Below are 187,748 nucleotides of genomic sequence, written 5' to 3' on the forward strand. Positions count from 1 at the left end.
CCATTCCCCATTCCCCATTCCCCGCATGCGGCTTCGTTGCCGCAAGCGGGGAATGGGGAATGGGGAATGGGGAATGGGGAATGGGGAAGCAGGAAGCAGGAAGCAGGAAGCGGGAAGCAGGAAGCGGGAAGCGGGAAGCGGGAAGCGGGAAGCGGGAAGCGGGAAAGCATCCGGGATCCGCGTTTCCGGGGCGCGCGTGTGCGGACCGCTCGCAGTGGATTGTCGAGGGCGCGCGAGGAGCGCGGCCCTGCGTCGCGGTTGCGGCAGGGCGCGCCTCGGCTGAGGACACCGCCAGTTCGGCAGATGTGCAGCGCGCCACCGCATCTAAGCATGCGACACGCTGGGCGGCGCGGCGCGGCGTATCAGCTGCACGGCCACGCGCTGGCGTGGCCGTGTGTGGCAGGTCAGGCCTGCTTGGGGCGTACCTGCACGTGCACTTCGGCCAGCTGATCGGCGGCGATCGGCGACGGGGCGTCGGTCATCAGGTCCTGCGCGCCGGTGGTCTTGGGGAACGGGATGACGTCGCGGATCGACTCGGTGCCGGCCATCAATGCCGCGATGCGGTCGATGCCGAAGGCGATGCCGCCGTGTGGCGGGGCGCCGTAGTTCAGCGCATCGAGCAGGAAGCCGAACTTGGCACGCGCCTCCTCGGCGCCGATGCCGAGCAGCTCGAACACCGCGCTCTGCATGTCCGGGCGGTGGATACGGATCGAACCGCCGCCGATCTCGTTGCCGTTGAGCACCATGTCGTAACCACGCGAGACCGCGGTGCGGGCATTGGCGCGCAGGTCGGCGATGTCGTCCACCGCCGGCGCGGTGAAGGGGTGATGCAGGGCCACGTAGCGCTGCGCCTCCTCGTCCCACTCAAACATCGGGAAATCGGTGACCCACAGCGGCGCCCAGCCATCGGCGACCAGATTGAACTCCTTGCCGGCCTTCAGGCGCAGTGCGCCCATGAAGTCGGACACGGTGTTGTAGCGGCCGGCGCCGAAGAACACGATGTCGCCATTGGCCGCACCGACGTGCTTGAGCAGCGCAGCGAAGGCCTCTTCGCCGAAGAACTTGGCGATCGGCGAGCTGACCTCGCCGGTCTCCGACAGCTTGATGTAGGCCAGGCCCTTGGCGCCGTACTTGGCGGCGTGCGCGGCGTAGTCGTCGATCTGCTTGCGGCTCAGCGTGGCGCCACCGGGGATGCGCAGCGCGGCCACGCGGCCGTCGGCGTCATTGGCGGCGGCAGTGAACACCGGGAATTCGCTGGCCTTGACCAGCTCGGCCACGTCGACCAGCTCCAGCCCGATGCGCAGGTCCGGCTTGTCCGAACCATAGCGACGCATCGCCTCGGCCCAGGTCATGCGCGGGAACTGCGCGGCCAGTTCGACCTCCACCACTTCGGCGAAGATGGCGCGGATCATGTCTTCGACGAAATCCTGCACGTCGCGCTCGCGCACGAAGGCAAATTCCATGTCCAGCTGGGTGAATTCCAGCTGGCGGTCGGCGCGCAGCGCTTCGTCGCGGAAGCAGCGTGCGATCTGGTAGTAGCGGTCGAAGCCGGCCACCATCAGGATCTGCTTGAACAGCTGCGGGCTCTGCGGCAACGCATAGAACTCGCCCGGATGCATGCGCGCCGGCACCAGGAAGTCGCGTGCGCCTTCCGGGGTGGCCTTGGTCAGGATCGGGGTTTCGATGTCCTGGAAATCGCGTGCGTCCAGGTGCCGGCGCAGCGCCTGCACCAGCTTGATGCGGGTGCGCTGCATGCGCTGCATTTCCGGACGGCGCAAATCCAGGTAACGGTACTTCAGGCGGGTTTCCTCGCCCGGGTTTTCATGCGCGTGGAACGGCAGCGGCGCAGCCTTGTTGAGGATGCTGATGCGGGTGGCGATCACTTCCACCTTGCCGGTGCGCAGCTTGTCGTTGACCGCATGACGCGCACGCACCACGCCTTCGACCTGCAACACGTCCTCGTAGCCGAGGCTGGCGGCCACCTTGAACAGCTCGGCGCTGGCGTCGTCGCCGGCCACCGGTTCCACCGTCACCTGCACGATGCCTTCGTGGTCACGCAGGTCGATGAAGCACACCCCGCCCAGGTTGCGGGCCACGTCGGTCCAGCCGGCGAGAGTGACGGTTTGGCCGATCAAGGTCTCATCGACCAGGCCGCAGAAGTGGGTACGCATCGAAAGCTCCGCTGAAAACCCGACGCAGGACGGCGCCGGAGAGCCGGATATTCTGGGGCCGGCGGGCGACAGGAGCAAATGCGCAGGCGCTCATGGCCGCTTAAGTCAGCGCCCGGCTGAATAGGCGCCAGACCCTTCCGCACCAAGGACGACACGATGCTGCGCACCGCCCTGCTGCTCTCCGGCTTCGGCCTGATCACCCTGACCGGCCTGCTGACCAGTGCGCCTGTCGCCGCGCAGGACCGTGGCTGGAACGGCCCCAGCATCACCTGCTCCAGCAACGACAACCGTCGCCGTGAGTGCGATACGCCGTTCCGCGGCCGCGCGGTGCTGGTCGAAAACATCTCCGGCACCCGCTGCATCGAAGGCCGCAACTGGGGCAGCGACCGCGGCCGGGTCTGGGTCGACAATGGCTGCCGTGGGCGCTTTGTCGATGGTCGCAACGGCGGTGGCGGCTGGGGCGGCAACACTGGCCCCGGCGGTGGCGGGGTCGCCGGTACGGTGCGCTGCGAGAGCAACGACCAGCGCCAGAAGATCTGCGACACCGGCTGGCGCCGCGCCATGCTGGTGCGCCAACTGTCCAACACGCCCTGCGTGGAAGGCCGCAACTGGCGCCAGGACGGGGGCCGGATCTGGGTGGACGACGGCTGCCGGGGCGAGTTTGCGCAGGCACGCGGCGGCGGCTGGGGCCGGGGTGACGGCGGCGACGGTGGCCGCGACGACCGCCCGCGCAACGATTACGCCATCACCTGCGCCAGTGACGACCGCCGCCTGCGCACCTGCGGCTGGGATGGCCGCTATGGCCGCCCGGTGCTGACCCGCCAGCTGTCCGACACCCGTTGCGAAGAAGGCCGCAGCTGGGGGTACGACGACCGCCGCGCGACGCTGTGGGTCAACGATGGCTGCCGGGCGCGCTTCGAGGCGCGTTGAGGCAGCAGGTACGCGCGCCGCTTACGGGTCGGGACGGGGGATGCGGCTTCAGCACTGCCAGCCGCTGCCCGGCACCGCCCGTCGTTGCGGCGCGCTGACCCGGCTCAGGCAGGGTCGGCCGCGGGCTTTGCCGCGGGCTTGCTCTCGGCGGCGGCGGCCGGCTTGGCATCGCCACCGGCGCTACTGCTCTCGCTGAGGTTTTTCTTCTTCTCGCCCGCCGACTTGAAATCGGTCTCGTACCAGCCGCTACCGGACAGCCGGAACGACGGCGCGGTGATCTGGCGCTTGATCGTGGCCGCCGCGCAGGCCGGACAGGTCTGCGGATCGGGGTCGGCCATCTTCTGCAGGCGGTCGAAGGCGTGGCCGCAGGTGGTGCACTGGAAACCGTAGATGGGCATGGCAGGATCAGCTGAAGACGATGCAGGGGCGCAGATTCTAGACGGATGCGGGCAGGCAGGTGCAGTGGTGCAGCTGCGCTTGACCACGCGCGCACGTTGCCGGCGAGAAACATCGACCGGTGATCGCTGCGCGCCCGCCCGTGCGCCCGATGGGCGCCCGGCATCGCGGCTCCGTCGGCAGACTGCAAGGCGTGCGCGCGCATGCCGACGGTCGCCGGCCTGGGCACCGAGTGCGCGACGGGGCGGCGTGACCGTGCGAACTGCGCAGGCAGGTGGGGCCGTCATCCGGAACGTCAACCATCCAGGCTTCGCGACGAACTACAGCCAACCACTTGGTATCGAACGCCGAAAGCCAGCTGGCTTGGGTCAAGCCGCGCGACACGGGCTGCTACACTCAAACAGGTGATCGACGCGCCTCTTCCCCCACGAGGACCGCATCCATGTTGCGGCTGACTGCCTTACTGCTGGGCGTTGCCCTGCTGCTGACCGGCAGCGGGCTGCTCGGCACCCTGCTTGCCGTGCGCGGTGGCCAGGCCGGTTTCGATGCGCGTGCGCTCGGCCTGATCATGTCCGGGTATTTCGCCGGCTTTTTTCTCGGTACCTTCTTCGCACCGCCGCTGATTCGGCGCATCGGGCATATCCGCGCATTCGCGTTCTACGCGGCGCTGGCGGCGATCGCGGTGCTGCTGCATCCGATCTGGTTGAACGCCTGGGGCTGGGGATTGCTGCGGCTGGTCACCGGCGCGGCGCTGGTCGGCCTGTACACGGTGATCGAGAGCTGGCTCAACGCCGAGCCGGACGCGCGCCGGCGCAGCCGGGTGTTTTCGGTGTACATGGCGATCAATCTGTCGGCATTGGCGCTGGGCCAGATCCTGCTCACCGCAGGCGATGCGGGCGCACCGGCGATGTTCACGCTGACGGCGATCCTGATCTGCGCGGCAGTGATGCCGGTGATGACCACGCGCCTGATTCCGCCCGAGGTGCCGCACGTGTCGCGCCTGCGCCTCAAGACGCTGTACGCGTGGGCCCCGGTGGCGACCATCGGCGCGGGATTGTCGGGTCTGGCAATGGGGGCGTTCTGGGGCTTGTTGCCGGTGTACGCCGACCGCATCGGGCTGGATGCCGACGGCGTGGCGATGTTCATGCTCACCGCCATCATCGGCGGTGCAGTGCTGCAGTGGCCGATCGGGCGCATCAGCGATGGCCATGACCGGCGCATCGGCCTGGTCACGATCAGCATGCTGGCGGCCGGCATCGCGATCGCCGCCGCGGTGCCGATGGTGCAGGCACAGACCCAGCTGCTGTTCGTGCTGTTCTTCGTGTACGGCGGCTTGGCGTTCTCGCTGTATCCGTTCGCGGTGGCACACATGCTCGATTACCTGCCGCGCGAAGATCTGCTCTCCGGCTGCAGCAGCCTGCTGCTGGTACATGGCGTGGGCGCGGCGATCGGTCCGGCCCTGGCCGGTGGCGCGATGCAGAAATTCGGCCCTGCCGCGCTCCCGGTCTATTTCGCGGTGATGCTGCTGGCACTGGCCGGATTTACCCTGGCACGCCTGCTGCGCTTCACGCGCCGCCGCATCCACCCGATCTCTTTCCGCCCGATGCTGCGCACCACTCCATCGGCGTTGGAGTTGATGCCGGAAACGCAGCAGGCCGAAGCACCGCCGCACGCCAGGAGCGGCTAACGCCCCCGTTTCGCGGGCATCGGTCGCAGAGCCGATGATCTGCGGCTTGGCTGCGGGCCCTTGCCCGCCCACGGTCGCAGGACACGCCGCTAGACAGAGCAGCTAGAAGGCCGTGTAGATCAGCTGTAGAGCCGATGATCTGAAGCTTGGCCGCGGGGCCCTTGCCCGCCCACGGTCGCGGGACACACCGCAAGACAGAGCAGTTGATAGAAGGCCGTGTAGATCATCTGTAGAGCCGATGATCTGCGGCTTGGCTGCAGGGCCCTTGCCCGCCCACCATCGCGGGACACGCCGTGAATCTGTCCATGGAGGCTCTTACGCGGCATCCATGCCGCGTAAGGTCCCGCGACGGTGGGCGGGCAAGGACCTGTCGGGATGGTCGGTGCGCAAGGTAAGAGCGGTGCTCGATACGCCTTGATCGATCATGACGCATCGACTCCACGTCTGGTGCAAGCCTCACTACAGACAGTTTTTCAAGTGAGCGCCGACCAACTGTCTGGTGCGGCGTCCTTGCCGGTTGCGGGACCGTGTGGCGGCATGGATGCCGCCACCGAGCCCCCAGGGATGGGTTCACGGCGTGTCCCGCAAGCGGTGGGGGCGCCGCGCCCTCGAAGACCTGAGCTTTTGACCCAAGCACTTGACCACCCTCCAACGACGCGACGACTCGCATCGCCTGTCTTTGAATGAATAGCCCACGGTATGACACGCAGCTCCGGAGGTATCGTTCAACGACCCAACGCGAAAAGCATGCAGACGGCGCTAGCCCGCAATCGTTCTTGCGGCAGGGCGTAGTAGAACCATCCAGTGATCCCGACCACACCTTTTGCGCGGTCATCATCACGCAATGCAAGCGCGGCAGTCTTTGCGGACCTCCCCGCTTGTTGGATTGCAATGGATTCGACGTCCTCCTCGCGCGTGCGCCATCCGGCCACGCTCGCGTTGTTACTGGTTCCGCTCACCCTGCCCGCCTACGCACAGCAAGCCCCCGATGGCGCAGCGACTGGCCCGTCCGCGGCCGAACCGGGCACCGCTGGCGAGCAGGTGTCCACGCTGGATCAGGTGCAGGTGGTCGGCCAGGCGATGACGTATTCCAAGACCAATGTCAGCAAGGAGATGCTGGACCGCCAGTTCGTGCTGGGCAGCGTCAACGATGCGCTCAACGAACTGCCCGGCGTGGTGGTGACCGAGGCCGATGCCTTCGGCTCGTCGGATTGGGGCACCCAGATCAGCATGCGCGGCTTCGTCAGCAATCGCGATACCCAGCAGATCGGCACCACCATCGATGGCGTGCCCAACGGCGGTTCGGCCTATGGCGGCGGCTCCAAGGCCAACCGCTTCATCGACATGCCGGACCTGGAAACAGTGGAAGTCAGCCAGGGCACCGCCGACATCGCCTCGCGCTCCAACGAAGCGTTGGGTGGCACCTTGAACTACCTCACCGGCGATCCGCTGGAAGAGCAGCGCGTGCGCGTGATCGGCGGCATCGGCGACAACCAGGCGCGCAAGTATTACGCGCGCTACGACACCGGCCTGCTCGGCGGCAACACGCGCGCCTGGGTCAGCGGCTCGTCGGCACGCAACGACGACTGGATCGACGGCAGCGGCCACACCCGCCGCGACCACCTGGCCGGCAAGTTCGTCAGCGTGTTGGACAAGTGGACGCTCAGCGGCTACGCGTCCTACGACGATGCCGACGAATCCGAATACACCAGCGTGACGCCCGAACAGTTCGCGCGCGACCCCGAGCACGACCTGCTGACCGGCACGCTCACCGGCATTCCGTACCTGGACCAGAACTATCGCTCCGGCTCGCGCGCGCTGCGCAAGAACACCTTTGGCTATCTGCGCGGCGCCTTCGATGGCGGCACTGGCTTCAAGACCACGCTGACCGGCTACGCGCACCGCATGCAGGGCCGTGGCGACTGGATTCCGCCGTATCTGGTGGATGTCACCAACGACGGCGCCGGCGCAGCGGAATCCGAAGCGCGTGGCGGCAACACCGTGTATGCCGGCAGCGACCTGGGCAAGCTGTATTACCTCACGCCCGGCGGCGCGGCCGCGACGATGCTGGCCGGTTGCGCCGGCAGCGATGCGCTGCCGGCCGAATCCAACCCGGCCTGCTATCCGGCCGGTTCGGTGCCGGTGCAGTCGTATCGCCACAGCCACTACGACAACCACCGCGCCGGCGCGATGGCCGACGTGGAATGGCGCGCGGATCTGGGCGCCATCGACAACACCGTGCGCGCCGGTGCGTGGCTGGAACGTTACGACCGTAGCGTCACCCGCGACTGGCATCGCCTGCTCAACGTCGGCACCAACATCGGCTTCGATCATCAGCCGTACTGGGTGCAGTTCAAGGATGACTACCAGACCGACGAGCAGATGTATTACGTCGAGGACGTGATGCGCTACGGCGCCTTCGCCTGGCGCGTGGGCGTCAAGCAGTTCTTCGTCGACCAGACCCGCGACCGCCGCATCGGCGATGCGCAGCATGTGGAGTCGGATTCGCACTCGGACCCGCTGCTGTCGGCCGGCCTGACCTGGACCACCCCGATGCAGGGCCTGGAAGCCTTTGCCGGGTATTCGCAGAACTTCGCCGCGATTCCCTCCGGCGTGCTGGGCGAAACCGACCCGGTCGCGCTGAGCCGGGTGCAACCGGAAACCGCCGACAACGTCGAACTCGGCCTGCGCCTGAGCCGCTGGCCGTTGACCGGCAGCGTGACGCTGTACGACATCCGCTTCGACAACCGCATCGTCTATGTGCCGGCCAACTTCGTCACCGGCATCGACTACCTGGGCGAAACCGATGGCGTGTACGAGAACTTCGGCGGCGTGCATGCGCGCGGCATGGAAGCGGCGCTCGGCTATGGCTGGGACAACGGCTGGCGCATCAACGGTGCCTATACCTACAACAAGGCCGATTACCTGGGCAGCGGCGATGCCGCGCGCGACACCGCGCTGGAGATCACCCCCGGTGCGCAGGTGATCGGCCAACCGCGCAACACCTTGGTGGTGTCGGCGGACTGGCGCGGCCAGGCGTGGCGCTTCGGTGTGTCCGGGCGCTACCTGGGCAAGCGCTACCTGGACGCCTCCAACCGTGCGGCACTCGATGGCGTGACCACCTTCGATGCCAACCTGGGCGTGGAACTGTCGCAACTGTCGTCGCAGCTCAAGGGCCTGCAGCTGGCGCTCAACGTCAGCAACCTCACCGACAAGCGCTACCTGGAAGGCGTGGACGGCAGCGACAGCGCGTTCATCGGCGCGCCGCGCACGGTCGGGCTGACCGTGACGCTGGATCTCTAGCGTAGAGCGCGCACCGCTGCCCGACAGGCGATAGGATTTCCAGTAATGGGGAGCGGATCGGGGAAAAGGCACACGACCGATCCGCTCCCTGCATTGTCTCCTGCGCACCTGCAAAGGGACGGCATTGGCGCTTGTGCACGCACGCGCCAGAACACATGCGCTGACGCGTTGGGTACGCTCGGCCCGCTCCAGCGCCGACAGGATTGGCGCGCCAACCAGGTGACACGATGATCGACCTTCCCCGCCGCCGCGTTCTGCAGACCGGGCTTGCCGGCGCCGCCGCCGCGCTGCTGCCGCCCAGCATCGCGCGGGCCGCCGCCATCGCGCCGGATCGCCGCACCGGCACGCTGGAAGATCTGCAGCATGTGGTGATCCTGATGCAGGAAAACCGCGCCTTCGATCATTACTTCGGCGCCCTGCCCGGCGTGCGCGGGTTCGGCGATCGTTTCCCCATTCCCGCGCCGCCGCTGCCGGGCGCGCCCGCGCGCACGGTGTGGCTGCAACCCAGCGAAGACGGCCGCCAATGGCTGACGCCGTTTGCGCTGGATACCGCAGCACAATTCGGCTTCATGCGCGTGCAAGGCACGCCGCATAGCTGGGTGGATGCGCAACGCGCCTGGGATCACGGCCGGCTCGGGCACTGGGCCGCGGCCAAGCACGACCACGCGCTGGGCTATTACCGGCGCGCGGATATTCCGTTCCAGTACGCGCTCGCCGACGCCTTCACCATTTGCGATGCGTACCACGCCTCGATCCAGACCGGCACCAATTCCAATCGCGTGTTTCTGTGGAGCGGCGGCAACGACCCGCAGGGGCGCGCCGGCGGGCCGGTGATCGGCAACTCGCACGACAATTTCCCGGAGCTGGGCGGTTTTGCCGAGCCGTATCGCTGGACGACCTACGTCGAGCAGCTTCAACGCGCTGGCGTGTCCTGGCAGATCTATCAGGACATGGCCGACAACTTCACCGACAACCCGCTGGCCGGGTTCGAGGCGTTTCGGCAGGCCTACCGCAACGCGCCCGGCCACGATGCGCAACTGCGCGCGCGTGGTATCAGCACGCGAGGTGTGGAGCAGCTACGCGCCGATGTGCTGGGCGGGCGCCTGCCATCGGTGAGTTTCGTCATCGCCGATGCGGCCGGCAGCGAGCATCCGGATCCGTCCAGCCCTGCGCAGGGCGCGGCCTACACCGCGCGTGTGCTGGATGCGCTGACCGCCGATCCGCAGGTGTGGAGCCGCACCGCACTGCTGTTGATGTTCGACGAGAACGACGGCTTCTTCGATCACATGCCGCCGCCGGCGCCACCTTCGCCGGACCCGCGCGCGGCCGGCGGCCTTGCCGGCGCATCGAGCATCGCTACCGACGACGACTACCATCGCCACCCGGCACCGGGCGAACAGAAGGTGGATCTGCCCGAGCTGCGCGGCCGTCCCTATGGCCTGGGCCCGCGCGTGCCGCTCTACGTGATCTCGCCGTGGAGCCGCGGCGGCTGGGTGGATTCGCAGGTGTACGACCACACCTCGGTATTGCGCCTGCTGGAACGCCGCTTCGGCGTGCCCGCGCCGGAGATCACGCCGTGGCGGCGCGCGGTGTGCGGTGACCTCGCCGGTGCATTCGACTTCCGCAATGCCGATGCGCGCCCCTTCGTCGCGGCGTTGCCCGATGTCAGCGCTACCGCAGCGCGCGCGGCAGCCCTGCGCGAACACGCACTGCCGCCGTTGCCGGCCACGTTGCAATCGCCGCAGCAGCCGTTCGGTACACGCCGTTCGCGGGCGCTGCCGTATCGCCCCAGCGTGGAACTGGCTTATCTGCCTGAGCGTGGCGAGGTGAAGCTGCGCATGTCAAACGCTGGCGCGGCGGTGGTCCTGCACGTCTACAACCGCCTCGATCTTGCCGCAATTCCGCGTCGTTATACGGTGGGGAACGGCGCGGCAGTGGATGGCACGTGGGCCACCGGCGATGGCCGTTACGACCTGTGGTTGATCGGCCCCAATGGCTTCCATCGTCACTATTGCGGAGATCCGGGCGCACCGTTACTGGTGGCCGAGATCACCCAGGATGCGAACGATCGCGCGGCCGTGTCCCTAGCGCTGCGCAATGCCGGCAGCACTGCGGTGCAGGTGGAGCTGCAGCCGGGCGCGTATGCCACCGCGCAACCGCACGAACGCCTGCGCATTGCACCCGGCGCCACCGAACGACGCCGTTGGCAGGCAGCAGCAACCGGCGGCTGGTACGACCTGTGGGTGACGCACGACGGTGCAGCGCAGCGGCTTGCCGGGCGCATCGAAACCGGCGCAGACAGCGTCAGCGACCCGGCCATGGGCGGGCCGGCGCGGCTGCAGCAGGACGAGCCGCTGGTGATCGGCGCGCCCGGTTGAGAAAACTCAGCGCGGCGTGACCGCTGTCAGCGTGCGCCACTCGCGCTGGAACGCGTCGTCGGTGAACCCCGCGCCCGTCATCGCGACCGCGGCAGCAACAGCCTTGAGCGCTGCATCGCGTGCGGCAGCATCGACCGTTGCGCCATTGAGATAGGCGGTCAGCAGCAGCGGTGCCTGGCGTCCTGGCTGCCACAGGATGGCGATGTCGTTGCGGGTGTCGCTGCCGTTGCTGCCGGTCTTGTCACCGATGTTCCAGCCGCGCGGCAGGCCGGCGCGCAGGCAGGTATCGCCGGTGCGGTTGTCGATCATCCAGTCGGTCAACTGCTTGCGCGAGGCCGGCTGCAGCGCGTCGCCCAGCAGCAGGGTGCGCAAGGTGGCGGCCATTGCCGCCGGGGTGGTGGTGTCGCGCGGGTCGCCCGGGGCGAACCGGTTCATCTCCGGCTCGTGGCGGTCGCTGCGCGTGTGCGCATCGCCGATGCCGCGCAGGAAGGCGGTCAGTCCGGCCGGCTCGCCCACCAGCGGAAACAGCAGGTTGGCGGCCGGGTTGTCGCTATGGATCATCGTGGCCCGGCACAGCTCGGCCACGCTCAGCGACCCGCCGACATGGCGCTCGGTGACCGGGGCATGTTCAAGCATGTCGGCGGCGCGGATCTTCACCCGTTTCCCCAGGGTCAGCTCGCCCTTGTCCACCCGCTGCAGCACCGCCGCAGCCAATACAAATTTGAAGGTGCTGCACAGCGGGAAGCGCTCGTCCTCACGCTGGCCGATGCGCCTGCCGGTGGCGCTGTCGAGCAGGCAGATGCCCAGGCGGCCGCCGCTCCTGCGTTCGATCCCGGCCCATGCCTCTCGCAACTCAACCGCTGCAGACGCCACCGGACTGACGGCCCGTAGGGGCCTGGACGCTGCAAGCAGCACACTCGCGCCGGTTGCGCACAGGAATTGTCGACGCTTCAACATGGACCAGCCTCCCGATCAGAGCCCGCAGTATCGGCCCGGGGCGGCCGCCGGAGTATCGCGATGTTTCGATCCCTGGCATGAATTGAACTAATCTCTGCGCATGCCACGCCCTCGCCTCCCGCTCAACGCCTTGCGCGCCTTCGAGGCCGCCGCACGCCACCAGAACCTGACCCGTGCGGCGAGCGAGCTGTGCGTCAGCCAGGCCGCACTCAGCCACCAGATCAAGGCGCTGGAGCAGCAGCTGGGCAGCAGCCTGTTCCATCGGCTACCGCGCGGGGTGGCACTCACCGACGAGGGCGCGGCGCTGGCGCCGGTGCTGGCCGAGGCCTTCGATCGCATTGCCGCCACCCTGGAGCGCTTTGCCGATGGCCGCTATCGCGAGGTGCTCAGCGTCGGCGTGGTGGGCACCTTCGCCACTGGCTGGCTGCTGCCGCGCGTGGATGCCTTTCATGCGGCGCATCCGGAGATCGAGCTGCGCCTGTCGACTCACAACAACCGCGTCGACCTGGCCGGCGAAGGCCTGGATCTGGCGATCCGGTTTGGCGATGGCGACTGGCAGGGGCAGATTGCCGAGGCGTTGATGGAGGCGCCGTTCGCGCCGGTGTGTGCGCCGACCTTGGCACGTGGCTTGCGCACGCCGACCGATCTGGCGCAGCTGCCGTTATTGCGCTCGTATCGCCAGGACGAATGGCCGCAGTGGTTTCGTGCCGCGGGTGTGGCCGAAATCGCCGCACGCGGGGCGATGTTGGATTCCTCGTTGACCCTGGCCAGCGCCGCGGCGGCCGGTATCGGTGTGGCGTTATTGCCGCTGCCGATGTTTCGCCAGGACCTGGATGCCGGGCGCCTGGTGTGCCCGTTTCCGATCCAGATCGACGCTGGACGTTATTGGCTGACGCGGCTGCGCTCGCGGGCGGAGAGCGAGGCTGGGCGCAGGTTTCTTGCGTGGTTGTTGGTGGAGCAAACGCCGGGGTGACGCTGGATGCGTTCCCGGGCCGGTTGCCTGCGTGCACGCGACGCTGCCTCTCTTGTGAGATGGCTGCGCCGCACCTCACCCAGCCCTTCCATCGAGATGGCTGTCTTCCGTCGTACCCTCACCCCAACCCCTCTCCCGCAGGGAGAGGGGCTTAATCACCAGAGCTGCGGCTTGCTCCCTTCTCCCGCTGGGAGAAGGTGGCGCGTAGCGCTGGATGAGGGTACGGGCGCGAAGCCTACTTCCATCACCTTCGCCCTCTTGCACCAGCGATCAAAAGGCACCATCACCAGCCCCATCACCGCGACCCCGCTGCTACACCCCCTCGATCAGCTCCATCCACGCCGCTTCCGCAGCCGCCAGTTGCTGTGCGGTGGCCTCGCGGTCGCGGCCCAGCACAGCCATCTTCTCGCTGTCGGCATAGTTGCCCGGGTTGGCGAGCTCGCGGTCCAGCGCCGCCAACGCCGCTTCCAGTTCGCCGACGCGCTTTTCGGCGCTGGCCAGCTTGTGTGGGTTGACGGCCTTCTTCGGCGGCAGCGGCTTGGTCGGCGGTGGCGGTGTCGGCGCCACTTCGGCCATCTTCTGCTTGGTGCCCTGGGCGGCCGGGCGGCTGCGCAGCCAGGCGGCGTATTCGTCCAGGTCGCCTTCGAACGGCTCGACCACGCCATCGGCCACGCGCCAGAAACTGTCGCAGACCAGGCCGATCAGATGGCGGTCATGCGAGACCATCACGATCGCACCTTCGAAGTCGCTCAACGCTTCGGCCAGTGCCTCGCGCATTTCCAGGTCCAGATGGTTGGTCGGTTCGTCCAGCAGCAGCACGTTCGGCTGCTGCCAGGCGATCAGCGCCAGCGCCAGACGCGCGCGCTCGCCGCCGGAAAAACCATCCACCACCTCGAAGGCACGGTCGCCGGCGAAATTCCATTTGCCCAGGAAGTCGCGAAACGCCTGGTTGGCGCCATCCGGCGACAGCTCGCGGAAGTGATCCATCGGCGACTGGCCCTCGTGCAGCGACTCCACCGTGTGCTGGGCGAAGTAGCCGATCCGCAGGTCCGGATGCGCACTGCGCTCGCCCGACAGCGGCGCAAGCTCGCCCACCAGCGTCTTCACCAGCGTGGACTTACCCGCACCATTGGGTCCCAGCAATCCGATCCGGTCACCCGCCTCCAGCCCGAACCCGACATCGTGCAGCACGGTGATGGCATCGCTGGACCCGCGCTTTTGCGATTCCCCATTCCCGATTCCCGGCTCCCGCGGCGCAGCCGCATACCCGCAAGCCGCATGATTCAACCGGATCAGCGAAAACGGCAGCCGATTGGGCTGGGCGAACTGGATGCGGAACTCGCGCTCGGCGCGGACCGCTTCGGTGCCGGCCATCTTGGCCAGGCGCTTCATGCGGCTCTGCGCCTGGGTGGCCTTGCTGGCCTGCGCCTTGAAGCGGTCGATGAAGCTCTGCAGATGCGCGCGCTCGGCCTGTTCCTTGTCGTGGGCGATCTGCTGCTGGCGCAGGTGCTCGATGCGCTGGCGCTCGAAATCGGTATAGCCGCCGACGTACAGCTTGGCGGTGCCGCCGTGCAGGTGCAGGGTGTGGGTGGCCACGTTGTCGAGAAACTCGCGGTCATGCGAAATCAGCAGCAAGGTGCCCGGGTACTTGAGCAGCCATTGCTCCAGCCACAGCACCGCGTCCATGTCCAGGTGGTTGGTCGGTTCGTCCAGCAGCAGCAGGTCGCTGGGCATCATCAGCGCGCGCGCCAGGTTCAGGCGCACGCGCCAGCCGCCGGAGAACGAGGACACCGCGCGGTGATGGGTGTCGGCCGGGAAGCCCAGGCCGTGCAGCAGCTTGCCGGCGCGCGCCTCGGCATCGTAGGCGCCGAGTTCGGCCATCTTCTGGTGCGCATTGGCCACCGCTTCCCAGTCCTCGCGCGCGGTGGCCGCGGCCTCTTCCTGCAGGATCGCGGAGACCTCGATGTCGCCGCCCAGCACGAACGACAGCGCCGGATCGGGCAGCGACGGGGTTTCCTGCGAGACGCTGGCGGTGCGCACCTTGCCGGGCAGGTCGACATCGCCCTTGTCCGCCTCCAGCTCGCCCTTGACCGCGGCGAACAGGCTCGACTTGCCGGTGCCATTACGGCCCACCACACCGACGCGGTAGCCGGCATGCATGGTCAGGTCGACGTTGGACAACAGCAGACGCTCGCCGCGTCGCATGGAGAAGTTGCGCAGGGAAATCATTGATGGACAGTCCGATAGAACGAAAAGGAATGAGCAGATGAGCAGCACTCCTGCGACGCCATTCTAGCGTTAACGAATAATTAGCGCCTTCGGGCTGGCCGTCGTTCCTTCGCGTCGCCGCGACCAGACCCTGCCCAGCCTTGCTGGTCCTGCCTGGACCCCCGTTCGGAGTTGTCATGAATTACCCGCTGTCCTCGCTCGCAACCGCCGTGGTTGCGGCGCTGCTCGCCTCCCCCGCCTTTGCCCAGAGCGCCACGCCGGCCAGCGCGCCCGCCAACACGCTGGACACCGTCATCGTCACCGGTACCCGGGTGTCCGACCGGACCGTGGCCGAATCGCAATCGCCGATCGACATCATCAGCGCCGAGTCGCTGCAGGCCACCGGCACCTCGGAGCTGGCCACCGCACTGGCCCGCGCGCTGCCGTCGCTGAACTTCCCGCGCCCGGCGCTGAGCGACGGCACCAGCGCGATCCGCCCCGCGCAGCTGCGCGGCCTGTCGCCGGACCAGGTGCTGGTGCTGGTCAACGGCAAGCGCCGCCACACCTCCTCGCTGCTCAACCTCAACGGCACCATCGGCCGCGGCGCCGCGGCGGTGGATCTGAACACCATTCCGGTGGCGGCGATCGCGCGCGTGGAAGTGCTGCGCGACGGCGCCTCGGCACAATACGGCTCCGATGCCATTGCCGGTGTGGTCAACATCGTGCTCAAGGGCGCGGAGAAGGGCGGCAGCCTGCAGGCCGGCTTCGGCCAGTACTCGGCCGGCGACGGCAGCAACTACGAGCTGTCCGGCGACACCGGCGTGGCGTACGGCAACGAGCGCGGCTGGCTGCATGTGGCCGCCCAGCTCAACCAGCAGGACCCCACTGACCGTGCGCGCGGCTATGCCGGCGCCCCCAGCGCCTCGCAGCCGGCGTTGGGCCAGAAGGCGTTCAAGATCGGCGACCCGGACGTCAACGCGCAGGCGGTGTCGGCCAATACCGAGTTCGCCTTCAGCGACAGCATCACCGGTTACGCCTTTGCCACCGCCAGCAACCGCGACATCACCTCGTTCGCGTTCTTCCGCGCGCCGGGCAGCACCCAGAACATCCTGTCGGTCTATCCGCAGGGCTTCCTGCCGGAAATCCAGACCTACGCCAAGGACCGCTCGCTGGTGGCCGGCGTACGCGGGTCCACGGCCAGCGGTTGGGACTGGGATGCCAGCTACAACTACGGCTACAACAAGATCGATTTCCACACCCGCAACACGCTCAACGTGAGCCTGGGGCCGACCTCGCCGACCTCCTTCTACGATGGCGCGCTGGAGACCACGCAGAACATCGTCAACCTGGACGTCAAGCGCGGCTTCGACTGGGGCCTGGCGTATCCGGTGACGGTGGCCTTCGGCGCCGAATACCGCAACGAGAAGTGGAACCAGTCGCCGGGCGAAGTGGGCTCGTATTTCCAGGCCGGCACGCTGGCCGGTGGCGCGCAGGGTTTCGGCGGGTTTGCGCCGAGCGTGTCCGGGCAGTATTCGCGTGACAGCTACGCGCTGTATGCGGATCTGGAAGCCGATTTCACCGACAAGTTCTCCGCCGGCCTGGCCGGCCGCTACGAAGACTTCAACGATTTCGGCAGCCAGGCCTCGGGCAAGTTGTCCGGCCGCTATGCGTTCACCGACAGGGTCGCGCTGCGCGGCACGGTGGCGTCGGGCTTCCGCGCGCCGTCGCTGGCGCAGCAGTATTTCCAGTCCACCAGCACCACCTTCCTGGCCGGCAATCCGAACCCGTTCGAGATCCGCACCTTCCCGGCCGACAGCACCGTCGCGCGTGCGCTGGGGTCCGAGCCGCTGGATGCCGAGACCTCGCTGTCCTACAGCCTGGGCCTGGTGCTGCAGCCGACTGATACGCTCTACCTCACCGTGGATGCGTACCAGATCGACGTGGACGACCGCATCGTGCTGTCGTCCAACCTCACCGGCACCGGCGTGCGCAACCTGCTCGAAGCGCAGGGCATCTTCGGCATCAACGGCGGGCGCTACTTCACCAACGCGGTGGACACGCGCACGCGCGGTGTGGACGTGGTCGGCAGCTACCGCTGGCAGCTGGCCGCCAGCAGCGTGGACCTGACCGCCGGCTACAACTATTCGGAGACCGAGGTGCGCAGTGTCGCGGCCAATCCGGCCGCGTTGTCGGCCAACGGGCTGAGCCTGGAGCGCATCGACCGCACCGAACGCGGCCGCATCGAAGAAGGCTTCCCGCGCGACAAGTTCCTGGTCAACGGCAGCTGGAACCTGGAGCACTGGACGCTGGCACTGGGTGCCACGCGCTATGGCAAGTACAGCACGCGTCCGGCCGCGGCGATCAACGACCAGACCTTCGGCGCCAAGTGGGTGGTGGATGCCTCGGCCAGCTACAAGATCGATCGCTGGACGCTGACCCTGGGTGCGGACAATCTGCTGGACGAGTACCCGGACGAGAACAATTTTGCCAACTCCACCAGCGGGCAGTTCCCGTACAGCAACCTGTCGCCGTTCGGCTTCAATGGTGCCTACGTGTACGGCCGCATCAACTATCGCTGGTAACCCGGCGACCTAGCCTGCGGTGTTGCCAGGCACTTAGTGCCCAGGCACGCTGCACGATTGCATCCTGACGCTCGACCACACGCCCCGGCTTGCCCGGGGCGTGTGCGTTTTTGCCTGGCGTGCTTGCGGCGTTCCTGATGCAGGCCATCCAGATGCGGGCATCGATGCGCCGTGAAGAGCCACCGGCGGCCGCAGTGGTATCAACGCGCTTCCACCCTGATGGAGCACCCACCATGGACGCAGCGCAACTCTCACGCGGCCGTCTGATCGACCACCTGCATCTGGTCGTCCACGACCTGGCGGCGAGCCGACGTTTCTACCAGGCCGTGCTCGATGTGCTGGGCATTCCGATCGGTGGCGAAGGCGAGGGATTCTTCTGGGCCGACGAGCTGTTCGTGTCCGATCGCCACACGGTGGCGCAAGGCGTACTCACCGGCCGCCACCATCTGGCCTTCCAGGCGCACGATGTCGCCATGGTGCATGCGTTCCATCAGGCCGCCCTCACCCACGGCGGCCGCGACAACGGCGCACCGGGCGTGCGCCCGTATCACCCGAGTTATTACGCAGCGTTTGCCCTGGATCCAGATGGCAACAACATCGAAGCGGTGTTCCATGGTCCTGCGCAACGCAGTGCTGATGCGGTGCAAATCACGTTCTGATGCAGAAGTTTCATAACTGCTATCGATGTCCATGATGGTGCAAAAAAACCCGTGCAGCAGCAGGTCGGGTGCAAGTGACGCATCACTCTGGTGCAAGCTGGCAACGTTTTCATAAGCATATTTGCGATGACGGTTGCAAGCGCAACATAACCAAAATTTGACATGCGGTTATGCGTGGTCAATGGTTGGGAACGCACCGCAGCTGCCGCAACGGACGCGGCCCGGGAAGGGGGCCCCTGCGATGCATCCGTTCCCCACTCGGAGTTGTCACCGCATGAATTGCAAGACCAGTCCACTCGCAGTTGCCGTTGTTCTTGCACTGTCGTTTTCCGCTTCAAGCGCAGTTGCGCAGTCACAAGCTCCCACCCAGAAAACCCTCGATACCCTGATCGTGACCGGCACGCGCGTGGCCGATCGCACCGTGGCCGAATCGGCATCGCCGATCGACATCATCTCGCCGCAGGCGCTGGAATCGACCGGCACCACCGAGCTGGCGACCGCGCTGTCACGCGCGATCCCCTCGTTGAATTTCCCCCGCCCGGCCATCTCCGACGGCTCGGATGCAGTGCGCCCGGCGCAGCTGCGCGGCCTGTCACCCGACCAGGTGCTGGTGCTGGTCAACGGCAAGCGCTACCACAGCACCGCGTTGATCAACCTCAACGACACCCAGGGCCGTGGTTCGTCGCCGGCCGACCTCAATACCATTCCGATCGCCGCGGTGGAGCGCATCGAAGTGCTGCGCGACGGCGCGTCGGCGCAGTACGGCTCCGACGCCATCGCCGGCGTGATCAACATCGTGCTCAAGGGCAGCGGCGAAGGCGGCAGCGTCAATGGCCGCTACGGCAAGTACAGCGCCGGCGACGGCGAGCAGTATCAATTATCCGGCGATGCCGGTTTCAGCTTCGCCGGCACCGGCAAGGTGCACCTGGCCGCGCAGGCCGGGCATTCGGACCAGACCAACCGCGCACTGCCGTTCGGCGGTCGCGTGGAGCAGCGTTACGGCGACCCGGACATCGACCAGGGCGCCATCTCGTTCAATGGCGAATACAGCCCCACCGATTACCTGACCTTCTACTCGTTCGGCATGGTCAGCCGCCGCGAGGTGCTGTCCAACGGCTACTTCCGCTTTGCCGGCGACAACCGCAACCGCCCGGAAATCTACCCGGACGGCTTCCTGCCGCAGATCTACAACGTCAGCAAGGACGTGTCGTGGGTCGGTGGCTTGAAGACCTCCACCGAAGGCGGCCTGAACATCGATCTGAGCTACAACTACGGCCAGAACAATCTCACCTTCGATGTGCGCAACAGCTTGAACAACAGCCTGGGGCTGGCCAGCCCGACCAACTTCCATGCCGGCACGCTGGAAGTGACCCAGAACGTGCTCAATGCCGACTTCACCAAGACCCTGGACTGGGGCCTGGCGTATCCGGTCACGCTGGCCTTCGGTGCGGAATGGCGCGGCGAAAAGTTCAACCAGTCGCCCGGCGATGCGGCATCCTCGGCCAACGGCGGCATTCCATCTGCGGCCGGAACGCTGATTCCGGGCGCACAGGTGTTCCCGGGCTTCAAGCTCTCCGATGCCGGTTACTACAACCGCAACAGCCACTCGGCCTATGTGGACCTGGAAGCGGATCTGACCGACAAGTTCTCCGCCGGGCTGGCCGGCCGCTACGAGAAGTACAGCGACTTCGGCGATACCGCCACCGGTAAGCTGTCGCTGCGCTATGCGTTCTCCGACAAGGTGGCCGTCCGCGCCACTGCCTCCACCGGCTTCCGCGCGCCGTCGCTGCAGCAGCAGAACTTCCAGTCGATCGCCACCCAGTTCCTCAACGTGGCCCAGCCCAACGGCACGGTCACCGCGATCCCGTTCGAGATCGGCACCTTCCGTACCGACAACCCGGCCGCCATTGCACTGGGCGCCGAGCCGTTGAAGGCCGAGGAATCCAAGAACTACGGGCTTGGCGTGGTGCTGCAGCCGATCGAAAACCTGTACATCACGGTCGATGCGTATCGCATCGAGATCGATGACCGCATCGTGCTGTCGGAAAACCTCACCTCCAATGCGGCGCGCAACTACCTGCAGGCCAATGGCTTCCCGGGCATCGGTGGCGGGCGCTACTTCACCAACGCGGTGGACACCAAGACCCAGGGCGTGGATGCGGTCGGCACCTATCGCTGGAACCTGGACGGCGGCAGCGCGGAGCTGACCTCCGGCTACAACTACAACAAGACCGACGTGGAACGGATCGCCGACAACCCGGCAGCGCTGGAAGCGATCGATCCGGGTGCAGTGCGCATCGGCCGCGCCGAACTGGGCCGCATCACCGAAGGCACGCCGCGCGACAAGTTCTTCCTGGGCGGCACCTGGTCGCCGGGCAACTGGTCGTTCACCGGCACCGCCACGCGCTGGGGCGAGTTCAGCACCTTCGGCACCAACGCCGGCAGCGACCAGACCTATGCGGCCAAGTGGACGTTGGACCTGGCGGCGTCCTACAAGTTGAACGACTGGAACTTCACCATCGGCGGCGACAACGTGCTCAATGAGTATCCCGACCGCCAGGAAGCCGGCCTGGGCACGCGCACCTACCTGCCGTACAGCAGCGCCTCGCCGTTCGGTTTCAACGGCGCGCTGGTGTATGCCAACGTGAGCTACAAGTGGTAAATCCCCACGTGCCGGTCGGCAACGACCGGCACCTCGATCGCCGCGCCCCACGTCGCTGAGACCAGGCGGCACGCCCGCAGCATCGCTCGCCCTGTCCGATTGTCGCGACAGGGCAAGTTCCCCCCTCATTTCGCAAGGATGCGCCACGCAGCAGACGCTGCGTGGCAGTCCGTTGTCCTTGCCGTGCCCGCCATCCCGCCAGCGCACACGCGCTGCGTGCAGGCGACACGGATCACGCAGTCCGCCGTTCTCTTCCCCCGCACCACACGCAGCGCAGTGCTGCGTCCATCATCCCCCTTGAGTCTCCATTCCCATGCACACCTCCAACGCACTCTCGCTTGCGATCTCGGCCGCGCTCACCGTCTGTACGTTTGCCGCCAGTGCGCAATCGCAGCCTGACCAGCCGCAGAAAACCCTGGATACGCTGATCGTCACCGGCACACGCGTCAGCGACCGCACCGTGGCCGAATCCGAATCGCCGATCGACATCATCACCGAGCAGTCGCTGCAGGCCACCGGCGCGACCGACATCGCCACCGCGTTGGGCAAGCTGCTGCCCTCGCTGAACTTCCCGCGCCCGGCAATCTCCGACGGCAACGATGCTGCGCGCCCGGCCACGCTGCGCGGGCTGTCGCCGGATGCGGTGCTGGTGCTGGTCGACGGCAAGCGCTATCACACCTCCTCGCTGATCAACTACAACCCGTACGTCGGGCGCGGTTCGGCACCGGCCGATCTGAACTCGCTGCCGATGTCGGCCATCGCGCGCATCGAGGTGCTGCGTGACGGCGCTTCGGCCCAATACGGCTCCGATGCCATCGCCGGCGTGGTCAATATCGTGCTCAAGCATGGCGCCGATGCCGGCAGCAATAGCGTGTCGATCAATGGCGGCATCATGGACAAGGGCGATGGCGAGCAGAACGGCATCGACGGTTCGGTCGGCCTGCCCTTCGGCGGCAGCGGCGGCGATACCGCTCCGGGCTGGGTGCGGCTGTCCTGGAACTACCAGAACACCATGAGCACCAACCGCGGCGAAAACACCAACCGCGCCACCACCGTGCCGGGCACGCCCAACCCGGGCGGTGTGCCCTACCAGCGCCACGGCGACCCGGCCTCCACGTTCTACCAGGGGCTGGCCGCGTTCGGCTATGCGTTCTCGCCGAACCTGGAGCTGTACGGCCACCTCAGCATGAGCCGGCGCGAAGTCACCTCCAACGGTTACTACCGCGCAGCTGAAAACACCGCGCGCAACGTGCAGGCGATCTACCCGAACGGGTTCCTGCCGCAGATCTACAACCCCACCAACGACCGCTCGGCGGTGCTGGGCCTGAAGGGCAGCACCGAGAGCGACTGGAATTGGGACATGTCGGCCACCTACGGCAAGAACGACATGAACTTCAACATCCTCAACAGCATCAATACCAACCTGTACTACACCACCGGCAGCTCGCCGACCAACTTCAATTCCGGCGGCTTCGAAACCGAACAGGGCACGATCAACCTGGACGTCAACAAGTCCTTCGACTGGGGCCTGGCGTATCCGGTCAATGTGGCCTTCGGCGCCGAGCATCGCCAGGACCGCTACCAGATCACCGCCGGCTCGCCGGCGTCGTACTTCTTCGATCCCAACACCATCAATCCCGACGACGGTGCCCCATATCCGGGTGGCGCCCAGGTGTTCTCCGGGCTTGAGCCGTCGGTGGCCGGCAAGTTCGGCCGCCACAGCAACGCGGTCTACGCCAACCTGGAAGCGGACATCACCGACAAGCTGTCCGGCGGCATCGCCGGGCGTTACGAAAACTACAGCGACGCCGGCTCCACGCGCTCGGGCAAGCTGTCGGCGCGCTACGCCTTCAGCGATACCTTCTCGCTGCGCGGCACCATCTCCAACGGCTTCCGCGCGCCGTCGCTGGCACAGCAGAACTATGCCTCGGTGGTGACCTTGATCCAGAACGGCGAGCTGGTGCAGGTCGGCACCTACCGCACCTCCGACCCGGTCGCGGTGGCGCTGGGCGCCGGCCCGCTGAGCCCGGAGAAATCCACCAACTACGGCCTGGGCGGCGTGTGGCAGCCGACGGCCAACTTCACATCCAGCCTGGACGTCTACCAGATCCGCATCTGGGACCAGATCCTGTACTCGGACCAGCTGCAGCTGGCGCAGCCGATCGGCCAGGTGGCCGCGGTGCAGTTCTTCGTCAACGGCGCCACCAGCCGCACCCGTGGCGTGGACTGGATCAACAGCTATCTCGCCGACCTGGGCAGCTACGGCAAGCTCAACCTCAGTGCCAGCGCCAACTACAACAAGACCACGATCCTGGAACTGTCCAACCCCAACTTCGGGCGGGCCAGCCAGGGCCTGCTCACCGATGCCACCCCGCGTACCAAGTACATGGCCGCAGCGGACTGGACGCTGGGCGGCTTTGCGCTGAACTTCAACGCCACCCGCTACGGATCGATCAAGCGCATCAGCGACCCGGCCGATGGCAGCCAGGACCAGACCTACGACGCGCGCTGGCTGTTGAACCTGGCCGCCAGCCAGACCTGGAACGCATTCACCTTCACCGTGGGCGCGGACAACCTCACCAACCAGTACCCGACCAAGGCGCAGCTGACCACCGGCTACGACGACCGCGCCGGCGGCCTGCAGTATTCGTCGCTGTCACCGTTCGGTTTCAACGGGCGTTACTGGTACGGCCGGGTCACCTATCGGTTCTAGGCCGCCACGCTCGATCGCAACGTGCTGATCGAACGTTTCGATCAGCGCATCTCTCACGCAAACACCGCCGATCGCTCGGCGGTGTTTGTCGTTGTGGCCATCGCAACATGCGTGCAGCGGCTGTGCCATCTGCCGCAATGGTGTCTGTCCCGTTGAACGCCATAGTGATGGCCCACCGTGCGTCGGCGGCGTGGTCAACGCGTTGCCGCCATCCGTGCAGCGTGTGGGAGGGTTTGTTGGCTGCTATTGCCCGACGACCTCACCAGGAGGCGAGCAGCGCGTCGACACCGCGCAGGTTGGCGCGGTCGTTCCAGTTCAGCGTGTCGCGCTGCTCCAGCCGCAGCGCCGGCAGACGTTCCAGCAGGCAGGACAGCGCGGCCTCCATCTCGATCAGGGCCAGCCGGTTGCCCAGGCAGTGGTGGATGCCGCCGCCGAAGGACAGCGCGCGGCCCTGCTGCCGGCGGATATCCAGCACCTGCGGGTCGGTGAACTGCAGGCTGTCGTGATTGGCCGCGCCCAGCATCAGGTACAGCATGGCGCCCTGCGGAACCGCCACGCCCTCGATCTCGAACTCCTGCAAGGCCGTGCGCGTGGCGATCTGCACCGAGCTGTCGTAACGCATGCACTCGAGCACTGCATTGGGCAGCAGGCTCGGGGTGTCCTGCAGCAGGCGCAATTGCTGCGGGTGCCGATGCAGGGCGACCAGCGCATTGCAGATCATGTTGGAAGTGGTCTCGTGGCCGGCAAAGAACAGCAGGATCACGTTGGAGACGATCTCCTCATCGCTCAGGCGGCGACCGTTGTCCTCGGCCTGGATGAAGCGCGTGATCAGATCCTCGCCGCCATCGCTGCGGCGTTGCGCGATCACGTCGTGGAAATATGCTGCCAGCTGGTCGTAGGCAACACTGGTCGCCTGCAGTTCTTCGGCCGTCATCATCGGATCGAAGACCTTTGCCAGGGCACTGGTCGCATGACTCAGCGCGGTGGCATCGGCCGCATCGATGTCCAGCATCCGGCAGATGATGGCGATCGGCAGCGGGAACGCGAACTCGGTCAGCAGATCGCAGTGGCCGTTTGCCTGGAAAGCGTCGATCAACCCGGCGGCGGTATCGCCGGCCACCTGGCGCATGGCATCCATCTGCCGCGCACCGAAGGCCTGTGTCATCAATCCACGCAACTGGGTGTGCAGCGGCGGGTTGAGCAGCAGGAACATGCGGCTCATGCCCTGAAACAGCGGCAGGTGCACCGCCGCCTCGCCGTAACGCAACCGAATGCTTTGCAGGTAATCGCGGCCGAGCCGGCGATCGCCGAGCAGCCGATCGACCACCGCGTAGCGGCCGGACATCAGCCGCCCGTCCGCCACCTGCACCAGCGGCCCTTCGTCACGCAGCCGTGCGTAGGTCGGATAGGGATCGTGCCGGAAGTGGGGTGTTGCGAAATCGCTGAGATGCATGGCCTGGCTCGTAGGGCATCGCCCGCAACAGGGGCGATGAGGGCGTGGGCCTGCCGGACAACGCAGGCACTCCACTGGGGGCTCCGATTGTCGGCCGCCACCGCGCAGCGGCCTTGCGCAGGGGCGAAGCGGTGTCGTCTATGTTGAATCGGCGTGCCGGGCATGCGCCGTGCATCGCAGCCTGCGCCAGTGCGCGCAGGGCGCTGCGCCAGCGCGCGGAGGTCCGATGCATGCGTCCGCGTGCGTGCATGCGCTGCGTGTCGCATCACGTTAATCAAGCGCTGTGTACTATGGGCGTCCGGCCAACCGGACCAGCAACGCGGTCCTGTTCCCCCGCGCCGGACTCCAGCCATGACCACGCAATGCCCGCAGGCGATGCCCGGCGCAGTGCCGTTGGCTGGTCGCGCCCGCGACGCTCTCTCGGACACTCTCACAACGGATTGGAATGCATCACGACACCAGCCTCATCGACATCATCGCCGTCGGCCTCGCGGTCGCTTTCGTGCTGGGCACGCTCGCGCAGAAGGTGAAACTCTCGCCGCTGGTCGGCTATCTGCTGGCCGGTGTCTGCGTCGGGCCGTTCACGCCCGGCTTTGTGGCCGACCAGACGATGGCCAACCAGCTGTCCGAGCTGGGTGTGATGCTGCTGATGTTCGGTGTGGGCCTGCACTTCTCGCTCGACGACCTGATGGAAGTGAAATGGATCGCGATTCCGGGCGCGTTGGCGCAGATCGTGGTCGCCACGCTGCTCGGCTGGGCACTGGCCTGGAGCATGGGCTGGCCGTTGATGCATGGCCTGGTGTTCGGCCTGGCGCTGTCGGTGGCCAGTACCGTGGTGCTGCTGCGCGCACTGGAAGAACGCCGCCTGCTGGAAACCCAGCGCGGCCGCATCGCGGTGGGCTGGCTGATCGTCGAAGACCTGGTGATGGTGATCGCGCTGGTGATGTTGCCGGCCCTGGCCGAGGTGCTGGGCGGCGGCGCGCCGGCAGCGGCGCATGACGGCGAATCCACCTCGCTGCTGGCCGCGCTCGGCCTGACGCTGTTCAAGATGGTGGCGTTCGTGGCGGTGATGCTGGTGGTCGGCCGCCGGGTGATTCCGTGGTCGCTGGAAAAGGTCGCCGCCACCGGCTCGCGCGAGCTGTTCACCCTGGCCGTGCTCGGCATCGCGTTGGGCGTGGCGTTCCTGTCGGCCACGCTGTTCGGGGTGTCGTTCGCGCTGGGCGCGTTCTTTGCCGGCATGTTGCTGAAGGAATCCGAGCTCAGCCACAAGGCCGCCAGCGATTCGCTGCCATTGCGCGATGCATTCGCGGTGTTGTTCTTCGTCTCGGTGGGCATGCTGTTCGACCCGATGATCCTGGTCGAGCATCCGTGGCAGGTGCTGGCCACGTTCCTGACCGTGACCCTGGGCAAGTCGCTGGCCGCGTTCGTGATCGTGCGTGCGTTCGGCCATCCCACCGGGACGGCGCTGACCATTTCCACCAGCCTGGCGCAGATCGGCGAGTTCTCCTTCATCCTGGCCGGGCTGGGCGTGCAGCTGGCCATCCTGCCGGAAACCGGGCGCGACCTGATCCTGGCCGGTGCGCTGCTGTCGATCATCGCCAACCCGTTCCTGTTCTCGTGGCTGGACCGCTGGCAGGCCAGGCAGGCGCAGGACGCCCCGGCCAAGGTGGAGCCGGAGCTGCCGCCCGGCCCGCCGCTGCCGCTGGACGGCCATGCGATCGTCATCGGCTATGGGCGCGTGGGCAGTGCGCTGGCGCAGTTGCTGCGCAGCCGCGGCGTGCCGGTGCTGGTGATCGACGACAACGGCGATCACGTGGCCAAGGCGCATGCGGCCGGCATTCCCGGCATCCGCGGCAGTGCGGCGGCCGACCGCGTGCTGGCCGAAGCCCGCCCGGAGCATGCCAAGATCGCGATTCTGGCGATTCCGCAGCCGCTGGAAGCCGGCGAGGCGCTGGCCAAACTGCGCGCGATCAACCCGTCGCTGACGCTGCTGGCACGCGCGCACAGCGATACCGAGGTCAAGCACCTGCTCGAACATGGCGCCGACGGCGCCGTGCTGGCCGAACGCGAACTGGCCTACTCGCTGGCCGAGATGGTGATGTCCACCCCGCCGTATCGGGCATTGCGGGTGCCGGCCTCGTAATCGCGCGCGGGACCACGCAGCGCCGCACGAAAACGAAGACCCGCCGGCAGCGCCTGCGGGTCTTTTCTTGTGGCGTGCAGGTGCTTCAGTGCGGAACGGCTCGCACGCCTGCATTGATCAAACTGCGACCAGGGCACCGAAAACTGCCCCTCAAATCCACTTGATAATCATTCCCATCCGGAGCAGGATGAGCGCCCGTTCCATTGGCGGCCTCATCCATGACGTTTGCGGTTGGCGTTCTCAACGCAGTGCCGAGCGTGCAGTTGTGCGAGCTGCTGGGCCGCATCGGCTACGGCTTTGTGGTGCTCGATCTGGAACACGTGCTGCGCGCGCCGGACGACCTGGAACACGCCATCCGCGCCTGCGAGCTGTCCGGCTGCGAGGCCTGGGTGCGGGTGCCGGAAGTGGACGAAAAACTGATCGGCCGGGTGCTGGATGCCGGCGCACGCGGGATCGTGATTCCGCGCGCCGAATCGGCCACGCAACTGGCTGATGCCATCGCCGCGGCGCGGTTTCCGCCGCTGGGCCGGCGCGGCATCACCGGCGGGCGCGTCACCGGCTTCGGCACTGTCGACCTGCCCACCTACATCGCGCAGGCCAATGACGGCATCCGCATCGTGCCGATGATCGAAAGTGCCGCCGGCATTGCGGCGCTACCGGAGATGCTGGCCGTGCCCGGTGTGGCAGTGGTGATGGAGGGCGCACTGGATCTTGCGCTGGATCTGGGCCTGGGCCCGCAGCCGACCCATCCACGGGTGTGGGCGCTGCTGCTGCAACTGCATGCGCACTGCGTTGCGGCCGACGTGCCGTTCTGCCCCAATCCGCGCACCGATGCGCAGCGCGCGCACTGGCTGCAACAACCGGACCTGCGCTGGCTGCTTGCCGGCGAAGACCGCGCGCTGATTCAACGCGCCCTGCGCGCTCACCTGGCCACCTTCGCCGCCCCTACTCCACCACCCGCCCGCAGGAGCACGCCGTAGATGTCGACGTTCCGTTTCCACGCACTGACCATCGCCATCGCTGCGGCCACGTTGCCCCTGCCGCAGTTGGCAGTTGCCGCCGACTCGCCGGATGCGACGGCCACCGATGCGCAACCGCCGATCCGCGCACTGGACACGATCCAGGTGCAAGGCAGCCTGCTCGGGCGCTCCAGGCCCGACGACGTGCAGCGCTATGCCGGCAGCCGGCAGGTGATCGACCGCGAACAACTGCGCAATGACGGCAACCGCTCGCTGGACGATGCACTGCAGCGCGTGCCGGGCATCAAGATCTTCGACGAGACCGGCACCGGCGCGTTGCCGCAGCTGATGCTGCGCGGCCTGTACGAGAGCCGCAGCGGGCGTGTGCAGGTGCTGGAAGACGGCATTCCGCTGGCACTGGCGCCGTACGGGCAGACCAGCCTGTCGTTGTTCCCGGTGGGGCTAAATCAGATCGACCGCATCGATATCGTGCGCGGTGGCGCGGCCGTGCAGTACGGGCCGAACAACGTGGGCGGCGTGATCAACCTGGTCAGCAAGGAGATCCCCAGCCAGTGGAGCACCACGCTGGCGCACAAGGTCACCGCCGGCGGCCAGGGCCAGTTCCTGCAGGACAGCGCGCTCAGCAGCGGCGGCTACCTCAGCGACAATTTCGGCCTGCAGGTCGATGCCAATCGCACCTACGGCGAGTACTGGCGCGCACACAGCGATACCGACATCAGTAATCTGCGCGTGCGTGCGGAGTGGTGGCTGGACGACACCAAGTTGCTCAAGGCCAGCGTGCAGCGCTATCTGGTGGACATGGACCTGGCCGGCGCACTCAGCCCGGACGATTACCGGCGCGATCCGCGCCAGTCCACGCGCCCATTGGACAGCTTCAACGGGCGTACCACGCGTGCGTCGCTGAGCTATGAGCAACTGCTTGGAGACTGGGGGCCGCTGCAGGATGTGCGGTTGTCCTGGACCAACTTCAGCGCGCGCAGCAGCCGCAACTTCATCGTCGGCATGCGCCAGGCCGCCACCGAGACCTGGCGTTCGGACCTGCCGCCGCAACTGCGCCAGACCGCACCGCGCGACTTCCGCGTGGCCGGCAGCGAGCCGCGCCTGAGCTGGACCATGGGCGAGGCCGGTGGCGTGCGCCAGCAATGGACTGCCGGCGTGCGTGCGGTGCACGAGGACATCGATTTTTTGGTCGGCAATCTGCGTCTGCGCGATGGCCTGTTCACCAGCGTGCGCGACTGGCAGTTCGAAGACCGTGCCCTGGCCGCCTACGTCAGCAACGCGATCACCCTGCCCGACGAACGCCTGACCATCACCCCGGGCCTGCGCTACGAGCGGCTGGATTCGCGCTACTTCAATCGCGCCACCGGCCTGCGCACGCGCAACCAGACCCGCGATGTCCTGCCAGGGTTGACGCTGGGTTTCCAGGCCAACGAACAGTGGTTCTTCTATGCGGACGGGCAACGTTCGCTGCGCGCGCCGCAGGTCACCCAGATCATCTTCGGCAACAACCTGGATGCCGAACTGGCGTGGAACTACGAAGCCGGCACGCGCTACCAGCCCAACGACCGCACCCGCATCCAGCTCGGCGCGTATCTGATCGACTTCGACCAGCAGATCCAGCTGGACAACACCACGCGCGTGTTCCGCAACCTCGGCAAGACCCGCCATCAGGGCGGCGAGCTGGAACTGCAATGGAGCCCGCAAAACCTGCGTGCGCTCACCCTCAACGCAGGCTATGCGTATCTGGATGCCAGCCAGGAATCGGGCGCGTTCCGCGGGCTGCGCGTGCCCTACACCTCGCGCAACCAGATCACGCTGGGCGGCAACTACACGCTCGGTCACACCACTGTCGCACTGTCGAGCTACTACTTCAGCAAGGCCTACAGCGATGCCGCCAACACCGTGCAGGAGAACGCCATCGCCTCGGTCGGCGAGCTGCCGTCGTACTGGGTCTGGAACACGCAGGTGAGCCATACGCTGTTCGAACGCGATGGACAGAAATTCAGCGCGTCGCTGGCGATCAACAACCTGTTCGATCGGCAGTACTGGTTCCGCGGTGTGGATACCAGCCCGTGGGGCCGCCAGGCCGCACCGTCGCGCACCGTCACCGCCGGGCTGGAGTACACGTTTTAGGCCTTCGACCCGGCACATGCCGTCGCGACCGACGTACAGGGGCGTCGGTCGGCTGACGGCAACGGCGCTCGCGCTGGCGGGCGCCGCAGACATGACTGCGTGCATGAGGCACGCATCCCTGCCGCAGCATGCGGCATGCGATCACCGTATCGCAGGCCACCCACCGCCATCGCGGCGCCAGGCAGCCCGTTTCAGTACCGGTTTTTCCACCGTCCTGTTGAACGAGAGCTGCCATGACTGCGACATCCGCTGCACCGTTGGTGATCCTCACCCATGTCTGCCATCCGGCCATCACCGAGGGCTTCCTGCCGGCCGCGCATGCGCTCGGCCTGCCGGTATGGCTGCTGACCGATCACCGACTCGATCACCTGAGCCATTTCCGCGAGCACCCCGCGCATGCACCGCAGCGGGTGATCGAATGCGATGTGTTCAACCCGCTCGGCGTGCTGGATGCGTTGCACGACGCCGATGTGTCACCGCGCGCAGTGTTCAGCAACAGCGATCATCTGCAGACCAGCACGGCGCTGGTCGCAGCGGGTCTTGGCCTGCCCGGCAAGGACTGGCAGGTCTGTTACGCGGCCAAGAACAAGGCGGCGATGCGTCAGCGCCTGCGCGCGCAGGGACTGCCATCACCGTGGTTCTGCACGCTGGCGCCGGGTGCGGCGTTGCCGGCCGGCATTCCGTGGCCGGTGGTGGCCAAGCCGCGCGAGGGCGTGGCCAGTGTGGATGTGCGCCACTGCGCAGACGCCGCGCAGTTGCAGGCCTATCTGGACGATGTGTGGCAGCGCCATCCGCAGCGCACCGTGCTGCTGGAAGGCATGCTGGAAGGGGCGCTGTTCACGCTGGAAACGCTGGGCGACGGCCGCACCCTGCAGGCGCTGGGCGGCTTCCAGGTGCGGCTGTCGCCGCCGCCGCATTTCGTGGAATGCGAGGCGCAGTGGGATGCCCGCGTGGACACGCCGGTGATTGCGCAGGCGCTGCAACAGCTGCGCAGCTTCGGTGTCGGCTTCGGGTTGTGCCATAGCGAATTCATCCTCACCAATGACGGCCCGGTGCTGGTGGAGATCAACTACCGCAGCATCGGCGACCGCCGCGAGTTCCTGCTCGACGACATGTTCGGCAGGCAGTGGTTCACCGCCGCGCTGGCGCCGCATCTGGGCCTGCCGCTGCCGCAGCTGCGCTGCGATCGCGCCCATGCCTTGTTGCGTTACTACGTGGCCGAACAGGACGGCGAGCTGGTGGCCGCCAGCGAAGACCGCCGCCACCACGATGCGCACAGCGACGTGCACTACCGGCGCATGCGTGCGCCCGGCGAGCGCATCCGCCTGAGCCATTCCAACAAGGATTACCTGGGTGTGCTGAGCGCCGTGGCCAGCGATGCACAGGCGCTGCAACAGGCGGTGGTGCATGCCGAAGCGGGACTGCAGTGGCGGATCGATGGCGCGGAGCTGCGCGCATGAGCAGCGCCGCCGACCAGCGCTACATCGCCAACCGCATCATCGATGCCTGCCTGCGCGAGGATCTGCGCGGTATTGCCAGCCGCGGCAGCGCCGCAGTGCCCGAGGCAAGCGTGCTGGCGGTATGGACCGACCCCAGCCCGGTGGAGGGCTGGTGGCGCATCGCGCATCTGCCCGCTGGCACGCTGTGGTTGCCGATCCATCGGCAGGGCTATCTGCAGGACATCGGTGCCTGCGGCGACAGCTGGATCGTGCAGGGCGCCGATGGCGCGCATGTCGAACGCGGTGCGCAGGCCTGGCTGCAGCGCATCAGCGCGCAACTGGACGTGGAGACGCAACAGCTGCATCGCGCCTATGCCGAAGAAGCCGAGTGCGCCGCCGCCCACCTGTGCCTGGCGCGCCAGGCCTTCGATGCCCAGGCACCTGCGCTGCTCAACGCATTGCAGCATCCGGATGCAGCCGAGCGTGCGTATCGCTGCGATCAACTGGCCAGCTACCGCGACCATCCGTTCTATCCGACCGCACGCGCCAAGGCCGGGCTGGAGGCCTCGGAACTGCGCGATTACGCGCCCGAGTTCGCGCCCAGCTTCGCGCTACGCTGGCTGGCGATTCCGCGGGCGCAGGTCAGCTGCACCGGCGCCGCGCCGGCCGAGCTGTGGCCGGACTTCGCCACGCTGGGCCTGCCGCCCGAACTGGCCGACACGCATGTTGCCTGGCCGGTGCATCCGCTGGTGTGGGCGCGGCTGGAACAGGACGGGTTTGCGCTGCCGGCAGGCAGCCTGCGCGCGCCGCAGGCCTGGCTGGACGTGCGCCCCACCCTTTCGGTGCGCACGCTGGTACCGCTGCAGCATCCGCAGCTGCATCTCAAGTTGCCGATTCCGATGCGCACGCTGGGCGCGCTCAACCTGCGCCTGATCAAGCCCTCCACGCTGTACGACGGTCACTGGCTGGAGCGCGCACTGCGCCGCATCGATGCGCGGGATCCGGCCCTGCGCGGCCGCTGCGTGTTCGTGGACGAATCGCTCGGCGGGCACGTGGGACAGGCGCGCCACCTGGCCTATCTGCTGCGGCGCTATCCACCGCTGGACGACGCCACGTTGGTACCTGTGGCCGCACTGTGCGCGCTGCTGCCGGACGGCCGGCCGATGGCGATCCATCTGGCCGAGCGCTTTGCGCACGGCGATGTGCTCGGCTGGTGGCGCGAGTACACCGAGCTGATGCTGGCGGTGCATCTGCGCCTGTGGCTGCGCTACGGCATCGCGCTGGAAGCCAATCAGCAGAACAGCGTGCTGGTGTATGCCGATGGCCAGGCGACGCGGCTGCTGATGAAGGACAACGACGCCGCCCGCATCGCACTGCCGCAACTGCGCGCACAGCTGCCGGATCTGGACGCGTTGGGTCCGCTGCACGATGCGCGCATCGCGGTGGACGAACCGCATGCCCTGGCGCGGATGTTCTGCACCATCGTGCTGCAGCTGGACCTGCAGGCGGTGCTGGAAGGCCTGGCCGAGTGGCAGCCCGCGCTGCGCGCGCCGCTGTACGCGCAGTTGCAGACGCAGTTCGCAGCGACGCTGGCGCAGCTGGACCGCGACGGCATCGACACCGGCCCCGCACGCCGCCTGCTGGCCGCACCGCGGCTGCCGGTGAAGTACCTGCTCAGTGCCGGCAGCCTGCTCAGCAAACAGCTTACCGGTGCGAGCGACATCAACAAGTTCTACGGCGATAGCGCGCCCAACCCCTTCGGCGACGCCTTCGCCGGCGCGCAGCAGAGCCCGCGTCGGCAGGCGGGTGCCCAGCGATGAAGCGCATCCTGGGCCCGGTGCTGGCGGCGCACTACCTGGCCGCCTTCACCGCACTGGGCATGCCGTTGTTTCTGCCGCAGGTGCTGGCCGAACTGGCACCTTCGGCGGCGGTTGGCTGGAGCGGCGTGCTGTACGTATTGCCGACGCTGTGCACCGCGTTGACGGCCGGCACCTGGGGGCGCCTGGCCGACCGCTATGGACGCAAGCGTTCGTTGCTGCGTGCGCAGTTGGGCCTGGCGCTGGGCTTTGCGATCGCCGGCTTTGCGCCGTCGCTGAGCTGGCTGGTGATCGGCCTGATCGTGCAAGGCACCTGCGGCGGCTCGCTGGCGGCGGCCAATGCGTACCTGGCCAGCCAGCCGCAGGCCGGCCCGCTGGCGCGCGCGCTCGACTGGACGCAGTACTCGGCACGCCTGGCGATGGTCAGCGCGCCGGCGTTGCTGGGCCTGGCAGTGGCGCTTGGCCCGGCGCAGTCGCTGTATCGCGCGCTTGCGCTGCTGCCGCTGCTGGCGTTCGCGCTGACCTGGCGCCTGCCGGCCGACCGGCCTGCGGCGCGGCCGGCAGGGTCCACTGCGCAGTCCACGCGTTCCGCAGACGCTGCAGCGTCGCTGTCGGCGTCAGCACGGACCGCCACGACGGCCAGCGCCCTGTGGCCTGCATTGCTGGTCGCGCAATTCCTGTTCTGCTTCGCGATGGTGGTGACCTTCCCCTACTTCATCCCGTATGCGCTGGCGCGCGGCGCCGGCCACGACGCGCTGGCCGGCCTGCTCTACAGCCTGCCGCACCTGGTCTACCTGGTGGTGCTGCCGTGGTGGCGGCGCGGCGATGGCGACGCCTGGCTGGTGCCCGGCCTGGTGCTGTTTGCGGTGGCCTGCCTGTGGCAGGCGCTGTTGCACGACGCCGTCGCATTGGCAGCGGCGCGGCTGTTGTTCGGCCTGGGCATGTTGTTCGGCCTGCGCGGGCTCAACCGCCGCCTGGCGCAGGTCGCCAGCGGGCATGGCGCCGGGCGCCTGTTCGGCCGCTTCGACGCCTGTGGCAAATGGGCCGGCGTGTTTGCCGGTGCCGCTGCCGGCGCGCTGACCCAGGCGGCCGGCCCTGCCGCTCCCTTCCTGGCTGCCGCGCTGGCTGCGGCGGCCGCTGCGCTCACCGTCCTGGTGCGCTTCCCTTCGAGGAGATCGACCGATGTCGCCGCACACGATGCATGACCCCTGGTACGACAGCATGGCCGACGCGCAGGCCTGCAGTTGCTGGTTGAACTGCTACCTGCGCGAGTTCGCGATTCCGCAACACGCCGTGGACTTCGATTATCGCGGCCTGGATCGCCCCGGCCCGCGCGTGGCCGAGCAGCGCTGGCTGCGGATCGATCTGGGCGATGCCGGTGTGCTGTGCGTGCGCATTGCCTACGCCGATCGCCTGGGCCGCTGCCGCTTTGCCTCCACGCCGTTCCTCAAGGGTGCGGGCCAACCGTGGCAGAGCCTGGACGCGCATGCCCTGGCGCGCTGCCTGCTGCAGGCGCTGGGCAGCACGCAGGCGGTCAATCCGGAACTGCTCGCGCAAAGCGCCAACAGCGTGGCGGTCACCGCTGCGTTATTGAGACAGGCGCACCGCACCGCGCCGACCGGCGAGGCGATGATCGACGCCGAACAATCGATGCTGTGGGGGCATGCCCTGCATCCCACGCCCAAGAGCCGCGAAGGCGTCGACCTGGCGCAGGTGCTGGCCTGCGCGCCGGAAGCGCGCGCCGCGTTCCAGCTGTTCTGGTTCCGCATCGACCCACGGCTGCTGCGCATGCAGGGCCGCGATGTGCGTGCGAGCCTGCGCCAGCTCTCCGGCGACGACGACCTGTATCCCTGCCACCCGTGGGAAGCGCAGCGCCTGCTCGACGATCCGTTGCTGCGCACCCTGCAGGGGCGCGGCCTGATCACGCCGGTCGGTGCGCTGGGCGATGCCCTGCGGCCCACCTCCTCGGTGCGCACGCTGTATCACCCGGAGCTGGACTATTTCCTCAAATGCTCGGTGCATGTGCGCTTGACCAACTGCGTGCGCAAGAACGCCTGGTACGAGCTGGAAAGTGCGGTCGCGCTGACCGAGCTGCTGGCGCCGAGCTGGCGTGCGTTGGCAGCGCAGGTGCCGGGCTTCGACGTGATGCTGGAGCCTGCGGCGACCTCGCTGGAGATCGCCCAGGTCGATCCCGCCCTGCACGATGCCGACCCGTTGGCGGCGCGTGGCCTGTCGGAGAGCTTCGGCATCCTGTACCGGCAGACCCTGACTTTCGCGCAGCGGGCGCGGTGGCAGCCGCAGGTGGCCGCGGCCTTGTTCACCTGCGATGCGCAGGGCAACAGCGTGTGTGCGTCCAGACTGCAGGCGTTGGGTGGCGCGCAGCTGGATCGCCACACCGCCACGCTGCTGTGGTTCCGCGCCTATGCCGGCCTGCTGCTGGATGGCGTGTGGAGCGCGCTGTTCCAGCACGGCATTGCGCTGGAACCGCATCTGCAGAACACCGTGATCGGGTTTGCCGACGGCTGGCCGACGCGGGTGTGGATCCGCGACCTGGAAGGCACCAAGCTGCTCGCGCACCACTGGCCCGCCACGCGCTTGCAGGGCGTGGGCGAACGCGCGCGGCAATCGCTGTACTACACGCCGGAACAGGGCTGGAATCGCGTGGCGTACTGCGCGCTGGTCAACAATCTGGCCGAGGCGATCTTCCACCTGAGCGAAGGCGATGCCGTGCTGGACGCGCGCCTGTGGCAGTGCGTGGGCGAGCTCGCCGCGCGCTGGCAGCAGCGCCATGGCGCGCAGGCCGCGCTGCAGGGCCTGCTCGAGGGCGCGCCGCTGCCCGGCAAGAACAACCTGGGCACGCGGCTGTGGCAACGCGCCGACCGCCAATCCGACTACACCGCGCTGCCCAACCCGATTCCACGCAGCGCGGCGACACGGCGGGTGGCGGCATGAGCCTGCGCATCGATGGTGACGCAGTGATGCAGGCATTGCCGGGCATCCGCGACCAAAGCGATGGCCCGCTGTGCGCCTATGTCTACGACCTGGCCGCTCTGGATGCGCATGCGGCCTGGATGCGCGCGCAACTGCCCGAAGCGTGCGAGCTGTTCTACGCGGCCAAGGCCAATGCAGAGCCACCGATCCTGCAAACGCTCGCCCCGCACGTGGATGGCTTCGAGGCGGCCTCCGGCGGCGAACTGGCCTGGCTGCATCGGCAACAGCCCAGGGCTGCGTTGCTGTTCGGCGGCCCGGGCAAGCTCGATGCCGAACTGGCCCAGGCTGCCGCGTTGCCCGATTGCACCGTGCATGTGGAAAGCCTGGGCGAACTGCAACGCCTGGCCGCGATCGCGGCGCAGGCCGGGCGCTGCGTGCCGGTATTCCTGCGCATGAACATCGCCGTGCCCGGTGCGCAGAGCACGCGCCTGATGATGGGCGGGCAGCCCTCGCCGTTTGGCCTGGACCCGGACGCTCTGGATGCGGCGATCCAGCGCCTGCGGGCCAGCCCCTCGCTGCGGCTGGAGGGCTTCCATTTCCACCTGATGTCGCACCAGCGCGACGCCGGCGCGCAGCTGCATCTGATCGCCGCCTACCTGCGCACCGTGCAGCAGTGGCGCCAGGCCTACGGGCTCGGCCCGTTGCGGGTGAATGCAGGCGGTGGCTTCGGTGTGGATTATCTGGCGCCGGAATCGTCGTTCGACTGGGCCGGCTTCTGCGCCGGCTTGCCTGCCCTGCTGCGTGAACACGGCCAGGCGCTGCGCCTGCGGCTGGAGCCCGGGCGCTATGTCAGCGCCAGCTGCGGCTGGTACCTGATGGACGTGCTGGACCTCAAGCGCAGCCACGGCGCATGGTTTGCGATCGCCCGCGGCGGCACCCATCACTTCCGCACCCCGGCCGCGCAGGGGCACGATCACCCGTTCCGTGTGCTGCGTGGCGCGCATGCCCCGGTGCTGCGCGACACCCCGGTCACCCTGGTCGGGCAGCTGTGCACGCCCAAGGACGTGCTGGCGCGCAACCAGCACGTTGCCGCGCTGGCACCGGGTGACTGCCTGGCCTTCCCGCTGGCCGGCGCATATGCCTGGAATATTTCGCACCAGCAGTTCCTGATGCATCCGCCGCCGCAGATGGTGTTCCTGCCGGTGGCGGCTCAGGCGGCGGCAACGGCGTCGGTCGAAGGCTGGACCGGCACGCGGATATCTGCACGCAACGCTGCCTCTGCCACTGCTTCCGGGTCGTCAAGGTAGAGGTAATGCAGCGGCGCGGCGCGCAAGACGTAGCCGCTGTGTGGTAACCATTGCGCGAGCAGAAGGTCCAGTGCGTCTTCGATACCGGCATACGCACCGATGTGTCGCAACACCGCATGCGTGCCGCCGTCGAGCCGGCGCAGTTGCAGCGGCGCGGGCGGTGCCAGGGCGGCGTCGAAGACCATGCCGCATTCGAACAGGTGCCGGTGCGCCGGCATGTCGCGGTGGTCGCTCAGCGGCAGGCCGATCAAGGACTGCAGTTGCGCGATTGCACCGACCCGCTCGGCCCAGGCCGCGATGCGGCCGAAGCCACGGTCCAGGTCGTCGAAGGCGCCACGCTGGCGTAGCACCACCACTTCCAGCGGATCGAGCACCTGCACCAGCACCTGCAGGGGCGCGCCGGACACCTGCGGCGGCACCGAGGGCCTGGCCAGCTGCTGCAGTTTCTGCGCGCGCACGGCGGGCGCGTTGCGCAAGCTGCTCGGGCTGGCCTGCAGCACCGTGCGAAACGCGCGTGCCAGCGCCTGCGGGGTGTGATAGCCCACCGCCAGCGCCACCTCGGTGACCGATGTCGCCTGCTCGCCCAGCAGATGCAGCGCATGACTCAGGCGCAGCCGCGCGATGGTCTGCCCCAGGGTTTCGCCGGCCAGTGCGCGATAGACCCGATGAAAATGATGCGGCGATTGCTGCGCCACTGCCGCCAATGCGGCCAGGTCCGGCAGCGGTTCGCCAGCGCGGATGCGGGCCTGCAGATGGGCGACGACGCGCTCGACGCTGCGCTGGCGGTTGAAGACGACCGAGGTGGCTGCTGGCATGGGCGGTTCCTGATGGGCGGCCCCAGCATCGCGCAGATCGGCGCCGCCTGCGGTCCCGATCTTGCGCAGTGGCGGTGGCGCGCCCCGGCGCAGACAACGCGCCGCAGGCGTCCACGTTGAAACGGCCTGGCTGCGGCGCGTGCGCCGGGTGCACGTCACCGTCGATAGGCGGTGCGGCCCTGCCAGGAACACCCCGTATGCTCAGCTCGCTTGCAACGCCAGGGACTGGATGCGCCCCAGCGCGGCGCCGTCGGCGCGATCGATGTCGGCCGCCGACGGGCCCTGCCAGTGGCCGAAGGGGTACCTGCGCAAACGCGGATCCGGCTGCAGCGGCAGCGCACGTGCGCTGGCCAGTTCGATGACGAACAAGGCACAGCGCTACAGCGTCGAGGCGACCACCGCGCCCCATGCGCCGTCGGCGGTGGCCGCGCGCAGTTGCTGCCAGCCCGGTGCAGTGAGCGGGTCGTCGAGCTGGCCACGGTCGTTGCGCTGACCGGTGTCGCCGTCGCGCAGCACGCCGATCTACGCACTCATGCGTCGGACACGCCGGCTTCGGCAAAGGTGGCCATGCCGTTGTGCAAGGCGCAGGCATGGCGCAACAGCGGAATCGCCACCGCTGCGCCGCTGGCCTCGCCCAGGCGTAGATCCAGCTGCAGCAGCGGTTCGGCGTCGAGTGCGCGCAGCAAGGCGGCATGGCCGCGCTCCTGCGAGCGATGCCCGAACAGCAGCCATTCGCGCACGCCGCCATTGAGATGGGTGGCGACCAGCGCTGCGGCGGTACTGATGAAGCCATCCACCAGCACCGGAATCCCGGCCTGCGCCGCGGCGATGTAGGCGCCGACCAACGCGGCGATCTCGAAGCCGCCCAACCGGCGCAGCCGCTCCAGCGCGGTGGAGGCATCGGCATGCAGGGCCAGTGCACGGGTGATCACGGTGGCCTTGTGGGCGATGCCCTCGGCATCCAGCCCGGTACCGGCACCGGCCATCGCCTGCGGAAACTGCGACAGCAGCGCGCAGCCCAGCGCGGCGGCCGAGGTGGTGTTGCCGATGCCCATTTCGCCACCGACAAACAGCTGCGTGTCGCAACTTCTTGCCTGCGCAACGCTTTCGGCGCCTGCGGCCAGTGCATCGCGCAACTGGGTGGAGGTCATCGCCGGTTGCTCGCAGATGTTGGCGCTGGCCGGCGCGATCCAGGCACGCCGCACCCGCGGCAACTCGCCCGGGTCGTTGACCACGCCCAGGTTCACCACTTCCAGGCGTGCACCGAGTTCGCGCGCCAGCACCGCGATGGCGGCGCCGCCCCGGGCGAAATTACGCACCATCTCGCCGGTGACCGCCTGCGGAAACGCAGACACGCCTTCTGCGGCGACCCCGTGGTCGGCGGCATATACCGCGATCCAGACCCGCTGCACGGTGGGGTGTTCGTTGCGCTGCCAGGCCGCCAGTTGCACCGCCAGCTGTTCCAGCCGGCCCAGCGCGCCGGGCGGCTTGGTCAGTTGTTCCTGCCGCGCCAGCGCAGCCGCGCGCACGCGCGCGTCCGGCACCGCGCAGGCACCATGGATCCAATCGCTTGTCACACCACCTCTCCCTTCAGAACCATCGGCAACCTGCCACCACCCGCACCACAGGCTCGCACTGTAGCGCCAATGCCTGGTGCAGCCGGCCGGCCTGATCGACAAATCGACGCGTCAGTTCGCCCAGCGGCACGCTGCCCTGCCCCACCTGGTTGCTGACCGGCACGATCCGCCACGACAGTTGCGGCAGGGTGGCGAGCAGGGCCTCGCGCCTGCGCCCGAATCTGCCACTGCGTGTCTTCCAGGGCCCGCGTCGGTGCCCGGCGCGTGAGGCCGCTCAGCGGCCATCGCCGGTGCACCAGCCGCGCTTACTGCGCGGCTTGATAGCGCAGGGTCAGCAGATAATTGCGCCCCGGCTGCGCATACCAGCGTGCGGTTTCGTACTGGCGGTCGAACACGTTGTTGGCGGTGAGCGAGACCTTCCAGTCGGCAGTCACTGCATAACTCACGCGCAGATCCAGCAAGCCGTAACCGGCCAGGCGCTCGGTGTTGGCCAGATCGTCGAACCGCTTGCCGGAGCCGAACAGGCTCGCGCCGACGCCGAATGCCCCGACGCTGCGGTCCGCATCGATGCGCCCGCTCTGCCGCGCACGGCGCGGCAGCCAGTTGCCTTGATTGATGCCGCCATCGGCTTCCGGCTGCAGCCAGGTCAAGGCGCTGCGCACGGTCCAGCCGGCCAGCTCGGTGTCGTAGCCGGCTTCCACGCCGCGGATGCGCGCCCGGTCGATGTTGTTCGGCTGCCCGAACGGATGCGCCGCATCCACCAGCGCCGCGTCGTAGGCGATCAGGTCGTCGATGCGGGTCTGGAACGCGCTCAGCGTCCAGGTGCCCCAGCCGTAGCTGCCACGCAGGCCGAGCTCGGCGCTCTTGGAGGTTTCCGGCCCCAGCAACGGATTGCCGAAATCGGGGTAATACAACTCGTTGAAGGTCGGTGCCTTGAACGCGGTGCCGTAGCTGGCGGTCAGGCGCAGGTGCTCGGCAACATCCCAGCCCCACAGCAGGCTGCCGGTGGTCTTGCCGCCGAACTGGCTGTTGTCGTTGCGGCGCAGGCTGGCCTGCACCGACTGCGTACCGAAACTTTGCTGCCACTGCGCGAATGCGGCGCGGTCGATGCGGCTGTCGGCATTGTACGTGTCGCTGCTGGCGATGGCATCGCGCTGCCAATCGAAGCCGACCGTGAGCAGGCCCGCACCGGCAGCGATATCGGCCTGCAACGCGCCCTGCTTGCGGCGGGTGTCATAGGTGGACACATACGCACCGTCGTAATACGCATCGCTGAAGTCGGAACTGCTGCCGACGCTGGCGGTGAGCTTGAGCGCATCGGTGGGCGCATAACGCACGCGGCCGCCGACCGCCTGCTGCACGCCCTTGGACAGGTTGCCGCCGAAGGCCGAGCCGTCGTATTCGTTGCGGCTCTGCGCGCGCAGGCCGTGCACGTCGGCATCCCACTGGCGATTGAAGCGCCAGCCGCCCTGCACGCTCAACGAATCGTTGCGGTAGCCATCGCGATCCGGATCGTAGTCGCTGGAGCTGGTGTCCAGATACGCGTTGATGCCATCGGTTTCGTCATGCACCGCGTTGGCCGAATACCAGCCGCCGCTTTCGCTCAGATCGCCTTCACTGCGCCCGGCCAGGCCCGCGCTATAGCGGCGCGCATTGTCGCTGCCGGCCGCCGCGCTGAAGGTGGGCACGAAGCGGCCTTGCGGGCGGCGGGTAAAGATCTGGATCACCCCGCCAAGCGCCTCGGAACCGTACAGGCTGGAGAACGGGCCGCGCACGATTTCGATGCGCTCGATCTGCTCGATCGGCACGTCCTGCAACGCCGCGCCGCCCGAGGTGGCCGAGCCGATGCGCACGCCATCGATCAACACCACCACCTGGTCGGATTCGGTGCCGCGCAGGAACAGCGAGGTCGGCTTGCCCGGGCCGCCGTTGTTGGCCAGCGCCACGCCGGCCTCGCCACGCAGCAGGTCCTGCAGTGAATTGACCTGGCGACGCTCGATCTGCGCGCGGTCGATCACCGTGACCGGCGCCAGCGTCTGGTCCTGGGTCTGCGCAGTGCGCGAGGCGGTGACCACGACCTGGTCGAGATCGATGGCAGCCTCGGCGTGGGCCAGGTGGGCCACGCACAGCGACAGCCCTGCGGCCAGCACCGCACGACGCGGCAAAACGGAAGAAACGGACATCGACTGCTGCTCCTGGAACCGCGCCTACCCGCGCGGGGGCAATGGGGCGGCAGGCAGCAACGGGCCAGGCGTCCAACGCGCAGCGCCAGACGAGCAAGGCCACGCCCACCGCGTGCCGGTTCAATCCCTCAGGCCGGTCTCCGGGCTCGCGAGTGGAAGCCTGCGCCTCCGATGCCGCGCCTTCCCATGCGACTGCACAGTGGCGTGTTGCGGCACCTGACCTCGCCCACCGTTGCGGGGGCAGCTCCGGCATTGCAGCTCGCCAAGGCGATCTACGCACCGGATTCCCGTTTAAACAACCGCAACCGCGGCAGTCACCTCAGGGGCGCGCATGGTAGCAGGATTGGCCAGGGGCACCGGCGCGCTCTGGCAACCGGCCAGGCGCCGCGCGTCGGCACGCCCCAAATCCAGCCACGCGTCGGTGGGGTGCCGGAATTTCCCAGGGCATGGAAGCAACGTGCCGAGGCGGCAGCGCGGGCGCACCAAGGCGCAGGTGAAGCTGGCGCGCAACCCGTGCATTGGTGCCCAACAGTAACGGGAGCTTCAAATCACGCGTTGCTGGCTTGTTCAAGGTTTCCAGGGCATGGAAGAGACGTGCCGAGGCGGCAGCGCGGCCAGGGATTGGCGGAGAGCGGCACACGGATGTGCCGCGGCGGCGAGTCAGACAGGATGTCTGAGCGAGCCGAGGAGCCAGTCCCCGGCCGCGCTGACGCCCCTACTGAAGCCAGTACCCACAGGCATCGTGCATCGCCGTACCCACTCCCACTCCCACTCCGCGCCCCGGCCCGCGCCAGCAGCGCGGGCGCACCAAGGCGCAGGTGAAGCTGGCAAGCAGCCCGTGCCTTGGTGCCCCGAAGAGAGCGAGGCTCTGCATTCCTGCACATAAAGGCGGGCGTACAACCTCATGCTCCCTGCAGCGCCTGCTCCAGATCGGCCAGCAGATCGTCGACGTGCTCGATCCCGATCGACAGCCGCACGGTGTCTTCACTGACGCCGGCATGTTCCAGCTCGGCCGGGCCAAGCTGACGGTGCGTGGTCGATGCCGGATGCGTGGCCAGCGACTTCGCATCGCCGATGTTCACCAGCCGCGTGAACAACTGCAGCGCATCCAGAAAACGCGCGCCTGCCGCGCGCCCACCGGGCAGGCCGAAGGTCAGCACGCCCGAGCCATGCCCGCCCAGATACTTCTGCGCCAACGCATGCTCCGGATGATCCGGCAGCGCGGCGTAATTGACCCAGGCAACCCGCGCGTGCTGCTGCAGATACGTCGCTATTGCCAGCGTGTTGGCATTGATGCGCTCCATCCGTAGCGGCAGCGTTTCGATGCCTTGCAGGATCAGGAACGCATTGAACGGCGACAACGCCGCGCCGGTATTGCGCAGCGGCACCACGCGCGCACGGCCGATGTAGGCGGCATCGCCCAGCGCTTCGGTGTACACCACGCCGTGATAGCTCACGTCCGGCTCGTTGAGGCGTGGAAACCGCTGCTTGTGCGCCGCCCACGGAAAGCGCCCGCTGTCCACGATCGCCCCGCCGATGCTGTTGCCATGGCCGCCCAGATACTTGGTCAGCGAATGCACCACGATGTCGGCACCGAACTCGATCGGGCGCAGCAGCGACGGCGTGGCCACGGTGTTGTCCACGATCAGCGGCACGCCGTGCGCATGCGCCACTGCCGCCACCGCCTCGATATCGGTGATGTTGCCGCGCGGGTTGCCGATCGACTCGACGAACACCGCCTTGGTGCGTTCGTCGATCAGCCCGGCAAACGCCTGCGGATCGCGATAGTCGGCAAAGCGCGTGCCGATGCCGAACTGCGGCAAGGTATGCGCGAACAGATTGTAGGTGCCGCCATACAACGCACTGGAGGAGACGATGTTGTCGCCGGCCTCGGCAATGGTCTGGATCGCATAGGTCACCGCAGCCTGCCCCGACGCCAGCGCCAACGCGCCAATGCCGCCTTCCAGCGCAGCCACGCGCTGCTCCAGCACGTCGTTGGTCGGATTCATGATGCGGCTGTAGATATTGCCCTGCACCTTGAGGTCGAACAGGTCCGCGCCATGCTGGGTATCGTCGAATGCGTAGGCGACGGTCTGGTAGATCGGCACCGCCACCGCCCGCGTGGTGGGATCTGGCTGATAGCCGCCGTGCACGGCGATGGTTTCAGGCTTCCACTGCGGATCGGTCATGGCGCGGCTCGCTGCTGGACAAGGAGCCCGACGATACCCGGCCGCCGACCCGCACCTCATGACAGCCGGCTATGACGACATCGCCAGCGGTCAGGTCCTTCAGCAAACCCGCCTGCATGCCGCGCACGCAGGCGACGCCGCTCTCACCACCAACAATCAGTGCACCGGCCGATGGTAGACGTCTTCCAACATCCGCTTGTACTGGTCCATTGGAGGTAACCCCATGCGGCGACGCCGCGCATCCAGACCTGCCAGGTCCTCGGTAGGCGCCAACGACTTACTGCCATCGGGATCGGTCACGAATTGGGTGCCGTAGCGCTGAGGCTTCCCTTGCGCACGCAGGACACGATCGGTGAGCAGCGCAACATCGTCGGGCGCCACATCGTGCCTGGCAAGCGCCGCTTCCATCAGGGCCAGAGCCTGCGCCTGAAACGCTGGATCAGCGTCGGAATGCTGTATCAAGGTCCATGCTGCATTTGCGCCGTCTTCGCCCACCAGGCGCCGTCCTGGCCATCCCTGCGTCGCGACGACCTGCTTGAGCCATTCGGTGTTTTCGCGCATCACCGGCACGATCGATGCCCAGTCGGCTGGCTTGCCTCCAGCGGTGATTGCTGCATTTTGCGCATGCTGATCCTTCTCTACGCGCGCAAGCAGTTCCTGCCGCAATTGCGGATTCAGTGTGGCCTGCTGCTGCGCACTGACACGCTCGGCGCTCGCCAGCAGAGCGGGCCACCCGTCAGTCTTCCGCAGCCGATTCAGGCCAGGCCGGTCCTTGCTACGTAGATCATCGAGGGAGATCCGCCCGCGCGGAATTTGGACATCGAGATAATGCAGGGCTTCGTCGGTCTTCCCTGCGACGGCCAGGCATTCCGCACGCAGGAGTTCGCCATTGTCCGGAAGTTCGCTGACGGCACGCTGCACTGCGTCCATCACTTCGGCACAGCGCGCATAGTCCCTAGCGTCATAGGCCTTGAGCGCGGCGGAGATATCCGGTGCTTCGCCCGCGTGCACGGTACCGGCCGACCCCATGGCAGCACTGATGTAGATCGGAACATACACAAGGCGCATCTGAAGTTCCTTGCCAGATGAGTCGTTCGATGGAGGTGGAGCGCGGCAGTGTCGTCGCGCTCCGAACCCACCGCATGACGCCGATGGGTGTCCCCCCGCATCCTGCAGGACGACCCACCCACCGATCAACCCTTGGTGAACACCAGGCGCCCACCCTCGGCACGCACGCGCACGGTGTCGCCACCGAGGTACTGGCCGGAGAGGATTTGCTGTGCCAGCGGGTTCTCCACCTGCGACTGGATCGCGCGCTTGAGCGGGCGCGCGCCGTACACCGGATCGAAACCGACATTGCCCAGCAATTCCAGCGCCGCATCGTCCAGGTCCAGCTTGAGGCCGCGCTCGGACAGGCGTTTTTCCAGCCCATGCAACTGGATGCGCGCGATCGACTTGATCTGCGCCTTGTCCAGCGGATGGAACACCACGATGTCGTCCAGCCGGTTGATGAACTCCGGGCGGAAATGCGCCTGCACCACACCCATCACCGCCGCCTTCATCTGCGTGTAGGCCTCGGCGCTGCCGTCGCCGGACAGCTCCTGGATCTGGTGCGAGCCCAGGTTGGAGGTCATCACGATGACGGTGTTGCGGAAGTCCACCGTGCGGCCCTGGCCATCGGTGAGGCGGCCGTCGTCGAGCACCTGCAGCAGGATGTTGAAGACATCGGCATGCGCCTTTTCCACCTCGTCCAGCAGGATCAGCGAATACGGACGCCGACGCACCGCCTCGGTGAGGTAGCCGCCTTCCTCGTAGCCCACATAGCCCGGGGGCGCACCGATCAGGCGCGACACCGAATGCTTCTCCATGAACTCGCTCATGTCGATGCGGATCATTGCCTCGGTGCTGTCGAACAGGAAGTCCGCCAGGGCCTTGCACAACTCGGTCTTGCCCACGCCGGTCGGGCCGAGGAACAGGAACGAGCCGCTCGGACGATTGGGATCGGACAGGCCGGCGCGCGAACGCCGCACCGCGTCGGAGACGACCTTGATCGCCTCGTTCTGCCCGACCACGCGCTGGTGCAGTTCCTCTTCCATGCGCAGCAGTTTGTCGCGCTCGCCTTCAAGCATCTTGTTGACCGGGATCCCGGTCCAGCGCGACACCACCTCGGCGATTTCCTCGGCGGTGACGCGGTCCTGCACCAGCTTGAAGTCGTGGTGTTCGACCTCGTTGGCCAGCGCCATCTGCTTTTCCAGCTGCGGCAGCACGCCGTACTGGATCTCGCTCATCTTGGCGTAGTCCTGGCGCCGTTGCGCCGCTTCCAGTTCCAGCTTGGCGTGCTCGATCTGCTCCTTGACCTTGGTGGTGCCCTGCAACGCGGCCTTTTCCGACTTCCACAACTCGTTGAGGTCGTAGAACTCGCGCTCGAGCTTGTCGATGTCGGTTTCCAGATCGGCCAGGCGCTGACGCGAGGCGTCGTCCTTTTCCTTCTTCAGCATCTCGCGCTGGATCTTGAGCTGGATCAGGCGGCGCTCCAGGCGATCCAGTTCCTCCGGCTTGGAGTCGATCTCCATGCGGATACGCGAGGCTGCCTCGTCCATCAAATCGATGGCCTTGTCCGGCAGCTGGCGGTCGGTGATGTAGCGGTTGGACAGGGTGGCGGCGGCAACGATCGCCGGGTCGGTGATTTCCACGCCGTGATGCACCGCGTAGCGCTCCTTCAGCCCGCGCAGGATCGCGATGGTGTCCTCCACCGTCGGCTCGCCCACGAACACCTTCTGGAAGCGCCGCTCCAGCGCGGCGTCCTTCTCGATGTACTTGCGGTATTCGTCCAGCGTGGTGGCGCCAATGCAGTGCAGCTCGCCACGCGCCAGCGCCGGCTTGAGCATGTTGCCGGCGTCCATCGCGCCATCGGCCTTGCCGGCGCCGACCATGGTGTGCAGCTCGTCGATGAACAGGATGATCTGGCCCTCGTTCTTGGACAGATCGCTGAGCACCGCCTTCAGGCGTTCTTCGAACTCGCCGCGGAACTTGGCGCCGGCGATCAGCGCGCCCATGTCCAGCGACAGCACGCGCTTTCCGCGCAGGCCTTCGGGCACTTCGCCGTTGATGATGCGCTGGGCCAGGCCCTCGACAATGGCGGTCTTGCCCACGCCCGGTTCGCCGATCAGCACCGGGTTGTTCTTGGTGCGCCGCTGCAACACCTGGATGGTGCGGCGGATCTCTTCGTCGCGGCCGATCACCGGATCGAGCTTGCCACTCTCGGCACGCGCGGTCAGGTCGATGGTGTATTTTTCCAGCGCCTGGCGTTGTTCCTCGGCGTTTTCCGACTGCACGGTCTCGCCGCCGCGCAGCTTGTCGATGGCCGCTTCGATCTTCTTCTTGTCGCCGCCGGCCGCGCGCAGCGCCACGCCCAGCGGGCTGGCATCGTCGGCGGCGGCCAGCACGAACCACTCGCTGGCGATGAACGCATCGCCATGTTGCTGGGACAGCTTGTCGGTCTGGTTGAGCAGGCGGTTGAGATCGTTGCCGATCGACAGGTTGCCTTCCTGCCCGGAGACCTTGGGCAGCGTGTCCAGCGCCTCGCCCAGCCGCTCGCGCAGCAGCGGCACGTTGACGCCGGCCTGCGACAGCAGCGGGCGCGTGCTGCCGCCGCTCTGGTCGAGCAGGGCGGCCAGCACGTGCACCGGCTCGATGATGTTGTGGTCGCGGCCCACGGCCAGCGACTGCGCGTCGGCCAGCGCCTGCTGGAACCGCGAGGTGAGCTTGTCCATCCGCATGGGGAGAATCCTCTGAACTGGTGGCCGGCAACGCCGACAATACCGTGCAGATGCGGCTGCTGTGCGGGGTTTCAAGGTGTGGCGGCTGCGCAGGCGCCGATGCGGGGCACCAGGACCGGCTCCTATCCGTTGCATGAGATGCGCGGTATGGGCTCGCACAGTGGCCTGAGCGACCCAGGCCCACCGGCAAACCGTCAGATGATCCGCCGGAGAGACAAAGGTGCAGGCATGGCACCCCCCTGCTCCACAGCAGGAGTCTCCGCGCCCGCTGGCGCCACCACGTCCGGCGTCCGCAGCAGGCGCGCCAGCACCTGCGCCTGGATTGCCGCCAGGGCCGGCGCGCCGGGTGCACGCGGATGCGGGACCGGCACCGGCAGATCCAGGCCGACCTGGCCGTGTTCGATCAGCACGATGCGATCGGCCAGCGCACTGGCCTCGGCCACGTCGTGGGTCACCAGCACCAGGGTGAAGCCATGCTGCCGCCACAACTGCACGATCAGCTGCTGCATCTCGATGCGCGTCAACGCATCCAGCGCGCCCAGCGGTTCGTCCAGCAGCAACAGCCGCGGCCGATGCACCAGCGCACGCGCCAGGGCCACGCGCTGGCGCTGGCCGCCGGACAGCGTCGCCGGCCAGTCGCCGCCACGCGTGCCCAGCCCCACCGCGTCCAGCGCCACCTGTGCCTGCGCACGCCCGGCACGCCCCAGGCCCAGCGCCACGTTGTCGATCACGCGCTTCCACGGCAGCAGCCGTGCGTCCTGGAACATCAGCCGCACCGCATCGCGCTGCGCCGCCAGCGCGGCATGGCCGCTGTCGACGGTGCCGGTATCGGCCGTCTCCAGCCCGGCGATCACCCGCAGCAAGGTGCTCTTGCCGCAGCCGCTGCGCCCGACCACCGCCACACATGCGCCAGGTGCGACGTCCAGGTCGATGCCGCGCAACACGGCGCTATCGCCGTAGCGCTTGCCGATGCCGCGCAAGTGCAGCGGCAGGCCGGTCTCGGTCGCGCTCATCGGCGCAGCTCCGCACGCTGTTGCTGCGCCGGATGCCAGCCCAGCCACCAGGCTTCCAGTCCGCGTGCGGCCAGATCGGCCAGCTTGCCGAGCAGTGCATACAACACGATGGCGACCACCACGATGTCGGTCTGCAGAAACTCGCGCGCGTTGGTCGCCAGATAGCCGATACCGGAACTGGCGGAAATGGTTTCGGCCACGATCAGGGTCAGCCACATCAGCCCCAACGCAAAGCGCAAGCCGACCAGGATCGACGGCAATGCGCCGGGCAACAACACATCGACGAACAGCTGCGGCCCGCGCAAGCCGTAGTTGCGCGCCATCTCGATCAAGGCCGGGTCCACGCTGCGGATGCCGTGGTAGGTATTGAGGTAGATCGGGAAGAACGTGCCCAATGCCACCAGGAACAGCTTGGCGCCCTCGTCGATGCCGAACCACAGGATCACCAGCGGAATCAGCGCCAGATGCGGCACGTTGCGCAGCATCTGCAGGCTGCTGTCGAGCAGGCGCTCGGCCACCCGCGACACGCCGGTCAGCAGGCCCAGCGCAAAGCCGATGCTGCCACCGATGGCCAGGCCCACGGCCGCCCGCCAGCTGCTGATGGCCAGGTGTTGCCACAGCTCGCCACTGCGCACCAAGGTGACTGCCGCGCGCAGCACCGCGTCCGGCGCAGGCAGGATGCGCTGCGGCAACCAGCCGCCGGAGGCCGCGACCTGCCAGGCCACCAGCAAAACCAGCGGCAACACCCAGGGCACCAGCGCATTGCCCAGACGCTGCAGGCCGCTACGCATCGCGCAACCGCGGTGTCGTGGCGGGGCCTCGGCGCGACGGCGCGCATCTGCCCGTTGCCGGTGTCCGGCACGCGTCCGCACCTGCGCGTGTGCTGCGGCTTGCGCGCATCACTTGCCCCCCGCCGGCTTGCCCGCCGTTTGCGCGGCAGCCGCCGCGGGCGCACGCCATACCGCCGGCGCCACCAGCACGCGTTTGGGCAACAAACGCTGCGCGTAGAACAGATCGGCAGTGGCCTGCTGCGCCTTGATGACCTCGGCGCTGAGCGGTTGCACGCTGGCCGGCGGACGATGCGTCAGCGTGCGCTCGACCACCGCAGGCGACAGCCCGCTGACCTGCGCCAGCACCTTGATGCTGCCGGCGCGGTCGCGCTCCAGCAAGCCATCGGCCTGGTTGAGCTGCACCATCACCTGCTGCACGAACGGGCCCCAGGCGGTGGCGTAACGGCGCGAGGACAGGAAGAACCCACCGGTCAGCCCCAGCCCTTCGCCGTTGGCGAGCAGGCGTGCGCTGCCATCCAGCGTCAGTGCCGAATACCACGGGTCCCAGATCGCCCAGGCATCCACCTGCCCGGCGGCGAACGCCGCGCGTGCATTGGCCGGCGACAGATACAACGGCGTGATGTCGCGCATGCCCAGGCCGGACTTGGCCAACAGACGCAACAACAGGTTGTGCGCGCTGGAGCCTTTCTGGAAGGCAACCCGCTTGCCCTTGAGGTCGGCCACCCGCCGCAGGGTGCTGCTGGCCGGCACCAGGACGGTCTCAGCCTTGGGGGTGGGCGGCACCCAGCCCACGTACAGCAGGTCGGCACCGGCGGCCTGCGCGAACAGCGGCGGAATGTCACCCGCACCGCCCAGGTCGATGCTGCCCACGTTCAAGGCTTCCAGCAGCTGCGGGCCGGCCGGAAACTCCACCCAGCTGATTTTGGTGCGCGGAAAGCGCTGCTCCAGCAACCGATGCTGCTTGGCCAGCACCAGGCTGGACACCGCTTTCTGATAGCCGATACGCAGCTGCGCCGGCTCGGCGGCCGTTGCGGGTTGCAGCCACGCGATGCCGCACAACAGCAACGCAGCGAACAAAAAACGGTAGCGCATCGGCGTGTTCCTCATTGCCAATCGGTGGACGGTTTTTCCCAGAGGTTCACGCCCCCCTCGACCGCAAAGCGATCGATCTCGGCCAGCTCGTCCGCACTGAACTCGGTCGTCTGCAAGGCCGCGACGTTTTCAATCAACTGCTCCGGGCGGCTGGCGCCCAGCAATGCCGAGCTCACCCGCTGGTCGCGCAGCACCCAGGCCAAGGCCAGCTGCGCCAGGCTCTGTCCACGCCGCTGCGCGATCGCCTCCAGCCCGCGTGCGCGTTGCAGGTTGTCCTCGGACAGATGTTCCGGCCGCAGCGAGTCGCCACCAGGCCGGTTCACCCGCGCATCGCCGGGCACGCCATTGAGGTACTTGCCGGTCAACAGTCCCTGCGCCAGTGGCGTGAAGGCGATGACCCCGGCGCCGACCTCCTCGGTTGCGTCGAACAATTCGTGCTCGGCCCAGCGATTGAACAGGTTGTAGGCCGGCTGATGGATCAGCAACGGCACCTTCCACGCGCGCAACAACGCGGCGATTTCACGCGTGCGCGCCGCCGAATACGACGACACGCCCACATACAGCGCCTTGCCCTGCTGCACCGCGCTGGCCAGTGCACCGGCGGTCTCTTCCAGCGGCGTGTCCGCATCGAAGCGGTGCGAGTAGAAGATGTCCACGTAGTCCACGCCCAGGCGTTGCAGGCTCTGGTCCAGGCTGGACAGCAGGTACTTGCGCGAACTGCCGCCCTGCCCGTACGGGCCCGGCCACATGTCCCAGCCGGCCTTGGTGGAGAGGATCAATTCATCGCGATACGGCCTGAAGTCTTCACGCAGCAGGCGGCCAAAGTTGATTTCCGCGCTGCCATACGGCGGGCCGTAGTTGTTGGCCAGATCGAAATGGGTGACGCCCAGGTCGAAGGCGGTACGCAGCAATGCGCGCTGCGTGTCGATCGGCGTGCTGTCGCCGAAGTTGTGCCACAGGCCCAGCGACAGCGCCGGCAGGACGAGGCCGCTGCGGCCGACACGGCGGTAGGCGATACGGTCGTAACGATCGGGATGTGCGAGATAGGTCATCAGGGTATCCGGTGAGTCAGCGTGCGCTGAAGCGATTGACGGGACGTGCCAGCCCCAGATGATCGCGCAAGGTGCGCCCGGCATATTCACGCCGGAACAGTCCACGCCGCTGCAGCTCGGGCACCACGTGCGTGGCCACATCGGCCAGGCCGCCGGGCAGATGGGGTACCAGCACGTTGAAGCCGTCGGCGGCGCCCTGCTCGAACCAGGCCTGCAGCTCGTCGGCAATCTGCGTGGGCGTGCCGATCAGGCTGTAATGCCCGCGCCCGCCTGCGATGCGCCGGCCGAGCTGGGCAATGCTCAGTTGCTCCTGTCCGGCCAGCTCGGTGAACAACTGCTGGCGACTGCGTTGCCCGGTTTCGGTGAGCGGCAACTCCGGCAACGGGCCATCGGGCGGATAGCCGGACAGGTCGAAATTGCCCAGCATGCGCGACAGCAGCGCGATGCCGACCTCCGGCTCCACCAGCGCCTGGAACTGCTCGAACTTTTCCTGCGCCTCGGCCTGGCTCTGCCCGACCACGATGAACACACCCGGCATCACCTTCAACGCATCGCGCGAACGCCCGAACTGTTCCAGCCGCCCCTTGATGTCGGCATAGAACGCCTGCGCCTTGGCCAGCGACGATTGCGCGGTGAACACCACCTCGGCCGTTTCCGCCGCCAGCGCGCGCCCGGGCTCGGACGAGCCGGCCTGCACCAGCACCGGATGCCCCTGCGGCGCACGCGCGATGTTGAGCGGGCCGCGGACCTGGAAGTGCGCGCCGCGATGGTCCAGCACATGCAACCGCGCCGGATCGTAGTGCACGCCGGCGGCGGTATCTGCGATGAAGGCATCGTCGTCCCAGCTGTCCCACAGCCCCGCGACCACCTGCTGGAATTCGCGCGCCCGCGCATAGCGCTCGGCATGCACGTAATGCGCGTCGCGGTTGAAGTTCAATGCTTCGTCGGCGGCATCGGAAGTGACCATATTCCAGCCGGCACGCCCGCCGGACAGATGGTCCAGCGAGGCGAACTTGCGCGCCACGTGGTACGGCTCGTTGTAGCTGGTGGTCATGGTGGCAATCAGGCCGATGCGCTCGCTCACCACCGCCAGCGCACTGAGCAGCGTGAGCGGCTCGAACAGGCTGGAGCGCGCCATCCGCGATGCCACCGGCCCACCGGCCGCAGCCAGGCTGTCGGCGACGAACACCGCATCGAACCTGGCGGCCTCGGCGATGCGCACCATCTCACGGTAATGATCGAACACCAGCGGATCGGCACTGGCCTGCGGGTGCCGCCACGCGGCCACGTGATGGCCGGTGGCCATCAGGAACGCCCCGAGCGAGAGCTGTCGTGCGGCGCTCATCGCAGTCCACCGCGCGTCGCGCCTGCATGGCTCGGATCACTCTCGAAACACATCACAAACATCGTCAAAAATCCTTGTGCAATTGCAGCCCGACATAACGCTGGTCGTCACGCGGCACCAGCCGGTACACGTTGCCGGTGGCATTAGCCAATAGCGGCGCATACGCGCGGTCGCCGAGGTTGCGGCCGAGCACCGCCACCCGCCAGCCATGCGCATCGTCGGCCAGCGCGATGCTGGCGTTCCAGATCGCATACGGGCCCTGGACGGTTTGCGGAGTCTGGCTGAGGTCGTACTGCACGCTGTCCTGCCAGCTCACGTCGCCGTTGAATTCCAGCGCCAGGCTGCCGCGCAGCGGCACCCGATACCCGGCGCGCAGATTGCCCTTCCAGTCCGGCGAAAACGGCAGCGGCCTGCCGTCGACATTGCAGTTGGCCGCCGCGGCGGCAGGGCAGGCAAACCGCTGGATGCGCGCCTGCGTGTAGGCCAGCGAGCCGGCCAGGCTGAGCCGCTCGGTGGGCCGATACTCCAGGTCCAGCTCCAGGCCCTGCGTGCGCACCTGCCCGGCGTTGATCAGGCGCGTCACCACCTGCCCGGCCACGGTGTCGAAGAAGTTGGCCTGGTAGTTGGCGTACTCGGTATGGAACAGCGCCACGTTCGCACTGAGGCGATCGTCCAGTGCACGCGCCTTCAGGCCCAGTTCCCACGCGTTGGAGGTCTCCGGCTTCAGCGCCGACGTATCGCGCGGCTGCATGTTGAAGAACACGTTGTAGGCCGGGCCCTTGTAGCCGCGCGAATAGGTGAGGTAACCGGTGGTCTGCGCATCGACATCGTATTGCAGGCCGATGCGGCCGGACACGCCGTTTTCCGCGGTGCTGCCGCTGCTTGCGGTGGACGGCTGGATGCCGGTGACTGCGGTTGCCGAGCTGGACACGCGCTGATGCCGGTAGTCGAGCGTGTCGCGGGTGAAGCGCGCGCCCAATAGCGCACGCAGATCCGGGCGCCAATGCCAGGTGGCCTCGCCGAAGGCGGCATAGGTTTCCGCGCGGGTGGCGTAATCGGCCACGCCCACGTTGCTGGCGGTGGGCGTCGTCACCGTGCGGCGGTAGGTTTCGTCGTTGCGCGCATGCAGGTAATACAGCCCGGCGACCGCCTCCACCGCACGATCGCGCGGGGTCTGGATGCGCACTTCCTGCGAATACTGCGTGTAGCCCAGGTCACCACGGTCGTGCGAGGACGGAAACGCCGCGCTGCGTTGCGCGGTGCGATCGCCGTCCTGGAACTGGGTGTTGTCCCACTGCCGCCACGCGCTGATCGAGGTCAGCAGCGCATCGCCGAGCTGCTGGTCCAGCTGCAGCGAGGCGCCCTTGTTGATGTCGTCCAGCTGCGTGCGGTAATCGCTGTTGATCTGCCGGTTGTCGGCGCTGGCGACAACCGGTGCCAGCGCCGCGGCGAAGTCCGCACGCGTGCTGGCAACCACCACCCCGCTGGGCGCATCGCTGTGCGATTGCAGGTAATCGGCGAGCAGCGTCGCGTTCAAGCCGGGGTTCGGGGTCAGGTCCAGCCGCAACCGCGCGCCGGAGCGTCGGTAGCCGTTGACGGTCTGGCCGTCGGCCGCGTTGCGCACATTGCCGCCGTACTCGGCCCACAACGTCGACACGCTGGCCTTGAGCAGCTCCGGCACCAGCGTGCCGCCAACACTGGCACGCACGCGGTCTTCGTCGCCGCCACCGAAGTGCGAATAATCGACATAGCCGCCGAACAGTTCCGGCGCCGGCTTGCTGACGATATTGAGCACGCCGGCCGAGGCGTTCTTGCCGAACAAGGTGCCCTGTGGCCCGCGCAGGACTTCGATGCGCTCGACATCGAGCAGGTCCAGCGTGGCCTGGCCCGGACGCCCCAGCACCACCCCGTCGATCACCGTGGCCACGCTGGGCTCGACGCCCGGCGAGGTGGAAATGGTGCCCACGCCACGCAGGAACAACGAGGTGTCCTTGTTGGAGGCGCCCGTGCGGAAGGTCAGGCTGGGCACCAGGGCCGGCAGGTCGGCCACGCTGTTGCGGTTTTCGCGCTCAAGCGTCTCGCCCTGGACCACCGATACCGCCACCGGCACCTGCTGCAGGGTGGTTTCGCGGCGCGTGGCGGTCACGGTGACCGCACCCAGTGTCTGCGCGGCGCGCTCCGGCGTCGCGGCAGCCTCGCCCACCTCATTGGCCAGCACCGGCGTAACTACCCACGCCAGACTCCACGCCAACACCTGCGGCCTGGCCAACCATCTCGAAGCAGCGAGGATCCTTGCAGGGGTCCGGTGTCGCGCGGGCATGTACGTCCTTTCGTGGCGTCGGCTGTCTTGCAGCAGCGTGGGGAACTGCGAGTCGGCGAGCGTTGTGCATGCACGGCGACCCTTGCGCAGCGCAAGCCAAAACGGCGCTGCAACGCAGTAGCGCATGCTGTTTGCAGCTGGCTCAAGCGTCAAATAACCAATGTTCAGATGGTTATTCACTCACGCGTCGCAGCGTGCCGGTCATCCATGCCCGGCGCGCGCCAAGACCCTCGCTGCACGACACCCGGCCAATGGCGATAATGGGCACATGGATGCACCCAAGCCCTGGCACCTCTACCTGCTGCTGTGCCGCAACGGCAGTTATTACGCCGGCATCACCAATGATCTGGAGCGGCGCTTTCAGGCACACCTGCGTGGCACCGGCGCGCGCTATACACGTGCACATCCGCCGCTGGAACTGCTTGCCAGCCATCCATATGCGGACCGCGCCGCCGCCTCGCGCGCGGAGTGGCAGCTCAAGCAACAGCCGCGCGCGCGCAAGCTGGCCTGGCTGCTGGCACAACCGCACGGCGGCACCGAGTCACAGCCCGCTGACGCCTCGATCACGCCCGCCTAGCCGCGCGGTTTCTATGGTGTAGCGCTGTCAATCGCGGAGCAGCACATGCACTACCAGCTCTACTACTGGACCGGCCTGCAAGGCCGCGGCGAATTCGTCCGCCTTGCACTGGAAGATGCCGGTGCCGACTACACCGACGTGGCGCGCGTGGAAGGCGATGAGGTGATGAATGCCTTTCTGGAAGGCAACCAGGCCGGCGCGCAGCCGTTTGCGCCGCCCTTCCTCAAGGCTGGCGATACGGTGGTTGCGCAGGTCGCGGCCATCCTGCATGTCATCGGGCCACAACTGCAGCTGGTACCCGACTCTGACGCGCAGCGCATCCAGGCATTGCAGTTGCAGCTGACCATCGCCGACCTGGTGGCCGAGGTGCACGACAGCCATCATCCGATCGCCACCGGCCTGTACTACGAAGATCAGAAAGCCGAGGCGGCCAAGCGCGCCAAGGACCTGCGCGACAACCGCCTGCCCAAGTTCCTGGGCTATTTCGAGCAGGTGCTGCAACAGGCCGGCGGCACCCATGTGCTGGGCACGCACTCGTACGTGGACCTGTCGCTGTTCCAGTTGGTCAGCGGATTGGAGTACATGTTCCCCAAGCGCATGAAGACACTATCGGCCGATCTTCCCGGCCTGAAGGCCTTGCAGCAACGCGTGGCCGAGCGCCCGCGCATCGAGGCCTATCTCGCATCCGAACGACGCGTGGCGTTCAATACCAACGGCATCTTCCGCCACTATCCGGAACTGGATGCGGCGTAAGCAGTGGCGGCACGTGGCGTAGCGCGTGCCGCCCATCTGCGTTGCTTCATGCCGGAATGCCGCGCGAAGCTGCAACCATGCATGCAAGGCCGCACCGGGCGGCCTTATCCTCGCGCCACCACACGCCGCTTCAACGACCCTGCAGCAACGCCGTGCGGATCCGCTGCAACTGCGCCTTCACGGCAGCCGCCTGCGCCGGCCCCAGCCGCAGCAGCGCCTTTTGACCGACCGACAGCGACTCCAACGCCGGATCGACAAACCGATAACGGCCACGCTCGTCGCGTTGCACCCTGATCGGCTGTGCCGGGTCGGGCGTGCGCAGCAAACGATCGATCACGTCGATCACGCGATCGTTGAAGTAACGGTCCGGCGCGCCCAGGTCGGCATACGCCTGCTGCAACAACGGATAGAAACGTACATAACTGCGCACCAGCGCCTGCGCATCCACCTGGGTGAAAGCCGCAACGTACGGCGCATAACGCGCCGCATTGGCCTGGTCGACCACTACACTTCCGGCGGCATCGGACACCGCAAATTCACCTGCCACCGGTTGCAGCACCGAGGCGCGACGGCTGATGCTGGGCTGGGTGAGATTGTCGATCATCACCACAACCCGTTCGATCAAGTGCTTGCGCAACACGATCGACAATGCACCGTCGTCCTGCACCAACGCCAGCAAGGCCTCCCACGCTGCCGCATCGCTTTGACCCAGCGCAGGGATCGCCGCGTCGGCGGCATCGGCCGAGGGCTGCTGCACCGGATGGCGCGGCCCCGCCGGCGCCGGCGGCGACGGGGTCACCGCCGCTGCCACGGCGCTGGCGGTCTGGCTGATCGGCGCTGGCAAGGCGCCCGGCGCAGTGGGTGACCCGCTGAACAGCCACCAGGCAGCGCCGGCCACCACCGGCACTGCCAGCAGCCACGGCCAACGCGAAGACTTGGATTGCATCATGGAACTCCTTACATCGACACCATCCAGGGTGTGACCATGCCAGATCGCGGTGGTTCCATCGATGTGCAGCGATGCTGCAATCAAGCACTGAATCGAGAGCGCGGCGCCCTCACCGCTTGCGGGATACGCCATGAATCCGTCCCTGGCGGTGGGGGCTCGGTGGCGGCATCCATGCCGCCACACGGTCCCGCAACCGGCAAGGACACCGCACCAGACAGTTGGTCGGTACTCATCTGAAAAGCCGTCTGTCGTGCGGCGCGCATCGGACGTGGAGCCGACGCTTCATGATCGAACAAGAAGCCTCCAGCACTGCTCTTCCATGCACACCGACCCTCTCGACTGGTCCTTGCTCGCTCACCGTCGCGGGACCCTGAGCGGCATGGATGCCGCGCCGGAGCCTACAAGGACGTACTTGCGGCGTGTCCCGCGATGGTGGGCGGGCAAGGGCCCTGCAACCAAGCGCCAGATCGACCGCTCTGCCGCTGATCCATCCGCACTTTCCAAGCCCAGCCACACAACCCAGAAAGCAGTCGAGACCGGGAACAGCGTGGTTGTTCAGCCGCGATCGGATGCTTGAATCAAAAGCTCAGTGAATCGAAGGCGCGGTGCCCTCACCGCTTGCGGGACACGCCGTGAACCCGTCCCTGGGGGCTCGGTGGCGGCATCCATGCCGCCACACGGTCCCGCAACCGGCAAGGACACCGCACCAGACAGTTGGTCGGCGCTCATCTGAAAGCTGTCTCTCGTGCGGTGTGCATCAGACGTGGAGCCGATGCTTCACGATTGAACAAGGCGCACCCAGCACCTGCTCTTACTTTGCGTACCGACCATCTCGACTGGTCCTTGCCCGCTCACCGTCGCGGGACCCTGAGCGGCATGGATGCCGCGCCGGAGCCTACATGGACGTACTTGCGGCGTGTCCCGCGATGGTGGGCGGGCAAGGGCCCTGCAACCAAGCGCCAGATCGGCCGCTCTGCCGCTGATCCATCCGCACTTTCCAAGCCCAACCACCCAACCCAGAAAGCAGTCGAGACCGGGAACAGCGTGGTTGTTCAGCCGCGATCGGATGCTTGAATCAAAAGCTCAGTGAATCGAGGGCGCGGTGCCCTCACCGCTTGCGGGACACGCCGTGAACCCATCCCTGGGGGCTCGGTGGCGGCATCCATGCCGCCACACGGTCCCGCAACCGGCAAGGACACCGCACCAGACAGTTGGTCGGCGCTCATCTGAAAAGCCGTCTGTCGTACGGTGCGCATCAGACGTGGAGCCGATGCTTCACGATTGAACAAGGCGCACCCAGCACTGCTCTTACTTTGCGTACCGACCATCTCAACTGGTCCTTGCCCGCTCACCGTCGCGGGACCCTGAGCGGCATGGATGCCGCGCCGGAGCCTACATGGACGTACTTGCGGCGTGTCCCGCGATGGTGGGCGGGCAAGGGCCCGCAGCAAAGCCGCAGATCGCATGCTTTGGCTTTGGCTTTGGCTTCGGCTTCGGCTTCGGCTTCGGCTTTGGCTTCGGCTTCGGCTTTGGCTTCGGCTTCGGCTTCGGCTTTGGCTTCGGCTTCGGCTTCGGCTTTGGCTTTGGCTTTGGCTTTGGCGTTAGCTTTGGCTCTGGCTCATTCACATCGCCTGGTCTAGGCCCAGGACGACCGGCGTTGCCGCATCAAGCGACGCCACCGCCCGCCTGAAATCCGCGAGCAGGCTTGCCACCGCTCTCAACCTGCGAAATCCAGCCGCGCATTCACCCAGGCCGCCACGATCGCGGCGGCCGCCTGCTCGGCCTGTTTCGCAGGCAGGCGCTTCTCGCGCACCAGCCATGCGGCAGTGTCGGCGCGTACCTTCGGCAGCAACGCGCGCACGGCCTTGCGCTGTGCCGCCGGCCAATCGCTGTCTTCCCCGGTCCAGGCGGCAATCGCCTTGTCCGGATCGTCGCCGTAGCGCTTGCGCAATGCCGGGGTCAGGTACAGCAACGGCGACACCGACGCGCGTAGCGCGATGATTTTCCACTCCGCGTAACTGGCGTAGCGAATGGTGCCTGCATCCTTGCCCAGGGCCTGGATCAACCCGTCGAAACCGGCATCCAGCTGCTTCCAGCTGGCCAATGCAAACAGGCCGCCCGGCGGCTCGCAGATGGGCGCGAACCCGTCGCGGGTGGAGCCATACAGCGAGCCGAACGCCTCATATGCTGGCTCCCCCACTGTGGCGAAGATGAAGCAATGCACGTACGGGCGCTGATCGCGGTCGTCGCGCTCGATCCACATCCGCAACAACGTCAGGATACGTTCCTGCGGCTGCATGGCAGGTACGCCCTCCACGTCGTCGAGCAGGGATGCGGCGAAGTCGTCGACCTTGCGCAGCGCCTTGCGTGCGCTTTCAAACCGCGCATCCGCCAGCGCCGCATCCACGCCCGCAGCAGGAACGAACTGATGCAGATAGGCCAGCCACGCCGAGGCCAGCGGCGTGTCGTAGCCCTGCAACTGGCGCGCGGCGTCGGCAGGCGCGGCAGGAATCGCGGCGATGATGCGGTCCAGTGCCTGCTGCTGCGCAGTGAGCGCCTTGGCCAACGCATCGGCCCTGGCCTTCAATGTGCGTTGCAGGCAGCCGTCCAGCCTGGCGTCCTGCGCGCAGGCATTGCGCTGCGCAACCAGGCGCGCTGCTGATCGCGCACGCCAGCGACCGCGTGCCGCGGCGTGGTGTCCACCAGCGCCCGATAGGACGCGTCCAGCTGATCGTCCAGCGTGCCCAGCGCCGGCACCGCGCACAGCCGTTTTTCGACCGCGGTACCTGCCTGCTTGCAATCGAACGACGTCGCCCAGGCGCCGCCGGTGCCAAGCAACAGGGCGCCACCGATGAGCACGCGCAATACACCTGAGCGGGACATCATTGCACCGTGTCCTTGCGTGCAGGCAACAACGAGAGCAGCAGCAGGGTCACCGCCAGCGCGACATAGGCACCGACGAACTGCCAGCTGATCGCGCGCGCCAGGCCTTGCAGCGACCATGGCAGATAGATGCCGCCGCGCGGGTCCACCGAATGGATCAGGCCGAACAGCGTCAGCCCGGCGGCCACCAGCAGGAAGACCGCGCCGCGACGCAGCCGGCCATCGATCATCGCCACCACCGTGGCGATCCACAGCATTGCGGTGATGATGAAGCCGTTACCCAGCGCGAAGATCACCGCCAGCTCCGGCAGGCCGTGCCCATCGAGCTTGGTGGTGAGTGCGACCAGCTGCTCCGGCGGGATCCAGCCCGGCGCCTTGATGGTCAGCAGGTACGCCACCGACGGCAGAAAGCCCAGCACCATCGCGCCGGCATGTTGCCTGGGCGTGGCCTGGAACGCCTGCGTGGTGATGTCGATCGACACGTACACGATGATCGGTGCCAGCACCGCCAGCGGCAGCCACTGCACCAACCCGGAGATCACGCCGAGCATGCCGCCGATGCCGACGAACAGGCCGGTCAGCAGCGTGTAACCGGAGCGCGCGCCCATGTGCTTGTAGGCCGGCTGGCCGATGTACGGCGTGGTCTGCGCCACCCCGCCGCAGACGCCGGCGACCAGCGTCGCCAAGGCTTCCACCAGCAGGATGTCGCGGGTGCGGTAGTCATCGCCCGCCGCGCGTGCGCTCTCGCTGACATTGATGCCGCCCACCACCATCAACAAGCCGAATGGCAGCAGCAACGGCAGGTATGCCACCGTGGCCGGCAGGCCGTCGATGAAGCCCAGGTTCGGCAGCGGCAACACGATCGTCGGCGGCGTGAACGCAGGCACGGCAAAGCCCGGCGCCCCCAGGCCGGCCAGGCCCAGGCCGTAATACAACGCAGTGCCGATCACGAACGCCACCAGCACGCCGGGCAACGTGGTCGGCAGCCGCCCCTTGGCCAGCAGCACGTACAGCAACAGGCCCAGGGTGACGAAGCCGGCCACCGGCGAGCGCAGGGTTTCCAGCAGCGGCAACAGGCCCATCAGCACCAGCGCGATGCCGGCGATCGAACCGAGCAAGGCCGCACGCGGCAGCGCGCGCGTGACCGCCTCGCCGACGAACGACAGCACCAGCTTGAGCAGGCCCATCACCACCAGCGAAGCCATGCCGAGTTTCCAGGTGGCGATGGCGGCCGCCTGCGGGTCCAGCCCCTGCGCCTTGAAGCCGACGAACGCCGGGCCCAGCACCAACAGCGCCATGCCGATGCTGGTCGGCGCATCCAGGCCCAGCGGCATCGCGGTGACGTCGTCGCGCCCGCTGCGTGCGGCCAGCCGCCGCGCCATCAAGGTGTAGAGCAGGTTGCCCACCAGCACGCCGAACGCGGTGCCGGGAAACATGCGCCCGAACACTACTTCTGCCGGGAACTGGAACATCCCGACCAGTGCCATCGCAATGAAACCGAGGATGGAGAGATTGTCGACGACCAGGCCGAAGAAGCCATTGAGGTCGCCGGCGACGAACCAGCGCGGCGATGCCGCAGTACGCGAGGAAGGGGCCGACATGGGAGCCAGGAAGCGTGGGGATCGGCCGATGGTAGCCGCTGCTCATCACGCGCGACAGCGCCGCGGTGAATCAGAGCGTGTCGCCGCGATTGCGCCGGTCTGTTCCATGCCAGGCGGCTGCGTGGCAGCAACGGCCCTACTTCATCGCCGCAGCAACCTCGATCCAGCCGACGATGTCGCCACGGTTGGCGCTGCGATAGCGCACCTGCACGCGCGTGGCGTCGGCGCTGACATCCAGCGCATCGGCCTGATCGCCCTGCACCAGGTAGCGCTTGGCGCTGGTCGCCGAAGGTGTGGCGTACAGCGGCAGACGCGCCACCTGCACGTGGAACTGCACCGGCATCGGCGTGTCCAGCGTGGTACCGATCGCGCTGGACACCCGCACCCCACGCGCGTCGTAGCGCGGCCATACCGACAGCGGCATGCCATCGTCGCTGCCCGGATCCAGCAAGGTCTGGATCTGCGGCGAAGCGATCGGCTGCTGCGTCGTGGCCACATACAGCCGCCCATCGGCCGCGTAGCGATACACGTCGGCGTACCACATCGGCCCGCTGCGGCAGGAACTGGTCACGCTGCGGTCCGACTTGTCGAGCGTCAGGTTGAAGAAGCCTTCGCACTGCACCGCCGGGCGCGTGGGCGGGGTCAGCACACGAAACCGGCGTTGTGCCGGATCGAACACGAACACCAGCACCGCCTCGTTGACCTGGCCGAGCATCGCCGACACCGCCAGGTCCGGGTGTCCGTCGAAGTTGTAGTCGTCGCTGTCCACGCCGGCGCCGCCTTCGCCGTCGTCCACATTCGCGTCGAGCCATTGCTCCTTGCCGCCCGGGGCGAACACCACATGCAGGCGTTCGCCGACCAGCGTGGCGGTGGCATGCGTGTGCGCATCGATCGTCACCTGCACGCTGGTGTCGCGTGCCATCGCCGCGAACGACAGGCCGGCTAGCGCCGTCGACAGCCACACGCCGGCCGCGCGCACACGCAGCCGGCGCAGATCCTCAAGGCGCATGGCCACCCGGTCTGGCAGCTCACCCAGCACGAACCTGCCCGCTGAAAAGACACGGGTGCAACGCGTCATTGCACCGCACGCGCAGCATTCGCCGGTGCCGCTGCCCACGCCGCGGTCGCACCGCAGGTACGGCGGCCGCGCCAAGCGGCACCACTCAGAACGACACCTCCACCGCCTGCCGCGACCACAGCACCGACTGGTGCCCGGTGGCCTGCTTCCAGGCCAGGCGGATCGCCTCGATGTCGTTGCGCCGCTGCGGGGTGTCCTCGTGCAGGATCACCAGCACCTTGGTGCCCAGCCGGTTCGGCTCCTTGGCACCGCGAAACAGCCACTGGCCGTAGGCATCGAACACGGTCAGCCCGTCCGGGAAGCGCGGGGTCACTTCCTTGTCCAGGAACGCGCGCCATTGCGTGTCGTCGATGGTGCGGGTCTGCGGGCGATCGGCCGGGCCGGTCTCCTGGCCCACACCGAAGTACAGCTCGCTGCGCACCCAACCGTGCGCCGTCGCCGGCCGCGCCGCATCGCCTTGCAGGCTGGCAGTGGTCGAGCCCGGCGCGCCGCCGGGAGTGGTGGCGCAGGCGGACAGCGCCAGCGTGGCGGCAAGCAGGCAGGACGGCAACAACTTCATCGACTTCTCCACAACGGGTACGGTTACGACGGATCGGGGGCAGGCTCATGCAGGGCCGGCATCAGCTGATGCCGGCGTGCGCGCACTGTGCCATCTCGCACGCGCCTGAACAACGCGATAATATCTCTCTATCCGGATGAATGTGGACGATCCGAACCCCTTTGCGCCCTGCCCGGCCGGATGCCGACCGCGCGGCGCGTTCGCAGTTGCTGTTGCAGGAGAGAGACATGACCCGCCCCACCCTTTCGGCCATCGGCCTGGCCGTCGCCGCCGCGTTGAGCGCCAATGCACAGGCCCAGCAGGCCGCCCCCGGCGCCACCACGCTGGACACCGTGATCGTCACCGGCACCCGCGCCAGCGACCGCACCGTGCTGGAATCGACCGTCCCGGTGGACGTGCTCACGGCCGAGGACATCCGCAAGGCCGGCGTGGTCAATGGCGAGCTCGGTAGCGCGCTGCAGGCATTGCTGCCCTCGTTCAACTTCCCGCGCCAGTCCAACTCCGGCGGCGCCGACCATATCCGCGCCGCGCAGCTGCGCGGCCTCTCGCCCGACCAGGTGCTGGTGCTGGTCAACGGCAAGCGCCGGCATACCTCGGCGCTGGTCAATACCGACAGCAAGATCGGCAAGGGCACCACGCCGGTGGATTTCAATTCCATCCCGATCAATGCGATCAAGCGCATCGAAGTGCTGCGCGACGGTGCCGGCGCGCAATACGGCTCTGACGCCATCGCCGGCGTCATCAACGTGATCCTGGACGACAACCCCGAGCGCGGCGAGCTGGAAGCCAGCTTCGGCGCCTACAACACCGATGTGGAGCCGATCAATCGCCGCGTCACCGACGGCCAGACCAGCTATGCCAGCGCCAAGGTCGGCACGCTGCTCGGCGATGACGGCGGCTTCTTCAAGGTCGGCCTGGAGCTGAAGAATCGCGAAGCGACCAATCGGGCCGGCTTCGACCAGATTCCATTGTTCGAGGAGCAGACCCCGGCCAACCTGGCCCTGGCGGGCCGGCGCAACTACGTGCTCGGCGATGGCGCCACCAAGGGCCTGAATGCCTGGCTCAACACCAAGGTCCCCTTCAGCGCCAACGGCGAGTTCTACGCCTTCGGCACCTACAACCAGCGCGACACCGAAGGCGCCAATTACTTCCGTTACCCGGATGGCAGCGCCAACTGGCGTGAGATCTACCCCAACGGCTACCGCCCGATTTCCGAAGGCGAGAATCGCGATCTGCAGATCGTCGCCGGCGCCCGTGGGCAGCTCGGCGACTGGGACTACGACGCCAGCGTCAACTACGGCCGCAACGACTTCACCTACCGACTGCGCAATTCGCTCAACGCCTCGCTCGGCCCCGGCAGCACCACGCGCTTCAAGACCGGCGACTTCGCCTTTGCGCAGACCGTGGCCAACCTGGATCTGACCCGGGTGTTCGATGCGGCCGGCGCCACCCATACCTTCGGCACCGGCGCCGAGTTCCGCCGCGAGCAATACCGCACCCATGCCGGCGACCCGGCCAGCTATGCGGCCGGCCCGTTCACCGATCGCCCCACCGGCTCGCAGGCCGGCGGCGGCCTGAGCCCGCAGGACGAGGCCGACCTGTCGCGCAACGTGGCCAGCGCCTATGCCAACGTGTCCAGCCAGTTCGGCGACAAGTTCTCCACCGACCTGGCCGGCCGCTACGAGCATTACCAGGATTTCGGCAGCCAATGGACCGGCAAGCTGGCCGCACGGTATGCGTTCGCCCCGGCATTCGCGCTGCGCGGGGCGGTCTCCAACAACGTGCGTGCACCCTCGCTCAGCCAGATCGGCTACGAAGCCACGTCCACCGGTTATGACGCGGCCGGTCGCCTGACCCAGGGCCGCCTGCTGTCGGTCTACAACCCGATCGCCCGCGCGCTCGGCGCCACCGACCTGAAGCCGGAAAAATCGCTCAACTACAGCCTGGGCTTCACCAGCCAGCTGGGCGATCATTTCGACCTGTCGCTGGACTTCTTCCAGATAGACATCGACGACCGCATCGCGCTGTCCGAAGACATCACCGGCACCGCGCTGACGGACTTCGTGCAGCAGAACTTCGGCGTCAGCGGTGTGCAGAGCGCCAGCTACTTCCTCAACGCCGCCGACACCCGCACCCGCGGCGCCGAGCTGGTCGGCAACTGGCGCCAGTACGCCTTCGGCGGCGACCTGCTGCTGACCGGTACCTACAGCTACGCCAAGACCGAGTTGAAGAACGTCATCGGCACCCCGGCGCAGCTGCTCGCGCTGGACCCGGACTACGTGCTGTTCGGCATCGAAGAGAGCAACACGCTCACCGATGCGGCGCCGCGCACACGCGCCGCGCTGGCCGCCAACTGGAACAACGAGCACTGGAACCTGCAGACCCGCGTCAACCGCTACGGCAGTGCGACGCGCGTGTTCGACTTCGGCGGCGGCTTCGTGCCACGCCAGACCTACGGCGCGGAATGGCAGCTGGACCTGGAAGCCGAGTACCACCTGGGCACGCAATGGACGCTGGCGATCGGTGGCCAGAACATCCTCGACAACTATTCGGACCGTTCCATCGACGACATCGCCTACTTCGGCAACCTGCCCTACGACGTGCTCTCGCCGATCGGCAGCAATGGCGCGTACTGGTATGGGCGGGTGCGCTACACCTTCTGACGCCGGGATTGGGGGATTGGCAAGGGCGACTAGGCGCCAATCCCCACTCCCGAATCCCCAATCCCCGCTGTTGCATAACCTGAATATCACATCGCTTTGCGCACACTAGCGCGATGGCAGACGTGCACTCCCCCCTTCCGTCGCCGCCATTGCTGGACGATGCCTGTGCATTGTTTCTGGACGTGGACGGTACCCTCATCGACTTTGCCGACAGCCCCGAGGCTGTGCGGCTCCTGCCCGAGGTCCGCGCGGCCATCGGCCAGCTGAGCGAGCGCCTGCATGGCGCAGTGGCACTGGTCAGCGGACGACCGCTGTCGCAGCTCGACGCCTTGTTCGCGCCGTTGCTGCTCCCGGCCGCCGGCCTGCACGGGCACGAACTTCGCAGCGACATCGCTGCGCGCGCGGCAATGCCGCAGGACACCTCCGAGTGGCTGCATGGCCTGCACCAACGCGCCGCCGCACTCACGCACCGGCACCCTGGTGTGCTGGTCGAAGACAAGGGCGTCAGCGTCGCGCTGCACTGGCGCGCGCAACCGCTCGCCGGCCCCGAGGTGCTCGCCTTCGCGCAGCAGGAAATCGCCCAGCTTTCCGGCTATCGCCTGCAACCGGGCGACCACGTGGTCGAATTCGTGCCCGAAGGCAGCAACAAGGGCCTGGCGGTCGAACAGCTGATGCAGCACGGCGCATTCGCCGGCCGCACGCCGGTGTTCGTCGGCGATGACCTCACCGACGAATTCGGCTTCGAAGCGGCCAATCGTCTCGGCGGCTGGAGCGTGCTGGTCGGCGATCGCGCCCAGACCAGCGCGCGCTTCCGCGTCGACGGTACCGCCGACGTGCATGCGTGGCTGCAACGCAACGCGCGCCAGGCCTGAGCACGGCGCGCTTCCCTCTTCTCTTCAAAAGGATCGTTCGCACTCCATGACCGAGCCAAACCTGGATCTGGGCGTCATCGGCAACTGCAGCTTTGGGGCATTGGTCGATCGGCAGGCACGTGTGGTGTGGAGTTGCCTGCCGGCCTTCGACGGCGACCCGGCATTCTGTTCGCTGCTCTCGCCCAAGGGCGAAGGCGGCGACTTCGCGGTGGAACTGGAAGACTTCGCCAGCAGCGAGCAGCATTACCTGCCCAATACCGCCGTGCTGCGTACCGTGTTGCGCGACAGCCACGGCGGCGAAGTGGAAGTCATCGACTTCGCGCCGCGCTGGCGCAACAACGGGCGCTTCTATCGGCCCGTCAGCATCATCCGGCAGATCCGCCCGCTGGCCGGCAACCCGCGCATCATCGTGCGCGCACGCCCGCTGGCCGACTGGGGTGGCCGCAGCCCGGAGACCACCTGGGGCAGCAACCACATCCGCTGGGTGCTGCCCGAGTTCACCCTGCGCCTGACCACCGATGTGCCGGTCCGCTTCGTGCGCGATGGCCTGCCGTTCGTGCTCAGCCACCCGGTCAACCTGGTGCTGGGCGTGGACGAATCGCTGACCCGCTCGCTCACCGGTTACGTGCAGGAAGCGCAGGAACGCACCGAGGAATACTGGCGCGAATGGGTGCGCTACCTGTCGATTCCCCTGGACTGGCAGGAAGCGGTGATCCGCAGTGCGATCACGCTCAAGCTGTGCCAGTACGAGGACAGCGGCGCGATCATCGCGGCGATGACCACCTCGATCCCGGAAGCGCCCAACACCCCGCGCAACTGGGATTACCGTTACTGCTGGCTGCGCGATGCTGCGTTCGTGGTGCGCGCGCTCAATCGCTTGGGCGCCACGCGCACGATGGAGCAGTTCATCGGCTACATCTTCAACATCGCCACCGCCGACGGCACGCTGCAGCCGCTGTACGGCGTCGGTTTCGAATCGCAGCTGGAAGAGCACGAAGTCGAGACGATGGACGGCTATCGCGGCATGGGCCCGGTACGGCGCGGCAACCTGGCCTGGATCCAGCAGCAGCACGACGTCTATGGCAGCGTGGTGCTGGCATCCACGCAGCTGTTCTTCGATCTGCGGCTGAAGGATCAGGGCGATGCGGATACCTTCCGCCGCCTGGAGCCGCTGGGTGAGCGCGCGTTCGCCCTGCATGACGTGCCCGACGCCGGCCTGTGGGAATTCCGCGGACGCGCCGAAGTGCATACCTACACCGCTGCGATGTGCTGGGCTGCCTGCGACCGGCTGTCCAAGATCGCCGACCGGCTGGTGCTGCCCGAGCGCAGCGTGTACTGGCGCGAGCGCGCCGACACCATCCGCGCACGCGTGCTGAGCGAGGCATGGAGCGAGGAACGTGGTCATTTCACCGATACGCTGGGCGGTCATCGCCTGGATGCATCGCTATTGCTGCTGGCCGATATCGGCATCGTCGCCAACGACGACAGCCGCTTCGTGCGCACGGTCGAAGCCGTCGGCCGCGTACTCAAGCATGGCGATGCGCTGTACCGCTACATCGCACCGGATGACTTCGGTGAGCCGGAAACCAGCTTCACCATCTGCACGTTCTGGTACATCGACGCGCTGGCCGCGATCGGTCGCAAGGAGGAGGCGCGTGAATTGTTCGAGCGCATCCTCTCGCGCCGCAATCACCTCGGCTTGCTGTCCGAGGATCTATCGTTCGAAGACGGCGAAGCCTGGGGGAATTTCCCCCAGACCTATTCGCATGTGGGTTTGATCATCGCAGCGATGCGCTTGTCGCGCAGCTGGCAGGAGGCGTCATGAGTCGTTTGGTGGTGGTATCCAACCGCGTCGCGGTGCCCGGCGAAAACCGTGCCGGCGGCCTGGCAGTGGGCTTGTTGGCGGCGCTCAAGGAGCGTGGCGGCGTGTGGTTCGGCTGGAGCGGCAAGACCGTGCGCGGCGACAGCGGCGGCATGCACGAGCAGACCGAGGGCGACATCAAGTTCGTCACCATGGACCTCAACAAGCGTGACATCGATTCGTACTACAACGGCTTTGCCAATCGCACGCTGTGGCCGCTGCTGCACTTCCGCCTGGACCTGGTCGACTACGACCGCGCCACCCGCGAAGGCTATATGCGGGTCAATCGGCTGTTCGCCGAAAAGCTGGCGCCGTTGTTGAAGGACAGCGACACCTTGTGGATCCACGATTACCACATGATCCCGCTGGGCGCGATGCTGCGCGAGCTGGGGGTGGGCTGCAAGATGGGCTTCTTCCTGCACGTGCCGATGCCCTCGGCCGACCTGATGCAGGCGATGCCCGATCACGCGCGCCTGTTCAGCACGTTCTACGCCTACGATCTGGTCGGCTTCCAGACCCAGCGCGACGCCGAGCGCTTCAAGGCCTATGTGCGCCTGTTCGGCGGCGGCCGCATCCTGGACGGCGACATCGTCGAGGGCCCAGGCGGGCGTCGCTTCAGTGCCGCGGCCTTCCCGATCGGGATCGATACCGAGTTGATCGCCAACCAGGCCAAGGCCTCGGTCGGCAAGCAGGCCGTGCGCGACCTGCGCGAAAGCCTGCGCGGCCGGCAACTGGCGATCGGCGTGGACCGGCTGGATTATTCCAAAGGCCTGCCGGAACGCTTCCAGGGGTTCGAGCGCTATCTGGAGCGCTACCCGGAGCAGTCCGGCAGCCTGACCTACCTGCAGATCGCGCCGGTGTCGCGTGGCGATGTCAACGAATATCGCCGGTTGCGCGGGCAACTGGAGCAGATCGCAGGCCATATCAACGGCGGGCATGCCGAGCCGGATTGGACGCCGCTACGCTACGTCAATCAGAACTTCAGCCATGCGACCTTGACCGGTTTCTATCGCGCCGCCTCGGTCGGTCTGGTCACGCCGCTGCGCGATGGCATGAATCTGGTCGCCAAGGAATTTGTCGCAGCGCAGGATCCGCAGGATCCCGGCGTGCTGGTGCTGTCGTTGCTGGCCGGTGCCGCCGATGAAATGAAGGAAGCGCTGCTGGTCAATCCGCACGACCTCGACGGCGTGGCCGATGCGATCGCCACCGCCGCAAGCATGCCGTTGGCAACGCGCATCGAGCGCTGGCGGGCGATGATGGATCATCTGCGCAAGAACAACATCAACCACTGGCGCCAGCGGTATTTGCAGGCGCTGGCCGATATCTGACTCGGGATTTGCGCGTTACCAGCAACACGCGACCCGCGCACACCACGATCAGCATACAGAGGCGCCGCGCATTGCCGGCGCCTTTTTTCTTGCATCGGGAGAAAGTGCCTGAAGGGCGATGAGAATACGTCTGCCGGTGCAAGTGGAAGATGCTCGAGTCGAAAATCCCGGCATGCACGACTCGCCATTCCCGAATGCCGAATCCCGCCTCATCGTTTGCGTCAATAACAAATTAGAGTTACAGCCGGATGACGCATTTTGTCGCCATGCGCGAATGCCACCAGGACCGCCTGAGATCACCGCACTCTCCATCCCTGCGGTTTTAAGCACTTCCCGCGCTGCGATGCACGGTCTGAACACTGGTTCCCATTCCGTCACGGACACGAGCGTCGTTGCGGTCTAAAATATTCACATGAGTAGCGCTGAGAACCTGGGAGGGGCTGCGCGTTCATATCCGGACGTTCTTGTTTAGGACGTTTTAGTTAGAACACGGGCCGCCCTTCGCCAGCCTGTGATCTTTCTCCCTCCACGACTCGCCATCGCCTGCCGGTGCCTGGGTCCTTCCTGACATCTCAAAATGACTGATCAATCCTCAAAACGTGGACTAGGCACCTGGTTGCTGGTGGTCTATGCCGTGGTGATCGCCGTGCTCGGTGCGGTGCTTGCCTACGAGGGCGGCCGCCTGGTCGCCGTCGGTGGTTCCTGGTATTACCTGCTGGCGGGCATCGGCCTGTTCCTGGCCGGCGTGTTGCTGGCATTGGGCAAGCGTGCCGGCCTGTGGCTGTTTGGTGCGACGCTGGCGGCCACCATCGCCTGGGCGCTGTGGGAAGTAGGCCTGGATGGCTGGGGTCTGGTCCCGCGCCTGGCCTGGCTATCGGTGCTGGGGCTGGTGCTGCTGCCGTTCTGGGGCGTGGCCCGTCGCCGCATGCAGCCGTTGTCGGGGCTGGGTTTTGTGCTGGTGACCGGCGTGCTGCCGATCCTGGGTGCGACGCTGATCCTGTGGCCGTTGCTGGCACCGCGCAATGTCGAACTGGCCGATGCCTCCAAGCTGCCGGCCGAGAACGCGACGCCCTTCAGCCGCGGCAACGTGCCCAGCCCGGACGGCAACGTCGCGGCCAATCACGATGCCAGCAACTGGACCGCGTATGCCGGCTCCAACCTGTCCAACCATTACACCCCCGGCGCGCAGATCACCCCGGAAAACGCCAAGGATCTGAAGGTGGCCTGGGAGTTCCATACCGGCGACCTGAAGCCGGCCGGCTCCAAGCTGGGCTATGCCTTCCAGAACACCCCGCTCAAGGTCGGCGACCTGCTCTACATCTGCACTCCGACCCAGAAAGTGATCGCGGTGGAAGCGGCCAACGGCAAGGAGCGCTGGCGCTTCGATCCGCAGACCAATCCGAAGGCGATGGCCGGCGTTGCCGCCACCACCTGCCGCGGCGTGTCGTACTACCAGGCGCCGCAAGGCACCGCCGAGTGCCCGACGCGGATCTTCTGGCCGATGGTCGATGGCCGCCTTGGCGCGCTGGACGCGCAGACCGGCAAGCTGTGCACCAGCTTCGGCACCAACGGCTTTGTCGATCTCAACGCCGGCACCGGCAACACCAAGCCCGGCTTCGTCGGCCCGACCTCCCCGCCGGTGGTGATGCGCGGCGTGGTGATCCAGCCCACCGGCCAGGTCCGCGACGGCCAGGAAGGCGATGCGCCGTCGGGCGTGGTGCGCGGCTTCGATGCGCTCACCGGCCAGCTGCGCTGGGCCTGGGACCTGGGCAACCCGGCGATCACCGCCGAGCCGCCGGCCGGGCAGACCTACACCCGTTCGACCCCGAACGTGTGGTCGCTGATGTCCGCCGACGACGAGCTGGGCCTGGTGTATCTGCCGACCGGCAACGCCTCGGGTGATTTCTTCGGCAAGGGCCGCACCCCGCAGGATGAGGAATACACCGCTTCGCTGGTTGCCGTGGATGCGGCCACCGGCAAGGAGCGTTGGCACTTCCGCACCGTCAACCACGACCTGTGGGATTACGACATCGGCCCGCAGCCGAACCTGGTCGATTGGCCGGTGGCCGGTGGCGGTACCCGCCCGGCGGTGATCCAGGCCACCAAGTCCGGCCAGGTGTTCGTGCTGGACCGCGCCACCGGTGCACCGCTCATGCCGGTCAAGCAGATCGCCGTGCCGCAGGGCACCGATCACGGCGACTGGACCGCGGCCACCCAGCCGATCTCGCCGGGCATGCCCAATACCGTGGGCGCGCCGAGCCGTGACTACGAGACCATTATCGAATCCGATGCCTGGGGCATGACCCCGTTCGACCAGCTGGCCTGCCGCATCCAGTTCAAGCAGCTGCGCTACGAAGGCATGTTCACCCCGCCGACCCTGCAAGGCTCGCTGGCCTTCACCGGCAACCACGGCGGCATCAACTGGGGCGGCGTCTCGGTCGATCTGCAGCGCGGCATCATGGTGATGAACAGCAATCGCCTGCCCTACACCCTGCAGGTCTACACCCGCGAAAAGATGAATGAGCTGGGCGTGGTATCGGTGTTCGACGGCAAGAGCAAGACGCCCGGCTACATGGCGCAGAAGGGTCTGGCCTACGGCGCCCGCAAGGAGCCGTGGATGTCGCCGCTCAACACGCCGTGCGTGGCACCGCCGTGGGGCTACATCTCCGGCGTGGACCTGCGCACCCAGCAGGTGATCTGGCGCCGTCCGCTGGGCACCGGTTACGACCAAGGCCCGATGGGCATCCCGTCCAAGACAAAGTTCGAGATCGGCACGCCCAACAACAGCGGCTCGCTGGCCACCGCTGGCGGCGTGACCTTCATCGGCGCATCCCTGGATGATTTCATGCGCGGCTTCGACACCCGCACCGGCAAGCAGGTCTGGGAGACCCGCGTGCCGGCTGGCCCGCAGGCCGCGCCGCTGAGCTACACCATCGACGGCAAGCAGTACATCGTGGCCGCGGTGGGCGGACACGACCGCATGGAAACCAAGTCGGGCGACAGCGTGATCGCCTGGGCGCTGCCGGACGAGGCAGGTGCCAAGCCGGCGAAGTAAGCCGGTGTAGCGTCAGCTAGTTAGGTATCGATAGACCGGCCATCGTGAGATGGCCGGTTTTTTTTGGGGATTGGGGATTCGGGAATCGGGAATCGGGGAAAGCGTCTTCCTGTCGCTGTTTGGGCTGGGCTGGGCCTGTGGGTCGCCTGATTCCCCGATTCTCCATTCCGCTCTTCGATGTCTATTCGTGGCGTTTCGCTGATCTGGGTCTGTAGGGCACCTGATTTCCTATTTCCTATTTCCGATTTCCGATTCCCGATTCCCGATTCCCTACTCTCGATTCCCTATTCTCCATTCCCGGTTCCCGCGCCTTGATGTGTATTCGTGGCGTGGCGCTGCGGCCAGTCTTGGTCACAGGCACGCGATCAAATGGCGTGGAGGCCGGGTCTACGAAGTGTTGACGGCAGCCATCAATATTTCACGTGCAATTTACAATTTGGAGGCAGGTGTCTAGTTACACCTCACCGCTCTGCGGTGTACCGGGCGGCACTGAAACCGCTTCCAAATCAACTACATCGGGGTTTTCAGGAGTACGGGCGACAGATTCCGACGAACGGTAATTTCACGCCGTCATGATTCGGGCTCGGCCGCCGATACCCCATAGCAGCCCATGCAGTGCAGGACAGCGCTCCCCACTCCGAATCACTCCGTTGGACTCAGCCTATGTCGCCCTCATTCGATGCCACTGCCGTCTCCCGCCCGCCTTCCGGCCGGAGCCTCACGCGTCTCACCAGGGCCACATGGCTGCCTGCCGCTGCAGAGATCGGGCTGCTGGCCCTGCTCACGCTCTACGCCGCCACGCTGCTGCCCGGCGGCGTCTGGGCCGGGTTGACGCGCCTGCTGCCGGCGCTGCTGGTGCTGGGCGCGGCAAGTGCGGGGCTGTGGTGGTGGTCGCGCCGCCGCAACGTCGCGCAACTGGAACAGGCCGTCGGCACGGTGACGGCCATCGGTGACGGGCACTTCCAGCGCCTGGATCTGCGCAACGCCGCCGGCGAGCTCGCGCCGTTGCTGCATGCGCTGCAGGCGACCCAGGACAAGCTGGCCATCCGCCTGGATGTGATGGAACAGGGCCTGCGCCACGGCCAGTTCGTGATCAAGGCGCTGGACGACCTGGACACCATGATCCGCATCGCCGACGACGATGGCCAGGTGCTGTTTGCCAACCGCAAGCTGCTGACGATGCTCAAGCTGATCGAGCCGGATGTGCAGAGCTTCCGCCCCGGCTTCCATGCCGAAGGGTTCGTCGGCGGCAGCATCGGCGACATCTATCCCGACAGCCAGGCCGCGATCGACCGCATGCGCGCATTGACCGCCTCCAAGGCGGTGCGCGCGCCGTTCTTCGGCCGCCAGATCGACTTCGTCTACAGCCCGATCATCGCCGCCGACGGCGCCAGGCTGGGCACCATCGCGCAGTGGGTGGACGTCACCGCGCAGGTCAACGCCGAGCAGACGCTGATCCAGATCATCGATGCCGCTGCGGCCGGGGATTTCAGCCGGCGCATGCAGATCGACGGCATGGACGGCGTGCTGCTGTCGCTGGCCCAGGGCATCAACCGCATCTACGACTCGGTGGAAACCCACCTGGCCGCGTTGGCGCGCGTGATCGGTGCCCTGGCCGACGGCGACCTCACTCAGCGCGTGGACGGCGATGCGCACGGCATCTTTGCGCGCCTGCGCGACGACACCAACCAGACCGTGACCCGGCTGACCGAGATCATCGGCGGTATCCAGATCGCATCGGACACGATCCGCCGCGCGGCGATGGAAATCGCCGCCGGCAACACCGACCTGTCCGAGCGCACCGAGCAGCAGGCCGCCAATCTGGAAGAAACCGCCAGCTCCATGGAGGAACTCACCTCCACCGTGAAGCAGAACGCCGACAGCGCGCTGCAGGCCAACCGGCTGGTGGTGGGCACCGGCGAAGTGGCGCAGAACGGCGGCCAGGTGATGGACGCTGTGGTGTCCACCATGGGCCAGATCAGCACCGCCTCGCGCAAGATCGGCGAGATCATCGGCGTCATCGACGGCATCGCCTTCCAGACCAATATCCTGGCGCTCAACGCCGCGGTGGAAGCCGCGCGCGCTGGCGAGCAGGGCCGCGGCTTCGCGGTGGTCGCCTCGGAGGTGCGCGCCCTGGCGCGGCGCTCGGCCGATGCGGCCAAGGAGATCAAGACGCTGATCGCCGACTCCACCGACAAGGTCGAACTCGGCTCGGGCCTGGTGCACCGCGCCGGCGCGACCATGCGCGAGATCGTCGGCTCGGTCAAACACGTCACCGACATCATGAGCGAGATCACCGCCGCCAGCGCCGAGCAATCCAGCGGCATCGAACAGGTCAACCGCACCGTCGCGCAACTGGACGAAGTCACCCAGCGCAATGCCGCATTGGTGGAAGAAGCCACCGCCGCCGCGCGCAGTCTGGAAGAACAGGCCGGGGAGTTGGCCGATGCGGTGTCGATCTTTCGCCTGCAGCCTGCGCACGGCGGCACCCCGAAAGCAGTGCGCGCAAGTTTCGGAAACGCAGCCGCGTAAGCCGCCAACACGGAATCACCGTAGGAGCGCACCTGGGCGCGATGAGGCGTTATCGGTAACGCCCCATCGCGCCCAGGTGCGCTCCTACACCTGTCTGCCATCCCATCCAGCACGCGCGACCGACCGACGCTGCGAATCAGCGAGCCGTCGTGAAAATCGCCACGCTACGTAGGAGCGCACCCGGGCGCGACGAAGCATTACCAGTAAGACCCATCGCGCCCATGTGCGCCCCACATCGGGCTACGGCGCTAGTCCAGAAACCGCGCGTGCTGCTCCGGCGCAGGCAGCTGCGCGAACGCGTCCGGCCCCAGCACGAACAACGGCATGCTCAGGGCGCGATCCAGGCCAGCGTGGCCATGCGTCCGCTACGACGGTCGCGACGATGCGAGAAGAAGCGTTGCGGCTCGGAAATGGTGCACAGCCCGCCGCCGTGGATGGCGCTGGCCGGCACACCGGCACGCTGCAGGCGCTTTCGCGCCAATGCATACAGATCCACCCGCCAATGCCCCGGGCGGGTTGCGACGAACGCGGCGCGTGCCTGCGCATCGTGCGCGACGAAGGCGTTGAACACGTCTTCGCCGATTTCATACACTTGCGGCCCCGCTGCCGGCCCCAGCCAGGCCCTCACCTGCTGTGGCGGCGTGCGCATCGCCGCCACGCTGCGCTCCAGCATGCCGTCGGCCAGGCCGCGCCAGCCGGCATGCGCGGCGGCCACTTCGCTGCCATCCCTGGCCGCGAGCACGACCGGCAGGCAGTCGGCGGTGAGGATCGCCAGCACCACGCCGGGCACCGCGGTCACCGCTGCGTCGGCAACCGGTTCCTGCGCAGGTGGGGCGGCAGTTCCGGCCGCGCCCACCTGCTCGCCGGACGCAGGCGCGGGCGCATCGACGCGCAGCACCTCCACGCCATGCACCTGACGCAGCCACTGCGGGGTGCCGGGCAGTGCCAGCGCCTCGACCAGCAGCGCCCGGTTGCGTTCCACCTGCTCCGGCACGTCGCCCTCGGCACTGTTGCGGTTGCCGAGGTTGAGCGTGTCGAACGGCGCCAGCGAGCCGCCCAGGCCGTAGCGCAGCGTGGTCAGCGCATGGATGCGCGGCGGCGCCGGCCAGTCGGCCGGCAGCACGAAGGGCGCGGCGGGGGCCATCTCAGCGGCGTGCCAGCTCGGCGGCGCGTGCGCTGTCTTCGCGCAGCGCGGTCATCAGCCGCTGCAGGTCCGCCGGCACCGGCGCGCTGGCGCGCACCGGCTCGCCGCTGACCGGGTGCAGGAACTCCAGGGTTTCGGCATGCAATGCCTGGCGCTTGAAGGTACGCAGCTCGTGCACCAGTTCGTCGCTGGCGCCCTTGGGCAGCTTCAGCGCGCCGCCGTACAGCGGGTCGCCGACGATCGGCGACTTCAGGTGCGCCATGTGCACGCGGATCTGGTGGGTGCGCCCGGTTTCCAGCCGGCATTCCAGCGCGGTATGCGCGCGGAAGCGCTCGCGCAGGCGGTAATGGGTGACCGCATCGCGGCCGTCGTCGCGTACCGCCATCTTCAGCCGATCGCGCGGATGGCGGTCGATCGGCGCATTGGCGGTGCCGCCGGAGACCAGCGCGCCCACCACCACCGCCAGGTACTGGCGGTGCACATCGCGTGCGGACAGCTGTTCCACCAGCGCGGTCTGCGCCTGCACGGTGCGCGCCACCACCATCACGCCGCTGGTGTCCTTGTCCAGCCGGTGCACCACGCCGGCGCGCGGCACCGCCGCCAGCGCCGGGTCGCGGAACAGCAAGGCGTTGACCAGGGTGCCGTCCGGGTTGCCGGCACCCGGGTGGACCACCAGCCCGGCCGGCTTGTCGATCACCAGCACCTGGTCGTCTTCGTACAGCACGCTCAGCGGGATGTCCTGCGGCGCGGCATGGGTCTGGGTTTCCAGCACCACCTGCACCTGCACGCTCTCGCCGCCGCGCAAGGTGTCGCGCGGGCGCGCCATTTCCCCGTTCAGCAGCGCATCGCCGGACTTGATCCACTCCGACAGGCGCGAACGCGAGAATTCGGGAAACAGCTCGGCCAGCACCGCGTCGAAACGGCGTCCTGCGGCGTTGTCGGGCACGATGGCCTGGCGGATGGACGGGTCGAGGGGGTCGGCAGATGGGTCGGACATGGACACAGGCACTCGGGCAAAAGCGGGAATTTGGGGGTCCGGGCGGCGGGAGTCAGTCGCCGGACAGGCCACTAGGCTATCATCGCGCTCTCGTTTTCCTGATGCGTCCTGCCCAGACCCATGATCCGACGGTCCACGTTTTCCGCGCCTGCGCGCCTGATTGCCCTCATGCTGGTCATGGCGTTCGTCGTCACCGGCTGCCACCGCGGCGCCAAGGACAAGAATCCCGACGAGGGCATGCCGGTCGAGCAGCTCTACGGCAAGGGCCACGACCTGATGGAGAAAGGCAACTGGGCCGGCGCCGAAGCCAGCTACAAGCGCCTGATCGCCCAGTACCCGTATGGCCCGTACACCGAGCAGGCGATGATCGAAACCGCCTACGCCCAGTACAAGGCCGGCAAGCACGACGACACCGTCTCCAGCGTCGACCGCTTCATCCGGACCTACCCGACCCATCGCAACATCTCGTACCTGTATTACCTGCGCGGGCTGGCCAACAGCAACCGCGACACGGTGTTCCTGCGCCGCGTCTGGTCGCTGGACCCGAGCCGCCGCGACCTGTCCTCGCCGCAGCAGGCCTACAACGACTTCAACACCGTGACCGACCGCTACCCGAACAGCCGCTACGCGCCGGATGCGCGCAAGCGCATGATCGAGCTGCGCGACGTGTTCGCCCAGCACGAACTGGACAACGCGCTGTACTACCTGCGTCGCAATGCCTGGGTGTCGGCGGCCGGTCGCGCCAACTACCTGCTGGAAACCTATCCGCAGAGCGCCTACCAATACGACGCGGTGGCGGTGCTGGCCGAGGCCTACACCCACCTGGGCAACAAGACCCTGGCCGCCGATGCTCGCCGCGTGCTGGAGCTCAACAGCCCGCAGCATCCGTGGCTGACCGGCAATTGGCCGAAGTACCCGTGGGCCATCCGCAAGCTCAACCCGTTCGCCGGCGAGAAGTCCGCCGCCACCGGTCAGCGCAATGCACAGATGAGCCGCGACTGAGCGATCAGCCGCCGGTGTGATGAGAAGGGGCCGCAAGGCCCCTTTTTTATTGCGGCAATGCCGCTGCCGCAATGCCGGTGGCAGCGGCGCGACTGAGTGTTGCAGGCGCCTGCCGTGCCTGACGACAGCCAGGCCCGATCAAGCGACAGATCGATCGTCCCGCACTACGGACGTGCACGCCTGCACGCCACGCGTCCTCGCACCGCCGAGCGCGCTTGCCTGCCGCAGTTGCGTTCACCTCGCCGGACCTGGCACCAGGTCACCGAACCGCGCCTGCGCGCTGCCTATACTCGGCCTCGGCAAGATCATTCCCGCTGACGCCCGCCAGGAGGCCGCATGTCCCGCTGCATCGTCCCGTTCATGCTTGGCCTGCTGCTGGCGGCAATGACCACCACCGCCAGCGCGGCTCCCATCGTCTACGGCGTCAACGCCCACGACAGCCGCTCCGCCTACCCGATCGCCCAGGCCGAGGCCCGCTTCAAGCTGCTGGCCGCGCGCAATCTGCGCAGCTACCGCTTCGATGTGGACCCGCGCGATTACGCCACGCTGGATGCGCTGGTCCCGCTGGCGCGCAAGTACGGCATCACGCTGCGCCCGATGGTGTACCCGATGTCGCGCGAGATCGGTTACCAGCTGGCGCGTCGCTATGCGGCCGACATCAAGGTCTGGGAGATCGGCAACGAACAGGATCTGGTGCGCGCCGAGGCCGATGCCCGCATCGCGGCGATGACCACGATGTACCTGGGCATGCGCCAGGCTTCCAACGAACTGGGCGCCGGCCTGCGCTTCACCATCAACATCACCGCCTGCAACAGCGACGACCGCAGCGCCAACGCACGCTGCCCGGGTGACCGCAATGGCTCGCTGTGGTTCCTGGCCAAGGCCAAGGCGGCCGGCTTCAACTTCGACCACATCAGCTTCCACTACTACGCCTTCCACCAGGACGCCGGCTACTGGAGCGCGTTGTACCTGGGCCAGCTACGCACGGCGGCGCAGACCTACAAGACGCCGGTGTTCTTCAACGAGCTGAACTGTGCGGAGATCTACACCGGCAACACCACCGGCGGTGCGGAAGGCGACCGCGGCTGCTACGACAGCCTGGCGCAGCTGCTGCGCAACGTGCGCGACAACTACGCCGACGTGGTGTCCGAGGTGAACGTCTACGAATTGCTGGACCAGACCAGCATCGAGGGCGCCGAAGGCCATTTCGGCCTGATGTACGACCTGACGCGGCCCAAGCCGACCCTGGACCTGCTCACCCGCTTCGCCCAGGCGCCGGCCGCCGCAGCGGTGGCTGGCGCACCGGGCTACCGGCCGGAATAGCCGTTCGGGCTATTGCCCTGAATACCCATTGGTGATCGGGTAACGCCGCTCGCGGCCGAACGCGCGTCGCGACACCTTCGGCCCGGGCGCGGCCTGGTGGCGCTTCCATTCGTTGAGCCGCACCAGCCGCAGCACGTGTTCCACCGTATCGGCGGCGTAGCCGGCCGCGACGATGTCGTCGCGCGACTGCTCTTGGTCGACGTAGCGATACAGGATCCCGTCCAGCACATCGTAGGGCGGCAGCGAATCCTGGTCGGTCTGGTTGTCGCGCAACTCGGCCGAGGGCGGGCGCGAAATCACCGCCGGCGGAATCACCGGCGCTCCGCCCACGGTATTGCGCCACTTGGCCAGGCCGAACACTTCGGTCTTGTACAGGTCCTTGAGCGGGGCGTAGCCGCCGCACATGTCGCCGTAGATGGTGGCGTACCCCACCGCGTATTCGCTCTTGTTGCCGGTGGTCAGCAACAGCCCGCCGAACTTGTTGGACAGCGCCATCAGGATCACCCCGCGGCTGCGCGACTGCAGGTTCTCTTCGGTGATGTCCGGCTGGGTGCCTTCGAACATCGGCCCCAGCGCGGCGAGCAGCCCTTCGAACGCCGGCTCGATCGCGATGGTTTCCAGCTTGACGCCCAGCGCGCGGCATTGCTCGTCGGCCAGGTCGTTGGACAGATTGGCCGTGTAGCGCGACGGCAGCCGCACCGCGGTAACGTTGTCGCCGCCCAGCGCGTCGACCGCCATCGCCAGCACCAGCGCCGAATCGATGCCGCCGGACAGGCCCAGCCAGACCTTGCTGAAGCCGTTCTTGCGGCAATAGTCCTGCAGCCCGCGCACCACGGCGCGCCAGGCCAGCGCATCCATGCTTTCATCGCCGTCGTCCACCCACACCACCGGGGTGAAGCTGCGCTCGCCGGCGGCGTAGTCCACCACCAGCCACTGATCGACGAACGCGGCTGCGGCCGGATGCACGGTGCCGTCGCCATCGGCCACCACCGAGGCGCCGTCGAACACCAGCGCATCCTGCCCACCGACCACGTTGAGATAGGCAATCGCCGCCCCGCTCTCGCGGGTGCGCTCGGCCAGCAAGGCATCGCGCTGCGCATGCTTGCCGCGCTCGTAGGGCGAGGCGTTGGGCACCAGCACCAGCTCGGCGCCGGCCTGCACGGTCCTGGCCAACGGCTCGACAAACCACAGGTCCTCGCAGATCACCACGCCCACCTGCACGCCCTTGACGGTGACCACGCAGTTATCGCCATCCGGGTCCACGTCGAAATAGCGGCGCTCGTCGAATACCGCGTAATTGGGCAGCTCGCGCTTGCGGTACGTCGCTTCGATGCGCCCGTCGCGCAACACGCTGGCGGCGTTGTAGACCACGCTGCCTGCACTCTGCGGCCAGCCGACCACCGCCACGACCCCGCGCGTGCCGGCGGCGATGCGCGCCAGCGCTTCCTCGCAATGGGCCAGAAAACCGGGCCGCAGCAGCAGATCTTCCGGCGGGTAACCGCTGATCGCCAGCTCGGGAAACAGCACGATGTCCGCATCGAACTCATCGCGCGCTGCCGCGATGAAGTCGATGATGCGATCGGTATTGCGCGCCACGGCACCGACCGGAAAGTCGAACTGCGCCATGGCAATGCGGAGCGTCTGGGACATGTCAACGGCCTTGTGCGTGTGTTTTCCGAAGCACGGAAGCGGAAAGGGAGAACGAGCCGCAAGCAGACCTCGCGCGATCATCTCGCAGACGTCGTCGCCACTCGCCAGCACCGCATTATTCCAGAAGCGCAGCACCTGGAAGCCCTCGCGGCGCAGGAAAGCATCGCGCGTGGCATCCGCACCCGGCGGCTACCGTCGATTTCGACGATCAACGCCCGGGCGAGGCAGACGAAATCGACGATGTAGGGCCCGATGGGGACCTGACGCCGGAATTTGAAGCCGAGCAGACGCCGATCTCGCAACCGATACCAAAGCGCGCGCTCGGCGGCGGTCATCTCACGACGCAGGCGCTTGGCGAATCCGGTCTTGGCGGCGTGGCGCATCGACATTCTCGGCAGGAGGATGGCCACGGTGACCGGTTCCGCCCGGGTGGCGCCATCGGTGTCGATGGCACTTTGGCGTGGGAGATCGCCGCGCGGGAAGCGCCCTCACCCCTACCCCTCTCCCGCAGGCGGGAGAGGGGATGTCGCTGCCGGCGGGGGCTTGGGCAGCGGCAGTTGCCTGACCGCGGTGTGCTCCGTCGATTTGCCGGAGAACGACAAACCTGGCGTGCTTGAGAACATGACCGGGCTCTTGCTCTTGCTCTTGCTCTTGCTCTTGCTCTTGCTCTTGCTCTTGCTCTTGCTCTTGCTCTTGCTCTTGCTCTTGCTCCTGCTCTTGCTCTTGCTCCTGCTCCTGCTCTTGCTCTTGCTCTTGCTCTTGCTCTTGCTCCTGCTCTTGCTCCTGCTCTTGCTCTTGCTCTTGCTCTTGCTGTTGCTCCTGCTCTTGCTGTTGCTCTTGCTGTTGCTCCCTTCTCCCGCCTGCGGAAGAAGGTGCCCGAAGGGCGGATGAGGGGATGTTCCAAACGCCCACAAAAAAGGCCGCCCGAAGGCGGCCTCTCTGACGCTCACACGCTTGCGCGCGCGGCGTGCTTACTTCACCAGCGCAGCAATCGCCGCACCCAGATCGCCCGGCGAACGGACGGTCTTGACGCCAGCGGCTTCCATCGCCGCGAACTTGCCTTCGGCAGTGCCCTTGCCGCCCGATGCGATCGCACCGGCGTGGCCCATGCGCTTGCCGGCCGGAGCCGAGGCACCGGCGATGAAGCCGACGACCGGCTTCTTCACGAACTGCTTGATGTACTCGGCGCCAGCTTCCTCGGCGTCGCCACCGATTTCGCCGACCATGATGATGCCTTCGGTCTGCGGGTCTTCGTTGAACAGCTTGAGGCAGTCGACGAAGTTCAGGCCGTTGATCGGATCACCACCGATACCGATGCAGGTGCTCTGGCCCAGGCCCACTTCGGTGGTCTGCTTGACCGCTTCATAGGTCAGCGTGCCCGAACGCGACACGATGCCGATCTTGCCCGGCTTGTGGATGTGGCCCGGCATGATGCCGATCTTGCACTCGCCCGGGGTGATCACGCCAGGGCAGTTCGGCCCGATCAGCACGGTGTCCGGATGCGAGCGGGTCAGCACGTTCTTGACGCGCAGCATGTCCAGTACCGGGATGCCTTCGGTGATGCAGACGATGACCTTGATGCCGGCCGCAGCCGCTTCCAGGATCGCATCGGCCGCGTACGGCGGCGGCACGTAGATCACCGACGCGTCTGCGCCGGTGGCCTTGACGGCGTCGGCCACGGTGTTGAACACCGGCAGGTCGATATGCGTGGTGCCGCCCTTGCCCGGCGTCACGCCGCCGACGACCTGGGTGCCGTACTCGATCATCTGAGTGGCGTGGAAGGTGCCCTGCTGGCCGGTGAAGCCCTGCACGATCACCTTGGTGTTCTTGTTAATCAAAACGGACATGGATAGTTCCTTCGGTGTCGTGAATCAGGCGGCGTTCTTGACAGCTTCGACGACCTTCTTGGCACCGTCGTTGATGTTGTCGGCCGGGATGATGGCCATGCCGCTGTCGCGCAGCAGCTGCTTGCCTTCTTCCACGTTGGTGCCTTCCAGGCGCACCACGACCGGAACCTTGACGCCCACTTCCTTGACCGCCGCGATGATGCCCTCGGCAATCATGTCGCAGCGGACGATGCCGCCGAAGATGTTGACGAAGATGCCTTCGACCTTGTCCGAGGACAGGATCAGCTTGAATGCCTCGATGACGCGCTGCTTGTTGGCGCCGCCGCCCACGTCCAGGAAGTTCGCCGGCTCGCCGCCGTTGAGCTTGATCACGTCCATGGTGGCCATGGCCAGGCCGGCGCCGTTGACCATGCAACCGATGTTGCCGTCCATGGTGACGTAGTTGATGTCCAGCTCCGACGCAGTCACTTCGGTCTCGTCTTCCTGCGTCTTGTCGCGCATGGCGACCAGCTGCTTCTGACGGAACGCGGCGTTGTCGTCGCTGTCGAACTTGCCGTCCAGCGCGTACAGGTTGCCGTCGTCCAGGATGGCCAGCGGGTTGATTTCAACCAGCGCCAGGTCCTTTTCGTTGAACAGGCGATACAGGTTCACCATGATGCTGGCGAACTGGCCGGCCTGCTTGGCGGTCAGGCCGAGCTTGAAGCCGAAATCGCGGCCGTGGTAGCCCTGCACGCCTTCGACGAAATCGACATTGAGCGAGTGGATCAGCTCCGGCGTCTCGGCAGCGACCTGCTCGATCTCCACGCCACCCTCGCTGGAGGCGATGTAGGTGATGGTCTTGGTGCCGCGGTCGACCAGGATCGACAGGTACAGCTCCTTGACGATCTCGCCGGCGGTGGTCACCAGCACCAGGTTGATCGGCAGCTCGACGCCGGCGGTCTGGTAGGTGGACATCTTGGTGCCGAGCATCTTGGCCGCTGCGGCCTTCACGTCGTCGGTGGTCTTGCAGAACTTGACGCCGCCAGCCTTACCGCGACCGCCCGCGTGGATCTGCGCCTTCACCATCCAGGGGCCCTTGCCCAGGGAATTGGCGACTTCAACCGCTTCGTCCGGGGTCGCCGCGACCTTGCCGGCCGGAACGGGGATGCCGTACTCGGCAAGCAGCTGTTTTGACTGGTATTCGTGGAAATTCATGCGTCACCGTGGGAAAAGGAAACGACCGCTGCGTGCAACGCAGACCGCCAGGGCGGCACGTCAAGAGACGCGAACGGGCCGCCTATTGTGGCCGACCACGCCGTGCGGCGCAAAAGTCGGCCCGAGTGCCCCGCCGCTGGCGGCGCTTGCGTCCAGCCCGGCACTGTGCGCAAGCGCTGCGTGGGCCGCGCACCTGCCTATACTCGCGGCTTGCGCCCGCGGGGAATCGGTTTGCCATCCAGCCCATCGCTTATCGACCGGATCCAGTCCGCGCCACAGCGCGAGCTGTACTTCTTTTCGCTGTACCGGGTGCTGGTGGCCGGGCTGATCGCCGCACTGGTGTTCAGCCCCCTGTCCGACGCGATCCCCGAGCCCCGCTACCCGCGCCTGGCGGCCGGCGTGGCGATCGGCTACCTGGCGATGGCCATCCCGCTGCTGTTCCGCGGCCGCAACGAGCGCCGCCTGACCGCCACCGTGCTGTGCGCGGTGATCGCCGACATCCTCGCCGCGACCCTGGCCACGCATGCGCTGCCCGGCGCCAGCGCCGGCATCGCGATGATGCTGCTGTTCAATGTCGCCGCCGCCTCGATCCTGCTGCGCCTGCGCTATGGCATGAGCATTGCCGTGCTCGCCAGCGCCGCCACCGTGCTGGAGTACCTGTGGACCGTGCTGGAAGGCGGCGGCGCCACCCGCCCGATCGCCGAACTGGCGATGTTCGCCACCAGCTATGTCGCAGTGGCCTTCATCTGCGAACAGATCGCCTCGCGGGCGCGCCGCAATCAGGTGCTGGCCGAGGAGCGCGGTGCGCAGGTCGCCAATCTCTACGAGATCAACGAGCTGATCATCCGCCGCATGCGCACCGGCGTGCTGGTGGTCGATACGCACAACCGCATCACCCTGGCCAACGAGGCGGCGCTGGCGCTGCTCGGCGATGGCGACCAGCGCAACGCCCCGGTCGACCTGTCGCTGGCCGCGCTTACCCCGGAGCTGGCGCGCCGCCTGCAGCGCTGGCGCAGCGGCTGGCGCCAGGAGGAAGCCCCGCTGCAACTGGGCGCCGACCGCCCGGAAGTCCAGCCGCGCTTTGTGCGCCTGCTCGCCGACAGCGACCTGGTGCTGGTGTTCCTGGACGATGCCAGCGTGGTGTCGCGGCGCGCCGAATCGCTCACCCTGTCGGCGATGGGACGCTTTTCGGCCAGCCTGGCGCACGAGATCCGCAACCCGCTGGCGGCGATCAGCTACGCCTCGCAATTGCTGGAAGAATCCCCGGACATCGGCGATGCCGACCGCCGCCTGCTGCAGATCATCCACCAGCAATGCCAGCGCACCAATGGCATCGTCGAAAGCGTGCTTGCGCTGGCCCGCCGCGAACGCGCCAACCCGGACAACCTGGACCTGGCCGCGTTCGTGCGCCGCTTCGTGATCGAGTACCGGCAGACCCTGTCGATGGAAACCGACATCCTGGAAGCGAGCATTCAAGGCGCGTCCGTGCATGCCCTGGTCGACCCCAAGCACCTGCACCAGATCCTGACCGCCCTGGTCCACAACGCGCTCAAGTACGGCCGGGTGATGGACGAGCCGGCGCGGGTGAAGCTGCGCGTCGAACGCCTGGAACGCATGGCGGTGATCGATGTCATCGACCGCGGCCCGGGCATCCCGGAGACGGTGGCCGCACAACTGTTCCGCCCGTTCTACACCACCTCCGAGCACGGTACCGGGCTCGGCCTGTACATCGCCCAGGAGCTGTGCCGCGCCAACCAGGCGCAACTGGACTATGTGTCGGTGCCGGGTGGCGGCGCCTGTTTCCGGATCCTGTTGCAAGGGCCCAACAGCCTGCTCGGGAAATGAGCGGGATCGTTGCGTCACGCCTGCAGCATGCCCATGGCGCATCTGCCTGCAACGGCGCTGCGTTCGTGTATCTGCGGCCAGCCGCTACGCTTCGTGCGTCCCGCCGCGCCCGTTGTTTGATCATGTGAATCGTTAGGCCCGCACTCGGCCGGCAATTGTCGACTGTCATCGCCCTGGGCTATCGTGCGCCACATGAACGAACCGAAAAGTGCCCTGGTTGTCGATGACGAGCGTGACATTCGCGAACTGCTTGTTCTCACCCTGGGCCGGATGGGCCTGCGCATCAGCACCGCCGCCAACCTGGCCGAAGCGCGCGAGCTGCTGGCCAACAATCCCTACGACCTGTGCCTGACCGACATGCGTTTGCCCGACGGCAACGGCATCGAACTGGTCACCGAAATCGCCAAACACTATCCGCAGACCCCGGTGGCGATGATCACCGCGTTCGGCAGCATGGACCTGGCGGTGGAGGCCTTGAAGGCCGGTGCCTTCGACTTCGTCAGCAAGCCGGTGGACATCAGCGTGCTGCGCGGCCTGGTCAAGCACGCACTGGAATTGAACAACCGCGACCGCCCCGCTCCGCCGGCGCCGCCGCCGGAACAGGCCAGCCGCCTGCTCGGCGATTCCAGCGCGATGGAAAGCCTGCGCGCCACCATCGGCAAGGTGGCGCGTAGCCAGGCGCCGGTCTATATCGTCGGCGAATCGGGCGTGGGCAAGGAGCTGGTCGCCCGCACCATCCACGAACAGGGCGCCCGTGCGGCCGGCCCGTTCGTGCCGGTCAACTGCGGCGCCATCCCCGCCGAACTGATGGAAAGCGAGTTCTTCGGCCACAAGAAAGGCAGCTTCACCGGCGCGCATGCCGACAAGCCCGGCCTGTTCCAGGCCGCGCATGGCGGCACGCTGTTCCTGGACGAAGTGGCCGAACTGCCGCTGCAGATGCAGGTCAAGCTGCTGCGCGCGATCCAGGAAAAATCGGTGCGCCCGGTCGGCGCCTCCAGCGAGTCGCTGGTGGACGTGCGCATCCTCTCGGCAACCCACAAGAACCTGGGCGACCTGGTCTCGGACGGCCGCTTCCGCCACGACCTGTACTACCGCATCAACGTGATCGAACTGCGCGTGCCGCCGTTGCGCGAACGCGGCGGCGACCTGCCGCAGCTGGCCGCGGCGATCATCGCGCGCCTGGCGCACAGCCACGGCCGCCCGATTCCGCTGCTGACCCAATCCGCGCTCGATGCGCTGGACCAGTACGGCTTCCCGGGCAATGTCCGCGAGCTGGAAAACATCCTGGAACGCGCCCTGGCCCTGGCCGAAGACGACCAGATCAGCGCCACCGACCTGCGCCTGCCCGCCCACGGCGGCCACCGCCTGGCCGCCACCCCCGGCAGCGCCGCCGTCGAACCGCGCGAAGCCGTGGTCGACATCGACCCCGCCTCGGCCGCCCTGCCCTCCTACATCGAGCAACTGGAACGCGCCGCGATCCAGAAAGCGCTGGAAGAAAACCGCTGGAACAAGACCAAGACCGCCGCGCAGCTGGGCATCACGTTTCGGGCCTTGCGGTACAAGTTGAAGAAGTTGGGGATGGAGTAGAAGGGCCGGGAATGGGGAATCGGGATTGGGGAATCGTAAAAGCGAGTTCGCTGCGTTCGCTCGTCCTGAATGCTTCGTTCTGACCTCTATGTCTTCTTGAGCATTGAAGACGGCATTCATGGCCTGATGCTGTTCTTACAATAAAAAACGGCGCTCCTCTTACGAGGAAGCGCCGTTTTTTTGGCCTTCGCAACTTTGCCCAGTCTCAAAACCGTCGAGCAAAAGCTTGGGGGGAAAAGGATTACCGCTGTAACCAGCTTCTCCGATTCCCCAATCCCGATTCCCGATTCCCGGCCCTCAGTCCTTGGTTACGCGATTGATCTCGGCCAGGCTGGTCACCCCGTGCGCGGCCTTGACCAGCGCAGACTGGCGCAGGTCGCGGATGCCGATCTTCTGCGCCGCCTCGGCGATCTGCATCGCGTTGCCGCCTTCCAGCACGATCGCGCCAATCTCGTCGGTCATCGGCATCACCTGGTAGATACCGGTACGGCCCTTGTAGCCTTCGGTGCACTCGTCGCAACCGACTGCCTCATACAGCTCGATACCGGCAGCGAGCTGCTCTGCAGTGAACCCTTCTGCCAGCAACGCATGCTCGGGCAAGGTCGACTTGCGCTTGCAGCTGTTGCACAACCGCCGCGCCAGACGCTGCGCAATCACCAAAGTCACCGATGATGTGATGTTGTACGGCGCAATGCCCATGTTCATCAAACGCGCGATGGTCTGCGGCGCATCGTTGGTGTGCAGCGTCGACAGCACCATGTGACCGGTCTGCGCGGCCTTGATCGCAATCTCGGCCGTTTCCAGGTCGCGGATTTCGCCGACCATGATGATGTCCGGATCCTGGCGCAGAAACGAACGCAGCGCCGCCGCAAACGTCATGCCGCGCTTGTTGTTCTGCTGCACCTGGTTGACGCCAGGCAAACGGATTTCGACCGGATCCTCGGCAGTGGAGATGTTGCGCGTCTCGTCGTTGAGGATGCCCAGCGCCGTGTACAGGGACACCGTCTTGCCCGAACCGGTCGGCCCGGTCACCAGCACCATGCCGTAGGGTTTGTGGATCGCCTCCAGGAACAGCTTCTGCTGGTCCGCCTCGTAGCCCAGCTTCTCGATACCCAGCTTGGCCGCGCTGCCGTCCAGGATACGCAGCACCACCTTCTCCCCGAACAAGGTCGGCAAGGTGCTCACGCGGAAGTCGATTTGCTTGGTCTTGGACAGGTTGAGCTTGATGCGCCCGTCCTGCGGCACCCGCTTCTCGGCGATATCCAGCTGCGACATCACCTTCAGACGCGCGGCGATGCGCTGGTTCAGCTTTACCGGTGCCTTGGCCACGTTCTTCAGCAAACCGTCGATCCGCAGCCGCACCCGGTAGTCGTCTTCATAGGGCTCGAAGTGGATGTCGGAGGCTCCCCGCCGGATCGCATCCACCAGCACCTTGTTGACGAACTTCACCACCGGCGTGTCGTCGCCCTTGGCATCGACCCCGGAATCCCCGCCGGCGCCCATGTCCTCGTCCCCGGCCGACACGTCCAAATCCCCCATGTCGTCATCGTCGTCACCGAGCGATGAGCCAAGCGACGCATTGCTGGCCTGCCACTGCTCCAAGGTGCGACGAATCTGGTCCTCGTCGACCAGGATAGGCTCGACCACCAGGTTCGTATGGAATTTGATATCGTCCAGCGCCCTGGTCTGAGTCGGGTTGCTCACCCCCACGAACAACCGGTTGCCGCGCTTGAACAAAGGCAGCACCTGATATTTCTGAAGCAACTCTTCACTGACTAGCTTGACCGCATTCTGGCTGGCGTCGAACGCCGACACATCAAGTAGCGGCATACCGAACTCGACAGCGTTGGCTGCAGCTAGCTGAGCAGCCGTCACCAACTTTTTCTCAGAAAACCATTGGGGCAACGGTACTTTGGCACTACCCGCCTGATCCATTGCAGATCGTGCAGCAGCCTCCTCTAGAACACCGTCTTGGACCAAGCGCCTGGCGATTCCTGTTATGCCAACGAGATTGACAGAAACTCCAGCACTCATCTTACACCCCCAATTTGCGTACCCTAAGCTGACAGAACTCTAGAACGGTACTGTTGGAATCGATCAACTTGCCGTCAAATAAGGACAAGGCCCCGAAAAAGCGGGGCCTTGCCATCAAAATCCACTCACTTATTAGATCAGCCAGCGGTACGGCAGCTTGCCGGGACATGCTTAGCTTCACCAGCGGTGTAGCTGCAAGCCCATGTAATCGGCGAGTCTTTATCAGCCTGCGTGGGGGTAAGCTTCAAGATCGGCTCAACTTTTGCGCCAGTGTTCTTGGAAGTACCGGTGACCACACCATTGGCGATGACCACGCTTGCCACCTTATCGGTAGTTTGCCCGGAGTATCCAGCGGCGGTGTTGTTAGTAACGGCAGTTGCCAGAATACCTTGAGACTGGGCAGTCTCAGCTACCGCCAGCTTAGCTGCAGACATAGCAATCATGGTTTCGCTGACTTTGCTTCGAATGGTGTAATCCTGATATGCCGGAAGAGCAATGGCGGCTAGGATCGCGATGATGGCAATAACAATCATCAATTCAATAAGAGTAAAACCTTGCTGCTTTTTCATTTCCATCCCCAGAGTTAAGTAGATTAATCCCTCAGACTTGATTTAGCTAAACCTCCCGAAGCCTTAGGGTCCTGCAGGCCTACGATATGCACCTTTCATGCCAATTTCCGCGCATCACCGTATAGCCCTACATGGCTCATCATGCCAGACCGCCTAGCGGTGTAAATAGGCAGCTCTCTCAATTGAGATTGAGCAAACAGTGTGACGCAGAAGGTCACTTTTCGCCGCTAATGCGCCAGAGTTGGTCAAAAGGCAGCCTAGACTTGGCGTAGCCAGGGGATGTATACCGCGGTGAAACCCGCTACTATCTGCCGAATTACGGCCTGGGGTGGCCGACGGGGAAAGCAAATGTCAGCGGCACGACACGCTATGAAAAAGCAAGTGGCAGACAGGGGTAGCCAAATGCAGTCGTTCCTCTGGGAGGGGACGGACAAGCGCGGTGTTAAGATGAAAGGCGAACAGAGTGCTCGCAATGTGAATATGTTGCGAGCCGAACTTCGTCGTCAAGGGATCATGCCCTCCTCCGTGAAGGCCAAGCCCAAACCGCTCTTTGGTGCAGCCGGAAAAAAAATTACGCCAAAGGATATTGCGTTCTTCAGCCGCCAGATGGCCACGATGATGAAGTCGGGCGTCCCAATTGTTGGCTCATTAGAGATTATTGGCGGAGGACATAAGAACCCGAGAATGAAACAGATGGTTGGTCGAATCCGAACTGACATTGAGGGCGGATCCTCACTCCATGAAGCGATCAGCAAGCACCCCGTACAATTCGACGAACTTTATCGCAACCTTGTAAGAGCGGGCGAAGGAGCGGGCGTATTAGAAACAGTCTTAGATACAGTTGCTAGCTATAAAGAAAATATCGAGGCCCTAAAAGGGAAGATAAAAAAGGCTTTATTCTATCCCGCCATGGTTGTCGCGGTAGCGATCATAGTCAGCGCAATTCTTCTTATTTTCGTCGTACCTCAGTTTGAAGAAGTTTTTAAGAGCTTTGGAGCTGAGCTGCCGGCTTTTACACAAATGATCGTAAATGCATCGCGCTTCATGGTTAGCTACTGGTGGATTATGCTTATCGCAGGAGTAGGCTGTGCCGCGGGATCAATCTTTGCTTATAAACGCTCACCCCGTATGCAGCACAGCATGGATCGACTGATTTTGAAATTCCCGATTATTGGTCAAATCATGCACAACAGTTCCATTGCGCGTTTTGCTAGAACCACTGCTGTTACTTTCAAAGCGGGCGTTCCACTAGTTGAAGCACTCGGCATCGTAGCAGGCGCCACCGGCAACAAAGTGTACGAAGAAGCCGTGCTACGCATGCGGGACGACGTGTCGGTTGGCTATCCGGTCAACATGGCAATGAAGCAGGTCAACCTGTTCCCCCATATGGTGATCCAGATGACCGCAATCGGTGAAGAAGCAGGCGCACTGGATACGATGTTGTTCAAAGTTGCCGAGTACTTCGAGCAGGAAGTCAACAATGCCGTTGATGCGCTCAGCAGTCTCCTTGAACCACTAATTATGGTGTTCATCGGTACTATCGTAGGCGGCATGGTCATCGGCATGTATCTTCCGATCTTCAAACTTGGCGCAGTGGTGGGTTAAGACGTAATGGCATTTCTCGACCAGCATCCCGGTCTCGGCTTTCCCGCCGCGGCCGGACTGGGACTGCTGATCGGCAGCTTCCTGAACGTGGTGATCCTGCGCTTGCCCAAGCGCATGGAGTGGCAGTGGCGGCGCGATGCGCGCGAGATCCTGGAGATGCCGGACATCTATGAGCCGCCGCCGCCGGGGATCGTGGTCGAGCCCTCGCACGACCCGGTCACCGGCGACAAGCTCAAGTGGTGGGAGAACATCCCGCTCTTCAGCTGGCTGATGCTGCGTGGCAAGTCGCGCTATAGCGGCAAGCCGATCTCCATCCAGTACCCGCTGGTGGAGTTGCTGACCTCGATCCTGTGCGTGGCCAGCGTCTGGCGCTTCGGTTTCGGCTGGCAGGGCTTTGGCGCGATCGTGCTGAGCTGCTTCCTGGTGGCGATGTCGGGCATCGACCTGCGCCACAAGCTGCTGCCGGACCAGCTGACCTTGCCGCTGATGTGGCTGGGTCTTGTCGGCTCGATGGACAACCTCTACATGCCGGCCAAGCCCGCCCTGCTGGGCGCCGCGGTGGGCTATGTCTCGCTGTGGACGGTGTGGTGGCTGTTCAAGCAGCTCACCGGCAAGGAAGGCATGGGCCACGGCGACTTCAAGCTGCTGGCCGCGCTTGGCGCCTGGTGCGGGTTGAAAGGCATCCTGCCGATCATCCTGATCTCCTCGCTGGTCGGCGCCATCCTCGGTTCGATCTGGCTGGTGGCCAAGGGCCGCGACCGCGCCACCCCGATCCCGTTCGGCCCGTACTTAGCCATCGCCGGCTGGGTGGTGTTCTTCTGGGGCAGCGATATAGTCGACGGCTACCTGCACTTCGCAGGCCTGCGTTGACCGGGCTACGGCGATGAGCGACTTCATCGTCGGCCTCACCGGCGGCATCGCCTCCGGCAAGAGCGCCCTGGCCGCCGAATTTGAGAAGCTGGGCGTGCCGGTCATTGATGCGGATTTCGTTGCGCGCCAGGTCGTCGCGCCTGGCCCCATTCTCGACGCCATTACCGAGCAGTTCGGCCGCGAGATTCTGTTACCGGATGGAACACTGGACCGCCAAGCGCTGCGCAAGATCGTCTTCGCCGATCCAGTCCAACGGAAAGCGCTGGAAGCGATCACCCACCCGGCCATTCGTGCAGAACTGCAGCGCGCCGCGCTGGCAGCAGTAGGCCCTTACACGGTCGTCGCCATTCCCCTGCTGACCGAAGCGGGCGGACGAGCGACCTATGCCTGGCTGGACCGCATTGTTGTGGTCGATGTGCCGGTGTCGCTTCAGCATGCTCGCCTGATGCAACGCGACGGGATTACCGCAACACTTGCCGATCAGATGATTGCCGCGCAGGCATCCCGCGCACAACGCTTGGCGATTGCCGATGACATCGTCAGCAACGAAGGCAACACGGACCAGTTGGCGCAACAAGCGCGACGCCTGGATGCGACCTACAGGGCAATGCCACAAACGCATCGCATCGAGCGCTGACGTCCACGGCCGGGCACCCACGATGCTCCCACGGTCAGCCGGCTGCCATGATCGGCGGCGAGTTCATTGGCACACGCTGCATGGCGTTCGTTCCCTCCGCGCACCACTCCTCCGGCATGCGTGGCATGTTTCCCCTGGCAGCGTAACTTAGCTCGACGTCGAATTAGCGCACCAACACCGACCGCATTTACTTGCTGCATTGACACTCGATTTCCGCCGAGCGGGCGGCCACGCCGGTAAAGGACGCGCAGCCCATGCGGCTGGTGCCCTCGCCCACGTTCGACGTAGACAACCTCGACTTCGACCGTCGCCCCAAGCGTCGCGTGGACGATCTGCCGCCGCGCAAGGCGCGCATGCCCACGCGCTGCACGGTGGGCTATGCGTTCTACGACGCAGAGCCGGGCCGGCCACACAGCCAGCGGATTCCCAGCGTGCGCTTGCGTGGGATGCGGATTCCCAGCGTGCGCTTGCGTGGGATTTGGCTGGAGCAGTTGGGGTTTGCGGTTGGGTGCAAGCTGCAGATCACTGCGCGTGCGGGCGAGTTGGTGGTGACGGTGGTGGAGCGCTGAGCTGGGTTTTGGGTGCGGTTATCTTTTGAACGCCTGCAGCGGGGGAGGACGATACGTGTAAAGCCCTCGCGCCCGGGTGCGCTCCTACGGAGGTGCGGGGGGTGGTTAGCGGTGGAAGGCGAGTGTTGCGATGACGCCGCGCTGCTGGCCTGGGCGCACGCTGACGCGCCAGCCGTAGAGGTCGCACAGCCGGCTGACGATCGACAGGCCGATACCGCCGCCTTGCGAGTGGCCGGCGTGGGTGCCGCGGTAGCCGCGCTGGAACAGCTTGGCGGCGTCCTCTTCGCTCAGGCCGGGCCCGGAGTCGATCACTTCCACCGCATCGGCGAGCACGCGTACGCGCACCTGGCCGTCCTGGGTGTACTTGACCGCATTGCCGATCAGGTTGCCCAGCGCCACCGACAGAGCGGATTCGGGCGCGTCGATGACCAGGTCGCGCTCGCCTTCCAGCAGCAGCTCCAGCGGTTTGCCGCCGAGCTGGGCGCGGTGCGCGTCGATCAGCTGTTCGGCCACCTTGGCGACATTGCTGCTGCCCTGCCCGCGCTCGTTGCGCGAGAGCAGCAGCAACGAGCCGATCAAATCGCTGCACTGCAGTTCGGCGCGCTGGATGCGTTGCAGGCGCTGCAGCATCTTTTCGTCGAGATTGGGCTTGGTGAGCAGCAGTTCGGTGGCGCCGCGAATCACCGCCAGCGGGGTGCGCAGTTCGTGGCTGACATCGGCGTTGAATTCGCGGTCGCGCTGTACCACTTCGGTGAGGCGGGCCGAGTAATCGTCCAGCGCTTCGGCGAGCTGGCCCACTTCGTCGTCCGGGAAGTGCGCGGCCAGCGGTTTGGGCTCGCTGGTGCCGCCGCGGTAAGCACGCAGGCGCGCGGCCAGGTCCGACACCGGGCGCATCACCTTGGAGGCAGACCACCAGCCGATCAGCAGCGAAAAGCCGCTGAACACCAGCACCGAGAGCATCAGCGTGCGCTTGAGCTGGATCTCGCCCTTGAGCGTCTGGGTCATGTCGTAGGCGAGGAAGAACCACTCGCTCGGCGTCTTGCGCACCGCCAGCTTGTACGAATACGCGTTGCCGCTGTCGTCCACGCCGGAAATAGTGTGGATACCGTCGGGCAACTGGTACCACTCCGGCTGTTCCAGCCGCAGCGCATCGAACTTGTCGCTCTTGACCACGCGCCCGCGCATCTGCTGCACCGGCAGATCGGGGTTGCGCAGCGGGTCGGAGTAGAAGCGCTGCGCGAAGGCGTCGATATTGCGGTTCATCACGTCTTCGACCAACTGGTTTTCCACGCGCGAACGTGCCCAGTTGGTGGCGAAAGCGAACAGCGTGGTCAGGCAGAAGCCCAACAACACGAACGACAGGATGATGCGGCTGCGCAGACGCCGCCGGTAACGGCCGCGCTTGCGCGCCGGCCGCGCGCCGTTATTGCTTTCAGGCATCGGGCGAGGCGATGCGGTAGCCGATGCCGTGACGGGTCTGGATCATCGGTACGTCGAACGGCTTGTCGACCACCGCGCGCAGGCCGTGGATATGCACGCGCAGCGAATCCGAATCTGGCAGCTCCTCGCCCCAGACGCGGGTTTCCAGCTCCTGGCGGGTGACCACGGCCGGCGAGGCCTCCATCAGCGACTGCAGGATCTTCAACGCGGTGGGGTTGAGCTGCAACAGCTTGCCGCGGCGACGCACTTCCAGCGTATCCAGGTTGTATTCCAGGTCGCCGGTTTCCAGCACGCGGGTGTGCACGCCCTTGCCGCGACGCGACAGCGCATTGAGCCGCACTTCCACTTCCTGCAATGCAAACGGCTTGATCAGGTAGTCGTCCGCACCGGAGTCGAAACCGGCCAGCTTGTTGTCCAGCGAATCGCGCGCGGTGAGCATCAGCACCGGGGTCTGCTTGCGCGCTTCGTTGCGCAGCTTGCGGCACACTTCGATGCCATCCATGCCGGGCAGGTTGAGATCGAGCACGATGGCGTCGAACTCATGCACCACGGCCAGATGCAGCCCGGTCACGCCATCGGCGGCAAAATCCACCGTGTGGCCGCGGTCTTCGAGATAGTCGCCCAGATTGGCGGCGATATCGCTGTTGTCTTCGATTACTAGAATTCGCACTGGAACCTCGTTCGTTAAGCTGTTTTTAGCGCTGGCGCCGAGAAATTTCGTGTTGGCTTATAGTCGTTTGATGGCCGCACTCGGCGGCGGTCAGACACTGCCCGGTACTGATCTGCGAACCAAGTGCACGCGCGCGCCGGCGGTTGGCCGACCATCTTCGCCTGCCATGGTCAAAATCTGGGTGATGAGCTCCTGGTCGTTATGCGAGCCTGCGCGCTGCACGGGCAGCAGCGCGATGACACCCGGCTGTGCCTCAGACGCGGCCGCGATGCGCTCGGGTGCCGCTGTCAACTTAACGTGCTCATCCTGACTGATCCCGGAGTGCGTCTGGCCCTTATGCAGATCGCTAGGCACCTGCTGCACCGGCGGCCTGGACGGCATGTCGATATCGGCCGCCACTGCGCAGGCAGGGCCGGTCAGCAGACCGATCACGATGAGCAGCCTTCCAATGCCGCGTTGCCTTGCCATGCCGACGCCTCCTTGTGTGCCTGAGCGATTTAACATCAGCGAATGTAGACGCGAAGCCTGGGGGCAGCAAGCCGCCACATAAAAAGGCCCAAGTGCGACAACGCACTTGGGCCAAAAGTTCATCCCGATCACCGTCACTGCCGAGAGCGGAGCTACGGTCGGGTGAGGCTAGCGAGGAAAGGATTAGATTTTCGTTAAATTTTCGATAACGACGCGGGTGGCCCGATCAGCGGATCGACTGCTCCAGGTGCTGGATGATCGCCGCCGCCACGTCCACCTCGCAGACCCCTTCCACGCCCTCCAGTCCGGGGGTCGAATTGACCTCGAGCACCAGCGGCCCGCGCGTGGAACGGATCAGGTCCACGCCCGCCACGGCCAGGCCCAGCGCGCGCGCCGAGCGCACCGCGACTTCCTGTTCCTGCTCGGTGGCCTGGGCCACCGCGGCGCTGCCGCCCAGATGCAGGTTGGAACGGAAGTCGCCCTCGGCCGCCTGCCGACGCATGGCGGCAACGACCCGGTCACCGACCACGAAGCAGCGCAGGTCCGCGCCCTCGGCCTCGCCGATGAACTCCTGCACGATGAAATTGGCATAGAGCCCGCGCAGCGCCTCAACCACGCCGCGCGAGGCGCTGGCCTTCTCGGTGAGGATCACCCCGGCGCCCTGCGCGCCCTCGTTCAACTTCACCACATGCGGCGGCGGGCCGAGCATCGACAGCAGGTCCTGGGTGTCGTCGGGGTTGTCGCCGAACACGGTCACCGGCATGTCGATGCCTTGCGCGGCCAGCAACTGATGCGCGCGCAGCTTGTCGCGCGAGCGCAGGATGGCATCGGAGGGGTTGGGCGTATAGGTGCCCATGAATTCGAGCTGGCGCAACACCGCGGTGGCATAGCGGGTGACCGAGGCGCCGATGCGAGGGATCACCGCGTCGAACCCGGTGATCGGCTTGCCCTTGTAGTGCAGGCTGAAGCCGTCGGCGGCGATGCGCATGTAGCAGCGCAGCGGGTCGAGGATGCGCACGGTGTGGCCACGCTTGCGCCCGGCCTCGATGAGCCGCCGGGTCGAGTACAGCTTGCTGTTGCGGGAAAGGATGGCGATTTTCATCGCAGCAGGGGTACGGCGCGGCCTGGACATGGTCGGAGTCTGATGACGGAGTGACCCAAGTCCGCAGGTCTGCCGGTCGATTGCACGGGCGGGCAGCGTCCCTGCCCTGCATGCTGCGTTCGACGGGTGTGCGACGGCCCCGAGAATGGGAGGCGGAAGCGACGCAGCAAGGCAGCTGTCACACTGCATGCGTTGCATGACTCCGACGGTCTGGATGCTAGCAGGGCGGCTGCGCGGCGCTCAAGCGCGCGCGCATGACACCGGTGATGCACAGAGAGGGTTTGTCTGGCGACAGCCGCATAGACAACGCAGCCGACCCGCGCGATGCGTACATGTCAGATCCCCGCGGCCGTGCGCCCTGTTTTCCGTCACTGCGGTCAGAAAATAATCGGCGGCCACGCCCTGCAACAACCGCCCTCACGCCGCCCCCCTGCCGTCGTGACGCAGTTTGCACAGCTGCCCACGCAATGCTTGAGTCCCCTCAATGCCGGCATGCCGGCGCACCCGAGACTCTCAATGCGACGTCCAGCAAGCGCGGCTTACGCCAACCCCTCCCGCATCCGCCAAGGACGCCCGTTTCCGCGCGGCGCCGTCTTCGATGGCAAGGGCACCAATTTTGCACTGTTTTCCGCGCATGCCACCCGCGTGGAATTGTGCCTGTTCGACGAACAGGGCACCGAAGTGCGGGTGGACCTTCCGGAATACACCAACGAGATCTGGCACGGCTACCTGCCCGACGTCAAACCCGGACAGCGCTACGGCTACCGCGTGCATGGCCCGTATGAACCGACCGAAGGCCACCGCTTCAACCACAACAAGCTGTTGATGGACCCGTACGCACGCGAGATGGATGGCGACCTGATCTGGGCGGACGAACTCTACGGTTACACCGTGGGCCACCCGGACGGCGACCTGAGCTTCGACGAGCGCGACAGTGCGCCGTTCATGCCCAAGTGCGTGGTGGTCGAAGACACCTACGACTGGGAAGACGACGCGCGCCTGCTGACGCCGTGGAACGAGACGGTGATCTACGAGACCCACGTGCGTGGCTACACCATGCGCAACCCGCAGGTACCAGAAGCCGTGCGTGGCACCTTTGCCGGCCTGGCACAGCCGCAGGTCCTACAATACATCAAGGATCTGGGCATCACCGCGGTCGAACTGTTGCCGGTGCATGCGTATCTGGACGACCAGCATCTGCTGGACAAGGACCTGCGCAATTACTGGGGCTACAACACCATCGGCTTCTTCGCGCTGAAGTCGCGTTACCTGTCCAGCGGGCATCGCGATGAATTCCGCGACATGGTCAAGGCCATGCACAAGCAGGGCCTGGAAGTGATCCTGGACGTGGTCTACAACCACACCGCAGAAGGCAGCGAGCTTGGCCCGACGCTGTCGTTCAAGGGCATCGACAACGCCAGCTACTATCGCCTTGCCGAAGACAAGCGTTACTACATCAACGACACCGGCACCGGTAATACGCTCAATCTGAGCAACTCGCGGGTGATCCAGTTCGTCAACGATTCGCTGCGCTACTGGGCCAGCGAGATGCATGTGGACGGCTTCCGCTTCGATCTGGCCACGATCCTGGGACGCGAGCCGAGCGGCTTCGACCAGCGCGGCGGCTTCCTGGATGCATGCAACCAGGACCCGTTGCTTTCGGAGGTCAAGTTGATCGCCGAGCCCTGGGATTGCGGCCCCGGTGGCTACCAGGTCGGTCACTTCCCGCCGGGCTGGTCGGAATGGAACGACAAGTTCCGCGACAATGCGCGCGAGTTCTGGAAGGGCGAGGACGGCAAGCTGGCCGAGTTCGCCACCCGCTTCACCGGCTCGGCAGACCTGTTCGATCGTCGCGGTCGCCGCCCGTGGGCGTCGGTCAACTTCATCACCGCGCACGATGGATTCACCCTGCGCGACCTGGTGAGCTACAACGAAAAGCACAACATGGCCAACGGCGAGGACAACCGCGACGGCTCGTCCAACGATGGCTCCTGCAACTACGGCGAGGAAGGCGACACCGAGAATGCGGACGTGCTGCAGATCCGCGAGCGGCAGATGAAGAACCTGCTCGCCACGCTGCTGCTTTCGCAAGGCACGCCGATGATGCTCGCCGGCGACGAGCGTGCGCAGTCGCAGGGCGGCAACAACAATACCTATTGCCAGGACAACGAGATCACCTGGCTGGACTGGGAAAACGACCCGACCGATGGCCGCCTGACCGACTTCGTCAAGGCGCTGACGCAGTTGCGAAAGCGCTATCCGATCCTGTCGCGCGGCCGCTTCCTCAACGGCCAGTACAACGAAGAAGCGGGCCTGCGCGATCTCACCTGGCTCAATCCGGGCGGGACCGAGATGGACGACGCGCACTGGACCGACGCCGGCGCGCGCTCGGTGGGACTGCTGCTGGAAGGCAAGGCACAGACCTCCGGCGTCAAGGAACTGGCCAACGACGCCACCTTGCTGATCGTCATCAATGCCTACCACGAAGGCGTGACCTTCACCCTGCCCTCGACCGACGAACCGGTGCATTGGAAACTGGTGCTCTCGACCGACGAAGCCCTGGAAGTGGACATGATGCCGGCAGGCGCCAGCGAATTCCTGGCCCCGCCGCGCAGCGTGTCGGTATTCGAGTGCAAGAACGACCAGTAACCCTGATGCGATAAACCAGACGCGCGGTCTGCCGGAACTCCGGCAGGCCGCGCGTTTCTTATTGCATCGACAGAGGAAATGGATGCTCCGGTTTGAACCGGATCTGCACTGCCGGTCGGTAAACACCGCTGCTGTTTTCGTGTGCGGTTACCACCCTGCCGGTGACACCCAGCTGCGCGTCAAGCGCGGGGCAAACCGCAGCGCGCCTGACGACGGCGCGATCGCAGATCAAGCTCCGATTGCTTTGCTGGCGAAAGCGCTTTTTAAGGCGGTATCGATGACACCTATGGCCTGGATCACGGCGACATCGGCAAGCGTGATCACTGCCAGCCTGGATTGCACGATCCGGCAACGCCCGCAATGCAGCGCGGCACTTACAGCGATAAAACCAAGGTGCAGGAAGGCCGTAATCGCCAGGCCACAGGCGTGCGTGCGGCCAGACCGTGACTCTTCAAGAACTCAGCCCGGATACAGCGGGAATCGCTTGTCCGGATGGTTGGCCTTCCATTCCTTGTAGGAGCTGGTGCCTTCCCATGCCTTGAACGCGCGCGGTGTGCGGCCACGCCCGGACCAGGTCTCGCCGGAATGCGGAATCCAGTACTTGGCGACGACCTCGCCCGTGGACGACAACGGCCCCTTGGACTTGCCGGTCATTGCCAACGACGCGATCTGGGACTTCTGCTTGGCATTGAAGCGGCTGCCGAACTGGGTCAGCACCTCGACCACCTGGTCGAAGGCTTCCAGCGTCTGGGCGTACTTCAGCTGGGCTTCTTCCTGCTCGAGCTTGCGCAGCTCTTCCAGCAATTGGGCTTTGGCGGCGGCGGCGGATGAAGCGGGCGGAACCTGGCGCATTGGCAAAACTGAGGTTGGAAGGGTCAGCGAGTATTGCTGTTGCGCCGGCTAGCGTAAAGCGGCCGGGCGCGCCCGAGTCTGGCGGCGCTCAGCGATGGCGCAGCAAGGCGTGCTCGCGGGCCATGGTCAGCACCGGCCCGATGCGCCCGGCCCGGATCAGCTCGCGGCAGTGCTTGCCGACGAACTCGACCCTGGGCGCCGAAAACCACTGAACCACCCGATCCAGCTCGCCGGCGTTGATGGACCAGGCATGGCAGACCGCCTCGCCCAGTTCTTCCACGCCCACCAGCCCCAGCTCGCGGATCTGCTCGGAATCCAGCGCGAACATCTCCAGCACCTTGCCCGCATCGTCCGGCGTGCCGTAGTCAAAGCGCATCTGCCCGGCCAATCCGGCGCAATACGCAATAGAGGCTGCGCGCGCGGATTCGGCGCGTCGGATGCCCTTGAGAAGTGCGCCGATAAGTTGAGGGTGCGTGGTGGTCATGGTGCTCGCTCGACGTGCCCGGCACTATGCCCATCGCCGCGCACCCGCTCAATCAGGAGCTTCCTGACCATGGGGAAGGAAATGGCCAAGCAGCTACCAAACCCCGGCCTGTCGTTCCCATACTCGGCGCCCCCCCTACGCTGTGTAAGTAACTCACCCACATCCGCCCCGAAATGACCCCACGGGGATTGCGGCAAGCTCCGACGGCATAAGGTGACAAGTGCCGCAAAAAGCACAGCATTTGTATAGAGCTTGAATATACATGTATGCCTTTTCTTCATTCCTTGCGGTAGAGGCCGCTAAGTGTGTGTGCGCTTTTGCACAGCTCCGAAGGTTTACGAGATGGAATTTCTTCAAAGGCACGGCGTTGGTAAGCGCCTGGGCGCCGCATTCGGCGTCCTGATTCTTCTTTCTGCCATGCTTGTTGCAGCAGGCCTGTGGACGATGTCGGTTTCCAAACACCAGTTGGACTCGATCGTTCAAGACCGGATGGCGAAGATCCAGGTCGCCAATGAAATGCTGGACGCCAACTCATCGATCCTGGTAGCGCTCGGGACCTATGCAATGGTCACCAGCGATGCGCTCAACAAAGAGGCTGTCAAGACCATCAGTGACGAACGGGCCCGCTACAACGGGCTACGCGAAAAGCTCAGAGCCCTGGACAGCCTTTCCTTGTCTGAAGGCGGTCGCCGCGTCAGAGTCGCCCTGGACGAACGCCGCACCATCGCTCGCAGCTTCACTGATCAGGTGATGGCCCTGTGCGCCGAAGGGGACCGCATGGGAGCGCAAACCCTGCTGAGCGAGAAGGGAAGACCCGCCGTCCTGCTCTGGCAGAAAACACTGCGGGAGTTGGTGTCACGCCAGAACAACAACACCAAGGATGCGTACGCGGAAGCACTGGCCGCCATTGCAGGCGGACGGGCCATGCTCATCACCGGTGGCGCCGTTGTCCTGATCGCAAGCGCTTTGCTGGGCTGGATCATTACCCGCAGCCTCACCACGCCCCTGGCCCGTGCAACACAGGTCGCCAATGCCATTGCGCAAGGGGATCTGACCAGCAACGCGCAAACCAAGGCTCGGGACGAACCAGGGCGTTTGCTTCAGGCAATGCAGGTCATGCAAACGCAGATCCGCAGCCTGATGGCGGCCCAGTCAGACATGGCCAGGCGCCATGACGAAGGCCAGATCAGCTTTCTGATGGATGCCAGCGCACTGCCCGGCGACTACGGCCGCATGGCCGAGGACACCAACGCCCTGGTTGCCTCCCACCTCAGCGTGCAGTCCAACCTCGCACGCATCATGGGCCGCTATGCCATTGGCGACCTGAGTGAAGACATGGAGCAGTTGCCTGGCGAAAAAGCCGTGCTGACGCAGACCATGAATGAGGTCAAGACCAACCTGTCTGCCATGAACCTGGAAATCAAGCAGTTGGCACAAGCTGCTGCCAATGGCGACTTCACCGCACGCGGCGATGCGGAACGGTTCCAGTACGACTTCCGCATCATGGTCGAGAGCCTCAACCTGCTCATGGCCACCGCGGACAGCAACCTGCAATCCCTGTCCTCGCTGCTGCAGTCCATCGCCGCAGGCGACCTCACGGCCCGCATGACCGGTGAGTTCAAGGGCGTCTTCGCGCAGATGCGCGACGATGCCAATACCACTGCTGCACAGCTTGCAGAGATTGTCGGACGCATTCAGCAGTCGGCGGTGTCCATCAATTCGGCAGCCAGCGAGATTGCGGCAGGCAACCAGGACCTGTCCCAGCGCACCGAACAGCAGGCGGCCAACCTGGAAGAAACCGCTGCCTCGATGGAAGAACTCACCTCCACCGTGCGCCAGAACGCCGAACATGCGCGCCAGGCCAACCAGCTGGCGATCGGCGCCGCAGGCGTGGCATCCCAGGGCGGCGAAGTCGTCGGCCAGGTGGTCGCAACCATGAGCGGTATCGAGGCGTCGTCCAAGAAGATCGCCGACATCATCTCGGTCATCGACGGTATCGCGTTCCAGACCAACATCCTGGCATTGAATGCCGCCGTGGAAGCGGCGCGGGCCGGCGAGCAAGGCCGCGGCTTCGCGGTGGTGGCCTCGGAAGTGCGCACCCTGGCCCAGCGCTCTTCCGGCGCAGCCAAGGAGATCAAGGACCTGATCGACGACTCGGTGCAGCGCGTCGTGGAAGGCTCGGCCCTGGTGCGCAGCGCCGGAGCCACGATGACCGAAGTGGTCGCCAGCGTGCAGCGCGTGACCGACATCATGGGCGAAATCTCTGCAGCCTCGCAGGAACAGTCGGCCGGCATCGAGCAGGTCAACACCACCGTGACGCAGATGGATGAAGCGACCCAGCAGAACGCCGCGCTGGTCGAGGAGGCGACCGCTGCAGCCCGCGCCATGGAAGAACAGGCCACGCAGCTGACCGAGGCCGTGGCGGTGTTCAAGATCGACAAGGGCAACGTTGCGGTCCGCGCGGCTCCTGCCTCGTCAGCCATTGCTGGCTCAAACAGCAACAGGACGCCAACGCCTGTGAAGACACCCGCAAAAATTGTCCCGCACCGTGCACCGCGCAAACTGGAAGCCATCAGCTCCACTGACGGCGCAGGCTGGCAGGAGTTCTGAGTCAATCTAGGTGGGCCCAGATTTTCTGGGCCCACCGGGGTTCTGATTCGCCCCGTCATTGCACAGCAGCAGACGGTGGCAAACGCTTGTCCTGCATTTCCGAGTCCGCTATAAGTTGCCCCTAAGCGGGCTTAACAGCACCGACATAGTGGCCAGGTAGGCTCGCTCCTCAGGGTCAGATGAGGTGCGGGGCTACCGTCTGTGCATCAAAGGGCATAAATGCAAACACTGATAAATGACCTGGAAGTGCTGCTGGCAGCTTGGGATGCGCAAGCAAAAATCTATGATTCATGCGACATGCCTGCGTCCGCACTTGCCTTTCGAGAATGTCGGCGGCGCTTGAGCCTGGTCTTGGCACCGCATGTTGGCGCTTTCGGCGCACATGCCACGAAGGTCACTACCCCTCCCTGACGGAGCAGGGGTAGGCCATGCGCTTGGCCACAACTCCAGCCACCCAGAGGATGCGAAGCCTAAGCGCTCAACGGACCACGTCCAGCACTAGCTGCGGGCCCGTAGGCGGGCATGGCTCGGCGCGACAAAGGTCAGGCGATCCCACAGCCGGGTCAGTGTATTGGATGCAACAAATGCCGACACCCCTGGCAGTGTCGCTGCAAAGCAAACGCAGGTGGCAAACACTGATCTCTGTTGAAAGATCACGATCTACAGCCGTGCGGGCGCCTTCAGCGCCCGCTACATCCGCGAATCGAAGAATGGAAAGCCCCATCTACGACAGGGATGGCAATGCGATCAACTCGCGGTTTCCGGCGCGATTACTTCGGTGGGGCGACGGCCTGGGCGTAGGTACCCAACGTTTCGCCTTTCGCCAGAACATGACCCGACGCAGCGGCAAGCACCTCGTCCCGGGTCGCACCCGGCTTGACGTCCAGCATGGTGTCCAGCGCCAGGACCTGGAAGTGATAGTGATGCGGCGGATCGCCCACCGGCGGGTGCGGCCCGTAGTAGCCAACCGAACCACGGCTCGTTGCCCCCTGCAGCACGCCATCGGGCTCAGTCAGACGCATCTGCTCCTGCAGGCCCTCGGGCAGCTGGGTGACCTTGGCGGGAATGTTCCAGGCCACCCAATGGACGAATGGCGTGATGGGCCTGGCATCGGGGTCTTCCATGATCACGACGTAGGAGGTGGCCTTGGCAACCGCTTTCCATGACAGCGCCGGCGAGACGCCATCGGCGTAATCGCTGAAGCGCTTGTCCATCGCAGCGCCGCTGGCAAACGCGGGCGCAGTCACGGTGAGCGTTCCCTTGCTGTTGGTCTCGGGACGAGCCAGGGCGAGCGGCACCCCATTGCCCTGGTTGACCTGTTTCTCGAGCGACGCCGCTGGCGCTGCGCTGGGTTGCCCTGCTGCCGCAGCGCGGGCCGGTGCGCCCGTGGCGGAGATGCGGTAGATGACGCCATTGGCATCGTCCGAGACCAAAAGCGCGCCGTTGGCCGTCTCCGCCAGGCCCACGGGCCGCGCAAAGTGTTTCGTGCCGCCCTCGGTCAGGAAGCCGGTCACGAATGGCTTGAAAGCGACCGGCTTGCCGTTTTCGAACTTCAGCCGCACCACCTCGTAGCCGGACGCTGGCTTGCGATTCCACGACCCACGGAAGGTGATGAAGGCATCGCCCTTGTAATCGGCCGGGAAGGATGCGCCCCGGTAGAAGTGGAACTGCATGGCTGCGGCGTGAGCCGTGTAGCCAAGGACCATCGGTTCGCTGATTGCGGCCCACTGCTGCTTGGTCATCTCGCCCTGCGGCGTGCTCTGCGGGTTGACCCCGTCCTTGCCCCAGATGTGGGGCCAGCCATATTGCTTGCCCTTGACGATGTGGTTGAGCTCCTCCGGCTGGACCTCATCGCCCAGGAAATCCATGCCCTGGTCCATGCCCCAGAACTCGCCGGTCGCAGGGTCCCAATCGAAGCCGATGGTGTTGCGCAGGCCACTGGCAAAGATGGTGCGTGACTTCCCATCGGGCGCCACGCGCAGCATCGTCGCGTGCTCGGGGTTGGTCTCGTTGCACGCATTGCAGGTCGAGCCGATGCTCAGATACAGCATGCCGTCCGGGCCGAATGCCATCGTGCGGTTCGGGTGCTGCCCACCGTCCGGTAGATCGCCCACCAGCAACCTGAGTGGTCCCAGGGTTCCGTCTTTCAGAATCGGGGCGACGAACAGCTCCTTGACCGTGACCAGGTAGAGCTGGCCATCGCGAACCGCCAGGCCATGCGCTCCGGATCGGTTGGCCACTACCTTGGCAGGTGCGTCGAGCTTGCCATCGTCGTTGGCGTCCTTCAGCAGCAGGACGTCGCCCTGATCACGCCGGGACACGTAGATGTTGCCGCCCGGCGCCACGGCGATGATGCGGGCATTCTTCAGCCCGGTTGCGAGCGGCTTGATCTGAAAGCCTGCCGGAACTTTCAGCCCAGCCATCTGACCAGGACTGGCGTCTACCTTGTCCGGCTTGAATGTGTGCACCTGCGCCGGCACGTCGGTGCCGTCCCCTTGCTGCGCGTGTGCGTGACCTACCAACAATCCGAGCAGTGCTGCGGACAGGATACGGCGCATATGGCTCTCCCGATGCGTGGATAAAGTGCTCTCAAGAACTGCCTGGTGGATCGGCAGCCGACACGATCTTTTTGCACGGGATGCGTGATGGGAACAGCAAGGAAACGCCTGCTTCACCTTGCTCACGGCCCATGGCCATGGCCCGAGTGAATTAGACACCGGGCCGGTTGACGCAAGCACAGTCGGTACAGGTCACAATGACAACGATCGGGGTCAGACAGGCAGGTCCTGCGCAAGGAGATTTCGGTGGAGACATCTGTCGTCGTCACATTGGAGGCCGCGTTCGCCGGGTTCACATTCCTGCCCTGGATTGCGTGGGCACACAACAGCCTCAACCCCACGTTGATTCTTCATGCAGAGCGTGTGGAGTACCGCGTCTTGCGGACCCGTACTCGGCCTTACGCGGATGTTGCCTTGGTCGACTACCGGAAGACCCACGGAACCGAGAACATCGTGCTTGCGTTCCACGGTTCGAAGACCACCTTCATTGCGAACACAGGGCTGCTGCGACGGACCAGGGAGGCCATCCACTTGCTCCACCAGCGCCGCTGCCCTCTTTCGGATCGTGCGCGTGCATTGATTCCTCCAGGCAGCAGCAACGACACCCACAACCCATCGCGCTGACGCACCCGCCCGACGTGCAAGGCTCAGACCACCGCAATGCCGCTGCGTCGCTGCGCCGGCTGACCACAGCGGGCTCAGCGGCAGGTTCGGCGTCGGCAGCGGTCAAACCGCGAAGCGCCCGGTCAGCTCGTCGTGGGCACCACGGTCTGGCGCAGGGGCGGATGCAACGGAAACAAGCCGCGCTGCTGCTACGCAACGCGTTGCATCCCTTACCACGGCCCAGCTGTGCGTGCCCTCATTCCAGGGCGACGCCCTCCACAGGCTTGCTCAATCCGCAAAGCTCAACACCACGCGACCTTCGATGGCGCCTTGGTGCATGCGGGTAAACACCTCGTTGATGTTTTCGAGCCGTCGGTCTGGACCGTCGCGGCCACCTTGCCCTGCTCTGCGACGTTCAGCGACTCTTGCAGATTCAAACGGCTGCCGACGATCGATCCCTACGCGGTCACGCCGTTGAGCCCTCCTTCTTCGCATTGACCGCCACAGTGGCGCCCGGTCGCCCGGCGAGATCCAGCTTGGCGTCGTCCACATCGACCGCTGCCACAGTGAGTTCCATCGCCTTGGCGTATTGCACGGCCATATGACCCAGTCCGCCGATGCCGGAGATGACACCCAGTCTCCAGGCTTGGTGTCGGTCATTTGAGCCCCTTGTAGACCGTCACACCTACGCAAAGAAGGGGAGCGATCTGAACGACTTCTTAGAAGGCAAGCGTTGGAGTGAAGCCAAACGCCTCACCTCAAAGCCTCTTTTGAGTTCAATCAATTTTTCCGTGGCGCGAGCGCTTTCCAGCAGGCTGCACGCCATGCACCTGGATGCCCAGGACCCAACATCAGAAACGACCGGTAAATAAGCATCAGCTCTCCGCATCCTTGACTGACATTTTTTGCGTGACGATGCCCGAATCAATTCGGTTTGCTCCGGCACATACCATCATCCCAGCTTGCCCCAGAGGCCGTTCGATCCGAATTGATCGAAATCAAGGCAGGCGTGTATGGTGCAATGCATCATGAGACCCGAGGTGGCACCGGCTGGCGTTGCTTTTCGGTGTCGAAGTCGCGCCGTGATGGCGAGAAAGAAAAGCTGTTGTGGGGGGCAACAGCGTCATATTTTTCAAGGAGTGTGGACATGAGGCCTGGTGAAAAATCAGCAGTCGTTACTGGCGCTGCGCAACGCAGTGAGGCTTCTTCAAGCAAGGCTTCAGGCGGATACGACATGCACGCACCCACGTCTGCCCATCCCAGACCCGACTTCATCGCCAATGCGCAGCAGACCTTCGGGCTGACTGTCGTGAGCCTCACGGGAGCCCAGTGGGAGGGACGCGCTCGGGAGGTCAGTCTTCCTGGAGAACGGGGCCGATTTGGCGTGATGGCACGACATACGCCAATGCTGAGCACGCTGCGCGAAGGCATGATCCTCATTTATCCGGAAACGGGCGAGCCGCCTTTCCAGCTGTATGTGTCGGGCGGCTTCGTCGAGGTCCAGCCAACTCACGTCGCCGTTTTGGCTGACCTGGCGCTGCGAAGCGAAGACCAGGACAGGGCGAAGGCCGAAGTTGCGAAAACTGCCGCGAATTCGCCCATGGCAACGTCTCTCACGGACGCTGCCTATGCGCAAACGCACGCCGAGCTCATGCATCACTTTGGGGAAAGCCCACGCGCCAAGCCTTGATGACTGGAACCGCTGCACATCGTCTCAAGCGTTTCCCGCTTGTTGGACAGTCATAAAGAGGGCCCCGCATGCCAGGTCGCGTCAAAGCAGCATTCAAGTATTTCAATCAAGCCGTGCCGTTCAAACTGCCTCAGGCCCTGGTGACAACGGCCGTGCTTATCGCATTGCTCTTGCTCCCGTGCCCTGAAGGCCTGACGCCCAAGGCCTGGGGGCTGGTCGCCATCTTCCTGACCACCATCATCGCGATCATCCTCAAGGTCATGCCCATCGGGGTGATGGCGATGATGGCCATCGTCATCGTCGCGCTTTCCCAAGTCACGTCAACCAGCTCCAAGGGTGCGATCACTGATGCGCTCAGCAGCTTCTCGAGCCCGCTCATCTGGCTGATCGTGGTTGCGATCCTGATTTCCCGTGGCCTGAAGAAGACGGGCCTGGGGAACCGTATCGGCATGGTGTTCATTGCGCTCCTGGGCAAACGGACACTGGGCATCGGCTACGGCCTGACGATCTGCGAGCTCCTGCTCGCCCCCTTCACCCCCAGCAATACCGCGCGTGGCGGGGGCATTGTTCACCCCATCATGAGGTCAATTGCCAACTCGTTCGATTCCGATCCGGCCAAAGGCACGCAAGGCAAGGTCGGGACCTACCTGGCATTGGTGAACTACCACGCCAATCCCATCACATCGGCAATGTTCCTCACCGCCACAGCACCCAATCCGCTGGTGGTCGATTATGTCGCCAAAGCGACGAACCAACAGCTGCACCTGTCCTGGACGACCTGGGCGCTCTGCATGCTTCTACCGGGGCTGGCCTGTTTGATCATCATGCCTCTGGCCATCTATCTGCTGTCTCCTCCGGAGTTGAAGGCCACCCCTAACGCGGTTGATTTCGCCAAGACCGAATTGAAGGCGATGGGGCCGCTGACGGCGAAAGAAAAAGTGATGATCGGGACCTTTGGTTTGCTGTTGGTCCTTTGGGCGAACGTGCCCGCCATGATTCTCGGCCCCTCATGGACCCTGGATCCCACGGTCGTGGCATTCGTTGGCTTGTTTACGCTGATCATCACCGGCACGCTGGACTGGGACGACGTGCTTTCCGAAAAAAGTGCGTGGGACACGCTGGTGTGGTTTGGCGCGCTGGTGATGATGGCCGAACAGCTCAACAAGCTGGGCGTGGTTGGCTGGTTCACCGAGGCCATGAAGGGCGCCATCATCGCGAGTGGAATGGGATGGAAAGCCATCGCCTGCGTGCTCGTCCTGGCCTTTGTCTTTTCCCATTATCTGTTCGCGAGCACCACCGCCCACATCAGTGCGATGCTGCTTGCATTGCTGGGCGTGGGTGCACTGCTCATACCGCCGGATTACGTCATCCCCTTCATGCTCATGATGACCGCGTCTTCGGCGATCATGATGACACTGACGCACTATGCCACGGGGACCTCACCCATTATTTTCGGCAGCGGCTACGTCAGCCTGGGCGCCTGGTGGAGGATCGGACTGATCATGTGCCTGCTTGAGCTTCTCATCTTCACTCTCGTCGGCAGCGCCTGGTGGAAAGTCCTTGGCTTCTGGTAGATCTTGGATCGTCCCATGAGCAGCCAGGAACACAGCGCCTGACACGCCACCTGGCAACGGCCAACTCATCGCGCAGCGTGGAGCAGCACCTGCGTATCCCGCACGACCTGCGACAGAAAGGCCGCCAAGAAAAACGTCAGGACGCTTGCCTGCATGCCGCGTGGCACACCGCAACCGATGCTGGATAGATGGCATGCGGGCCGGCCGAGCGCGACATCATCAGCGGCGTGGGCAGGATTGATCCCTCGATTGATACCTCAAGGGGCATCGCTCGGAATCATCAATGTGGAAAAGGATGAGGGCGACCGCGTTGAGCTCCAGCGCGCGCTTGGCAACGACTCGACTGTGGACTTCGCAGGCGTCGGTCGTGCCGGTGAACAGGTGCTCGGTAGCCAGGATGTGGTGCTTGGTATCGAGGAAGATGCATCCGAAGACCTCATGCGGCAAGTGGGCGCAGCGGGCGACCACGTAACTGCCGGCTTGCTCCGGGCAGTGGATTTTGTCCAGCCGCTGGAGGCGTTGCTCCAGGATGTGAGCTGCTGCGAGCAAGATGCCCTCTTCGTCCATCTGGAGTTGGTATTGAGCCTTCAGGTCTTGGGTGCGCTTCATCGGTTCTTCTCCACCAGCGCGTTATGCGCCTCGTGGGAACCGACAGGCGAAGCGTCCGGCCCTACCGCACCCGGCAGGGAGCACCGCTTGCGGCGCACAACGGAGGGCCGGAACAACGTGAAGGAGGCCTGCCCTTGCGGTCGGGACAGCGAAGCTAAGGTCCCTTTCACAGGCCCAGCGCTGGTAAGAAAGCACCGCTGCGCTTGCCCGCATTGCGAAAAAGGCTCGGACCATGCAAGGGATGGGCTTAGGCCATAGCAGGGCTGCTGGCCAGGTGCAAAGCTTCTGGCGTCAACCAACCCAGTGTCTAACTGGTCTAACAGTTCCCTTTAGTTCCCCTATCACCCTAGGATGCTGACTTCGGTGGCTGTGCTTCAGCCGATCTGCTGCTCCACCTGCACAGATCCCGGTGCCGACAAGGATTTGCCCATGCCGGCACTCTAGCTTTCTGTTCGTTGAAGTGACGCCTACAAGCTCACCAAGGAGTAACGCTGCCAGGCTCCACAAACCGACCACTCACGGGATTCTCGCCAAGCAGCGCGTATTCAACGGGCAACTTCGCGCCCTCCTCTGGTGTCATGTAGCCGTTGCCGCCCGTCAAATCCGTCTTTACGTAGCCAGGGCTAACCGAGTTCACAATAACGGAAGTGCCGCGCAGCTCGGCAGCCAGCTGCACGGTGAGCATGTTCACTGCCGCCTTCGATGCGTTATAGCCAATGAGCCTGGCGTCGTAATAGGGAGACGATGGATCACCGTTGACCACGAGCGAGCCCAAAGAACTGGACAGGTTAACGATGCGACCGGCATCGGACTCGCGCAGCAAAGGAAGCATCTCCTGGGTCACCGCCAAGGTGCCGATGAAGTTCGTCTCCATGATACGGCGCGCGGCTTCAGCGGACCCGGTGCTTGGTGGACCATCCTGCGCATCGACGATGCCAGCGTTGTTCACCAAGATGTCCAGCTTGCCATGTTCGGCCTTGATTCTCTCTGCCGCGGTCCGAATAGTCGAATGGTCCGTCAGATCCAATGCGACGGACTGCGCGTTGAGCCCTTCGGAAATCAGCACAGCGACCGCTGCTTCGGCTCGGCCCGCATCCCGAGCACCAACGATCACGAATACCCCGGCCTGCCCTAGCTGGCGCGCAATCTCCAGCCCGATTCCCCTGTTTGCACCTGTAATCAGGGCAACGCGACTGCTGCTCATGTTCGATGTCTCCTTGTGTGTATTGGGTTCCCAGCTAGGATATGAAGGATCCTTCAACTTGAGAATTCGCTTTTGTCCGCCAGAGTTCCGCGTCATCTAGCGCCCCGCAGGACGCCGCTTCAGGCCCGATCTAAGGCCACCATCGAGGCCATATTTGAAGCATCTATTCAGCTTTTGCTGACCGAGGGCTTGCAACGTCTGACGACCACGCGCGTGGCGGAGCGCGCCGGTGTCTCGGTAGGCACGATGTATCAATACTTCCCCCACAAGCAGGCCCTGCTTTACGGACTCAACGAGCGCTATCTGGGGCGCTTGGCCGAGCGAATTGAATCCCTCTGCATGGAGCAGCGCGGGCAACGCCTTGAGTCGATGATAGGTGCGTTGATCAACACGTATTGGCACGCAAAGACGGAGCGAGCGGACGTGACGCGGGTCCTCTATCGCACCGCGGTCGAGCTCGATAACGAGGCGTTGATAGACGCATTCGCGACCCGCGTCGATGCGGCCACCACCGCGATGATACGAAGCGCTGAAGATGCGTCATTCACAGATGCGCCGAGCGTTAACCTCACCCTGGTCACGGTCATCTTCGGCACGATCCGCAACGCATTCGAGCGCAATCTGAGGCCTCGCGAGATAGAAAAGCTGCGCGGTGAGGTGCAGCGGATGTGCATCGCATACCTCAGAAGCTTGCCTTAGATCACCGTGGGCTTAACTTGCTGGCCCAACCACGTGATTGCTTCAAGCGCCGCACCATGGCAGCTTGAGTTCGAACTCATCTACAGGCTGACGCGATGGATGCCGCCAAGCGCTGAGACATTGAAGGTTAATCGACACCAAAGCAAAACGCTCCAGCATTGAACTGGGCCGTTCTTGGAAAGGCTAGACCTGATCTCAGCTCGGCAGGGGTTTGATCAGAACTATGTCGCCGGTCGAGATTCTGCCACCACAGGCACCGTAGCAGCCGCCACCAATCAGCACGCCACCACCACCGCTGATTCGACACCTTAGCTAGACAGCGACCTCGTCAATTCGAACTTGGCCAAGAGAACACCTACACTCCAGTCCGCCTTACGCCGACATTGCCTTGAGTCTTTCCTCCCATGATGACGTGCCACCAAAGCGAACCTGGCGCTCGTTATCTGATGATGATGTCAGACAACCAAAGGTTCATAGCACCATTTGCCTCAACCCTAGCCTTCCGCGTCTGTTAGCCCATGCCAAGCCAAAATCTCATCGATGCGTCGCCCGACAAACTCAGCATCTTTCGACGTGAGAGCCTTCACTTCAATGAGCTGCGCCATGACCGTGAACGCTCGCAAGAAGCGGTGGCAGTCAGGACTCGACGCCCGCAGTGCTGGCACCGCTGCGTCCAAGTGATCGAGGTGGGTTCGCAACTCAGCTCTGTCCATGAGCTCAAGTATCGGTAGCGCTGTCGCATCGGCTGAGACACATGGCCGCGCCCTCTGAGGGCGAAAGCTGACGTAGGTGAGAGCTTTGCACACCGCCTTGCCCTGGCGAAATTCGGATAGAGCTGTGCCGCTGGCATGTGCGCACTCGCTCTCCACAACGGAGGCTATTTGTGCAGGCAAGACGCCGCTCAAGCGTCCTGCGGGGTGAGCAACCATCGGTCACGCGTCCGGCAGAATCAGATTACGCCGCTGGCATTCTTGGAACCATAGGTCTCGCGCCCTTTGGGATGTCAGGAAGTTCTGAGCTACGCGTCACCCAGGCAGAGAAACCCTTCGCAAAGCGATCGAACTCACAGCGCGTCCTCTATGCCAGAGGCTTTGACTTACAGCCGCGTTTCCTGGCGACTTGATGCTCTTCAAATGCGATTACATACATCACGCAAGACGCACTTCTGCTCAAAGCGCATCGCACTTAACGTCGCTAGCGCGTAAAATAGAACGAGTCTCGTTTGCATTTTTCGCCGTGCCCTCCGCTACCGCTCTTTCTTCCATCCATGCCCTTGCCACACAAGAGAGTCGCTGGCAAAGGCTTGCTGCGGGCGTTGCGACGGTTGTCATCCATGCGCTAATTGCGTGGCTGGTGCTTGATCAGACGCGCTTTGACGCAAGCGTTCCGACTCAGGAGGAGGTTCGAATGCGCCTTAACCTTCTTCCTGCGGCAGCGCCACCCACACCGGTCGCACCAGTCCTGGAACCCAAGCAAGTTCCACAACAGTCACGGACCATTTCTTCGTCCCCGCCTCGCTTAGAGGCGCCCCCTATCGAGCATGCGACACGGCAGTCCGCGCCCGCCTCGTTACCTAGCATTACCCTCATGCCGCCGTCCGATGTTGTCGAACATTCATTGGCAGCGTCACTTGAGCAAGACGCTGCCTTGACGCAAGCTGCTGCTCCAGACTCGCCCCCTGCTCCGCCAGCTCCTGCTGCCGGAATGACAGACCCAAATTGGGAGGGGCGCGTCTTGGAACGCTTGCAGCGCTTCCGTCGCTATCCCACTACCGCCAAGGCACATCGACAAGAAGGTGTCGTCTTCGTGCGCGCTCTGGTCAATCATCAAGGCCGGGTGCTGGCCGCACGGGTGCACCTTGGGAGCGGCTACCTAGCCCTTGATGATGAAGCGTTAGGCACCTTTTCCCGGGCGCAGCCGCTTCCTCGGCCGCCCCACTCGTTGCCCGATCCGGTGGAACTAGAAGTTCCCGTAGAATTTTTCCTGCAATAAGAAGCAGGCCTTCAAAGCGTTTCCAAGAACGCCACAATGGCGTCGCGCTCTTCTTTTTGTAGGCCAAGGGGTCGAAGTAAGGGATCAGGTTTCGGGAAAAGTGGATCATCGATCTGCTCGCCTTTGGGCTTTGGCCTTGGCATGCCTGCGTTGTAGGCATTGACAACACTGCGCAGATCCGCGAAACCACCTGTATGCATGTAAGGCCCTGTCTTTCGCACATTGCGCAGTGACGGCGTGCGGAACTTCCCACTGTCTCGAACATCCTGGGTGACCTCATACCGGCCCAGATCCTGGCGCTGACGTCCATAGAAATGAAGCCCAAGATTGTGGAAACGATTGTCGGCAAGCGTCGGACCGCTATGGCAGTTCATGCAGCGGGCTTTGGTCCTGAAAAGATGCAAGCCCCACAACTGCTGATCGGTCAGCAGCTCCCGTTGCCCTTGTAGAAATCGGTCGTAGCGATTGGCGCGAGGCACCAAGCTTCGCTCAAAGGCTGCCAACGCCTGAGCAATGTCTTTCTCCGTGATACGTGACGAGCCAAACACGTGTCCGAACTCACCGGGGTAGTCATCGCTTTGATTGAGCCGCTCCACCATGGCAGGAAGCGAAAACGCCATTTCCTTGCCGTCCTCAATGGGATGGCGGATCTGCTCCTCCAACGACCCGGCACGTCCATCCCAGAAGAGTGACTCGGCAAAACCAGACATGGCCACACTTGGCGCGTTGCGTCGTCCTTGTTGTCGATTATGGCCAAAGGACACGCTACGCCCATCTCCCCATCCAAGCTCTGGATCGTGGCAGTTGGCGCACGCGATCTGTCCTGAGCTCGATAGTCGCGGGTCTTCAAAGAGTTTCCTTCCAAGAGCAACTTTTTGCACGGTTGTTGGGTTGTCGGCAGGTGTCGGCGCTTTCGCGGGTAAGGGAGCAAGTTCTTGCCATACTGCGCCTTCAGAGATCTCAGGTTTCGGCCACGACGCTTGCGGCCCTGCGTAAGCCAGGCGCAGACACGCAACGTCCACGCTATTGGATGACAAGGCGAGCGTTGCCCGGCAGTCCCTAGGAACGGGCGTGTTCGTCCTCTCCGGCACGGCATGGCCTGCAACACAGCATGCGGCCAGCATCAGCCACCAACGCCAACATCGCGACTCAACACGTGCCACCTCTCAACCACCCAACCGCATCGGCTGACCCACCTTCATTAGAACCGATACCCCGCTTCCAGCCAGTAGCTGCGCCCTTGCTCAAAGTAAGATGATGAAGATGTTGTGCCAGCAATCTTGTTGATGCGATTGAGCACATTCATGGCTTCCACACGCACATAAAGTTGCTGCTCGGATGGCAAGCGGAAGCTGTATTCGAGTGTGGTGTCCACGGTGAAGGCACGTGGATAGCTCACATCACGATAGACGTCATAGACCTCGCCACCAACGTCTTCACTTCCTTGCTGCACGATGTCGCGAAACCCATCGCGATATCGCAAAAAATTGCTCCAGAGAAGCTCGCCTGGCCCGATATCCACACGCGACTGTGTTGACAGGCGTGCTGTCCACTTGCGCGCGAAGTCGGTCGCCGGCAGATCGTAGAGCCAAATCCGGTTGCCTTTATAAAGCACCAACTGGTCGCTCTCATCGCTCCAGCTGGTTTGGTAGTTGCTGTAATTTCGCCGGGTGTCGGTGTAGTCGAAGGCAAACTGCACTTGGGTCCGACTAGGCCCCCAGACCAGGCTATTTTCAGGGCTCACGCTCAGCGTGTAGACATCGCTTCGGCTGCGCCCGTTGTTCACATACTCGTAGACGCTACTGGTGAATGCGCCGGACGGATCGTTACTTCGAACCGATTGGCGCAGGACTTCGTCGCGGTTGTCACGACTGACATACTTCAGACTCAGATCCAGGCCGCGCCAACGCTGATCCAGTCCGATGGTCCATTCATTGGTATAGGGGATATCAACATCGCTCAGCCGGTTGGTCGAACCAGCAGATGTGCCCTCGATACTCTCCCATGCCGCGCGTGCACTCGTGCGTGTCTTGACCAGGGTCAGGCGCTCACGCCCCTCGCGAAGCAGGTAACTAAAGAAGTTGCGTCCGTAGTAGCGGTTGAGCCCACCCGTGAGGATCGTGGTCTTGTCGCCGAATACATCCCAGGATGCGGCTAGCCGTGGAGAGAGCGTGGTCTTGTCCCAAATGCTGTCTTTGTCCAGACGCACACCACCACGAAGGCTCAAGTCTCCAAGGCGCACGTCGTCTTGGAGCCACGCAGCATAAGCCTGCCCGCTGACCTCGAACTCTCCTGCTCGATAGGTGGTTTGCCGGCGAAAGTATTGACCACGCCCGGCGACGACCGTTCCGGTGACAGAGGTCAGGACCGGTGACAGCGAGCAGCTATCCGTGTCCGCTGCGCCATTGCTACTGGTGCAGCTTGTGGTGGCATAGGGTTGCAGGTAGTTGTAGTGGTCATTGAGGCGCTCGTAGTTTGCTTCTCGATGCTGGAAGGACACGCCCAGCTGCACATTGTGTTCGCTCGATCCCCAGGCAATGGGCTCCCGATCGAGCTGGGCTTGATAGCCCACCTTGCGATCATGCTGATCAACATTGCCCCAGCTTCCTTCGCGGCTACTGTTGTTGACGCCCCAATCGAACTCCCGTGACTTGGCCCAGGACTTCCAGTAGTCGACCTGGCTTCGCCTGGAGCTCTCAAGATCGCTGTAGCTCAAGGTATTGCGCATCGTCCAGGCCCCACGCTCGACGTTGGCACGCAGCGCCACAACAGGGCCACCTGATTTCAGATCGAACCATGAGTTTTTGGCGCTTTGGATGAAGTAACGATCATCGGTCGGCGCATAGGTGAGGCTGGCACCGAGCTCAATACCACTATCGCTTTTCCAATCGGCCGACAAGGAGGTCGCTGTGTTCTGCCGGGTTTGCGTTTTGCTGTTGGCATCGCTGCTGCTCACATTCCCCGAGGTATAGCCTCGAAGAGGGATCTCCGAGCGAGTCTGCGTGACAGTCCCAATCAGCCCAATGCCGCTCTTGGTCCGTCCTTCCAGTCGCGCCCCAAATTTGAACTTGTCGAACTCGGGTTGAAAATCGCTGGTTGCTGACTGCTCGAAGTCCTGCTCTTGCCCTTGAGGGATGATGATGTCATTCCAAACCGAACGCGCCATGCGGAACCAGATTTTTCCGTGTAAACGGTCACCTGCCTTACGGGTTTGTGCGTCCACCACGCCACCAGTGAAGTTCCCGAAGGCTGCCGGCACGTTGCTATCGTAGACGGTCACGCCCTCGAGCAGATCGGTATCGACCGCGATGCCCTGTGACTGGCTAGGGACATCAGCATAGTGGTCAGCGTTGTTGAAGACCGGATCGATATCGTTATTGAAGCTGATGCCATCGATCAGGAATAGGTTCTGGTAAAACGGCGCGCCGTTGATGCTGAAATCTGCCGGGCGGATCTCGCCGGCATTGCGCGAGCTTCTCGCTGTGTCGCTGAACTGCACCGATGGATTGATGCGCAGTAGCGTGGCGAGATCGCTTTCTCCCCGAGGCGCTGCATCAATGTAGGCTTGATCCAGTGCAATTCCCTCCGAGTAAGGGAACGTGCGCTGCGCCCCGATGCGCAAGGGCGACAATGGAATGATCCCGCTGCTCGCAGCAGGTGCGCGAAGCAGTGTGTAGCTTCCATTGGAGCGTGCAAGCAAGCGCAGTCCCGAACCCGATAGCAGCCGCTCCAGGCCTTCGCGATCGGTCATGTTGCCCTCGATCGATGGCGCAGTCAGCCCCTCGGTCAAGGCGGGATCGAACGACAATGCGATCCCGCGCTCAGTGGCAAACGCGGTGAGCGTTGCGCCCAGCGGCCCCGCAGGCAATCGAGCGGGCGTTGCCTGGGCAAACGCCGAGCTTGAGACGGTAGCCAGGGCAAGGACTAGAAGACGAATCCGCAGGGGATGGTAAAAACGACGCATGACAGCGCTCAACAATAGGGGTTCTTCCACTTGCCCCGCGAGATTGAAAAAAGGGTCACTCCGACTGCTTTTTATTTTGGGACGACCGTCGTCCACCAGCCTTTGGCTCGGCGCTCGATGGCCAAGCCATGTGTCTGGGTGATCATGTCGAGGCTCTGGTCGACATGAGCCAATGGGAACACGCCTGACACCAAGAGATGCGCCACAGACGGATCACAACGCAGCACACCATGGCGATAGCGCCCAAGCTCTTCGAGCACCTGCCCGAGTGGCTCGGCATTGATGACCAGCAGGCCCCTTGACCAGCCCGTCAATTGCTCGGTTGGCTTCGGAGCGATGACGCAACGATTGCGGTCAAACCAAACGGCAAAGCCCGCATCCACCCGACACGACGAGCGCGTGTTTCCTCGAGCTCGATGCGCACCGCGCCATCGAATACCGCCAAGTGTGTTCGATGCTCCTCTACGCGCACATTGAAACGTGTACCCAGTGCCTGCATACATCCGTGCGTCGCGGCAACCCGAAAGGGTCTCGGTGAGGGCATGATGTCTGGCGCGGTCTTGATCAGCACCTGACCTTGTTGCAAGCGCAGCAGGCGTTGTTTTGCACCATAAGCCACGTCCAGCGAAGTTCCGGAATCGAGCTCTATCTGGGTTCCGTCCGCGAGCTGCTGGTGCTGCCACTCCCCAGTGCCCGTCCTGAAGCGTTGATCCCATTTCGATTGTTCCCACAGTTGCCAGGCAAGCCACCCAGCCGGGGCAGCGAGTAGCCAGGCGCCTAAGTGCTTCATGGCTAAGCGACGTCCCGGGTGCTTGGGGCGATCCAATACGGGGCGTGCAATCGAAGGTGGGACCGCGTTGATGGTCCCCAAGAGCTCTTCAACCCTTCGCCATGCCCGTGCGTTGTCGGGGTGCTGTTGCTGCCAACGCTCACAGGCAGCTTGGTCCTGAGCTCCGCCATGCTCTCCTAATCGCACGACCCATTCGGCGGCTTGTTCGAGCACGCAGGGATCAAGTGGCATTGGGGACTTGGTGTCGTCAGGGCACATAGGCCAGGCATGCGAGCCAAGCACGCTTCATATGTCGCTTGACGGTGCTCAGCGATAGGTCAAGCTTGCAGCCAATCTCGCCATACCCAAGGCCTTCAAACTGGGCCAGCAGGAAGACTTGGCGCACAGCCACAGGTAACCCTTCGAGCATTGCATCGATGAGGCAAAGCGCCTCGCAGACGATCGCTCGCTCCTCTTCTGATGGCACGATTGCTTCGGGAAGCGCAGTCAAGCTTTCCAAGTAGGCACGTTCCAACGATTGGCGACGAAACCAATTAGCCATGAGGCCCTTGGCCACCGTCGTTAGGAACGCGCGTGGTTCATTCAATCCGCAAAGGTCGCGCCCACTGAGCAAGCGAGTGAAGGTGTCCTGCGTCAGGTCTTGCGCAACCTCTCGAGACCCAACCCGGCCACCGACCCAGCGCTGTAGCCAAGGCTGATGATCGCGGTAAAGCGAGGCAAGCAATGAATGGTCGACGGCCATGAAGAACCCTTGAAAGCGAGGGCGGCTTCAAACCACGTGGCTGACCCAAAGATGAGATTGATTCTCAATTGTGACACATCACGCATTGTCTAACTACCGATGATAGTCACCACACGCGTTTGGCGCGTTTCTTCACTAACCGGTCGGATCTTCATAAGCTCCGCGGTTCCAGAAACGATAGCGCCAGGGCACAACATCCTCAAGGAACGTGATTCGCGGGCTCGGTAGCATGCCTAGCGATACCAAGCTGCCCTTCAACCGCTCCACGTGCGCTTGCAGCACGAACAGCCAGGGTTGACGGACCACCCCGCTGGCACACCGCTGTCCCGCATCAGCGCGGCCTTTACCCCTTCCCAGTGTTCGTCCCACCCTCTCAGCCGACCGCGCAACGAGGGCGCTCTGGCCGCATAGGTGATTTCGCACAGGTAGGCGGCCTGCTCTTTGAAGCTCACGGCGACGGCATTGCAATACCAATGGGGACCGCTGGTGTCGGGGGTTGGTCCCGTTGAGCTGGATGCAGCACTGGCTGTTGACGAACAGCGCGCGGTCAGCGCGAAGGTAGTCGAGCACCACGCCTTAAAAGTGATCCATATCAGAGGGTTACCCCTAAAGTGACAAACCCGAAAATAATAACATCGACGCCAATGCCTGACAGGCCTAAACATGCCTAGCATTGACGTCATGATATGGATATCTAGAGACAAGCAGAAATAATACCTCTCCTAGCCGAGAAACAAGCTTAACTAGAAATCCACCAGCTAGTGCCATCGCATGTCCATCGACTAACCTTCTCCGCAGACAATGACTGCTTTCTTAGATTGTTTCCATTGGAAATACTCGGAGAGGCCTCGCAATAAACAACAATCTCATGACCAGGCCAAGTAGGTGTGGCAGCATTTATATTATTGCCACCTGTTACCGTTACGCGCCTTGCATACCCCGGAATCAAGAGCGTAGAAGCAGACGGAATCGTTACGGCCTCAAGATTTTTCCTTCGGCCAACCCAACAGACTGGAGATCCAACATTGTAGACAGTCCTACAATCCGTCTCACCCATCTCCACGATACAGTCTGGAGTATTGACAGCCAAATCTGTGCTCTGGGAGGCAGACGATTTATGAGCTTCTGTGTAAAGTGACTGGATGAAGACACGGGCGCTGTTTTGAATCCCAAAACCCACGCGATCGGCACCCGACCCAAGGCCTCGGCCATTATTAGCAACTTTGGTAATCCCTGACAATTGGACATCAGCATTGTCGATAAGAATACCTTGCCCGCGACAATTGTATATCTCTAGATCACTTCCAGCTATCCTCTCGACCCTCGGACCAGCGAGGGTAACACCCTTGGCATCTGGGTAGTCAGCAAAAGAAGGACGAAAATTTCGAGAATATCCCGCATACTCCACGAAAATCTTATCCCATAAAAATTGCACAATTGGCTTGGTTGAGTTAATTCCACCCCTACCATCGAATGAAGAAGAGAAGCGCCCAATCAGCCAAACATTGGCACCACCCTCTGGAACTGAAGCATCAACCTGCAAGCCAAATTCCTGACTACAGAACGTTCCACAATTGATGAGACGAACGCCAGTTTCACCAGGAGCAGTTGCTAGGATATAGTAACCGTTGCCACCACTATATTCCGCATGACACTCAAGCAATTCACCACGCGGGTTGACACCAAAAAATCCGTGCCGCTTGTTTTCATAACAACGAATCGCACTAAAAGACGCCACGCTGCCGCCTTTCCATTTAAAACCATCGAATTGCCCAACAATTGTGATATCGGAGATATCTCCCCGACCTCCCCAAGGCGCAGCAATGCCAATTTCTATGCCATTGTCATTTTCCCCCACAAATTGACTTGGGGCTGTTGTGATGGCGAATCGACGAAGCCATGGCTGCTGCCCAACATCACCACCATTTCCTACATAACTTATAAGTGCTTTTCCGGCACTAAAATTTCTAACAAATCTAGTTTTCTCGCCGCACCCGATGATACCGCCCCCTGCTGGCACAATAAGCTGATCAAAGCATGCATAGCTGCCTTCAGGAAAGTAGACTGGCTTACCAAGGCTAAGAACATAATTGATCAACGCTGTCTGGTTAGACCCATCCCCAAGAATCCCGAACGACCTGGCAGAGGCCAAACCATCATATTTAAGCTTGTCTGCCAATCTTAAAGGACTAATAACCCCATTATCGGCCACCCCAGCTTGTAACTCAAGAATAGTTGAGTATGTTGAAGGATTTATTTTCTGCCTCGTCACGCTTCCATCAGGCACATCCTCAAGAGTCACTTCAATTGAATCGCTCATAGCTCACCCCGTATATTTAAATATTTATATGCAAAATAATGATGCCAATAGGCAATATCAACCATCAGAGATTAACGTCTGACACCTCACCATATAACATGCTCAGCTGGCACCTCTCCTGTTTATTCCATTTGACGCCATAGGAGAGCATGAGATCACATAGCCATCTCACAAGTTGAGACCTCAAGAGTAGGCAAAAATTCTTGTATGTTATGCACCTTCTCTTAGCAGACGTCCAAATGCTTCAACGCAATATAGTTCTAGGACATTATTATTGCCAGCTCGAGCTGATGTTTTGCTTGTCGAGTTAAAGATTAGTGCGCTCACTGCCATGTCTTTTTTAACTAATGATGCAAGGATGAGACTCTCCCAAAATCTAGCTCACAGACCCGATAAGTTTCGGTTGCACTAAGCGGCCTTTATATGCCCTGCGATCCTTTGTAGCACGCACAGATAAAGGCTTGACAAACGACCCAATGACACACCCCTACCGCACGCCACCACCGCCTTAACTTTCTCCAATGCTGACCTCATGCCCGCGACTGGTCTAGGAGCAATGGTGCCTCTGCCGCATAGGTGACTTCGCACAGGCGAGAAGAGAAAGATGAGCGCAGATGAGTACCGACAGGTCCCGATAGGCCGGCCGCTTGGTCGCATTCGAGGGCCAGTAACGCACGCCCTCAAAGAAGGCCCGCACGTGATCCTGGGTCAGCGACGCGACCGGCATCCTTGCCGATGATTCCGGCGAACAAGGCGCAATGTGTGACGGCTCTCCAACACGGTCTTCTGATGCAGGCGTGCCCCGGCCAAGTCCCTCAAATGATCGACCATCGCCTTGGACAGCATCAGCGCCTTGGAGTCATCGCCGGAGATGCGTTGACTGCCCTCGCGCAACTGTTGCCGACGCTTGGCCACCCTCGCCGCCATGACCTCGGTGGGCTCTGTCTGCCGCGCCCGCACCATTAGGTCTCCGAAGATCCCGGCATCGGCGGGGTTGTCCAGCTGCGCCTGCGCGATGCGCGTGCCGTCCGGCAGCGTCACATCTTTCAGCGTCAGCTCTTTGATGTCCCCACTGCGAACCTTTTCCAGCAGTTCTTCCAGATCCACGGTCATCCCTTTCCGCATGGCATCGAATGCCATCGATAGTGCCATTCCCATCGTGGCCGCCGCCAGCCTGGCGTGGTCCCCACTACGGTTTCCCAGCGATCGGACAAGGTAACGCGAGCCGATGGAGGCTCGAAGATCGGTAGGGACAAAGAAGCGCGCATACAGGCCGGCTGACCGCGCAATCATCAGAAGCTTGGGCAAGATTGATACCTCGATTGATACCTCAAGGGGCATCGCTCGGAATCATCAATTGGCCAAAATATTCAACCCAGTCAATCACTTACAAACTGAGTAAAAACTCTGGAGCGGGCGATGGGAATCGAACCCACGTCAGTAGCTTGGGAAGCTACAGCTCTACCATTGAGCTACGCCCGCGTGGCGTTGCGAGAGTGTAGGCGGGTGCGGGTGTCGGGCGCAATGCGCAGACGTGACGAGGGCCGGTTGCCCGGCCCTCGTGTCTTGCAGATCCACCGCGTGGACAGCTGTGCGGCGCGGATCAGAAATTGCCGCTGAAGTTCACGAACAGCGTCGCATCGCGGGCGCTGCGCTGTGCGGTGGTGGTGCTCAGGCCGATATTGCTCTGCAGGCCCCACAGGCCGGTGCGGGCGCCCAGCACGACGGTCGCATAGTTGCGGTCGAAGTTCTGGCCCGGGACGGTGTACATGCCGACTTCCGGCATCGACTGCAGCCAGGCACTGGCTTCGGTGCCGTCCTTGAACTCGTGGTCGTAGGTTGCCTGCAGGTACGGCTTGACCATTGCACCGTCCAGGCGCACCTGGAAGCCGATGCGGCCAACCATCGAATCGATGTCCTGAACGGCGTAGCCCAATGCGGTGGAGCTTGCGTTGCCCTCGGTGTAGCCGTCGAGCTTGAGCTTCTGCCAGGTCAGGCCGACCACCGGGCCGTACTTGACGTTGCCTTCGCCCAGCGAATAGCCGGCGTTGACCGCGGCGGTGAGGTTGCTGCCGTCCGGCGAGCCGCTGTGCACGCGCGTGGCCGGCCCGAGCTGCACTTCACGGTCGACGTCGTAGCTGAGCCAGCTGTAGCTGACCTGGGCATTGACCCAGACCGGGCCGGTGTACCAGCCGAAGAAGCCGCCCAGCGTGGTGTCGTCCTGCTTGAAGCTGCCGTTGCGGTTGCCGAAATCGGCATCCATGCTGCCGAAGCCGGCAAAGCCGCCGAACACCAGGTCGCCGGCAGTCCAGTCCACGCCGAACAGGCCGGCCGGGGCCATGCCGTCGTACAGATCGGCGTGGTCGTAGCGCTGCATGTCGCCACGCACACTGCCCCACCAACGCAGGCCATCGGCATCCGGCTTGCCGTCCAGATGCCAGGCCACCTGGTCAGCGCGCGCGCGGCCGATCGCCTGCGCCGAATGCGTCAGCACCTGCTGCAGGCGCGGCGCTTCCAGGAGCGAAATGGCGTACTGGCCCAGGATCTGGTGAGTGGCGGTGGTCGGATGGATGCCATCGGCAAACACATAGGTGTTCGGGGCGTTGGCAGCGACCAGGCTGGTCGGGTTGCACGCCGGCAGCGGCACGGCCGGGTTGCAAGCGGTGCTGGTGACGTTGCTGAAGCCGTAGGTGCCCGGATCGGCGACCACTTCCTGCAGGATGTGGAAGGTGTCCACCGGGATCACGCGCAAGCCGGCCGAGCGCAGGCCATTGAACAGCGCGGTGTTGTAGGCGGTTGCCGCCGCAGTGCCCTGCGCCATCGCGGCGGCACCGCCGGCGCGGAAGCGCGGGGTGATGCCCACATCCGGAATGGTCGGCACCATCACGTAGCGCGCGCCGGCGGCCTGCAAGGCGCCGACCGCCCCGACCTGCGCGGTGACCGCATTGCCGATGATGGCCTGCGCCTGGGCCGGCGCAGCTGCAGCGGCGAGCAGATCGTTGGCGCCGCCCCACACGGTGTAGAGCGCGTTCGGATTGGCCTGGCCGCCGTTGGCGCTCAGGTAGGTGTTGACCTGGCTGGTCACCGACGGCGCGGCACCGAGCACGCTGGTCGAATTGGCCTGGATGCGCGCGCCGCCGGCAGCGTAGTTGTCGCCGGTCTGGCCGTTGCCGTTGGGCGCTGCATTGGTGCCGTAATGGTCGGCGACGTATTCGGCCCAGACCCAGCCCGGGTTGGTGGTGAACTTGCCGGTGACTGCGCGCGAGGCGGCCGGCAGCAACGGGTTGTAGTAGCCGCTGTCGGTGAGGCTGTCACCGAAAAACACGGTCTGGTCGAAGGCAGACGCGGCCATGGCCGGGGTGGCCGCAATGGCGATGGCCACGGCCATCAGGGAACGGATCGGGCGAAGAGTTGAAGCCATGGAAGTGCCTGCTCAAGGTAGTGTGGAACTGGACCGGACCTGCTGACGTACGCCGGCGCATGGCTCATGGTTTCACCCTCGCCGCCCGCGCTCACGCTGCATTGCCGCATAACGCAAAAACGCGCGCCCTGACGGCACGCGATGCCACAATGATGACATGAACATTCAACTCAACGGCACCCCGCGCGACATTCCCGACGACTTGCTGCTGGCAACCCTGCTGGAGCAGGAAGGTCTTGCACAGCGGCGCGTGGCGGTGGAGGTCAATGGCGAAATCGTGTCGCGCGGGCGGCATGCCACGCACCGTTTGCGTGCCGGCGATGTGGTGGAGATCGTGCACGCATTGGGCGGCGGCTGATGCGGCGCGCAGGCCGGCGCAGCCGCGCGCGATCGGTGATAATTGCCTGATGACCAATACCGCCCCCTCTGATGCGCTGATCATCGCCGGCAAGCCCTACCGTTCGCGCCTGCTGACCGGCACCGGCAAGTTCAAGGATCTGGACGAAACCCGCCTGGCCACCGAAGCGGCCGCCGCGCAGATCGTCACCGTGGCGATTCGCCGGGTGAACATCGGCCAGGACCCGAACGCGCCCAGCCTGCTGGATGTGCTGCCGCCGGATCGCTACACGCTGCTGCCCAACACCGCCGGCTGCTACACCGCTGAAGATGCAGTCCGCACCTGCCGGCTGGCGCGCGAACTGCTGGACGGCCACAACCTGACCAAGCTGGAGGTGCTCGGCGACGAGCGCACGCTGTATCCGGACGTGGTGCAGACGCTCAAGGCCGCCGAGCAGCTGGTCGCCGACGGCTTCGACGTCATGGTCTATACCTCCGATGATCCGATCCTGGCCAAGCGCCTGGAGGAGATCGGCTGCGTGGCGGTGATGCCGCTGGCCGCGCCGATTGGCTCCGGGCTGGGCATCCAGAACAAGTACAACCTGCTGGAAATCATCGAAAACGCCAAGGTGCCGATCATCGTCGACGCCGGCGTGGGCACGGCATCGGATGCGGCGATCGCGATGGAGCTGGGCTGCGACGGTGTATTGATGAATACCGCCATCGCCGGTGCGCGTGATCCGATCCTGATGGCCAGCGCGATGCGCAAGGCGATCGAGGCCGGACGCGAGGCCTTCCTGGCCGGGCGGATTCCGCGCAAGCGGTATGCCTCGGCGTCCAGTCCGGTGGATGGCGTGATTGGATGAGTGGGTGGGCTGCGTTGACATTGCAGTCGATGCGCAATGCTTGGCGGTGTGAGGTGCCGGATGTGGCCGTTGCCAGATCGCGCATTACTGCGAGTGCCCCCTCACGCCCTACCCTCACCCCAACCCCTCTCCCAAAGGGAGCGGGGCTTTTCTGATGCGACCTAATTCATGACTGATCCTTTCACCAGCGACGGCGCCAAGATGCCGCCCAAGCCCTTCACCATCGAAGAGGGCCGCCGGCAGGTGCGCAGCTTCGTGCTGCGCCAGGGCCGCTTCACCCCGGCGCAGCAGCGCGCGTTTGACGAGCTGTGGCCACGCTTCGGCCTGGACTACAGCGGCACGGCGCGCGACCTGGATGCGGCGTTCGGCCGTCCCGCGCCCAAGGTGCTGGAGATCGGGTTTGGCAACGGGGCGGCATTGCGCTTTGCCGCCCAGCAGGACCCCAGCCGCGACTACATCGGCATCGAGGTGCATGCGCCTGGCGTCGGTCGCCTGCTCAATGCGCTGGACGATGACGGCAGCACGCATGTGCGCCTGTACCACCACGATGCGGTGGAAGTGCTCGAGCACGAGATCGCCGATGGCGCGCTGGACGAGGTGCGCATCTACTTCCCCGACCCATGGCACAAGAAGCGCCACAACAAGCGCCGCCTGATCCAGCCGGCGTTCGCGGCGCTGGTGGTGCGCAAGCTGCGCCATGGTGGCCGCCTGCACGCGGCCACCGACTGGGCCGATTACGCCGAACAGATGTGGGACGTACTCGACGCCACACCGGGCCTGGTCAATCGCGCCGGCCCGCGCGGCCACGTCGAACGCCCCGCCTGGCGCCCGCAGACCCACTTCGAAACCCGCGGCCAGAAGCTCGGCCACGGCGTGTGGGATTTGCTGTATGACCGGGAATCGGAAATCGGGAATCGGGAATCGCAGGAGCAAACGGCGATGCCCCCCGGATAACTCACAGCGTCAGCGCTTTCCCGCTCTGCCAATTCCCTATTCCCGACTCCCCATTCCCGGCCCCCAATGGATACCGCGCTGACACTGACCAACGATATGAAGCTCGTCCTCGGGCTGGTCGGTTTCACGATGGCGATGTTCCTGTTCGAGCGCATTCGCGCCGATGTGGTGGCGTTGATCGTGCTGGTGGTGCTGGGCGTGACCGGGCTGGTGGCGCCGGAAGAACTGTTTGGTGGTTTTTCCGGTAACGCGGTGATGAGCATCATCGCCACCACCATCCTCGGCGCGGGGCTGGAGCGCACCGGTGCGTTGAATCGCCTGGCGACCTGGTTGCTGCGGCGCTCGCACGGCAGCGAACAACGCCTGATGATGATGACGCTGGCCATCTCCGGCCTGAACTCGTCCTTCATGCAGAACCCGTCGGTGATGGCCTTGTACCTGCCGGTCGCCTCGCGGCTGGCCGCGCGCACCGGGCTGACCCTGCAACGCATGTTGCTGCCGATCGCCGCGGCCATCGTGATGGGCGGCGCGCTGACCATGGTGGGCAATTCGCCGCTGATCCTGCTCAACGACCTGCTGGTGTCGGCCAACAACAACCTGCCCTCGGGCATGGCCAGCATCGAGCCGTTGACCATGTTCGCGCCGCTGCCGATCGGCGTGGCCTTGCTGATCGCTGCATTGCTGTACTTCCGTTTCTACGGCGACCGCAAGCTGATCGAGGAAGAACGCCTGATCAACGAAGGCGTCACGCCCTCGCGCACCGAGAGCTATTTCGCCAAGACCTACGGCATCGACGGCGACGTGTTCGAGCTCACCGTCAGCGCCGAAAGCCCGCTGGTCGGCATGACCCTGGGCGAGGCCGAGGCGCTGCACGACGCGCCCTTGCTGCTCGCCTTGAAGACCGGCAACGACACCCGCCTGGCGCCGCCGGCGGACATGCGCATCTGGGTCGGCAGCGTGCTCGGGGCGATGGGCCCGCGCCAGGAAGTGACCGACTTTGCGCAGAACCACTTCCTGCGTATGTCCTCGCGCCTGCGCAACCTGGGCGATCTGTTCAATCCCAGCCTGGCCGGCATTTCCGAAGCATTGATTCCGCCCAACTCGCGGCTGATCGGCAAGACCGCCGCCGAGTTGCGCCTGCGCAAGCAGAGCGGCATCAGCCTGCTGGCGATCAACCGCGACAAGCAGGTGATCCGCGAGGACGTGCGCAACGTGCCGCTGCGCGGCGGCGACATGCTGGTGTTCCACAGCATCTGGCAGGACCTGGCGCAGGCGGCGGAAAGCCGCGACTTCGTGCCGGTGACCGACTTCCCCAAGGGCGAACAGCGTCCGCACAAGTTCAAGATCGCCATGGCGATCTTCGCCTTCACCATCCTGATCGCGCTGACCTCGCGGCTGCCGGTGGCGCTGACCTTGATGACCGGCGTGGCCTGCATGCTGGTGAGCGGCGTGCTGCGCATGGACGAGGCCTACGCCTCGATCAACTGGAAGACCATCTTCATGATGGCCGGCCTGATTCCACTGGGCTGGGCAATGGACAGCAGCGGCACCGCGGCCTGGGTGGCCGGCCACACCATCGACCGCCTGCCCGAGGGCATTCCGGTGTGGGCGCTGGAAATCAGCCTGGCGCTGCTGACCACCGCGTTTTCGCTGGTGATCAGCCATGTCGGCGCCACCATCGTGATGGTGCCGATCGCGGTCAATCTGGCATTGGCGGCCAACGGCAACCCGACCGCGTTCGCACTGATCGTGGCGTTGTCGGCGTCCAACAATCTGATGACCGCCTCCAACCCGGTGATCTCGATGGTGGCCGGCCCGGCCAACTATCAGCCACGCGAGCTGTGGCGCGTGGGCGCACCGCTGTCGCTGATCTACGTCGTGGTCATGGTCTCGATGATCAACCTGATGTTCTGGTGGGCAGCGCGCTGAATCGGCGTCGTGGCCGGCGACGGCGATCGCTGCAGATATGCGCGCAGATGGATCGATCATCGATGGTGCGCCGTTAGGCGCATTGCACGCCCGATCGCCAGACACGAGACGCGGCGACGGCGCCACCTGCTGCTTGAAGCTGGCCGACGACTGCTGGCGATGTCCTGCCAGCCGCGCTTTGCTCCAGCCTCGGCACGCGGACGTTGTGCTGGATCGTGTGACGCGGCCTTAGAGCGGCAACCTAGCCAAGGACCACCTGCGTCCCCTCGATGCGTACCGGCACCGCCAGCAGCGATTGACCGCGGCACGGCCCGCTGATGCATTCGCCGCCACTGAGCTCGAACGCCGCGCCGTGTGCCGCGCAGACCAGGTGGCCTTCCTTGGTCTTGAGGAACTGGCCGGGTGCCCAATCCAGCCGCCTGCCGGCATGCGGACAGACGTTCAACCAGGCGCGTACCTGTGCACCATCGCGATACAGCACCAGCGACTCCGCGCCGCCGTCCCACACCGCTTCGACTTCCAGAAATCCGGCATCGGGAATCTGCGCCAGGTCGGCAAGCGTGGTGGGCGATGGCGAAGACATGCGGTCTGCTATGGGAGAACGGACTGCGATTGTGGCACGCGCCTGCATCGCGCCGACGCCATGCGATAGCCGCCACGCATGCATCTACTGCGCTCACGAATGCGCGTTCCTGCCGACCGGACGCCCTGCTTCTAGCCCACTGGATGTGATGGACTTAACAAAACAGGCCATTGTTTAACGAAGTTTTCACTCAATGACATGAAACCGCAACGATACTGCGGGCCTGTTTCCTGCCCGGCAGCCCACCGCCATGCCTGCACGTCTCTTCCAATTCGGCAACCTCCACCACCTGTTTGCCCCGCGCAAGCCGCGTCACCCGCTGGTGCGCGTTGCCGCCGGCCTGGCCGGTCTGGTCATCCTTGCCGTGCTGATCTTCTTCAGCGTGTTCGTGGGCGCGGCGATGATCCTGGGCGGCATCGCCTGGAAGCTGCTGAGCAAGTCGAACCGTCGCGCGCCGCAACAGACACGCGTGGTCGAAGCCGAGTACCGCGTGGTGCGCAAGCCCGCACTGCCGTTGTCGCACTGAAGCACCACGCCACCGCCATCCGGCGCGGTGGGCATTGAATGCTGATATCACTGTGCGCATGAGCTGACCGGCATGCGCGCTTTCGCCTGCGCCGACGCAGACCGTGATCGCACGCACTGCCGGCCAGGCGGCGCGATGCACTCAACGCGCAGCACGGCGGTTCCGTCATGCACGGCCAAACGGCTAGACTCAGCTGCCCCGTTCCCCAAGGATGCGTGCATGACCCACGATGTGATTCCCGCCGCCGACGTCCCGCGCATTCCGGTGGTTGGTGGCGGCAACTTTCCGGTGCACCGCATCTACTGCGTCGGCCGCAACTTCGCCGATCACGCGCGCGAGATGGGCGCCGCAGCGCCTGCCTCAAGGGCCGAACGGGGCCAGCCGACCTTTTTCATGAAGCCTGCCGATGCGATCGTGGTCGGCCACGGCGACCACATTCCCTATCCGCCCGGCACCAGGGAACTGCACCACGAAGTGGAGCTGGTGGTGGCACTGGGCAGCGATGCGCCGGCGGGCGAGTTGCCGGTGGATCAGGCAGAGGCGCTGATCTATGGCTACGGCGTGGGCCTGGACCTGACCCGACGCGATCTGCAGGCCGCCGCCAAGGCCAAGGGCCTGCCGTGGGACATCGCCAAGGGCTTCGATCACTCCGCGCCGATCAGCGAGCTGGTGCATGCCGGCGAAGTGGGTGCGCTGGAGGCATTGAACCTGTCGCTGGAGGTCAACGGCCAGGTGCGTCAGCAGTCGTTGCTGGACCAGATGATCTGGAACGTGCCGGAAATCCTGCATGAGCTCTCCAAACTCTATGCGTTGCGCGCGGGCGATCTGATCTTCATGGGCACGCCGGCCGGTGTCGGCCCGCTGCTGCCGGGCGATCAATTCAGTGCACGCCTGGAAAACGTCGCCGAGCGCCACGGCATCATCGCGGGCTGACACGCCGCCCGCTACGATCACGCCGCGGCAGTTGGTCCGCGACCGCATCTGGAGTGCGCTATGGGAATGGTCAGCGAATTCAAGCAATTCGCGATGCGTGGCAATGTCATCGACCTGGCGGTCGGTGTGGTTATCGGTGCAGCGTTCGGCAAGATCGTCACCGCGCTGGTGGAAAAGATCATCATGCCGCCGATCGGCTGGGCCATCGGCAATGTGGATTTCTCACGCCTGGCCTGGGTGCTCAAGCCTGCCGGCGTCGATGCCACCGGCAAGGAAATTCCGGCGGTGGCAATCGGCTACGGCGATTTCATCAACACCGTCGTGCAGTTCGTGATCATCGCCTTCGCGATCTTCATGGTGGTCAAGTTGATCAACCGCCTGACCCACCGCAAGCCGGACGCCCCCAAGGGCCCGAGCGAAGAAGTGCTGTTGCTGCGCGAGATTCGCGATTCGTTGAAGAACGACACGCTGAAGACACCAGGCGTGCCGTAAGCGGGCACATCCACTGCGCAACGTCGCGCAGGAGGATGACCTTTCGCACGCAGACGGGGGACCTCGCGCTGATAAGCTCGGGGTCCCCCTTGTCGTTGGAGCCGCCCTGCATGCGTCGTCTCGCTGTTGCCATCTCTGCCCTACTCGCTTGCGCACCCGCGCTCGCCGCACAGACCACCATCGCCGATAGCGCACTGCGCACCGCCGCGCAGCTGCGCGAGCAGGCCTTGGCCGACGACACCGGCTTTGCGGTGGTGGAATCGTTGACCACCGAAGTGGGCCCGCGCATTGCCGGTGGCGAGGCCGATCCGCGCGCGGTGGCCTGGGCCAAGGCCAAGTTCCAGTCACTGGGCTTCGACAAGGTGTGGACCGAGCCGGTGCGCTTTCCCAAGTGGCAGCGGCGCAGCGAACAGGCCGCGGTGATCGGTGCGCATGCGCAGCCCCTGCACATCACCGCCCTGGGCGGCAGCCCGGGTGGCACCGTCGAGGGCGAGGTGGTGCGCTTCGACAACCTGGCCGCACTGCAGGCCGCACCGGCCGGATCGCTGGCCGGCAAGATCGCATTCGTCGATTACCAGATGACCAAGGCGCGCGACGGCAAGGATTACGGCAATGGCGGCGCGGTGCGCAGCAAGGGCCCGTCGGAAGCGATCCGCAAGGGCGCGATCGGCTTCGTGATGCGCTCGGCCGGCACCGACTCGCACCGCGTGCCGCATACCGGCATCACCCGTTTCGACGAAGGCCTGACGCCGGTGCCGGCAGCAGCGTTGTCGGTGCCCGATGCCAACCAGCTCGCGCGCCTGGCCGCGCTGGGCAGCACGCGTGTGCGGCTGGCACTGGATTGCGGCTGGGATGGCACGGCGACTTCGTACAACGTGATCGGCGAAATCACCGGACGCAGCAAGCCCAAGGAAGTGGTGGTGATCGGCGGGCACCTGGATTCCTGGGATCTTGGCACCGGCGCGATCGACGATGGCGCCGGCGTGGCGATCACCATGGCCGCGGGCCACCTGATCGGCCAACTCAAGCAGGCGCCCAAGCGCACGATTCGCGTGGTGGCCTTCGCCAACGAGGAGCAGGGCCTGTACGGCGGCAAGGCGTATGCGGGCGCGCACGGCAAGGATGCCAAGGACATGGCGCTGCACCAGATCGGCGCAGAGAGCGACTTCGGTGCCGGGCGCATCTATGCGTTCAACACCGGCTCGGCGGCACCGGAAGACTCGCGCGCCGCGACCAAACAGATTGCCGAGGTGCTCGCGCCGTTGGGCATCGCGTATGTGCCGGACAAGGGCGGCCCCGGCCCGGATGTCGGGCCGATTTCCGCCAAGGGCGGCGCATGGGCATGGCTGGCGCAGGACGGCACCGACTACTTCGACCTGCACCACACCGCCGACGACACCCTGGACAAGATCGACCCCAAGGCGCTGGCGCAGAACGTGGCGGCCTACACGGTATTTGCATACCTGGCGGCCGAGGCCGATGGCGATTTCGGCAGTCGCGCGAAAAGCGTGCAACCGCCGAGCGAGTAACTGCGACGGAAGACGTCGCAGGCGCCTGTTGAGGGCGAGCGGCACGGATGACGCGCATGCTGCACGTTGTGCGTGCCGATACCTCCATCGACAGCGGGTGCCAGCGGCCAGGCACTCGCGGTTGCTGCAGACCTCGCGCGTACCTGCTGCCCTTTCGCTTCCACTCCAGGACGAGCACACACAATGGCGGCCAAGCGCCAACGCAGTGCCAACAATGCAGCGACCTTGCTGGATGTCGCCAAGCACGCCGGGGTCTCGCCGATGACGGCCTCGCGCGTCATCAACCGTCACCCGCATGTCGGCGAGGACATGCGCGTGCGCGTGGAAGCCTCGGTGCAGGCATTGGGGTACCGGCCCAATCTGGCAGGCCGTTCGTTGCGCACCAGCGGCCTGTTGCGCATCGGCGTGCTGTACAGCAATCCCAGCGCGGCCTACCTCAATCAATTCATGCTCGGCCTGCTCGAGCAAAGCAGCCTCAATGGCAGCCAGGTGCTGGTGGAGAAATGCGGTGCCATCCGCAGCCAGCGTGCCGCCACCGAACGCTTGCTGGCAGCCGGCGTGGACGGCGTGATCCTGCCGCCCCCGTTATGCGATTCGCGCCAGACCATCGCCGAACTCGATGCACGCGGCATCCCGGTCGTGGCGGTGGCGAGCGGCGCACCGATGGCGCAGATCAGCTCGGTGCGCATCGACGATTACCAGGCCGCGCGCGCCATCGTCGACCACCTGGTTGAACTGGGCCATCGCCGCATCGCATTGATCAAGGGCGACCCCAAGCACACGCCAAGCGCGTTGCGTGCCAATGGCTATCTCGACAGCCTGCAGGCCGCTGGCCTGCCCGTGGCCGAAGAATTGATGGCAGAGGGTCTGTTCACCTATCACTCCGGCCTGCTCGCCGCGCGCAGCCTGCTCGCACAGGCGCAACCGCCCACCGCCATCTTCTGCAGCAACGACGATATGGCGGCTGCGGCCGTTGCGGTCGCGCACGGCCTGGGCTTGCGCGTACCCGAGGATGTATCGGTCGCCGGCTTCGACGACACCCCGGTGGCCACCACCATCTGGCCCGAACTCACCACCGTGCACCAACCGGTCACTGCGATGGGCCGCGCCGCGGTGTCGTTGCTGGCCGATGCGATCCGCCAGCGACGCAAGGGCGATCCCGCGCAGGGCGTGCACCAGGTGATGAAGTACACCGTGGTCAAGCGCGGCTCGACGGCCGGGCCGCCGGCGCGGTAAGTGCTGCATCGATCGGCATCGTGTAACGCCTGCGCCATCACACACAAAAAAACGGCCACATCGCTTCCCGACGATGCGGCCGAATGGGAGGGTGCCTGACGTTGCGGTCAGGCGTACTGCAGCGCCGCAATCAACGGCGACGGGAAGAAAGCGCAATGACCGCCTGGAGAGTGACAACAGCGAAACATGTGCGACACGGCGCGGGGTGCGCCATGTCGCACAACGCACAGCCGGATCAGAAGCGCAGACGCAGGCCGGCGTAGTAACGACGCTCGAAGATGTTCTGGTCGTAGTAGTGGTTGGTCCACTGCGCGTAGCGCCGCTCGCTTTCGCCGGTCAGGTTGGTTGCCTGGGCGTACAGGGTCAGGTGGTCGTTGACGTCGTAGCTGAAGGACGCATCGAGATAGCCGACGTCGTCGTTCCAGATCGCCAGCTCGTCGCCCCACGCACCGCTGTTGACCTGGCTGAAGCGCTTGCTGCGCCAGTTGTAGGCCACGCGTGCCTGCAACTTGTCCTTCTGGTACCACAGCACCGCGTTGGCCTGGTGCTTGGAATTGTCGCCGATCGGCAACGTATTGCCTTGGATATCGGTGTTGTCGGTGTCGGCATCGGAGAAGGTGTAGTTGATGTTGGTACCGAAGCCACTCAACCAGCCGGGCAGGAAGTCGAAGGCCTGTTGATAGCCGACTTCAAAGCCCTTGATCTTGCCGCCGCCGCCATTGACGATGCGCTCCACCGGGCCGCCCAGCCGCGCCACGCCATCGGCGTCGGGCAACAGTTCGATGTTGGTCACCGTGGTGGGGAACGACTTCACGTCGATCAGGAACGCACCCACGCTGACCAGCGACGCATCGGAGAAATACCATTCCCACGAGGCGTTGTAGTTGGTGGCGCGATACGGATCGAGATCCGGGTTACCGGACCGGCCATTGAGGAACAGCACCGCATCCGAGGGCAACGCAGGGTTGCGCGGCGGCGTGCCATTGACCGCGTAGAAGCTCACCAGCCCGCGCCCGAGATCGGGCAGGTCCTGGCGCGCCACCGCCTTGTTGTAGGCAAAGCGCAGCTTCTGCGCGTCGGTGATGTCCAGCGACAGGTTGGCGGTGGGCAGCACGTCGGTGTACTGACGGTTCAGGCGATTGGTGCCGATCGCCGGGCTGACGCCGTTCCATTCAACGTTGCCGATGAACACGTTGCCGCTGCTCAGGTACTGGTCGATCGCCAGCTTGGTCTGCACGATGCGCGCGCCGATGTTGGCCGTCCACGGCACCGCGCTGCCGGTGCCGCCTTCCAGGTTTGCCAGGAAGTACGCCGCGGTGCTCTTTTCGGTGACCTTGTAGGAATCGGCAGCCTGCTGGTAGGCCACGTTGCCCGGGTACAGGCTGTTGAGGTAGCCCACCGGGTCCTTCATGACCTGCGGGTTGATCGCCGGCAGGCCCTGGCTGCCCAGGCCGGTGACCCTGAGCGGATCGAAGTCGTTGAAGTAGGCCCAGTAACCGGGAATCGAATTGAACGGCAGCAGGCGCGCTTCGGAAACGCCGCTGCAGGTGTCCACGATCAGCGGATCCTTGAAGTAGTAGAGCGAGCGGTTGGGGTCGGCGCAGCTGGTGGACACCGGCGACAGGTAGCGATAGGTGTCCAGCTTGACCTCGCGCTCACCGTAACGGATGCCGAACTGGAAGCCGCGCACCACGCCCTCGTCGAATTCGAAGGTGCCATCGGCGCGGAACGCGTCCATCGTCGCCTCGATCTTGTTGCCCTGCGCCCAGGTCGACATCAGCTGCCAGTTGTCCGGGTTGGACACATCGGTGCCGAGGTTGACCGCCGGATAGGTGCCACGGAAATCCACCGAGGCATCCACCGTCGGCAGGCCATTGGCGTTGGCCCATTGCGTCACGCCGCCGGCGCGGGTGATCTGGTCGCCGCGTGTCACCACCGCATCGGCACGCGCTTCGTCGTAGGTGCGCTGCGCGTCGCCATGCACCCAGCGGAACGAGGCACGGAAGGGGCCACCATCGTCGAAGCGCAGTTCCAGATTGGTGTTGAGCGCGTCCGAGTCGGCGACGCCGGCCATCGAGTGGGCCTGGAAGCGGTTGTAGCGGAACTGGCCGTATTCCAGCACGCCATTGGAATCGACCACCGATCCGGGCTGCAACTGGTTGGTGGCCCAACCGGTGTGCAGCTGCGCGGCGACCGAGGTGTCCTGGTCTTCGAGCTTGGTGTAGGCCGCATCGGCCAGCACCGTCCACGAATCGTTGATGTTGAACTGGAACGAGCCGTTGATGCCGGTGCGCTGGCGGTCGGTGCTGCGGTTGTCCAGCTCGGTGGCGACCCAGTTGTAGAAGTAGTCGCGCGGCAGGTTGGACGGATCGGTATTGCTGCCGATGCGCCCGTCGCCATTGAAATCAAAGCCCACGTTCTGCTCGGTGGATTTCTGCGCGCCATTGGAATACACGCTGGGATGCTTGTTCTCCAGCGTGGCATCGGAGTACGACACCGCCAGCAACGCGCCCCAACGCTCGGTGCGGAAACTGGCCAGGCCCGAGTACAGCTCGTTGAGTTCCTGCACGCGGTCGCCGTAGGAGCCTTCGGCCTGGCCGCTGAAGGTCCAACCTTCGGGCAGGTCGAACGGGCGCCGTGTCTTGAGCGAGACGGTACCGCTGATGCCGCCATCCAGGTCCGCGGCGGTCGGCGATTTGATCACGTCCACGCCGCTGAACAGCGTCGGCGGGATGTCGACGAAATCCGGCTGCGCGCGGCCGATGTTCGGCTGGCCGTACTGGTCGCCGCCACCGGCGCTCAGGTACAACTCTCCGTTCATGGTGGTCTGCACCTGCGGCATGCCGCGGATATTGAGCTGCGAGCCCTCGCCGGCCGAACGCCGGATCTGCACGCCGGGCACGCGCTGCAGCGAATCGGTGATGGTGACATCGGGCAGCTTGCCGATGTCCTCTGCAGAGATCGAGTCGATGATCTGCGCGGCGGTGCGCTTGTTCTCGATGGCCTCGGCCTGCGCGCCGCGCACGCCCTTGACCATGACCTTGTCCAGGTCGGTGACCCCGGCGGCAGCGCTGGCGTCCTGTGCGTTTGCGCTGCCGGCCAGCAGGGTGAGTGCAGCCGCCAGTGCGGCGACCAATGGGGTGTGGCGGGTGTTCGCATGCAGCTTGTTCATGGTCCCCTCCCAGGGATGACGACAATCCACGACCGTTTCGAATGGCATTGCAGCAACGGCAATGCGGTATTGGCTGACGCGCGATCGGCGCATCAGTGCGACCGCCGTGCGGACACGGCGTGGCAACCTGTCGGCGCCGCTACGGAAGCCCGCTGGCGACGCCTGTTGATGGTTCGACATTCCAGCCGCGCACCTGCAGCGTGGCGTTGCGCAGGCTCGCCGCGGACGGGCCGCGAATCTCGATCTCGCGCTGCTCGCCCGGCACCAGGCTGAGGTAGTTGTCGCTGTAGTACGCCGGCAGGATGCGTTGGCCCTGCGCGTCCACCAGGGTCAGCTTGGTGTTGAGCGCCACCTGCTGCGAGGCATTGCGCACGGTGGCGCGCAGCACCGGCTCGGCACCCTCCTGCAGTTGCGTGCTGAGCTGCACCGGCACTGCCGCCAGCGCATCCAGGCCACGCATGGCTGCCGCATCGCGCGCCACCCAGTAGAAATTGCGCGAACGCACGACCGCATCGCGATCGAGCAATTGCAGCCGCACAAAGCCCAGCCCGTTGGTGTCCTTGAGCAACGGCGCCAGTTGCAGCACCGGTGCCGAGACCGCAACGGGCGCGGCGTCCACGGCCTGTTCGCGCTGCTGCAGCAATGCGCCATCGCTGCTGTAGACCTCTGCACGCACGCGCAGGCCACGCACCGGGGCGCTGGCATTGTTGACCACCACCACGTCGTGGCCGGGCAGGTTCATCTGCACATGCAGCATCTCTGCCGCATTGCGCACACCGTAGTAGGCCGCATGGGTGTCGTAGTCGTGGCTGTAGATCTGCCACATGTTGCTGGGCCAGGCCGGATGGCTCATCCACAGCAGGCGCCCGCTGTTCTTGGTCCACAGCTGCGCGTTGAAGCCTTCGAAGATGGCGCGATGGGTGTCGTAGTTGAGCAATTGCGCCTTGCGCTCAAAATCTTCCAGGCTGGTGGGCGCACCAAGCTTGTCGGTGAGCGAACGCATGAAGCTGGCGGTGTCGCCGTTACCGGACTGGTGCCAGTCGTGATAGGCCCAGGCATCGCTGATCGGCCACTGGTCCTGCGCCGCCGGGACGGAGGCCTTGAACGACTCCAGGGTGGAGAACGACGGCGTGCCCACTTCCACCGAAAAGCCCTGTGCCAAGGCGTTGAAGTACCCCACCGGCTCGCGGTAGTTGTACGGGCCGCTGCCCTGCAGATTGACCTGGTTGGAACTGCCGGTGTACCAGCGCGTGCCATCGAGCTCGGCCACCAGCGCATCCAGGCCTTCGTTGAGGATGGGTGCGGGCACGCCTTCGTTGCGGCCGAACCACAACACGATGGACGGATGGTTGCGGAAGCGCTTGATCACCTCGGCGGCATTGTCCAGGAACAGCGCCGCATCGGCCGGCTCCATGTTGTAGTTCTGGGTGGACTGCCAGAAGTCGTTGAGCACCAGCATGCCGTATTCGTCGGCCAGCTCGAAGAAGCTGGCTTCGGTGTTCTGCCCCACCCAGTTGCGCACCACATTGAAATGCGCATCGCGCTGCAGGCGGAAGTACGGCTCCAGCCGCTCGCGCGAGACGCGCTTGCGCCAGTCGTCCATGCCCCAGTTGCCGCCCTTGACGGCAATGCGTACGCCATTGATGCGGATGGCCAGGTAAGGCGCCAGCGCGTCGTCACTCAGCGGCGTGACCGCCGGCGATGCCTGCGCGCCGGGATAGAACGATTGCGCATCGCCTCCGGGCACGGGGCGGATCGCACTGTGGCGGGCATCGACAATGCGTTCACCACGCTGACGTGCCTTGTTGAAATCCACCAGCACGCGGCGCAGCGCACCGTCCTGGTCGAACAGCGACAGTTCGTAACCGACTTCGCGAATGCCAAAGCGCAGCTGCTGCGTGTCCGATGGCGTACCGGCCACCTCGACGCTGGCCTGCAAGGTATACAACGCAGGCTCGCCATAACCGTTGGGCCACCACAGGCGCGGATTGGCGATGACCAGCTGCGGCGTATCGGCGGCGCTGAGCGTGAGCGTGGTACCACCGGCCGGCACGTTGACCTGCCGCTGGATGCGCACATCGCCGATGGCCAGTTGCAGGGTGCCCTGCACCGCCGCGGTACTGTCGTTGCGCAATGGCACGCTGATTTCAAGCTCGGCACGCCGGTGATCCGGGGCCAGCCGCGTCGTCACCACCCGGGTGTCGCCAAGCGCCAGCGGCCCGGTGGCGTGCAACTGCACGTCCTGCCAAAGCCCGGCATTGCGATCGCGTACCGCCGGAATCCAGTCCCAGCCTTCGCTGGCGATGAAGGTCGGCCCATCCAGCGCCTGCACACCGCCATTCTCGCCCACGCCTGCGGTCATCGACTGCTCGTGCGCGATGCCAGGATGCGGCGGCGGCGAGACACGCACTGCGATGATGTTGCGGCCAGCCTTGAGCTGCTTGCTGACATCGAAGCGGCCGCGTGCGAACGCACCGCGCGTACGCCCGACCTGCGTACCGTTGACCCAGACCTCGCCCGCATAGTTGATGCCGTTGAACAGCAGTTCCAGCCGCTTGCCCTGCGTTGCAGCAGGCAGATCGAAACGGCTGCGGTACCACCAGTCCTGCCGGCTCAGCGATTCGGGAATGGCCATGTTGTTGAGACCGATATCCGGATCCGGATACACGCCCCGATCGACCAGCGTGGTGAGCACCGTGCCCGGCACGGTGGCCGCGTGCCAGGCCGCGGCACCGCCGCTGTCATCACCGCGCGACAGGCTGGCGCCCGTGGCCTGCCCCAGCTCCGGCGCAGCAGCCAGTTCCCACGCACCGACCCGCCATGCCGCCGCATCCAGCGGCTGCAACGCGGGCGTCGGTTGTACCGGCTTGGCGACCGGCGCAGAGAAGGCTGCCGCACTGCGCGGCAGCGTTGCCGGCGGCTGCGGCGCGACCTGGCCAGCCATCTGCTTGACCTGGACCTGCCAGGCCGGCGAGGCGTCTTCGAAACGCTGCAAGGCCTGATCCGGCGCCTTGGCCGCAAGCTGCGCGATGGCCGGCGCCTCCAGTGCAGCGGCGTGTGCGAGGAAACCGGCAATCTCGCCACCGAAGTGCTGCGTATAGGCGGCGGGCTGCTCGCGCGGACCAAACATCAGCACGGGCGCGACCGCGCTCTGGCGTACCGCACCGCTGGCGACCTGACGGCCATTGGCGTACAGCGTCAACCGCCCCGCTTTCGCCACCGCAGCCACCTGCGTCCAGGTCCCCGCAGGCAGCGCCTGCTTGCTGCGCAACACCGTATCTGCGCCCTGCACGAAGGCGAGCCTGCCGTTGTCGATTGCGAAGTAACGCCCGGCCGATTTCGCATCGCCCAGACCGGCGATCAATGCCGGGCCTGCATTCGCGCGCGAGGGACGCACCCACCCGGACACGCTCCAGTCTGCGTCGGCAGCCAGCAACGGCGCATCGGCGGCAAGCTTCTTGGCCAATCCCATCCCGCCCGCCAGTACGCGGACATCGTAGGGACCGGTCGATCGCACATCGACGGGCGCAGCCTCCACTGCAGCCCAAGCCATGCAACCACACACCAGCCACAGCGCTCCACGGCGGAACGCCTTGCGAACCATCAGCATTAGAGGCCTCTCCCAAGCTCTACTGCCAAGCAACGGTACACATCGCGACAACGCAACTGCCAAAACGACGCGTAGCCGCCTTGTCATTGCCTCTGCCGTGATGCCGCCCGTGGCTGCCGCCCCTGTTTCAGCGGCCATGGTGCGAGGTAACGTTACCCCAGCTGGATATCGACGACAACCGTTCTGCGTTAGGGTTGGCGCTCCCAGGAGGAGGGACTCATGCGAAACCTGATCCAGTCCGCAGTACCGGCGGCGTGCGCGTTGCTGTATTCGATCGCGTTGCCTGCATCCGCGCAGCGCCTGCAGGTGCAATCGCCCGACGCACGTACGCAGGTGGAATTCACGCTACGCGAGGGCGGCGTGCCGAGCTATCGCGTGCTGTATCGCAACAAAGTCGTGCTCGACGACGCGCCGCTCGGGCTGGACCTGGGCCGGGCCAACACCCTCGGCAAGGCGATGACGCTGCAAGGCAGCACGACCGAAACGCATGACAGCCGATTCGAATTGCCCGTAGGCAAGACACGTCAGGCGCGCGATCACTATCGTCAATTGCGCGTGCAGTTGTCAGACCCCAAACAGCGGCGCCTGACGGTGGAATTGCGTGCCTACGACGACGGCGTTGCGCTGCGTTATGTGCTGCCCGACGCCGGTGAGGTGCGGATTCGCAACGAACTCACCGGCTTTGCATTCCCCAGCGATTACGCATGCTGGACCTTGAACCTGGGGCGCTTTGGAACCAGCCACGAGGGCGAATACGATGCGATCGCCGCATCCAGATTGCGCCCGCACAATCTGCTGGAGTTGCCGCTGGTCTGCCAGACCGATGCCGGCGGCACCACGCTGGCGATTGCCGAGGCGAACCTGCGCGACTATGCCGGCCTGTATCTCACCGGCCGCGAGGACGGCGGCCTGGGCGTAGCGGCGAAATTATCGCCACGCCTGGACGACCCCACGCTGGCGGTCAGCGTCGATGCCAAAGGCCAGGATTTCGCCACGCCATGGCGGGTGATCATGCTGGGTGACAGCCCGGCCAGCCTGATCGAATCCAACCTGATTTCCGCGCTGAACCCGCCGCCTGCCTTCGATGCGAGCTGGGTGCGCGCGGGCAAATCGGCATGGGACTGGTGGTCCGGCGGGCTGGCCGGCGGCGTGGCGCAGCCGGGCATGAATACCGCCACGATCGAGCGCTATATCGATCACGCGCAGCAATTGAAGCTGCAGTACATGCTGATCGACGACGGCTGGTATGTCGGCAGCACCGGCGATGGCCAGTACAACGTCGATGCCGATATCCGCCGGCCGGTGGAGCAGCTCGACCTGCCGGGCCTGGTGGCTTACGCACGGCAGCGCGATGTCGGGCTGTGGCTATGGGCGCATTGGCGCGCGCTCGATGCGCACATGGACGAGGCACTCGCCTGGTATCAGCAGCTCGGCATCAAGGGCATCAAGGTCGACTTCATGGACCGCGACGACCAGCAGATGGTGGACTTCTACCATCGCCTGCTAGCCAAGGCTGCCGAGCACAAACTGCTGGTGGACCTGCATGGTGCCTATCACCCGACCGGCCTGACCCGCACCTACCCCAATTACCTCACGCAGGAAGGCGTGCTCGGCGCCGAGTACAACAAGTGGACCACGCGCATCACCGCAACCCACAACCTCACGCTGCCATTCACGCGCATGTTGCTTGGCCCGATGGACTACACCCCGGGCGGCTTTCGCAATGTGCGCCCGGCCGAATTCACGATGCAGCACATCGCGCCGCAGGTGATGACCACCCGCGCGCAGCAACTGGCGATGTATGTGGTCTACGAAAGCCCGTTCGCGGTGGTCGCCGACAGCCCGGAGCAGTACGAAAACGTGCCGGCCGCGCAGTTCCTGCGCGATGTGCCGGCAAGCTGGGATGAGACACGCGCACTCGACGGCGCCATCGGCGAGCACATCGCATTGGCGCGGCGCAGCGGCAAGGACTGGTACGTAGGCGCGATGACCAACGAGCAGGCCCGCACGCTGACGGTGCCGTTGACGTTCCTGGGCAAGGGCCGCTGGATTGCCACCATCTACGCCGATGGCCAGGCCCCGACGGACGTACGCATCGACACGCGCCAGCTCACCTCCACCGACAGCCTGCAGCTGCCATTGGCTGCAAACGGCGGGGCTGCCGTGCGACTGCAGAAAAAGTAAGAACAGCCATGCTGATCGCCCCAAGGCAGGCGGATGCCACCCGGTCGCGGCGTCGGTGACGCATGGGTACTCCATCGCCACCCATCCCGTGCAGTAGCTGTCGTCGGTGAGCGTGGCGCAGCCGTGCTGCCATACGTTGGCGATGGCCGGTTACGGGTATCCGTAAGCCTGCGGCGTCACCTGCACCGGCCTGTCGGCGAAATTGCGCGACGGCGGTTTCTACTTCTGCGGGCCGGGCAGCGCACGTTGAGCTGAGTTGAGTTGGCTTGAGTCGATCGCGCGCACCGTTTTTCGGTGCGCGCGATCGATTACGGCAGGTCCACGCCTGCGCACACGTCCGGGCGCGCGTCCTTGAGCGCGTGCACGCCACTGGCGTCGAACTGCAACGCCGCAGGCCCGGGTGCGAACGCAGGCCAGGCCGGCAAGCCCGTGGCATTCGGATTGCCACGCTGCACGAACGCGGCCCAATAGCGTTGCAGGCTCACCGGCGGCTGGCCGATCGGCAGGTCCTTGAACAGGAACGGCAGCTCGGCGCTGTGCGTGACCTGCCCGCCCGGTGCGGCGGTATCGAACACGTAATGCCACACCGGCACGCCGAGTGCGGCCTGATGCTGGGCGACGGTCACCGCCGGGCAACGGAAGGTCAGGTCGGTGGACAGCTGCATCGCCGCATCGCCCTGACGCGCCGCACGCTGCGCCGCATGCGTGCGCTGCGCCTGCAGCACCGCATCGGCCTGCGCGGGATAGTCGCGCCGCAGCCGCGCCTGCGCGCCCTGTTTGCCACCGTATTCCAGCTCCTGCGCCACGTAGCCGATCAACAGCGGCACCTTGGCCTGTGCACCGTCGGCCAGCAACGCGGCCGGCGCACGTGGCAGCACGCGTCCGTCGACGACCGCCTGCAGCCAGATGTAGCCATCGTCATCCAGTGCCGGCACGTCGACGCCCTGCCCGGCCTTGATCAGCTGCTCCACCGGCAACGCACGCAACTGCGCCAGGCGTGTCGCAGCATCCTGAATGCCTGCGCGCCTGGCGATCTCCACGCCCAGCGCGCGATTGTCCTCCAGTGAACGTGCCGGCAATCCGAAACCAGCGGTGCCGCTCTGCTCGATCGCCGCCGAGAACAGGCCACGTGCCAGCGGGCTGAGCATCAGCAAGCCCACGTCCTGGCCGCCGGCCGACTGCCCGGCGATGGTGACCCGCGCAGGATCGCCACCGAATTGCGCGATGTTGCCGCGCACCCACTGCAGTGCGGCGATCTGATCGAGCAGGGCGTAGTTGCCCGCGGCTTGGTTGTCGCCATCGCGCAGTTCCGGCAGCGACAGGAAGCCGAGCGCGCCAAGCCGGTACTGCAGCGTCACCACCAGCACGCCCTGTGCGACCAGGTTGGTCGGCAGGTGGCCGTCGGCGCCGCCGGCCACATTGGCGCCGCCATGAATCCACACGAACACCGGCAGCGGCTTGGCCGGCTGCAGGGTTGGCGTCTGCACCTCGACGTAGAGACAGTCTTCGCTGCCGCGCCTGGCCATCGCATTGTTCCAGCCCAGCGCCGGTTGCACGCATGGGGTGGCGGCCTGGGTGGCATCGCGCACCTCCGACCAGGCCGCCGCCGGTTGCGGCGGCTGCCAGCGCAATGCGCCCAATGGCGGGGCGGCAAACGGAATCGAGCGAAACACCGCACTGCCGTCGTCCTGCCATTGCCCGCGCACCACACCGTGATCGGTGCGCACCTGTGGCGGCGTGGCAGGCGTGGACGCGGCGGCAGCATGCGCGCTGAGGCTCAACGCACAAGCGGCGGCAAGCAGACCGGCACACAGGCGCATCACGGCGTCCCGCCCATCGCACGGGCACGCCAGGCGGCCTGGAACACCGCGGTGGCCGAGGCCACGTTGAGGCTTTCGACCTTGCCGCTGCCGCGGATCGACAACTGCAGGTCGCAATCGCGCGCGAACTGGCGGTCCATGCCCTCGCTCTCCGCGCCCATCACATACACCAGCCGCTGCGGCAGCGCAGCGGCGAACACGTCCTGGCCGCCTTCCACCAGCGTGGCGGCCACCGCAAAACCGGCCTGACGCAGCTGTGCCATCGCCGTTGCCGTCTCGGGCAGCTGCACCAGCGGCACCGCCTCGGCGCCACCTTCGGCCACGCGCGCGGCTGCACCGGACAGCCCCAGCGTGGCGCCGGCAGGCAGCAGCAGGCCGGCCACCCCGAAGTGTGCGGACGAGCGCAAAATCGCGCCGAAGTTGTGCGGGTTGCCCACGCCATCCAGCCACAGTGCCAGCACCGGCCCGGCCGGCAATGCAGCCAGCCAGTCCTGCAACGGCTGCGGGGCGACGCGCAGCACATCGGCCACCACGCCTTCGTGGTGCGTGCTGGCAGCGAGCTTGCTGAGATCGGCCTCCTCGACCACGCGGTAGCCGATGCGCTGGGACACGCACCAGGCCAGCAAGGCCTTGAACTGCGGAATGCGCGCCTGGCTCAGATACAGCTTGCGCACCGCCTCCGGGCGCGCCTTGAACACCGCCTGCACGGCGTTGATGCCGTACAGCCGCAGCTCGCGCGCATTGCCGCCGGACGACGCAGTGACGGCAGGCGTGTCGGCCGCTGCTGCCTGCTGTGCCGGCGGGCGGCCTGCAGGTGCGCGCGGCGCGGCGCGGCCCCAGGGATTGTGCGCGGCGCCGGAGCTGCCGCCATCGCGCGGCGGTCGTGCGCCCCGTCCATCATGCTGTGTCATCGTCGTATCCAAGGTTCGTGTTGCCTGCCGGGCCTGCAGGCACCGTATCGCCCTTCCACCACCCAGCGGTGTTGGTCATCTGCACGCCGATGCAGCCGGCGGTGCAAACGCATGGCGACGATGGTAAGCCACTGGCGCAGCCAGCCGTACACGCGGCAGCGGAAGCATGGCGTTCAAGGCCCGGTAAGGGGCGACTCGGGGTGACCTCGACGCCGTGCAGAACACGCACGGGATCGGCACCGATGTCGGTGATGGATCTGCGCGAATCAGCAGCGCGCAGAACCGCTGGGCCGATGCGTTCGCCGTGGCACGCAGACGCGGCTTACACCAGCGCGGCCGGCCGCCCCACCCGCGCGAACACGCGCAAATCGTGCAATCCATCCGGCTTCATGATCGCGCAGCGGCTGACGCCTTCCTCGACAAAGCCGTTGCGCAGCAGCACCCTGGCCGATGCCGGATTGGTGTCGAGCACGGTGGCCTGGACGCGATGGAGCGGCAGGGCCTGCATCGCCCAGGCCACATAAGTGGCCACGATGCGCGTCATCCAGCCACGGCCCCAGTACGCGCTGCCGATCCAGTAGCCCAGCTCGGCCGAAAAGCGCCGCTCGCCCTGCCCTGGACGCACCGCGATCGTGCCGCAGGCCTGGCCGTCGATCTCGATGGCCAGCACCGGGTGTTGCAGATCGACCACGCGTCCGGCCAGGAACGCCTCGCCGTCGGCGCGCGTATACGGATGCGGAAACCGATCACTCAATCCGCGCGGCACCAACGGGTCGTTGGCGTGCAGCAACAAGGCGCCCAGGTCGTCCTGGCGCCAGCGGCGCAGCACGAAGCCCTCTCCGTGCAGCATCAATGATTCGTCCATCGCTTCGTCCCTGGAGTGGCTGACAAAACGTAACGGGCCATCGCCAGGTGGATACGCAAGGCGCGCCCGGAACCGGAGTGTACGCGTGGCACATGCCGATTCCATGCACCGGCTGCGCGCCTGACGGTGAGCGCAGTCGTTTCGTTTGCCGCTCCGGATCGCGCAGCATCGACACCGTCGATGCTGCGCGATCCGGCCGCAAGCCGGCGACTCAGCGCCTGGCGGTCTGCGCCTGCTTGAGCGCGGCGCACAGGCGGATGGTCTCGCCGGTCTGCGCCATGCCACGGTCGGCACCGCTGAGCGTGGCCAGGCGCGGCTTGAAGAACGCATCCAGGCGGTCGGCTTCTTCCACGCTGCAGCCACCGGACGCACCCAGCGCCGGCAACCCGCCGCCGTCGAACGAGCCGCTGCGCTGCACGATGCGGTCGAAGTTGGCGGTAAACCACGGCCACATCGACGCGTGCGAGGTCTCGTAACTGTGGCCGCGTGTCAGCAGGCTCTTCATCTCGCCCACCTTGATCGCATCGGTCAGCGCGAAATCACGCACCTGTGTGAGTAGCGCCGGGTCCTGCACCGCACCCAGGGCGGCGATCATGGCGTTGCGCTGCGCCGGGTCGGCGTGCGTGCGCAGCGCAGCGATCAAGGCCTGCACCGCCGGTGCGCCGCGCTCCTGCGCGGTCACTGCCAGCGCAGTGCCGAGCAGATCCGGATTGGCCTTGGAAAAGTCCAGTGCGCCGTTGCCGCCAGCCAGTACCGCATCGCCCTGCGCGAGCAGTGCCTGGCGCACCTCCGCGTTCTGCAGGCGCAGCGCGAACAGGCCGGCCAGCGCCGAACGCAAGCTGGTGTCGTCGATCGATTCGCCGCTACGCCGCGTGTAACCCAGCTGACGCAGACGCGGCAGATACGCCTGTTCGGCGGCCTTGCGCAGTACGTCGCGCTGGGCCTGGCTGGTGGCCTGGTAGCGCCAGATCCACACGAAGCGGTTCAGCAGCGCGGTGGACACACCGGCCGACGCGGACGGCGCCAATTGCTCGAGCGCTGTCAGCACCGCGTCGCTGTCGGCATCGCCATGGCGGTAGGCCGCATCGATCGCATCGGCATAGGCCAGCTGTTCGTTGTCGTCGAGCTGGCCGACCTGCTTGCCCAGTGCGGCCAGCTGCTTCTTCGGCAGGCTGAAGCGGTAATAGCCGGCGCCACGCGCATTCGGGAACACCCAGGTGTTCTTGCCGGCGCCGTCCAGCACGATGCTGCTGCTGGCGCCGTCGAGCATCTGGCAGGCGGTACCGACCTGGTCCTTGCCCTTGCCGTACTTGACGCACACCGGCACGCCCCATTGCTGCGCGGCCGCGCCGGTGGAGCCCAGCGGCAGGTAGCGCTGCTGCTGCAGCCTGACCACGGTCTTGCCGCCTTCGCTGGCGAGCTGGGTCTGCAGATACGGCACGCCCGGCTGATTGAGGAAGCTGCGGAATGCGGCCTTGAACTCTTCGCCCTTGCCGGCGGCGGCGGCGATTGCATCGACCAGATCGTCGGCGGTGGCGTTGCCGAATTTATGCTTGGCGATGTAGGCGCGCATGCCTTCGCGGAACACATCTTGCCCGACGAAGGCTTCGAACATCGCCAGCACCGCCGCACCCTTCTGGTAGGTGATGCCGTCGAAGGCGGTTTCGATATCGCCGTTGCCGGTGATCGGCTGGCGGATCTTGCGCGCGCTGACCAGGCTGTCGTTGTCCATCGCATGCTGGGCACCGGCGATGCGGTCCAGATTGGCGCGGTACTCCGGGTGCAGCTGCATGGTGATCTTCTGCTGCATCCAGGTGGCAAACGCCTCGTTCAACCACAGGTCGTCCCACCACTCCATGGTGACGGCGTCGCCGGTCCACTGGTGAGCCAGCTCATGCGCATTGGTATTGAAGGAGCGCTGCACGTTCTCGGCCGGCGAGTCCTTGTCCAGCAACAACAGCCAGTCGCGGAAGGTGACGAACCCGGGGTTTTCCATTGCACCGGCGCTGAAGTCCGGGGCGGCGACCAGATCGAGCTTGTCGAACGGATAGCCGAAGGCGTAATAGTCCTCCAGCGCGGCGATGATCGCCGGGGTCTGGTCCAGCGCCGGGGTGATGCGCGGGCCCTGGCCCTTGGCGGCGATGCCGCGCAACGGGGTCGGGTTGGGGCGCTGCGGGGTGGCCGGCATGGCCGGCACGTCCACCACGTCCCAGGGGCCGGCGGCGTAGGCGACCAGGTAGGTCGGCAGCGGCACGGTCGGGGCGAAGCTCACCGTCTTCCAGCCCTTGCCGGCCGGCTTGGTCGAGGTGGCGATGGTGTTGGCCAGCGCCTGGTCGTCGGTGGGCACGGTCAGGCTGAGGTCGAACGGGGTCTTGAACGCCGGCTCGTCGAAACCGGGGAACGCATAGCGCGCGCTGATCGGCTCCATCTGCGTCATCGCATAGGCCTGGCCCTGGTACTTCACCTGATACAGGCCCTGCAGCTGCTGGTTGAGCGGCGCGCTGTAGACGATGTCCACGGTAAGCGTCTGCGGCTGCAGCGTGCGGCCAAAATCCAGGCGCACCACGCCGGTCTGCGCATCGGCTTGCACGTAGCGTGCGGTCAGCGCCTTGCCCTTGGCCGGCTGGACCGTGGCCTTGCTGACCTTCAACTCCTTGCCGTGCAGCCACAGATGGTCGGAGGCCTGCTTGAGCTGCACGCGGATGCTGGTGCGGCCGCTGAACTCGGCCTGGTCCGGGTCGATCTTGAACGCCAGGCTGTAGCGCTCGGGCACCGCCCAGGTCGGCAGGCGGCCATTGGGGACCGGCTCGCCGGAGGACTGCGCCAGCGCGGTGCCGCAGCACAGCGCAAGGAGAGAGGGAGCAAGCAGGCAGGCAAGACGACGCATTGGCGATTCCGGTCGGGATAACCGCAGGAGTCGACCATAGCCGGGCATGACTGTCATGTGACCTTAGTCATTGCGCAATGACGCGGCGGCTGCGCAGACACCTACACGGCAGGCACGGGCATGGCACTGCGGCCCGTCAGCAGCCTGCCGTGCTCAGGCGTGCCCGCCCACCGACGGCGTCTGCGCCTCCAGGGTTTCCAGCTCGCGCGCCACCGCTTCGGGCGACTTGGTGAATGGCGCGATCAGGCTGTAGAACGCCGGCACCACGTACAGCGACAGCAGCGTGGACAGCGACACGCCGAAGATCACCACCACGCCGATCGTGGCGCGGCTGGCCGAGCCGGGCCCACCGGCCACCACCAGCGGAATCGCGCCGACCACGGTGGCGATCGAGGTCATCAGGATCGGACGCAGGCGCACCGATGCCGATTCCACGATCGCCGCGTGCACGCTGCGGCCTTCGTCGCGTAACTGATTGGCGAACTCCACGATCAGGATGCCGTTCTTGGCCGCCAGGCCCACCAGCATCACGATGCCGATCTGGCTGAACAGGTTGAGCGTGCCGCCGGTGAGCCACAGGCCGACCAGCGCGCCGAGCACCGCCAGCGGCACGGTGAGCATGATCACCAGTGGATGGGCGAAGCTCTCGAACTGCGCGGCCAGCACCAGGTACACCACCAGCAGGGCCATGCCGAAGGTCAGCAATACCGCGCTGCCGGATTGCTGGTACTCGCGCGATTCGCCCTTCCAGTCCACCTGCGCATACTCGGGCAGTTCCTCGCGCGCGGCCTGCTGCGCCCAGGCAATCGCCTCGCCGAGCGGGTAGCCCGGCGCCAGGCCGGCACTGATGGTGATCGCACGCAGGCGGTTGAAGCGATTGAGGGTACCGGCCTCGGCCACTTCGCTGAGCGTGACCAGGTTGGACAGCGGAATCAGCTCGCCACGCGTGGAGCGCACGCGGATGGCGGTGAGGTCTTCCGGCGCCATGCGGCCCTCGCGCCCGGCCTGCAGCATCACGTCGTACTCCTCGCCGTTGTCCACGAACGTGGTGACGCGGCGCGAGCCCATCATCGCTTCCAGCGCGCCCCCGATCGCGGTCACCGGCACGCCCAGGTCGGCCGCACGCAGGCGGTCGATGTTCACGCGCATCTGCGGGCGGGTTTCCTTGTAGTCCGAGTCCGGGCCGACCAAGCCGGGATTGGCTTCCATGCGCTGCAGGATGCGGTCGCGCCACTGCGCGATCTCCGCATAATCCGGCCCGCCCAGCACCAGCTGGAACGGCTGCCCGCGGCTGCGCACCAGGCCGCCGCTCACCTGCGTGCGTGCACGCACGCCGCTGAGCACGTTGAGTTTCTGCTGCAGCTCGTCGGCCACTTCGGTGGTCGGGCGCGTGCGTTGCTCCCAGTCCTGCAGGAACACGCTGACCCGGCCGGTGTGCATCTCCTCGCTGCTGCCGAAGCCGCCGGGCACGCGCGGGTTGGCGCGCACGATCGGCTTGTCCGGGCCCACGTAAGGGCCGAGGATCGCCTCGACCTGATGCATCTGCCCCACGGTGTAATCGAAGCCAGCGCCCTCGGGCCCGTCGATCATGATCTGGAAATTGCCGCGGTCTTCGGCCGGGGCCAGCTCGGAAGGAATGCGGCCCATCAACCACGCGCTGGCGCCCAGCGCCAACAGCATCAGCAGCGCGAAGATCCAGGTGCGATGCACATGCCGCTCCAGCGAGCGCCCGTACGCGCCGGACACCGCCTGCATGCGGCCATCGAACCAGCGATGGAAGCGATTGGGTTTGGCCTGCCCATGCGAGCGCAACAGCTTGGACGACATCATCGGCGTCAGCGTCAGCGCCACGAAGGCCGAGATCGCCACCGCCGCGGCCAATGCCACCGCCAGCTCGCGGAACAGGCGCCCGGTATTGCCTTCCAGAAAGCCCACCGGCAGGAACACCGCCACCAGCACCGCGGTGGTGGCAATCACCGCGAAGGCAACCTGCCCGGTACCGCGCCTGGCGGCCACCAGCGGCGGCTCGCCCAGGTCGATGCGGCGCTGGATGTTTTCCACCACCACGATCGCATCGTCCACCACCAGGCCGATACACAGCACCAGCGCGAGCAAGGTCAGCAGGTTGATCGAAAAATCGAACGCGTACAGCGCGATGAACGCGGCGATCAGACACACCGGCACCGTCACCGCTGGAATCAGCGCCGCGCGTGCGCTGCCCAGGAACACCCAGATCACCACCAGCACCAGCACCACCGCTTCGATCAGCGTGTGGTACACGCGCTCCACCGCCGCATCGATAAACGTCGTGGTGTCGAAGGCGACGAAGATGTTGGTGCCCTGCGGCAGCGACTTCTGTACCTCGTCGGCCTGCGCGCGCGCCTCGCGCGCAACGTCCAGCGCGTTGGCGGTGGAATTGCGCACGATGCCCAGGCCCACATTGGGTACACCGTTGCTCTGGAAGTAGGCGCGGCGCTCGGCCGAGGTCAGCTCCACCCTGGCCACGTCGCCCAGGCGCACCACATAGCCGCCCTCGCCCTTGCTGAGCGGCAGCTTGGCAAAGTCCTCGGGCTTGAGATAACTGCGCTCCACGCGCAGGGTGAAATCGCGCTGCGCCGATTCGATGCTGCCGGCCGGCAGCTCCACGTTCTCGTTCTGCAGCGCCGCTTCCACATCGGCCACGGTGAGTTCACGCGCGGCCAGTTGATCGCGGTCCAGCCAGATGCGCATCGCATAGCGCTGGCGCCCGCCGATACGCACCTGCGCCACGCCGTCCAGGCTGGAGAAGCGGTCCACTACGTAGCGCTCGGCGTAGTCGGACAGCTGCAGCGTGTCCATCGTGCTGGAGCTCATGTTGAGCCACAGGATGGGGTCGGCGTCGGCCTCGACCTTGGAAATCTCCGGCGGCCGCGCCTGGTCGGGCATGCGGTCGGAGACACGGCTGACCGCATCGCGCACGTCGTTGGCGGCCGCTTCCACATCGCGCGACTGCACGAATTCGATACTGATATCGGACGAGCCATTGCGGCTGCGCGCCTCGATGGTCTCGATGCCTTCGATGCCGGCCAGCGCGTCTTCCAGCACCTGGGTAATGCGGCTTTCCACCACCGCCGCCGACGCGCCGGTGTATTCCACATCCACCGACACGATCGGCGGGTCGATCGCCGGCAACTCGCGCAAGGTGAGCCGGGTGAAGGACATCACCCCCAGCACGATCAGCAGCAGGCTCATCACCACCGCCATCACCGGGCGGGTAATGGACAGGTCGGAGAGTTTCATCGGGCTGCCTGCGGGCGCGCCGCTGCCGGTGTCGATGCAGGCACGGGCGCGGCCTGGTCGACCACCTTCAGCCCCGGACGCAGCTTGCCGGTGCCGTCCACCACGATGCGCTCACCGGCCTTGACCCCGTCGAGAATTTCCACCTTGCCGTCGCGGCGCTCGCCCAGGCGCACGTCGGCGCGCTCCACGCTGCTGTCGGGCTTGACCCGGAACACGTAGGACTCGCGCCCCACCTGCACCACCGCAATCTCCGGGATCACCACCGCCTGCCGCGCCGGCTGGAACAGCCGCACATCCAGCAACATGCCCGGGCGCAGCCGGCGATCGCCGTTGGGGAAATCCGCCCGCACCGTCACCGAACGGGTGGTCTCGTCGATACGCGAATCGATCGCCGCCACCACGCCTTCGAACTGCTCGCCCGGGTACGCCGCCGCGGTGCCGTTGACGGTATTGCCGAGCTGCACCAGCCCGAACTGCGATTCCGGCACCTGGAAGTCCACGTACATGCGCGCCACATCGTCCAGCGTGGCGATCACCGTGCTGGAGGTGATCAACGAGCCGGGGCTGATCTGGCGGATGCCGAGCACGCCGGAGAACGGCGCACGCACCTCGCGGTCGGTGATCTCCGCGCGCATCTGCTGCACGCGCGCCTGCGCGGCATCGCGCAGTGCGCGTTGCGTATCGACGGTGGACTTGGCCACCAGCTGCTGGCCAACCAGGCTCAACTGGCGCCGGTACAGCTGGTCGGTTTCCTCGAAGGTGGCCTGGGCCGCGGTCAGCGCCGCCTGCTGCGAGTTGCCGCGCAGCCGCAGCAGCAGCTGCCCGGCCTTGACCTCGTCGCCACTGTCGAAGTTGACCTGCTCCACCACATCGCTCACTGCGGCGGTCAGCGCCACCGATTCGCGCGCACGCACGGTAGCGATCGACTGCACGGTCGAGTTCCAGGGCTGGGTGGTCACCGCCTGCACAGAGACCGGGATGGGTTTGGCGGCGGCCGGCGCGGCGGCCTGACGGCTGCAACCGGCCAGCGTGACGGCCAACAAGAGCGCTGCGCCGAAACGCGCGCTGGGTCGAACAAGCATCAGAACATCCTGGCGGGGTACGTCGAAAGTTTAACGACCTAGCCGCCATGGAGTTGACAGAAAGGGCGTGCTTTGCACCATGACCAAAGACCCTTGCTGTCGTCGGCGCGATGCGCTGGTCAGCGTTCCAAGTCGAGGAACTCGAGCACATGGCGCGCCAGCGCCTCCACGTTCTCACCATCGGCGTGAAGATGGATCTCCGGCGCCTCCGGTGCCTCGTAGGGCGAATCGATGCCGGTGAAGTTGGGAATCTGCCCGGCCCGTGCCTTGCGGTACAGCCCCTTCACATCGCGCGCCTCGGCGACCGCCAGCGGCACGTCCACGAATACCTCGACAAATTCCCCGTCGTCGAACCGCTCGCGCGCCAGTTGCCGCTCGGCACGGAACGGCGAGATGAAGCTCACCAGCACGATCAGGCCGGCATCGGCCATCAGCCGCGCCACCTCGGCCACGCGGCGGATGTTTTCCACCCGGTCTTCGTCGGTGAAGCCCAGGTCGCGGTTGAGCCCGTGGCGCACGTTGTCGCCGTCCAGGATAAAGGTGTGATAGCCCAGCGCATGCAGGCGCTTGTCGACCAGGTTGGCGACCGTGGACTTGCCCGCGCCCGACAAGCCGGTGAACCACAGCACGCGCGGCGCCTGGCCCTTGATGCGCGCACGCGCGGCGCGATCCACATCCAGGTGCTGCCAGTGCACGTTGCCGGCGCGGCGCAGCGCGAACTCCAGCGTGCCGGCGGCCACGGTGGCATTGCTCTGCCGGTCGATCAGGATGAAGCCGCCCAGCACGCGGTTGCGCGCATACGGCGAGAACGCGATCGGCTCGTCCAGGGCCAGATTGCAGTAGCCCACTTCATTGAGCTCCAGCCGCTTGGCGGCCAGCCGCTCCTGCGTGTTCACATCGACCTTGTGCTTGATCTCGCTGATGCTCGCGGTGACGTTACGCGTGCCGATCTTGAGCCAGTACGGGCGGCCCGGCAGCAAGGCGGCATCGTCCATCCACAGCAGATGCGCGGCGAACTGGTCGGCCACTTCCGGCGGGTCGTCGACGGCGGCGATGATGTCGCCGCGGCTGATGTCGATCTCCTCGCGCAAGGTCAACGTGACCGCCTGGCCGGCGCGTGCGCTGTCCACCTCGCCGTTGGCATCCAGCACCGAGGCCACCTGCGTGCGGCGCCCGGACGGCACCACCACCACGGCATCGCCCACGCGCACCTGCCCGGCCGCGATGGTGCCGGCATAGCCACGAAAGTGCTGGTGGGGACGATTGACCCACTGCACCGGCAGCCGGAAGCCGCTACCGGCTTCCGGCGCCTGCACGTGCACGGTGTCGAGATGCTGCAGCAGATGCGGGCCGCGGTACCAGGGCATCCGCGTCGATGGGCTGGACAGGTTGTCGCCAGCCAGTGCCGACAACGGAATGCATTGCACATCGGCAATGCCCAACTGTGCGGCCAGCGCGCGATAGCCCTCGACGATGTCGGCAAACACCTGCGCGTCGTAGTCCACCAGGTCCATCTTGTTGACCGCCAGCACCACGTGGCCGATACCCAGCAACGACACGATGTAACTGTGCCGGCGCGTCTGCGCCAGCAGCCCCTTGCGCGCATCCACCAGCACCACCGCCACATCGGCAGTGGATGCGCCGGTGGCCATGTTGCGCGTGTACTGCTCATGCCCGGGGCAGTCGGCGACGATGAACTTGCGCCGGTCGGTATCGAAGTAGCGGTACGCCACGTCGATGGTGATGCCCTGCTCGCGCTCGGCGGCCAGCCCGTCCATCAATAACGCGTAGTCGATCCCTTCGCCCTGCGTGCCATGCCGGCGGCTATCGCTCTGCAGCGCGGCAAGCTGATCGTCGAACAGGCGCTTGCTGTCGTACAGCAACCGCCCGATCAGCGTGCTCTTGCCATCGTCCACGCTGCCGCAGGTGATGAAGCGCAGCAGCGGCTTGGATTCGTGTTGATGCAGGTAGGCGCCGATGGCGCCGGGAATCGGGATTCGGGAATCGGGAATCGCAAAGGCGTCCTCCTCCGTCGTAACGTCTGCAGCAAACTGCTGTTGCGAATCCCCAATCCCCAATCCCGATTCCCTGCCCATCAAAAATACCCCTCAAGCTTCTTCTGCTCCATCGACGCACCGGGCGCATGGTCGATCATGCGGCCCTGGCGTTCGGAGCTGGTGCTGACCAGCATTTCGGCGATCACCGCTTCCAGCGTGTCTGCGGTCGATTCGATCGCGCCGGTCAGCGGATAGCAGCCCAGCGTGCGGAAGCGCACCGAGCGCAGTTGCGGCGTCTCGCCCGGGTGCAACGGCAGGCGGTCGTCGTCGACCATGATCCAGGCGCCGTCGCGCTCCACCACCGGGCGCGGCGCGGCGAAGTACAGCGGCACCACCGGGATCGCCTCGCGGTAGATGTACAGCCAGATATCCAGCTCGGTCCAGTTGGACAGCGGAAACACCCGCACGCTTTCGCCGGGCCTGGTGCGCGCGTTGTACAGGTTCCACAACTCGGGGCGCTGATTCTTGGGGTCCCAGCGATGCCGCGCGTTGCGGAACGAGAACACGCGCTCCTTTGCGCGCGATTTCTCCTCGTCGCGGCGCGCCCCGCCGATCGCCGCATCGAAACCGCCCTGCTCCAGCGCCTGCTTCAGGCCCTGGGTCTTCATGATGTCGGTATGTACCGCCGCACCGTGGCTGATCGGGCCGACGTCCTGGGCGATACCGTCGGGGTTGATGTGCACGCGCAGGTCCACGCCGGTCTCGGCCGCGCGGCGGTCGCGGAAGGCGATCATCTCGCCGAACTTCCAGCGCGTGTCCACATGCAGCAGCGGGATCGGTGGCGGCGACGGCGCGAAGGCCTTGAGCAGCAGGTGCAGCAGCACCGAGCTGTCCTTGCCCACCGAATACAGCATCACCGGGGCCCGGAATTCGGCGGCGACCTCGCGCAGGATATGGATGCTTTCGGCCTCGAGCCGATCCAGGTGTGACAGCGGCAACAGGGTCATCGGGGTGTCGTGGGCGTCGGCGGGGCAGACCAGCCGATGGTAGGGCAAGGCGCCGCAGTGTGTGGCGCCGGCCGCCCGCACCCAAATAAGCGGCCGGCATAACGCGATAACGGCTCATCCTTTCTGGCCGCGGCAACGCATCCCTAACATCGCTGGTCTCATCAACCGCCCTGGATCCGAATGACCGCCGCCAGTTCCGCGCTACCGCCCAGCCCCTTGCCCGACGAGCGCAAGGCGCTGCTGGAACGGTTGGTCGACGGCCTGGATGCCGCGTCGCTGTGGTGGCTGTCCGGCTACACCGCCGGCCTGGCGCAGGGCCAGCCGCCGCGCTCGCTGGCGGTGTTGCCGGGCGGCCAGCCGCATGCGCCGGCGCAGGAGAGCCAGCGCCTGACCGTGCTGTACGGCAGCCAGACCGGCAATGCCCGCCGGGAAGCCGAGCAGCTGGTAGCCGAGGCCGAGGCCGCCGGCCTGAGCGTGCGCCTGCTGCGCGCCGACCAGTACCCCACCCGCGAACTGACCAGCGAGCGGCTGCTCTACGTGGTCATCAGCACCCAGGGCGAGGGCGACCCGCCGGACGATGCGATCGGGCTGGTGGAATTCCTGGCCAGCCGCCGCGCGCCCAAGCTGCCCGAACTCAGGTACGCGGTGCTGGGCCTGGGCGATTCCAGTTACGCGGAATTCTGCGGCATCGCCCGCCGCATCGACGACCGTCTGGCCGAACTTGGCGGCAGCCGCGTGCAGCCACGCGGCGAAGCCGATCTGGATATCGACAGCGTCGCTGCGCCCTGGCGCGCACAAGCGCTCAAGCACGCACGCGAACACCTCAAGAGCGGCCCGCCATCGGCCACCATCACGCCGTTGCGCAGCAGCGCGGCCGCGCCGGTGTGGTCGCATCAGCAGCCCTTCCCTGCCGAATTGCTGGCCAGCCAGATCATCAGTGGGCGCGACTTCAAGGGCCCGGGCTTTCGCGTCTACGCACAGCCCGGCAAGCGCGTGCGGCATCTGGAATTTTCGCTGGAAGGCAGCGGCCTGAGTTACGAGCCCGGCGATGCGCTGGGCATCCGCCATCGCAATCCGCCCGCGCTGGTGGATGCGGTGCTGCAGACGCTGCGCCTGGATGGTCATGCCGCGGTCACCGTCGGCGAAGAGACGCTGGCCTTGCACGAGTGGCTGGCCACCCGGCGCGAACTGACCAAGCTGTCGCGGCCGCTGCTGGCCGCCCATGCCGAGCGTGCACGCGCCGACGAGCTGCAGGCGCTGCTCACCCCGACCCAGACCGCCGGCCTGGCGTCACTACTCGCCGATCACCAGCTGATCGACGTGCTGCGACGCTGGCCGGCGGATTGGGACCATGCCAGCCTGCTGGCCGCGCTGCGTCCGCTCACCCCGCGCCTGTACTCGATCGCCTCCAGCCGCAAGCGCGTGGGCGAGGAAGTGCATCTGGTGGTGGACGAACTCACCTACCAGGCGCACGGGCATGCGCACCTGGGCTCGGCCAGCGGCTTTCTTGCCGCACTGCGCGAAGGCGATACCGCGCCGGTCTACATCGAGCCGAACGAGCGCTTCCGGGTGCCGGCCGATACCGATCGCGACATCCTGATGATCGGCCCGGGCACCGGCGTGGCGCCGTTCCGTGGCTTCGTGCAGGAACGCGCCGAAACCGGCGCCAAGGGCCGCAACTGGCTGTTCTTCGGCGCCCAGCATTTCAATACCGATTTCCTCTATCAGGCCGAATGGCAGCAGGCCTTGCAGCGCGGCGAACTGCACGCGCTGGAAGTCGCGTTCTCGCGCGACCAGGCGGAAAAGATCTACGTGCAGCATCGCCTGCGCGCGCGCGGCGCCGAGGTCTATGCCTGGCTGCAGGGCGGCGCGCACCTGTACGTCTGCGGCGCCATCGGCATGGGCAAGGACGTGCACGCCGCCCTGCTCGACATCGTCGCCACCCACGGCGCCCTGGATGCGGAAGCCGCCGCGGCGTATCTCACCCAGCTGCAGGTGGAGGGGCGGTATGCGCGCGATGTCTATTAGGGCCGGGAATCGGGAGTGGGGAATCGGGAATCGGTACAGCCCGCAACTGAATTCTCCCGGCAGACCAAGCCGCTTCTTACGATTCCCCATTCCCGACTCCCGATTCCCATGACCCATTCCGTCGAAGACATCAAATCCGAAAGTCGCCGTCTGCGCGGGTCGCTGGAACAGAGCCTGGCCGATGCGGTGACCGGGGCGTTGCGCGAGGACGATCAGACCCTGATCAAGTACCACGGCAGCTACCAGCAGGACGATCGCGATATCCGCGATGAGCGGCGTCGGCAAAAGCTCGAACCGGCGTATCAGTTCATGATCCGCACGCGTACGCCGGGCGGGGTGATCTCGCCCACGCAATGGCTGGCGCTGGATGACATCGCCACGCGGTACGCCAATCATTCGCTGCGCATCACCACGCGCCAGGCGTTCCAGTTCCATGGCGTGATCAAGCGCGAACTCAAGGCGACCATGCAGGCGATCAATGCCACCTTGATCGACACGCTGGCCGCCTGCGGCGATGTCAATCGCAACGTGCAGGTCGCTGCCAATCCACTGCTGTCGCAGGCGCATGCCACGCTGTATGCCGATGCCGCGCGGGTGTCCGAGCATCTGTTGCCCAATACCCGGGCGTATTACGAGATCTGGCTGGACGAAGAGCGCGTGTCCGGCTCCGGCAGCGAAGAAGAGCCGATCTACGGCGATCGTTATCTGCCGCGCAAGTTCAAGATCGGTTTCGCCGCGCCGCCGCTCAACGATGTGGACGTGTTCGCCAACGATCTGGGCTTCATCGCGATCCTGCGCGAGGGCGAGTTGCTCGGCTACAACGTCAGCATCGGCGGCGGCATGGGCGCCAGCCACGGCGATGCGGAAACCTGGCCGCGCGTGGCCAATGTCATCGGGTTTGTCACCCGCGACCAGTTGCTGGAGGTGGCCACCGCCGTGGTCACCACCCAGCGCGACTTCGGCAACCGTGCGGTGCGCAAGCGCGCGCGCTTCAAGTACACCATCGACGATCATGGCCTGGACACCATCGTGGCCGAGATCGAACGCCGTGCCGGCGTTGCGCTGCAACCTGCCAGGCCGTTCGCGTTCGAGCACAATGGTGACCGCTACGGCTGGGTCGAGGGCGACGACGGCCTGTCGCATCTGACCCTGGCCTTGCCGGCCGGGCGCATCGCCGATACCGACACCGCCGCGCATCTGAGCGGCCTGCGGGCGATTGCGCAATTGAACGTCGGCCAGTTCCGCATGACGCCCAACCAGAACCTGGTCATCGCCGGGGTGCTGGCCAGCGAGCGCGCACGCATCGATGCCCTGGTCGCCCAGTACGGCCTGGATGCCGGCAATCGCGCGCCCACCGCGCTGGCACGCGGCGCAATGGCCTGCGTGGCGCTGCCGACCTGCGGCCTGGCGATGGCCGAGGCCGAACGCTACCTGCCCGACTTCAGTGCGGCATTGCAGCCGGTGCTGGAACAGCACGGACTGGCCGACACCCCGATCGTGCTGCGCCTGTCCGGCTGCCCGAATGGCTGCTCGCGCCCGTATCTGGCCGAGATCGCGCTGGTGGGCAAGGCACCGGGCCGCTACAACCTGATGCTGGGCGGCGATCGCCGCGGCCAGCGCCTGAACACGCTGTACCGCGAAAACATCACCGAAGCGGACATCCTCGCCGCGCTCGAGCCGCTGCTGGCGCGTTATGCGGCCGAACGCGACCAGGCCGGCGACGAAGGCTTCGGCGACTTCCTGCACCGCAGCGGCCTGATCGCGCTGCCGCCCTACCCCACACACCGTCACCTCGACCTGGAACTGCTCGCATGACCGCGCTGCCCGCTGCTTCGATCACTGCATCCGCGCTGGACGACCTGGACGCGCTCAACGCGCAGCTGGAGGGCCTGCACGCCGACGAGCGCGTGGCCTGGGCACTGCAGCACGGCCCCCAGGAGGCGGCGCTGTCGTCCAGTTTTGGCGCGCAGTCGGCGGTCACCTTGCACCTGCTCACCCGGCAGCGCCCGGACATTCCGGTGATCCTGGTCGATACCGGTTACCTGTTCCCGGAAACCTACCGGTTTGCCGACGCGCTGGCCGACCGGCTCAAGCTCAACCTCAAGGTCTATCGCCCGCTGGTCAGCCGTGCCTGGATGGAGGCGCGCCACGGCCGCCTGTGGGAACAGGGCATGGTCGGCATCGACCAGTACAACAACCTGCGCAAGGTCGAGCCGATGCGCCGCGCCTTGGACGAGCTCAACGTGGGCACCTGGTTCACCGGCCTGCGCCGCAGCCAGTCCGGCGGACGTGCACAGACGCCGATCGTGCAAAAGCGCGGCGAGCGCTACAAGGTCAGCCCGATTGCCGACTGGACCGACCGCGACGTGTGGCAGTACCTGCAGGCGCACGACCTGCCGTATCACCCGCTGTGGGAACAAGGCTACGTGTCCATCGGCGACTTCCACACCACGCGCCGCTGGGAACCGGGCATGCGCGAAGAAGACACGCGCTTCTTCGGGCTGAAGCGCGAGTGCGGCATCCACGAGGACATCTGAGCACCACGCATCGCGCGCTCGTTACGAAGCTTGCATGCACCACCATGCGTCGAGTTTCCCGATGCACACACCGCCAAGCGCGTCCCTGCCTTGGCGAGTCCACAGCGCATTGAGGTGACGCGCACGTGCTCATGGCGCGGGAACACGCGCCTGATTGCGCTGCATCCAGTAGCGATCCATCACCCACATCAGCACCAACGACACCCCGACCAGCGGGAAGATCAGCCCGCAGATCGCCAGCAGCACCAGCAGACCGCGCAGCGTGCGCGGATCTGCCGGCAACGGCGGCACGCCCAGGCCGCCGACCGGGCGACGTTTCCACCACATCACCGCCGCGCTCACGCACAGCAGCACGATCGCCGCGCACGCCAGCAACAGGATCAGCTGATTGGCCGTGCCGTATTGCTGGCCCAGATGCACGTTGATGCCCCATTCCAGCGCGCGTCCGACCGGCCCGTAATCGCGATAACGCATGTCCAGCAGCACCGCGCCGCTGTACTGATCCAGATGGATCACGCGCTGATGCTGCAGGTCGGCCGGATACACCGAAGCGGTGTACACGCCGGCGGCACCATGTGGCGGCGAGACGCTGTAGCCCGGCACGATGCCGAGTGCGTCGAAGCGCGCCATCGCCGCATCCAGCCCGATTGCACCGCGACCCGGCGCTGCGACATGACCGGTGCCGCCGTGGGCGGCATGTTCCGACTGCACCGCGTGTTCTGACGGGCTTGGCTGTTCAGCGTGTTCCGCGTGTTCCGCGTGTTCCGCGTGTTCCGCGTGTTCCGCGTGTTCCGCATCCGCCAGCGTCACACCCGCCCGCCCGTCATGCAACCCCTCATCCACCCCCACGGCTCCACGCCCAGGCACCACAGATTCCGGCATACGCGCCTGCCGCAACGACCACGCCGGATCGGTCGTCTCGGACAAGCGCTGTTGCGACATCGGCTGCTGCACCCGCAGACCGGCCGGGTAGCCGATGTCCTGCCCGTTGACCCAGCGATTGACCTGCGCGCCCCACAGCCACGACCATGGCATCCCGGTCAGTGCCAGGAACAGCAACACCGCACCGACGCCCGCGCCGGTGACCGCATGCAGATCGCGCCAGAACAGCCGTTGCGCGGGCTTGCCGCGTACGCTGACCACCCCACCGCGGCGCCCGCGCGGCCACCACAGATACACGCCGGTGAGCACCAGCACGATCGCCCAGCCGGCCGCCATTTCGATCAACCCGCGCGCGGACGGCCCGACCAGGGCGAGACTGTGCAGCCGGCGAATCGTCCAGGCCAGGGTGCCATGCTCGGGCAGCGTGCCAAGCACGCGCGCGCGGTAGGGGTCGACATACACCACCTGCCGCGCACCGTGCGTATCGACCAGTCCGATCTCGGCGCTGGCATCGGCGCGGCTGGGCGTGGTGTAACGAAACAGGGTGCCGCCATACCTGCGCTGCGCCGCATCGACCAGGCGTTGCGCGGGCGCCCGCACCTCGCCTACCGGCACGACCTTCAAGCCGTGGTGCACGCTGCGGTCGATCGCATCCTGGTACAGAAACGCCGCACCGGTCAGCGCCAGCCAGACGATGAAGGGCAACACCAGCAAGCCGGCATAGAAATGCCAGCGCCACACCGCGCGATAGAAGCGCCAGCGGCCATCCCGGCGCGGTTCGGTGACGCTGTCATCGACCATGATCGCGCGCATCAGAAGCTCCAGTCCCACGACAGCGACAGCGCACGTCCATCACCAGGCGAATAGCCGGAACTGCCCGTGTCGTACCACGCGTAGACGTAGGCGCGATCGGTGACATTGCGCAGCTGCAGGCTGAGCGCATTGCGCGCATCCACATTCCAGCGCGCGCCCAGATTGAGCAGGGCGTAACCACCGGTGCGGCCCAGCGTATTGCTGCGCTCCAGATAATAATCGCCCTGCGCAGTGCCCCAGGCGCTCAGCTGCACGGCCGCAGTGAGTTGCCACTCCAGCCCGGCGGTGGCCAGCCAGTGCGGCACGTTCTCGATCTCCTTGCCGCGCGTGGCCGGCGCACTCGGGTCCGGCGTGGCGATGCTGGCCTTTTGCCGCGAATACGACATCCAGGCCCGCCAGTGTTCGGCCGGCTGCAGGTTCAGTTGCGCATCCCAGCCGCGGCGCAGCGTGCGCCCGACATTGGCCACATCGCCGGCACCGGCCACGCCATTGACGCCCAGAATGGTGGCCACCTCGCCGGAGGCGCGTTGCTCCCAAAACGCCAGGCGGCCGTCCATCACCGCCGATGGCGCGAACTTGAAGCCGGCTTCCCAACCGTCGTTGATCGACGGGCCCAGATTGCCGGGCTGACGCCGGTACGCACCATCGCCGCTGCCGATCTGGAACGTCCGCCCCCAGTTGGCGTACATGCTGCTCTGCCCGGCCAACCGGTAGCTGGCACTGAACTTGGGCTGTTTGATGGTGCCGTAGTCGTAAGTCGGTGCGTAAATACCGGCACGCACATCGTGCAGCTGCCCGGCGACGCGGTCGATGCGATAGCCGGGCACTAGCTGCAGCCGCTCGATCGGCGTCAGCACCGCCTGCACATAGGCGCCGCGCGTGCGCAGGGTGTACTCCCAGTCACGCAGTTGCGCACCCCGCACCCGTGCCACGGTGCGGTAACGCTGCGACTGATTGTCCTGCCATTGCGCGTCCACGCCGGCTTCGAGATTGGCCGCCAGCGCGCCCGAATCCGGCTGCCAGTTGCCGCGCAACAGCAGGCCGCGGTGGGTTTCGTCGGTATTGCGTTCCTGCTGCAGGCCGGCGGCGGAAAAGCGCACCCAACGCCGATTGCGGTAGTCGTTCTGGTAGGCCTTGGCGCTCCACTGCGCAGCGGCACCCAGTGTGCCGTCCGCATGCAACGCGGTCTGCCGCAGCTGGCGTTCGCTGCGGTCGTCCTGCGCATAGCCCGGCGAACTGCGTGGCGCCGCAAGCGCAGTGGCTGCATCCAGATAACCCGCTTCCAGCGCATGATTGTCGTAGTACCGCGTGGTGAGCCCGGCCCGGAATGCGCCATCGGGGTCGGTATAGAACCATTTGCCGGCCACGCTGCGTTTGCGCGCGTCGGCATGCTCGCGATAGCCATCGGAGTCGCGCCAGGCCAGCACATAGTTCTGGCTCCACGCGCCCTGTTCGAAACCCTTGCCCAGCTGCACCTCGCGCGCACCGAAACTGCCGGTCGTCACGCTCAGCCGGCCATCGTTGCCGCCGGTACGGGTCAGCACATCCACACTGCCGGCGATCGCATGCAGACCGTAGCGCGCATCGTTGGTACCGCGCACGATCTCAATCGCGCTGATGTCCTGCGGAAATACGGCATCCAGATACGGCATGCCGCCGGCGTTGTCGTTGCTGGGGATGCCGTCGATCAGCAGCTTCACCGCATTGATGCGCCCCTCGCCATTGAAACCACGGAACGAGAACCGCCCCGCATCGGTGCCCATGCGGAACTGGGTGACCTGCACGCCCGGCGCACGCATCAACAGCTCCCAGCTGTAGTCCACGTGTTGATCGTGCAGCAGCTCGCCACCGATCACATCCACCGAACTCAGCACGCGTGCCGTGCTCGGGCTGCGCTGGGGTTGCGCGCTCACCTGCACCTTGCCCAGGGTCAATGCCGCATCCTGCGCCTGCACAGTGCAGGCAGGCCCCCACACCAGCGCCAACGATGGCGCGTACCACAGCGTTTTCAATAATCGCAACCACATGACCACCCCTTTGCCGTGCCGGCACGGCAACACCGCCGTGCGCCGCGGCATGACGGCGGGCACAGGCATCACTTCAGGAAGACGGGGCGTCCGTGCAACTGCGTGCAGGCGTGCCAGACGATCGGGCACGCAATCGCCACACCGCAGCGGACGCCCGCAATGGGGCCAGACTCACGCGTGCAGCGGCGGCCCACGTGCCCCGAGTGCGGCCCAACGCACCATCGTTGCCGGGCGTGCCTGCCGGTGCACCGGCGCTGGCGCCGACAGCCGGTGCAGCAGGCACAACACCAACAGCGCCAGCCACGGCAGCAGGCGCGCGGCCAGCACGCAGTAATCGCAGGCTTCGCCGTGGATGGTGGCGTGCTCGCCGGTGTGCGGCTTGTCTGGCGATGCAGCGGTGGGATGCTGATGCGCGGCTGCCTGTGCCGGCAGGGCGTGATGGTCCGCATGCAGCGAACCGCCCGCGTCCAGCACCGGCCCGCTCATGCACATCGGCTCGACCGACGGCGCCTGGCTCCAGCGGCTGATCAGCGGCGCCACCAGCATCAGCAGCACTGCCAGACAGGCAAGCAGATGCAGGCAGGGGTGGCGACGGAGCGAGGGCATTGCGCGAGTGTAAGCCGCCACATGCCGCGGGGGCGATGGTGGCGGCCGGTGCGCGACCGCTTGTCGCACCCGCCGGCACCGCTCACCCTGCCCACCACAAGGGCCGATGGCGGAGTCCACGCCCGCCCCCGAACCGCGCCGACACACAGGGGCAACCGTGGAAGGCCATGCACGGCGGTTGTCGAGGCCGGTAGTCACAGTTCCGGCAGTGGACATGACAGCGCCTACGTGGCCGGCCCTGGCATGCCCTATGCTTGTACATCACTCCTGTCATCCTGCGCGCGCATGAGCACCGTCCTGTCCGATCAAGCGGCCGAGCCCCTTCCCTGCGCTGCCAAGCCGCCGAGCGAGGCATTGCGCCTGCAGGCGCTGCGCAGCTACGGCATTCTCGACACGCCGCGCGAGGCCGCGTTCGAAGACATCACCAGGCTGGCCTCGATCATCTGCCAGACCCCGATCGCGCTGATCAGCCTGGTGGATGCCGACCGGCAGTGGTTCAAGAGCGAAATCGGCATGGGCGAGCGCGAAACACCGCTGTTCAAGTCGATGTGTGCGCATGCGTTGCTCGACAGCGACGTGCTGGTGGTGCCGGACACACGCCAGGATGTGCGCTTCGCACGCAATCCGCTGGTGACCGGCGAGGCACCGCTGCATTTCTATGCCGGTGCCGTGCTCAAGACCAGCGAAGGCCTCCCGCTGGGCACGGTCTGCGTGCTCGACCGGCAGCCGCGCCAACTCAGCGACGAACAGGTCGATGCGCTGCGCGCACTGGCGCGCCAGACCATGGCGCAGCTGGAGCTGCGCCGCGCGCTGCAGGTGGCCGAAGAATCCGACCGCTACCGCAGTCGCCTGATGGCCATCGCCGGGCACGACCTGAAGACCCCGTTGCGTACCGCCGCCTATGCCATCGACAAGATGCGCCGGCATGCCAACGTCGATTCCATCCCGACCCTGGTCACCGCGCGCGATGCGATCAATCTGGTGGCACGCAACCTCGACGAGCTGGCCACCCTGGCCGCCGCCAGCGAGACCGCCTCGCCGGATCTGCAGCCGCTGGCACTGGAAGATGTACTGCATGCGGTGCTGGGCGTGTGGCGGCAACCGGCGATCGACAAGTGCCTGGCCTTGCGCCATGTACCCACCTCGCTACGCGTGCGCAGCCATCCCACGCTGCTGACCACCTTGCTCGGCAACCTGATCGGCAATGCGGTCAAGTACACCGAACGCGGACGCGTGCTGGTCGGCGTCCGGCGTCGCCCCGGCCATGCGGTGGTGGAAATCATCGACAGCGGCATCGGCCTGAACCTGGACCACCCCGAACAGGTGTTCCAGGCCTTCCGCCAGGCCGACCCGCGCAGCGACGGGCTGGGCATCGGCCTGTGGATCGTGCACCGCACCGCCGAAACCCTGGGCTGCGAAGTGGATGTGCGCCCCCGCCCAAGCGGCGGCACCTGCTTTTCGGTACGCATCCCGCTGGCCTGACAACGGCGCTCGGCAGCGCCGCGCCAGACCGCCGCCACCGCGCAGCAGATGGCGCTGGCTTGCTGGCGCTGCGCAGACCGGCACGCTCCGGTCGATAGCGCAAAAAAAAGGCGGACCCGGGCTCCCGACCCGACTCCGCCGCCAAGCACGCCAGGTCTCTCCCCAGGGACCCGGGTGCGCCGGTCGTTCCCGTGCGCAGCCTCGCGCAACGGTGCTGCGACAGCGCTGGCAACCGCTTGACGACACCGACAAACAGACCGGCCATGCGATGTACCGCATCGCCGGTCCCGCGCCGTCCACCCCTGGACGTTCGAGAGTGTCGCGTCATGGTTGCTACAAGGATTTACGACAGCGCAGCGCCCAACTTGACGCGGCCAGACCACACCGCCGCGGCCACCCTGACACCTGTAGGGAGAATCACCGACAGCGTGCAATCCAGTCGGCGCAGGCGTTTGGCCAGGCCATTGATAACACGATGGTTTTTCTGGAAAGCGGGCGCTGCGGCGCAGCATTGCGATTGCTTTCGCCGATCATCGTCGACCGTCTCAATCCTCCGAATCGGCCGCATCCTGGCGTGCGAACCAGTCCGCCGAATGCACCTCGTCTGCCGCAACCTCCAGCAACTGGCGCAACACCGCCAGCGGAATCTGCACCTGGGCGCCATCGGCCTGCACTGCCACCCAGAGCGACTCGTCCCGGGCATCAGCCAATACCGTCAGTACCGCATGCTCGCGTCCCTCGATGCTTGCCGACAGCTGCAACGCCATGCCGCCATCCTGATCGGGTAACCACAGCCGGCTCAGTGGTGGACGCAGGGGCTCGGTCATCGGTTTCAGCGCCTCACAGTGGCGAACGGGGAGCACGTGCAGTGAACCGGGTCGGTACACCCTGCACGCAGACCGCAGTGTACGAACTGTCGCCATCGATTCCGAACACCGACAGCCAGCGTGATGCAGTTGCACAGTTGCTACATGGACGTACTTGCGGCGTGTCCCATGCCCGTACGCGCGCAAGCGCCCGCAACCAGCACCGGCAGCCATCGCCTGCGGGGGCGATCGATGCGCGGTGGCGCAACCGGACGCGGCATCACGCCTCAACTCGTCACCGCAGCTGACTGGCAGGCAATGCCCCTGCTTTACCTGCAGCCACCGACAACACCCGGTGGTGCTTGCGCGCGTGCCGGTGTGGGACCTTGAGCGGCATGGATGCCGCGCCAGAGCCTACATGGACGTACTTGCGGCGTGTCCCATGCCGGTACGCGCGCAAGCGCCCCTCAGTGACGAAGCCCTCTCGCAAACCCCGCAGACGTCGTGAGCAAGCGTGGTCGATGCGCGCTGCAATCTTCGACAGGCGTTTCAGCTGGTAATTGTCTGGGTCAGGGATTCCCAGGTTGGCGGCAATGGCCAGGCCGGGGCCTGGTTGCCGTCCAGCACGCGGCGCAGGTCGCGCTTGTCGATCTGCGGCGCCAGCACATGCACCAGGTCCAACGCGTAGTCGCGTAGCACGCGGTCGCGCGGCAGCACCGCCCAGGCGATGCACTCGGCGATCGGCGCCGGTGCCGGCCAGGCGCGCAGGTCCTCGTCGCTGGCGCTGACCGCCATCTCCGCCACCAGGCCAACGCCGAGGCCGGCACGCACATAGGTCTTGATCAGGTCCGCATCCAGCGCGGTCAGCGCGATGCTCGGCTCCAGCCCGACCTGCGCGAACGCGCGCTGCAGCGAGGAGCCCGGCCGCGTGGAGGATTCGTAGCTGATCAACGGGTGCTGAGACAGGGCCTGCATGTCCGGCGCGGCACGTGCCTGGTCCAGTGGATGGCCGCGCGGCACGATCACCAGCCGACGCCAGCGATACAGCGGCACCGCGATGCCGGCGCTCGGTTCGCCACCGGCGGTGCTGACCACCGCGATATCCGCATCGCCCTGGCTGAGCAGGTCCAGCGCCGCGCTTTCGGCGGCCTGCTGCAGATGCACGCTGACCTGCGGATAGGCGTGCTTGATCTGTGCCACCGCCGGCGGCAGCACGAAGCGCGCCTGGGTATGGGTGGTGGTCAGGGTCAGCTGGCCCTGGCTCTCGCGGCGCTGGTTGGCCGCATAGGTGCGGATGTTGTTGGCTTCCGACAACACCGAGCGCGCGCGCTCGATCACTTCCACGCCGGCCGGTGTCACCGCATCCAGGCTGCGCCCCTTGCGCACGAACAGCAGAAAGCCCAGCTCGTCCTCCAGCTGCTTGAGCTGCTTGGACAGACCGGGCTGGGTCGCATGCACGCGCGCGGCCGCGAGCGTGATGTTGAGCTCGGCATCGGCGATGGCGACCAGATAACGAAGTTGGGTCAGCGTCATGGGCTTATATCCAAAAAAGCGCGAGGCGCCACGAGGAACTCGACTGTAGAGGAGTTCTGCAGGCCAGCTTATAACCGAACGCTATTTTCAGGGTGTATGAAGTCATTTCCGACGGCTATATGCCGGCGTTACGGTCTGGCCCTCCCCTCTCGATGCGCTGTCCGTGCCCTCTGTGTTCCCGCTTCTTGCCGACCTGCGTGGCCGTGCCGTCCTGGTGATCGGCGGCGGCGCCGAGGCCGAGCACGCCACCGCCGCGTTGCTGCAGGCCGGCGCACTGCCGCTGGTGGGCGCACCGGAACTCAGCCCGCAGCTGCGCGCCTGGGCGCAGGCCGGGCGGCTGCGCTGGCTGGTGGGACGGTTCGAGCCGGCCTGGCTGGACCTGCCCGATCAACCGGTCTGGCTCACCATCGCCGCCAGCACTGCGCCCGACCTCAACGACGCGCTGCACGCCGCGGCCAGCGCGCGGCGCCTGCTCACCCACGACGCCGCACCCGCCGCTTCGGACGCCCAACCTGCGCGGTCGCCGGCGCCCCACACCAGGGTCGGCCAGCTTTCCCCCGGCAGCGTGACCCTGGTCGGTGCCGGCCCCGGCGACCCCGGCCTGCTCACCCGGCATGCCCTGCGTGCGCTGCGCCAGGCCGATGTGCTGCTCTACGATCGCCTGGTCAGCCCGCAGATCCTGCAACTGGCCCGCCGCGACGCCCTGCGCGTGGAAGTCGGCAAGGCCGCCCAGGGCCACAGCACGCGCCAGGAACAGATCCACGCACTGATGCGCGAGCACGCGCGCGCCGGGCGCCGCGTGGTGCGGCTGAAGGGCGGCGACCCGTTCGTATTCGGCCGCGGCGGCGAAGAGCTGGAATTCCTGCGCGCGCACGGCATCGGCTTCCAGGTCATCCCCGGCATCACCGCCGCGGTCGCCTGCGCCGCCTACGCCGGCATTCCGCTCACCCATCGCGACCATGCGCAATCGCTGCGGCTGATCACCGCGCACTGCAAGGATTCGCTGGACACACTGGACTGGCAGGCGCTTGGCCAGGAACGCCAGACCCTGGCCTTCTACATGGGCGTGGCCGGCCTGGAGAGCATCCAGCAGCGCCTGCTGCAGGCAGGTCGCGCGCCGACCACTCCGTTCGCGCTGGTGGAAAACGGCTCGCGCCCGCAGCAACGCGTGATCACCGGCACGCTCGCCGGCCTGGCCGCCACCGCGCAGCAGCACGCGGTGCGTGCGCCAGCCCTGCTGATCCTGGGCGAGGTCGCCGGGCTGGCCGCCAGCCTGCACTGGTTCGGCGCCGCGCCGTTGAACGCGCCCCCGCCCCCGCACTCACCCATCGCAACGCCCGACGCGCCCACACTCGCCCACGCAGCCTGATTCCGACGGAGACCCCATGGCCCTGTACGACAACATCCTCGACACCATCGGCCGTACCCCGGTGGTCAAACTCCATCGCCTCGCTCCGGAACACGTGACCTTGTACGTCAAGGTCGAGTCGTTCAATCCGGGCGGCTCGGTCAAGGACCGCCTGGCGCTGGCGATCATCCTCGATGCCGAACAGCGCGGCCTGCTCAAGCCCGGCGACACCATCGTCGAGGCCACCTCCGGCAATACCGGCGTGGCGCTGGCGATGGTGGCCGCCGCGCGCGGCTACAAGTTCGTCGCCACGATGGTGGAAACCTTCTCCATCGAGCGCCGCAAGCTGATGCGCGCCTATGGTGCCAAGGTGATCCTGACCCCGGCGGCCGAGCGCGGCAGCGGCATGGTGCGCAAGGCCAGGGAACTGGCCGAGCAGCATGGCTGGTTCCTGGCCAGCCAGTTCGCCAACCCGGCCAATCCGGCCTACCACCGCAACACCACCGCCGCGGAAATCCTGCGCGACTTCGCCGGGCTCCGGCTGGACCATTTCGTCACCGGCTGGGGCACCGGTGGCACGCTCACCGGCGTGGGCGAAGTGCTGCGCGTGGCCCGCCCGGAAGTGCGCATCACCGCCACCGAGCCGGCTGGCGCTGCGCTGTTGCAGGGCCAGGACTGGAAGCCGCACAAGATCCAGGGCTGGACCCCGGACTTCGTGCCGGAAGTGCTCAACCGCGAGGTCGCCCACAAGGTGCTGAGCGTGGAAGACACCGACGCGATCACCGTGGCGCGCCGCCTGGCCGCCGAAGAAGGCATCTTCACCGGCATCTCCGGCGGCGCCACCGTCGCCACCGCATTGCGCGTGGCCGAAGGCGCGGCGCCCGGCGCAGTGGTGCTGGCGATGCTGCCCGATACCGGCGAGCGCTATTTCTCCACGCCGCTGTTTGCCGACATCAACGAAGGTTCCGACGACGATTGGCTGGCTGGTCTGCCTTGATCGATCACGTCGTTGATTTGCACGCACAGGCCGCGCCCATAGCGCGGCCTGTTTGCTTGTGGGTCCACCCAGGCATCGCCCCTGGCCTTCTGCGGTATGCGATTCCGTTGAAGAAGCGCGTCTGGGCAATGAATCCGGCCGCCACTACAGCGCCTGTTGCGCGCGCGTGCGGCGCCGGCCGTAAGTGCGCGACCGTCGGTGATACGGCCGGTCGGCGATTGAGCCGATCGATCGCATCGGGTTGTTCTCAAGCCTCCCTTGGCGCAGCCGCCACAGCCCTTTCCGGCAATCGCAGCGGGTGAGATGAATGGGCGATAGCGTGCCCGTTCCGCGACGCGCGCCCCATCACGCGTTCCTCATGCAAATCCCATAATTATCGCGCTATGAAGATCGAAGTCTGGCAAGGCGACATCACCGAACTCGACGTTGACGTCATCGTCAACGCCGCCAACGAATCATTGCTGGGCGGTGGCGGCGTGGATGGCGCCATCCATCGCGCAGCCGGCCCGCGCCTGCTGCAGGCCTGCGAAGCATTGCCGCAGGTGCGTCCGGGCGTGCGCTGCCCCACCGGCGAAATCCGCATCACCGACGGGTTCGACCTCAAGGCGCGGCATGTCTTTCATACCGTCGGCCCGGTCTGGCGCGATGGCAAGCACAACGAGCCGGAACAACTGGCCAACTGCTACTGGCAATCGTTGAAACTGGCCGAGCAGATGATGCTGCACTCGATTGCGTTCCCGGCCATCAGCTGCGGGATTTACGGCTATCCGCTGTACCAGGCCGCACGCATCGCCGTGACCGAAACCCGCGACTGGCAGCGCTCGCACAAGGTGCCCAAGCACATCGTGCTGGTGGCCTATAACGAAGCGACGTTCAAGGCCTACCAGCAAGCCCTGGCCGCGCAGGAAACCGCTGCCGCCTGACGCTCGCGATGCAGAAGGTAGGGATGACGAGCGCCGCGAGGCGCTCGTTGCATTTGGGCAGTTGCGCAGGCGCAGCGCGGTCCACGCAAACAAGAACGCCGGCATCGCTGCCGGCGTTCTCTTTGCTAAGTTCGATCCGCCCGCAAGGCGGCCGACACGGCGATCACCCCTTCCACTTGCCCAGTGCGGCCAGGCCGTTTTCCTTGGCGCGCTCATAGATGATCTGCTGCGCCTTGGCGACGTTGCCGGTCATGTCCTTGGCCCACAGCTTCAGCGCAGCCTGCTGCATCGCACGGCCATACGAGAAGCTCAGCGGCCACGGCAGGTTGCCGAGCTGGTGCATCTCGTTGAGGTGGGCGGTGGACTGCTCGTCGGTCTGGCCGCCAGACAGGAACACGATGCCCGGCAGGATCGCCGGCACGGTCGACTTCAGGCACATCACGGTGGACTCGGCCACTTCCTCCACGCTGGCCTGCTCTTCGCAGCCCTTGCCGGAGATGACCATCGAGGCCTTCAGGATGGTGCCTTCGAGCACGACATTCTGCTCATACAGTGCGCCAAACAGCGAACGCAGCGTGGCTTCGGTGACTTCGTAGCAGGTCTCGATGTCGTGGTTGCCGTCCATGATCACTTCCGGCTCGACCATCGGCACCAGGCCCTGCTCCTGACACAGTGCGGCGTAACGCGCCAGCGCGTGCGAGTTGGCCTCGATGCAGGTGCCGGACGGGATGTCTTCGCCGATGTTGATGACCGCACGCCACTTGGCGAAGCGTGCGCCCAGCGTGTAGTACTCCTCCAGACGCGCACGCAGGCCGTCCAGGCCTTCGGTGACCAGCTCGCCCGGCATGCCGGCCAGCGGCTGCGCACCCTTGTCGACCTTGATGCCCGGGATGATACCGTGGGCGGTCATGTACTCGGCGAACGGCACGCCGTCCTTGGTCTTCTGACGGATGGTCTCGTCGAACAGGATGGCGCCGGAGATGTAGTCGCTCAGCTTGGGCGTGGTCAGCAGCAGTTCGCGATAGGCGCGACGGTTTTCTTCGATGTTCTCGATGCCGACGCTGGCAAAACGCTTGGCGATCGTGCTGGTCGATTCGTCGATGGCGATGATGCCCTTGCCCGGGGCGACCATGGCCTGGGCGGTTTCGGCAAGCTGTTCGATGCTCATGTAGTTCCTGTGGCAGCTGCGGGGGAGAAGGAAAGTATAGCGACGAAAGTCGTACACATTCCTTCACGGAATGTCTGCAACCGATTACACATGTGCGGCATGACAGGATGTGTGGCGCTGCTCGCAGCGTGATGCGCGTGCCTCGCGCTATGCGCGCCTGCAGGCGCATCCCGCACCGCAGACCATGTCCCGCACAGCACAACGGCGACCCGCAGGCCGCCGCTGTATTTGCAGGCAACGATGGTGGGCCAGCGCGTGCATCGACCTGCGACGCACGCGCGGCTCAGGGCCAGGCGTTACAGCTCGCCCAGGCCGCTGGCGCGGCCGTCCTCGCCCACTTCCAGCAGGCGGAGCGTGTTGGTGGCGCCATGGGTTTCCATGTGCTCGCCGCTGGTGAACACCACGCGGTCGCCCGGTCCCATGCGCTCGTTCTCCACCAGCAGGCGGATCGCCGCACGTGCGGCTTCGCGCGGGGTCAGGCCGCGGCTGTCGAAGCTGATCGGGAACACGCCACGCATCATCGCCATGTGGCGGCGTGCGCCATCGTGACGGGTGAAGGCGTAGATCGGCATGTTGGAACGGAAGCGCGACAGGTAACGCGGCGTGCCGCCGGACTCGGTCAACGCAACCACGCCGGCCAGACCGATGTGTTCGGACAGGAACATGGTCGCCATCGCGATCGCCTGGTCGGCGCGCTGCAGATTACGTTGCGCCGCTTCGAAGTCGGTGTCGAACTCGAACTGGCGCTCGGCACCCAGACAGATGCGTGCCATCGCTTCCACCGCACGCACCGGGTAGGCGCCGGCCGCGGTTTCGGCCGAGAGCATCACCGCGTCGGTGCCGTCGATGACCGCATTGGCCACGTCCAGCACTTCGGCGCGGGTCGGGATCGGGCTTTCCACCATCGACTGCAGCATCTGCGTGGCGGTGATCACCACTTTGTTCTGCGCCAGCGATTCGCGGATGATCTTCTTCTGCAGGCCCGGCAATTCGGCATCGCCGATTTCCACGCCCAGATCGCCACGCGCCACCATCACCACGTCGGAGGCTTCGACGATCTCGACAAGGTTCTCGATCGCTTCGGTGCGCTCGATCTTGGACACCAGCGCGGCATCGCAGCCGTGCTGACGCGCGATACGGCGCGCATCGTTCATGTCCTCGGCGTTGCGGCAGAACGACACCGCGATGAAGTCCACGCCGATCTTGGCGACGATGCCGATCAGCTCCTTGTCGCGCTCGGTCAGCGCGCCCAGCGACAGGCCGCCGCCCTGCTTGTTCAGGCCCTTGCGATCGGACAGCACGCCATCGTTGAGCACGGTGGTGACGATGCGCTGACCCTGCACCTCGGTCACCTGCAGCTGCACCAGGCCATCGTCCAGCAGCAGCACGTCGCCGGCGGCCACGTCCTGCGGCAGGCCGAGGTAGCTGACGCCAACCTGGTGCTGGTCGCCCGCGGGCGCATTGGGGTCGGCCACCAGGTCGAAACGCTCGCCGGTGGTCAGCTTGATCTTGCCTTCGGCAAAGCGTTCGACGCGGATCTTCGGACCCGGCAGGTCGGCCAGGATGCCGACTTCGGCACCGACGCGGACGGCCGCGGCGCGCACTTCGGCAGCGCGCTTGGCCTGGCCGGACGGGTCGCCGTGGCTGAAGTTGAGGCGCACCACGTTGACGCCGGCCTTGAACAAGGCCTCCAGCACACCGGGCGGATCCGTCGCCGGTCCGAGCGTGGCAAGGATCTTGGTGCGGCGTTGACGTTCTTTCATGATGGCCTCCCTGTAAAAGCCGCGAAACTTAACACACGCGTCACCTACCGAGGATGGCATTGCGGCATAGCCACCCTCGCATTCCGGCATGTCCTGTAGACAGTGCGGGACAGTACGTACGCTTTCCGCAGCGCGCTGGGCGCGCGGCGGGTTGTTGCTGTGGGCTGCCACCCTAACGCGGCAGCGGTGAAGGTCCCACGGTTCGCAGCGGTCAGCAGACGACAGCGAGCGGACGCCGGGGCGCCGACGCTGCACGCCCCTCGCCGCCTGCGCATGCGGCCACGCCCGGGCGAGCGCCGGCCGCGCTCGCCTGGCAATGTGCGCGGCTGCGTGGTCCGTCAGTCCTGCCCATCGATCAGGGCGCGCAACTCGGCAGGGGTGCGCGCGATCGCACCCGCACCTGCGCCCCGCAGCTCGGCTTCGTCGCCGAAGCCCCACAACACGCCGATGCTATGGATGCCGTGATGGTTGGCGCCATCGATATCCATCCGGCGGTCGCCGATCATCACGCAGCCGGTCTTGGCAATGTCCAGGCGTCGCAAGGCTTCGGCAATCAGGTCCGGCTTGAAACGGCGCTCGCCGTCTTCGCTGGCCCCGATCACGTTCTCGAAGCACGCACCGAACGGCAGATGCTCGACGATGCGGCGCGCGTAACGCTCGTTCTTCGAGGTCACCACCGCCAGGCGATGACCGGCGCGCTGCAGGTCCATGACGACTGCACCGATACCGTCGAACACGCTCAGTTCGGTCCAGCCCACCGCGTCGTAACGCTGGCGATACGCTGCCAGTGTGCGCTGCACCAGCGCCGGATCATCGGGAAAACAGTCGGTGAAGCTGTCGCGCAGCGGCGGGCCGATCCACGCGCGCAGGGTTTGCGGCGAGGGTCGCGGCTGGCCCACCGCGTCGAAGGCATGCACGATGCTACCGACGATGCCCGGCTCCGAATCGACCAGGGTGCCGTCCAGATCGAAGAACAGCGTGGCTGTACTCACTTGCCGCGCGCCTCGAGCGCCGCCACCGCCGGCAGGGTCTTGCCTTCCAGGAATTCCAGGAACGCGCCGCCGCCGGTGGAGATGTAGGTGACGTCCTTGGCGATGTCGTACTTGTCCACCGCGGCCAGGGTGTCGCCGCCACCGGCGATCGAGAACGCCTTGGAGCTGGCGATCGCACGCGCCAGGGTTTCGGTGCCGTGGCTGAAGGGCTCGAACTCGAACACGCCGACCGGCCCGTTCCACACCACGGTGCCGGCACTGGCGATCAGCTCGGCGTAGCGCGTGGCGGTCTGCGGGCCGATGTCCAGGATCAGATCGTCGGCCTCCACCGCATCGAGCGACTTTACCGTCGCCTCGGCATCGGGCAGGAACTGCTTGGCGACGACCACGTCGGTCGGCAACGGAATCTCCGCGCCGCGCAGCTTGGCATCGGCCACGATCTGGTTGGCGGTGGGAATCAGGTCCGGCTCGCTCAGGGACTTGCCCACCGCATGCCCGGCCGCGGCGATGAAGGTGTTGGCGATGCCGCCGCCGACGATCAGCTGGTCGACCTTGTTGACCAGGTTGGACAGCAGCTCCAGCTTGGTGGACACCTTGCTGCCGGCCACGATCGCCAGCAGCGGCTTGGCCGGGTTGTCCAGTGCCTTGGCCAGCGCATCGAGTTCGGCCATCAACAGCGGGCCGCCGGCAGCCACCGGCGCGAAGCGGATCACGCCATGGGTGGAGGCCTGCGCGCGATGCGCGGTGCCGAAGGCGTCCATGACGAACACATCGCACAGCGCGGCGTACTTGCGCGCCAGGGTTTCGTCGTCCTTGCCCTCGCCGACGTTCATGCGGCAGTTTTCCAGCAGCACCACCTGACCCGGCGCCACCTCCACGCCATCGACCCAGTCGCGCACCAGCGGCACGTCCACGCCCAGCAGCGCGGTCAGGCGCGCAGCCACCGGCGCCAGCGAATCCTCCTCGGTCCAGCTGCCTTCCTTGGGGCGGCCCAGGTGCGAGGTGACCATCACCGCGGCGCCCTTTTCAAGCGCCAGCTGGATGGTGGGCACCGACGCGGTGATGCGCTGCTCGGAGGTGATCTGGCCGTTGTCGATCGGCACGTTGAGATCCTGGCGGATCAGCACGCGCTTGCCGGAGAGATCGAGGTCGGTCATGCGGACGATGGACATGGGGTCAGCTCGCTAGGTCTGGGGAATGGGGATTCGGGAATCGGGATTCGGGAATCGAAAAAGCAGCCGGTACACGTGGCGCCGATGTCTGGGCGCTGCGCGGATGGATGGCGTGGGGCAGCCGTTGCACGCTGGCGTTGCGCCCGCGTGCAGGTCGCGGAGATTGCAGCTTGCCTGCCGCGCATATCGCCGCCCATACGGCTGGCGATGCGGGGGATGGTCGGTCGAGGACGACGGGCAATGCGGCTGCCTTGGCGACGGGGGATGCCCATTGTCGGACCTTCGCGCCGCAGCGGCAAACCGCCGTGCGGCGCGCGGGTCGTCAGGGGCTGCGATTGGCCGCCGGGCTGCGCAGCAGACTCACGGCGAAACCACCGACCAGCACGGCGCCGCCGATCAGCAGCCCCCATAGCAACCAACGCTTCCAGTCGCGCGGCGTGGCGGCCGGCTGCAGTGCGGCATCGCCGGCCAGCGGCTGCGCCTGCGCGGCGATGCTGGTAGGCGCCGGTTGCCACTGCGCGCCGCGTTCGCGACGCAGCGCCTGCAGCATCGAGGCCAGTGGCGCGTCTCCGCGTTGCACGCGCGCGCTGCCCGCGACCACGGCATACGGCGGCTGCCCCTGGGCGAGGAACATCATCCGCTCCGGCTGGTAGCCCACGCGTAGCGTCGGCCTCGCGGTGCTGCGGCCTTGTGCGGCGAGCAAGCGCCATTGGCGATCACGCACCGGGGCCGACAGCTGTTGCGGCGGGGACGCGGCGGCGTTGCCGGCACCGAGTCGATACGCCAACCACGGCCCGGCGCGGCGCAGCCACGGCGCGTCATCGGCATCACGGCTTTCCACGATCCATTCGACCGCCTCGGCCTGACCGCCGCTGACATCGACCTGGGTGACCGGAAAGCGCCCGGGCAAGGCATACAGCACCGCCTTGTCCTGTGCGGTGCCCGGCAACTCCAGCCACTGCGATTGCAGCGGCGCAGCGACGCCGTCCAGTTCCGCATCGACCGCGCGCAAGGCCGGCAGCGCGCCCGACACCGGCACGATGCGCAGATAGCGCGCGCCCTCGTCCAGCGCGATACGGCGTTGCTGCAGACGCTGCGCCTGGTTGTCCAGCGCCATCACGGTGGCGTCGGCGGCCAGCACGCGCCAGTCGCGCAGATCGTCGCTGCCTTCCACACGCAGCCGCGCCTGCACCGGCGTGTTGCCGTCCCAGTCCAGCCACAGCGCACGCGGACGATCACCCAATGCGCTGGCATCGATCAGCCAGCTGCCACCGGCACCTGCAGCGGCGCCGGTGGCAAAACGGCCTTCCAGCCGCCGCACCGCGCCACTGGCATCGCGTTCGGCGATCAGCTGCAGGTCGCCGTTGGCAGGCGCTGCACCGGCCGGCAACGCAAACACGGGCAGGCGTTGCCGACGCGGTGCGGCAGCCGGCGCGGCATCCACCGGCAAGAGCGCGGCCGGCATCTCCTCGCCACGCGCATCGATCACCGTGACATCGCGCAGCCCTGCGTCCTGTGCGCTGCGATAGATCGCTGCGTTCAAGCGCAGCTGATACAGGCCGGCGTCCGAGCCGGCCACCTGCAGCGGCCACTGTTGCCGATAGTCCTGGCGCACATCGGCCGCCTGCGCCATCAGCGGCACCAGCAGCAGCCATCCCCATTGCCTCGATTTCATGCCTGTTCCTTGTCGACGCCATCGTCTCCGACGGCCTGCGCATCGGCCACCGGCTGGCGCGGCGGCGCCGGTGCCAGGTAGCCCACCACGGTGCACAACAGGCCATAGGCCATGAACGAGCCGATGCCAAGCAGATTGCCCAGATGCTGGCGGTCGACCAGCACCAGCTTGGCCAGCACCAGGCCCATCAACAACGCACCGCCCAGCCACAGCCCACGCTGACCGCGCCGCGAGCCGATCACCCAGCCCAGCACGCCCAGCACGCTCCACACGATGGTCAGGCTGGTCTGCGACAGGGTCGCGCCGATCAACCCGGCGTCCCATGCCACGCCACCCCAGTGATGCACGCTGTGCAGGGTGCTGCCGGTGACCAGGGCCCAGCCCAGGACACCCAGCGCGGTCACCCGCCACCGTTGCACGACCAACGGCGCCTGCGCAGACCACGCCCACCGCGCCAGCAGGGCCAGCACCGCCAGTTGCGCCAGCTCGGCCGGATTGAGCAAGGGCAGCCACGGCAATGGCGCGGCGCTCACCGGGTCCAGCAGCACGATCAGCCAACCGCTGCCCAGCACCGCGAACACACAGCCCAGCAACGGGTTGCGTGCCCGATCGAAGCCGGCGCCTTGCGGCCACGCCAGCCACGGCCAGCGCAACAGGCCCACTGCCGCCACGCCCAACCAGGGCGCGGCCAGCAAGGCGCAACGCCAGCCATTTGCCAGCATGTACGTATCGGCCAACCACGCCACGCCCAGCGACACCACCAACGGCCACAGCAGCCACCAGATGAACTGCGCGGCCACGGCGCCTGCGCCGTGCTGCCTGCGCAGGCACCACAGCGCGCGCGTGCCTGCCACGGCAAACGCCAGCCAGGCCAGCGCCCCCCAATGCGCGAACGGTTGCGTATGCGCATGGCATTGCCACAGCGCCAACGGCGCAGCCAGCGCCAGCCCGGCCATCGCCGTCCACACCAGCGCCGTTGCCGGGCGACGCCGATGCACCTCGGCGGCCAGCCACACGGTGAGCGCGACAAAACCCAGCAGCAGATCCGGCTCGCTGCGCAGATCGCCGGCAAAGCGCAGGATCTCGTGCACGCCGCACAGCGTCCACCAGCCCAGCCCCCACAGATACGCCACCAGCGCGCGGCGCGGCTGCCCTGCATCGCGCAGGAACCAGGCACTGGCCCAGCCAGCCAGTGCAAGCAGCAGGGTGCTCATGCAGGTGGCGTTGACCACCGCCACCGCGTCGTAACGCCAGGCATCCACGCCGAAGGCGACACCCACCGCCGCCAGCAACTGCAATGCCACCCCGCTGAACTGCGAGATCCGACGCCGTTGCCGCAGCCCCAGCCACAGCAGACCGGCACCCTCCAGCGCAAAGACGCTGGCGGTGGCACGCGCCGACAGTGCCAGCGGCACGGCCAGGGTGGCAAAACCGACCGCCAGCATCGCGTGCGCCTGGCCCAGCAGACGCGTGGAGGCACGCCGCAGCAACCAGCTGGCCAGACCCGCGTACAGCGCAGCCACCGCCAACGCGCACAGCGCCAACGGCAGGCGTTCACCATCCAGCAGGCGCGCCTGCAGTGCGAAGGCCACCAGCGGGGTGCCGAACAGCAAGCTGCCGTCGATCAGCTTGCCCGCACTGCCATCGCCACGCCGCGCATGCAGGACCGGAATCGCCACATACATGGCGAAGAACAGCAGCAGGAACGGCTCGGTGGTGGCAAATTTCGCCGGGGTGTATTGCAGCGCGCCCCACAGCGTGCCGATGCCGAAGGTGAAGGCGAATCCGAGCAGGTTCAGCACCCGCCACGGACGCGTCCAGGCGATCGCCACGATGCCGGCGTTGAGCACCGCGTAATACGCAAACAGCGCGACATGATTGCCGCTGCCGGTGGACAGCCAGATCGGCGCAAGGAAGCCGGCCAGCACCCCCAGCACCGCCAGCGTGCGCGAATCCTGCACCACCGCCAGCACGCACATGCCCGCAATCAGCACCACGCTGATGCCCATCGCCAGGCCTGCGCCGAGCAGCCCGTACAACTTGAACGCGGCAAACACCGTCAGCAGCAATCCGCCGATGGCCCCGCCCTGCAACGCCAACGCAAAGCCGGGCCGCTGCAGCCGCTGCTTCCAGCCCAGGACCAGGCCGGCGAGCGCCAACACACTGATGCCGGCCAGCCGCAGCTCGATCGGCATGCGCATCCAGCCCTGGTCGCTGGCGTACTTCAACAGCGACGCCACGCCGGCCAGCAACACCAGCATGCCGACCTTGACCGGCACGTTGCCTTCGGTGAACCAGCGCTTCACCGCGCTGGCCGCGCGCGCCAACGGGCCTGGTCCGGACGGGACGTCGTGCGCTTGCTGCTCGAATTCCGCAGGTGCAGCGGCCAGGGGCGGTGCTTGGACTGCGCTGCGCGCCGTAGCAGATGCGGGCGCCTGTGCGGGCAATGATGGCGGCATCGGTCTCGGCATCGGCGCGACCGGCGACGGCGCAGCGTGCACATCTGCGGCGGCAGGCCGCTCAGCGGCGTCAGACCCAGACAGGCCGAGGTCGGGCGCCTCCTGCGCCCCCCATGTACCGACTGGCGACTGCATTGGCCTGTGCACCGCCGCCGCGTCCGCGCCGCCTGCGCCGCTGGCCTGCCATTGCGCAAGCCGCTGTTCCAGCGCATCCACGCGCCGCCGCAGGCCAGCGATCCACACCAGGGCGATCACCAACCCTACCGGCACCGCAAGCAGCAACAGCACCACCGACACGATCATCGTTTCCAACGCGTAACCCCTGAGTCGGCATCCGGCCGAATGCGCGAACCATACAGGCTCAGGACGCGTCTGGGCAGCCAGTCACTGGCTGAAGCGCAGCGACACGATGCCGCCAGGGGCACCGGCACGCAATGGCTACATGCATCGACATGCCCCCAAGAAAAACGCCCGGTAGAACCGGGCGTTTGAACATCATTCGCGGTAGCCGCTGTCGTTCTTGTTATGGATGATCCAGATCAGGTTGCCGCCGGTGTCCATCGACTTGCCAGCGAACACCAGACGCCCCTGGCCCTTGTAGGCCATCTCATACCGGTAGCGGTCGCCGCCGAAGAAGAACGGGATGAACGCCTTGCCGGTCACGTAGGAGCCCTGATCGTTCGGCTGACCAATCAGGTCGGTGACCTGCTTCATCGGCATGCCGATCTTCAGCTGGGTGAACTTGCTGTCAGGCGCCGGCTTGCCGGTGATCTCGCCTTCGTAATCGTTGATGCCCTTGACCGTTTCGCCATAGCCCGCCTCGACATCGGCCGACTTGATCACCTCGCCATCGGCATTCATCCAGGCCGGCGTACCGGTCTGCTTTTTCGCGGCCCAAGTGGTCGACGGAGCCGACACCGCAATCACCACACCGAGCGCCAATACGCCCGCCAGAAATTTACTCATGAGTTTTGTTCTCTCGATCCATGGAGTTCCCCGATCCTTCGTACACGACACGGGAACGACCGCCGTGCCCGCAAATTAGCGCACGTGGGCCTCGCAAAGTCCACTTCCCGTACTGCCGACGACGCGGTGACGGCATCAGCACACGTCACGTTCCGGCACATACAAAACGAAAGGCCCCGGCATGCCGGGGCCTTCACTCGTCGCCTAGGCGCGAGGTTTACTTCGCGACAACCCGCACCATTTCCAGGCACTTGTTGGAATAGCCCCACTCGTTGTCGTACCAGGACACCAGCTTGACGAAGGTCGAATCCAGCGCGATGCCGGCGTCGGCATCGAACACCGAGGTGCAGGTTTCGCCGCGGAAGTCGGTGGCCACGACCTTGTCTTCGGTGTAACCCAGCACGCCCTTCAAGGCGCCTTCGCTCTGCGCCTTCACTTCGGCACAGATCTCGGCGTAGGTGGCCGGCTTTTCCAGCTCGACAGTGAGGTCGACCACCGACACGTCCGAGGTCGGCACGCGGAAGCTCATGCCGGTCAGCTTCTTGTTGAGCTCGGGAATCACCACGCCCACGGCCTTGGCGGCACCGGTGGAGGACGGAATGATGTTCTCCAGGATGCCGCGCCCGCCGCGCCAATCCTTGTTCGACGGGCCGTCCACGGTCTTCTGCGTCGCGGTGGCCGCGTGCACGGTGGTCATCAGGCCGCGCTTGATGCCCCACTTGTCGTTGATCACCTTGGCCAGCGGCGCCAGGCAGTTGGTGGTGCACGAGGCGTTGGAGACGATCGCTTCGCCGTTGTAGGTCTTGTCGTTGACGCCGAACACGAACATCGGCGTGTCGTCCTTGGACGGTGCCGAGAGGATCACCTTCTTGGCGCCGGCGTCGATGTGCTTCTGCGCGGTTTCCTTGGTCAGGAACAGGCCGGTGGACTCGATCACCACGTCGGCACCGACCGCATCCCACTTGAGGTTGGCCGGGTCGCGCTCCTGCGTCAGGCGGATCTTGTTGCCGTTGACGATCAGCGTGTTGCCGTCGACCGACACATCGGCCTTGAAGCGGCCATGCACCGAGTCGTACTGCAGCATGTAGGCGAGGTAATCGGGCTCGAGCAGGTCATTGATGGCCACGATCTCGATGTCATTGGCGAAGTTCTGCACCGCAGAGCGCAGCACGTTGCGGCCGATGCGACCGAATCCGTTGATGCCGACCTTGATTGCCATGTTCACTAGCTCCTGCGGCCGCGATGGCGCGGCGGATGGAAAGGGACCGCCATTCTAGCAGCGTCGCACTCGCGCAGCCGTGCAGCAGCCAGCGCTGCGGCATGTGGCGCCAGGGCGTTGTGCCGTGGTGCATGCGGGGTGGGGATTGGGG

At 65.8% G+C, this 187,748-nt stretch carries 127 protein-coding genes, 1 tRNA gene, 1 other RNA gene, 7 pseudogenes and 1 riboswitch; of the genes and pseudogenes, 59 read left to right on the forward strand and 77 right to left on the reverse strand.

The window, feature by feature from the left end; all coding sequences use genetic code 11:
* Positions 1 to 404 precede the first annotated feature (404 nt).
* Complete coding sequence (aspS, locus tag EO141_RS11635; protein WP_127169267.1) at positions 405 to 2,171, reverse strand: aspartate--tRNA ligase; 1,767 nt, start codon at positions 2,169 to 2,171, stop codon at positions 405 to 407.
* Between the two features lie 156 nt (positions 2,172 to 2,327).
* On the opposite strand from aspS, the gene EO141_RS11640 reads away from it, so the two are divergent.
* On the forward strand, positions 2,328 to 3,101 hold the full coding sequence (locus EO141_RS11640; RefSeq protein ID WP_126941987.1) for a DUF3011 domain-containing protein: 774 nt from the start codon (positions 2,328 to 2,330) through the stop codon (positions 3,099 to 3,101).
* 104 nt (positions 3,102 to 3,205) lie between these two features.
* On the opposite strand, the gene EO141_RS11645 is transcribed toward EO141_RS11640, so the two are convergent.
* Positions 3,206 to 3,499, reverse strand: coding sequence for a zinc ribbon domain-containing protein (locus EO141_RS11645; protein ID WP_104583599.1), 294 nt, complete (start codon positions 3,497 to 3,499; stop codon positions 3,206 to 3,208).
* A gap of 440 nt (positions 3,500 to 3,939) precedes the next feature.
* Here EO141_RS11645 and EO141_RS11650 point away from each other — a divergent pair, with 440 nt between their 5' ends.
* The 3 genes from EO141_RS11650 (at position 3,940) to EO141_RS11660 (ending at position 10,865) form a co-directional block, all read left to right on the forward strand.
* Entirely contained in the window at positions 3,940 to 5,184 is a 1,245-nt protein-coding gene (locus EO141_RS11650; RefSeq protein ID WP_127169268.1) for an MFS transporter, read from the forward strand.
* An 891-nt stretch (positions 5,185 to 6,075) separates the two neighbouring features.
* Positions 6,076 to 8,487, forward strand: a complete 2,412-nt coding sequence (locus EO141_RS11655) for a TonB-dependent receptor (protein WP_127169269.1) — start codon at positions 6,076 to 6,078, stop codon at positions 8,485 to 8,487.
* 227 nt (positions 8,488 to 8,714) lie between these two features.
* Positions 8,715 to 10,865, forward strand: coding sequence for a phospholipase C, phosphocholine-specific (locus EO141_RS11660; protein ID WP_127169270.1), 2,151 nt, complete (start codon positions 8,715 to 8,717; stop codon positions 10,863 to 10,865).
* 6 nt (positions 10,866 to 10,871) lie between these two features.
* Here the strand turns inward: EO141_RS11660 and bla are convergent, their stop codons facing one another.
* A complete protein-coding gene (gene bla, locus EO141_RS11665; protein WP_127169271.1) occupies positions 10,872 to 11,822 on the reverse strand; it encodes a class A beta-lactamase in 951 nt (316 codons plus the stop codon).
* 100 nt (positions 11,823 to 11,922) lie between these two features.
* Between bla and ampR the strand changes: the two genes are divergently transcribed.
* Positions 11,923 to 12,795, forward strand: coding sequence for a LysR family transcriptional regulator AmpR (ampR, locus tag EO141_RS11670; RefSeq protein WP_127169272.1), 873 nt, complete (start codon positions 11,923 to 11,925; stop codon positions 12,793 to 12,795).
* A gap of 312 nt (positions 12,796 to 13,107) precedes the next feature.
* Here ampR and EO141_RS11675 read toward each other — a convergent pair whose 3' ends face one another.
* A complete protein-coding gene (locus tag EO141_RS11675) occupies positions 13,108 to 15,024 on the reverse strand; it encodes an ABC-F family ATP-binding cassette domain-containing protein (protein WP_126969715.1) in 1,917 nt (638 codons plus the stop codon).
* Positions 15,025 to 15,200: 176 nt separating this feature from the next.
* On the opposite strand from EO141_RS11675, the gene EO141_RS11680 reads away from it, so the two are divergent.
* The 5 genes from EO141_RS11680 (at position 15,201) to EO141_RS21840 (ending at position 23,775) form a co-directional block, all read left to right on the forward strand.
* The gene (locus EO141_RS11680) at positions 15,201 to 17,585 is read left to right on the forward strand and encodes a TonB-dependent receptor (protein WP_127169273.1); all 2,385 of its coding nucleotides are present in this window, start codon (positions 15,201 to 15,203) and stop codon (positions 17,583 to 17,585) included.
* Positions 17,586 to 17,818: 233 nt separating this feature from the next.
* Positions 17,819 to 18,244: a VOC family protein gene (locus EO141_RS11685; RefSeq protein WP_164739178.1), complete on the forward strand. Its 426-nt coding sequence runs from the start codon at positions 17,819 to 17,821 to the stop codon at positions 18,242 to 18,244.
* A gap of 274 nt (positions 18,245 to 18,518) precedes the next feature.
* Entirely contained in the window at positions 18,519 to 20,906 is a 2,388-nt protein-coding gene (locus EO141_RS11690; protein WP_127169274.1) for a TonB-dependent receptor, read from the forward strand.
* A 313-nt stretch (positions 20,907 to 21,219) separates the two neighbouring features.
* Entirely contained in the window at positions 21,220 to 23,619 is a 2,400-nt protein-coding gene (locus EO141_RS11695) for a TonB-dependent receptor (RefSeq protein WP_126941971.1), read from the forward strand.
* A 21-nt stretch (positions 23,620 to 23,640) separates the two neighbouring features.
* On the forward strand, positions 23,641 to 23,775 hold the full coding sequence (locus EO141_RS21840) for a hypothetical protein (RefSeq protein WP_255437892.1): 135 nt from the start codon (positions 23,641 to 23,643) through the stop codon (positions 23,773 to 23,775).
* 103 nt (positions 23,776 to 23,878) lie between these two features.
* On the opposite strand, the gene EO141_RS11700 is transcribed toward EO141_RS21840, so the two are convergent.
* Positions 23,879 to 25,072, reverse strand: a complete 1,194-nt coding sequence (locus EO141_RS11700) for a cytochrome P450 (protein ID WP_127169275.1) — start codon at positions 25,070 to 25,072, stop codon at positions 23,879 to 23,881.
* Between the two features lie 445 nt (positions 25,073 to 25,517).
* Between EO141_RS11700 and ybaL the strand changes: the two genes are divergently transcribed.
* The 8 genes from ybaL to EO141_RS11745 all read left to right on the forward strand — a co-directional run bounded on the left by ybaL (position 25,518) and on the right by EO141_RS11745 (position 37,822).
* Positions 25,518 to 27,215: a YbaL family putative K(+) efflux transporter gene (gene ybaL / locus EO141_RS11710; RefSeq protein WP_104650239.1), complete on the forward strand. Its 1,698-nt coding sequence runs from the start codon at positions 25,518 to 25,520 to the stop codon at positions 27,213 to 27,215.
* Positions 27,216 to 27,433: 218 nt separating this feature from the next.
* Positions 27,434 to 28,195: an aldolase/citrate lyase family protein gene (locus tag EO141_RS11715; RefSeq protein ID WP_127169276.1), complete on the forward strand. Its 762-nt coding sequence runs from the start codon at positions 27,434 to 27,436 to the stop codon at positions 28,193 to 28,195.
* Complete coding sequence (locus tag EO141_RS11720) at positions 28,196 to 30,328, forward strand: TonB-dependent siderophore receptor (protein ID WP_127169277.1); 2,133 nt, start codon at positions 28,196 to 28,198, stop codon at positions 30,326 to 30,328. It begins immediately after the preceding gene.
* 233 nt (positions 30,329 to 30,561) lie between these two features.
* Positions 30,562 to 31,788, forward strand: a complete 1,227-nt coding sequence (locus EO141_RS11725) for a siderophore biosynthesis protein PvsA (protein ID WP_127169278.1) — start codon at positions 30,562 to 30,564, stop codon at positions 31,786 to 31,788.
* On the forward strand, positions 31,785 to 33,587 hold the full coding sequence (locus tag EO141_RS11730; RefSeq protein WP_127169279.1) for an IucA/IucC family protein: 1,803 nt from the start codon (positions 31,785 to 31,787) through the stop codon (positions 33,585 to 33,587). The genes EO141_RS11725 and EO141_RS11730 overlap by 4 nt, the downstream gene beginning before the upstream one ends.
* Positions 33,584 to 34,789 carry an MFS transporter gene (locus tag EO141_RS11735; RefSeq protein ID WP_127169280.1) on the forward strand — a complete coding sequence of 402 codons (1,206 nt, stop codon included), beginning with the start codon at positions 33,584 to 33,586 and terminating at the stop codon, positions 34,787 to 34,789. Before EO141_RS11730 ends, EO141_RS11735 begins: the two co-directional genes overlap by 4 nt.
* Positions 34,767 to 36,536, forward strand: a complete 1,770-nt coding sequence (locus tag EO141_RS11740) for an IucA/IucC family protein (RefSeq protein ID WP_127169281.1) — start codon at positions 34,767 to 34,769, stop codon at positions 36,534 to 36,536. Before EO141_RS11735 ends, EO141_RS11740 begins: the two co-directional genes overlap by 23 nt.
* On the forward strand, positions 36,533 to 37,822 hold the full coding sequence (locus tag EO141_RS11745; RefSeq protein WP_127169282.1) for a type III PLP-dependent enzyme: 1,290 nt from the start codon (positions 36,533 to 36,535) through the stop codon (positions 37,820 to 37,822). The genes EO141_RS11740 and EO141_RS11745 overlap by 4 nt, the downstream gene beginning before the upstream one ends.
* Here the strand turns inward: EO141_RS11745 and EO141_RS11750 are convergent.
* From EO141_RS11750 to EO141_RS11825, 14 genes and pseudogenes are all read right to left on the reverse strand, one after another.
* Positions 37,726 to 38,637, reverse strand: coding sequence for a GyrI-like domain-containing protein (locus tag EO141_RS11750; RefSeq protein WP_241236656.1), 912 nt, complete (start codon positions 38,635 to 38,637; stop codon positions 37,726 to 37,728). The two genes, EO141_RS11745 and EO141_RS11750, sit on opposite strands and share 97 nt — an antisense overlap.
* Positions 38,638 to 38,868: 231 nt before the next feature.
* Positions 38,869 to 39,159 (reverse strand): annotated as a pseudogene (locus EO141_RS11755) (histidine phosphatase family protein); the annotation flags it as partial.
* 8 nt (positions 39,160 to 39,167) lie between these two features.
* The gene (gene cobT, locus EO141_RS11760; RefSeq protein WP_119127637.1) at positions 39,168 to 40,214 is read right to left on the reverse strand and encodes a nicotinate-nucleotide--dimethylbenzimidazole phosphoribosyltransferase; all 1,047 of its coding nucleotides are present in this window, start codon (positions 40,212 to 40,214) and stop codon (positions 39,168 to 39,170) included.
* Positions 40,211 to 40,422: pseudogene (locus EO141_RS11765) on the reverse strand (bifunctional adenosylcobinamide kinase/adenosylcobinamide-phosphate guanylyltransferase); the annotation flags it as partial. The pseudogene EO141_RS11765 and the gene cobT, both read right to left, overlap by 4 nt.
* A gap of 97 nt (positions 40,423 to 40,519) precedes the next feature.
* Entirely contained in the window at positions 40,520 to 42,397 is a 1,878-nt protein-coding gene (btuB, locus tag EO141_RS11770; RefSeq protein ID WP_127169283.1) for a TonB-dependent vitamin B12 receptor, read from the reverse strand.
* Between the two features lie 113 nt (positions 42,398 to 42,510).
* A riboswitch (cobalamin riboswitch) is annotated at positions 42,511 to 42,734 on the reverse strand.
* A 565-nt stretch (positions 42,735 to 43,299) separates the two neighbouring features.
* Positions 43,300 to 44,586, reverse strand: coding sequence for an aminotransferase class I/II-fold pyridoxal phosphate-dependent enzyme (locus EO141_RS11780; protein ID WP_127169284.1), 1,287 nt, complete (start codon positions 44,584 to 44,586; stop codon positions 43,300 to 43,302).
* Positions 44,587 to 44,742: 156 nt separating this feature from the next.
* Positions 44,743 to 45,654, reverse strand: coding sequence for a DUF6624 domain-containing protein (locus EO141_RS11790; protein WP_241236657.1), 912 nt, complete (start codon positions 45,652 to 45,654; stop codon positions 44,743 to 44,745).
* Between the two features lie 125 nt (positions 45,655 to 45,779).
* Positions 45,780 to 48,365 carry an ATP-dependent chaperone ClpB gene (gene clpB / locus EO141_RS11795; RefSeq protein WP_104583623.1) on the reverse strand — a complete coding sequence of 862 codons (2,586 nt, stop codon included), beginning with the start codon at positions 48,363 to 48,365 and terminating at the stop codon, positions 45,780 to 45,782.
* A 194-nt stretch (positions 48,366 to 48,559) separates the two neighbouring features.
* A complete protein-coding gene (locus EO141_RS11800; RefSeq protein ID WP_127169285.1) occupies positions 48,560 to 49,378 on the reverse strand; it encodes an ATP-binding cassette domain-containing protein in 819 nt (272 codons plus the stop codon).
* Positions 49,375 to 50,169 carry an aliphatic sulfonate ABC transporter permease SsuC gene (gene ssuC / locus EO141_RS11805; protein ID WP_127169286.1) on the reverse strand — a complete coding sequence of 265 codons (795 nt, stop codon included), beginning with the start codon at positions 50,167 to 50,169 and terminating at the stop codon, positions 49,375 to 49,377. Before ssuC ends, EO141_RS11800 begins: the two co-directional genes overlap by 4 nt.
* Positions 50,170 to 50,277: 108 nt before the next feature.
* Complete coding sequence (locus EO141_RS11810; protein ID WP_127169287.1) at positions 50,278 to 51,261, reverse strand: aliphatic sulfonate ABC transporter substrate-binding protein; 984 nt, start codon at positions 51,259 to 51,261, stop codon at positions 50,278 to 50,280.
* A gap of 11 nt (positions 51,262 to 51,272) precedes the next feature.
* On the reverse strand, positions 51,273 to 52,313 hold the full coding sequence (gene mgrA / locus EO141_RS11815; protein ID WP_127169288.1) for an L-glyceraldehyde 3-phosphate reductase: 1,041 nt from the start codon (positions 52,311 to 52,313) through the stop codon (positions 51,273 to 51,275).
* 16 nt (positions 52,314 to 52,329) lie between these two features.
* The gene (locus EO141_RS11820; protein WP_127169289.1) at positions 52,330 to 53,658 is read right to left on the reverse strand and encodes an LLM class flavin-dependent oxidoreductase; all 1,329 of its coding nucleotides are present in this window, start codon (positions 53,656 to 53,658) and stop codon (positions 52,330 to 52,332) included.
* Positions 53,659 to 53,722: 64 nt separating this feature from the next.
* Positions 53,723 to 55,978, reverse strand: a complete 2,256-nt coding sequence (locus tag EO141_RS11825; protein ID WP_241236658.1) for a TonB-dependent receptor — start codon at positions 55,976 to 55,978, stop codon at positions 53,723 to 53,725.
* Positions 55,979 to 56,246: 268 nt separating this feature from the next.
* Here EO141_RS11825 and EO141_RS11830 point away from each other — a divergent pair, with 268 nt between their 5' ends.
* Positions 56,247 to 56,555 (forward strand): GIY-YIG nuclease family protein, encoded by a 309-nt coding sequence (locus EO141_RS11830; protein ID WP_104650220.1) that lies wholly within the window; start codon positions 56,247 to 56,249, stop codon positions 56,553 to 56,555.
* Positions 56,556 to 56,600: 45 nt separating this feature from the next.
* Positions 56,601 to 57,308 (forward strand): glutathione S-transferase, encoded by a 708-nt coding sequence (locus tag EO141_RS11835; protein ID WP_127169290.1) that lies wholly within the window; start codon positions 56,601 to 56,603, stop codon positions 57,306 to 57,308.
* A 130-nt stretch (positions 57,309 to 57,438) separates the two neighbouring features.
* On the opposite strand, the gene EO141_RS11840 is transcribed toward EO141_RS11835, so the two are convergent.
* A complete protein-coding gene (locus EO141_RS11840; RefSeq protein WP_127169291.1) occupies positions 57,439 to 58,254 on the reverse strand; it encodes a DUF3014 domain-containing protein in 816 nt (271 codons plus the stop codon).
* Positions 58,255 to 59,653: 1,399 nt separating this feature from the next.
* Between EO141_RS11840 and EO141_RS21530 the strand changes: the two genes are divergently transcribed.
* Positions 59,654 to 59,947 carry a hypothetical protein gene (locus tag EO141_RS21530; protein ID WP_206514797.1) on the forward strand — a complete coding sequence of 98 codons (294 nt, stop codon included), beginning with the start codon at positions 59,654 to 59,656 and terminating at the stop codon, positions 59,945 to 59,947.
* Between the two features lie 27 nt (positions 59,948 to 59,974).
* Here the strand turns inward: EO141_RS21530 and EO141_RS11860 are convergent.
* The 4 genes and pseudogenes from EO141_RS11860 to EO141_RS11875 form a co-directional block, all read right to left on the reverse strand.
* Positions 59,975 to 61,140: pseudogene (locus EO141_RS11860) on the reverse strand (lysozyme inhibitor LprI family protein).
* A complete protein-coding gene (locus EO141_RS11865; protein WP_127169293.1) occupies positions 61,140 to 62,741 on the reverse strand; it encodes a hypothetical protein in 1,602 nt (533 codons plus the stop codon). The pseudogene EO141_RS11860 and the gene EO141_RS11865 overlap by 1 nt, the downstream one beginning before the upstream one ends.
* 136 nt (positions 62,742 to 62,877) lie before the next feature.
* Entirely contained in the window at positions 62,878 to 63,750 is an 873-nt protein-coding gene (locus tag EO141_RS11870; RefSeq protein WP_241236659.1) for a hypothetical protein, read from the reverse strand.
* Positions 63,751 to 63,904: 154 nt separating this feature from the next.
* Positions 63,905 to 64,378 carry a DUF3574 domain-containing protein gene (locus EO141_RS11875; protein ID WP_119131083.1) on the reverse strand — a complete coding sequence of 158 codons (474 nt, stop codon included), beginning with the start codon at positions 64,376 to 64,378 and terminating at the stop codon, positions 63,905 to 63,907.
* A 227-nt stretch (positions 64,379 to 64,605) separates the two neighbouring features.
* On the opposite strand from EO141_RS11875, the gene EO141_RS11880 reads away from it, so the two are divergent.
* The 6 genes from EO141_RS11880 to EO141_RS11905 all read left to right on the forward strand — a co-directional run bounded on the left by EO141_RS11880 (position 64,606) and on the right by EO141_RS11905 (position 76,689).
* On the forward strand, positions 64,606 to 67,041 hold the full coding sequence (locus EO141_RS11880; protein ID WP_127169295.1) for a TonB-dependent receptor: 2,436 nt from the start codon (positions 64,606 to 64,608) through the stop codon (positions 67,039 to 67,041).
* Positions 67,042 to 67,154: 113 nt separating this feature from the next.
* Positions 67,155 to 67,913: a trehalose-phosphatase gene (otsB, locus tag EO141_RS11885; protein ID WP_119127608.1), complete on the forward strand. Its 759-nt coding sequence runs from the start codon at positions 67,155 to 67,157 to the stop codon at positions 67,911 to 67,913.
* 46 nt (positions 67,914 to 67,959) lie between these two features.
* On the forward strand, positions 67,960 to 69,738 hold the full coding sequence (locus EO141_RS11890; protein WP_104583635.1) for a glycoside hydrolase family 15 protein: 1,779 nt from the start codon (positions 67,960 to 67,962) through the stop codon (positions 69,736 to 69,738).
* Entirely contained in the window at positions 69,735 to 71,102 is a 1,368-nt protein-coding gene (gene otsA / locus EO141_RS11895; RefSeq protein WP_104583636.1) for an alpha,alpha-trehalose-phosphate synthase (UDP-forming), read from the forward strand. The genes EO141_RS11890 and otsA overlap by 4 nt, the downstream gene beginning before the upstream one ends.
* A 616-nt stretch (positions 71,103 to 71,718) precedes the next feature.
* A complete protein-coding gene (locus EO141_RS11900; protein WP_206514799.1) occupies positions 71,719 to 74,157 on the forward strand; it encodes a glucose/quinate/shikimate family membrane-bound PQQ-dependent dehydrogenase in 2,439 nt (812 codons plus the stop codon).
* Positions 74,158 to 74,820: 663 nt separating this feature from the next.
* A complete protein-coding gene (locus EO141_RS11905) occupies positions 74,821 to 76,689 on the forward strand; it encodes a methyl-accepting chemotaxis protein (protein ID WP_127169297.1) in 1,869 nt (622 codons plus the stop codon).
* Positions 76,690 to 77,017: 328 nt separating this feature from the next.
* Here EO141_RS11905 and pgeF read toward each other — a convergent pair whose 3' ends face one another.
* Both pgeF and rluD read right to left on the reverse strand, forming a co-directional pair.
* Positions 77,018 to 77,833 (reverse strand): peptidoglycan editing factor PgeF, encoded by an 816-nt coding sequence (gene pgeF / locus EO141_RS11915; protein WP_127169298.1) that lies wholly within the window; start codon positions 77,831 to 77,833, stop codon positions 77,018 to 77,020.
* A gap of 1 nt (position 77,834) precedes the next feature.
* Entirely contained in the window at positions 77,835 to 78,830 is a 996-nt protein-coding gene (gene rluD, locus EO141_RS11920; RefSeq protein WP_119131080.1) for a 23S rRNA pseudouridine(1911/1915/1917) synthase RluD, read from the reverse strand.
* 120 nt (positions 78,831 to 78,950) lie between these two features.
* On the opposite strand from rluD, the gene EO141_RS11925 reads away from it, so the two are divergent.
* Together EO141_RS11925 and EO141_RS11930 are read left to right on the forward strand one after the other, a co-directional pair.
* A complete protein-coding gene (locus EO141_RS11925) occupies positions 78,951 to 79,832 on the forward strand; it encodes an outer membrane protein assembly factor BamD (RefSeq protein WP_104583641.1) in 882 nt (293 codons plus the stop codon).
* A gap of 336 nt (positions 79,833 to 80,168) precedes the next feature.
* On the forward strand, positions 80,169 to 81,155 hold the full coding sequence (locus EO141_RS11930; RefSeq protein ID WP_126946713.1) for a hypothetical protein: 987 nt from the start codon (positions 80,169 to 80,171) through the stop codon (positions 81,153 to 81,155).
* Positions 81,156 to 81,164: 9 nt separating this feature from the next.
* On the opposite strand, the gene EO141_RS11935 is transcribed toward EO141_RS11930, so the two are convergent.
* The 5 genes and pseudogenes from EO141_RS11935 to sucC all read right to left on the reverse strand — a co-directional run bounded on the left by EO141_RS11935 (position 81,165) and on the right by sucC (position 85,846).
* Positions 81,165 to 82,805, reverse strand: a complete 1,641-nt coding sequence (locus EO141_RS11935; RefSeq protein ID WP_127169339.1) for an NAD+ synthase — start codon at positions 82,803 to 82,805, stop codon at positions 81,165 to 81,167.
* A 33-nt stretch (positions 82,806 to 82,838) separates the two neighbouring features.
* A pseudogene (locus tag EO141_RS11940) lies at positions 82,839 to 83,188 on the reverse strand (DUF559 domain-containing protein); the annotation flags it as partial.
* Between the two features lie 111 nt (positions 83,189 to 83,299).
* Complete coding sequence (locus tag EO141_RS21370; RefSeq protein ID WP_164739180.1) at positions 83,300 to 83,755, reverse strand: hypothetical protein; 456 nt, start codon at positions 83,753 to 83,755, stop codon at positions 83,300 to 83,302.
* Positions 83,756 to 83,776: 21 nt separating this feature from the next.
* Positions 83,777 to 84,652: a succinate--CoA ligase subunit alpha gene (gene sucD, locus EO141_RS11950; RefSeq protein WP_047124757.1), complete on the reverse strand. Its 876-nt coding sequence runs from the start codon at positions 84,650 to 84,652 to the stop codon at positions 83,777 to 83,779.
* A gap of 24 nt (positions 84,653 to 84,676) precedes the next feature.
* Entirely contained in the window at positions 84,677 to 85,846 is a 1,170-nt protein-coding gene (gene sucC, locus EO141_RS11955; RefSeq protein ID WP_016901264.1) for an ADP-forming succinate--CoA ligase subunit beta, read from the reverse strand.
* A 231-nt stretch (positions 85,847 to 86,077) separates the two neighbouring features.
* Between sucC and EO141_RS11960 the strand changes: the two genes are divergently transcribed.
* Together EO141_RS11960 and EO141_RS11965 are read left to right on the forward strand one after the other, a co-directional pair.
* Positions 86,078 to 87,691 carry a HAMP domain-containing sensor histidine kinase gene (locus EO141_RS11960; RefSeq protein WP_104544483.1) on the forward strand — a complete coding sequence of 538 codons (1,614 nt, stop codon included), beginning with the start codon at positions 86,078 to 86,080 and terminating at the stop codon, positions 87,689 to 87,691.
* 192 nt (positions 87,692 to 87,883) lie between these two features.
* The gene (locus tag EO141_RS11965; protein ID WP_164739181.1) at positions 87,884 to 89,278 is read left to right on the forward strand and encodes a sigma-54 dependent transcriptional regulator; all 1,395 of its coding nucleotides are present in this window, start codon (positions 87,884 to 87,886) and stop codon (positions 89,276 to 89,278) included.
* A 297-nt stretch (positions 89,279 to 89,575) separates the two neighbouring features.
* Here the strand turns inward: EO141_RS11965 and pilB are convergent, their stop codons facing one another.
* Together pilB and EO141_RS11975 are read right to left on the reverse strand one after the other, a co-directional pair.
* Complete coding sequence (gene pilB / locus EO141_RS11970; RefSeq protein ID WP_127169300.1) at positions 89,576 to 91,312, reverse strand: type IV-A pilus assembly ATPase PilB; 1,737 nt, start codon at positions 91,310 to 91,312, stop codon at positions 89,576 to 89,578.
* A 137-nt stretch (positions 91,313 to 91,449) separates the two neighbouring features.
* Positions 91,450 to 91,881, reverse strand: a complete 432-nt coding sequence (locus tag EO141_RS11975; protein WP_043922199.1) for a pilin — start codon at positions 91,879 to 91,881, stop codon at positions 91,450 to 91,452.
* A gap of 348 nt (positions 91,882 to 92,229) precedes the next feature.
* Here EO141_RS11975 and EO141_RS11980 point away from each other — a divergent pair, with 348 nt between their 5' ends.
* From EO141_RS11980 to EO141_RS11995, 4 genes are all read left to right on the forward strand, one after another.
* Positions 92,230 to 93,486 carry a type II secretion system F family protein gene (locus EO141_RS11980; RefSeq protein WP_126969773.1) on the forward strand — a complete coding sequence of 419 codons (1,257 nt, stop codon included), beginning with the start codon at positions 92,230 to 92,232 and terminating at the stop codon, positions 93,484 to 93,486.
* A gap of 6 nt (positions 93,487 to 93,492) precedes the next feature.
* A complete protein-coding gene (locus EO141_RS11985) occupies positions 93,493 to 94,356 on the forward strand; it encodes an A24 family peptidase (protein ID WP_127169301.1) in 864 nt (287 codons plus the stop codon).
* 13 nt (positions 94,357 to 94,369) lie between these two features.
* Positions 94,370 to 94,993: a dephospho-CoA kinase gene (coaE, locus tag EO141_RS11990; protein ID WP_127169302.1), complete on the forward strand. Its 624-nt coding sequence runs from the start codon at positions 94,370 to 94,372 to the stop codon at positions 94,991 to 94,993.
* Positions 94,994 to 95,202: 209 nt separating this feature from the next.
* On the forward strand, positions 95,203 to 95,562 hold the full coding sequence (locus EO141_RS11995; protein ID WP_127169303.1) for a SymE family type I addiction module toxin: 360 nt from the start codon (positions 95,203 to 95,205) through the stop codon (positions 95,560 to 95,562).
* A 105-nt stretch (positions 95,563 to 95,667) separates the two neighbouring features.
* Here EO141_RS11995 and EO141_RS12000 read toward each other — a convergent pair whose 3' ends face one another.
* The 4 genes from EO141_RS12000 to rimK all read right to left on the reverse strand — a co-directional run bounded on the left by EO141_RS12000 (position 95,668) and on the right by rimK (position 99,272).
* Complete coding sequence (locus EO141_RS12000; protein ID WP_164739182.1) at positions 95,668 to 97,002, reverse strand: HAMP domain-containing sensor histidine kinase; 1,335 nt, start codon at positions 97,000 to 97,002, stop codon at positions 95,668 to 95,670.
* Positions 96,995 to 97,672, reverse strand: coding sequence for a response regulator transcription factor (locus EO141_RS12005; RefSeq protein WP_006448355.1), 678 nt, complete (start codon positions 97,670 to 97,672; stop codon positions 96,995 to 96,997). The genes EO141_RS12000 and EO141_RS12005 overlap by 8 nt, the downstream gene beginning before the upstream one ends.
* Before the next feature lie 90 nt (positions 97,673 to 97,762).
* The gene (locus tag EO141_RS12010; protein WP_241236660.1) at positions 97,763 to 98,140 is read right to left on the reverse strand and encodes a hypothetical protein; all 378 of its coding nucleotides are present in this window, start codon (positions 98,138 to 98,140) and stop codon (positions 97,763 to 97,765) included.
* Positions 98,141 to 98,366: 226 nt separating this feature from the next.
* Positions 98,367 to 99,272, reverse strand: a complete 906-nt coding sequence (gene rimK, locus EO141_RS12015) for a 30S ribosomal protein S6--L-glutamate ligase (protein WP_166763129.1) — start codon at positions 99,270 to 99,272, stop codon at positions 98,367 to 98,369.
* A 486-nt stretch (positions 99,273 to 99,758) separates the two neighbouring features.
* On the opposite strand from rimK, the gene glgX reads away from it, so the two are divergent.
* The gene (gene glgX, locus EO141_RS12020) at positions 99,759 to 101,891 is read left to right on the forward strand and encodes a glycogen debranching protein GlgX (protein WP_119127578.1); all 2,133 of its coding nucleotides are present in this window, start codon (positions 99,759 to 99,761) and stop codon (positions 101,889 to 101,891) included.
* A 459-nt stretch (positions 101,892 to 102,350) separates the two neighbouring features.
* Here glgX and EO141_RS12025 read toward each other — a convergent pair whose 3' ends face one another.
* Positions 102,351 to 102,743, reverse strand: coding sequence for an H-NS family nucleoid-associated regulatory protein (locus EO141_RS12025; RefSeq protein WP_104583655.1), 393 nt, complete (start codon positions 102,741 to 102,743; stop codon positions 102,351 to 102,353).
* A gap of 88 nt (positions 102,744 to 102,831) precedes the next feature.
* Positions 102,832 to 103,227: a hypothetical protein gene (locus tag EO141_RS12030; RefSeq protein WP_119127575.1), complete on the reverse strand. Its 396-nt coding sequence runs from the start codon at positions 103,225 to 103,227 to the stop codon at positions 102,832 to 102,834.
* Between the two features lie 342 nt (positions 103,228 to 103,569).
* Between EO141_RS12030 and EO141_RS12035 the strand changes: the two genes are divergently transcribed.
* A complete protein-coding gene (locus EO141_RS12035) occupies positions 103,570 to 105,837 on the forward strand; it encodes a methyl-accepting chemotaxis protein (RefSeq protein ID WP_127169304.1) in 2,268 nt (755 codons plus the stop codon).
* 770 nt (positions 105,838 to 106,607) lie between these two features.
* On the opposite strand, the gene EO141_RS12040 is transcribed toward EO141_RS12035, so the two are convergent.
* Entirely contained in the window at positions 106,608 to 108,395 is a 1,788-nt protein-coding gene (locus EO141_RS12040) for a YbhB/YbcL family Raf kinase inhibitor-like protein (RefSeq protein ID WP_127169305.1), read from the reverse strand.
* A gap of 246 nt (positions 108,396 to 108,641) precedes the next feature.
* Here EO141_RS12040 and EO141_RS12045 point away from each other — a divergent pair, with 246 nt between their 5' ends.
* The gene (locus EO141_RS12045) at positions 108,642 to 109,019 is read left to right on the forward strand and encodes a hypothetical protein (RefSeq protein WP_127169306.1); all 378 of its coding nucleotides are present in this window, start codon (positions 108,642 to 108,644) and stop codon (positions 109,017 to 109,019) included.
* A 267-nt stretch (positions 109,020 to 109,286) separates the two neighbouring features.
* On the opposite strand, the pseudogene EO141_RS12050 reads toward EO141_RS12045, so the two are convergent.
* Positions 109,287 to 109,711: pseudogene (locus EO141_RS12050) on the reverse strand (zinc-binding dehydrogenase); the annotation flags it as partial.
* Positions 109,712 to 109,986: 275 nt separating this feature from the next.
* On the opposite strand from EO141_RS12050, the gene atpC reads away from it, so the two are divergent.
* Entirely contained in the window at positions 109,987 to 110,688 is a 702-nt protein-coding gene (gene atpC / locus EO141_RS21705) for an ATP synthase F1 subunit epsilon (protein WP_241236661.1), read from the forward strand.
* Positions 110,689 to 110,756: 68 nt separating this feature from the next.
* Entirely contained in the window at positions 110,757 to 112,262 is a 1,506-nt protein-coding gene (locus EO141_RS12060; RefSeq protein ID WP_127169307.1) for a DASS family sodium-coupled anion symporter, read from the forward strand.
* A gap of 285 nt (positions 112,263 to 112,547) precedes the next feature.
* Here the strand turns inward: EO141_RS12060 and EO141_RS12065 are convergent.
* Together EO141_RS12065 and EO141_RS12070 are read right to left on the reverse strand one after the other, a co-directional pair.
* Positions 112,548 to 112,871, reverse strand: a pseudogene (locus EO141_RS12065) (JAB domain-containing protein); the annotation flags it as partial.
* A 475-nt stretch (positions 112,872 to 113,346) separates the two neighbouring features.
* Positions 113,347 to 114,075, reverse strand: coding sequence for an SDR family oxidoreductase (locus EO141_RS12070; RefSeq protein WP_127169309.1), 729 nt, complete (start codon positions 114,073 to 114,075; stop codon positions 113,347 to 113,349).
* Positions 114,076 to 114,147: 72 nt separating this feature from the next.
* On the opposite strand from EO141_RS12070, the gene EO141_RS12075 reads away from it, so the two are divergent.
* Positions 114,148 to 114,774 (forward strand): TetR/AcrR family transcriptional regulator, encoded by a 627-nt coding sequence (locus tag EO141_RS12075; RefSeq protein ID WP_127169310.1) that lies wholly within the window; start codon positions 114,148 to 114,150, stop codon positions 114,772 to 114,774.
* Positions 114,775 to 115,268: 494 nt separating this feature from the next.
* Here the strand turns inward: EO141_RS12075 and EO141_RS21710 are convergent, their stop codons facing one another.
* A complete protein-coding gene (locus tag EO141_RS21710) occupies positions 115,269 to 115,487 on the reverse strand; it encodes a hypothetical protein (RefSeq protein ID WP_127169311.1) in 219 nt (72 codons plus the stop codon).
* Between the two features lie 991 nt (positions 115,488 to 116,478).
* On the opposite strand from EO141_RS21710, the gene EO141_RS21375 reads away from it, so the two are divergent.
* A complete protein-coding gene (locus tag EO141_RS21375) occupies positions 116,479 to 116,766 on the forward strand; it encodes an energy transducer TonB (RefSeq protein ID WP_256359919.1) in 288 nt (95 codons plus the stop codon).
* Between the two features lie 11 nt (positions 116,767 to 116,777).
* Here EO141_RS21375 and EO141_RS12090 read toward each other — a convergent pair whose 3' ends face one another.
* The 8 genes and pseudogenes from EO141_RS12090 to EO141_RS12130 form a co-directional block, all read right to left on the reverse strand.
* On the reverse strand, positions 116,778 to 117,890 hold the full coding sequence (locus tag EO141_RS12090) for a cytochrome c peroxidase (protein WP_127169313.1): 1,113 nt from the start codon (positions 117,888 to 117,890) through the stop codon (positions 116,778 to 116,780).
* Positions 117,891 to 117,967: 77 nt separating this feature from the next.
* Positions 117,968 to 120,730, reverse strand: coding sequence for a TonB-dependent receptor plug domain-containing protein (locus EO141_RS12095; RefSeq protein WP_127169314.1), 2,763 nt, complete (start codon positions 120,728 to 120,730; stop codon positions 117,968 to 117,970).
* A 310-nt stretch (positions 120,731 to 121,040) separates the two neighbouring features.
* Positions 121,041 to 121,751 carry a FecR domain-containing protein gene (locus EO141_RS12100; RefSeq protein ID WP_164739184.1) on the reverse strand — a complete coding sequence of 237 codons (711 nt, stop codon included), beginning with the start codon at positions 121,749 to 121,751 and terminating at the stop codon, positions 121,041 to 121,043.
* 16 nt (positions 121,752 to 121,767) lie between these two features.
* Complete coding sequence (locus EO141_RS12105; protein WP_127169316.1) at positions 121,768 to 122,262, reverse strand: sigma-70 family RNA polymerase sigma factor; 495 nt, start codon at positions 122,260 to 122,262, stop codon at positions 121,768 to 121,770.
* Between the two features lie 739 nt (positions 122,263 to 123,001).
* Complete coding sequence (locus EO141_RS12115) at positions 123,002 to 124,582, reverse strand: hypothetical protein (protein WP_127169317.1); 1,581 nt, start codon at positions 124,580 to 124,582, stop codon at positions 123,002 to 123,004.
* Between the two features lie 619 nt (positions 124,583 to 125,201).
* Positions 125,202 to 125,923, reverse strand: a pseudogene (locus tag EO141_RS12120) (DUF6538 domain-containing protein); the annotation flags it as partial.
* A 67-nt stretch (positions 125,924 to 125,990) separates the two neighbouring features.
* A tRNA-Gly gene (locus tag EO141_RS12125) sits at positions 125,991 to 126,064 on the reverse strand.
* Positions 126,065 to 126,185: 121 nt separating this feature from the next.
* Entirely contained in the window at positions 126,186 to 127,970 is a 1,785-nt protein-coding gene (locus tag EO141_RS12130) for an autotransporter domain-containing protein (protein WP_127169341.1), read from the reverse strand.
* Positions 127,971 to 128,160: 190 nt separating this feature from the next.
* Between EO141_RS12130 and thiS the strand changes: the two genes are divergently transcribed.
* The 4 genes from thiS (at position 128,161) to EO141_RS12150 (ending at position 132,088) form a co-directional block, all read left to right on the forward strand.
* Positions 128,161 to 128,361, forward strand: coding sequence for a sulfur carrier protein ThiS (gene thiS / locus EO141_RS12135; protein WP_104583664.1), 201 nt, complete (start codon positions 128,161 to 128,163; stop codon positions 128,359 to 128,361).
* Between the two features lie 49 nt (positions 128,362 to 128,410).
* Positions 128,411 to 129,205, forward strand: a complete 795-nt coding sequence (locus EO141_RS12140) for a thiazole synthase (RefSeq protein WP_016903327.1) — start codon at positions 128,411 to 128,413, stop codon at positions 129,203 to 129,205.
* 168 nt (positions 129,206 to 129,373) lie between these two features.
* Positions 129,374 to 130,159, forward strand: a complete 786-nt coding sequence (trmB, locus tag EO141_RS12145) for a tRNA (guanosine(46)-N7)-methyltransferase TrmB (RefSeq protein WP_127169318.1) — start codon at positions 129,374 to 129,376, stop codon at positions 130,157 to 130,159.
* Between the two features lie 66 nt (positions 130,160 to 130,225).
* Positions 130,226 to 132,088, forward strand: a complete 1,863-nt coding sequence (locus EO141_RS12150; protein ID WP_104583666.1) for an SLC13 family permease — start codon at positions 130,226 to 130,228, stop codon at positions 132,086 to 132,088.
* 241 nt (positions 132,089 to 132,329) lie between these two features.
* Here the strand turns inward: EO141_RS12150 and EO141_RS12155 are convergent, their stop codons facing one another.
* Positions 132,330 to 132,671, reverse strand: a complete 342-nt coding sequence (locus EO141_RS12155; RefSeq protein ID WP_104583667.1) for a Rieske (2Fe-2S) protein — start codon at positions 132,669 to 132,671, stop codon at positions 132,330 to 132,332.
* A gap of 250 nt (positions 132,672 to 132,921) precedes the next feature.
* On the opposite strand from EO141_RS12155, the gene EO141_RS12160 reads away from it, so the two are divergent.
* From EO141_RS12160 to EO141_RS12180, 5 genes are all read left to right on the forward strand, one after another.
* Positions 132,922 to 133,197, forward strand: coding sequence for a hypothetical protein (locus EO141_RS12160; RefSeq protein WP_104583668.1), 276 nt, complete (start codon positions 132,922 to 132,924; stop codon positions 133,195 to 133,197).
* Positions 133,198 to 133,416: 219 nt separating this feature from the next.
* Entirely contained in the window at positions 133,417 to 134,130 is a 714-nt protein-coding gene (locus EO141_RS12165) for a fumarylacetoacetate hydrolase family protein (RefSeq protein WP_127169319.1), read from the forward strand.
* Positions 134,131 to 134,190: 60 nt separating this feature from the next.
* Entirely contained in the window at positions 134,191 to 134,622 is a 432-nt protein-coding gene (gene mscL, locus EO141_RS12170; protein WP_024940317.1) for a large-conductance mechanosensitive channel protein MscL, read from the forward strand.
* Between the two features lie 110 nt (positions 134,623 to 134,732).
* Complete coding sequence (locus EO141_RS12175; protein WP_127169320.1) at positions 134,733 to 136,151, forward strand: M20/M25/M40 family metallo-hydrolase; 1,419 nt, start codon at positions 134,733 to 134,735, stop codon at positions 136,149 to 136,151.
* Between the two features lie 183 nt (positions 136,152 to 136,334).
* Positions 136,335 to 137,387, forward strand: a complete 1,053-nt coding sequence (locus EO141_RS12180; protein WP_126946591.1) for a LacI family DNA-binding transcriptional regulator — start codon at positions 136,335 to 136,337, stop codon at positions 137,385 to 137,387.
* A 235-nt stretch (positions 137,388 to 137,622) separates the two neighbouring features.
* On the opposite strand, the gene EO141_RS12185 is transcribed toward EO141_RS12180, so the two are convergent.
* Positions 137,623 to 140,559: a TonB-dependent receptor gene (locus tag EO141_RS12185; protein WP_119127561.1), complete on the reverse strand. Its 2,937-nt coding sequence runs from the start codon at positions 140,557 to 140,559 to the stop codon at positions 137,623 to 137,625.
* 139 nt (positions 140,560 to 140,698) lie between these two features.
* On the reverse strand, positions 140,699 to 144,169 hold the full coding sequence (locus tag EO141_RS12190) for a LamG-like jellyroll fold domain-containing protein (RefSeq protein ID WP_127169321.1): 3,471 nt from the start codon (positions 144,167 to 144,169) through the stop codon (positions 140,699 to 140,701).
* Between the two features lie 219 nt (positions 144,170 to 144,388).
* Between EO141_RS12190 and EO141_RS12195 the strand changes: the two genes are divergently transcribed.
* The gene (locus EO141_RS12195) at positions 144,389 to 146,353 is read left to right on the forward strand and encodes a glycoside hydrolase family 97 protein (RefSeq protein ID WP_127169322.1); all 1,965 of its coding nucleotides are present in this window, start codon (positions 144,389 to 144,391) and stop codon (positions 146,351 to 146,353) included.
* A gap of 308 nt (positions 146,354 to 146,661) precedes the next feature.
* Here EO141_RS12195 and EO141_RS12200 read toward each other — a convergent pair whose 3' ends face one another.
* The 9 genes from EO141_RS12200 to cysD form a co-directional block, all read right to left on the reverse strand.
* Complete coding sequence (locus EO141_RS12200; RefSeq protein ID WP_164739185.1) at positions 146,662 to 148,176, reverse strand: carboxylesterase family protein; 1,515 nt, start codon at positions 148,174 to 148,176, stop codon at positions 146,662 to 146,664.
* A complete protein-coding gene (locus EO141_RS12205; RefSeq protein WP_104648901.1) occupies positions 148,173 to 149,084 on the reverse strand; it encodes a TrmH family RNA methyltransferase in 912 nt (303 codons plus the stop codon). The genes EO141_RS12200 and EO141_RS12205 overlap by 4 nt, the downstream gene beginning before the upstream one ends.
* 322 nt (positions 149,085 to 149,406) lie before the next feature.
* Complete coding sequence (locus tag EO141_RS12210; RefSeq protein WP_119131058.1) at positions 149,407 to 149,949, reverse strand: GNAT family N-acetyltransferase; 543 nt, start codon at positions 149,947 to 149,949, stop codon at positions 149,407 to 149,409.
* A 17-nt stretch (positions 149,950 to 149,966) separates the two neighbouring features.
* Positions 149,967 to 150,043: non-coding RNA, sX9 sRNA (locus EO141_RS12215), on the reverse strand.
* Between the two features lie 117 nt (positions 150,044 to 150,160).
* Positions 150,161 to 152,836 carry a M1 family metallopeptidase gene (locus tag EO141_RS12220; protein WP_127169324.1) on the reverse strand — a complete coding sequence of 892 codons (2,676 nt, stop codon included), beginning with the start codon at positions 152,834 to 152,836 and terminating at the stop codon, positions 150,161 to 150,163.
* 153 nt (positions 152,837 to 152,989) lie between these two features.
* Positions 152,990 to 156,115 (reverse strand): efflux RND transporter permease subunit, encoded by a 3,126-nt coding sequence (locus EO141_RS12225; RefSeq protein WP_119131056.1) that lies wholly within the window; start codon positions 156,113 to 156,115, stop codon positions 152,990 to 152,992.
* The gene (locus tag EO141_RS12230) at positions 156,112 to 157,197 is read right to left on the reverse strand and encodes an efflux RND transporter periplasmic adaptor subunit (RefSeq protein ID WP_104583681.1); all 1,086 of its coding nucleotides are present in this window, start codon (positions 157,195 to 157,197) and stop codon (positions 156,112 to 156,114) included. The genes EO141_RS12225 and EO141_RS12230 overlap by 4 nt, the downstream gene beginning before the upstream one ends.
* 119 nt (positions 157,198 to 157,316) lie before the next feature.
* Positions 157,317 to 159,293 (reverse strand): sulfate adenylyltransferase subunit CysN, encoded by a 1,977-nt coding sequence (gene cysN, locus EO141_RS12235; RefSeq protein WP_127169325.1) that lies wholly within the window; start codon positions 159,291 to 159,293, stop codon positions 157,317 to 157,319.
* Positions 159,293 to 160,201, reverse strand: a complete 909-nt coding sequence (gene cysD, locus EO141_RS12240) for a sulfate adenylyltransferase subunit CysD (protein ID WP_104583683.1) — start codon at positions 160,199 to 160,201, stop codon at positions 159,293 to 159,295. The genes cysN and cysD overlap by 1 nt, the downstream gene beginning before the upstream one ends.
* Positions 160,202 to 160,381: 180 nt before the next feature.
* Between cysD and EO141_RS12245 the strand changes: the two genes are divergently transcribed.
* The 3 genes from EO141_RS12245 (at position 160,382) to EO141_RS12255 (ending at position 164,766) form a co-directional block, all read left to right on the forward strand.
* The gene (locus EO141_RS12245; RefSeq protein ID WP_127169326.1) at positions 160,382 to 162,229 is read left to right on the forward strand and encodes an assimilatory sulfite reductase (NADPH) flavoprotein subunit; all 1,848 of its coding nucleotides are present in this window, start codon (positions 160,382 to 160,384) and stop codon (positions 162,227 to 162,229) included.
* A 108-nt stretch (positions 162,230 to 162,337) separates the two neighbouring features.
* Complete coding sequence (cysI, locus tag EO141_RS12250; RefSeq protein ID WP_104648894.1) at positions 162,338 to 164,044, forward strand: assimilatory sulfite reductase (NADPH) hemoprotein subunit; 1,707 nt, start codon at positions 162,338 to 162,340, stop codon at positions 164,042 to 164,044.
* A complete protein-coding gene (locus EO141_RS12255) occupies positions 164,041 to 164,766 on the forward strand; it encodes a phosphoadenylyl-sulfate reductase (protein ID WP_104583686.1) in 726 nt (241 codons plus the stop codon). The genes cysI and EO141_RS12255 overlap by 4 nt, the downstream gene beginning before the upstream one ends.
* 129 nt (positions 164,767 to 164,895) lie before the next feature.
* Here EO141_RS12255 and EO141_RS12260 read toward each other — a convergent pair whose 3' ends face one another.
* From EO141_RS12260 to EO141_RS12270, 3 genes are all read right to left on the reverse strand, one after another.
* Positions 164,896 to 166,461 (reverse strand): PepSY domain-containing protein, encoded by a 1,566-nt coding sequence (locus EO141_RS12260; protein WP_127169327.1) that lies wholly within the window; start codon positions 166,459 to 166,461, stop codon positions 164,896 to 164,898.
* Positions 166,461 to 168,464 carry a TonB-dependent receptor gene (locus EO141_RS12265; RefSeq protein ID WP_164739187.1) on the reverse strand — a complete coding sequence of 668 codons (2,004 nt, stop codon included), beginning with the start codon at positions 168,462 to 168,464 and terminating at the stop codon, positions 166,461 to 166,463. The genes EO141_RS12260 and EO141_RS12265 overlap by 1 nt, the downstream gene beginning before the upstream one ends.
* A gap of 195 nt (positions 168,465 to 168,659) precedes the next feature.
* On the reverse strand, positions 168,660 to 169,094 hold the full coding sequence (locus EO141_RS12270) for a DUF2946 family protein (RefSeq protein ID WP_127169329.1): 435 nt from the start codon (positions 169,092 to 169,094) through the stop codon (positions 168,660 to 168,662).
* 285 nt (positions 169,095 to 169,379) lie between these two features.
* Here EO141_RS12270 and EO141_RS12275 point away from each other — a divergent pair, with 285 nt between their 5' ends.
* Positions 169,380 to 170,576, forward strand: a complete 1,197-nt coding sequence (locus tag EO141_RS12275) for a GAF domain-containing sensor histidine kinase (protein ID WP_104583689.1) — start codon at positions 169,380 to 169,382, stop codon at positions 170,574 to 170,576.
* 545 nt (positions 170,577 to 171,121) lie between these two features.
* On the opposite strand, the gene EO141_RS12280 is transcribed toward EO141_RS12275, so the two are convergent.
* Positions 171,122 to 171,403, reverse strand: coding sequence for a hypothetical protein (locus EO141_RS12280; RefSeq protein WP_119131050.1), 282 nt, complete (start codon positions 171,401 to 171,403; stop codon positions 171,122 to 171,124).
* A 528-nt stretch (positions 171,404 to 171,931) separates the two neighbouring features.
* The gene (locus tag EO141_RS12285) at positions 171,932 to 172,915 is read right to left on the reverse strand and encodes a LysR family transcriptional regulator (protein ID WP_104583691.1); all 984 of its coding nucleotides are present in this window, start codon (positions 172,913 to 172,915) and stop codon (positions 171,932 to 171,934) included.
* Positions 172,916 to 173,078: 163 nt separating this feature from the next.
* On the opposite strand from EO141_RS12285, the gene cobA reads away from it, so the two are divergent.
* The 3 genes from cobA to EO141_RS12300 all read left to right on the forward strand — a co-directional run bounded on the left by cobA (position 173,079) and on the right by EO141_RS12300 (position 176,183).
* Positions 173,079 to 174,284 (forward strand): uroporphyrinogen-III C-methyltransferase, encoded by a 1,206-nt coding sequence (gene cobA / locus EO141_RS12290; RefSeq protein WP_127169330.1) that lies wholly within the window; start codon positions 173,079 to 173,081, stop codon positions 174,282 to 174,284.
* A 16-nt stretch (positions 174,285 to 174,300) separates the two neighbouring features.
* On the forward strand, positions 174,301 to 175,260 hold the full coding sequence (gene cysK / locus EO141_RS12295; protein WP_127169331.1) for a cysteine synthase A: 960 nt from the start codon (positions 174,301 to 174,303) through the stop codon (positions 175,258 to 175,260).
* A 383-nt stretch (positions 175,261 to 175,643) separates the two neighbouring features.
* Positions 175,644 to 176,183 (forward strand): O-acetyl-ADP-ribose deacetylase, encoded by a 540-nt coding sequence (locus tag EO141_RS12300; RefSeq protein ID WP_024938170.1) that lies wholly within the window; start codon positions 175,644 to 175,646, stop codon positions 176,181 to 176,183.
* A 163-nt stretch (positions 176,184 to 176,346) separates the two neighbouring features.
* Here the strand turns inward: EO141_RS12300 and EO141_RS12305 are convergent, their stop codons facing one another.
* From EO141_RS12305 to gap, 8 genes are all read right to left on the reverse strand, one after another.
* Positions 176,347 to 177,351 carry a class I fructose-bisphosphate aldolase gene (locus EO141_RS12305; protein ID WP_104583694.1) on the reverse strand — a complete coding sequence of 335 codons (1,005 nt, stop codon included), beginning with the start codon at positions 177,349 to 177,351 and terminating at the stop codon, positions 176,347 to 176,349.
* Positions 177,352 to 177,647: 296 nt separating this feature from the next.
* Positions 177,648 to 179,114 (reverse strand): pyruvate kinase, encoded by a 1,467-nt coding sequence (gene pyk, locus EO141_RS12315; RefSeq protein WP_104583696.1) that lies wholly within the window; start codon positions 179,112 to 179,114, stop codon positions 177,648 to 177,650.
* Between the two features lie 338 nt (positions 179,115 to 179,452).
* The gene (locus EO141_RS12320; protein ID WP_127169332.1) at positions 179,453 to 180,106 is read right to left on the reverse strand and encodes an HAD family hydrolase; all 654 of its coding nucleotides are present in this window, start codon (positions 180,104 to 180,106) and stop codon (positions 179,453 to 179,455) included.
* Positions 180,103 to 181,278, reverse strand: coding sequence for a phosphoglycerate kinase (locus EO141_RS12325; protein ID WP_104583698.1), 1,176 nt, complete (start codon positions 181,276 to 181,278; stop codon positions 180,103 to 180,105). The genes EO141_RS12320 and EO141_RS12325 overlap by 4 nt, the downstream gene beginning before the upstream one ends.
* A gap of 322 nt (positions 181,279 to 181,600) precedes the next feature.
* Positions 181,601 to 182,953: a DUF3999 domain-containing protein gene (locus EO141_RS12330; RefSeq protein ID WP_127169333.1), complete on the reverse strand. Its 1,353-nt coding sequence runs from the start codon at positions 182,951 to 182,953 to the stop codon at positions 181,601 to 181,603.
* A complete protein-coding gene (locus EO141_RS12335) occupies positions 182,950 to 185,724 on the reverse strand; it encodes a DUF2339 domain-containing protein (protein ID WP_127169334.1) in 2,775 nt (924 codons plus the stop codon). Before EO141_RS12335 ends, EO141_RS12330 begins: the two co-directional genes overlap by 4 nt.
* Positions 185,725 to 185,907: 183 nt before the next feature.
* A complete protein-coding gene (locus EO141_RS12340; protein ID WP_115677300.1) occupies positions 185,908 to 186,378 on the reverse strand; it encodes a hypothetical protein in 471 nt (156 codons plus the stop codon).
* Positions 186,379 to 186,595: 217 nt separating this feature from the next.
* Positions 186,596 to 187,597 (reverse strand): type I glyceraldehyde-3-phosphate dehydrogenase, encoded by a 1,002-nt coding sequence (gap, locus tag EO141_RS12345; RefSeq protein ID WP_104648883.1) that lies wholly within the window; start codon positions 187,595 to 187,597, stop codon positions 186,596 to 186,598.
* Positions 187,598 to 187,748: the final 151 nt, after the last annotated feature.

The sequence above is a fragment of the Xanthomonas sp. BRIP62415 genome (genome assembly GCF_003993515.1).
In the GTDB taxonomy this organism is placed as follows: domain Bacteria; phylum Pseudomonadota; class Gammaproteobacteria; order Xanthomonadales; family Xanthomonadaceae; genus Xanthomonas; species Xanthomonas euroxanthea.

Bases quoted from the DNA above. Each gene is read 5' to 3' on its own strand.
- aspS (WP_127169267.1), bottom strand. From the start codon at position 2,171: ATGCGTACCCACTTCTGCGGCCTGGTCGATGAGACCTTGATCGGCCAA.
- EO141_RS11640 (WP_126941987.1), top strand. From the start codon at position 2,328: ATGCTGCGCACCGCCCTGCTGCTCTCCGGCTTCGGCCTGATCACCCTG.
- EO141_RS11645 (WP_104583599.1), bottom strand. From the start codon at position 3,499: ATGCCCATCTACGGTTTCCAGTGCACCACCTGCGGCCACGCCTTCGAC.
- EO141_RS11650 (WP_127169268.1), top strand. From the start codon at position 3,940: ATGTTGCGGCTGACTGCCTTACTGCTGGGCGTTGCCCTGCTGCTGACC.
- EO141_RS11655 (WP_127169269.1), top strand. From the start codon at position 6,076: ATGGATTCGACGTCCTCCTCGCGCGTGCGCCATCCGGCCACGCTCGCG.
- EO141_RS11660 (WP_127169270.1), top strand. From the start codon at position 8,715: ATGATCGACCTTCCCCGCCGCCGCGTTCTGCAGACCGGGCTTGCCGGC.
- bla (WP_127169271.1), bottom strand. From the start codon at position 11,822: ATGTTGAAGCGTCGACAATTCCTGTGCGCAACCGGCGCGAGTGTGCTG.
- ampR (WP_127169272.1), top strand. From the start codon at position 11,923: ATGCCACGCCCTCGCCTCCCGCTCAACGCCTTGCGCGCCTTCGAGGCC.
- EO141_RS11675 (WP_126969715.1), bottom strand. From the start codon at position 15,024: ATGATTTCCCTGCGCAACTTCTCCATGCGACGCGGCGAGCGTCTGCTG.
- EO141_RS11680 (WP_127169273.1), top strand. From the start codon at position 15,201: ATGAATTACCCGCTGTCCTCGCTCGCAACCGCCGTGGTTGCGGCGCTG.
- EO141_RS11685 (WP_164739178.1), top strand. From the start codon at position 17,819: ATGGACGCAGCGCAACTCTCACGCGGCCGTCTGATCGACCACCTGCAT.
- EO141_RS11690 (WP_127169274.1), top strand. From the start codon at position 18,519: ATGAATTGCAAGACCAGTCCACTCGCAGTTGCCGTTGTTCTTGCACTG.
- EO141_RS11695 (WP_126941971.1), top strand. From the start codon at position 21,220: ATGCACACCTCCAACGCACTCTCGCTTGCGATCTCGGCCGCGCTCACC.
- EO141_RS11700 (WP_127169275.1), bottom strand. From the start codon at position 25,072: ATGCATCTCAGCGATTTCGCAACACCCCACTTCCGGCACGATCCCTAT.
- ybaL (WP_104650239.1), top strand. From the start codon at position 25,518: ATGCATCACGACACCAGCCTCATCGACATCATCGCCGTCGGCCTCGCG.
- EO141_RS11715 (WP_127169276.1), top strand. From the start codon at position 27,434: ATGACGTTTGCGGTTGGCGTTCTCAACGCAGTGCCGAGCGTGCAGTTG.
- EO141_RS11720 (WP_127169277.1), top strand. From the start codon at position 28,196: ATGTCGACGTTCCGTTTCCACGCACTGACCATCGCCATCGCTGCGGCC.
- EO141_RS11725 (WP_127169278.1), top strand. From the start codon at position 30,562: ATGACTGCGACATCCGCTGCACCGTTGGTGATCCTCACCCATGTCTGC.
- EO141_RS11730 (WP_127169279.1), top strand. From the start codon at position 31,785: ATGAGCAGCGCCGCCGACCAGCGCTACATCGCCAACCGCATCATCGAT.
- EO141_RS11735 (WP_127169280.1), top strand. From the start codon at position 33,584: ATGAAGCGCATCCTGGGCCCGGTGCTGGCGGCGCACTACCTGGCCGCC.
- EO141_RS11740 (WP_127169281.1), top strand. From the start codon at position 34,767: ATGTCGCCGCACACGATGCATGACCCCTGGTACGACAGCATGGCCGAC.
- EO141_RS11745 (WP_127169282.1), top strand. From the start codon at position 36,533: ATGAGCCTGCGCATCGATGGTGACGCAGTGATGCAGGCATTGCCGGGC.
- EO141_RS11750 (WP_241236656.1), bottom strand. From the start codon at position 38,637: ATGCCAGCAGCCACCTCGGTCGTCTTCAACCGCCAGCGCAGCGTCGAG.
- btuB (WP_127169283.1), bottom strand. From the start codon at position 42,397: ATGTCCGTTTCTTCCGTTTTGCCGCGTCGTGCGGTGCTGGCCGCAGGG.
- EO141_RS11780 (WP_127169284.1), bottom strand. From the start codon at position 44,586: ATGACCGATCCGCAGTGGAAGCCTGAAACCATCGCCGTGCACGGCGGC.
- EO141_RS11790 (WP_241236657.1), bottom strand. From the start codon at position 45,654: ATGCGCCTTGTGTATGTTCCGATCTACATCAGTGCTGCCATGGGGTCG.
- clpB (WP_104583623.1), bottom strand. From the start codon at position 48,365: ATGCGGATGGACAAGCTCACCTCGCGGTTCCAGCAGGCGCTGGCCGAC.
- EO141_RS11800 (WP_127169285.1), bottom strand. From the start codon at position 49,378: ATGAGCGCGACCGAGACCGGCCTGCCGCTGCACTTGCGCGGCATCGGC.
- ssuC (WP_127169286.1), bottom strand. From the start codon at position 50,169: ATGCGTAGCGGCCTGCAGCGTCTGGGCAATGCGCTGGTGCCCTGGGTG.
- EO141_RS11810 (WP_127169287.1), bottom strand. From the start codon at position 51,261: ATGCGCTACCGTTTTTTGTTCGCTGCGTTGCTGTTGTGCGGCATCGCG.
- mgrA (WP_127169288.1), bottom strand. From the start codon at position 52,313: ATGACCTATCTCGCACATCCCGATCGTTACGACCGTATCGCCTACCGC.
- EO141_RS11820 (WP_127169289.1), bottom strand. From the start codon at position 53,658: ATGAGCGCCGCACGACAGCTCTCGCTCGGGGCGTTCCTGATGGCCACC.
- EO141_RS11825 (WP_241236658.1), bottom strand. From the start codon at position 55,978: ATGCCCGCGCGACACCGGACCCCTGCAAGGATCCTCGCTGCTTCGAGA.
- EO141_RS11830 (WP_104650220.1), top strand. From the start codon at position 56,247: ATGGATGCACCCAAGCCCTGGCACCTCTACCTGCTGCTGTGCCGCAAC.
- EO141_RS11835 (WP_127169290.1), top strand. From the start codon at position 56,601: ATGCACTACCAGCTCTACTACTGGACCGGCCTGCAAGGCCGCGGCGAA.
- EO141_RS11840 (WP_127169291.1), bottom strand. From the start codon at position 58,254: ATGCAATCCAAGTCTTCGCGTTGGCCGTGGCTGCTGGCAGTGCCGGTG.
- EO141_RS21530 (WP_206514797.1), top strand. From the start codon at position 59,654: ATGGACGTACTTGCGGCGTGTCCCGCGATGGTGGGCGGGCAAGGGCCC.
- EO141_RS11865 (WP_127169293.1), bottom strand. From the start codon at position 62,741: ATGTCGGCCCCTTCCTCGCGTACTGCGGCATCGCCGCGCTGGTTCGTC.
- EO141_RS11870 (WP_241236659.1), bottom strand. From the start codon at position 63,750: ATGCGCCTTGAGGATCTGCGCCGGCTGCGTGTGCGCGCGGCCGGCGTG.
- EO141_RS11875 (WP_119131083.1), bottom strand. From the start codon at position 64,378: ATGAAGTTGTTGCCGTCCTGCCTGCTTGCCGCCACGCTGGCGCTGTCC.
- EO141_RS11880 (WP_127169295.1), top strand. From the start codon at position 64,606: ATGACCCGCCCCACCCTTTCGGCCATCGGCCTGGCCGTCGCCGCCGCG.
- otsB (WP_119127608.1), top strand. From the start codon at position 67,155: ATGGCAGACGTGCACTCCCCCCTTCCGTCGCCGCCATTGCTGGACGAT.
- EO141_RS11890 (WP_104583635.1), top strand. From the start codon at position 67,960: ATGACCGAGCCAAACCTGGATCTGGGCGTCATCGGCAACTGCAGCTTT.
- otsA (WP_104583636.1), top strand. From the start codon at position 69,735: ATGAGTCGTTTGGTGGTGGTATCCAACCGCGTCGCGGTGCCCGGCGAA.
- EO141_RS11905 (WP_127169297.1), top strand. From the start codon at position 74,821: ATGTCGCCCTCATTCGATGCCACTGCCGTCTCCCGCCCGCCTTCCGGC.
- pgeF (WP_127169298.1), bottom strand. From the start codon at position 77,833: ATGGCCCCCGCCGCGCCCTTCGTGCTGCCGGCCGACTGGCCGGCGCCG.
- rluD (WP_119131080.1), bottom strand. From the start codon at position 78,830: ATGTCCGACCCATCTGCCGACCCCCTCGACCCGTCCATCCGCCAGGCC.
- EO141_RS11925 (WP_104583641.1), top strand. From the start codon at position 78,951: ATGATCCGACGGTCCACGTTTTCCGCGCCTGCGCGCCTGATTGCCCTC.
- EO141_RS11930 (WP_126946713.1), top strand. From the start codon at position 80,169: ATGTCCCGCTGCATCGTCCCGTTCATGCTTGGCCTGCTGCTGGCGGCA.
- EO141_RS11935 (WP_127169339.1), bottom strand. From the start codon at position 82,805: ATGTCCCAGACGCTCCGCATTGCCATGGCGCAGTTCGACTTTCCGGTC.
- sucD (WP_047124757.1), bottom strand. From the start codon at position 84,652: ATGTCCGTTTTGATTAACAAGAACACCAAGGTGATCGTGCAGGGCTTC.
- sucC (WP_016901264.1), bottom strand. From the start codon at position 85,846: ATGAATTTCCACGAATACCAGTCAAAACAGCTGCTTGCCGAGTACGGC.
- EO141_RS11965 (WP_164739181.1), top strand. From the start codon at position 87,884: ATGAACGAACCGAAAAGTGCCCTGGTTGTCGATGACGAGCGTGACATT.
- pilB (WP_127169300.1), bottom strand. From the start codon at position 91,312: ATGAGTGCTGGAGTTTCTGTCAATCTCGTTGGCATAACAGGAATCGCC.
- EO141_RS11975 (WP_043922199.1), bottom strand. From the start codon at position 91,881: ATGAAAAAGCAGCAAGGTTTTACTCTTATTGAATTGATGATTGTTATT.
- EO141_RS11980 (WP_126969773.1), top strand. From the start codon at position 92,230: ATGTCAGCGGCACGACACGCTATGAAAAAGCAAGTGGCAGACAGGGGT.
- EO141_RS11985 (WP_127169301.1), top strand. From the start codon at position 93,493: ATGGCATTTCTCGACCAGCATCCCGGTCTCGGCTTTCCCGCCGCGGCC.
- coaE (WP_127169302.1), top strand. From the start codon at position 94,370: ATGAGCGACTTCATCGTCGGCCTCACCGGCGGCATCGCCTCCGGCAAG.
- EO141_RS12000 (WP_164739182.1), bottom strand. From the start codon at position 97,002: ATGCCTGAAAGCAATAACGGCGCGCGGCCGGCGCGCAAGCGCGGCCGT.
- EO141_RS12010 (WP_241236660.1), bottom strand. From the start codon at position 98,140: ATGGCAAGGCAACGCGGCATTGGAAGGCTGCTCATCGTGATCGGTCTG.
- rimK (WP_166763129.1), bottom strand. From the start codon at position 99,272: ATGTCCAGGCCGCGCCGTACCCCTGCTGCGATGAAAATCGCCATCCTT.
- glgX (WP_119127578.1), top strand. From the start codon at position 99,759: ATGCGACGTCCAGCAAGCGCGGCTTACGCCAACCCCTCCCGCATCCGC.
- EO141_RS12025 (WP_104583655.1), bottom strand. From the start codon at position 102,743: ATGCGCCAGGTTCCGCCCGCTTCATCCGCCGCCGCCGCCAAAGCCCAA.
- EO141_RS12030 (WP_119127575.1), bottom strand. From the start codon at position 103,227: ATGACCACCACGCACCCTCAACTTATCGGCGCACTTCTCAAGGGCATC.
- EO141_RS12035 (WP_127169304.1), top strand. From the start codon at position 103,570: ATGGAATTTCTTCAAAGGCACGGCGTTGGTAAGCGCCTGGGCGCCGCA.
- EO141_RS12040 (WP_127169305.1), bottom strand. From the start codon at position 108,395: ATGCGCCGTATCCTGTCCGCAGCACTGCTCGGATTGTTGGTAGGTCAC.
- EO141_RS12060 (WP_127169307.1), top strand. From the start codon at position 110,757: ATGCCAGGTCGCGTCAAAGCAGCATTCAAGTATTTCAATCAAGCCGTG.
- EO141_RS12070 (WP_127169309.1), bottom strand. From the start codon at position 114,075: ATGAGCAGCAGTCGCGTTGCCCTGATTACAGGTGCAAACAGGGGAATC.
- EO141_RS21710 (WP_127169311.1), bottom strand. From the start codon at position 115,487: ATGGACAGAGCTGAGTTGCGAACCCACCTCGATCACTTGGACGCAGCG.
- EO141_RS21375 (WP_256359919.1), top strand. From the start codon at position 116,479: ATGACAGACCCAAATTGGGAGGGGCGCGTCTTGGAACGCTTGCAGCGC.
- EO141_RS12090 (WP_127169313.1), bottom strand. From the start codon at position 117,890: ATGCTGGCCGCATGCTGTGTTGCAGGCCATGCCGTGCCGGAGAGGACG.
- EO141_RS12095 (WP_127169314.1), bottom strand. From the start codon at position 120,730: ATGCGTCGTTTTTACCATCCCCTGCGGATTCGTCTTCTAGTCCTTGCC.
- EO141_RS12100 (WP_164739184.1), bottom strand. From the start codon at position 121,751: ATGCCACTTGATCCCTGCGTGCTCGAACAAGCCGCCGAATGGGTCGTG.
- EO141_RS12105 (WP_127169316.1), bottom strand. From the start codon at position 122,262: ATGGCCGTCGACCATTCATTGCTTGCCTCGCTTTACCGCGATCATCAG.
- EO141_RS12115 (WP_127169317.1), bottom strand. From the start codon at position 124,582: ATGAGCGATTCAATTGAAGTGACTCTTGAGGATGTGCCTGATGGAAGC.
- EO141_RS12130 (WP_127169341.1), bottom strand. From the start codon at position 127,970: ATGGCCGTGGCCATCGCCATTGCGGCCACCCCGGCCATGGCCGCGTCT.
- thiS (WP_104583664.1), top strand. From the start codon at position 128,161: ATGAACATTCAACTCAACGGCACCCCGCGCGACATTCCCGACGACTTG.
- EO141_RS12140 (WP_016903327.1), top strand. From the start codon at position 128,411: ATGACCAATACCGCCCCCTCTGATGCGCTGATCATCGCCGGCAAGCCC.
- trmB (WP_127169318.1), top strand. From the start codon at position 129,374: ATGACTGATCCTTTCACCAGCGACGGCGCCAAGATGCCGCCCAAGCCC.
- EO141_RS12150 (WP_104583666.1), top strand. From the start codon at position 130,226: ATGGATACCGCGCTGACACTGACCAACGATATGAAGCTCGTCCTCGGG.
- EO141_RS12155 (WP_104583667.1), bottom strand. From the start codon at position 132,671: ATGTCTTCGCCATCGCCCACCACGCTTGCCGACCTGGCGCAGATTCCC.
- EO141_RS12160 (WP_104583668.1), top strand. From the start codon at position 132,922: ATGCCTGCACGTCTCTTCCAATTCGGCAACCTCCACCACCTGTTTGCC.
- EO141_RS12165 (WP_127169319.1), top strand. From the start codon at position 133,417: ATGACCCACGATGTGATTCCCGCCGCCGACGTCCCGCGCATTCCGGTG.
- mscL (WP_024940317.1), top strand. From the start codon at position 134,191: ATGGGAATGGTCAGCGAATTCAAGCAATTCGCGATGCGTGGCAATGTC.
- EO141_RS12175 (WP_127169320.1), top strand. From the start codon at position 134,733: ATGCGTCGTCTCGCTGTTGCCATCTCTGCCCTACTCGCTTGCGCACCC.
- EO141_RS12180 (WP_126946591.1), top strand. From the start codon at position 136,335: ATGGCGGCCAAGCGCCAACGCAGTGCCAACAATGCAGCGACCTTGCTG.
- EO141_RS12185 (WP_119127561.1), bottom strand. From the start codon at position 140,559: ATGAACAAGCTGCATGCGAACACCCGCCACACCCCATTGGTCGCCGCA.
- EO141_RS12190 (WP_127169321.1), bottom strand. From the start codon at position 144,169: ATGCTGATGGTTCGCAAGGCGTTCCGCCGTGGAGCGCTGTGGCTGGTG.
- EO141_RS12195 (WP_127169322.1), top strand. From the start codon at position 144,389: ATGCGAAACCTGATCCAGTCCGCAGTACCGGCGGCGTGCGCGTTGCTG.
- EO141_RS12205 (WP_104648901.1), bottom strand. From the start codon at position 149,084: ATGACACAGCATGATGGACGGGGCGCACGACCGCCGCGCGATGGCGGC.
- EO141_RS12210 (WP_119131058.1), bottom strand. From the start codon at position 149,949: ATGGACGAATCATTGATGCTGCACGGAGAGGGCTTCGTGCTGCGCCGC.
- EO141_RS12220 (WP_127169324.1), bottom strand. From the start codon at position 152,836: ATGCGTCGTCTTGCCTGCCTGCTTGCTCCCTCTCTCCTTGCGCTGTGC.
- EO141_RS12225 (WP_119131056.1), bottom strand. From the start codon at position 156,115: ATGAAACTCTCCGACCTGTCCATTACCCGCCCGGTGATGGCGGTGGTG.
- EO141_RS12230 (WP_104583681.1), bottom strand. From the start codon at position 157,197: ATGCTTGTTCGACCCAGCGCGCGTTTCGGCGCAGCGCTCTTGTTGGCC.
- cysN (WP_127169325.1), bottom strand. From the start codon at position 159,293: ATGGGCAGGGAATCGGGATTGGGGATTGGGGATTCGCAACAGCAGTTT.
- cysD (WP_104583683.1), bottom strand. From the start codon at position 160,201: ATGACCCTGTTGCCGCTGTCACACCTGGATCGGCTCGAGGCCGAAAGC.
- EO141_RS12245 (WP_127169326.1), top strand. From the start codon at position 160,382: ATGACCGCCGCCAGTTCCGCGCTACCGCCCAGCCCCTTGCCCGACGAG.
- cysI (WP_104648894.1), top strand. From the start codon at position 162,338: ATGACCCATTCCGTCGAAGACATCAAATCCGAAAGTCGCCGTCTGCGC.
- EO141_RS12255 (WP_104583686.1), top strand. From the start codon at position 164,041: ATGACCGCGCTGCCCGCTGCTTCGATCACTGCATCCGCGCTGGACGAC.
- EO141_RS12260 (WP_127169327.1), bottom strand. From the start codon at position 166,461: ATGCGCGCGATCATGGTCGATGACAGCGTCACCGAACCGCGCCGGGAT.
- EO141_RS12270 (WP_127169329.1), bottom strand. From the start codon at position 169,094: ATGCCCTCGCTCCGTCGCCACCCCTGCCTGCATCTGCTTGCCTGTCTG.
- EO141_RS12275 (WP_104583689.1), top strand. From the start codon at position 169,380: ATGAGCACCGTCCTGTCCGATCAAGCGGCCGAGCCCCTTCCCTGCGCT.
- EO141_RS12280 (WP_119131050.1), bottom strand. From the start codon at position 171,403: ATGACCGAGCCCCTGCGTCCACCACTGAGCCGGCTGTGGTTACCCGAT.
- EO141_RS12285 (WP_104583691.1), bottom strand. From the start codon at position 172,915: ATGACGCTGACCCAACTTCGTTATCTGGTCGCCATCGCCGATGCCGAG.
- cysK (WP_127169331.1), top strand. From the start codon at position 174,301: ATGGCCCTGTACGACAACATCCTCGACACCATCGGCCGTACCCCGGTG.
- EO141_RS12300 (WP_024938170.1), top strand. From the start codon at position 175,644: ATGAAGATCGAAGTCTGGCAAGGCGACATCACCGAACTCGACGTTGAC.
- EO141_RS12305 (WP_104583694.1), bottom strand. From the start codon at position 177,351: ATGAGCATCGAACAGCTTGCCGAAACCGCCCAGGCCATGGTCGCCCCG.
- pyk (WP_104583696.1), bottom strand. From the start codon at position 179,114: ATGAAAGAACGTCAACGCCGCACCAAGATCCTTGCCACGCTCGGACCG.
- EO141_RS12325 (WP_104583698.1), bottom strand. From the start codon at position 181,278: ATGTCCATCGTCCGCATGACCGACCTCGATCTCTCCGGCAAGCGCGTG.
- EO141_RS12330 (WP_127169333.1), bottom strand. From the start codon at position 182,953: ATGAAATCGAGGCAATGGGGATGGCTGCTGCTGGTGCCGCTGATGGCG.
- EO141_RS12340 (WP_115677300.1), bottom strand. From the start codon at position 186,378: ATGAGTAAATTTCTGGCGGGCGTATTGGCGCTCGGTGTGGTGATTGCG.
- gap (WP_104648883.1), bottom strand. From the start codon at position 187,597: ATGGCAATCAAGGTCGGCATCAACGGATTCGGTCGCATCGGCCGCAAC.